This window comes from Lysobacter changpingensis, assembly GCF_017308985.1.
GTDB classification, from domain to species: Bacteria; Pseudomonadota; Gammaproteobacteria; order Xanthomonadales; family Xanthomonadaceae; genus Lysobacter_J; species Lysobacter_J changpingensis.
The window spans coordinates 909,048-1,137,011 of record NZ_JADWPE010000002.1 but is presented as its reverse complement, the minus strand read 5'-3'; the positions used below and the strand labels follow the sequence as shown (position 1 = coordinate 1,137,011).

Genomic DNA, 227,964 nt, shown 5'->3' with positions numbered 1-227,964 from the left:
ATCGGCACGTCCAGGCTGACCATGCCGACCGTGCGCTGGCGATACGGATCGCGCAGCGGCAGGTTCAGCGTGGTCATCCAGCGACCGCCGGCGGATTCGTTGAGGTAGGGCTCCGACCACCAGGCTTCGCCGCCGCGCACGGTGCGCAGGTACCAGTCCTTGCTGAAGACGTCGTAGCCGGTCGCGAGCATGTCGCGATCGGCGACGCCGGCCGACGGCAATCCTGCGTGGTATGCCAGCGGCTGGCCGTCCGGCAGCACGCCCGGTTGCAGCGCGACGAGGCCGCCGATCGCGCGGCGATCGGTGTCGACCAGCGTCTGCAACATGCGGATCACGCCCGCGCGATCCATCGAAGTGTCCATCGCCATCGCGGCGATGCCTTCGGCGGTGAGGTTGAGCGAACGCGCGGCGGCGTCGAACCGGTCGGCGGTGCGGATCGCATCGAAGCGCACGCGCTGCGCGGCGTTGTCGATCAGCTGCTGGCGGCCGATCCAGTACGCCGCGATCAGGATCAGCGCGATCAGACCCAGCGACAGCGCGCCGAACCACAGCACCAGCCGCGTGCGGAGGCTGCGCTGCCACGGCACCGCAGCATGCGCGTGACCGGCGCGACCCTCCCACAGGTCGTTCATGGTGGTCAACGACATGGGTCGCGACATGCAGACTCATCCGGCCTTCCCCGCGGCAGAATCGGCCGCGTCCGCGCCGCGTGTCAAGAACGTGCGCGAGCTTGCCCTGATCGCGTCTTCGCGGCGGATCGCGAGCGTAACGACGCGACCGGGACGACGCCGGACATTCTGTGATGCGAGTCACTTGCCATGGGCATCCGTTGAGTGATTTGGGATCACGCACGGCCGAAATGCCGGAACATCCCTCCACGCCGTACGGCCGGTAGCGAAGGCGCGGGCTTGGTAGCATCGGCGGACGCCGGCATCGCGCCGGCCGCATTCCTTCGCCGCACGCGCGATTCGGAGCGATCACATGGATGGCAGATCGGCATGGAAGTGGATCGCCGCGCTCGCCTGCGCGGCCTTCGTGCCCGTCGGCGGTGGCCTCGCTTACCGCGGCGCGCCGCCCGGCGAGGTGTTCCTGGAGAACTTCGTCGACCTCAATCGCGGCATGGACGACGATGCGACGGCGGTCGCGTACGACCCGCGTTCGAAGGTCCTCGCCATCGGACGCGACAGCGGCCGGCTGGAGATCTGGGACACGCGCAGGATCGATTCGCGCATGTCGCGCGAGGCGCACACCGTCCGCATCGACCACGTTGCGATCGGCAGCGAGGACGGCATCGTGCTGACCACGTCGGCCGGGACGACGGCGATGGGCCTGGATCCGAAGGGCATGCCGAAGGTGTGGGACGCGCGCAGCGGCGAACTGCTCGCCTCGTTGCCGGGCGAATGGCACGGCGGCCCCGTGAGCGCCGCGCCGGTCAAGGGCTATTACCTGATCGCCAGCGCCGACGAGCTTCGCCTGTACGACCACGCGCGTCGCGCGGTGGTGGGCGAGGCGGTGGATTTCGATGGATCGGTGACGGCGCTGGGCTCGGATCGGGCCTCGGGCCTGATCGCCGCCGGCAGCAGCAGCGGCGAACTCAGGCTGCTGCGGCTGGACACCGCCGGCGTCGTCCCGCGCCTGCGCGTCGTACGCAGCACTACGACGCACGGCCTGGAGTCGCGCACCGACGTGCTCGCGACGATGCTGCGCGACGAAGGCCGGCGTCTGGTCACGGTGCACTGGCTGCCGAGCCGCACGCGCAGGGAAACACCGCCCAGCGTCACCGGAAAACAGGCCGAAATCGTCGAATGGAACACGCAGACGTGGCGGCGCGAGCGCACCTTTCCGCTGACCCTGGAAGCGGTGCACCGGGCGTCGTACACGCCCGGCGAGCCGTGGCTCGTGCTGGCCGGGAACCTGTCCAGGCGCGGGAAGATCGAACTCATCGATCTCCAGGGCGGCGAAGCCTGGCGCTACAAGGCGAACACCACCCATCCCGTCGCCGTCCTGCTGCCGCCGATGCGTGCCGGGCTGATCCTGCAGCACGGCGGCGCCACGAGGATCCGTTACCTGGACCCGCACTAGCGATCTTGCCGATCGTCGTCGCCACCCCACGCCGGAGAATGCCCATGCCGTCGATGTGCCGCAGTCTGGTGCTCGTTTCCCTCATCGCCGGCGCCCCGCTGCACGCGGCAACGCCGGCTCCGCAGCAGACGCCCGACACCTACGCGCAGCCCGGCGAACGCGTGACCATCGCGCCCGGCCGCGCGCTCAATCTGCGCTGCAGCGGCAAGGGACCGCGCACGGTGCTGCTGGAAGCGGGCGGCAATGCGGATTCGACGGTGTGGTTCCGCGTGCAGCCGCTGCTGGCGAAACATGCGCGGGTCTGCGCCTACGATCGCGCCGGTTACGGCTTCAGCGACGAAGGCCCGCTGCCGCGCAGCGTGCAGGCCGATGCGGACGACCTGCACGCGCTGGCGACGAAGGCGAAGTTGCGCGGGCCGCTGGTGCTGGTCGGCCACTCGCTCGGCAGCAACATCGTGCGTCGCTACGCGCAGCAGCATCCGGACGACGTCGCCGCGCTGGTGCTGGTCGATCCGCCGGAGCAGGGCGCGCAGCTCCCCGAACAGTGGAAACGCGATGGCGAAGCCGCACGCGTGCAGCGCAACGCCTTCCTCGACGCTTGCGCGAGGGCGGCCGAAGCCGGCACGCTGGATGCGGCCGACGGCCCGCTGAAAGCCTGCCTGCGCGCGCCGCCGCCGTGGCAGAGCGCCGCCGTCGCCACGGCGTCGCGCGCGAACAAGCTCAAGCCGGCGTACTGGCGCACGCTGCGTTCCGAACTCGACGGAAACACGGCGGTGTTCGCCGAACCGGTGCCGTCGAACGAAACCTACGGCTCGATTCCCGTCGTCGTGTTGACCGCGCCGCAGGACTTCCCCGGCGTACCGGACGACGTGCGCAAGGCGATGCAGGCCGCACGCGAGCAGACCCAGTCGCGCCTGGCCGCATCGTCCACGCGCGCCAGGCGCGTCGCCGTGGCGGAGACCTCGCACGACATCGGACTCGACCAGCCGCGGGCGGTGGCGGATGCGGTGCTTGAAGCGCTTTCCGGTTCCCTTGGCGATTGATGCGCCGGCCCAGACGCGGTTGCAGTATCCGGGTTCGATGGCTACGGTCGCTTCCCCCACTTCATCGAACATCACCATGCTCCATCACCTCTCCATCGGCGTTCGCGATCTCGACCTCGCCGGGCGCTTCTACGACGCGGCACTCGGCGCACTGGGTTACCGCCGCGTGTTCGAGGACGACACCGCGATCGGCTACGGCGTCATCGACGACGAGGACCTGCTCTGCCTGAAACTGCGCGATGACGCGCAGCCCCCCGGTGCCGGATTCCACATCGCGTTCAGCGCGTCGTCGAGGGCGGCGGTCGATGCGTTCCATGCCGCCGCGCTGAAGATCGGTGGCCTCGACCACGGCGTGCCCGGCCTGCGTCCGGATTACGGCGATCACTACTACGCCGCCTTCCTGGTCGATCCGGACGGTCACCGCATCGAGGCGGTCATCAACGCGCCGGCGTCCTGACGCCGCGAGCGCGCGCATGTCGAAAGTCACGCGCGCCGCCGCGCATGGCCTTGCAAGAATGTGCGCGCGCCGTGCCGGCGCCGGACGGGAATCGTGCATGAGCATGAAAGGAATGCGGTGGCTGTGGACCTGCGCGCTGGCGCTGCCGTTCGCGACGCAGGCACAGGTCGACCTGGCCTCGCTGGACCGCGCGGCGACCGGCCCGCGTGCGCAGGTGCTGGTGCTGGGGAGCGTGCATCTGGGCGAACTGCCCGAGGGGCTTCGCGAGGAAACGCTGGCGCCGGTGATCGAACGCCTTGCTGCGTTCAAGCCGGACATCATCACCATCGAACAGCTGCCCGGCGAGGAATGTGCGCGTTATGCCGAGCTGTACGGTCCGCGGTTCTGCCCGCGCACCGACGATGCCAGGCAGGCCACCAGTCTGGATGTCGTCGCCGCGGGCGCGCAGATCGAAACGACGCTGAAGAACTGGGCCGCGCAGCCGTCGCCCGCGCAGCGCAGGCATCTGGCGGCGCTGTTCCTCGCGGCCGGCGATCCTGCCTCCGCGTACGTGCAATGGCTGCAACTGCCCGCCGCCGAACGTCGCGCGGGCAACGGCCTGGACGATGCGCTCGTATCCAGGCTCGCGGGTATCGCCGCGAGCAACAGCGAGAGCTACCGGATCGCCGCGCGGCTGGCGGCACGACTCGGTCTGCAACGCCTGTATCCGGTGGACAACCACACCGGCGACAACGTGCAGGTCGACGACGGCCAAGCGTTCGGCAAGGCGCTGCAGGACGCGTGGAACGCGTCCGGGACGTCGATGGCCGAGCGCCAAGCGCAGGAGAAGGCGCTCATCGAACGCGGCGACATGCTCGCGCTGTATCGGTACATCAACACGCCCGAAAGCATGCGCGTGAACGCCGAACACAACATCGTCGGCCCGATGCGGGCAGCCGCGCCGGAGCGCTACCCGCAGATGTGGGTCGCCGGATGGGAGACGCGCAACCTGCGCATGGTCGCCAACATCCGCGAGGCGTTCCGCGAACGACCGGGCGCGCGCGTGCTTTCCATCGTGGGCGTCGCGCACAAGCCGTGGTTCGACGGATGGCTCGGCCAGTTGCAGGGCGTGGACATCGTCGATGCGCAGCAGGTATTGAAGTGATCGCGCACGACGACCGTTCCGCAGGGAACAGCGCGATGACGGCTCGCACCTTCCTGGTTCCCAACGCGGTCCTGCTTGGCGCGATGGGCGTGGCGTTCATCGCGACGGGCGTGCTCATCGTGTTTCCGGGCAACCTGCTCGTGTGGCAGGTCTCGGCGTGGACGCTCGTGGCGGCGCTCCTCGCGCTGCTGGGCCTGGTCGTGGCGTCCGGCTACGCGCTCGCCACGTCCCGTGTCGCGCGGACCTGGCAGCGCATCGCCACCTTCACGACGGGCTTGGCCACGCTGGCGGTCGTTGCGATCGGATCGTTGTAGCGTTCCGGTCGTGCACGGGATCTGCGTTCGACTCACCGGGGTGACTTGCGAAGCGAAGGAGAGCTGCGATGGCGCGATACCTGATTTCGTTCGACGACGGTTGGATGCGGTTGTCCGGGGAAGACCTGCGTATTGCGGGCGAGACATCCCGCGCGGTGGTGCGCGAGGCGAAGGCCGCTGGCGCGTGGATCTTCGGCGCCGGCATCGAGCGCCAGCGGGCGAGCGTCGTCGCACCCGACGGCTCGGTCGCCGACGGTCCATACCCGGAAACCAAGGCCGTGATCGGCGGCTTCTCGATCATCGAAGTGCCCTCGCGCGAGGACGCGTTGATGTGGGCGGCACGGATCGCCGCCGCGTGCCGCTGCGCGCAGGAGGTGCGCGAGATCATGTACGACCCGGAATCCTGATCGATTCAGCCTTCACGCGGCCGTCTCGCGCGCCGCGTCGATGCGTCATCGCGCATCGATGCAGCCAACGCGACCTGAAGCTCCCTGAGCGATCTGAATACGTCGCACGCGCGCTGCAAGGCAGTGGCGCGTGCCTCCAGCGCGCGCCGCGTGAACGCCGCAACGCTCGTCTTATGCGCCGAAGAGTCTTGTCTTCGGTCGAGAACCGTGACGCAAGGACGGGTTTAAGCGTTGTCGCAGGCGGGTGAGCCTTCATCGAAAGCGCCGGTGCTAGGCTCCGCGCCGCGACGGGTCGACTTTCATTGGAGGAAACGTCATGCGTTCCAGGCCTTCGCCTCGCGATAGCGGCACGGCCCCCGACCTGTCGCGCGATCGCATCTGTACCGTCCCTCGCTGACGTAATCCGGATCCGTCGTGTCGATCGGCACGTCGTGCGCACCGCACGACGGCATGGCGACGCCATGCCCGTGCAACGCGTGCCGAACGCGGCGGAGCGGATCGCGAAGCGCCTCATCGATGTAGACCATCGGGCGGACTTCCGCCGCTTCGCCGAGCGCCCTGCCTGTCGGCGAAGGAACGCTTCCATTCCGTTGCCAGGCTCCGCGCGGCAGGGCGCGACCTTCGAGGTAACAGGCATGAAGAACCCATCAGGTACAGGACGCAGTCTCGCGGTCGTCGGGCTGCTCGCCACGATCGTCATGGGCGTGTACGCGGCGCAGGGCCCGCGTTCGCCAGAAGCCGTGCAGCGGACCGCATCGACCGGCTGGCTCCGGACGGCCGCGTCGTCACCGGACGTCAACGCGCCACGCACGACTTCATCGGCGGCCAGCGCGGGCGATGTCGTCTCGCCCGGCCCGCAGGTGCCGCGACCCGCCGGCACGCCGTGCGAGGTCGAACTGTTCCACGACGTGGAGATGATCTCGATCGGCATCGCCTGGTTCGACGGCGAGGGCGTGTTTCCGTACGCGCCGCCCGCCGCATGCCCGGGGCCGTGGGCGAAGGTGGTGCTGAAGATGACGCTGCGTAGCGACAGCACCAACTCCTACCTCGACGGCTTCATGTACGCGAGCCTGTGGCTGGACGGCGTGCCGCTCTACAGCGGCGGCGCGCAGGACAACCTCGGGCCGACGCGCTGGGACATCGAGCGCGACGTGACCGACTACACCGCGCACCTCAAGGCGCCGCGCGACGGCACGCTCCGCATCGACGGCACGCCGCGCTACGGGCCGAACTTCTCTTCGCCGTACTACGTGTCGGCGACGATGCAGTTCTATCCGGCGACCGCGGCGAATCCCGCGCCGCGCGTGCCGGACGAAGTCCACGATCTCACCGGCTGGGGCGAGGGCGGGCCGGAAGTCGTGCTGCCGCGCAATGTCGAGCGCGCGTACCTCGACGTCATGGTGCATCAGAACCACGGCAACGACCTGTTCTGGTTCACCTGCATGCCCGATGCGGCGATGACGCAGTTCCCGGAACTGGCGAACCGCCTCGCCATCGGGCCGAACCGCTTCGGCCTGGAAGGCGAGCCGCCGCCGCAGGGCTGCCGCGGTGGTGCGTTCCGCGAGGTGCAGGTCACCCTCGATGGGCAGGCCGCCGGTGTCGTGCCGGTGTTCCCGCGCGTGTATCCGTACTTCAACGTGTACTGGGACACGACACGCCTGAAGCGGCCTGCGCCGTCGCCGCAGGCGCTCAACCTCATGCCGTATCGCGTGGACCTGACCCCGTTCGCCGGTGTGTTGAGCGACGGCGCGAGCCATCTCATCGGCCTCGAGGTGGCCGGCATGCGCGAGCGTTACGACATGGCCACGATGGGCGCGCTGCTGATCTATCGCGACCCCGACACCGCGCAGGTCACCGGCCAGGTCACGCGCAACACACTCGCGGGCCAGCCGCCGGCGCCGACCGTCACCAGCACGCTCGCGCGCAACGCCGCGGGCGAGGTGAGTGGTGAAGTGCGGACCACGTCGGTGCGCAGTTACGCGATCGAGGGCTATATCGACACCGCGCGCGGACGCGTCCGCAGCACCGTCGAACGGAACGTACGCTTCGAGAACGTGCTGTCGCCTTACTCGTTCGATCCGCCCGGCCTCGACGACGACGCGTATCGCCTCGCGGTGGACCACCAGAACACGGTGAACGGCGTCAGCCGACGTTATCTCGCTGGCCGGCTGATCGCGGAGGACCGCGAAGTCACGCGCTATCCGCTGATGCTCGCCTATGCGTTCCGTTCGGCCGACCTGCAACAGCGCTTCGTGCAGCAGACCGAACGCTGGCGTCCCGCCATCGGCCGCCACATCACCCGGTTGAACCACGAAGCCGGCCTGACGTTCGCGGTGGACGAGGCGCACCAGCCGACGCTGTGGCAGGGCCAGCACAGCCATGGCTTCCGCGACTCGCAGGGAAGCTGCTGGCGTACCGACCTGGCGACGCAGGACGGCGTGGTCACCAGCACGCTCACGGGCGTGAACTGCCCGGGCGGAATCAACCGGCTGTTCTGGGCGTCGCATCCGGACGGCTCACCCGATTCGCTCGGATGGGCGGAACGCTGACGCCGGCTTCAAACGACGCAGCAGGGCGTGCTCCCTGCTGCGTCATCGCATCCCATCAATATCCGCCGAAGCTGCCCGCCGGGCCCGGGAACACCACCGGGCTCTCGGTGCCGTCCTTCGCCACGGCGGCCACGCCGAAGAAGTAATTGTCGATCACCGTGTTCTCCAGCGTGAATTCGGTGACGTCGCCCACCCAGCGGCTGTGCGTCCACCGCGGTTCGGTGGTGAGGCGCCAGTACACCTTGTAGCCGGCGAGGTTCGGCGCCTGGGCGGCGGTCGGGCGCGTCCACTTGAGCGTGGTGTCGGCGCTCACGGCGCCATCGATGCCGACCTTCGCCGGCGGCGGCGGCGCGAGCGCCATGCCGGCCAGGCTCACCGCGTTGAGCGCGGTGAGCTTGGCGGCATAGGCGAAATCCACGCCTTCGATGGTGTCGCCGTAGACGCGTCCGTTCTCGGTGCGCAGGTCCTGGTGCTGGCGGTCGTAGTGCTCGTTCGTCTCCATCACGCGCACGGCGGGATAGCCGAGGTCGTTGAACGGCCGGTGATGTCCGCCACGCCCGAAGCGATCGAGGCGGTACACCATCATCACGTCGAGGTTGGGCACGTAATCGGCCATGACGTCGATGTAGCGCGCGAGGTTGCGCGTGGGTGAATCGACCTCGCCGCCGGTGAAGCGGCGCTGGCGTGCCTCTTCGGCGCTCTCGTTCGCGCGCGTGCCTTCGGCGAACACGCGCGCGGTGGTGTTGTCGACCACGCCGTTGATGCCGGCGCTGTTGCCGATCATGTCGTTGTTGAGCACGGCTTCGATGCGCCAGCCGTCCTTCTTCGCTTCTTCGGCGAGGAACTTGCCGCCGAACAGGCCCTGTTCCTCGCCGGCGAGCGCGGCGTACACGATCGAACCGGGGAACTTGTATTTGCTGAGCACGCGCGCGGCTTCGAGCGTGCCGGCGATGCCGGACGCGTTGTCGTTCGCGCCGGGCGAATCGGCGGTGGCGTTCATCACGTCGCTCACGCGCGAATCGATGTCGCCGCTCATGATCACGTAGCGGTTCGGGTCGGCGGTGCCGCGCTGGATCGCGATCACGCTGACCACTTCGGTCGCCTGCGGAATGCGCGGCTCGCCCTGCACGGTGCCCTTCACGTAACGGATGTCCAGGCAGCCGCCGCACTCGCGCGAGATGCGTTCGAACTCGTCGTGGATCCAGCGCGTCGCCGCACCGATGCCGCGCTTCGGGTCGGTCTGGCTCGACAGCGTGTGCCGCGTGCCGAACGACACGAGCTTGCGTACGTCCTTCTCGATGCGCGCGGCCGAAGGCGCGGTGCCGATGTCGTGGAGTACGGGCGCTTCCGCCGGCGGCGGGGCATCGAGGGCGAAGGCCGGGCCGGCGGCCAGGCAGGCAAGGGCAAGCAGGGTGTGGCGCATGGGAGCCTCGGGACTGGACGGCCCAAGCGTATCGCGCACCCGGTGCGGCGGATGCGAGCGGACTCGACGTTTGCCGTATTTCGCGCGTGTGGACAGAGCCGGCACAGTGGCGCGCCGGGATGGCCCGGGCGTCCGTCACAGCATCGCGCGGTTGCAGTAGGTCGCCCGTTCGAACTCGGCGATGTTCGCCGCGATGCGCGCAAGCGCGGGAAACATCCCGGCCAGCTCGCCGACGATCGCCTTCGACAGCGCGGCGCGTTGCTCGACGCTGCGCCCCTGCATGATCCAGCCGAAGACGTGGATGAAATCCTCCCGCGCGCCGCCCACGGCGTGAATGCGGTAGGGGTTCACGCGGACCTTGATGTCCGCCTCGTCGAACAGTCCGGACGCGGTCGCCGCGCGATGCAGGCGGGCGATGATCGTTGCTTCGTCGTGGATCTGGAGCAGGTCGTGCGAACAGTCGACCACGAAGTGCGGCATGGCGGGCTCGGCCGTGAGGTGGTGAATCGGAAGGAGGGGCTCAATCGAGCCGTTGCCACACCGACACCGGAATGCTCCCGTCCGCGCGCGGCGGCACCTCGTAACGCAGCCGTGCGCCGTCCAGGCGGTACTGGCGCTTCTGGACCGTGCCTTCCCAGTTGGGGAACGACGAACCTTCGATCGAGAACACCAGCACGCCCGCGCGTTCGTCGATCGCCAGCGCGCCGTAGTGGGTGCTGCTGCCCATCACCGCGGACCGGAATTCCTCCGCGCTGCCATCGGCCTTGCTGTCGCGCGCGAAACGCGCGCGTTCGGACTTGAAGATCTGCAACGAGTAACGCCCCATGCCGTCGACGACGAGCCGGCCTTTCGGGTGATCGCCGTAGTCGCGCGTCGTCCGGCCGTCCGGCAGGATCTTGTCCGCGGCAACGAGCGTCCAGGTGCCTTGCAGCGGGAAGGCGTGCTGCGGCACCTGCGCGTCGCGCGCGGCCAGGCCCGCCAGCAGTGCGACGAGTGCGCCCGTCAGTGGATTCATTGCGTTGGCTCCGTGGGATCGATGATCGACCGGCGCCATCCTAGGCCGCTTGCCCGATGCGAAAAACGCATCTACAAAGATATCTGTCATTTCGAAATCGAATCCATGCAGATGAAGTCGATGGACGTGGATGCGGTCCGGGCGTTCCTGCTCGCGGCCGATCTGCAGAGCTTCACCCGCGCCGCCGAGGTGCTGGGCACCACGCAGTCCGCGGTGAGCCTCAAGCTGCGGCGGCTGGAGGAGCAGCTTGGTCGCCGCCTGCTGGAACGTACGCCGCGACACGTCCGCCTGTCGGTGGAGGGGCTGGCCTTCCTGGGCGTGGCGCGCGAGCTGGTGTCGTCCCACGACCGCGCCGCCGCCGCCTTCGATACCGAACAGCGCCGGCTGGCGATCGGCATCAACCAGCAACTGGTCGGCCGCGAGCTCCCGCTGCTGCTGCGGCGCATGCGGGACCACGATCCGAACCTGCTCGTCGAGATGCGCGTCGCCGGCACGAAGGAACTCATGGCAAGCCAGGAGCGGGGCGAACTCGACGCGGTGCTGGTGCTGCGTCCTGACGATCGCGGCAAGCGGGGCAAGGTGGTGTTCGCGGAACCCTTCTCCTGGTTCGCGGCGCCCGGCTGGGAGCCGCGCGTCGGCCAGCCGTTGCCGCTGGCGACGCAGGGCGAGTCGTGCCGCACCCGCGCCGAGGCGGTGCGTGCGCTCGACCGGGCGGGCATCGAATGGCGCGAAGTCTTCGTCGGCAAGGGCGCGGCGATCCTGGGCGCCGCCGCGGTCGCGGGCCTTGCGGTCGCGGTCCTCGCGCGACGCGCTGCGCCGCCGGATACGGTCGACGTCGGCGGCATGCTGTCGCTGCCGGCGATCCGCTCGCAGGAGGTGATGTTGTACAGCAACCTCAGCGACCGCCGAACGCGCGACGCGTTGCGGGTGCTTGCGCTTGCGTTTCAGTAGCGGGCAGCGGTTGCGGATGCAGGGAGGGTTGGGGAGGGTGAAGTGGCGCGCGAAGGCGTCTGTTTCCCCTCACCTCACAGCCTTTGTAGCCCGGGTAAGGCGCAGCCGCACCCGGGGGGCTTCCGGCAGCGTCTCCCCGGGTGCGCTTCGCTTACCCGGGCTACAGCAGCCGGCACGCAAGGCGCCACAAACCGCTGCGGCCTCAAGGATCGAACGCCAGCACCAGAAACGCCACGAACAGCGACAGCCCTTGTAGCCCGGGTAAGGCGCAGCCGCACCCGGGGGGATTCCGGCAGCGTCTCCCCGGGTGCGCTGCGCTTACCCGGGCTACAGGAGCCGGCACGCAAGGCGACACAAACCGCTGCGACCTCAAGGATTGAACGCCAGCACCAAGAACGCCACGAACAGCGACAGCCCTTGTAGCCCGGGTAAGGCGCAGCCGCACCCGGGGCGGGATTCCGGCAGCGTCTCCCCGGGTGCGCTGCGCTTACCCGCCCTACAGGAGCCGGCACGCAAGGCGACACAAACCGCTGCGACCTCAAGGATTGAACGCCAGCACCAGGAACGCCACGAACAGCGACAGATGCACCGCGCCCACCAGCATCGTCGTGCGCGCACTGAGGAAGGTGAGCGTGGTCAGCAGGAGCGTGGCCGCCAGCAGCGCGATGCTTACCGGCGGCAGCCCGAGCAGCACCGGCTGGCCGCGCGCCAGGCCGATGAACAACGTCACCGGTACCGAGATGCCCAGCGTCGACGTCGCCGCACCAAGGCTGACGTTGATCGCCTTGGTCAGCTGGTTCGCGCCGACCGCGATCAGCGTGGACATGCCTTCGGGCGCGAACACGAGCAGCGCGATCACCACGCCGCCGACCGCATTCGGAATGCCGAAATGCGCGAGCCCGCGATCGAGCAGGTCCGCCAGCGGCGTGGCCAGCAGCGAGATCGGCACCATGCACGCCAGCAAACCGGCGGTGTGCATCGCAAGGCGCCGGGGCCGGCCTTCGCGTGGCGGCGTCGCATCTTCGGCAGGCGTGGGCGTGACGGTGGGCGTGAGCGTCGGCGCGTTGCTCGCCTCGGCGAAGTACGCCTGGTGCCGGCCCACCTGCAGCGACAGGAACAGCCCGTACAGCAGCAGCGTCATGATCGAGAAGCACACCGATTGCAGCATCGTCAGCGTGCCGTCCGGCGTGGACGTGGTGAAGCTGGGCAGCACCAGCGCGATGGTCGACAACGGGATGACGACCGACAGGTACGCCGTCGCGCCCTGAAGATTGAACAGCTGCTCGTGGTAACGGTAGCCGCCCATCAGCAGGCCGACGCCGACCACGCCGTTGAGCACGATCATCAACACCGAGAACATCGCGTCGCGCGCGAGCGTGGAGACTTCCTCGTCGACGAACATCGCCGCGCAGATCAGCACCACTTCGATCGCCGACACCGACAGCGTGAGCACCAGCGTGCCGAACGGTTCGCGCAGTTCGCGCGCCAGCGCCTCGGCTTCCTGCACGGCGTCGAAGGCGCTCCACAGCACCACGATCACCAGCCACGCGAACAACGCCGTCTGCAGCGCCGGCGATCGCAGCTCCGGCGCCATCAGCAGCGCGACGACGGTGATCCAGCCCGCGATGGCGCCGGCGCTGATCTTCATCGCACGTCGGTCCGGCGCGGGTCGTGCGTCAACGGGTCACGCGCGTGGTCGTGCCGTCGGAGGCGACCTGCACGCGGTCGCCGACGCGGAAGTCGTTGACGTTGCCCTGCTGGGTCACGGCGATGGTGCGCCCGGATTCGAGTTCGACGGTGATCTCGATGCCCGGCTGCGCCCCGCGCGTCATGCGGTTGCCGATCGCGCCGCCGGCGACGGCGCCGGCCACCGCGCCCGCGGTGTTCGCGCGACGTCCGCCGCCGATGGTGCTGCCGGCGATGCCGCCGAGCGCCGCGCCGGTCGCGGTGCCGACGTTGCGCGAGTCGTTCTGGATGGCCACCGCCAGCACGCGGCGCACCTTGCCCCATTCGACCGAACGCGCGGTACCGACTTCCGAACTGCCGACGGCCTGCGCCGACGCGTCGAAGGCGGGGACGAGAAGGAGCGCGAAGCACAGTGCCGCTGCCCGAAACAGGGTGTCCATGAGCGAACCCTCCAGACGCGTGGAACTCCGGTCAGGAGGGCGTACGCCCGGGGGTGTGACGCGTCGGTGAAATCCGCATGACGACGGGTTCGTCCGTGCGTTCCGCGATGCCGCGAGGGAGCGCTCAAGTCGCGTGGATCGTCACGGTCGCATAACACCTGCGAGCGTACAGCGGACCGGAGCTCACTCCGGGACCACGCGAATGGATACGCTGAGGATGGTCGTGGTGGCTGCCGCGTTCTGCGTGGCCGCGTGTTCCGGAAAGTCGCCGGATGTGCCCGCACCCGACACGCGCGACGCACCGCCCGCACCGGCGACCGCGAGCGCACCTGCGCCTGCACCCGCGCAGACCAGCATCCTGTTCCGCAACGTGCGCGTGTTCAACGGCGTCGATCCGACGCTGGGCGCCGCCACCGACGTGCTCGTGCGCGGCAACCGCATCGCGGAGATCGGCAGCATCGACATGCCCGCGGCGGAGCAGGGCATGACCGTCATCGACGGCGCGGGACGCACGCTGATGCCCGGCCTGATCGACGTGCACTGGCACGCGCTGGCGGTGCGGCCGACGATCGCGGTGGCGATGAATTCCAGCACGGGCTATCTCAACCTGATGGCCGGCGCGGAAGCCTCCGACACGCTGCAGCGCGGCTTCACCACGGTGCGCGACGTGGGCGGCGCGTCGTTCGGCCTCAAGCGCGCGATCGACGAAGGCTGGCAGGCCGGCCCGCGCATCTATCCCTCCGGCGCGATCATCAGCGTCACCGGCGGCCATGGCGATTTCCGCAGCCCCGTCGAATTGCCGCGCGTGCTGGGACGGTCCGAGTCGCGCACCGAGATCATGGGCGACTCGGCCATCGCCGATACGCCGGACGAAGTGCGCCTGCGCGTGCGCGAGCAGCTCATGCTTGGCGCCTCGCAGATCAAGATGACCGCCGGCGGCGGCGTCTCTTCGCCGCACAGCCCGCTGGACGTGGTGACCTTCACGCCGGAAGAGCTGCGCGCGGCGGTGAGCAGCGCGGGCAACTGGGGCACCTACGTCACCGCGCATGCCTACATGCCCGAAGCCATCCGGACGGCGGTGGAGGCGGGCGTGCAGTGCATCGAACACGCCAACCTGATGGACGAGCCCACTGCGCAGCTGCTGGCCAACCGCAACGTCTGGCTGAGCATCCAGCCCCTGCCGGACGAACTGCTCCGCGCGTTCCCGCCCGATTCGGAGGAATACGCGAAAGGCCGCGAAGTGCTCGCAGGCACCGATCGCGCGTACCAGCTGGCGAAGAAGTACAAGCTCAAGACCGCGTTCGGCACGGACGTGCTGTTCTCCGCCGCGCTCGCGCGCCAGCAGGGCAGCCTGCTCGCGAGCCTGACGAAGTGGTACACGCCCGCCGAAGCGCTCACGATGGCCACCAGCACCAACGCGGAGCTGCTCGCGCTGTCGGGCAAGCGCAATCCGTATCCGGGCCGGCTCGGCGTGGTGGAAACCGGTGCGCTGGCCGACCTGCTGCTGGTGGAAGGCGATCCGCTGTCGGACATCGCGCTCATCACGCGGCCGAAGGAGAACTTCCGCGTGATCGTCAAGGACGGCCGGATCTACAAGAACACGATCCGCTGAAGGCGCGTCGTTCGCTCGATCGCGTTGCAGGTCATCGGACTACAGCCAGCCGTGCTCGCGGTAGATGCCGACGATCGAATCGGCGATGCCCGCCGCCGTGCGCTGCGCGGCGCCGCGAAGCGATTCGGGTCCGCGCTCCTGCATGACGTTGGACGTGCCCGACACCGCGGCGCTTGTCGCGATCGAGCCCGCCGCGCCGGCCGCGCCGAGCGGCACCAGCACGCCGGGCAGGCGACCGCCCGCGGTGCTCATCTGCGCCGCCGCCAGTGCGCGCGGCCCGGTCGCGGTGACCTGGAACGCTTCCACCAGCGTGCTCATCTCGCCGCGCCCCGCGCCGAAGCCCACCAGCACGCGCATCGAGCGGCTGCCGGGACGCACGGATACGAACTCGCCGCGCAGGATCACATCGCCGAGTTTCGGCACCGGGCCCGCACCGACCGGATACGCATCGATGCCCGCTTCACGCAGCCGCGCGACGACCTGCTGCGCGACCTCGCGTCCCAGTTGTCGCCCGGTCTCGACATCGGCTGGCGTCTGCGGCGCTTCGTCGGATTCGAAATAGCCGGTGACCATCGCATCGGGCGGCAGGTCGCCGCGCGTCCCGGCGAAGTCGTACACCAGGATGCGCCCCGGCCGCTCCAGCGCATGCGCGTCGTCGGCGCGTTCGAACGAGGGCGAACGCGTGCTCGCGCATGCGGTGACCGCGAGTGCGACGAAGAGGAGGACTGCTCCATGGTGGGCGCGCCGGAGGCGGCTCGCGCACCGGCAGACGGGTGGCCGTGCTTCCATGACTCGCGTCCTCGTGCGGCACGGGGGGTACTAGGCGCTTCGGGGTGTTAGGGGGAAATGAAGCCGGGAGAGGCGGGTGTTCCGCGCTGTTTGTTCCCTCTCCTGCGAATGCCGGGGAGGGTTGGGGTGAAGTGGCGGGCGAAGGCGTTTGGTCCACCTTCCGTAGAAGCCGCACCAAGGCGGAGGCCCAGGCAACGTTCCCCCTCGCCTTGTCCGGGCTACAAAAGCAATCACTCACGTCGCATCCGCCACCGCATCCGCCATCGGACGCCGCTCTCGTCGCGCGAGCCCCAGCAATGGACGCAGCCAATCCACGCGGCGCACGAGTTCGAAACCCGCGAAGCTCAGCGCCAGCGTCGCGATCACCAGCAGCGGCCCTTCGACGATCGGACGCATGCCGAACGGCTGCAGGTTGTGCGCGAACACGACGATGATCGTCTGGTGGAGGATGTAGACCGGGAAGACCGCCTGCGTGAGGTAACGCCGCGCCGCGCTGTCGCCGGGCGACCAGCGTGCGGCGAAGCCGACGATCGCCACGATCGCGGTCCACTGGAACGTGCCCCACGCCGCGCGCTGCACGTGGCGCAGCCCATCCGGCGGAACCGTGTCGCCGCTGTACACACCGAAGTACCACACGATGAAGGCATACGCGGCCAGCGCGAGCGCGGCGGCATGCCAGCGCAGCGCGGCGAAGCGGTCCCACACCGGCTGCGACTTCGCCACCGCATAGCCGAGCAGGAACTGCGGCAGGTACTGCGCGTGGTTGTACCAGTCGTCGACCAGCGCGTGGGTCGATTCGAACCGGCCGACCAGCGCCATCCGCAGCACGATGAGCAGCAGCGCCGGCCACAGCAGCAGGCCGATGCCGTGTCCGAACATGCCCGCGAGCCGTTCGCACGTGCGCGCCAGCACGCCCGGCGCGAACCAGCGCAGCAGGCACAGCACCACCGTGTACGTCCACAGGTACACGACGAACCACAGGTGGTTCCAGGTCGGCACGACGAGGCAGTCGCCGTCGCGACAGAAACCGGGATCGGCCGCGAGATAGCGCGCCCAGAACGCCAGGTAGCCGTCGTGGTAACCGCCCGGCAGCTTCTCGACCACTTCGTAATACGACTGCGGCGGCACGATCACCAGCATGCCGAACACCAGCGGCACCAGCAGCCGCCACGACCGCCCGCGCAGGAACCCCCGCGGTACCTTGCCGATCAGGAAGGCCGTCGCCACGCCCGAGATGAAGAACAGCAGCGACAGCCTCCAGGGCGAGCTGAGCAGCATGAACGGCTCCAGCGCCGTGCTCGCGAACGGGCTTTTGACGTGCCAGTCCCAGCTCACGTAGTACATGCCCACGTGGTAAAGCACCAGCAGCGCGAAGGCGCCGATGCGGACCCAGTCGAGGAAATAGCGGCGGCTCACGGCGGCATGCTCCATGGAAGGCGTGGCCGCCACTGTTCGCGCGTGGCGGGGCCGCTTCCACCGCGAGGTGACGAACCGGCGGGTCGCGGGGACGAATCGCGGGCACGCAGGGACGACCCGGGACGGCCCGGACCGCGCTGTGCCTACAATTCCGCCGCATGAATGCGCCTTCCGCTCCGGTCCCGACCCCCGCCCCGTTCGCCTCGCACGCGTGGCGTCGCACGTTCGAGGTCGGCTTCTGGGTGGTCCTCACCCTGGTCAACGCCGCCGTCAACAGCGTGACCGTGCTGATGGACATCCGCCGCGCCGGCCTGCCGTTCGCCGCGTGGGAGCCGGTCAGCTGGGAATGGTCGAGCGGCGCGCTGCTGCTCGCGCTGGTGCCGGCGGTGGCGTGGTTCACCCGCCGCGCGCCCCTGCACTGGGACACCTGGCGCCGCACGCTGCCGTTGCACGTGCTGGCGAGCATCGCCTTCAGCGCCGTGCACGTGCTGGGCATGATCGCGATCCGCGAGGTCGTGTACGCCGCGCATGGCGTGGAGTACGACTTCGGGCCGTGGGGGCGCCAGTTCGTCTACGAATACCTGAAGGACGTGCGCACCTACGCCGGCACGGTGGTGCTGATCGAAGGCTACCGCTTCATGCGCCGTCGCCTGCAGGGCGAGGCGAGCCTGCTGGGCGAGCCGGACGAAGGTCCGCCGGTGGAGCCGGTCGAACGTCCCGAACGCTTCCTCGTGCGCAAGCTCGGCCGCGAATTCCTCGTCGCCGCCAGCGACGTCGAATGGCTGCAGGCCGCCGGCAACTACGTGAACCTGCGCGTGCGCGGACACGACTATCCGCTGCGCTGCACGATGGCGGCGATCGAGGAACGCCTGGACCCATCGCGTTTCGCGCGGATCCATCGCAGCTACATGGTGAACCTTGCGCAGGTCGCGTCGATCGAACCGCTCGATACCGGCGATGCACGCGTGCACCTGGCCGATGGCACGGTGCTGCCGTGCAGCCGTCGTCATCGCGATGCCCTGCGCGAGCGTGCGGGATTCGCGTGAGATGCGGGCGCGACGAGCGCTGGAAAGGGCCGTTTCGTCGCTGCTTTCGATGATCGGCGGCGGACCGCTCGCGCCGGGCGGCAGGCGTGATCGGCAATGTCGTTTCGCGCAGATACGCGCACGCGCATCGCGCGAACATGCGCTGGAGGCCTGAAAACACGGGGAAAACGCGCCTTAACGTTTGCATCGGGCGGCCTGCTGTGTTTTATTGAAAAACAGTGGGACGGGGGATGGGCTCACATCCGACTCGATGCACGCGCCTGATGCAGGCGCGGGCGCTGTCTTCTTTTTCGCGGACGGGCATGCGTTTACGGTCCTTCGCGCTGGACGTTCGCTGCATGAGCAAAGACGCTTCCGAAGCCGCACTGGCTTCCTACGAGATATTGATCCGGTCCGTGGGGCAGGGCATTCGCGAGGTGCATGGCAACACCACGTGGGATGCCGTGCGCTCGCGCGCGGAAAGCCTGTGGCACCTGTACGCGGTGACCACCGGACTGAGCTGGCCGCAGGTCGCCGATCGCGTGCACGACGCGTGGCTCGCCGCGGGCGAACCGCAGGCCGACGCGTAGCGACGCCATGCGTCGCCGCGCATGCGAACGCCATGCGCACACGAATCGCACACCTTCGTTAACGGGCTTCACCGCAAGCCGACCTGATGCTGCCTAGACTCGCCCGCATTCGACGAATGCACGCGGGGGTCCACGGCGTTGCCTCAAACGCGCGATACGTGGCGACACGTCGCCCTGAAGCTGCTGGCGGTGGCGATCGCGCTGCTCGGCGCGATCTTCGTGGCCGGCGGCGCATGGCTGCTGTCGCTGGGCGGATCGCCGTACTACCTCATCGCCGGCGTGCTGCTGCTGGCCTCGGCGGTGCTGCTGTGGCGCGGGCGCGCGGCGGGTGCATGGTGCTTCTGGCTGGTGCTGGCCGGCACGTTCTTCTGGACGTGGTGGGAAAGCGGCGCGGATTACTGGCGCTGGGTGCCGCGACTCGGATTGATGCTCGCGCTCGGCATTCTCGTCGCGCTCGTGCAGCCGTGGTTGCCGGGCATGCGGCGCCGGTGGTCGTACGGCATCGCGGGCGTGCTGGTGGCGGCGTTCGTGGTCGCGTTCGCACTGGCCTTCGTGCCGCATGGCGTGACGGAGGCGGATCGCGCGCCGCCGGTGGCCACGGCCGCCGCGTCGGCATCGATCACGCCGCAGGCCGACGCCGACTGGGTCGCCTACGGTCGCGGCTACGATGCGTTGCGCTACACGCCGCTGGTGCAGATCGACCGCAGGAACGTCGATCGCCTCGAACGCGCGTGGACGGCGCGCACCGGCGATCGTCCCGATCATCGCTGGGGCGCCGAGACCACGCCGCTGAAGGTCGGCGACACGCTCTACCTGTGCACCGCGCGCAGCCGGTTGATGGCGCTGGATGCGCGCACCGGCGCGGTGCGCTGGCGTTTCGATCCGGGCGTCAAGGACAGCGACATCCCGTACACCGCCGCGTGCCGTGGCGTGACGTATTTCGAAGCGAAGGGCGCGGGCGAATGCCCCACGCGCATCATCGGCCCGACGCTCGACGGCCGGCTGATCGCGCTGGATGCGCGCACCGGCAAGCCGTGCGCGAGCTTCGGCGACAACGGCCAGATCGACATCAAGCGCGGCATGGGCGAAACGCCGCCGGGCTATGTGTCGGTGAATTCCGCGCCGACCATCGTGCGCGGCGTGATCGTCACCGGCCACCAGGTGCTCGACGGACAACGCCGGTGGGCGCCGTCGGGCGTGATCCAGGGCTTCGATGCGATCACCGGCCAGCTGCGCTGGGCGTGGGACATGATGCGTCCCGATCGCACGGGCCTGCCGCCGCCGGGCGAGGAATACTCGCGCGGCACGCCGAACATGTGGACGACGGCGACGGGCGACGAAGCGCTGGGCCTGGTGTACCTGCCGATGGGCAATTCCGCCGCGGATTACTGGAGCGGATTGCGTCGCCCGATCGAAGACCATTACGCGACCTCGCTGGTCGCGCTCGACGTCGCCACCGGCAAGCCGCGCTGGAATTTCCAGACGACGCACGTCGACGTGTGGGATTACGACCTCGGCTCGCAGGGCACGCTGGTCGATTTCCCCACCGCGAACGGACGCGTGCCGGCCGTCGTGCTGCCGAGCAAGCAGGGCGACCTGTACGTGCTCGATCGACGCACCGGCCGGCCGCTGGTGCCGGTGGAGGAAATGAAGGTGCCCGGCGGCGGAGTGGAACCGCAGCGGCGCTCGCCGACGCAGCCGTTCTCGCGCTACCACACGCTGCGCAAGGCCGACCTCACCGAACGCGACATGTGGGGCATGACGCCGATCGACCAGCTGTACTGCCGCATCCGTTTCAAGGAGGCCAGCTACAAGGGCTTCTACACGCCGCCGGAATCCGACCGCCACTGGATCCAGTACCCCGGCTACAACGGCGGCTCGGACTGGGGCGGCATCGCGATCGATCCGCGTCGCGGGATCATCGTCGCCAACTACAACGACATGCCGAACTACAACCGCCTCGTGCCGCGCGCCGAAGCCGACCGGCGCGGCTGGGCGCCGCGCGAGGACGTGCGCGGCGAAATGGGCGGCGCGGAAGGCGCGGGCGATCCGCAGGCGGGCACGCCGTACGCGATCGACGTCAACGCCGGCTGGCGGCTGGATTTCACCAAACTGCTGTGCAAGGAACCGCCGTACGGCGGCATCCGCGCGATCGATCTGGCGAGCGGACAGACCTTGTGGGATCGCCCGTTCGGAAGCGCGCGCGGCAACGGGCCGTTCGGCATCAGCTCGGGATTGCCGCTGGACATCGGCACGCCGAACAACGGCGGCGCGGTGATCACCGCCAGCGGACTGGTGTTCATCGCGGCCGCCACCGACAACCTGATCCGTGCGATCGACATCGACACCGGCGAGGAACTCTGGCACGACGTGCTGCCGGCCGGCGGACAGGCGACGCCGATGGTGTACGCCATCGACGGCCGCGAATACCTGGTGATCGTCGCCGCAGGCCACCACTTCATGGAAACGCCGCCGGGCGATTTCGTCATCGCCTACGCGCTGCCGAATCGCGCAGATTGATGCGGCGATCGATGCGGCGATCGATGAGCGGCAATAGCGCGGCCCCGCCGCCTACGGCGTGAACACGTAACCCGATCCACGCACCGCATCCAGCGGCAACTCGCCGCCGGTGAGCCGGAGCACCTTGCGGCGCAGGCGATGCACCGCACTTCGATGCGGTGCAGGTCGAAGCCGTAGCGGTCCGTCGACAACCGCGCGGCGATCGCCTCGCTCGCGACGATGGTGCGGCGATGTTCTGGCCGGTGCGCCAGCCGCTCGGGTTGCGCGGGACCTCGCGCGGCGACTGCGCGCGTTCGCGACGGCGCACCGCGCTGCGGATCGTCGCCGCACGTGGTAGTGCTGTGTCGCGGCGGGTGGCCGAGCAGCACGATCGCCGCATCGGTGGCGTCGCGCAGCTTGCGCGTCATGGTGAGGCGATGCTTGGAAAGAAGCGTCGTGCGCTCGCGCCCTTGCGGCCCGGGTAAGCGAAGCGCACCCGGATTGGAGAGGCGGCCGCGTCCCCGGGTGCACTTCGCTTGCCCGGGCTACAGAAGCCCGCTGTACTCAGGCCAGGGCTTCGCCCGCCCGCACGCCCCACCACGCCGCTTCCTCGAAGATCGAGTAGCCGGAGAGATCCGAATGCGCCACGCGCACCGGGCCATCCAGTTCGCGCAGCGCCGCCAGTCCCGCGTTGTGCAGGAACCCGGGCGCCGGGATCGCCATCGCATGCCCGCGCACGGTGATCGAGAGACGGCGTGTGCGCTGCCAGAGTTCATCGCCGTACGCCGGTACGAGATCGCACGCGGCCTGGTCGCGAAGTTCCCCGGCGGTCGCGCGCAGCAGCCACGCACGCGCCTGCGACGGCGTCTTGCGATCGAGTGCCTGGTAGGCCGTGAACACCGAACGCGCGGTCGGCGCGACGCGCAGCAACTGGTGCGTGGACACCACGTAGCCCAGGCCGCGTCCGCGATGCACCACGTTGTCCCAGGCGAGCGGCGCGCCCGGCCGCTCGGTGGGCCAGCCCTGCACCAGGAAATTCGACACCAGCCACGCCGCGTGCGGACTCGCATGCACCGCCGCGTCGTAACCGCGATCGCGCAGGCCGGGCCATACGCGCGCAAGCACGTGCAAAGGCATCGCGCAGACGACGCGATCGGCGTGGATCGTGAACGGCACCAGTTCGCCGTGGTCGCGACGGAGACAGGTCACGTCCACGTCGTTCGCGCGATCGTGCACGCGTGCGGCGAAGCCGGCGCGCAGCCAGCGCTGGTGGCCGACGCGGCGCGTGATCGCCGCGCGCATGCGCGCGATCAGCTCCGACAATCCGCCGGGCCAGGTCAGCACCGTGTCGTCGGAGGCGTTCGCTGCGTGGCCGTCGCGGCTGGCGAAATAGTGCAGCCCGGCCCACGCGGAAACGGCGGCGGTGCCCGCGCCGTAGTCGTCGCGGCAGCAGTGGTCCAGGTACCAGCGCAGGCCCGGCGCGGTGTAGCCGTGGCGGTCGAGCCATCGCGCGAACGTCTCGCGATCGAGTGCGCGCCATTCGGCATCCGTCGAGGACAGCGTCGCCGGAATCGCGAACAGCCGCCGCCCATCGCGCCCGCGTCGCACGCGCAGGTCGTCGACGGTCGCGAAGAAGCGCTGCCGCTGGACGCGTTCGTCGGCGTCGATGCCGTGCACGGGCAGCAGGTCGTCTTCCCATCGCCCATCGCGCAGCAGGCGCTCGTGCGGCGCGTGCGACAAAGCCGCTTCGTCGTAGCGCGGTGCGTCGTCGCGCCCGCCCGGTTGCAGCAGTCCCACGTCGGCCAGCAGCGTGCGGACGTGCGCCGATTCCGACGACGGCAGCGGCAGGTAATGCGCACCAAGCGGGCAGGCGAGCACGTCGTCCCCGGCGTGGCCCAGGTCGTCGGAGGCTGCGTTGCCGCCGTACTCCGGGCCCTGCAACAGCACGAAATCGCGTCGGCCGGCGCGGGCCAGCGCCCACGCGCAGGCCATCCCGGCCACGCCGGAGCCGAGGATCGCCACGCCGCTGCGCAGCCCGCCGTGCGATGCCGCGAACGCCCCCGGCGAATCGCGCAGCGCGTGGCCTTCGCGCATTCCCGGGAAATGGATCTCCGGAACCACGCGATCCTCGCCGCGAAGCCGCGCCGTGCCCACCGCCGCCGCCCCCGCGAGGCCCGCGCCCACCAGGAACGTGCGACGCCGCATCAGCGGATCACCCGGCGCCAGTCCTCGTCGAAGTAGCGCACCAGCGACTGCTCGTCGAGCCGGTTCGGCGGCATCGCCAGGCGCGGCATGTCCTTCGGGAATACGAACAGGTCGCGCATCGTGTCGGCGGTCAGGTAGCGCGTGGGCACCGACAGCGCCGGCGGCGCGTAATCGGCGCGGTGCCCGGCCAGCACGAAGCCCCAGTCGCCGAAGGACGGCACGTCGCAGTGGTAGGGCCAGGTGTGCAACCCGGCTTCGCGCAGCGTCGCCTCGATGCTCCAGAACGAACGCGGCGCGTAGTACGGCGAGGTCGACTGCACCACGACGTAGCCGTTGTGGGCCAGGTGCCGCGCGATCAGCCGGAACATCGGCACCGAATACAGCCGGCCGATGCCGAAGCTGGAGGGATCGGGGAAATCGACGACGATGAAGTCGAACGCCTCGCGACTGGTTTCGAGCCAGCGCCCGGCGTCCTCGTTCACCACGTGCACGCGCGGGTCGCGCAGCGAACCCCGGTTCAGCGCGACCAGTTCGGGCGAGCGCGAGAACATGCGCGTCATCGCCGGGTCGAGGTCGACCAGGGTAACGCGTTCGACGTTGCGCGACTTGAGCACCTCGCGCACCGCCAGGCCATCGCCGCCGCCGAGCACCAGCACGCGTCGCGCGCCCGGCAGCGCCTGCAGGCCCGGATGCACCAGCGCCTCGTGGTAGCGGTGTTCGTCGCGAGAGGAGAACTGCAGGTTGCCGTTGATGTACAGGCGCAGGTCGTCCTGCCAGCGCGTGACGACCAGTCGCTGGAACGGCGAGCTTTCGGCATGCACGATCTCGTCGCCGTAGATGCCGCGCTCGGCCCAGGCGGTCATGCGGCCGGCGAAGGCCAGTCCCGCGACGAGCACGCCCATCACCAGTGCGCCGCGGAACAGCTTCAGGCGCGGCGCGGTGAGTTCCTTCCGGAACGCGATCGCGGTCCACAGTGCCACGCCGGTGTTGAACATCCCGAACAGGAACGCCGTGCGCAGCAGCCCCAGGTGCGGCGCCAGCAGCAGCGGGAACACCAGCGAGACGACCAGCGCGCCCAGGTAGTCGAACGCGAGCACGCGGCTCACCAGTTCACGGAACTCCGCGCGGCGCTGGTTGAAGATGCGCATGACCAGCGGGATTTCCATGCCCACCATCAGGCCGATGGCGAACACCATGACGTACAGCGCGGTGCGGAACGGCGTGGCCAGCCACGCGAACACCACGAACAGCACCGCCGCCGACACCCCACCGAGCAGGCCGATCAGCATTTCCAAGTCGACGAAGCGGTCGAGCACGTCGCCATCGTCGACGTAGCGCGAGAGCCACGAACCGACGCCCATCGCGAACAGGTAGCAGCCGATGACCGAGGAGAACTGCAGGATCGAATCGCCCAGCAGGTAGCTCGCCAGGGCGCTGCTGATGAGTTCGTAGCCCAGGCCGCACGAGGCGACGATCAGGACCGACAGGATGAGGGCGCGATCGCGCATGCGTGGCACGGATGGTGGCGGGCGGCGACCCGCGCGACCCCGTGCGCGATCCCGTGCCCGGGGCGCCTACTCTAGCGAGCGTGCACACGCCAGCCAACTGGCTATACTCGCCGCCACTCCTGGGGGAAGGATGCCCGTGTCGAACGTCGCGCTGCCGTACCTGGCCTACCTGTGTTCCGCATTGCTGATGCTCGCCGCGTTCGTCGCGCTGTACACGCGCGTGACGCGCTTCGACGAATGGGTGCTGATCCACGAAGGCAACGTCGCCGCGGCGCTGTCGCTGGGCGGCGCGGTGCTGGGCTTCGCATGCACGCTGGCGTTCGCCATCGCCCTGCATGCGACGTGGCAGGCGTTCCTGGGCTGGTCGCTCGCCGCGATGGCGGTGCAGGTGATCGCCTACGCCGTGCTCGCGCGGCTGCTGCGTGGCATGAACCGCGCGATCCATGAAGGAAACACCGCGATGGGCGGCCTGATGGGCGCCGTGTCGCTCGGCGTGGGCGTGATCAACGCCGCCTGCCTGACCTGACCGCCTTCGCGCGGCATCGCCCGAACCTCCCGACCACGCAGTTCGCCGACAAGGAAATCGAACGATGAGCCTGGGCTCCTTCATCCGCAAACAGTTCGTCGACATTCTGCAGTGGATGGAGGAGGGCGACGGCGTGCTCGCCTGGCGCTTCCCGATGCAGGACCAGGAAATCCAGTACGGCGGCAGCCTCACCGTGCGCGATTCGCAGGTGGCGCTGTTCGTCAACGAGGGCCGCATCGCCGACGTGTTCGGCCCGGGCATGTACAAGCTCACCACGCGCACGCTGCCGGTCCTGACCGCGCTGCAGCACTGGGACAAGGGCTTCGAATCGCCGTTCAAGTCGGACGTGGTGTTCTTCTCCACGCGCCTGCAACTCGGGCGCCGCTGGGGCACCGCGCAGCCGGTGACGATCCGCGACAGCGAGTTCGGCATGGTGCGCGTGCGCGCGAACGGCGTGTACAGCTACAAGGTCGCCGACGTCGAGAAGTTCTACCGCGAGATCGCCGGCACGCGCGCGATCTACACCGTCGACGACCTGGAAGCGCAGCTGCGCAACCTGGTGGTGGCGACGATGGCCGATGCGTTCGGCAACGGCGGCGTCGCGTTCATCGACCTGGCCGCGAACCAGGCCGCGATGTCGCAGCGCATCCAGGAACGCCTGGAGCCGGTGTTCCAGCGCTACGGCGTGGCACTGGAGGCGTTCGCGGTGGAAAGCGTCTCGCTGCCGGAGGAATTGCAGAAGGCGCTCGACACGCGCATCGCGGTCGGGATGTCCGGCGACCTGGACAAGTTCACGCGCTACCAGGCCGCGACCTCCATTCCGCTGGCGGCGAAGAACGAAGGCGGCATCGCCGGCATCGGTGCCGGACTGGCCGCGGGCGCCGCACTCGGGCAGACGATGACGCAGGCGTTGTCGCCGCAGGCCACGGGTGCATCGGCTGCGCCGGCTGCGACGCCGGCTGCGACGGATCCCGTCGCGAAACTGCAGCAGCTCAAGCGCATGCTCGAACTCGAGCTGATCACCGCGCAGGATTACGACGCCGCCAAGGCGCAGATTCTGCGCGACATGGCCGGCTGACGTGCGGCAGTTCCTGTGCCCCCAGTGCGGGGCGTCGGTGCGGTTGGAATCGGCGGGTGCGGTGATGGTGGTCTGCGCCGCCTGCCGCAGCACGCTCACGCGCGACGGCGAGGCCGCGCGCCGCATCGGCCACATGGCCGACCTGGTCGAGGACGGCTCGGTCGTGCAGCTGGGCACGCGCGGGCGCGTGGGCCAGCAGGGGTTCCGGGTGCTCGGCCGCCTGCGCCTGCAATACGACGCGGGTGCATGGAACGAGTGGTACATCGTGTTCGACGACGGCCGGTTCGGCTGGCTGTCCGATGCCGACGCGCAGTACGCCGTCACGCGTCGCCACGAGGGCGCCGACACTTCGCTGCTGCCGTCCTTCGACGACCTGCGCGCCGGAGGCCCGCTGAAGGTGGGCGGCACGCTGTACACCGTGTCCGACATACGCAGGTGCCGCTGCGTCGGCGGCGAGGGCGAGTTGCCGGTGCAGGCGGGCGACGGCTGGGATGCGCGCGTGACCGACGCGCGACGCGGCGCGGAGTTCGTCACGGTCGACTATTCCGATGCGGCGCCCGCGGTCTACACCGGCACCTCCGGCGCGGTGCAGTTCGACGCGGGGACGCTGCGGGCGAAGGAAGACGTCGAGGGGGGCGCGGGCCGTTATCGCGGCCAGATGTTGCCGCTGGATTGCCCGAACTGCGCCGGCACGGTCAGCATCGCCGTCGCCATGGCCACGCAGGTCGTGTGCCCGTCGTGCGGCTCGCTGCTGGATTGCAGCGGCGAGCGTGCGGAGATCATCGAGGCGAACCGCCGCGCGGCGCGCTTCAGGAGCACCGTGCCGCTGGGCGCGCGCGGGACGCTCGGCGGCACGCAGTACGAGGTCATCGGCATCATGCGCTGCGCGGTGCCCGATGACGCCTCCGAGCCGGAGTGGACCGAGTACCTGCTGTTCAATGCCTCGCGCGGCTACCTGTGGCTGGTGGAAACGCAGGAAGGCTGGCAGCGCGTCACCGTCTGCGATGCGTGGCCGGAGGTGTCCAACGACGCCAGCGCCCGCTGGCGCAAGCGCGGCTGGACGCGCAGGTACGCGTACGACGCGCGCGTGGAGCAGGTGTTCGGCGCGTTCAACTGGCGCGTGCGTCGCGGCGACGTCTCGCGCGTCACCGACTTCGCCGGCCACACCGACATGCTCACGCGCGAGGAATCCGGCAACGAGGTCGTGTGGTCGCACGCGGTGCCGATGAGCGGCACGACCGTCGCGCAGGCGTTCGGGCTGTCGATGCCGAAGGCGTCGGCATCCGTCGCGCGTTCGATGGCGGGCGACGACGATGAAGGCCTGGGGACCATCGCCGTGCTTGCGACGATGGTGCTGCTCGTGCTCACCGATTCGGTGGCGTTCCCGGCGGTGCTCCTGGGCATCGCGCTGGTCTGGGCGCCGCTGCTGGTCAGCGGGCGCGCCGGCGGGATCGGGCGCGGGCTGATGGAGGATTGATGAAGAAGGGCCTGTACATCCTCTACGTGATCTTCGTCATCGCGCTCACCATCGCGGTCGGCACCGAGGATTCGGATTCGCGCCACTGGAGCGGCGGTTCGTCCGGGCGCTCGGGCTGGAGTTCCGGCGGCGGCCACAAGTGATGCCGCCGTCGCGGACGTGACGAACGCGACGCCGTTCGCCGGTTGCGCCAACACTCCCCTCACCCCGCCACCACCGCTGCGTCACGCCGCATGGTCGAGGCTCTGCCTTCCACCGGAAGGATGCCCGCGATGCAGGCCACGGCGCAGCGTAACCTCATCGTCATCGGGGGCTCGACCGGCGCGATCAAGCCGCTGCTGGAACTGGCGGCGCGCTTGTCGCCGCGATTTCCGGCCACGCTGCTCGTCGTGCAGCACATCGGCACGCACCCGAGCGTGCTTCCCGACCTGCTGAACCGGCGCGGACCGCTGCCGGCGATGTTCCCGCGTTCCGGGCAGCTGCTCGAACCCGGAGTCATCTTCGTCGCACCGCCCGACCAGCACCTGCTCGTCATCGACGGCGCGGTGCGGCTGAGCCGCGATCCGAAGGAGAACTTCACCCGTCCGGCGATCGATCCGCTGTTCCGCTCCGCGGCCGTCGCGAGAGGCCCGCGCGTGATCGGCGTGATCCTCAGCGGCCTGCTCGACGACGGCACCGCCGGGCTGCAGGCGATCAAGGCCTGCGGCGGGCTGGCGGTGGTGCAGGACCCGGACGACGCCGAGGAGCCGGAAATGCCGGCGAGCGCGCGCGACAACGTCGCCGTCGACGCGCTGCTGCCGGCCGCGGACCTCGCCGAAGCGCTGTCGGTGCTGGTCGCGCAGGACGTGATCGCGGCCCCTGCGGTGCCCGCGGCCTTGCTGCACGAACACACACTCACCACGGGGGAGGCGCACGAACCCATGGAGACGCTCGATCGCATCGGCAAGCGCTCGCGCATCGTCTGTCCCGAGTGCAGCGGCGTGTTGTGGGAACTCAAGGGCGCGCGACCGCCGCGCTTCCGCTGCCACACCGGGCACGCCTACACGCTCAACGCGCTCGAACAGGCGCACTGCGCACGCACCGACCAGGCGCTGTGGAGCGCCCTGCGCGCGCTGCAGGAACGCGAAAACCTGCTGCGGACCATCGCCGAGGGCCACCGCCGCCGCGACGCGCACGACGCCGCCGAGCGCGCGATGGCCGAGGCCGATCACCTCGCCCTGCACGCGCAGCAACTGCAACGCCTCGTCGCCGGCTGATTGCCCGGTCAAAACCCGTGGCCGATACTGACCGCCTCGCCCGAGGTTCGCCGACACCATGACCCAGAAGCCACCAAGCCCCGGGAAGCAGAAGGATCCGGAGCCCGGTTCGGCCGGCGACGAGCGGGCGAACCCGCCTGCATCCACGGCGGCGCTGCCGCTGATCGTGGGCATCGGCGCCTCCGCCGGCGGGCTGGAGGCGTACAAGGCGTTCTTCGAGCACCTGGACGAAGCCGACGACATGGCCTTCGTCCTCGTCTCGCACCTCTCGCCCGACCACGCGAGCATGCTGCCGGAACTGGTCTCGCGCTACACCGCGCTGGTGGTGATGGAAGCCGCCGACGGCATGGAGGTCGAAGCCGGCCACGTCTACATCATCCCGCCCGATTCCACCCTCACCATCAGCGGCGGCGTGCTGCAGCTGAGCAAGCCCGCGCCGCCGCGGCAGTACCGCTTCCCCATCGACACCTTCTTCGCCTCGCTCGCGCAGGACCAGGGCGACAACGCGGTGTGCATCATCCTGTCCGGCGCCGGCAGCGACGGCGCGCGCGGGCTCAGCGCGATCAAGGAACGCGGCGGCCTCACGCTCGCGCAGGCGGCGGTGGACCACGTCGCCATCAGCGGCATGCCCGCCAGCGCCGTGGCGACCGGGCTGGTCGACAACATCGTGCCGGTGGAACAGATGCCGGCGCGATTGAAGGCCTATCGCGAACACCTCGCCATCGCGCGCACCAAGAAGGGCCCCGACGGCATCCGCCAGGACCTGAGCGCGCACCTGCAGGCGATCTGCGCGCTGCTGCGCGCCGAGGTCGGCCACGACTTCAGCCAGTACAAGGAAAAGACCCTGGTGCGCCGGATCCAGCGGCGCATGCAGGTGGTGCAGGTCGACAGCGTCCCGGCCTACATCGAGCACCTCAAGCAGACGCCGCGCGAACTGGACAGCCTGTTCCGCGAACTGCTGATCGGCGTGACCGAGTTCTTCCGCGATCCCGACGCCTTCGAAGCCTTGCAGGCGCTCGCCATTCCCGCGCTGCTCGACGGCAAGAGCGCCGCCGACACCTTGCGCGTGTGGATCCCGGCGTGCGCGACGGGCGAGGAGGCGTATTCGATCGCCATCGCGCTCGCCGAGGCCATCGCGCAGCGCCGCGGCGGGCCGAAGGTGCAGATCTTCGCCACCGACATCGACGACCTCGCGATCAACGCCGCGCGCGCCGGCCGCTTCCGCGCGCCGTTGCCGGGCGTCTCGGCGCAGCGCCTGGAGCGCTGGTTCATCCAGGACGGCGAGCATTACTGCGTGGTCAAGCCGATCCGCGAAATGGTGGTGTTCTCGCCGCACAGCGCGATCAAGGACCCGCCGTTCTCGCGGCTGGACCTGATCTCCTGCCGCAACCTGCTCATTTACATGAACTCGGATCTGCAGGAACACCTGATCCGCACGTTCCATTACGCGTTGCGGCCGGGTGGCGTGCTGATGCTCGGGCCGTCGGAAAGCCTGGGACGCAACACCTCGCTGTTCTCGGTGCTGGACAAGAAACATCGCCTGTACTCGCGACGCGCCGACGGCCGCGCGAGCCTGCCGATGACCGCGCCCAAGCGGCTGGCCGGCATGGAAGCGACCACGCGCGCGCCCGTCGCGCGCACCGGCGGAGTCGAGGACGCGATCGATCGCAACGCGCGGCGCGTGCTCGAGAAACATGCGCCGGCCTACGTCGTCATCGATGCGAACCACGACGTGCTGCGCTTCTCCGGCGACACCGGGCGCTATCTCGGGCCGTCGTCGGGCGCGGCGAGCCTCAACCTGTTCGCGCTGCTGCACAAGGGCCTGCGTGGCCCGGCGCGCACCGCGGTGCAGCAGGCGCTGATCCGCCATGCGACGGTCGTGCAGGAAGGCCAGCTCGGCGGCGTCGGCGGCGAGCGCATCCCCGTGCGCCTGATCGCCGAACCGATCCACGAACTGGACGACGGCAACGCCGAACGCCGCGCGCCGTCGTCGCTGTGCATCCTGGTCTTCAAGGAACTCGCACCGGTCCAGGCCGTCGCCGAATCGCCCGCGTCCAACGGCCGCCGCGTGCGCGGCGAGGCCGCGCGCATCCGCGACCTGGAGCTGGAACTGGCGACCACGCGCGAGCAGCTGCACACCGCGATCGACGAACTGGAAACGGCCAACGAGGAAATGAAGTCGGCCAACGAGGAGTACCAGTCCGTCAACGAGGAACTGCAGTCCTCCAACGAGGAGCTGGAAACCTCCAAGGAGGAGATGCAGTCGATCAACGAGGAGCTGCAGACCGTCAACGTCGAGCTCAACAGCAAGAACGAGACGCTCGCGCGGCTCAACAGCGACCTGCAGAACCTGCTGGAAAGCACGCAGATCGCCACGCTGTTCCTCGACTCGGCACTGCACGTGAGCGGCTTCACGCCCGCCATCAGCGACCTGTTCCATCTGCGCGAGGGCGACCACGGACGTCCGATCACCGAGATCACCGCGCGCATCCCGTATCCGCAGCTCAAGCAGGACGTGAAGCAGGTGCTGCGCACGCTGGCGATGGTCGAGCGCGTGCTGCAGGGCGGTGTGGACGATGCCGTGTACCTGCTGCGCATGCGCCCGTACCGCACCACCGACAACGTCATCGACGGCGTGGTGCTCACCTTCATCGACATCACCGAGCGCCAGCAGCACGAGTACGAACGCGCGCGGCTCGCGGCGATCGTCGAATCCTCGCAGGACGCGATCATCGGCCACAGCCTGGAAGGCACGATCACCAGCTGGAACGCCGGCGCCGAGGGCATGTTCGGCTATCCGCCGGCGCGCGCGATCGGCAAGTCGCTCACCGTGCTGCTGCCGCCGGATTCGAAGAAGGACCTGGACACGCTGCTGGAAGCGTCCTCGCGCCAGACCAAGGCCGAGGAACTGCTGATGACCTGGCTGCGCGAGGACGGCACGCCGGTGCCGGTGTCGCTGCGCTGCTCGCCGGTGCTCGATTCCAGCGGCGCGGTCGTGGGCGGTTCGACCATCGCGCGCGACATCACCGAACGCAAGCGCGCCGCGCGCATGCTCGACGAAAGCGAGCGCCGCCTCGCCGCGATCATCGAGCAGACCACGGTCGGCGTCGCGCAGACCGACCTGGAAGGGCGCCTGGAGATGGTCAATCCGCGCTACGGCGAGATCCTGGGCCGCAGCTCGGAGGAACTCATCGGCCATCGCCTGCTCGAATACGTGCATCCCGACGATGCCGAGGAATTCCAATCGCAGTTCCGCGGACTGGTGGCCGATGGCGAGCCGATCCAGATCGAACACCGCGGCCTGCGCTCCGATGGCGAGGTGGTGTGGATCAACAAGCACGTCTCGCTCATCCACGACGAAGGCGGCCGGCCCTCGCACGCGGTCGCGATGGCGCTGGACGTCACCCAGCGGCGCGTCGCCGCGCAGCAGCGCGAGATGCTGGTGGGCGAGCTGAACCATCGCGTCAAGAACACGCTGGCGACGGTGCACTCCATCGCGTTGCAGACGCTGCGGCACACCGCGGACATGGGCAAGTTCCGCGAGGCGTTCGTCTCGCGCCTGCGTTCGCTCTCCACCGCGCACGACCTGCTGGCGAAGGAAGGCTGGCGCGGTGTGAGCCTGGCGGAGCTGGCGCGCGCCGAACTCGCGCCGTACCAGGTCGCCGACGGCTCGCACGCGCAGTTGGTCGGCGACGACCTGCACCTGGACGCGAAGACCGGCCTCGCGCTGAGCCTGGCGCTGCACGAGCTGGCGACCAACGCCGGCAAGTACGGCGCGTTCACGCGCGAGCACGGCATGGTCCGGCTGGAATGGAACACCTTCGATCGCGACGGCCAGCGCTGGCTGCGCGTGGTCTGGACCGAATCCGGCGGCCCGCCGGTGATGGCGCCGGCCTCGCGCGGTTTCGGTTCGCGCCTGATCACCGAAGGCGTGGGTTACGAACTCGGCGGCGACGTGTCGCTGGAGTTTCCGGAGAGTGGCGTGGTGTGCACGATCACGGTGCCGCTCAAGGATGCGGGAAGCGGATGAGCGGAAAGACGCTGTTGCTGGCCGAGGACGAGATGTACGTCGCGATGACCCTGGACGACCTGCTCACCGAAGCAGGCTACCGGGTCTTCACCGCCGCCCGGCTGGACGACGCGATGGGCGTGGCCGATCGCGAGCGCATCGACTGCGCGATCCTCGACATCAACCTGCACGGCGAGCAGGTGTATCCGCTGTGCGAGCGCCTGGAAGCGCGCGGCGTGCCGTTCTTCTTCGCCTCCGCCTACGGCAGCGAGGGCATCGCCGAGCGCTACCGCGGCGTGCCGATGGTGAACAAGCCGTACACCTGCGACGAAGTGATGCGGGCGATTTCGCAGCGCATGGACGATTTCAGCGGACGGTGATGTAGACCGGGTTGCCGATCAGCCACAGCGTTCCGTCCGGCCCGCGCACGTCGGCGCGCAGCCAGTGCGCGCGGCCGTCGCCCTTCCAGTCGAAGGCCAGCGTGTGCGCGTCGCTCGCGATGGCGGCGTCGGCGAGCAGCGCGGTCGCATCGCGTCCATCCAGCCACAGCGTCACGCGCGCGCCGCGCACGTGGCCGGTGGCGATCCGGAAGCGCGCGGTCTCGCCTTCGCGCACGACGATCGCGCCGCCCATCGACGCGCTGCGCTGGCCGGCGCGCGCCTGCATCGAGAGCGCGCGATCGCGACTGCCCTGCACGTCGACGAACACCTCGCCGGCGCGCAGGCCGTCGAGGATCGCCGGCATCGACAGCGCACGCGCGCGCACGACGGTGGTGGGCTGGCCGATCGCGCCACCACCGTGCCCGGACAGCGATTGCCCCGCATCGTGGTTGTCGCTGCCGCCGATCGCGGTGAGGCGATGTCCGGCATCGAGCTGCGCGTGCCAGAACGGAATGCCCGAATACGGCGTGTCCGCATCCGCGCCGTTCACCACCTCCACCGCCTGCAGCAGCGCGGGATCGGCGGCGGGCGAGGGCGTCCAGCCGCACCCCATGCAGCGTTCGCCGGACGGGCGGATCGGATGGTTGATCGACACCACGCCGCCCAGGCGTTGCGCGTCGCGCAGCACGTCGTTCCAGTCGCGGCCTTCCGCGACGCGGAAATCCAGCGGCGCGACCGTGCCGAACAGGTTGGCGTGGCCGCTGAAGGTGGTGATCTCGCGGCCCGGCACCATCAGCAGGCGGTCGAAGTACGGTTGCAGTTCGCGGATCGCGTTCGCGTGCGAGGTCGTGTTGTGGTCGGTGATCGCGATGAAGTCCAGCCCGCGCGCGACCGCCGCCTGCGCGGTGAGGAACACCGGGCACGGCACCTTCGCGCCGTTCTGGCTGCGACAGCTGCCGTCGCTGTGCGCGTCGTGCAGGTGCAGGTCGCCGCGATACCAGCCGTCTCCATCACGCAGCGGCGGCGCGAACGATTGCGGCTCCCGGTACGGCATGTCGGCGCGGCCGAACCACACGCGCGCGCTGTAATGCGTCACCGATTCCGGGCGGATGTTCGGGATCCCCAGCAGCAGCGACCAGCGGCCCGGCTCGATCTTCCCGGGCAGGTAGGACGGGGTGGCGTCGGTGGACGAAACGGTGAAGCTGCGCTTGTTGCCGCCGCTCCAGCCGCGGAAGCCGTGCGGATCGGCGAAGCCGCCCGGCGCGAGCAGGCCGAGGTCGATCGTCGTCTTCTGCTCGCGTCCGTCGTGGTCGAATTCCACGGTGATGCGTTCGGTGCCGGCGGGCACGTCGAACGGCACGGTGCGATAGCGCTGGTGGTCGCGCCGGTCGAGGGTTCCCTCCAGCACGAGGTCCGGCGCGGTCTCGCTCGCAACGGCCGGCGCGATCGCGGCGAGCAGCAGGGCGAGCAGGATGGCTTCAATTCTCATCGTTCGTCTCCAGGGCCGCGCACTGCGCGTGTCCGGGGCGGCACCGGACGAAGCCGCCTTCGGGGAACTCGACGCGATACCGCGGCCAGCGCGGATCGGCGTGGGGGTAATCGGTCGATACGAACTGCGCGCCGCTTTCGAACGCGGCGTCGCGTCGCCGTGTGTCGCTCGCGCGCGCTTCGCGCGTGTCCGCGTCGGCGCGCGTGCGCACCAGACGGCCGGCGTCCAGCGCCTCGCGGATCGCGTCGCGCTGTTCGACGGGGTCGTTCAGCACGAGGAACGCGCTGTCGTCGCCGGCGACGAACAGCGCCGGCGCCGCCGCCCGCGAGCGGTAGACGGCGCTCTTCGCCGGCGATTCGTCGAGCACGAGGAAAACCTTGCCGCGCATCGCGCCCAACGTCGGCCAGGTGCCTCCACGCAGCTGCGCGGGTTCGAAGCGTTGCGACGCGGGCAACGCGGCGCGCACTTCCGCATCCAGTGCGTCGAACGCGGCGGCATCGAACGGCAGCACGGCGACCGAACCCGGTCCGCCGGCGCCGTCCTTCGCGTTGATCGAGATCATGACCGGCGCGTGCCACGGGTGCGCGCGCGACCACTCGCCGACCTCGCGCAGGCACTGCGTGAAGCCCACGCAGTGGCTGCGGAAATCGATGTCGTGCAGGTGCATGACCTTGAACCCCGGTGCACGCATGCGGGCCAGGTCGTCCGCCCGCCATGGCGGCGTCGCGAACCCCCGGCGATGCGCGCCGGGCGGTGCGACGTACCGGCCGCCGTCGGGGTCGTGGTAGACGTCCAGTTCGAGCGCGCGCAGGCCCGCGTCGAGCTGTTCGCGCAACGGCGGATGCGCGTAGTCGAGCCCGTCCGCACCGTGCGCGTCGACGGCGCGATGCGCGGCGAGTTCATCGGCCGGAATCGCGCGCTTGTAGCTGTTGTGCGTGCCGATGGCCTGCACCGCCTGCATCGGCAGCGCGTCCACCGCCGCGCGCGTGCACGGCGCGATGCCGGAAGGGCGTTCCAGATCGCACGCGGAGGCGGTCCATGGCAGGACCGCCCCCAGCGTCGCGATCGCCAGCGCGAAAGCGTTTCGCATCAGAACCTGTACATCACGGCGAGGCGATACGAACGGCCCAGCACCGGGCGCGCGATGAAGGTGTTCGCGCCGGCATCGGCGTTGGCGAGTTCGCCCGCGCGTGGGTTGCCTTCGGTCAGGCCCAGCGAGTTGTCGATGTTGTCGACGTAGCCGAACAGCGACCACTGCGGCGTCAGGTCGTAACGCGCGCTCGCGCTCCACACGTCGTACGACGGCAGGCGCACGCTGTTGGCGGTGTCGACGAAGCGCTCGCCCTGGTACTCGTACGCGAGTTGCAGGCGCAGGCGCTGGTCGAGCAGGTTCACGCCCGGCACCACGCGCAGGCTCTGCTTCGGCACGCGGATCAGCTGGTTGCCGACGTAGTCGCGGATCACCGGCGATCCGTTGACCGATTCGGTGTAGCGCAGGTCGTCGTACTCCGGTTCCTGCAGGGTCGCGGTGACCTGCATGTCGAACCAGTCGACCGGATACCACGCCGCCTCCAGCTCGATGCCATGGGTCTTTGTCGCCGCATAGCCCTGCTCGACGCGCTGCACGGTGCCGCTGAGATCGAACACCGAGTTGCTGAAGCCGACGTTGTCGTACTTCGTGTAGAACGCGGTGGCGTACAGGTCCAGGTTCTGGTGGGTGAACTTGTAGCCGGCCTCGGCCAGGTCCATGGTCTGCGTGATGGGTTTGTTCGAGTTGGCGTTGACGCAGGCCTCGATCGCGCTCACCGTGCAGTTCGACCAGCGCGTGATGTAGCTGCCCAGGTTCGGCAGGCGGAACGCCGACGTCCAGCGCGCGAACACGCCCTGGTACGGCGAGAACTGGTAGTTCGCGCCGAACGTCCAGCCGGTCTTGCTGAAGCTTTCGTCGTAGGAGACGTACTGGCCCGAGCCGGTGAGCATGTTCGAATCCGGGAACGTGCCCAGGTCGGCGGTGGTGCGCACTTCCATCCAGCCTTCGACGTTCACTTCCTCGTGGCGCACGCCCGCGTCCAGGCGCAACGCGTCGGTCACCTGCCACTCGTCGGAGAGGTAGAACGCGTGCGTGGTCGAGCGTCCGCTCGCGTTCTCCCACTCGTAGCCGTTGCGGAAGATGCCGCCTTCGGTGATCGTGCGGATCGGATTTCCCTGCGCGTCGAGCGCGACCAGGTCGAGCAGGCGTGCGTTGTCGCGCACGTCGAGCAGCACGTTCGACGAATAGCGGTCGAAATCCTGGTCGAACTTCGCGTAGTAATAGCCGAAGGTGACGTCGTGGCTCTGCGTGCCCGACTCGAAGCGGCGCATCACGCGCGTGTCGTTGGTCAGCTCGTTCACCGGCGCGGTGATGCCGCGCAGGCCGCCGACGACCAGCAGGCCGTTGCCGTTCTGGTTGGCGACGTCGAAGGTCTGCGTGGGATCGTTCGCGTACACCAGGCGAAGGTCCGTCGCGCCCGGCACCGAAGCCAGCGCGCGGCGCGCGTCGGCGCTGTCGAGCCACTGCGCCGCACCCTGCAGCTGCAGCGGATACACGCCGTTGCGCGTGGTGTCGGTCGTGCTGTAGCGCAGCGATTCGGCGAGCCGGAAGCCCGCGCCGAGGTCGTAGTTGAACTTGAACGTGTACTGGTCGCGCTCGATGCCGGTGCCGATCGCGTTGTCGAAGTCGTAGTACGAGCCATCGCCCATGCGCAGGCCCAGGCGCTCGGTCTCCGGGCCGGCCATGGTGCCGTGGTTGCCGTCGAAACCGGGCACGGCGCGGATCTCGCCATCGGCGTAGGTGCGCATCGGGATGCCCAGGTACAGCATCACGTTGTCGTCGACACGCTTGAAGTCGAACATCATGTCGCCGCGTTCGAACGCGCGGCTCAGGTTCACGCGGAACTGGCCGCCCTTGTTCGCGTGGAAGCCGGGATCGCGGATGCCGTCGTCCTGGCGGTAGAAGCCGCCGACGCCGAGCTTCCAGTCGCCCGCGCCCAGCGGCGTGCCGTAGAAGAAGTCGAGCCGGCCCAGGCCGTAATCGCCCCAGGTGTACTTCACGATGCCTTCGGCCTCGTCGCCGACCACGCGCGGCACGAAGTTGATCGCGCCCGCCGGCGCGTTGGAGTAGAACACCGACGACGGACCGCCGCGCACGACCTCCACGCGTTCGATGGTTTCGTCCAGGCGGAACACCTGGTCGGCGTTGAGGTAGCCCAGCGCGGGATCGTGCTGCACCGGCATGCCGTCCTCGAGCAGGTTCACCGAACCGAAGCCGTCCACCGGGATGCCGCGCGCGCGGATGTTGCCCGAGGCCTCGCCGCCGGAGGCTTCAACCCAGAAGCCCGGCACGGATTTCATCGCTTCGGTCACCGAGGTCGGCGCCTGCATGCGCAGGCGTTCCTCGTCGATGCGCGTGACCGAATAGCTGGTTTCGGCCTTGCTGCGCTCCTGGATGCCGGAGCGGCCGGTAACGATCACCGCGTCGAGTTCGGTGGCTTCGCGGCTGCCGTCGGGCGTCGCGGCGGTCTGCGCATGCGCGGTCGCAAAGGCCGGCGAAAACAGCGCCGTGGCGACGGCGAGCGTGAGGGCGTGGCGGAACGCGCGGCGGCGCGCGTGTGGCTTGCGGGTCATTGCGGACGTTTCCCTGGTGACCGATGCGGCGCATCGGGATGCATGAAAAGTCCGCGATGTTCGGAACGAATTCTTAAACCGGCATGACGCGCGGGTGACGCATGGCGTGCGTGCGACGCGCGTCGCGCTTGCCGACACGATCGGCAAGGTGTGCGTCAACGGCGAAGGCGCTGTCGCTTTTGTAGCCCAGGTAAGCGAAGCGCACCCGGGGAGCCCCTCGCACGACCCGCGAAGGTGTGCGTCAACGGCGAAGGCGCTGTCGCTTTTGTAGCCCGGGTAAGCGAAGCGCACCCGGGGAGCCCCTCGCACGACCCGCGTGCGCCTCGCTTATCCGTGCTGCAAGGGCAAGCGCGCGACTAGCGCGCAGCGAGCGTCGCCGCGATCCGCCCCAGCATGTACGCGTGGAACGGATTGCTTCCCAGCCGCCCCAGCGCATCCTGCGAGACCAGCAGCGCGTTGCGCTCGCCGCGCACCGCCACGGCGCCCAGGTGCAGGCCCTCGTGGGCCTTCGGATGCAGCCCGTACAGGGGATCGTCGTCGGCGAACGGCAGCGCGACGTGCGACAGCGAATACACCTCGGCCGGGTACGCGATGCCGATGGGATGCGCGGTGATCGCGGCGGCATGGGCCGCGCGCGAACGCGCCAGCACCGCCGGATCGTCCGGCGAGGCCGCGCCCAGCACGGTCAGCGCATAGTCGCGCGGCTGGCGCAGCACGTCGCGCGTCCAGCCAGTCGCGTTCGGCCGCAGCATCGGCGACATCACCCGGCTGCGGTTCACGTCGAACAGCACCAGCTCGCTGCCGTTGTCGGGCAGCGCGTCGAACAGCCGCGTCATCACCGCGCGCGCGGAAACCGTGTCGTCCACGACGGACTGGAACGCGAGGACCGGCGGCATGTGCTGCATGCGATTGCCGCGTGATACGGATTCCAGCGCCTTCTGCAGGTCGGCGGTGACGAGGTAGGACTCGCGCGCCGCGCGCACCGGGAAGGAGTTGTACTTGAACGGGTTGTATTCCGGCAGCAGGTCGAGCCACGCGGATTTCGCGTACCGGCTGAAGAACGCCGGCACGCCGGCGAGCCCGGCGTAGCGTGCGAAGCGGTTGACCTCGATCATCGGCGAGAGCAGCACGATGCGCTCCACGTCGCTGCGATGCCCGCGACCGATCCAGCGCAGCTCGTGCAGCAGCGCGAGCGCGGCGCCGTTGGAGTAACCGACGAGATGGATCGGGCGTTCCTCGCCGGCGCGCTCCTGCGCTTCGCGGATCGTCATGGCGACGACCGCGTTCCATTCCTCGCGGCCCGTGCGCGTGAGCGCGGCGGGCACGGTGCCGTGGCCGGGCAGGCGCGGCACCAGCACGACGAAGCCGCGCGCGCGACACAGCTCGGCGAGGCTGCGCATGCTGTACGGCGAATCGGTGAGGCCGTGCAGCATCACCGCGACGCCGCGCGGCTCGCCGTCGGGTTCGAGCACGAAGGAACGGTTCCAGTCGCGCTCGAAACGCAGCGGCGAGGTCAGGCTCGCGTCGTGATAGCGGTTGAGCGGCGTGCGATCGGCGGCGACGAGCTTCGCCTGCAGCTTGCGATGCACGTCGTCGAAGATAGCGGCTTCGGCTTCCGTGTACGCGCGCCAGTCCATCCTGGCGATGGCCTCGGCGGTGGGTTCCTCCGGCACGATCGTCTGCCACGGCCGCAGCGGCGGGCCCTGCGTGGACAGGTACGCGCGGATGCCGATCAGCGCGACGACCAGCACGACGATACCGAGCAGCAACCTGCGCGCGAGCGATCCGACGCCGCCGAGCGAGCGCCGGATCAGTTGCGTCAGGCCGTGCGCGTGGGCGGGATCGTCGTCGTGATCGTCGCCGATGCCCGGCGGCACGCGGCTTTCGTCTTCGGGCATCGCCATGGCGGCCTCCCGCGTCGCGGATGCGCCGCATGGTGCCTGCCGGGGCGATGCGGGATCAAGTCGCCGGCATCAGGCCGCGCCCGGCGTCGCTGCGAGGCAGTAGACGTGCGCCTGGACGAGGGTGCCGTCGGCCAGGCGCGCGGCGGTGATCACGCGCGCGTAGCCGTCGCCTTCGAATTCGTCCAGGCGCGGCCAGTGCGCGGGCAGTTCGTCGGAGGTGAACACCAGGCCCGCCACGTCGTCGCCGTTCGGATCGAGCACCAGCCCCGGATAACCCAACGCCGCGCCCCAGCCCTGCGCGTGCAGCGTCCCCGTCACCGTGGCCGGCCGCCATTGCCCGGGAATGCCGGCGAGCACGTGCGCGTTGGCGCGGCCGGGGGCGAGGGAGCCGTAGACGAAGAGGTGGACGGTGGGCATGGGAGGAACGATAAACGACTGAAGAGGAACGAGGAACGAGGAACGGGGACCGAGTGCAAGCGCACGCACTCCTCTCGTTTCCCGTTCCTGGCTACTCGTTCCTTCGACAGCGCGTCACTTCAAAGGCGCGTCCGTCTGCCCGTACGTCCCCACGCGCTCACCCTTCGCAATGACGTGGCCCTTCGCGGCGGCGAGCAACTGGTCGCGGTCGGCGCCCGGCGGCAGGTCGAGCATCGTGTCCAGCGCGAGGATCTGGAAGTGGTAGTGATGCGGCGGGTCGCCCACCGGCGGACGCGGGCCGTAGTAACCGACCGAGCCGCGGCTCGTCCTGCCCTGCATCGTTCCGTCCGGTTCGGTGAGGCGCATCTGCTCCTGCAGGCCTTCCGGCAGCGACGTCACGTCGGCCGGGATGTTCCAGGCTACCCAGTGCACGAACGGCGTGATCGGCTTCGCGTCGGGGTCTTCCATGACGATCGCGTACGACTTCGCGCCCGGCACCGCGGTCCACGACAGCGCGGGCGACAGGCCGTCCTTGTACTCGCTGTGTTTCGCGGGGATCGGCCCGTTCGCGGGGAACGACGGCGATTCGACCGCGAGTTCGCCCTTGGCCGCGGTCTCCCTGCGCTGCATCGCGATCGGCACGCCGATGCCCTTCGCCGCCTGCGCCTGCATCGCCCTGGCCGGTGGCGAGATCGGTTTCATCGCGCCCTTTCCGTCGCGACTGGCGAGGCGATAGATCACGCCGTTGACGTCGTCGCCGACCAGCAGCGCGCCGTCCTTCGCGACGGCCATGCCGACCGGACGGCCGAAATGCTGCTGCCCGCCACCGACGAGGAAGCCGGTCAGGATCGGCTCCATCCGCTGCGGCTGGCCCTTGTCGTCGAAGTCCACGCGCACGACTTCATAACCGGACGCGGGATTGCGGTTCCACGAGCCGCGCATCGCGATGAAGGCATCGTTCGCGTAATCGGCCGGCACCGCGCCGCCGCCGGGATGGAACGCCATCTGCATCGGCGCCGAATGCGCGATGTAGCCCATCGCCATCGGCGTGCTGGTCTTCGCCCACTGTTCGCGCGTGAGTCCGCCCGGTGGCGGCGCGCTCTGCGCGTTCAGCTCGCCCTTGCCGTACACGTGCGGCCAGCCGTACTGCTTTCCCATCTCGAGCTTGTTGAGTTCCTCCTGCTGCTGGTCGTCGCCGAGCAGGTCGATGCCGTGGTCGGCGCCCCACATCTCGCCGGTCGTCGGATGCCAGCCGAAACCGATCGTGTTGCGCAGGCCGCTGGCGAAGATCGTGCGCGACTTGCCGTCGGGCGTCATGCGCAGGATCGTCGCGTGTTCGGGATGGGTTTCGTTGCACGCGTTGCAGGTCGAACCGACGCTGACGTACAGCATGCCGTCGGGACCGAAGGCGAGCGTGCGGTTGGGATGCTGGCCGCCGTCGGGCAGGTCGCCGACCAGCATCGACGCCTCGCCGAGCGTGCCGTCGGGATTCACCGGGGCGACGAAGATCTCCTTCACCGTCGCCATGTACATGCGGCCGTCGTGGAGCGCGAGACCGTGCACGCCCGGGCGCGTGGCCACGACGGCGGGTTCGCCGTCGGCCACGCCGTCGCTGTTCGCATCGCGCAGCATCAGCACGTCGCCCTGATCGCGGCGGCTCACGTATACCGTGCCGTCGGGCGCGACGACGAGGATGCGCGCGTTCTTCAGTCCGGTCGCGAACGGCTTCGCTTCCAGGCCGTCGGCGGCCTTCAGGCTCGCGATGCGCTCGGGCGTGGCGTCGATCTTCGCCGGACGCAGGATCTTCGCTTCGTTCTGCCGGGTCTCGGTCTTTTCGTCCTGCGCGGACGCGGGCGCGGCGAGCGTGCCCAGCAGTGCGAGGCAGGCCAGTCGTCTCGTCCTGTTCATCGATCGCTCCATGGAAGGTCGTCGGGAAAATCTAGAAGCGCCCGCGTCGCGGCGCCGTCCACGCAACGGAGCGATCACGTGGTCGTCACTGTTTGCGAAGCCGGGATCCGGAACTCGGACGGAGATTGTTCCCGAAGGGAACGATGTCGCTCGACGTGCCACGTCGTCGAACCGGTCTCAAACGCTGGTCGCATTCGCGAGTCCCGGGTCCCGGCTTCACGATTCCATGCACACCCCTGCGGTTCCATCGAACCCGCCGATGCACGGAAGACATCCATCGACATGACGAGGAGGACACGATGAGCCGCATGCATGTGCTGTTGATCCTGCTGGGCGTCGCGATGACGATGCCGGGCTGCGATCGCCGCGAAAGCGACGGCAACTCGACCACGCCGCCGACGTCGGGCGATGCGTCCGAGCCGGTGCAGTCCGAGCAGCCCGGCGCACCGGCGCCGGAAGCGCAAAGCAACGATTCGACCGCGCCGGGCGCGTCGAATCCGCCGCCGGAGACCACGCCGCCCGAGCAGGACGATCCGTCCCGCTACTGAGCCGCCGCGCGCTTGAGGGTCGCTCGTCGCGCCCCCATCGTGGAGGGGCCGGATGCGATGCGTCCGGCGCGTCCATCGATCCGGAGGAACCACATGAGCACCCGTACCGAAACCGCCCTGCTCGCCGGCGGCTGCTTCTGGGGCATGCAGGAGCTGATCCGCGCGATGCCCGGCGTGCTCTCCACGCGCGTGGGCTACAGCGGCGGCGACGTGCCCAACGCCACCTATCGCAACCACGGCACCCATGCCGAGGCGATCGAGATCGTGTTCGATCCGGACAAGCTCAGTTACCGGCAGATCCTGGAGTTCTTCTTCCAGATCCACGATCCGACCACGAAGAACCGCCAGGGCAACGACATCGGCACCAGTTACCGCTCGGCGATCTTCTACACGGACGACGAACAGAAGCGCGTGGCCGAAGACACCATCGCCGACGTCGATGCATCCGGCCTGTGGCCGGGGAAGGTGGTGACCGAAGTGTCGCCGGCCGGCCCGTTCTGGGAAGCCGAGCCGGAGCACCAGGATTACCTGCAGCACTACCCGACCGGCTACACCTGCCACTTCGTGCGACCGGACTGGAAGCTGCCGCGCCGGGCGTGATCGCGCTTGCTTGAGCCTGCGGCCGATGCCTGCTTTCAGCTTCTGTAGCCCGGGTAAGGCCGAAGGCCGCACGCGGGTTTTGCGTATCCGTTCGCCGATCCCCGTTCCCCGGGTGCGCTTCGCTTGCCCGGGCTACAAAGGCGCGCGCGCACAGGCGGCGGCCATCGTCCAGCTTCTGTAGCCCGGGTAAGGCCGAAGGCCGCACCCGGGTTTTGCGTATCCGTTCGCCGATGCCCGTTCCCCCGGGTGCGCTTCGCTTACCCGGGCTACAAAGGCGCGCGCGCGAAGGCGATGGCCATCATCCAGCTTCTGTAGCCCGGGTAAGGCCGAAGGCCGCACCCGGGTTTTGCGTATCCGCTAGCGGATCGCCGCTCCCCCGGGTGCGCTTCGCTTACCCGGGCTACAAAGGCACGCGGCCAAAGGCGGCGGCCATCGTCCAGCAACGTGGCAGCCTTGGCACATCGCGCGCCGATCCCCCGCTAGACTCGCGACACGACCACGGCTGGGGAGACGGTGTATGGCTGCATCGGTTTTCGGGCGTCGCGCGCGGCTTCGTGCGATCGGGTTGACCGCCTTCGCGCTGTCGGCGATGGCATCGGGAATGGCACTCGCCCAGTCGCACGACCGCGCCTCGATCCAGGCGCAGGTCGCCCAGCGGCACGACACGGCGGTGAAGGCGCTGCAGGAATGGATCGCGCTGCCGTCGATCGCGGCCGAAGACCTCAACGCGAAGCAGGGCGCCGAGCACATGGCGAAGCTCGCGCGCGAGGCCGGCTTCCAGCACGTGGAGGTCGTGGACACCGGCGGCAAGCCCGGCGTGTTCGCCACGCTCGATGCGGGCGCCGCGACCACGGTCGGCGTGTACTTCATGTACGACGTGAAGCAGTTCGATCCGGCCGAATGGTCCTCGCCGCCGCTGGAGGCGCGCATCGTCGACAAGCCGGGCCTGGGCAAGGCGATGGTCGGGCGCGGCGCGACCAACCAGAAGGGCCCGGAAATGGCCTTCCTCACCGCGCTGCACGCGATCCGCGATGCGCGGCAGAACATGCCGGTGAACCTCGTGCTGGTGGCCGAGGGCGAGGAGGAAATCGGTTCGCCCAACATCGGCAAGGTGGTGCTGCGTCCGGACGTGCAGACAGCGCTGAAGAAGAGCATCGGCGTGTTCATGCCGATGGGACTGCAGGACCCCGAAGGCGCGGTGACGGTGAACCTCGGCGCGAAGGGCGTGGTGGAGCTGGAACTCGTCGCCGACGGAAAGACCTGGGGACGCGGGCCGTCGAAGGACGTGCATTCCTCGCTCAAGGCGATGGTCGACAGCCCCGCGTGGCGGCTGGTGAAGGCGCTCGACACGCTGGTGTCGGAGGATGGAAACACCATCACGGTCGAAGGCTTTCCGAAACCCGCGCCGCTGACCGCGGAAGAGCGCGCGCAGATCGCGAAATCCGTCGGCGCGCGCGACGAAGCCATCGCGCGCCGGACGCTCGGTGTGCCGCGCTGGATCGACGACCTGTCGTGGGAGAAGGCGAACGAACGCCTGGTGTCGCAGCCGACGATCAACATCGAAGGCCTCGTCGGCGGCTACACGGGGCCGGGCGGCAAGACCGTCCTGCCGCATCGCGCGGTGGCGAAGATCGACATGCGCCTGGTGCCGCCGATGACGCGCGACGGCGCGGTCGAGGCGTTGAAGGCGCATCTGCGCAAGCGCGGCTACGGCGACATCGCGGTGAACGTGAGCGGCGGCTACGACCCGACTACGACCGATGCGGCGTCGAAGCTGATCCAGGCGCAGGTCGCGGTGCTGCGTCGCAGTGGCGTGGAGCCGTTGCTGTGGCCGCGCCTGGCGGGCTCGTACCCGGGCTTCGTGTTCACCCAGCCGCCGCTGTCGCTGCCGGCGGGGCATTTCGGCCTCGGTCACGGCGGCGGTGCGCACGCGCCCGACGAATTCTTCCTCATCGAATCGACGAATCCGAAGGTGCAGGGCTTCGATGGGGCGGTGATGTCGTACGTCGACTACCTGTACGAGCTGGGCGCTGCGGGGTCGGGCACGGCTGCGAAACAAGCGGGCGAAGCAGCCGGCGGTTGAGCCCCTCTCCCACTAGGCGATGGCCGGACCGGCGTTTGTAGCCCGGGCAAGGCCATCGGCCGCACCCGGGCACCGCGACGTCACGCGATCCCCGGGCGCGCTTCGCGTACCCGGGCTACGACACAGGGTGGGAAGAGCGCAGTGGCGGCCCGCTTTGCCGCAATGGGCGCCCGCGACGCAGATCCCGATCGCGCCCTGGAAACCCCACCAAAGTCACGCGACAGCCCCATGCGGCGCGGCTAGCCTCGACGGTTCCATCCTTGCCGGAACCACCCATGAAGTTCTCGTCCCTGAGCCTCGCCCTCGCGCTCGGCCTGGCCTCCACCGCCTCGATTGCCGCCGACGCGCCGGCCGGCAAGCCCGAGCTCGGCGAATTCGGCGTCGACCTGAGCGCCCGCGACACCTCGGTCAAGCCGGGCGACGACTTCAACCGCTACGTCAGCGGCACCTGGCTGAAGACCTACCAGCTCAAGGACTACGAGACTTCCTTCGGTTCGTTCAACGCGCTGCGCGACCGCTCCGAGGAGCAGGTGCACGGGCTGATCGAAGCGCTGCGCACGAAGGGCGACCTCGCGCCGGGCAGCAATGACCGCAAGGTCCGCGACTTCTACGCCAGCTACATGGACCGCGACGCGCGCGACGCGAAGGGCATCGCGCCGCTGCAACCGGTGCTGAAGCGCATCGACGCGATCAGGTCGAAGAACGACCTCGTCAACGCCTTCGCCAACGCCGACCTCGACGCCAGCGCCTCGCCCGTGCGCCTGGGCGTGGACCTGGATCGCAAGAACCCCGACGCGTACCTGGTGAGCCTCAACGTCGGCGGCCTCGGCCTGCCGGACAAGGATTACTACACCAATCCGGACGCCCGCTTCGTCAAGATCCGCGAGGCCTACGTCGCGCACATCGCGCGCATGCTCGCCTTCACCGGCGCGAAGGACGTGCAGGCGCGCGCGCGGAAGGTGCTTGAACTCGAGACCGCGCTCGCCAGGCCGCAGTGGGAGCGCGCCAAGCGTCGCGATCGCGACAAGACCTACAACGTCTCCACCTTCAGCGAGCTGCAGAAGCAGTTCCCGTCCTACGACTTCGCCGCGCATCTGAAAGCGCAGGAAATGCCGCAGCCCGACCGCGTCAACGTTGTCACGCCCGACGCCGTGCAGCCAGTGCTCGACGTCGTCAACGCGACGCCGTTGCCGGTGTGGCGCGACTACCTCGCCTTCCACGCGGTCGATGGCAACGCCGAACTGCTCAGCCGCGAGATCGACAACGCGTCGTTCGAGTTCAACGGCAAGGTGCTCGCCGGCCAGAAGGCGCAGAAGGACGACTGGAAGCGCGCCGTCGCGATCGTCGGCGCGAAGGACGGCGGCCTCGGCGACGCCGTGGGCGAGCTGTACGTCGCGCGCTATTTCAAGCCCGAATCCAAGGCCGCCATGGATTCGCTGGTGGAAAACCTGCGCGCCGCGCTGCGCCAGAACATCCAGCAGCTGGACTGGATGGGCGAGGCGACCAAGGCCGAGGCCTACCGCAAGCTGTCCACGTTCCGTCCGAAGATCGGTTATCCGACGAAGTGGACCGACTACTCCAGCGTCACCATCGTGCCGGACGACCTGGTCGCCAACGCGATCGAGATGCGCCGCTTCGAGCGTCGCGACGAGAACCGCCGCGTCGGCCAGAAGACCGATCGCGACGAATGGCGCATGACGCCGCAGACGGTGAACGCGTACTACAACTCGACCTTCAACGAGATCGTGTTCCCGGCCGCGATCCTGCAGCCTCCGTTCTTCGACGTGAATGCGGATGCGGCGGTGAACTACGGCGGCATCGGCGCGGTGATCGGCCATGAAATGGGCCACGGCTTCGACGACCAGGGCAGCAAGTCCGATGCCGACGGCATCCAGCGCAACTGGTGGACCGACGCCGACCGCGCGCGCTTCGAGGAGCGCACGAAGGCGCTCGGCGCGCAGTACGACAGCTACTGCCCGCTGGAAGGCCAGTGCGTGAACGGCGCGCTGACGATGGGCGAGAACATCGGCGACCTCGGCGGCATCTCGATGGCCTACACCGCCTACCAGCTGAGCCTGCATGGCAAGCCTGCGCCGGTGATCGGGGGTCTCAACGGCGACCAGCGCTTCTTCCTCGCCTTCGGCCAGATCTGGAAGGGCAAGTACCGCGACGAATCGCTGCTCAACCTGATCAAGACCAACCCGCATTCGCCCGGCATGTACCGCGCGAACGGTCCGGTGCGCAATTTCGATCCGTGGTACCGCGCGTTCGACGTGAAGCCGGGCGATGCGCTGTACCTGCCGCCGGAAAAGCGCGTTCGTATCTGGTAAGCGCGCTGTGCAACCCGGGTTCGCAGAACCCGGGTTCCGCGCAAAAGCTACAAAGGCGATCAGCCGTTCCGCGCCCGCGACTCCGGCGACGATCTCCGCCCCTGCCGCGATGCACGCATCTGCCGCAGCGACGTCTTCAACGGCAGCGCGACGCTGCGATAGAAAAACGACAGCATCCGCCGCGACTGCGGCACGCGACGCGCCAGGCCTTCCTCGATCGTGTACACGCACGGCGGACAGAAGCCGCACGGCTTGCCGTGCACGGGCTTGTGGCAGAACCAGGTCATTTCCATCAGTTCGCCCCAGCCGGCCGCGAGCGCGTCGCGCTCGATGTCGCGCTTGTCCACCTGGAACAGCGGGAAGGTGAAGCGCCCGAACAGCAGGCGCTCGGCCGCGCCCGCGCGCGCAGGGTCCACGCGCACGCTGTGGAATCCGGCGGGGTGGTCGAACTCCATCGTGCAGTCGCGCAGCACCGCCTGCACCTTGTCGTCCACGTGCACGCCCAGCTCCATGCCGTCGAGCGCTTCGCGGCGGCAGAACGCGGGCAGCCACGCGTACTGGCTGCCGATGAAAATGCGTCCGCGGATCTCGCGCAAGGCGCTGGCGATGTCCTCGTCCACTTCGATGTCGGCCACCGCCGCGCGACGCAGCGGATGAAGCAGTTCGCGCGTGTGCGGAAAGCGTTCGTACAGCCGCTCGGCGATGCGCGCCATCGTGGCGATCTCGGTGGCCGTCGACGGGCGCGTGGGGTCTTCCAGGTAGTACGGCGTGACGGGCACGCGATGGCGCAACAGCAATTGCAGCAGGCGGAACGTGGAATCCCATCCGCCGGTCCACAGCAGCTTCACGCTGTCGTGGTCCTGGACGCGCGTGTTCGACATCGGGCGCGGCTCCTCTTCGCTTGACCTTTCCGTGGTGGAGCGGTCCCCATCAGCAGGCGTGGTCGTCGAGTCCGAGCCTCGCACGCACCCGGCGAATGAAGATGAACCCACGCTGTTCGCTTGCCGAACATGAATGCGCGCGCATCCGTGAAGGCGTCTTCGCAAACCTGAGCGAGTGCGCCGAAACGGGCGAAACAGGCCGAAAAAACGAGAACTGCGGGTCAACGGCGAGTGAACCTTGCCATGATTTCCGCGGGGTATGCTCCAGCCGGAATTCGTGTTCGCACGCCAACTCGCGCAATGCATGCGTCGCATGCGATGCGCACCAACCGGACCCGATGCATGTCCCTGGAAAACAGCCTGAGCCCACTCGCCACGCCGTCCTTTCCCGTCGCGATGCCTCACGGTGAATGGGACAGACAGGGCTTCTGGAACTTCGCCGACGCCGCCAAGGAAGCCACCGAGGCGCTCGCCGCGCAGAAGATGAAAGCACTGGAGGACATGCCGGTCGAATCGCTGCGCGAGTTCTGCACGCAGTACCGGTTCTTCACCATCGAGTACATCAGCGATCTCGCGTTGCTGCTCGCGAAACTTCCCTTCGGCGGGCTGCGCAGCCTGCTCAGCCAGATCCTCTCGGAAGAACTCGGCGAAGGCGATGCGTCGCGCGCGCATCCGGAAATCTACGACCGCTTCCTCGCCAGCATCGGCGTGCCGCGCGAGCGTCTTGATCGCGGACTTCCGGAAAACCGCCGCATCCTCGGCGAGCTTACGCAGGAGCTGTGGGAACGCGAGCCCGCGTTCGGCGTGGGCCTGCGCGGCATGGGCGGCGAATGCCTGTGCCAGACGTACCTGTCGGTGATGTTCGAACACCTGCGCGAACATCCGTTCATGCGCGAGAACGCCGATCGCATCGACTGGGAGTTCTGGACGATCCATGCCGGCGAGGAGGACATCGTGCACGGCGAACTCACGCGCGCGGCGATCGACCGCTACATCCAGGACGAACCTTCCGCGCTGCCGGAGCTCGCACAGGGCTACGAGCGCAGCATCACCGCGTGGAACCGCTTCTGGCAGAACATCTTCGACGCGTGCGCCACGCAGCGGGGCGCCGTCTCGTGAGCGAATCCCCGGCCAGGAAGATCACCCAGTTCCACCTCGCGTTTCCCGTGCGCGATCTCGACGAAGCCCGCCGCTTCTACGGCGAGGTGATCGGCTGCCCGAAAGGACGCAGCGACGTGTCGTACCAGGACTTCGATTTCTTCGGCCACCATCTGGTCGCGCACATCGCGCCCGACGGCGCGCCGCTGCAGACCGGCCGTTTCGACGGCGAAGCGGTGCCGGTGCCGCACTTCGGGATGAACCTGGACCGCACGTCGTGGGAGACGCTCGCGCGGCGCGTGAAGGACGCCGGCGTCGACTTCGCCGAGGAACCGCACCTGCGCCTGAAGGGCAAGCCCGGCCAGCACGTGACGATGTTCTTCTTCGATCCGTCGGGCAATGCGCTGGAATTCAAGTCGTTCGACGATCCCGAACAGACCTTCATTCCCTGAAGTCCGTCGCGGAAGCAAACGCCATGCGTGAAGTGTCTCCCCAGGGCGCCGGCGCGACGGCGCCGTCGATCGCGCGCCGCGACGACCGCGCGCATGTGCTGCATTCGTGGTCGGCGATCGACACGCTGAACCCCACCGTCGTCGCCGGCGCATCCGGTTCGCACTTCTGGGACGAGGACGGACGACGCTGGATCGACCTGTCCAGCCAGCTCGTCAACGTCAACGTCGGCCATCAGCATCCGAAACTGGTCGCCGCGATCCAGGCGCAGGCACAGACGCTGTGCACCGTGGCGCCATACCATGCGAACGCGGCGACGAGCGAGGCGGCGCGGTTGATCGCCGAAGTCGCACCGGGCGACCTGAACCGCGTGTTCTTCACCAACGGCGGCGCGGAGGCGGTCGAGAACGCGATGCGCATGGCGCGCCTGCACACCGGCCGCCACAAGGTGCTGACGATGTATCGCAGCTACCACGGCGCGACGGCGGGCGCGATCACCGCCTCGGGCGATCCGCGACGCTGGCCGGCGGAACCGGGCATGCCGGGCATCGCGCGCTTCTGGGGGCCGTATCCGTACCGTTCGGCATTCCACGCCCGCGATGCGCGGGAGGAATGCGATCGCGCGCTGGCGCACCTGGCGGACACGATCGCGGTCGAAGGGCCTCACACCATCGCGGCGATCCTGATGGAGAGTGTGGTCGGAGGCAACGGCATCCTCGTGCCGCCGGATGGCTACCTGCAGGGCGTGCGCGCGCTGTGCGACGCGCACGGCATCGTGATGATCGCCGACGAGGTGATGGCCGGTTTCGGTCGTTGCGGGCAGTGGTTCGCGATCGACCGATGGAACGTGGTGCCCGATCTCATCACGTTCGCGAAGGGCGTGAACTCCGGTTACGTGCCGCTGGGCGGCGTGATCCTTTCCGATGCGATCGCCGCGAGCTTCGCCACGCGCGCGTATCCGGGCGGCCTCACCTACGCGGGCCATCCGCTCGCCTGCGCGGCGGCGGTGGCGTGCATCGGCATCTATCGCGAGGAAAGCCTGGTCGAACGTGCGCGTGCGCTGGGCGAGACGGTCATCGGGCCGGCGCTGGACGCGATGATGGCGCGGCACGAAAGCATCGGCGACGTGCGCGGGCTCGGCGCGTTCTGGGCGATCGAACTGGTGCGCGACCGCACCACGCGCGAGCCGCTGGTGCCGTTCAACGCGAGCGGCGAGGCGAATGCGCCGATGATGCAGTTCGCGGCGGAATGCCGGCGTTTGGGCGTGTGGCCGCTGGTGATGGGCAATCGCCTGCATGTGGTGCCGCCGCTGAATATCGAGGAAGCGACGTTGCGGGAGGGGCTGGCGATCGTGGACGCGGCGTTGGGGGTGGCGGATCGGTTCTATTCGGGGTGAGTCGGGGCGCTTGCATGCGTGCGGGTGAGGTGTCGTCGTGCATCGGGCGGAGCGCGTGGACTCGTCATCGCGGCGAAGGCGGCTCACTTCTCCGTCATTCCAGCGAAAGCGGGAAGCCATCATGATGTCCGCTTCTGCCGCTGGACGCGCCGCGCAAGAGCAGAATGGTTCCGGCTTTCGCTGGAATGACGGTGAGGTGGGTTGACGGTGTGGGAGTGCCCGGAGTGCGGTCTGGATCCCGGCCTTCGCCGGGATGAGGGCAAAGGGCGACTCACGTGAGCGGCTCTTCCAATCTCCAGTCTCACGCCCCATGGCCGACGCGCCCGGCGAGGACCAGGCGAACTTCATGCCGGGCGACGTCCGATCGGGGTACGTGGGCCTGGCGTGGGCCATGCGGTGACGGATGCGGCGTGAGGAGCGGGCGAGGCAGCCGATCTGCTCCCCGCTTCTCACTTCTCGCGCCCCGCTTCGCACGTCCCACCACTCGCGCCACAGCAGGTACTCGACGCGGCGGCGATTGGCAACGAGGATGTCGCCCTTGCCGGGCATGCCGCCCGGCGCAAACGGAGTGCGCATGACCCGTCTTTCCCTCGCGCTGGTGCTGTCGGCGACGCTCGCGGCGGCTTCGCCGGTCGCCGCTTTCGAACAGGCCGAAACCGTCGGCTCGATGATGGACCGCCAGACGATGGAGGAGGTCCGGCGCAACCCGGAGCTGCGCACGCTGCTTGGTCTGTCGGGCGACGGCATCGACCTGTCGGGCCAGCTCACCGACGTCGGCCTGCCGCGCCGCGCCGAGCTGCGCGCGCGCATGCAGGGCAACCTCGATGAGCTCAAGCACTTCGATCCGAAGCGCCTCACCGGCCAGGAGCGCTGGAATTACGGGCTGTTGAGCTGGTTCTACCAGACCCAGATCGACCTGATGAAACCCGACTGGACGCCCGCATGGCTGCCGGCGGGCGCCTCGACGTACGCCGTCGACCAGCTCTTCAGCATCCCGGTGTCGCTGCCGGGGTTCCTCGAAAACCAGCATCCCGTGCGCGACGAGGCCGGCGCGGTGTCGTACGTCTCGCGCCTGCACGCGGTGGAAACGAAGATCGACCAGGTGCGCGCGAACTTCGACATGCAGGCGAAGCAGGGCGTGCTGCCGCCGCAGACCGCGATGGAAGGCGCGGCGTCGCAGATCCGCGCGCTGATCTCGGTCGATCCGGCGAAGAGCCCGCTGGTGACGTCGTTCGAACCCAGGCTCGCCGCGCTGAAGGTGCCCGAGCCGCGCCGCGCCGAGCTGCTCAGGCAGGCCGTGCAGGCCGTTCGCGACGATGCCAACCCGGCCTACGCACGCCTGCTCGCGCGCCTGGACGAGGAGATCGCGAAGAAGCCGGGCGATCGCGGCGTGTGGGCGCTGCCGGACGGCGCCGCGTTCTACGACGCCGCGCTGCGCTGGAACACCAGCACCGACATGGATGCCGACCGGATCCACGCGCTGGGACTGTCGGAAGTCGCCCGCATCGAGGGCGAGATGGACACGCGCCTGCGCGCGCAGGACCGCGACGAGGGCACCGTCGGCGAGCGCATGTCGGCGCTGCTGACCGACTCGCGCTTCCAGTATGAGGACACCGGGGCCGGCCACGCGGAGCTGATCGCCGACATCCGTCGCAACCTCGCGAAGCTCGATCCGCACGTGCCGGAGTACTTCGGCCGCACGCCGCCGCAGCCGCTGGACGTGCGCCCGGTGCCGAAGGAGGCCGAGGCGAACGCGCCCGGCGCGTACTACATCCAGCCTGCGATGGACGGCTCGCGTCCGGGCATCTTCTTCGTCAACTTCGGCAACCTGGAGGCGAACACCCGCTGGAGCCTGCCGACGCTGACCTACCACGAAGGCTCGCCCGGCCATCATTTCCAGATCGCCATCGCGCAGACGCTGACCGACCTGCCGATGCTGCGCCGCAGCCTCAATCCCAGCGCGTTCACCGAAGGCTGGGCGCTGTACGCCGAGCAGCTGGCGGCGGAGATGGGGCTGTACCGCGACGATCCGTGGGGCGACCTGGGCCGCCTGCGCGCGGAGCTGTTCCGCTCCGTGCGGCTGGTCGTGGACACCGGCCTGCACCGCAAGCGCTGGACGCCGGAGCAGGCGATCGACTACATGCGCGCGCACACCGGCATGCCGGAGTCCGAGGTGCGCAGCGAGGTGTACCGCTACCTCGTGCAGCCCGGTCAGGCGTGTTCGTACAAGATCGGCCACCTGAAGTTCGTCGAACTGCGCGAACGCGCGCGCGACCAGCTGGGCGACCGCTTCGACATCCGCGCCTTCCACGACCTCGTGCTCGGCAACGGCGCGGTGCCGCTGGCGGTGCTGGAGGCGTCGGTGGACGACTGGATCCGCACGCAGCGCAAGTAATGCCGACGCGCCCTCTCCCGCATGCGGAGAGGGGCAGGGCGGGACGCGCGCGCGCGAAGCCCGAATTCCCCTAGACTCCCGCCCAGAACACCGGAGTGCGCGATGCGTCGATCCACGGGATGGCTGGGTGCGTTGTTGTCGCTGGCGTTCGCCATCGCGCCGGCGTTCGCGCAGGACAAGGCCGCCACGCCGGTACCGGGCACCGCGCCCGCGCCGAAGGAACCGGCCGCGGTCGCCGTCGCCGACATCGCACTGCGCGCCGACGCCGACGAGCGCTTCGCCGAAGCCATCATCCTGCGCGCGCGCGAGGAGGATCCGAGCGAGCAGCTCGCGCCGCGGCTCGACGCCATCGCGCGCTCCGTCGACGAGAAGGCGAAGATGTTCCGCCCCGGGGAGCTGCGCGAGCTGCCGGTGATGCGGCTGGAAAGCTTCGAGCGCCACTGGAAGTTCGACGCGCGCCTGTTCGCGCGCTGGCAGGACGACATGCGCGCGGCGACCGCGCCCTATGCGCAGAGCGCGTCGCAGCTCGCGCAGCGTCGCGCCGACTGGGAAGCCACGCAGGAGCAGGCGCGCGGCGGCAACCTGCCGGCGGCGCTGGCCAGCCGCGTGGATGCGCTGGTCGCGAAACTCAGGACGGCCGAACAGGCGCTGTCCGCGCCGCTGGCCCGGCAGATCGCGCTCGGCCGCCGCGCGAACCTGGTCGATGCGCGCATCCAGACCGGCCTGCGTTCGGTGGCCGAGGCGATCGAGTACATCGACCGCCGCCTGATCCGCTTCGACTCGCCCCCGCTGTGGCTCGCGCGGCAGCCGACGGGCGATTCCGACGATGCGATCAGCTCGATCCGCAAGGGTCTGGGCATCGAGGCGCGTTTCCTCACCGAATACGGCGCGTCCGACTTCGGCAACCAGCGTGCGCTGCACGTCCTGCAGGTGCTGCTGCTGCCGGTGCTGTTGCTGCTCTCGTGGCGCGCGCGACGGGCTCGACGCGAGGCCGAGCGCGCCGGCGCCGAACCCGAACCGCTGGACGCGACCACGCGCGTGCTGCAGCGGCCGTTCTCCGCGTGGCTGCTGCTGTCGATGATGGGCGTGCTGGCGTTCGAGCCGGATGCGCCGCTGCTCGCGCACCAGTTCGCGATGCTGGTCGCGCTGGTGCCGGTGCTGCGCCTGCTGCCGCCGGAGGGCCGGCGGGTGCTCGGCGTGTGGCCGTACGTCGCCACCGCGCTGTACCTGCTGGGCCGCATCGCGTTCTTCTTCCTCGCCAACGCGCTGGTGTACCGCTGGTACCACCTGGGCCTGGCCACGCTCGCGCTGGTGCTGACGTCGTGGCTGCTGTGGCGCGCGCGCCGGCAGCGCAACGCGTGGCTGCGCGACGGCTTCGGCCGCGCGGTGCACGTGGGCGCCTGGGTGAGCGTGGTGCTGCTGGCGGTGTCGATCGTCGCGAACGTGATCGGTAACGTCTCGCTGGCCGAGATGCTCAACAGCGGCGTGATCGACAGCGGCTACTTCGGCCTGGTGCTGTACGCGGGCATGACGGTGATCGTCGCGCTGCTGCGGTTGCTGCTCGCGCGCGGCGGTCAGGCGCGCCTGCGCGTGGTGCGCGAGCACGCGACGCCGCTGCTCACGCTGATCATGCGCGTGCTGACCTTCGCCGCGATCGTCGGCTGGATCGTGTTCACCATGAACCGGTTCCGCGTGTTCCGGCCGGCGTACGCGGTCGCCGAATCGGTGCTCACGCATTCGTTCCAGGTCGGCGAGTTCTCGCTGAGCCTCGGTCACGTGCTGGTGTTCTTCGTCTCGATCTACGTCGCGTTCTGGGCCGCGAAGGCCACGCGCTACCTGTTGCAGGAGGAAGTGCTCACGCGCATGTCGCTGCCGCGCGGCGTGGGCAACTCGGTGGCCTCGCTCACGTACTACGCGGTGCTGCTGCTCGGCGCGCTGGTCGCATTGACGGCGGCGGGCTTCAAGATGACGCAGCTGGCGTTCGTGTTCGGCGCGCTCGGCGTGGGCATCGGTTTCGGCCTGCAGAACGTGGTGAACAACTTCGTCTCCGGCCTGATCCTGATGTTCGAGCGGCCGATCCAGCCGGGCGACGTGGTGGAGATCACCGGCACGTCCGGCCGCGTGCGCGAGATCGGCATGCGCGCCACGACCATCAAGACCTTCGACGGCGCCGACGTGGTGGTGCCCAACGGCACGCTGCTGTCGGAGAAGCTGACCAACTGGACGCTGCTGGACCGCAACCGCCGGCTCGACGTGGACATCGGCGTGGCGTACGGCTCCGATCCGGCGAAACTGTCGGCGCTGCTGCATCACGCGACGCTGCAGACGCCGGGGATCGTCTCCAATCCGGAACCGGTGGTGCTGTTCCTGGGCTTCGGTGCGAGCGCGCTGAATTTCGGCATCCGCGCGTGGACGTACGACTACGACAACTCCGCGACGATCCGCAGCGACCTGGTCACGCGCGTGTACGGCGCGCTGAACCAGGCGGGGATCGAGTTGCCGTTCCCGCAGCAGGATCTGCACCTGCGTTCGGTGTCGGAGGAGGCGGCGGAGGCGTTGCGCGGGCGGCGTGCTGGGCGTGACGATCAGGCTCCGGACGGCGAGGGTGGGGCGGTGCCGGGCTGAGCTGTTGTTTCTGTTCCCGCCCTTGAAAGCAGGAACGCAGGCAACGGCCGATCACCGCGTCGCACGCCTTCACCCAACCCATCCCAGCTCTTGTAGCCCGGGTAAGCGAAGCGCACCCGGGGAGGCGCCCGATGCCCCGGGTGCGCTTCGCTTACCCGGGCTACAAAGGCTGCTTCTCTTCTGCGTGTGTTCGTTGCCTTCGTGAAGCGAGCATCGCAAGTCCGAGCACGTCCTCACGCCCCGACCCTCACCCCAACCCCTCCAGCTCTGCACTCCCTTCGGTCGCAGGAGGGAGAGGGGCTTCTACGCCGCCGCAGGGAGAGGGGCTCAAGAGCGCGGCGAACTGATCCGCATGCGGACGCAGCGCCATACACCTCCCACATCCCATCGTAACCGCCCTTCCGCTGTACTGCCGCCAGGCCCACGCAGCGCGGATCGATGCGGAATGCCGAAACCCCAAGCGACAGCACGCCGGTAGCGCCGTCCACCGCGCTCCCCGCGCTCGTGCTCGCCGCGCTCGGCGTGGTCTTCGGCGACCTCGCGACCAGCCCGCTGTACGCGATGCAGGAAGCCTTCGGCGTGCACGGCGTGCGGCCGACGCCGGCCAACGTGATCGGCGTCGTCTCGCTCGCGTTCTGGGCGCTGGTCGGCGCGGTTTCGCTCAAGTACGTGCTGCTGGTCATGCGCGCGCACAACAAGGGCGAGGGCGGGATCATGGCGCTGCTCGCGCTCGCGCGTTCGTCGCTGATGCGGCATCCGCGCCGTCGCAACTGGGTCGTGATGGCGGGCCTCGCGGGCGCGGCGCTGTTCTTCGGCGACAGCGTGATCACGCCGGCGGTGTCGGTGCTCTCGGCGGTCGAAGGCGTGGAAGTGGCCGCGCCGGGCCTCGCGCCCTGGGTGCTGCCGACGAGCGTGGCGATCGTGCTCGGCCTGTTCGCGTTGCAGCGCTTCGGCAGCGCACGCGTCGGCGCGGTGTTCGGCCCGGTGATGCTGGCGTGGCTGGTCGCGATCGGTCTGCTCGGCTTCTTCGCGATGCTGCGCCAGCCGCGGGTGCTGGTCGCGGTGAATCCGCTGCACGCGTGGGAGTTCTTCCAGCGCAACGGTTTCGCCGGATTCACCACGCTCGGCGCGACGGTGCTGGTGCTCACCGGCGCGGAGGCGCTGTACGCGGACATGGGTCACTTCGGCGCGCGGCCGATCCGCGTGGCGTGGACCGCGATCGCGCTGCCATGCCTGCTGCTGAGCTACTTCGGCCAGGGCGCGGTGCTGCTGCTCGATCCTTCCGCGTCGATGCGGCCGTTCTACCGGACCGTGCCGCAGTGGGGGCTGTTCCCGATGATCGCGCTCGCGACCGCCGCGACGGTGATCGCCTCGCAGGCGGTGATCTCCGGCGCGTACTCGATGATCCGCGCGTGCATCCAGCTCGGCTACCTGCCGCGCATGCGCGTGATGCACACCTCCTCACGCGTGCGCGGGCAGATCCATCTGCCGCTGGTATCGGGCCTGCTGTTGCTGCTGGTGCTCGCGGCGATGCTGGGGTTCCGCACCTCGGCCGCGCTCGCCGCGGCGTTCGGCATCGCGGTCAGCGGGACGATGCTCGCCACCACCGTGCTGGTGATCGTGGTGATGCGCCGGGTGTGGCGCTGGTCGTGGGGCGTGGTGGTGCCGCTGGGCGCGGCGATGCTCGCGGTGGACCTGGCGTTCTTCGCCGCGAACCTGATGAAGATCGCCAGCGGCGGCTGGTTCCCGATACTGCTGGGCGTCGTCGCGCTGGTGGTGATGACCACCTGGCGTCGTGGTCGCGAGCTGCTGGCGCAGCGCAATCGCAGCGACAGCCTGCCGCTGGGGCCGTGCATGCAGTCGCTGCGCGAGCATCCGCCGACGCGCGTGCCGGGCACGGCGCTGTTCCTGACCAACGATGCCGATTACGCACCGCAGGCGCTGCTGCACAACCTCAAGCACAACCGCGTGCTGCACGAACGCAACGTGCTGCTGACCGTGGTGATCCTGGATGAACCGCATGTGCCGCCGGACGAGCGCGTGCGCATCGACTCGCAGGGGGACGACTTCCATCGCATCTGCGCGCGCTTCGGGTTCGCCGAATCGCCGGACGTCCCCGGCGCGCTGGAAGCCTGCGGCGGCCACGGCCTGCACTTCGACCTGATGCAGACCACGTTCTTCACCAGCCGCGAGGACGTGATTTCCGGCGACCGCACGGGCATGGCCCGCTGGCGCGACCACCTGTTCGCCTACCTCACGCGCAACGCGCTGCCGGCGACATCGTTCTTCCGCATCCCCGACAACCGGTTGATCGAGATCGGGCGGCGCGTGGCGATATGACGCCGATGCGTCCGGTCACACCGTCGCGTCGCGCATTACCACCAGCGACGTCGTCGTCGCATCCGGCGAAGGGTCCTGCAGCGGTGCCGCTTCGCGGCTGTGCAGGTACATGTAGGCGATCACCGCGATGGCGAGGATGATCACCATCGCGATGACGATCTGGCGTCCGTTCATGCGTGCGGCCTCAGCGACGCTTCTGGTCGCCGCGATCGCCCTGGCCGGACTTCACTTCGGTGTCGGAATGACGGCGGCGATCCTGCGACAACGAGCGGCCGACGTCGTCGGATTCCTTGAAGCGTCCCTTCTCGTCGCGACGCACGTAACGCTTGTCGCCGTTCGGGGCGATGAGTTCGCGCTTGCTCGATGCCATCGGCATGCCTCCTTCGCTGGACGATGCCTTCATGCTGGTCCGGCGCCGGTTAAGACAGGGCGAATGAAGGCCGCCTTCATGCGCGTGTGCGCGCGCCTCACGGCATCTTCACCGTCGACTTCGCACGGGATGCGCCTCAGCGCTGCGTGCGCCTGCGATAGACGACGATGATCACGAGGTCCTCATCGCCGCGCTGCATCAGCGCGTGCGTGCTGCCATCGCGCGTGAGGATCGCGTCGCCGGCGCCCACCTCGCGCCGCTTGCCGTCGAGCAGCAGTTCGCCGCGGCCGGAGAGCACATAGTAGATCTCGTCCTTGTCGTTGCGGTGCTCGCCGATCGTCGCGCCCGGATGCAGTGCGCGCTGGCGGAAGACGATGTCGAAGCCTTCGGCCTGTTCGAAGAAGGGGTAGGCGGTCGTGGTGCCTTCGCCTTCGTGCGGGCCGGGTTGCTGCACCGCGATGTCGCGCGCATTCTCGACGTAGGAGTCGCGGCGCGGTTCGGCGGCGTGGGCGGTGGTCACGCACGTGGCAACGATCGATGCGTGGGCGATGAAGCGGATGCGTCGATTCACGTCATCTCTCCCTTCCGGCAACTACGCTCTTGTAGCCCGGGTAAGCGAAGCGCACTCGGGGAAGCGCACCGCGGTACTCAGCGCGCCAGCCACCCACCATCCACCGGCAGGATTGCGCCGTTCACGTAATCGGACGCACTCGACGCCAGGAACACCGCCGCGCCGCCCAGGTCCGCCGGCGTACCCCAGCGCCCCGCGGGGATGCGGCCGAGGATCTCCGCGCTGCGCGCTTCGTCCGCGCGCAGCTGCGCGGTGTTGTCGGTCGCCATGTAGCCCGGCGCGATCGCGTTGACGTTGATGCCCTTGTTCGCCCACTCGTTCGCGAGCAGGCGCGTGATGCCGGCGATGCCGCTCTTGCTGGCGGTGTACGACGGCACGCGGATGCCGCCCTGGAACGACAGCATCGACGCGATGTTGACGATCTTGCCGCCGCCGCTGGCGATCATGTGCCGGCCCGCGGCCTGCGCCATGAAGAACGCGGCCTTGATGTTCACGTTCATCACGTCGTCCCAGTCCTTCTCGGTGAAATCCACCGCGTCGGCACGACGGATCAGACCGGCGTTGTTGACCAGGATGTGCAGTCCGCCCAGGCCGTCGAGCGTTTCGCGCACGACGCGTCCGATCGGCTCCACGCTCGACAGGTTCGCCTCGATCGCGACGAAGCGGCGGCCGAGCGCACGCACCTTTTCCTCCGTCTCCCGCGGCGCCCGGATGCCGGCGGCGGCGATGTCCGCGCCCGCTTCGGCAAGCGCCACCGCAATGCCCTGGCCGAGACCGGTGTTGGCGCCGGTGACCAGCGCGACCTTGCCCTGCAGACTGAACGGATTTGCCACGGACGTCTCCCCTGTTTCGTGTGAGGCCTACTTCAGCTGGCAGATGTCCAGCTGGTTCATGTCGGTGTAGTCGAGGTTCTCGCCGCCCATCGCCCAGATGAAGCAGTAGTTCTTCGTGCCCGAGCCCATGTGGATCGACCACGGCGGCGACACGACGGCTTCGTCGTTCGCGATCACCAGGTGGCGCATGTCGGCCGGGTCGCCCATGAAATGCATGACGCGCTGGTCGTCGAGGTCGAAGTAGAAATAGACCTCCGAACGGCGGTCGTGCAGGTGCGGCGGCATGGTGTTCCACACGCTGCCGGGCTTGAGGATGGTCAGGCCGAGCAGCAGCTGGCACGACTTCACGGTCGCCGGGACGATGTACTGGTAGATCGTGCGTTCGTTCGAGGTCTCCAGCGCGCCGCGTTCCAGCGGCACGGCCTGCGCGATGGAAATGTGCTTCGCCTCGAAGCGCGCGTGCGCCGGCGTGGAGGCGAGATAGAACTTCGCGGGCGTGGTGGCGTCGTTCGACGCGAACGCGACGTCGGCGCTGCCCATCGGCACGTACAGGCCGTCCTTGGGTTCCAGCGTGTGGGAGGTGCCGTCGACGGTGACGGTTCCGGTTCCCGCGCCGACGTTGACGATGCCAAGCTCGCGGCGTTCGAGGAACGGCTTGCCCGCGGCGGAGGCGGGCTCGGTCTGCTGCGGCAGCGACACGGAGGCGGTGGTCGGCGCGGCGCCGCCGATGACGAAGCGCTCGTTGTGCGAGTAGTTCAGGACGACCTGGCCCGGGACGAAGAGACCGTCGATGAGGTAGCGCTCGCGCAGCTGGTCGTTGCTGGCGCCGGCCATCATGTCCGGGTGGGTGGCGTGATAGGTCTTGCGGAACATCGGGCCTCTCCGGTGGTTCGGGCCGGCGCGCGGACGCCGCCCGGCGGGTGATTGAGGGGATGATGGCGGGTTTTGGTAACCGGTGTCAAAAGGCGGGGGAGGGTGCGGAGGAGAGAGTGGGAAGTGGATGGGGTGAGGGAGGCCGCCGGTTCACCATGGCGCCGCACCGCTGAACCAGCTCTTGTAGCCCGGGTAAGCGAAGCGAACCCGGGGAGGCGCCCGGTGCCCCGGGTGCGCTTCGCTTACCCGGGCTACAAAGGCTTCCTCTCCCGCGGGGAGAGGGGTTCGAATCAACCCCTGGGTCGCTGCGTCGAATCCCGTACCACCAGCTGCGGGCTCACCGTGCGCGGCTCGACGGTGGCGGCATCGGCGGCCGAAGGCTCCTCGCCCAGCAGCATCTGCGCCGCCTGGCGGCCGACGTCACGCGTCGGCGAATGGATCGTGGTCAGCGCGGGCCACAGCTGCGCGGCGAGCGGGCTGTCGTCGAAGCCCACCACCGACAGGTCGCCCGGAATCGACAGTCCGCGACGCATCGCCGCCTTGTACACGCCGGCGGCCATCTCGTCGTTGCAGGCGAAGATCGCCGTCGGACGCGGCGATTTGGCGAGCAGGTATTCCGCGCCCGCCACGCCCGAGTCGAACGTGTACCCGCCTTCGAAAATGTAATCCGGCGTCAGCTGGATGCCGCGCGCGTCGAGGCCGGCCAGGAAGCCGCCGCCGCGCTCGATCGTGGAACGGTAGCGGCGCGGACCGGTGATCAGGCCGATCGTGCGATGGCCCAGCGATTCGACGTAGTTCGCCGCTTCAGTGCTGGCCTGGCGGTCCTGCGTGACCAGCATGTGCGCCGCCGCGTCCATCGGCACCGAGGCGATGCGCACGTAACGCACGCCGATCTCGCGCATCGCCGCGGCCAGCTGTTCGTCCTCGGACACGCGCGGAATCAGGATCACGCCGTGCAGCTTCTGCTGCTGCACGAAGCGGCGCACGCCGTCGATGTAGTCCTCCTTCGAGGAATCGCACGGATGCACCACCAGTTCGTAGCCTGAATCGCGCAGCGCATCCAGCGCGCCGTACTGCATGTTCACGATGTACTGCGCGGTCGGGTTGTCGTACACCAGCCCGATCAGGAACGAGCGCCGGAACGCCAGTCCGCGCGCCTGCGGATCGGGCGTGTAGCCCAACTGCTTCATCAGCGCGAGTACTTTCTCGCGCGTTTCCGGATGCACCAGCGGCGAGTTGTTGATGACGCGCGAGACGGTCTTCTTCGAAACCCCGGTGAGCCGCGCGATGTCGTTGATCGTCGCCTTTCCGGTCAGTGCGGCGTCCTCCGGCGCGGGCAGCGGCGAGGCGGTGCGGGAACGTCGGGTGCGCGGCGCGGGTTCGGTCATGTGGGAATTCTAGCCGCCCCTCCGGGCCTTGGCCGCCGCCTGTCGCATCGTGCCGGGATTCGGGATTGGAACAGCAGGCACCGCGATGCCCATCGTCCGGAATTCCGCATGCGCGACGCCCTGATCCGGCCGGTTTTCGCGAATCCCGAATTCGCAGTCCGAATCCGGGCTTTAAAACGCCTCAAGCCTTCAACACCGCCGGCAGCCACAGCGACAGCGCCGGCACGAACGCCACCACCAGCAGCACCGCGAGGCCGGCCAGCCAGAACGGCCAGATCGTCCGCATGCTCTGGCCGATGCTGATCTTGCCGATCGCGGTACCGACGAACAGCACCGACCCCAGCGGCGGGCTGATCAGGCTCAGGCCGCCCTTGAGCACCAGGATCACGCCGAAGTGCACCGGATCGATGCCGATGGCGCGCGCCACCGGCAGGAAGATCGGCGTGCAGATCAGGATCATCGGCGCCAGATCCAGGAACGTGCCCAGCACCAGCAGCACCAGGATCATCATCAGCAGCATCAGGTTGCGGTCCTGCGTCAGGCCGGTGAGGAAATCCACCGATGCCGACGGCACCTGCAGGTACGCCAGCAACCAGCCGAACACCGCCGCCGTGGCGATCACGAACAGGATCGCCCCCGCACTGCGCGCCGCATGCACCACCGTGCCGAGGAACTCACGCCACGGCATCTGCCGGTACAGCACGCTGGTGACCAGCAGCGCGTACACGACCGCGATCGCCGCGCTTTCCACCGCGGTGAAGATGCCCGCGCGGATGCCGACGAAGATCAATGCGACCAGGCCCAGGCCCGGCAGCGCCGACACCAGCCGCAGCGCGACCGCGCGCCATCCGGGGAAGATCTCCACGCCGTAGCCGCGACGCCGCGCGACCGCGTAGCAGGTGACCATCAGCACCAGCGTCATCAGCAGCGCGGGCACGATGCCCGCGGCGAACAGGTCGGCGATCGACAGGCCGCCGCCCGCCGCGGCCGAATACAGGATCAGATTGTGCGAAGGCGGCACCAGCAGCGCGACGAGCGCGGCGGTGATGCACACGTTCACCGCGAAATCGCGGTCGTATCCGCGCTGCACCATCTGCGGGATCATCGTGCCGCCGACGGCCGACACGTCGGCGAGCGCCGAGCCCGACACGCCGCCGAAGAACAGCGACGACAGGATGCTCACCTGGCCCAGTCCGCCGCGCATGCGCCCGACCAGCGACGAGGCCAGCCCGATCAGACGTTCGGAAATCCCGCCGCGCAGCATGATCTCGCCGGCGAAGATGAACAATGGAATCGCGATCAGGCTCGCCGAGCCCGAACCGGCGGACACCTGTTGCACCATCACGATCGACGGCACGTCCAGGTACAGCAGCGTCGCCAGCGATGCGGCGGCCAGCGCGTACGCCACCGGCACGCCCAGCACCAGCAGTACGCCGAACATCACGAACAGCAATGCGATCGCCATGTCAGTGGCCCTCCGGCGCGGGCGCGTCGAAGATCATCCGGGTCAGCCCGAACAGCGCCATCAGCGCGCCGCCGACCGCCAGCGGCAGGTAGTCGATGCTTTCCGGCAGCGGCGCACCGGCGGTGGGAATGTGCACGCCGTCGACGAACAGCACGCCACCCCAGTACGCCAGCATCAAACCGATGACCACGATCACCGCCGACTGCAGCAGGTGCACCGCGTGTTTCGCGCGCGGCCCCAATGCTTCGGCCAGCAACGAGAACGCGAAATGCCGGCGCGTGTGCACGCCGGCGGCGGCGCCCATGCTCATCGCGGTGCTCAGCATCAGCAGCGTGACCGGCTCGGTCCAGCTGGGCGAATCGTTCAACACGTAGCGCGCGATCACCTGCCAGCCCTGCACCAGCACCAGCGCGAGCAGCGCGAGGGCCGCCACCGCGATGGTCCAGTCGGCCAGGCGATCGCAGGTGCGTTGCAGGATCGAGGAAGGAACCGGTAGTGCGGTGGCCACCATGGGAGTCCTCACGCAAGGTCGCGGATTTGCCGGTACAGCGCGTCGATCGCCGGGTCCTGGCGGTAGAACGCCAGGAGCGGCTGCGCGGCGGCGCGGAAGGCGGGGATGTCGCATTCGTTGGACAGCACGCCGGCCTCCTTCACGATGCGCCGCGCGTCGTCTTCCTGCTGCGCCCACATCGTGCGCATCACGCCGACCGATTCGCGCGCGAGCCGAAGCAGCGTGTCGCGGTCGCGCGCTTGCAGCGAATCGAAGGTCCGGCGCGAGAGCAGCAGCACGTCCGGCGCCCACGAATGATCGCTGTGCGACCAGTAGCGCGCGGCTTCGAAATGGCGGCTGGACTGGAAGCTGCGGATGTTGTTCTCCGCGCCGTCGATCATGTGCGTCTCCATGCCGGAGAACACCTCGCCCAGCGGCAACGGCGTGGGGTTCGCGCCGAACAGGCGCAGCATGCGGATGAAGATGTCCGACACCGGCACGCGGATCTTCAGGCCGTCCAGGTCGGCCGGCGTCACGATCGGATGCTTGATGTTGTAGAAGCAGCGCGGTCCGCTGTCGTAGATCGCAAGGCCGACCAGGCCGCGCGCTCCGAACCCGCGCAGCACCTGCGCGCCGACGTCGCCGTCGATCGCGTGGCGCAGGTGTTCGGTGGAATCGAACACGTACGGCAGGCACAGCGCCTGGGTGAGCGGGAAGGCGTTGTTCAGCGCGCCGGTGTAGACGCGGGTGATGTCGATGGCGCCGAAGCGCGCCATGTCGATCGCTTCCGATTCGCGCCCGAGCTGACCCGCGTGGTACTGGCGCAGGCGCACGCGGCCTTCGGTTTCGCGTTCCAGCTGCTCGCCGATCCACTTCACCGCCTGCACGGTCGGGTAATCCTTCACGTGCACGTCGGTGGCGGTGAGCACGCGCGCCGGTTCCGCCGCGCGCAGCGCGTCGGGCAGGGCACCGGCGACGCACGAGGCGCCCAATCCGGCGAGGAAACGGCGCCGTTGCGGATGCGGGTCGTGTCGGCCTTCGCTCATGCGCGCTCCCCGGATGGCGTGGCGGCGACGGTGTCGCAAAGGATCTCGCCCCATTCGCCGAAGCTGATCCGCGCGCGCTGACCGGCGACGATGTCGTGGATACCGGTCGCCGCGCCGGTGGTCACCAGCATGCCGCGCTTGAGCGGATGGCCGCGACGCGCGCAGCGCGAAAGCGCGAACGCCAGTGCGGCGAGCAGCCCGCCGCTGATCGAGGCCGCGCCTCCTTCGCCGACGAGGCGTCCGTCGATGAAGGTCTCGCAGGTGAGTTCTTCCGCCGCACGTCGCTGCCAGCCGGTGATTTCCGCGCCGAGCACCAGCCCCGCGTTGTTGCCGAAATCCGACACCACCACCGGTGGGCCGAGCGCGTTGATCAGCGGCAGCGGGCTGCCGGCGAGTTCGACACCGACGTGCAGCGCGCCGACGAACGCGGCGGCTTCGGCGGCGGTGTAGGCGGTCTTGTCCGGCGGCGCGTCGCGATCGATGCGGAACACGAACTCGGCTTCGACCGCGGCGAAACCGCCGGGGATCACCGCGAACGTGCCGCTCGCGCCCGCATGCGGCGCCTGCACCGCGCCTTCGAAGATCGGACCGACCAGGCGTTCCTCGCCGAGCGTGGTTTCCCAGTCCGCCGGAATCCTGCCGACCTTCCAGCCCACGACCGGGCGGTCCCACAGCGCGATGGCGAGGTCCTGGCAGGCATAGCCTTCGTCCAGGTTCGCCGGCACGGAACCCGGGTATTGGGGGAGCGCCCGCGCCTGGCGGCGCGCGTCCACGAGCCGGCCGGCGATCGTTGCGCGGTCGCTGCCCGCGTCGGGCGGGTGTCTGTCCATGCGGCGGCGGTCCCCTGCTGATCGGCTGTTGGGCCTGTTGTATAGGAAACCGGTGTCATTGACAATCGGGGCATACACTCGGATCACGGCTCGGGGAGGGGACGGATGGGGAAGCACCGCAGCAACGGCATGATTCATGGGACGGCGCGCGCGCTCGCGTGGGGCGTGTTGCTGGTGTCCGCCGCGCTCCCGGGCCTTTCCGCCGCGACGCAGTCGCCCAAACCCATGTCCCCCGGGACAGCGGCGCTCGCCTTCCCGGGCGCGCAGGGCTGGGCCGCGCACACGCCGGGCGGTCGCGGCGGGAAGATCCTGCGCGTGACCACGCTGGCCGCGAGCGGCCCCGGTTCCTTCGCCGAGGCGATCGCAATGCGGGGCCCGCGCATCGTCGTGTTCGAAGTCGGCGGCGTGATCGATCTGGGCATGAAGGAGCTGCGCATCACCGAGCCCTTCCTCACCATCGCCGGACAGACCGCGCCGCAGCCGGGCATCACCTTCATCAAGGGCGGCCTGACCATCGCCACGCACGACGTGGTGATCCGCCACGTCCGCATGCGCCCGGGGGACGGCGGCATGCCGACGTTTTCCGCCGACATCGACGCGATCACCACCGTGCGCGGCGCGCGCGACGTCATCGTCGATCATTGTTCGCTGACGTGGGCGACGGACGAGAACCTGTCGGCGTCGAGCACGCGTTTCCATGGCGAGGACGAGAAGGCGTGGATGGACGCGGCCTCGCGCCGCATCACCTACAGCAACAACATCATCGCCGAGGGCCTGGCGAACGCCACGCACAAGAAGGGCGAGCATTCCAAGGGCACGCTGATCCACGACCACGTCAACGACGTGCTGATCATCGGCAACCTCTACGCGCACAACTACGAGCGCAACCCGCTGTTCAAGGGCGGCGCGCGCGGACAGGTGCTCAACAACCTGATCTACGACCCGGGCCAGCGCGCCGTGCACTACAACCTCATCGCCGAGGAATGGCTGGGGCACCCGTATTCGCGTGGGCGGGTCGTCGCGCGCGGCAACGTGATGCGTGCGGGCCTCTCGACCGAGGACGTCGCGTTCTTCCAGGTGGGCGGCTCGGGCGATGTCGACGTGTTCCTCGAGGACAACCTGGCGGTGGACCGCCTCGGCAACCCGCTGCCGCAGCAGGGCCGTTACACCACGACGCCGATCCGCGTGGATGCGATGGAGCGCGCGCCGGCGCTGCCGTTCGGCGTGACGCTGCTGCCGTCGTCGAAGGTGCAGGACGCGGTGATCGCGAACGCGGGTGCGCGTCCGTGGGATCGCGACGACGTGGACCGGCGCATCCTCGCGGATGCGATCGAAGGACGCGGGCGGATCATCGACAGCCAGGAGCAGGTGGGGGGCTATCCGGTGCAGAAGGAGACGCGGCAGGCGTTCGTTCCCGGTGATTGGGACCTGGAGACGATGGAGCCGTTGAAGGCGCTGCCGCGGCGGGAGCCGTTGAAGTAGGGGAGGCATGGTGCGCGGTTGCGCCCTTTCTCGCCGCCGTCTCCCTTCCGCCCTCCCATCCTCTCTCCGTCATCCCGGCGAAGGCCGGGATCCAGGCGCGCATCTCAGGGGCACTCTCTTAGTGGTGACCCACCTCTTCGTCATTCCAGCGAAAGCTGGAATCCACTCTGCTTTTGCTCCTGCTGGGATGACGACTATCCCGCGAGGACGGCTTTATCGAGAGAACTGTTTTTCTCGGAACGACGACCTACGACGCGGCTGCTCTTGTAGCCCGGGTAAGCGAAGCGCACCCGGGTTGGAGAGTCGACCGCGTCCCCGGGTGCGCTTCGCTTACCCGGGCTACAACGTCTACAACGGCTTTTGCCCTTCACGTCCGTCGTCGGCGGAACGGGCAAGCGACCGCGGGCGCGATGAAGACGAGGAAGAGCAGGGCGACGTGGAGGTGCTTGAACATGAAGTGCCTCAACCGGGCCGCCACGCGTCGAGCACACGCTCGCGCGCGAAGGCGGAGACACGTTCGCGCGGAAGGAGACGACGCGAGCCGGAGCGGTGCGCGCCGGGGCCCGAGCTGTCGTGTTCGAACAGCCGCGCGTCGTCGGATCGAAGCATCACGCGGCGCCCGTCGCGCGCGGTGTAGCCCATTTCGTCCCAGCCGCGCGCGTCGATGTGCGCGTCCATCCAGCACGACACGTAGACCGCTGCGCCGACCGCGTCCGGATCGCCGTACTTGCCGTCAGGAAAGGTGCGTCCGGGCCGCCACGCGCGGCCAAGCGCGACGCTGCCGTCCGGAATCGCCGCATCGCGCGTGAGCCGGCAAGTAACGAACGTGAGGCCGAACGGCTGCGCCGATGGCGTGCACGGCACGGCGACATAGCCCTGGCGCTCCTTTCCCGGGCGGTAGCGCGAATGCAGCTGGCACCGCTCGAACAGCGCATTGCCGCCGCCGAAGATGAAATCGACACTGCCGTCGATGCGGCAATCTTGGAACAAGCTGCGGCCGGCATCGGCGAACAGCGTGTCCTGGTGACCGATGAAATCCACGCGCTCGAACGCGGCGCGATCGTTGCCCGCGTCGAGCATCAACGCCACCGCCTGCGCGCCGTTCGGACCGATGGGCTCGAACTTCGGTGCGGCGAGATTGCCGACGTAGTCGAAGGCGTTCTCGATGGTGAGGTTCGTGGCGCTGAAATCCGGTGCTCGGACGATGACGCTCGCGCAGCCCCAGGTGCCCCAGGGTTCGCCGTCCGGACGCTTCATGCCGGCGGCGGCGTCGAAGGTGAGGACGCTTCCGGTGCGATCCTCGCCGACGAGGTGCACGTTCGGTTTGTCGACCAGCAGTTTTTCGTGCCAGCGACCGCGGGTGATGAGGATGCGGAAGGCTTTCGTCCCGTTCGCCGGCGCTGCGCCGAGGGCTTCGGCGATGGTGGGGTAGGTGGGGGCTTCGGGGCGTGGCGTCTTTGCGACGATGGCGTCGAAGGCTGTTTGCCCGTACGTTTTCGCGAGCGACTTCGCCCCGCTCCACCCCGCGGCCATCGGGCACGGCCCGATGGCGTTCGTCCGGACGCGCGCCAGTGGCGCGCAAGCGTCCTTCCTCACCGCTGCGAGCAGGGGAGGGGGCAGGAACGCGGCGGTGCAGCACGCGAAGGTGGTTTGCAGGAACCTTCGTCGCGAATCCGGAACAGCATCACCGCATCGCGGCAACCGCGCATCGCTCATTCGCGCGGCTCCGCGTTCGCCGAGAACAGCGCCGCCCGCATCACGGCGGCGCCGTTCCATTCCTCAGAACTTGTAACGCGCACCGAGGAAGTACTGCCGGCCCGTGTGGTGGTAGACCGAGGCGCGGTCGCCGATCGAGTCGACCCACTGGTCCTGGAACTCGTCGGTGAGGTTCAGGCCTTCCAGCGTCAGTTCGAAGTGATCGTTGATCCGGTACGACGCCGACATGTCGATCGTCAGCGTTTCCGCGGTGCCTTCCACGTCGTTGTTGTTGCGGCCCGGCACGGTGGTCAGGAAGTCGTCGCGATACGCCGCCGACACGCGCGCGCTGAACTTCTCGCCTTCGTAGTAGAGCGTCGCGTTGTAGGCGTTCTTCGACAGGCCGGTGAGGTCGGTGCGCAGCGACGTCTCGCCGGCCGAGGTCATGTGCTGGATCTTCGAATCGACGTAGGTGTAGTTCAGCTGCACGCCGAAATCGCTCCAGAAGCCGGGCAGGAACACGAACGGCTGCTGGTAGGTGAATTCCAGGCCCTTGAGCGGACCGCCTGGCGTGTTGAGCGGGATGTTGAACTGGAACTCGTCGTTCACCGTCGCGCCGGTGCCTTCCAGCAGGCTCGCCGGCAGGCCCGAGGTGGAATACGGCCGCGTTTCGCGCGAGGTTTGCACGAAGCTGTCGATGTCCTTGTAGAACAGGCCCAGCGCGAGCAGCGATTCCTCGGCGAAATACCATTCCAACGACAGGTCGGCGGTCTTCGCGCGGAAGGGATCGAGCAGCGGGTTGCCGCCGTTCACCACGCGATTGCCGCCGGAGACGTTCACCGTCACGCCGGGCGTGAGGTTGTTCAGGCCCGGGCGCGCCATCACCTTCGCCGCGGCGAAGCGGACCAGGAAATCCGGCGTCACGTCGGCGACGAGGTTCAGCGACGGCAGCGTGTCCTCGTAGCTGCGTTCGACGGTGGTCAGCACGGGCTCGCCGCCCACCGTGGACCAGCCGGTGGAACTCTGCCGCGTCGTTACCTGGCGCAGGCCGATGTTGCCGCTCAGCGGCAGCGAGCCCAGTTGCGCGTTGAAGTCCGCCTGCAGCCAGAAGCCCTGGTCGCGTTCGGTCACCGAACGGTTGTTGCCCAGCACCGAGGCCACCTGGTCGCTGACGGCGAAGATGCCGTCGTCGCTGTAGATGTCGAACGCGCGGTTGAACGCGTCGATGTCGGGAATCAGCCAGCGCCCGTCGCCGACGCCGCCGATGTCCTCCAGCCCGATCGTTCGGGTGAGGTCGGCCAGCGTCGTGCCGTCCGGCAGCGCGGGCACGACGAGCTCGGACGCGCGGCGTTCCTCGCGCGTGTCGAAGGTGTATTCCTTGAACTGGCCGCCGCCCTTGAGCGTGAAGTGGTCCGTGAGCGTCCACGCCATGCCCAGCGACACGTTGTCGATGGTGTTGTCGGCGTACTGCGGTCGCAGGCGGATTTCGGAGGTGCCGTCGATGAAGCCCCACTGCGCCGGGTCGTTCACGTCGAACCCGGTGGTGATGACCGGCAGGCGATCGTCGTTGCGGTAGTCGTAGACGTAGCCGTCGGCGTCGAGGTGGTCCAGCGTGATCGTGGTCTGGATCGGGTTCTCGAACTCCGACTTCGCACGGCCGGCCTCGAAATGCAGCCTGAAGTCGTCGGTCAGCTCGTGGTCGGCGTAGAAGTTGAACTGGGTGAATCTGGTTTCCAGCTCGTCGTAACGCGCTTCCGAACGCACGTCGACGTTGTCGAACACGCCATGGACGAGGTTGCCGCGGCCATCGATCGCGCCGTCGCGCACCACCGTCTGCGGCTTGCCCGCGCCGCCGCGGCTGAAGGACAGGCCGTTGAGGAAGTTCTCGGTGCGCGTGGCGTCGAGATCGGCGTACATCACGTCCAGGCCCAGCGACGTCTTGTCGGTCGGATCGAACTGCAGCGACGCGGTCACGCCCAGGCGTTCCTGCTCGTGCTCCATCACGCCGTAGCGCGGGATGCGCGGATGGAACACGTCCTCGCTGTTCGCGTCGGCGAACGGCGAATCCTCGGAGAAACCGCCGCTGCTGGTGCCGCGATCCCAGCGCACGGTGCTGTGGCCTTCCTCGAGCAGGCGGCGCTTGGTGTAGGCCACCGACATCAGCGCGCCGAAGCGGTTGTCCGCCCAGGTGTTGCTGATGAGCATGGTCGCGCGCGGATCGATGTCGCCGGCAAGGTCGTTGTAACCCAGCTGCGCGCCGGTGACGAAGGTGAAGCCGTCGTAGTCGAACGGACGCGCGGTCTGCAGGTCCACCGTGGCGCCGAGCGCGCCTTCCTCGATGTCGGCCGAGGCGGTCTTGCGCACGGTGATGCTGTTGAACAGCTCGGAGGCGAAGACGTTGAAGTCGAAGCCGCGACCGCGGTTCGCGCCGCCGGAGCTGTCGGTGCCGCCGGTGGTGGTCAGCGCCTCCATGCCGTTGATGCGCACGCGGGTGAACTGGCTGTCCAGGCCGCGCACGGAGATGTTGCGGCCTTCGCCGGCGTCGCGCGAGATCGACACGCCCGGGATGCGCTGCAGCGATTCGGCGAGGTTGAGGTCGGGAAAGTCGGCGATGTCCTCGGCGACGATCGCGTCCACCACGCCGATCTCGCTGCGCTTCTTCTCCAGCGCCTTCTCCAGCGCGCCGCGGAAGCCGGTGACGGTGACGGTGTCCAGCTCGGTGGGTGGTGCATCCGCCGCGGGTGCGGCGGCGGTGGCTGCGGGTGTCGCGGCGGCGTCGGCCGTCGGCGCGGCGTCCTGCGCGAGGGCGGTTGCGGCGCTCAGCTGCAGCGCAAGGCCGATCGAAGCGGCCAGCAAGGTAACCGGTGTCTTTTTTGGCGCACGCTGAAATTGCATAGGTTCTCCCCTCCCATATGGCAACAGCTTCAAAGGTGCTTGTTGACTGGCTTGCGATGCTTGCTAAGGTGGTCCTGTCGGCGAAATGACACCGATGGTCAAAACCCTAGCACCTGGGATGGCCGACCGCATGCTGCGGTGCGCCATGAAGTCCGCGGACCGCCTCGCCGTGCGGTCGCGCGGGGCCGGGGAGCAGGCAGAATCGTGCGGTTTGCAGAACCAACGGGGAACTGGAATGAGCGCAATGAGGAGCCCGGCGTGAGCCGCGTCGTCTGTTTCGGTGAGCTGCTGCTGCGCCTGTCGGCGCCCGGACGCGAACGGGTGCTGCAATCGCCGGCGCTGGACGTGCACGTCGGTGGCGCGGAGGCGAACGTCGCCGTCCTGCTCGCGCAGCTGGGGCACGACGCGGCGGTGGTTTCGACCGTCGCCGAGAACGCGCTGGGCGCGGCGGCGATCGGCGAACTGCGCCGGCATGGCGTGGACACGCGCGCGGTGCGCGCGGCATCCGGACGCATGGGGTTGTACTTCCTCTCGCACGGCGCGATGCAGCGCCCGAGCGAAGTGCTGTACGACCGCGCCGATTCGGCCTTCGTGCGCAACGCCGACTACGACTGGGACGCGCTGCTCGACGGCGCGCGCTGGCTGCACCTGTCCGGCGTGAGCCCCGCGCTCGGTGCCGCGACGGCGCAGGCGACCATCGATGCCGCGCGCGCCGCGCGCCGGCTCGGCGTGAAGGTGTCCTTCGACGGCAACTTCCGCGGCAAGCTCTGGCAGGCGTGGGATGGCGACGCCGCCGGGCTGCTGCGGCGGATCTTCGAGGAAGCCGACATCGTCTTCGCCGATCATCGCGACATCGCCATCGTGCTGGGCGAACGCGTGCCGTCGGAGGGCGAAAAGGCCGTGGCCGAAGCGGCGACGCGCGCGTTCGCCGCGTTCCCGAACCTGCAATGGCTCGCCTGCACGCTGCGCACGCAACACAGCGTCGACCGGCACACGTTGTCGGCGGTGATGGTCGAACGCGACGGCACGCGACGCCGCGCACCGGACTACGCGCTCGAAGGCATCGTCGATCGCATCGGCACCGGCGACGCGTTCGCCGGCGGCGTGCTGCACGGGCTCATCCACGGCATGGCGCCGCCGGAAGTGCTGCATTTCGGCCTCGGCGCGGCGGTGCTCAAGCATTCGATCCCGGGCGATTTCTGCCTGGTGTCGGCGCAGGAAATCTCCGACGTCACTTCGCAGGCGGGTTTCCATGTCCGCCGTTGACGCGCAGGCGGCGCTGCGCGGACACCGCATCGTGCCCGTGTACACGCCGTCCAGCGTGGACGAAGCGCTCGCGGTGGCGCGCGCGCTGCAGGCCGGCGGGCTCGGTGCGATCGAGGTGACGCTGCGCACGCCGGTGGCGATGGACGCCATCGCCGCCATCGCGCGCGAGGTGCCCGGCATGCAGGTCGGTGCCGGCACGGTGCTCGACATCGGACAGATGCAGGGCGCGAAAGGGGCGGGCGCGACCTTCGCGGTGTCGCCCGGCAGCACGCGCGAACTGCTCGACGCGGCGGTCGACCTGCGCCTGGCGTACCTGCCGGGCGTGGCGACCGGAAGCGAGGTCATGGCCGCGCTCGCCGCGGGCCATCGGTTGCTGAAGGTGTTTCCGGCCGAACCGATCGGCGCGCTCGAACTCATCAAGGCCTGGCGCGGCCCGTTCGCGCAGGCGCGCTTCTGTCCGACCGGCGGCATCGACGCCGCGCGTGCCCGCGATTACCTGCGGCTGCCCAACGTTGCATGCCTGGGCGGCTCGTGGCTGACGCCGGCCGATGCGCTGCGCGAAGGCGACTGGGCGCGCATCGAAGGTCTCGCGCGCGAGGCGGTGGCGCTCGCCGGGCAGTGATGCGGCGCGTCGAAAAACCGGCATTTCGCCGCCGTTGCGGCACCTGGATTCGCCCGGATTCGCCAAAGCGGCCATTTCCCGCACTTTTTCGCAAAAAACCACTTGGCGGCGCGATGGTGTTGCCCTACATTCCGCTTGCCTGGCTGCGGTTTACGGGCATCCATCAACCATCGAGTATCACGAGACACATATGGCGAAGACGAAGAAAGTGGCAAAGAAGGCCGCCCCGAAGAAGGCCGCTGCGAAGCCGGCCGCTCCGAAGCCGATCAAGGAAGTCCTGTCCAAGTCGGGCCTGGTCGCGCACCTGTCGGAAACGACCGGCGTCGTCGCCAAGGACGTCCGCAACGTCCTGGCCGCGCTGGAAGGCGCCGTCCACGCGTCGATCAGCAAGAAGGGCGCGGGTGCGTTCACCCTGCCGGGCCTGCTGAAGATCACCGCCGTCAACGTTCCGGCCAAGCCGAAGCGCAAGGGCATCAACCCGTTCACCAAGGAAGAGCAGTGGTTCGCCGCCAAGCCGGCCACGGTGAAGGTCAAGGTCCGTCCGCTGAAGAAGCTGAAGGACGCCGCGGCCTGATGACCGCCGGATGCGGTGGCGCGACGCCACCGCATCCTGTTGCAGCAGTAGCAAGGGCGGAAGTGAGGAGTGGGCAGGAGCGGGTTGCCGCGTCTGGCCGCTTTTCCCTTCCGCCCTTGTGCGTTTTGGGGGCCGCAAGAAGCGGCGCCTGTAGCCGGGCAAGCGAAGCGCCCCCGGATTGAACCATCGCGGACACGCCTCCCCGGGGGCGCCTTCGCCTTACCCGGGTGCAAAGGCTCACGCCCTGCTTCTCTCGCTTCTCACTCCTGGCGTCTCGTCCCTCGCTCGCCGGTGCGCCCACGCATACAGCGCCGGCAACACCAGCAGCGTGAGCAGCGTCGAGGAGACGATGCCGCCGATCACCACCGTCGCCAGCGGACGCTGAACTTCCGAGCCCGCGCCGACGTTCAGCGCCATCGGCACGAAGCCCAGCGATGCGACCAGCGCGGTCATCAGCACCGGACGCAGACGGCCGAGCGCGCCTTCCACGATCGCCTCGCGCAACGGCGTGCCGTGTTCGCGCAACCGTCGGATGAAGCTCACCAGCACCAGCCCGTTGAGCACCGCCACGCCCGACAACGCGATGAAGCCCACGCCGGCGGAGATCGACAACGCGATCCCGCGCAGCGCGAGCGCGATCACGCCGCCGGTCAGCGCCAGCGGCACACCGCTGAACACCAGCGCGGCGTCCTTCGCCGAGCGGAACGCCCAGACCAGCAGTGCGAACACGATCGCCAGCGTCGCCGGCACCACCACCGCGAGCCGCCGGCCGGCCGAGATCAGCTGCTCGAACGTGCCGCCGTAGCCGATCCAGTAGCCCTCCGGCAACGTCACCTCCGACTGGAGCCGCCCGCGCAGGTCGGCGACGAAACCGCCCAGGTCGCGCCCGCGCACGTTCGCGGTGACCACGACCCGACGCTTGCCGTTCTCGCGCTGCACCTGGTTCGGGCCGAGCACGGTGCGGATCGCCGCGACTTCGCGCAACGGCACGCTGCGCGGCGCGCCGGCGCTCCAGTTCGCCTGCAGGCTGGATTCGTCGCGATTGCCGGCGTCGTCCGGCGACAGCGGGATCGGCAGGTCCGCGAGCGCCGCGACATCGCTTCGCCGGTGTTCGGGCAGGCGCACGACCAGGTCGAAGCGGCGATCGCCTTCGAACAGCTGTCCGGCCACTTCGCCGCCGACGGCCGTGGCGACGGTGTCCTGCACGACGGCCGCATTCAGCCCGTACGCGGCGAGCGCCCGGCGATCGGGTTCGATGCTGAGCATCGGCAGTCCGCCCAGCGGTTCGTTGCGCACGTCGCTGGCGCCGGGCACCTCGCGCACCACGCGTTCGATCTGCGCGGCGATCGAGGCGAGGCGCTCGAGGTCGTCGCCGTACACCTTCACCGCCACGTCCGCGCGCACGCCGGAAATCAGCTCGTTCATGCGCATCTGGATCGGCTGGGTGAACTCGTAGTTGTTGCCCGGCAGCGTGCGCGCGAGCGCCTCGATCTCGCGCACCAGCACCGGCTTGGGCTTGCCGGGATCGGGCCAGTCGGCGCGCGGCTTGAAGATCACGAAGGTGTCGGCGAGCGACGGCGGCATCGGGTCGTTCGCCACTTCCGCCGTGCCGATGCGGCTGAACACGCGTTCGATCTCCGGCACCGTCAGCAGCGTCTTCTCCAGCGTCTGCTGCATCGACACCGACTGCGCGAGGCCCGTGCCCGGAATGCGCAGCGCGTGCACCGCGATGTCGCCTTCGTCCAGGCTCGGCACGAACTCGGTGCCCAGGCGCAGCGCGAGCGCACCGCTGGCGAGCAGCAGCGCGAGCGCGCCGCCGATCGCCCATGCACGCTGGCGCAGCGCCCATTCGAGCATCGGCTGGTAGCGGCGGCGCAGCCACGCCATCGCGCGGTTCTCGTGCGCCGACACGCGCCCGGAGAGGAAGATCGCCACCGACGCCGGCACGAACGTGAGCGACAGCAGCATCGCGCCGGTGAGCGCGAGCACGACGGTGATCGCCATCGGGTGGAACATCTTTCCCTCGATCCCGCCCAGCGCGAAGACCGGCACGTAGACCGCGGCGATGATGCACAGGCCGAACAGGCTCGGGCGGATCACCTCCGCGGTCGCCGACACGGTGAGTTCGTGGCGTTCCTCGTCGCTCATCGCGCGGCCCAGCGCGAGCTGCGCCTGCCCGAAGCGGCGCAGGCAGTTCTCCACGATGATCACCGCGCCGTCGACGATCAGGCCGAAATCCAGCGCGCCCAGGCTCATCAGGTTGCCCGACACGCCGCCACGCACCATGCCGGTGATGGTGAACAGCATCGACAGCGGGATCACCAGCGCGGTGATCAGCGCCGCGCGCACGTTGCCCAGCAGCAGGAACAGCACCGCGACGACCAGCAGCGCGCCTTCGATGAGGTTGCGCGCGACGGTGGCGATGGTGCGGTCCACCAGCGCGGTGCGGTCGTAGACGGCGTTGGCGCTGACGCCTTCGGGCAGGCTCGCGTTGGCCTCGCGCAGGCGCGCGGCGGCGGCCTTCGACACCTCGCGGCTGTTCGAGCCGACCAGCATGAACACGGTGCCGAGCACGACCTCGTGGCCGTCCTGTGTCGCCGCGCCCGTGCGCAGTTCCTCGCCTTCGGCCACGGTGGCGACGTCGCGCACGCGGATCGGCACGCCTTCGCGACGGTCGAGCACGATCGCGCCGATCTGCGCGAGGTTCTCCACCTGGCCCGGCACGCGCACCAGGTACTGCTCGCCGTTGCGTTCGATGTAGCCGGCGCCGACGTTGCGGTTGTTGTCCGCCAGCGCGGCGACGATGTCCTGCTGGGTGATCTGCAGCGCCGACAGGCGTGCGGGATCGGGCGTGACGTGGATCTGCCGCGCGAAGCCGCCGATCGTGTTCACTTCGGTCACGCCGCGCGTGTTGCGCAGCTGCGGACGCACGACCCAGTCCTGCAGCGTGCGCAGGTCCGTGGCGCTGTAGGGCGAGCCGTCGGCCTTTCGCGCGCCGGGTTCGGCATCGACGGTGTACAGGAAGATCTCGCCCAGGCCGGTCGCGGTGGGACCGAGCGCGGGCTCCAGTCCGGCCGGCAGTTGCGATTTCACCTGCTGCAAGCGCTCGGCGACCTGCTGGCGCGCGAAGTACAGGTCGGTGCCGTCCTCGAACACCACCGTCACCTGCGACAACCCGTAGCGCGACAGCGAGCGCGTGTAATCCAGCTTCGCCATGCCCGCCAGCGCCGTTTCGATGGGGAAGGTGACGCGCTGCTCGGCTTCCAGCGGCGAATAGCCGGGCGCCTGCGTGTTGATCTGGACCTGGACGTTGGTGATGTCGGGCGTGGCGTCGATGGGCAGGCGCTGGAAACTCCACGCGCCCACCGCGATCAACGCCAGCGTCAGCGCGAGCATCAGCCAGCGGTGGGCGACGGCGAAGCGCAGCACGCGTTCCAGCAGACCGGACGATGGAGCGCGTTCAATGGCCATGCGACGCCCCCGCCTTCTCGATGTCGGCCTTCACCAGGAAGCTCTGCTCGACGACGACCCGTTCGCCGGCGCGAAGCCCGGAAACGATCTCGACGTTGCGCGCATCGCGGCGCCCCGGCGTCACCTTGCGCGGGAGGTAGCGTTCGCCCTCGCGGACGAACACCACGTCGGCGTCGTCCATGCGCTGCAACGCGGCCAGCGGCACCGCGAGCGCGACCGGCGTTTCGTCCACCGTCACGCGCGCCTGCACCGCCGAGCCGGGCCGCCACAGGCCATCGGGATTGGGCAGCGAGGCGCGCGCGATGGTGCTCTGGCTCGCGGTCGCCGTGCCGGGCAGGATGCGGTCGATGGTCGTGCGGATGGCGCGTTTTTCGTCGCCCATGCGCGACACGGTGACGGCGTGGCCGGGCGCGAGGTGCGCGGCGTCTGCGCCGAACACGTGCAAATCCACCCACACCGTGGACAGGTCGGCAATCTCGAACAGCGGCGCGCCTTCGCCAGCGAGTTCGCCCACCGAGGCGTTGCGCGCCAGGACGATTCCGGCGATCGGCGCGTCGACGGAATAGGAGGTGAGGCTGAGATTGCTGTGGATGGTCGCCAGCGCCTGCCCCGCGCGCACGCGGTCGCCGACGTTCGCGCGCAACGCGCGCACGGGGCCGGGATAACGCGCCGTCACGCGCGCCACGCGGCCTTCGACCGGGGTGATCAGGCCTTGGACTTCATGCTCGTCGGCGATCACGCCCGCGACGGCCGGCACGACGCGCAGGCCGGAACGCGCGGCGATCGCGGCGGGAATGACGGTGCCGGCGGGTTGTTGTTCGCCGCGCGTTTCGCGTGTGGCGTGGCGTTCTTCGTCGTGGGCGTGCGTGTTCGCGACGTCCTGGTCGACGCACGCAGCGAGGGTCAGGCAGGCCAGCGCGAGGGCGACCAGGCGCAGCGGCAGGGCGGTTTCGTGGGGATTCATGGCGTGACTCCGCTGGCGACCGCCGGCGTGGTGAACGCCTCGCCGGTCAGTCGCTGGATTTCGATGAGGGCGCGCTGCGCGTCGAGCGCGGCGTCGAGTTGCTGGCGGCGCACGGCGGTGCGCTCGGACTGCAGTTGCGACCACTCCAGGTAACTCGTCGCGCCCGCGCGCCATGCGTGTTCGGCCGCCGCTTCGGCGCGTGCAAGGCGCGGCAGCACGTCGTCGCCCAGGCGCAACACTTCCAGTTGCGCGACGCGATAACGCCCGTGCGCCTCCACCAGCGTCGAATACAGCGACACGTCCTGCGATTCGCGTTCGATCTCCAGCGCGGCCAGGTCGGCTTCGGCGGCGCGGATGCCGGGTTGCGCGCGACGTGTGGCGCCCAGCGGCATCGACGCGCTGGCGATCAGTGCGACGTCGTCGCTCGCATTGAGCCAGCGCGCGCCGACCTGCCAGTCGAGGTCCGCGCTGCGTTGCGCCCGTGCCAGGCGCAGACGCGCTTCACCGACGCGGCGACGGTCGGCGAATGCGAGCAGTTCCGGCGTGCGCCGCAACGCGGCGGCGAGCGCGTCGAAATCGGCGATGACGGGAAGCGCGAGTGGATCGCCCGCCGCGACTTCGAAGCGCGGCTCGCGTTCGCCCCACATCGCGGCGAGGTGCTGCTTCGCCGCGACGGTCGCCTGCTCCGCGCGTCGCACGTCGAGCTCGGCACGTGCGAGCGCGGCCTGCGCCGTCAGCAGCACCGATTCGGGCGATGCGCCGGCGTTCATGCGCTCGCGCGCGGCGGTCACGGCCCGGCGGCGTTGTTCGATGTCGGCACGCGCGATCTCCGCCTGCCGCTGTGCGCCCGCCACGGCGAGATGACGCCGCGCGGTTTCGGCCAGCAGGTCCAGGCGCGTGGCTTCGCGTTGCAGCGCGAGCGCGTCGATGCGGCTTTGTGCCAGCAACACGCGCGCCTCGCGCTTGCCGCCGCGTTCCAGCACGGAGGCGAGGGTGAGGCTCAGTTCGGCGCCATCGAGGCCGGCGTAGTCGCCGGTGCCGATGGCGTTCTCGAGCGAAGCGCCAGCGGTGAACGCGGGCCGTTGCGCGGCTTCGTCGCGCTCGGCTTCGAGCGTGCGGGCACGCGGGACGTCGAGGCGAAGATCCGGGTGGAAACGGGCGACGCGCGCGAATGCGTCGTCCAAGGTGAGGCGATCGCCGGCGCGTGCGGGCAGGGCCGCAACGAGCACGGCGACCAGCGCGGCGAATGCCGCGGGTCGAACGGACATGGAGTCTCTCCGATGGAAGACGGACGGAACGCCGGTGCGGAACCGGCGGCGAGGTCAGGCCGCGATCGGAGGACGGAACGGTGCGGTGCGTGGCGCGGGCGCGAAGGCGATGCGCGCGCGTTCCAGCGGCGACGCGTTGCGCGGCGCATGCGCGGGAACCTGCACGCGCGCGGGCACGGCGGCCTGGTGGCCGCAGCAATGGGTCAGGTGGATGTGGCCGTCGTCGTGCTCGCCGCCGGGCGCGCCTTCGTCGGGAGCGTCGGCTTCATCCGGCGTTTCGTGCGTGCCGCCGCCGTCGGACAGCGCCGCGTGCGCGACCAGATCGTGCAGCTCCTCGCTCGCCGCCAGTGCAGGCTTGATCGCGAGCCCGGCCAGCAGCAGGCCGAGCATCACGAACTGGACGAAGAAGCGGGCGCGCATGCGGAACATCCGGCGAAGGGTACGTGCCGGACGTGGCGATACACAATTTCGTTGCGGCCGGAATGCGTGCGTCCCGTCGCCTTGCCGCATTGCCGTCACATGCGCTGCCTAGCCTGTGCGCGTTTTGCGGGGGAATGCGCGATGCGTTGGGTCGGTCTTGCGGGTGCGGGTGTGTTGTTGTTGATGTTGGCTGGATGCGAGCGGTCGCGCGCGCCGGCCACCACGGAGGCGTCGGCCGGGACCGGGGCTTCGCTACCCGAGCCCGTGCAGGAACGGATGGACGCGCCACCGCTGCGCGAACGCGCCGAAGCCGCGCTGCGCGCGCAACGCCTGCACACGCCGGCGGGCGACAACGCGGTGGAGCATTACCTCGCATTGCGCGAACGCGAGCCCGATGCGGGCGTCGCGGCGGCGCTCGCGGAATTGCAGCCGTACGTGCTGATCTCCACCGAGCAGGCGCTCGCGCAGCAGCAGCTCGACGAAGCGCGCCGCCTGATCGGGCTGCTCGCGCGCATGGACGCGCAGGCGCCGGCGTTGCCGCGTCTGCGCGAATCGTTGCGCGTCGCGCAGGAACGCGCCGATCGCGACGAAGGCGCGCGCATCGCCGAAGCGCCGAAGCCGGTTCCCGCGAAGCCCGCGCCGTCGTCCGCGCTCGCGCGCACGGTGCCGCCGAGTGCGCCGTTGCCGGCGCCGGTGGTGGCGAAAGCCGCACCGCCGCCCGCGCCGAAGGAGACCACGCCGCCCGCACCCGTCGTTCGCAGCGCACCGGAACCGGCCTCGTTGCCGCGCCTGCTTCGCGATGCCGCCCCGCGTTATCCGCTGGCCGCGCGCAATCGCCGCATCGAAGGCCGTGTGCAGGTCGCCTTCACCATCCAGCCCGATGGCAGCGTCACCGACGTGCGCACCGTGTCCGCGCAGCCGGAAGGCCTGTTCGAACAGGCCGCGCTCGCCGCGGCCGCGCGCTGGCAGTTCGAACCCACGCCGCATCGCGTGAGCACCACGCGCACGCTGACGTTCCGCCTGCCGCCGGATTCAAAGGGCTGATTGGCGCGCCGTCGCACAGCGGCGACAATGCGGCCATGAACGCCACCGCCCCGCTGCTGGACACCGTCGAATTCGAAACCGCCCCGTCGCCGTCGTGGACGGTGCTCTGGCTGCATGGCCTGGGCGCCGACGGCCACGATTTCGCGCCGATCGTGCCGGAACTCGTCCGTCCCGACTGGCCCGCGCTGCGCTTCGTGTTCCCGCATGCGCCGGTGCGGCCGGTGACGATCAACAACGGCATGCGCATGCGTGCGTGGTACGACATCGTGCATTTCGATTTCGACGCGCTGCACACCGACGCCGGCAGGAGCCGCGCCGACGAGGCAGGCGTGGCCGAATCGGTGGCGCAGGTCGAGGCGCTGATCGCGCGCGAACACGAGCGCGGGATCGGTCCGGAGCGCATCGTGCTGGTGGGCTTCTCGCAGGGCGGGGCGATCACGCTGTCGGCCGGACTGCGCCGGCGCGTGCCGCTGGCCGGCCTCGCCGGGCTGTCGACCTACCTGCCCGAAGCGCCCGCGCTGGCCGCCGACGCACTGCAGCCGGCGGCGACCTCGCAGCCGCTGTTCATGGCGCACGGGCAGTTCGATCCGGTGGTTCCGGCGGCGATAGGCTTGCGCAGTTCTCAAGCCATGAAGGCGATGGGCTTCGAGCTGGAATGGCACGACTACCCGATGGCCCACCAGGTCTGCGCCGAGGAGATCCGCGACCTGGGCGACTGGCTCTCGCGCCGCTTTGCCGGCTAGGCGCTTCCGACGATTGGTAGCCGGCCCCGGCCGGGGCTATCCTCCCCCCAACGGCTCTGCCGGCCTGGGGGATGGAGGCGCCGATGAGGGTAGTGATCGCCGATGACGAGCCGCTGGCGCGCGAGCGCCTGCGTGGATTGCTGGCCGAGCAGCGCGGCGTCGAGGTCGTCGCCGAGGCGGCCGACGGGCAGCACGCGCTGCACGCCTGCGCCGAACACCGTCCCGACCTGGTGCTGCTGGACATCGCGATGCCGGGCATCGACGGGCTGGAAGCCGCGCGCCACCTGGCGGCGTTCGAGCCGCGCCCGGCGGTGGTGTTCTGCACCGCCTACGACGCGCATGCGCTGTCGGCGTTCGAAGCCGAGGCGATCGACTACCTCGTGAAACCCGTGCGCGCCGAACGCCTCGCCGCCGCGCTGGAACGCGTGCGCACCTTCGCCGCGGGCCGCGAGAAGACCGGCGACAACGGCGCCGCCCCGACCGGCCAGCGCCGTAGCCATCTTTGCGCGCGTCTGCGCGGCAGCCTGCGGCTGATCCCGATCGAGGACGTGCATTACCTGCACGCCGAGGAGAAGTACGTCGTCGTGCACCATGCGCGCGGCGAGGACCTGATCGAGGAGTCGCTGAAGTCGCTGGAGGACGAATTCGGCGAGCGCTTCGTCCGCATCCATCGCAACTGCCTGGTCGCGCGGCACGAGATCGTCGAACTGCGCCGCGCGCCGGACGGCCACGTGCAGGCGGTGCTGCGCCATGGCAAGGCGCCGCTGGAGGTCAGCCGCCGCTGCGTGGCGGGGCTGAAGGAAACCCTCAAGCACCTCTGAAGCTCCGCTTCTGTAGTCCCGCGTACTCAAGCGCACCCGGGTCGGAGCCGCGATCGCGCTCGTTCCCCGGGTGCGCTCCGCTTACCCGGCTACGACGGCTGACACGGCCGTGAGGCCCCCGCGCCTTTCCGCGATAATGTCGCGATGAAGACGCTCCGCATTGCCACCCGCAAAAGTCCGCTCGCCCTGTGGCAGAGCGAGCACGTCGCCGACCGCCTGCGCGAGGCGCATCCCGGATTGACGGTCGAACTGGTGCCGATGAGCACGCGCGGCGACGAGGTGCTGGACCGCTCGCTGGCGGCGATCGGCGGCAAGGGGTTGTTCCTCAAGGAACTGGAACTGGCGATGCTGCGCGGTGACGCCGACTGCGCCGTGCATTCGCTCAAGGACGTGCCGATGGAACTGGAGCCGGGCTTCACGCTGCCGGCGATCCTCACGCGCGCCGACTATGCGGACGCCTTCGTCAGCAACCACTACGCGAACATCGCCGCGCTGCCGCAGGGCGCGCGCGTGGGCACGTCCTCGCTGCGACGCCAGGCGCAGTTGCGCGCGCTGCGTCCGGACCTGCAGCTCGCCGACCTGCGCGGCAACGTCAACACGCGCCTGGCCAAGCTCGACGCGGGTGAGTACGACGCGATCGTGCTGGCCTGCGCGGGGCTGCAACGGCTGGGCTTCGACGATCGCATCCGCGATCGCCTGCAGGCGCCGCACTGGTTGCCGGCGCCGGCGCAGGGCGCGGTGGCGGTCGAATGCCGCGACGACGACTTCGCCACGCGCGAGCTGTTCGCGCGCCTGGACGACGCCGCGACGCGTACCTGCGCCGAAGCCGAGCGCGCGATGAACCGCGCGCTGCACGGCAGCTGCCACGTGCCGGTGGCGGCGTTCGCGCGGCTGGAGAACGGACGCCTGCACCTGTCGGGCCTGGTCGGTTCGGCGAGCGATGGCGTGCTCGTTCGTGCCGAGGGCGAAGGTGAGGGCGATGCGCCGGAAGCGCTTGGACTCGACGTCGCCAGACAGCTGTTGGCGCAGGGCGCGGGCGAGCTGATCGCCGCTTCGCACTAAGACGTACCGCAGGTCCTCGACGCGTCGTCGAACGACGGCGCATCGGCACCGAAGACGCGCGGTCCGCCATCGGACACCGGTGGCCACGGACCACGCTGCATCCACGCCCCCAACACGGTCGGCTCACCGGACGGGGCCTAGGCTGAGTACGGTCCAGACGAGGAGCCGCGCATGCTCCAGACCGCTTCGATCCTGTTCCTCATCACCGCGCTGGGCGGCCTGACGATGGCCGTGATCCGCTTCTCGACCAAACGCAATCCGCCCGCCTGGCTGGCGATGCTGCACGGCCTGCTCGCGGCGTCCGGCCTGACCCTGGTGGTCTATGCGCTGTGGACGCAGCCGGTGCCGCCGATGGTGCTGATCGCGCTGGTGCTGTTCCTGCTGGCGGCGGGCGGTGGCGCGATCCTCAGCCTGGCGTTCAAGTGGCGGCAACGCCTGCTGCCGGCGTGGCTGGTGGTCGTGCATGCGCTGGTCGCCGCGACCGCGCTGGTGCTGCTGCTGTTCGCGGTGTTCGTGTCGGGCTGAGCGCGGGCCGACAGCCTTTCGGCTACGGCCGTCCGCTCAGAAGCGCCGGCGCAACTCGATGCTGCTCTCGGCCGTTTCCTTGCCGCCGCCGGTCTGCGTGTCGTGGCGGATGGCGAAGTCGCTTTCCAGCGTCCAGTTCGGCGCCAGCGTCACGTCCAGGCTCACCGACTGCTTCACGAACGCCTCGCCCCGGCCGCTTTCGAACTGCACGCGCTGCGTCCACGTCGCGCGTTCGCCGATCTGCTGGCCGAGGTTGAGTTCGCCGCGCAGCACCGGGCCCGGCTGGTTGATGCCGTCGTCGTACAGCGGCGCAAGACGGTAGCCGGCGCCCAGGGTCAGGCCGAGCTGGGTCGGTCCATTGCGCACGGCCTGAACGCTGTAGCGCGTGCCGATGCGGAAGTCGTTGGAGTACAGCGCCTTGCTGTCGCGCGGCGTGGCCGGGGCGCTGAGGGCGGCGAAGCTCTGGCTGCCGGGCAGGCGCAGCGGGCGCTGGCGCGCATCGGTCGTCGATTCGGCCGGCATCGGCGCGGACATCGCGATCTGCCATTCCTCGTCGCCGCAGCGCGTGGAAAAGCAGTACAGCCGCATCTGCGCCGGATCGCTCGCGATGGCCATCAGCGTCGGATCGCCGGTGGTGACCGGCATCGGCAATGTCACGAAGGGGCCGCCTAGCAGGGCGAGCCCGAGCACACCGAGCATCGTCGTGAATGGGGCAACTGGGAAGCCGCCATGTTGCCCATGAAAACGGTTACAGGCAAATGGGACGGCTCCGAAAAACCGCTTTCCATTCAGCCACTTCAGTAATAAAGCGTGACCAGGTGCCGGGCCTGGGCAAAAAACAGCCAGCGTTCCACCAGCGTTCCGGCCAGCGCGAGCAGCGCGCCGAGCGTGAACACCGGGCCCGCGAAGTCGGGATTCGCCCACGCGAACCACGCCGCCACCATCGGCACCACCGCGAACAGCAGCAGCGCGACCGCCCGCAGCGGACGCGCGTGCTTGCGCGCGAGCACGTAGCCCATTTCCTTGTTGATGTAGTTCGCCTGCGTGTTCGGGCGTTCGAACAGATCGACCTCGCGGCCGGGCAGGCCGACGGCCTCGCCGCGCGTGGCGCCGAGCGGCTGGCGGTCGATGCGGTACCAGTAGGCGAGCTTCAGCAGCGCCGCGACGATCGTCAGCGCGAAGGTGACCAGCACGATCACGCCCAGCGTTTCATCCGACAGCCCGGCCCAGTTCACCAGCGCCATCAGCACCAGCCAGCCGGTGAGGATGGCGAACACGAAATAGCCCGGCAGCACCAGTGGATGGCGCCACGCGGGGACGGGCTTGAGCGAGGCGTAGATCATCGCGGTGCAGGCGATGGTGACCACCGAGAGCAGCACCATCAGGCCCGCGAGGATCGGCACGGCGATGCTGCCGATGACCGCATACGAACCCGTGCCCACCAGCACCGCGACGAAGCCGAGCAGCGCGATGACCGGCAACGCGGTGAGCACGGCGAAAACACCTTCGCGCGACAGCCACGAGGTGCGCCATTGCGAGAAGGCCCGCCATGCGCGTCCGGGTTTGCCGAGGTGGAACATCGAGCTGACCAGCCCGGCGGTGGTCAGGACCAGCCCGAGCACCAGCATCACCGCCCACAGGGCGGGCAGTGCGCCCTGGGTCGGCGGACGGCCCTGCACGTAGGGCGTCAGGATGAACACGCCGGCCCACATCAGCAGGCCGTAGCCCGCACCCGAAAGCGTGGTGAACAAAAGGACGGAAAACGCAGGATGCATGCGGTGGACTCAGCGGCTGAGCACGCGGTCGAGCCAGCGCAGCATCGGCGGCAGCGCGGCGGTGTCGAGGGTTTCGTCCTGCGGCGCGGGAGCGGCGGACGCTTCGCCCGTGCGGCGCGGACGCGGCGGCAGGTACTTGTTCACGGGCTGGTAGCCCAGTTGCGGCAACAGATCGACGCCGCCGCGCTCGGCGACCAGCCTGGAGACCTTCGACTCCGGATCGCCAAGGTCGCCGAAATGCCGCGCGCGCGTCGGGCACGCCTGCACGCAGGCGGGCTGGCGCTCGGCTTCGTCGAGGTTCTCGTTGTAGATGCGATCGATGCACAGCGTGCATTTCTTCATCACGCCCTCGACCGCGCTGTACTCGCGCGCGCCGTACGGACAGGCCCACGAGCACAGCTTGCAGCCGATGCACTTGTCCTCGTCGACCAGCACGATGCCGTCCTCGGCGCGCTTGTAGCTGGCGCCGGTGGGGCACACGGTCACGCATGCAGGCGTTTCGCAGTGCAGGCACGAACGCGGGAAATGCAGCGTCATCGCCGGCTGCGGCGCCGGGCTGGACGCGCAGCCTTCCGTCGCGGCGACCTCGTAGCTGTGCACGCGGTTGAACCACACGCCCGCCGGGTCCTTGCCATAGGGCTGCTCGTCGGTCAGCGGCGCGGCGAAGCCGCCGGCGTTCCATTCCTTGCAGCTGACCGCGCACGCGTGGCAGCCCACGCAGGTGTCCAGGTCGATGACGAGCCCGAGTTTCTTCTTCGACGGCGGCGGCAGGTCGGTCATGCGGATCTTCAGCGTTTGCGGGTACTGATCAGCCACACGCCGATCGCGAACAGGGCGATGCCGAAGCTCACGCTCGGCAGCATGCCGACCAGCACGGGCACGATCGACCCCGTCGTTTCCGAGGGGCCGATGGGGTCGAACACGCCGAAGCTGATCAGGATGATCACCGCAAAGGCGGCGACGATGCACAGCCAGCCGGCCAGGAGTCGGACGGATTTCATTGCTTGATTCCTTCGCGTCTGGCGCGGAACTGCGCGCCGTAGCGCAGCGGTGCGTCGTTCGCCGCGCCCATCGGCAACGGTGCGAACTGCGGCGAACTCGCCCCGGTCCGCGCCACGCGCGCGATGCGCACACGCAGGTCGAACCACGCGGCCTGGCCGGTGACCGGATCGGCATTGGCGTAGTCGCCGCGCGGCGTGATGTCGGAAATCAGGTGGTTCAGCAGGAAGCCCTCGCGGCCTTCCGGCGCATCCTTGCCCAGTCCCCACGCGCCGCGCCGCTTGCCGATGGCGTTCCACGTCCACACGGTGTCGGGCTGCACGTTCGCGGCGAATTTCGCCTGCACGGTGATCGTGCCGTGGTGCGAGGTCACCTCGATCCAGTCCTCATCCTTGATGCCGTGACGGGCCGCGGTGTCCGGATGCAGGTACAGCCAGTTGCGCGCGGCGATCTGCCGCAGCCACGCATTCTGCGAACCCCACGCGTGGTACATGAACATCGGGCGCTGGGTGACGGCGCTGAGGGGGAAATCCTCACGCGTGGTCTGTTCGCCTTCGAAGGGTTCGTACCAGAGGGGCAGCGGATCGAAATACGTCGCCACGCGCTCGCGGTGTTCGTCCGGCGGTTGCACGGAACCGTGTCCCTGAGCGGCGAGGCGGAATTTCTGCATCGTTTCCGAGTAAACCTGCAGCACGATCGGATCGGCGTGGCCGAGGAAGCCCATCCTCTGCGCCCAATCCAGATAACCGCGATTGGCCATCTTGAAATAGCGCGCGTCCTCGGGGATCTCGCTGCGCCAGAAGCCGCCGTGATCGATGTAGCGCTGCAACTGCTCGGGATTCGGCTGACCCTTCGCCTCGACGTCGCCGTGCGCGCCGCGCCAACCCGCGAGCAGGCCGACGCCGGGCGCGCGTTCATGGCGGACGATGTAGTCGGCGTAGTCGCGATACTTCGGCGAGCCGTCCTCGTTCGTCAGGCCCGGCAGCCCGAGGCGCGCGCCCAGGTCGATCAGCACCGACTGGAAGCCGCGAACGTCGCGGCCCTCGCGCTGCTCCGCGGCGTTCAACACGGGATGACGGATCGCATCGGCCGCGCCATCCGCATCGGAAATCGGCCGGTCGAGCAGGCTGATCGCGTCGAAGCGCTCCAGGTAGGTCGTATCCGGCAGCACGAGGTCGGCGTAGGCGACCATCTCCGACGCGTACGCATCGGCGTAGATGATGCGCGGGATGCGGTACTCGCCGTCGTCGCGCTTGTCGGTGAGCCACGCGATGGTCTGCGCGGTGTTCATCGACGAGTTCCAGCTCATGTTCGCCATGAACATCATGAGCGTGTCGATCGGGTACGGATCGCCCGCCCATGCGTTGCGGATGACGGTGTGCATCATCCCGTGCGCCGACAGCGGATACGCCCACGAGAACGCGTGGTCGATGCGCCGCGGCGCGCCGGCGTCATCGACGACGAGGTCTTCCGGCCCGTGCACGAAACCCAGCGGCGCCGCATCGAGAACGCCGTTCGCCTGGCGCGCCTTGCCCGGGCGATTCGGCGGCGGCAGCGGCTTCGGGAACGGGGGCTGGTAGCGGAACGAACCCGGCGCATCCACCGCGCCGAGCAGCATCTGCAGCAGGTGCAGCGCGCGGCAGGTGTGGAAGCCGTTGCTGTGCGCGCTGATGCCGCGCATCGCATGCATCGACACGGGACGTCCCTGCATCGAGTCGTGCTGGCGGCCCCAAGCATCGGTCCACGCGACGGGCAGGGTGAACGCGCGATCGAACGCGGCGTCAGCCAGTTCGCGCGCGATGCGGCGGATCGTATCGGCCGGAATGCCGCAGCGTTCGCTCACCGCGTCGGGCGAATACTGCGGATCGAGATAACGCTGCGCGACCAGATGAAACGCCGGCACCGCGCGGCGGCCATCGCGCAGCGTGTACTCGCCGACGACGCGCGGCTGGATGCCGGTGTCGTTCGCCCGCGCGAAGCGGTGCGATTCGACTGCGCACAGCGGATGGCCTTCCAGATCGCGCGCGAACAGGCCGTCTTCCGCGCCGCCCGGATCGTCGATCACCAGCCAGTGCGCGTTCGTGTAGCGCACCAGGTAATCGAGGTCGATGCGGTCGGCGTTCAGCAGCTCGTGGATCAGCGCGAAGGCGAACAGGCCGTCGGTGCCGGGGCGGATGCCGATCCATTCGTCGGCGATCGCGCCATAGCCCGAGCGCACCGGATTGATCGCGACGATCTTCGCGCCGCGCGCCTTGAGCTTGCCCAGGCCGAGCTTGATCGGATTGGAGTCGTGGTCTTCGGCCACGCCCCACAGCATCAGGTATTGCGTGTGGTCCCAGTCGGGCTCGCCGAATTCCCAGAAGCTGCCGCCGACGGTGTACAGCCCTGCCGCGGCCATGTTCACCGAGCAGAAACCGCCGTGCGCGGCGTAGTTCACCGTGCCGAACTGCTGCGCCCACCAGCCGGTGAGCGCCTGCGACTGGTCGCGGCCGGTGAAGAAGGCCAGTTCATCGGGATTGCGTTCGCGGATCGGCTTCAGCCACGAGGTCGCGATTTCCAGCGCCTCGTCCCATTCGATCTCGCGGAATTCGCCCGATCCGCGCTCGCCCACGCGCAGCAGCGGCTTGTCGAGCCGCGCGGGCGAGTAGTGCTGCATGATCCCCGCCGACCCCTTGGCGCACAGCACGCCCTGGTTCACCGGATGGTCCGGATTGCCCTGGATGTAGCGGATCTGCCCGTCCTTGAGCCACACCTTGATGCCGCAGCGGCAGGCGCACATGTAGCAGGTGGTGGTCCTCACCTCGTCGCCGACGCTGGGCGAGGTGTCGATGGCGGGCTCGGGCTGGCGCATCCCGACATTGTGCCTGCGCGACGCCAGGGGCGACACAGGCGATGTTCGTAGTCCAGCTGCTGGCGCAGCGCCCCGCTGTCGCCGTCGAGCGCCAGTTCGCCGATGTTCCTGCGGTTCTCGCGGCAGGTTCGTCCGGATCGCGACCGCCGGACATGCGTCCGATCCCGTTCACGACGCTCCGCGAGCGGATCGGCCGTCGAAATCGCCGGTTGTGCAACGTCACGCGTCTGGTCGAGGTGGACGACGGAGGGGGACGGCGGGCACACCTCCTGACGACGCCGGCGCAGTATCGTGGGCGCCCGGTTAAACCGGAGTTAGCCCGCGCGCTGGCGGCCACCGTGGCGCGGTGCGATCCTTTCCTCACCGCTTCCCCCGACCGCGACCATGGAACGCATCGAACGCATCCACGCCCTTCACCGCATCCTCAGCGCCGCGCGCTATCCGGTCACGGTGCAGCGGCTGCAGGAAGACCTGGAATGCTCGCGGGCCACGGTCTACCGCGACCTGGCGTACCTGCGCGATTACCTGATGGCGCCGGTGGTCGGCAACGGCGAGGCCGGATTCCGCTACGACCACAGCGAAGGCGAGCGCTTCGAACTGCCCGGTTTGTGGCTCAGCTCCGAGGAACTGCATTCGCTGCTGGCCGCGCAACAGTTGCTGGTGCGCAGCGGGGGCGGGGTGCTGTCCAATGCGCTGGCGCCGCTGCAGCACCGCATCGAGAAGCTGCTCGACGAACACGCCGGCGGACGTCGCGTGCCGGTCGAACGCGTGCGCGTGATCCCGCATCGCACGCGCCGCCTGGACGAAACCGCGTTCCGCACCGTCGCCACGGCGGTGCTGGATCGCAAGCAGCTGAGCTTCGAATACCGAGCGCGTTCCACCGACGAGCAGACGCGCCGCACCGTGTCGCCGCAGCGCCTGACCCACTATCGCGAGAACTGGTACCTCGACGCCTGGGACCACAATCGCGAGGCGCTGCGCAGCTTCGCGGTGGACCGCATCAGCGCCGCCAAGATCTCCGACCAGCCCGCGCGAGACGTGCCCGACGAGGAACTCGACCAGCACCTGGCTTCGAGCTACGGCATCTTCTCCGGCACGCCGAAGGGCTGGGCGACGATCGTGTTCAGCCCGAAAGCCGCGCGCTGGGTGGCGGACGAGCATTGGCATTCGCAGCAGCAGGGCCGATTCCTGCCGGATGGCCGCTACGAACTGAAGGTGCCCTACAGCGCCGGCCGCGAGCTGCTGATGGACGTGATGCATTACGGCAGCGACGCGGAAATCGTCGAGCCGCCGGTGCTGCGCGAGCAGGCGCGCGCGTTGCTGCAGCTGGCGTTGAGTAATTACGAGCGGTGAGCTTTGAGGCCCTCTCCCACCGGGAGAGGGGTTGGGGTGAGGCGCGCCGTGCGATCACGCTCGTGTTCGCATTGGTACAAAAGCCGCTTCTGCCAATTCCCCATCCGGGCTCCACTGTCGCAGCCCCTGAGATCCCCCGCCCGCACGCTGGCTCCATCCCAACGGAGCCCCAGCCATGCAGACCCGTTCCGACACCCACTCCGGCCTCGATGCCATCCTGCGCCATGCCGTCGCGATCGGCGCCGTCGTCGTCGCGCTGCTGCCGGCCGCGCGCGGTTTCAGCCCGACCTTCGGCTGGATGCCGCTGTGGCTGGTCGCCATGCCGCTGTGCGCGTGGTGGGCGTTGCACCGTTTCCGCCTGCCGGCGCGCGAGGCCGCCGCCGAGGCGGCGCCGCTGCGCGCGCGTCGCCGCAGCGGGGCACAGGCGCGCCGGCGCCGTCCGTCGATGCTGCGCCGGCGCCACTCCCAGGCGGCCTGAGCGGGCCGCCCGCTCCGGCACAGCGCCGCGACGTCCGGCGTCGGCGGCGGCCTTCGCGCGCTGTGCTAGCGTTCCGGATCCAATCACGTACCCGGAGCGCCGATGACGAAGCTGACGACCGCCTGCCAGAGCCTGGTGATTTCCGCAGGCCTCGCGGCCGCGTCCCTGGCCGGCGCCGCACCCAAGGAGTCCCCCGACGTGTCCGCCGATTCCTACGCCTGGCTCGAAGACGTCACCGGCCAGCAGCCGCTCGACTGGGTCAAGGCGCGCAACGCGACGACCGAGACCGAACTGGCCGCCACGCCACAGTTCAAGCAGCTCGAATCCGACATCCGCGCGATCCTCGATTCCGACGCCAAGATCCCGGGCGTGGAGAAGATCGGCGACTACTACTACAACTTCTGGAAGGACAAGCAGCACGAGCGCGGCCTGTGGCGGCGCACGACGCTTGAGGAATACCGGAAGGACAAGCCGCGCTGGGAAACGGTCATCGACCTGGACGCGTTGAACAAGGCCGAAGGCGAGAACTGGGTGTGGCACGGCGTCGATTGCCTGCGCCCGGACTACACGCGCTGCCTGATCGCACTCTCGCGCGGCGGCGCCGACGCCGACGTCACGCGCGAATTCGACCTGTCGACCAAGTCCTGGGTGAAGGATGGCTTCTTCCGCGCCGAAGCCAAGGGCGCGCTGGGCTGGATCGATCGCGACACGGTCTACGTCTACACCGACTTCGGCGCCGGTTCGATGACCAGCTCCGGCTATCCGCGTGTCGTCAAGGAATGGAAGCGCGGCACGCCGCTCGACCAGGCACGCGTGGTGTACGAAGGCAAGCCGACCGACATGTACATCGCGGCACTGCGCGATCACACGCCGGGCTTCGAGCGCGATTTCGTCAGCCGCACGCTGGCGTTCTACAACGATGAGCTCTACCTGCGTGGCGCGGACGGCAAGCTCGCGAAGATCGACGTGCCCAATTCGGTCAGCAAGTCGGTGCATCGCGAATGGCTGCTGCTGGAACTGCGCGAACCGTACGAAGCGGGCGGCAGGACCTGGCCGGCCGGCAGCCTGATCGCCACGAACTTCGACGCCTTCATCGCCGGCAAGCGCGAGTTCACCGCGTTGTTCACGCCGACCGAGCGCACGTCGCTGTCGAGCTACACCTGGACGAAGTCGCACCTCGTGCTCAACGTGCTCGATGACGTCAAGAACCGCCTGAGCGTGCTCACGCCGGCGGCGGGCGAGTGGAAGCGCAGCGAATTCACCGGCGCGCCGACGTTCGGCACGCTGGCCGTTTCGCCGGTCGATCCGGACGAGAGCGACGCGGTGTGGCTCACTGCCACCGATTACCTGACGCCGACGACGCTGTCGCTGGCGCAGATCGGTGCGAACCCGGAAGTGCTGAAGACGATGCCGGTGTTCTTCGATGCGTCGAAAAACGTGATCGAGCAGCACTTCGCCACGTCCAAGGACGGCACGCGCGTGCCGTACTTCCTCGTGCGTCCGAAGGACCTGAAGCTCGACGGCACCGCGCCGACGCTGCTGTACGGCTACGGCGGTTTCGAGATCTCGCTGACGCCGGCGTATTCGGGCAGCGTCGGCAAGGGCTGGCTGGAGAAGGGCGGCGTCTACGCGGTCGCCAACATCCGCGGCGGCGGCGAATACGGTCCGCGCTGGCACCAGGCCGCGCTGAAGGCCAATCGCCACAAGGCCTACGAGGACTTCGCTGCGGTCGCGCAGGACCTGATCGCGCGCAAGGTCACCTCGACCAAGCACCTGGGCATCCAGGGCGGCAGCAACGGCGGCCTGCTCACCGGCAACATGCTCACGCAGTATCCGGAACTGTTCGGCGCCGTCGTCGTGCAGGTGCCGCTGCTCGACATGAAGCGCTACAGCCACCTGCTCGCCGGCGCGTCGTGGATGGCCGAATACGGCGATCCGGACACGGCCGACTGGGACTACATCCGCACGTTCTCGCCGTACCACCTGTTCGACGCGAAGAAGAGCTATCCGCCGGCGCTGTTCATGACCTCCACGCGCGACGACCGCGTGCATCCGGGCCATGCGCGCAAGATGGCGGCGAAGATGCTCGACGCCGGCAAGGACGTGCGCTACTACGAGAACATCGAGGGCGGCCACGGCGGTTCGGCCAACAATGCGCAGGCGGCGCATATGAGCGCGCTGGCGTTTACGTTCCTGTGGAATGAGTTGAGCGGCAAGTAACGAAGTCTCCCTCCCCTGCCCGCAGGGGAGGGGTCGGGAAGGGGGCGAAGCCGCGTAGCGGTGAGCTCGGCGCTGTCGCGCATCGCCTCCTCCCAACCTCCGCCCTGCAAGCAGGGGCGGGGCTGAAAGTCCGATCACAGTTGTCCAACGCACAACCGGACCCCATCCATGAATCCGACCCACCTCCTGCTTTCGGCCCTTCTCATGAGCACGACCGCCCCGACCCTCGCCGCCATCGCCACGCCGCCCGACGCCACGAAGAAGCCGCACGTCGTGAAGGCGCCGTTCGGCGCGCAGCGCAACGACGAGTACTACTGGCTGCGCGACGACGCGCGCCAGAACCCGGAAATGCTGGCGTACCTCAACGCCGAGAACGCCTACGCCGACACGGTGATGGCGCCGCTGAAGCCGCTGGAAAACAAGCTGTACGAGGAGATCGTCGGCCGCATCAAGCAGGACGACAGCTCCGTGCCGTACCGCGAGCGCGGCCACTGGTACTACAGCCGCTTCGAGACCGGCCAGGACTATCCGATCTATGCGCGCCGCGCCGGCACGATGGAGGGCGCCGAGCAGATCCTGCTCGACGTCAACCAGATGGCCGCAGGCAAGGACTACTTCAACGTCGGCGACTGGGAAGTCAGCCAGGACAACCGGATCCTTGCGTGGGCCGAGGACGCGGTCGGCCGTCGCCAGTACGTCATCCGCTTCAGGAACCTGGAGACCGGCGAGGTCTACAGCGACCAGATTACCGGCGTCTCGCCGAACCTCGTCTGGGCCGACGACAACAAGACCCTGTTCTACGTCGAGAACGATCCGGAAACCCTGCTCACCGTGCGCGTGAAGAAGCACGTGCTCGGCACGCCCGTGTCGAAGGACGTGCTGGTGTACGAGGAGAAGGACGACAGCTTCTACATGGGCATCGACCGCTCCCGCGACGACAAGTTCATCTGCATCGGCGTGGAAAGCACGGTGTCGAGCGAGATGCGCTGCGCGCCGGCGGCCAATCCGGAGAAGTTCACCGTGCTCGCGCCGCGCGAACGCGACGTCGAATACCAGGCCGACCACCTCGGCGACCGCTGGGTGATCCGCACCAACGAAGGCGGCGCGGCGAACTTCAAGCTGATGACCGCGCCGTCCGATGCGACCTCGCGCAAGCAGTGGAAGGAGTGGGTGCCGCACCGCGACGACGTGTTCATCGAAGGCTTCGAGCTGTTCGACGGCTTCACCACGATCGCCGAGCGCTCCGACGCACTGGAGCGCCTGCGCGTGCTGAAGAACGACGGCTCCGAGGAATACGTGAAGGCCGACGAGCCGGCGTATTCGATGGGCCTGTCGGTCAATTCCGAACACGACACACCGTGGCTGCGCTACAGCTACACCTCGCTGACCACGCCGGGCACGACGTACGAGGTCAACGTGCTCACCGGCGAGCGCAAGCTGCTCAAGCGCGAGCCCGTCATCGGCTACGACCCGGAGAAGTACGTCACCGAACGCGTGTGGGCGACCGCCCGCGACGGCGTGAAGGTGCCGGTGTCGCTGGTCTACCGGAAGGGCTTCGAGAAGAACGGCAAGGCCGCGATGCTGCAGTACGCGTATGGCAGCTACGGCAGCTCGACCGATCCGCGCTTCAACGGCCCGGTGGTGAGCCTGCTCGATCGCGGCATGGTGTATGCGATCGCGCACATCCGCGGCGGCCAGGAGATGGGCCGCAAGTGGTACGACGACGGCAAGCTGTTCCACAAGAAGAACACCTTCACCGACTTCATCGACGTGACCGACGACCTGGTGAAGCAGGGCTACGCGGCGGCCGATCGCGTCGCCGCGTACGGCGGCAGCGCAGGCGGCCTGCTGATGGGCGCGATCTCCAACATGGCGCCCGACCGGTACCGCGTGATCCTGTCGCAGGTCCCGTTCGTGGACGTGGTGACGACGATGCTCGATCCGACCATCCCGCTCACCACCAACGAATACGACGAGTGGGGCAATCCGGAAAAGAAGGAGTACTACGACTACATGCTGTCGTACTCGCCGTACGACAACCTGAGCAGGCAGGCGTATCCGGCGATGTTCGTCGGCACCGGCCTGTGGGACTCGCAGGTGCAGTACTGGGAACCGGCCAAGTACGTCGCGCGCCTGCGCGACCTGGACCAGGGCAAGGCGCCGATCGTGTTCCGCACGAACATGGACGCCGGCCACGGCGGCAAGTCGGGCCGCTTCCGCCGCTACCGCGAGTTGTCGGAGATGTATGCGTTCATGCTCGACCAGCTGGGGCTGGCGGATCTCCCGGCTGCAACGGCCGCGAAGTAAGTCGAACGCCGCACGGCCTCAAGCCCCCTCTCCCCCGGGAGAGGGGTTGGGGTGAGGGTCGGAGCACGAACGTGCCCGCACTCGCGATGCCCGGCTTTCCTATGATCCACCCGTGACGACGTCCCCCAACCCGCCCGAGCCCCCCAAGGTCCGCTTCCGCTGGGCCTGGTGGCTGCTCGCGTACACGAGCCTCGCGCTCGGCGTGATCGGCATCGTCGTGCCCGGGCTTCCCACGGTCCCGTTCGTGCTGCTGTCGGCCTTCGCCGCCGCGCGCGGTTCCCGGAAGCTGCACGACCGCCTGCTCGCGCATCCCCGGTTCGGCCCGATGATCCGCGACTGGCAGGCGCACGGTGCGGTCTCGCGCCGCGCCAAGCGCCTTGCGGTTTCGATGATGGCCGCCTGCGCGGTGATCATGTTCCTCACCGCGCCGCGCTGGTGGATGGCCGCGAGTGGCACCGCGATCATGACGATCGTCGCGATCTGGCTCTGGCGCCGGCCTGAACCGCCGACGCCGCCGGGTGCCTGACGACCCATCCCGCGCCGTGCGGGCTACACTTCGGGCATGAATCCCGTCCGACTTTCCGCCACCGCGCTCCTCGTCGCCCTGCCGCTGCTGCTGTCGGCGTGCGGCAACAAGGGACCCCTGATCCTGCCCCCGAAGACGGTGCCCGACGTCGCCATGCCGACCGGCGCGCCGCCGGCCGAACAGATCGGCGATCCCAGCGATTCGCTCGACCAGGCTCCGCAGGTCGACGACACCAACGCGGAGTCGGACCTGGACGACGGCGACACCGATCCGCCGGAAAACACCGACACCGACACGCCGTAACGGGCCGCGACCATGACGCTCCGCTTCACCAAGATGCACGGCGCGGGCAACGACTTCGTCGTCCTCGACCTGCGCGGCGACACGCCGGCGCCGGACGCCGCGTTGTGCTGCGCGCTGGCCGACCGTCACACGGGCGTGGGCTGCGACCAGATCCTCACCGTCGAAGGCGCAGGCGATGGCGCCGCGGCGAGCTACCGCATCTGGAACGCCGACGGCTCGTCCTCGCAGCAGTGCGGCAACGGCGCCCGCTGCATCGCCGCGTGGGTCGTGCGCGACGCGCAGGCGCGTGGCGAGACGCTCGGCGACGAATTCGTGCTCGACAGCCCGGTCGGCGCGCACGCGGTCACGCGCCTGGACGGCGGGCGTTTCCGCATCGAAATGGGCCTGCCGCGTTTCGCGCCGGCGAGCATCCCGCTGCACGGGTTCGAAGGCGCGCAGGACGAGTACGTGCTGTACCACTTCGACTCGGTTTTCACCTTCGGCGCGGTGTCGATGGGCAATCCGCACGCGGTGATCGAAGTGGACGACATCCGGCACGCGCCGGTCGAGACCGTCGCCCCGATGCTGCAGGCGCATCCGGCGTTTCCCGAATCGGTGAACGTCGGCTTCGCGAAGGTCGAATCGCGCGACCGCATCCTGCTGCGCGTGTACGAGCGCGGCGTGGGCGAAACGCTGGCCTGCGGCAGCGGCGCCTGCGCGGCGGCGGCGGTGCTGATGCGTCGCGGGCGCGTCGACCGTGAAGTGACCGTCGCGCTGCCCGGCGGCGAACTGCGCATCGCCTGGCCGGCCGACGACGCGCCGCTGACGATGTCCGGCCCGACCGCGTTCGTGTTCGAAGGGGAGTGGAACCATGAATGAAACCCAGGAAAAGCTCGGGGCCCACGAGGTCGCCGCGTTCCTGCGCCGCCATCCGCGCTTTCTGCAGCAGTTTCCGGATCTCGCGCTGAGCATGGTGGTGCCGCGCGAGGAAGGCTCCGCCGCCTCGCTCGCGAGCTATCAGCTGGAAGTGCTGCGCGACAAGAACCGCGAACTGTCGCGCCGTCTGCAGGAGCTGTTCGCCAACGCGCAGGAGAACGAGCGCCTGTCGGTGCGCACGCACCAGCTCACGCTCGCGCTGATGCGGCAGAAGACCGCCGCCGACACCCTGCGCGCGATGGCCGCCAGCCTCGCCGAGGATTTCAACGGCGATCTGGTGCGGCTGGTGGTGTTCCATCCGGTCGAGGGCATGGACGAGACCGAATGGCTGCAGGTGATCGCGCAGGACGACGCGCGGCTGCAGCCATTCCGTGACTGCCTCGCCGACGGCGAGCCGCTGTGCGGGCGCCTGCAGCCGGAAAAGCACGCATTGCTGTACGGCATGCGCGCCGAGGACGTGCAGTCCACCGCATTGCTGCCGCTGCCGGGCGTCGGCCTCATCGCCGTCGGCAGCCGCGACGCGAACCGGTTCTTCCCCGGCATGGGCACGCTGTTCCTGCGCATGATGGGCGAATCGCTCTCCACGGCGCTGAAGCGTTTCGAGGGCTGATGTCCGCTTCGCGCATCGCGTTTCATCCTCTCCCGCATGCGGGAGAGGATGCGGGCGGGGATGCGGGCGGGGATGCGGGCGGGGATGCGGGCAGGAACGCGGCGCGATGAACGCGAAGGACACGCACGAAACACCGCCGGTCGCCGACATCGAGGACTACCTCGCGCACCTGCAGGTCGAGCGCCGCATGTCCGCGCACACGCTCGATGCGTACCGCCGCGACCTGCTCGCGCTCGCGCAATGGGCGCGGCACGAAGGCGGCGATGTTGCTTCGTTGCAGGGCGAACAACTGCGCGGTTTCGTCGCCGCCGAACACCGTCGCGGCCTGTCGCCCAAGAGCCTGCAACGCCGGCTTTCGGCCTGCCGCAGTTTCTATGCCTGGCTGCTGAAGCAGGGGCGCATCGCCGCCAGTCCCGCGGCGTCGATCCGTTCGCCCAAGGCGCCGCGCAAATTGCCGCAGGTGCTCGATCCCGACGAAGCCAAGGCGCTGGTCGAAGTGCCCACCGACGCGCCTCTCGGCTTGCGCGATCGCGCGCTGCTTGAGCTGTTCTATTCCTCCGGCCTGCGATTGTCGGAACTGTGCGCGCTGCGCTGGCGCGACCTCGACCTGGGCGATGCGCTGGTGAACGTGCTCGGCAAGGGCAACAAGCAGCGCAGCGTACCGCTCGGATCGCATGCGCGTGCGGCATTGGCGGAGTGGCGAAAGTCCACCGGTGCGGCGAACGACGCGCACGTCTTCCCCGGACGCGGAGGCGGCGCGATCACGCCGCGCGCGGTGCAGTTGCGCATGCGCCATCTCGCGCAGCAGCAGGGATTGTTCAAGCGCGTGCATCCGCACCTGCTGCGGCATTCCTTCGCCAGCCACATCCTGGAATCCTCCGGCGACCTGCGTGGCGTGCAGGAACTGCTCGGCCATGCCGACATCGCGACCACGCAGATCTACACCCATCTGGATTACCAGCATCTGGCGAAGGTGTACGACGCCGCACACCCGCGGGCGAAGCGGAAGACCGACGAAGGCTGAACGCTTCCGGTACGGCGCCCCCGGCAGGCCCTGCTCGCGAACTTCCCGCGCTTGTTCTGATTCTTCGCAATCCAATCCGGGCTGGCCCATTGTTTGCACGAGCAAATATCTGGTGGAGCCGCGCTCATGGCGAAGGACTTCCCCCTCAATCCCAAGCACCCCGAGCGCATCTGCCGGGGCTGCGACCGCCATTGCCCGACGCAGGCGCCGGCCTGCGGAAATGGCTCCGGCCGCGACATGCATCCGGGCCGAAACGCAGGGGGAGAAGTGGTACGAGGAGTGGGCCATCGAGCCGTGCCCCGACCATCCACGCATGGCGCAGGGGTAGGCCAATCGATAGCGCGCGACCGTCCGCGCGTGATGCGGCGGCACGATCGGCGCGGCCTGCCTGCTTGAACCGGCGCGTCCATGCCCCCACCGATGGGAAATCCCCCGGAGGTCGCATGGACCCACGACAGAACCCCAACGTTTTCCACGCCACGACCATCGTGTCCGTGCGCCGCGAAGGCCGCGTCGCCGTCGCCGGCGACGGCCAGGTCACCCTCGGCAACACGGTGATGAAGGCCAACGCACGCAAGGTGCGACGCCTCGGCCGCGACGGCCAGGTGCTCGCCGGTTTCGCAGGCGCCGCCGCCGATGCCTTCACGCTGTTCGAACTGTTCGAAGCCAAGCTCGAGAAACACGGCCAGCTCACCCGCGCCGCGGTCGAGCTCGCCAAGGATTGGCGCACCGAACGCCGCCTGGGCAAACTCGAAGCGCTGCTCGCGGTCGCCGACCGGGAAACCTCGCTGATCATCAGCGGCACCGGCGACGTCATCGAGCCGGAGGACGGCATCATCGCGATCGGCTCCGGCGGCATGTACGCGCTGTCGGCCGCACGCGCGCTCATCACGCATACCCGACTGGACGCGCGCACCATCGCCACCGAGGCGATCAACATCGCCGGCGACGTGTGCATCTACACCAACCGCAACGTGGTGGTGGAAGAGCTCTGACGCCGGGATCCGGGATCGGGGATTCGATATTCGAGCCCCGTTCCGACACGCGCTTTCGCGAATCCCGAATCTCCACTCCCGAATCCCCCATTCGACATGCCCATCAAGCCCGATAATTCCAACGCCACCATGACGCCGCGCGAGATCGTGCAGGAGCTGGACCGACACATCGTCGGCCAGCATTCGGCCAAGCGCGCCGTCGCCATCGCCCTGCGCAACCGCTGGCGCCGCATGCAGCTGCCGGCCGAGCTGCGCAACGAGGTGATGCCGAAGAACATCCTGATGATCGGCCCCACCGGCGTGGGCAAGACCGAGATCGCGCGCCGCCTGGCGACGCTCGCCAACGCGCCGTTCGTGAAGGTGGAAGCCACGCGCTTCACCGAGGTCGGCTACGTCGGCAAGGACGTCGAGCAGATCGTGCGCGACCTCGCCGACACCGCGGTCAAGCTGTATCGCGAACAGGCCAAGCAGCGCGTGCGCACGCAGGCCGAGGAACGCGCGGAAGAGCGCATTCTCGATGCGTTGCTGCCGCGTCGCCAGGGCGCGCCGACCGTGTTCGGTTTCAGCGCGACCGAGGAAGCGAAGGACGAGCCGTCCTCGCAGGAAAACGAGACGCGCGCGAAGCTGCGCAAGCAGCTGCGTACCGGTTCGCTCGACGATCGCGAGATCGAGATCGAAACGGCCGTGAACGTCGGGGTCGACATCATGGCGCCGCCCGGCATGGAGGAAATGGGCCAGCAGCTGCGGCAGATGTTCTCGCAGGTCGCCGGCGCGAAGACGCACAAGAAGACGCTGCCGATCCGCACCGCGCGCACGCAGCTGACCGAAGAGGAAGCCGGCAAGCTCGTCAACGAGGAGGAAGTGCGCGAGGCGGCGATCGAGGCCTGCGAGCAGCACGGCATCGTCTTCATCGACGAGATCGACAAGGTCGCCAAGCGCAGCGAAGCCGGCATGACCGGCGGCGACGTCAGCCGCGAAGGCGTGCAGCGCGACCTGCTGCCGCTGGTCGAAGGCTCGACCGTGAGCACGAAGTACGGACCGGTGAAGACCGACCACATCCTCTTCATCGCGTCCGGCGCGTTCCACCTGGCCAAGCCGAGCGACCTGATTCCCGAGCTGCAGGGCCGCTTCCCGATCCGCGTGGAGCTGTCGGCGCTGAGCAAGGACGATTTCGTGCGCATCCTCACCGAGCCCAGGGCCGCGCTGACGACGCAGTACGTCGAACTGCTGCGCACCGAAGGCGTCAGCCTGGAGTTCACGCCGGATGCGGTGGATCGCCTCGCGGAAATCGCCGCGCAGGTGAACGAGCGGCAGGAAAACATCGGCGCGCGCCGCCTGCACACCGTGCTCGAACGCCTGCTCGACGTGCTGAGCTACGAGGCGCCGGACCGCGATGGGCAGTCGGTGAAGATCGATCGCGCCTACGTCGATTCGCACCTGGGCGAGCTGGTGCAGGATCCGGATCTGAGCCGGTACATCCTGTAAGCGCTTGCTGTTTCCTTGCTCCTCCCCTGCAAGCAGGGGAGGAGCAATGCTCAACGCGGCTCCACCACCACGTCCGTCTTCACCGAACTGGCGATGAAGCAGTTCCGGTGCGCCGATTCGTGCAGCTTCTCCAGCGCCGCCGCATCCGGCGCATCGCCGCCGAACGTGATCTTCGGCCGCAGCGTCACGTGCGTAACGGCCATGCGGCCTTCCGCGTTCTTGTCGAGCGTGCCGATCGCATCGTCCTCGTAGGCGTCGATCGTCCAGCCCTTCTTCGCCGCGATCGCCAGCAGCGTCAGCATGTGGCAGGACGACAGCGCGGCGACCAGCATCTCCTCCGGATCCACGCCCTGCGCGCTGCCGAAATACGCCGGCGCGGCGGAACCCGTGACGCGCTGGCCGCGTTCGAACCGCACCTCGTGGTCGCGCGGGTAATGTTCGTAGTCGAACGGCTGGTCGTTGCGGGTCCAGCGGATCGAGGCGAGGTGTTCGGACATGGCGGCGGCTTCCGTGTGGGCGGGCCGCCACCATGCCACAGCCGCGTCAGCGGGCGACAGGCGCGGGGGATGCGCCGGCGGCCTTGCGGCGGCGGGCCGTGTCCTCGACGAGCTGGTCGTGCGCGGCCTGCTGCAGGCGCTCGATGCTCACCGTGTCGGGCGATGCACCCAGCCGTGCGGTCAGGTCGGCGACCACGCGCTTGTTCGCGTAGGTGTGCGGCGACTGGATGTCGTCGCTCTGCGCGGTGAGCATGTAACCCAGCCGCTGCGCGCTGACCTCGCGGGCCTGCGCCAGTTCGACCAGCTTGGCGCGGTACTCCAGTTCCCACGACGCCAGGCCGGGAAACGCGTTCTGGTCGGCGAAATGCTGCGTTTCGTGTCCCAGGAACACCACGCGGAAGGCTTCGCTGTCGAGGCCTTCGGTGTATCGGGGCACGACGGCGTACAGCGCATCGGCCGTGGCCCAGCCGCCAGCGGCACCGCGTTCGCAACGGCCATAGCCCATCCAGCCACGGCTCACCCAGTCCTCGAGCAGCTCCACCTTCACCGTGTACTGGCCTTCGGGCAGATCGACCTTCCACGGACGGGTTTCCTGCTTGCGCCACAGCATCAGCTCGCGCAGCGGCAACGTGCGGCCCGCCTGCGCCCGATAGCCATGCGCGAGCAGCTGCCCCTGCAGGATCGGTTCCAGCGCGTCCATGTCCTTCGCGCCGGCCGCGTCGGAGCCGAGGCGCTGGCGCAGCGTGGACAGCAGCTTCGCTTCCAGTGCGGCGCGCTGTGTAGGTGCCTTCAACGCGTGCCACCAGTAGTCCTGGTAGTCGCGCAGGATCTGCCGGACGAAGTCGTCGGCGACGCCATCGATGGCGAACACCGGCGCGTCTCCATGACGCGCCAGCATGCACGCGCGATACACCGCGTCGTCGCCTTCGAAGCCATTTGCCGGCGATGCACGCAGCGCACGCACCGCGCGCTGGCTGTCGCCCTGGAGGATGAAGCTGGTGGATTCGTCGATGGCGGCCTTCGCCGCCGGCGTGGAACCGGCCGTGTCGGCGGCGCGCGCGGCCGGCAGCAGGGCGGCGAGCATGAGGAACAGTGGAGCGATGTGCCGGGAATTCATGGGGATCCGTTCGCTGGACGACCGACGGCCGCCTTCGCGCTCATTGCAGCGCGGCGGGCGCGGTGGCGTCTTGAACGGATTTGATCTGCCGGCGCAGCCGCGAGGGCGGGGCGCCGGTCGCGGCGCGCAGCGTGCGCGTGAGGTGCGCCTGGTCGGCGAACCCCGTCGTCGCCGCGATGTCGGCCAGCGGCGTTCCGTCGGCGAGCAGCCGCAACGCGCGGCGGCAGCGCAATTCCCGACGCAGCAACTGCGGCGGCATGCCGTGCGACCTGACGAACGTGCGCGAGGCATGCGCGAGCGAAACGCCGGCCTGCCGCGCGAGCGACGCGATGTCGTCGTCGCCGCCTTCGAGTTCGCGAAGGAACGCGTGCTGCCAGGACTGCAGCGTGGGCGCCGGCGCCGCGCGGCACGATGCGATCAGCTCGCCCAGCCGATGCGGCGCGCGCGTGAACACCGCGAAGGCGTCCTTCGCATCGTGCACGCGCAACACGCGCAGGGACTCGCCGACGAGATCGCCGTCCAGATCCAGGTTCGCCACCTTCGCCCCTAGCCGGCCGAAGCGGTTTCCGTGCGCATGCCAGCGCGGATGCAGCACCAGCGTGCCCGGCACGCAGTCGACCGGGCCGTCGGCGCTCGCCTCGACGTGGCTGCCGTCGATCACCAGCGCCGCGTACGCGCCATCGTGCCGGTGCGTGCGCAGCACGTCGCGGGCGTCATGGCGGGTTTCGAAGCCGGTGTGGGCGTGCATGGGCGGATCCTGGGCAATGCGGTGGCCGCCGGCCAGTGACGGAGGTTGGGTCCTCGTTGGGATGCGCAGGCCCGGCCCGGGGTTGAAAAGGCGATGTCCGCGTGGTCCGGACGTGGTTCGAAGTGGCCGGCTTTGTATCCCAATGCATCCGATGCCGGATCGCTGCGGCCCGCTTACGAAACCCCGGTTTCCATGACACGTGCCGGACGAATGGAAAGCACGTAATGGCCACGACGCCGACGGATCGCCCGCCGGCGACATTCGAAAGGACGAGGCCATGACGAACGAATCTCCTTCACACGCCAACGCCGCGCTGGTGTTCGGCGGGTCCCGCGGCATCGGTGCCGCCATCGCGCGACGCCTGGCTCGCGACGGTCATCCCGTGGCCCTGACCTACGCGTCGCGCGCCGACAAGGCGGCCGAGGTGGTCGCCGCGATCGAAGCCGAGGGCGGAACGGCGCTCGCGTTGCAGGCCGACAGCGCCGATGCGGGCGCGCTCGCTTCGGCCGTGGCGAGCGCGACCGCCCGGCTTGGCCCGCCGGGGATCGCGGTCGTCAACGCGGGGCTCTACCAGGGCAGCCCGCTCGACGCCTTCCCGCTCGACATGCTGGACCGGTTGCTCGCGGTCAACGTGCGCGGCGTGTTCCTGTCGATCCAGGCGGCAGCGGCCCGGATGGTCGACGGCGGCCGGATCATCACCATCGGCAGCAACACGGCCGTGCGCAGTGGCGTGGTCGGCAGCAGCGTCTACGCGATGACCAAGGCCGCCGTCGCGACGCTGGTGCGCGAACTCGCGCTCGACCTGGCTCCACGCCGGATCACCATCAACAACATCCAGCCCGGCCCCATCGAAACCGACATCACGGCCGGCTTCCTCGAGCAACTGGTCGAGCGCAATCCGTTGCGACGCGTCGGCACGCCCGGGGAAGTCGCGGCGCTCGCTGCGCATCTAGCGAGCGCGGAAGCCGGCTACATGACGGGCGCGAGCCTGACGATGGACGGCGGGTTCTCGATCTGAGGCAAGCGGCAGGACGTCCGCCTCATTCCTCGATCGCCTCGACCCCCGCCAGCCCGAGCTTCTCCAGATGCGCACGCATCTCCCGCAGCCGCTCCGGCGAATGCCCTTCCCATTCCATGACCTCGCCGACCACGCGGAACGGATGCGCGGAGCGGTACGACTTCGTGGGGTTGCCGGGAAAGCGTTTGTCGGTGAGGTTCGGATCGTCCTCGATCGGGCCGGTGGGCTCGACGAGGTAGATGCGGCCACGGCCTTCGCCGATGGCGAGTTCGGCGCCCCAGATGGCGGCGTCCAGCGTCGCGGTCAGGTACACGAACTTCGCCGCGTTGCGCTTGCCGAAGTTGGAAACGCGGCCGGGTTCGATCATGTCGCCGACCGCGAGGTCGGCCTTCGTGCCGTGGTAGTACGTCGGTGCATGCGTCATGGCGCGGATTCCGGTGGCCTGCCGTTTCGACAGGCCGGCGATGCTGCACCATGCGCCGCGGCTTGCCGCAAGCCCCGGGGCGCTATATAAATTGGTTGTGGGAGGCGCGCGGCGCCTCCTTTTTTTGTGCCTGGATGCGGCGCGGCGCGATCAATCCTCGCCGATGTCCTCGTTCCACACGTCGGGATGGGCGGCGATGTAGTCGCCGAGCATGCGGATGCACGTCGCGTCTTCCAGGTCGATCACCTTGACGCCGTTCTCGCGCAGCCAGTCGATGCCGCCGCGGAAATTCACCGATTCGCCCACCACCACCGTGCCGATGTTGAACTGCCGCACCAGCCCGCTGCAGTACCAGCACGGCGCGAGCGTGGTGACCATGAGGGTGTCGCGATAACGGCGCTGGCGTCCGGCCTTGCGGAAGGCGTCGGTTTCGCCGTGCACGGACGGATCGTTCTCCTGGATGCGGCGGTTGTGGCCGCAGCCGAGCAGCCGGCCGTCGTCGTGATAGAGCGCCGCGCCGATCGGAATGCCGCCTTCGGCCAGTCCCTTGCGGGCTTCCTCCACGGCGGTGGCGAGCAGGGCGCGGTAGTCGGGCGTTTCGATCATGCGGAGGCTCCAGCGGCACGTCGCAGCATGTCGATGTGCGGGATGCCGTCGTCGAGGTAGGTGTCGGAATTGCGCACGAATCCGTGCCGCGCGTAGTAATGCTCCAGGTGCGCCTGCGCGCCGATCTGCACGTCGCTGCCGGGCCAGCGATGTTCGATCTGTTCCAGCGCGACGCGCACCAGCGGATCGCCGAGTCCACGCCCGCGATACGCCGGCGCGGTGAGCACACGGCCGAAACTCACCTGCGGATAGCCGAGGCCGGCCGGCAGGATGCGCAGGTACGCGGCGATGCCGTCGTCCTCGGCGCGGCCGATGACGTGCAGCGTGCCGGGATGCGCGTCCTTGCCGTCGGGGTCGAGGTAGACGCATTGCTGCTCCACGACGAACACCTCCGAACGCAGCTTCAGCAGCGCGTAGAGCGTGGCGGCGTCGAGTCCGGCGAAGGTGCTGGTTTGCCAGCGGATGTTCGGTGCGGCTTCGGTCATGCCGGAATGATGCCTCTTTTCGACTGTCGTCAACCTCAGCGCCGCGCGCCCGAGGTGTCGATGCTCACTTCCACGGACATGCCCGGATGCAGCCGCGGGGCGAGCGGCTGGCCGGCGTCGATCGCGATCTTCACCGGAATGCGCTGCGCGATCTTCACGAAGTTGCCGGTGGCGTTGTCGGGCGGGAGCACGGCGAATTCGGAGCCGGTGGCGGGGGAGATCTCCTCCACGCGCCCGTGCAGGCGCGCGCCGCCGAGCGCGTCGACGGTGAAGCTCGCCGGCTGGCCGATGCGCACGAACTCCATCTGCGTTTCCTTCATGTTCGCCACCACCCACATGCGCTCGGGCACCAGCCCCATCAGCTGCGTTCCGACGTTGACGTACGCGCCGACGCGCACCGCGACCTGGCCGAGCTGGCCGTCGCGGGGCGCGAGGATGCGGGTGTTTTCCAGGTCGATCTCGGCCAACCGGATCGCCGCCTGCGCACTGGCGACCGCGGCTTCCAGCACGCCGATGTTGACGGTGACGCTGCGCGCGTTCTGGCGGGCGATTTCCAGCCCGGCCTGCGCTTCCGACACGCCGGCCTGCGCCTGCGTGCTCGCCGCCTGCGCCTGGTCGCGATCGGCCTGCGACAGCAGTCGCTGGCGCGCGAGCGGTTCGATGCGTTGCAGGTCGGCGGCGGCCTTGCGCTGCAGCGCCTGTGCGTTGCGCACGGCGGCTTCGCTCTGCTCGATGCCGGCCGCCGCGCTGCGCTGCTGCTGCGCGGCGTTCGCAAGCGCGGCCTGTTCGCTCTGCAGGCGCGCCTGGGCCTGTTCGAGGCGCTGGCGGTAGATGCGGTCGTCGATCTGCACCAGCAGTTGTCCGCGCTTCACGTGCTCGAAATCCTGCACCGCCACCTTCGTGACGTAGCCGGCCAGTTGCGGCGCGATGATCGTCACCTGCCCGCGCACCATCGCGTTCTCGGTGGTCTGGATCGCGCTGCGGAACGGTGGCAGGTGCCACGCGTAGAGCACGACCAGCACGCCCGCCAGCGCGACGCCGGCGAAGGCGGCCATCTGCCAGCGTCGTCGGCGCCTGCGGGCGGCGTCGGTGCGGGAAGGTTCGGTCGGCGCGGGTGAATTCATGGAGCGGCGGTCGTGGCGGGAAGGGCGGAGGAGGCGGCGCGCGCGGCGGCGCGATCGCGTCGCAGCAGGCGCAGGCGATGGACGAGCATCCACGCCATGGTGAGCAGCGCGATGATCGCGATGAGCATGAACACATCGTTGTAGGCCAGCACGTTCGCCTCGCGTGAAGCGGCAGTGCCGAGCGCACGCACGCCCTGCTGGCTGCGCAGCGCGGGATCGGCGATGGCCTGCGCGTACGCGGCGCCGCCGGCCTGCACGCGCGCGGCGACGAGCGGGTCCTGCAGGGTGAGGTGTTCGACGAGCTGGCTGGAGTGGTACTTCTCGCGCACCGTCTGGAACGTGCCCAGCGCGGCCGTGCCGACCAGCCCGCCCAGGTTCTGCGCCATGCCGAACAGCACCACGAAGGTGATCAGGTTGCGCGGCTGCGCGATGACCTGGCCCATGCCCAGGATCATCGCCGGGCCGAGGAAATACGTGCTGCCGAAGCCGATCAGGAACTGGCTGAGCCACATGTCCTGCGGGCGCGTGAGGCTGGTGGAATGCGCATCGAGCAGCGCGCCGGTCGCGATGCATGCCAGGGCGATCGACGAGGGAATGATCATGCGCCCCGGCACGATGGTGAGCGCGCTGGCGAGGATGCCCAGCGCGCATCCCAGCGCGGTCATCGCGAACATGCCATGCATCTGGTCGTTGGTCAGCCCCAGCGCCTGCATGAAGCCCACCGCGCCGGTGCTCTGTTCCGACAAGGCGAAACGGATCAGCAGCACCGACACGCCCAGGCGCACCATCGTGCCGCTGGCGAGCCAGCGCGTGTTGATCAGCGGATTGGCGCGGAAGTGTTCCACCGCGATCGCCCCGGTGAGCAGCACGATCGCCCCGGACAGCGCCCAGCCGATCCATTCGGCGTCGAACCACCATTCCACGCGTCCCAGCGACAGCACCGCGCACAGCAGCGCCATGCCCGGCGCGAACAGCGCGAAGGTGAGGAAGTCTGCCTTCTCGAACACCTTCATGCGGTCGCTCGGCGGCAGCCGCAGCATCAGCACGCCGCCGAGGGCGATCAGCGCCATGCCGAGCTCGAACAGGTACAGGCCGCGCCATTCGCCGAACTCCAGCAGTTCGGCCGAGAAGATGCGCGCCAGCGGCGTGGCCAGCTGCGCCACGCCGATGCCGACCACCAGCCCGCGCAGGCGATGCTCGGCGCTGAAGGCCTGCATCATGTAATACAGCCCCAGCGTGCTCAGGGCCGCGCCCGCGATGCCGTGCGCGGCGCGGACCGCGATGGCCGATTCCAGCCCGTGGACGAACAGGTGCGCGAACGCCACCAGTGCGTACAGCGCCAGGAACACCTCGGTGAAGGCGCGCAGCCCGAACTGCTGGCGGAACTTCACCAGGATCAGGTTCACCGACACGTTGGTCATCACGTAGGCCGCGGGCAGCCACTGCACCTCGGCCGACGTCGCCCCCAGCGCGCCCTGCAGGTTGAGCAGGTTGGCCGTGACCAGCGCGTTGCCCAGGCCGCCGGTGATCGCCACGAGGAACCCCACCAGGGCGAAGGCGGCCCGGCGGGGCGGCGAGTGCAGCGGGGTGGAGGGCGAGCCCGGGACCTTCGGGCGCTCGTGCTCGGCCCACTCGCGCGGCGCGTAACGGCTCATCGGCGCGGACGTCCTCCTGGCAGCGGCATGGGCGAGGAGGCGGGCCCGCCCGGCGACGGTGAATTCTCGCACGGGGTGCGATAATCGCCGCATGAACGATTCCCAGCACAAGCCAGGCGCCACATCCGGCACGACCCACTTCGGTTTCCGCGACGTGCCCACGGGCGAGAAGCAGAAGCTCGTCGGGCAGGTCTTCTCGTCGGTCGCGCGCAACTACGACCTGATGAACGACCTGATGTCGCTGGGCATCCACCGCGTGTGGAAGCGCTATTTCGTCGGCACCTGCCAGGTCAAGCGCGGCGACCGCGTGCTCGACCTCGCCGGCGGCACCGGCGACATCGCGCTGTTGCTGCGCGATCGCGTGGGCCAGTCGGGCAGCATCGTGCTGGGCGACATCAACGGCGCGATGCTGCGCGTGGGCCGCGACCGCATGACCGACATGGGCAAGGTCGCCGGCTTCGAATACGTGCAGATGAACGCCGAGAAGCTGCCGTTCCCGGACGGCAGCTTCGACCTGGTGACGATCGCCTTCGGCCTGCGCAACGTCACCGACAAGGACGCCGCGCTGCGCGAGATGCATCGCGTGCTGAAAGTCGGCGGCCAGGCGCGCGTGCTGGAGTTCTCGGAAGTGAAGGCGGACTGGTTCAAGCCGATCTACGACTTCCATTCGTTCCAGGTGCTGCCGCGCCTGGGCAAGCTGTTCGCCAACGACGCCGACAGCTACCAATACCTGGCCGAGAGCATCCGCAAGCATCCGCCGCAGGACGAGCTGAAGTCGATGATGCAGGCGACGGGGTTCGGACGTTGCGACTATCGCAATCTGTCGGCGGGGATCGTGGCGATCCACACCGGCTACAAAGTTTGAAGCAGCGCAGCCAACGGGCGTTGAGGTAAACGTCATCCCGGCGAAAGCCGGGGTCCAGGCCCATGCTGTTACCGCGCGCTTTGGCGCGCCTGCGGGTAGCGCACCAGCAACGCGCGCACCACCCCGTTCGTCCACCCGAACCCATCCTGCAGCGGATATTCCCCGCCGGCGCCGTGCGCCTGGCCCGTGGCGTCGTACTTCTCGACGAGCTTGTGCTTCTGCTCGAACACGCGCCGCACCTCGCCCAGGAATCCGTTCGCGATGTCCGTGGCCAGCGCATCCTCGCCGTAACGACGCAGGCCTTCGACCGCGACCCACTGCAACGGCGCCCACGCGTTCGGCGCGTCCCATTGCTGGCCCGTGCGCAACGTCGTCGTGAGCAGCCCGCCGGGTTGCAGCAATTGCGTGCGAACCGTCGCTGCCGTGAACTTCGCGCGCTGCGGCGACGCGATGCCGACGAACAGCGGCGTCAGCGATGCGGCCGTCACCTGCGCGCTGACCTGGCGACGCTTCCAGTCGTAATCGGCGTAGAAGCCGTCGGCGTTCCACAGGTGCTTTGCGACGGCGGCGGCACGCTGCTTCGCACGTTCGTCGAACTCGCGCGCGCACTCGGGCTGCGCGTCCTTGCGGCATGCCAGCGCGATCGTCGTTTCCAGGTGGTGCATCAGGCTGTTGAGATCGACCGGCACGAAGGCGGTGGTGCGGATCGTGCCCAGCGTCCGGCCATCGCCGAGCCAGCGGCTCGAATAGTCCCAGCCGCTTTCCGCACCGGCGCGCAGCTCGCGGAACACTTCGGGCGCAGGACGATCCGGGACGCCCGCCGCGGTGCGAACGTCGTGCTGCCATGCTTCCGGGCGCGGCGTGTCGCGATCGTCCCAATAGCGGTTGAGCACGCTGCCATCGGCCAGCCGGACCACGCGACGCGACGCCTCGCCGGGCGCGAGCGACTGCGCATCGCGCATCCACCACGCGTGTTCGCGGCGCAGTTGCGGCAGGTAACGGCGATACACCGCGTCGCCGTCCGCGCGCGCTTCCAGTTCGACCATGTGCGAGAAGTACGGCGGTTGCGAACGGCTCAGGTAGTACGTGCGCGCGCCGTTGGGAATGTGGCCGTATCCGTCGATCATCGCCGCGAAGTTCGCCAGCATGTCGCGCGCGGAATCGCGCCGGCCGCTTTCGATCAGGCCGAGCATCGTGAAGTACGAATCCCAGTAGTACATCTCGCGGAAACGCCCGCCCGGCACGACGTACGGATGCGACAGCCAGAGCCGGCTGTCGTAAGGCAGCGGCGCGGGATCGGTACGCGTGAGCTGCGGCCACAGTCCGTCGATGTGCGCCGCGAGCGTGCGCCCGACCGCGACCTTCGACGTCATCGCCTGTGGCGGCAGTTCGAAATTCGCCTGCACGAAGGCGCGCAGGTCGAAGTCCGGCGCGTCGCGCGTGGCGAGGAATCCGGCATGGATCGCGGCCGGATCGCGCAAAGGCCGTGCGTCTGCGAAGGTCTTCTGGTCGTCGAACAGGCCCGCCTGCTGCACCGCGGCGAACAAGGCCGGATAGGTGCCATCGGGCGTTTCGACCGGCGCAAGCGCGGAAGTTTCCGGCGCGGCGGTTGCGGCGCGCTGCTGGACCGGCGCGCCCGTGCAGGCGGCGAGGGCGCCCAGCAGCAGGACGGCGAAGGACGGACGAATGGCGTGGTCGAAGGCGCGACGGCTCAAGGCAGGCTCCCGGCGAGGGTCCGGGCAGGGTAGGCGGGCGCGCATCGCCGTCGCGTGAGGCGACGCGCCCGGCCGCGCTACACTCGCCCGCTCACCCGCCATTTCCGGTCCTCCCATGCGTTATTCGATGCTGACCCTGTGCCTTGCCGCCGCCCTCGCCGCCGGTTGCTCGCGCGATGCCGCGCCGCCCGCCGACACCGCCGCGAAGGACACCGCCGCCGCCACGACCGCCGACCAGAAGAACGTCGCCGAAGTGGACGAGTACTCCTTCGCGCAGCCCGACAAGGTCCGCATCGACGACCTCGCGCTGGAACTGAAGGTCGACTTCGACAACAAACAGCTCGGCGGCAGCGCGACGTACACGCTGCAGTGGCTCGACCAGAACGCCACGCAGCTGGTGCTGGACACGCGCGATCTCACCATCGAGAAGGTCGTTGGCGAACGCAGCGACGGCAAGTGGGAAGACCTGAAGTTCGCGCTCGCCGACAAGGACAAGGTGCTCGGCAGCAAGCTCACCATCGAGACGCCGCAGCGCAATCCGCGCATCCGCGTCACCTACCACACCTCGCCCGATGCGTCGGGCCTGCAGTGGCTCACGCCGGAGATGACGCAGGGCAAGAAGACGCCCTTCATGTTCAGCCAGTCGCAGCAGATCCACGCGCGTTCGTGGGTGCCGCTGCAGGACACGCCGCGCGTGCGATTCACCTACACCGCGCACGTGACCGCGCCGCAGGACGCGATGGTGCTGATGAGCGCCGACAACGATCCCAAGGCCGCGCGCGACGGCGACTACACGTTCAAGATGCCGCAGAAGATCCCGTCGTACCTGCTGGCGATCGCCGCGGGCGACCTGGTCTTCCAGCCGATCAGCGAACGCGCCGGCGTGTGGGCCGAGCCGGGCATGGTGGAAAAGGCGGCCGACGAGTTCGCCGACACCGACAAGATGATGCAGACCGCCGAGCGCCTGTACGGGCCGTATCGCTGGGGCCGTTACGATATCCTCGTGCTGCCGCCGTCGTTCCCGTACGGCGGCATGGAAAACCCGCGCCTGACCTTCGCCACGCCGACGGTGATCGTGGGCGACAAGTCGCTGGTCTCGCTCGTCGCGCATGAGCTGGCGCACAGCTGGTCCGGCAACCTGGTGACGTTCTCCACGCCGAAGGACAGCTGGCTCAACGAAGGCTTCACCAGCTACGTCGAGAACCGCATCGTCGAGGACCTGTACGGCAAGGAAGCGGCCGACATGGAGAAGGTCATCTCGCGCAACGAACTGGCCGCCGAATACAAGGAGCTCGATCCCAAGCTGCAGGTGCTGGCGCTGCGTCCGGGCACGCTGGCCGATCCGGACGGGCAGAGCAGCTCGACGGTGTACACCAAGGGCGCGTGGTTCCTGCAGTTCCTGGAGGAGCGTTTCGGCCGCGAGGCATTCGATCCGTTCCTGAAGGAATACTTCAACCACTTCGCGTTCCAGTCGATCCCGACGACGAAGTTCATCGAGTACGCCAAGGCGAACCTGCTCGACAAGTACCCGGGCAAGGTGACCGAGGCCGAACTCGACCAGTGGATCTACGAACCGGGCGTGCCGGACACCGCGCCGAAGACGGTGTCGCCGCGCTTCGATGCGGTGGACGCCGCGCGCAAGGCGTGGCTCGACAGCGGCACGCTTCCCGTGAAGGACGCGACGTCGAAGTGGAGCACGCAGGAATGGGTGCACTTCATCGACGGCATGCCGGAAACGCTCAAGCCCGGGCAGCTGGCCGCGCTCGACGCCGCGTTCCACTTCACCGGTACGCCCAACGGCGAGATCGCGCAGCGCTGGTACCCGCTGGCCGTGCGTAGCGGCTACACGCAGGCGAATGCGGCTGCGGCGGAATTCATCGCGCGCGTGGGCCGTCGCAAGCTGATCATGCCGACGTACGCGGAACTGGTGAAGACGCCGGAAGGTTTGAAGCTCGCGGAAGAAACCTTCGCCAAGGCGCGTGCGGGGTATCACCCGATCACGACGCAGTCGGTGGAGGAGACGATCGCTGGGGCGAAACAGCCGGCGAAGTCGTAAAAGCGCTGCGCTTCTGCTCCTCCCCCTGTGTGCAGGGGGAGGTTGGGAGGGGGTAAGCGGCGCCCAAGCGCCGGGTTCCCGAGCGTGACCGCGCCGTGTACGCCACCCCTCCCCAACCCTCCCCTGCAAGCAGGGGAGGGAGTCCGCCGGGAAGGGGAGGGAACACGTGCGTTCTCGATCGCTGCGGTTCATTGCAATCATCGCCACCGCGCTGCTGCTCCTCGCAGCAGCCTCCCTCTGGCACAACCCCTACGCGCTCATCAGCGGCGACTTCACCCGCCAGCGCCTCGCCGCGGGTCTGTCGAAAGCCAGCGTGCAGATTGGCGAGGACCACTGGGTCTACGCCCACGACGACACCGCATCGGCCAACGTGCCCACCATCGTCATGCTGCACGGCTTCACCGGCAGCAAGGAAAACTGGTTTCCGGTCGCGCGCCTTCTGCGCGAACGTTACCGCGTGATCGTTCCCGACCTCCCCGGCTGGGGCGAATCGAACCGCATCGAAAACGCCGACTACGGCTTCCTCGCGCAGAGCGAACGCGTTGCGCGCTTCCTCGATGCCGTATCTCCGGAAGAACCTGTCGTACTGCTCGGCCATTCGATGGGCGGCGGCGTCGCGGCGCTCACGGCCGCGCGGCATCCCGAGCGCGTTGCACGCGTGGGGCTCGTCGACGCCGCCGGCGTCCGGTTCCACGACAACCGGTTCGGCCTGGACGTGCTCGCCGGGAAGAACCCGTTCGCCGTGTACGACGAAGCGTCGCTGCAGCGCTATCTCGACACGGTGTTCTTCGACGACGACGCCAGACCGCTGATTCCGTGGCCCGCCGACCGCATCTACATCGCGCGCCGCAAGCGCGATGCCGCGTTCGAACAGCGCGTGCTCGACCGCATCGGCCGCGGCGACGAACGTTTCCTGCCCGGCGACGAGGCCGCGCGCATCGACCAGCCCGCGCTGCTGCTATGGTGCCGCCAGGATGCGGTGATCGACGCGAGCGCGCTGGAGCTCTACGCGCAGCGCATGCCGCAGGCGCGACGCGTGCTGCTGGACGGCTGCGGACACATGTCGATCATGGAAAAACCCGAGGCGGTCGCGCGCGCCGTGATCGAGCTGATCGAACGAGGAAAACACCGATGAAACACGCTGCACCGAAGTGGTCCGCCATCGTGCTCGCAGGGGCACTGGCCGCATGCCAGCCGGCCACCGATCCGAAGGCCGAGGCGGCCGCGCAGGAACAGGCCGCGGATGAAATGGCGAAGGCGTTCGAAGCCGAATACGGCAAGCAGAACTGGGAACTCGCGCGTGCACACGGCGACGTACTGGCGGCCAAGTATCCGGCGAGCGCCGCGTTCGCCCGCATCGAAACGCGTTACAACGAGGTCAAGGACAAGGCCGCGCAGGCACGCGAACAGCGCCGGACCGCCGCCTTGTGGACCTACCAGGCCCAGCCGCTCGACGAGGGCGAACAGGTGTCGGCATCGATCTACGCGAAGGACCACGTCGACACCGACGGCAGCGGCCCGCGCCCGGTGCAGCTGATCTTCCGCGATCGACCGGACTGGGGCCGCAGCAGCTACCTCGTGCTGGAGAAGGGCGATTTCGACTGCTACGGCGGCTGCAAGGTGAAGCTGAAGGTCGACGACGCCGAGCCGAAGCGCGTGGATGCGAGCCGCCCGAAGACCGACGAAGCCATCGCGATGTTCATCGAGGACGAGAAGATGCTGTGGAAGACGGTGAAGTCCGCGAAGGTCATCGCGATCGAATTCCCGGTGAAGGCCGGCGGCACGCGCACCGCGGTGTTCGAGGTGGGCGGGCTGGATTCGTCGAAGATGCCGTCGAAATGGAACTGATGCGCGGACATCCCTGAACGTCCGGCGCCTGCACGCAGCCTTACGCATTGCCTTCGTAAGCTCCGCACCGATGCCGGCGTTCGCCGTGCATCGGGCGGCACGCACACGGAAGGCGCGCCGGTTCGCCAGCCACGCGGTCGCGAACGGAACGCCGGCGGCGTGGCCCATCGGGTGGAGGACGCCATGCTCTCCCCACGTCTGCACAACCTGCTCGACCAGGGCCAGGCGCCCTACACGACGCTCACGCACCCGCGCACGGTGACGGCGCACGAAACCGCATCGGCGGTGCGCGTGGAGCCCAACCACTTCGCCAAGACGGTGATGATCAAGGCCGACGGCCGGCTCGCGATGGTGGTGATGCCGTCGACGTATCGCGCCGATCTGTATCGGCTGTCATTGGCGCTCGGCGGCGTGCCGGTGGAACTGGCGGAAGAGACCGAATTCCGCGACGCCTTCCCCGACTGCGAACCGGGCGCGATGCCGCCGTTCGGCCATCTGTACGGCATGCCGGTCTACATCGACTCGCGCCTGGCGCACCAGGAGGAAATCGCGTTCAACGCCGGCAATCACACCGAAGTGGTGCGCATGCCGTATGCGGAGTTCGAGCGGCTCGCGGCGCCGGAGATGCTCTGGTTGGCGCACATGATGTAGAGCCGTGATTGGTGATTCGGGATTCGTGATTCGAAGAGCGAAAACACGGCGCTCCCCGAATCACGAATCACCATTCACGAATCACGGCTTCACAGCGCGTAACCGAACTGCTGCTTGAACTGCTCGTTGAACTCGTCGAAATCGAAGCGCTGGTTCTGCGTGCCGGGATGTTCGACCTTCAGCGCGCCCATCAGGTTGCCCATGCGGCCGATGGTCAGCCAGTCGTAGCCCTTCTCGATGCCGAAGATCAGGCCGGCGCGGAACGCATCGCCGCAACCGGTCGGATCGGTCACGCGACGCTCGTGCGCGGGCGGGACGTCGATGGTCTTTTCCGGCGTGTGGATCTGCGAACCGTGCGGACCGCGCGTGGTGATGTACGCCTTCACGCGCTTGACGATGTCGTTCTCGCTCCAGCCGGTGCGTTCCTGCAGCAGGTTGGACTCGTAGTCGTTGACGGTGACGTAGTCGGCCAGCTCGATGAAGTTGCGCAGTTCCTCGCCGTTGAACAGCGGCATGGCCTGGCCCGGATCGAAGATGAAGGGGATGCCCGTGTCGGCGAATTCCTGCGCGTTCTGCAGCATGCCTTCGCGGCCGTCGGGGCTGACGATGCCGAACGTCACGCCCGCAACGTCGCGCACGTGGTTCTCGTACGAACGCATCATCGCGCCCGGATGGAACGCGGTGATCTGGTTGTTGTCGTGGTCGGTGGTGATGAAGGCCTGCGGCGTGAAGAGCTCTTCGATCTCCTTCACCTGCGACAGGTTGATGCCGCACTGTTCGAAATGCTCGCGGTACGGCGCGAAATCCTGGCCGACGGTGGCCATCGGGATCGGGTCGCCGCCCAGCAGCTTGAGGTTGTAGGCGATGTTGCCGGCGCAGCCGCCGAACTCGCGGCGCATCCGCGGCACCAGGAAGGACACATTCAGGATGTGCACCTTGTCGGGCAGGATGTGGTTCTTGAACTGGTCGGGGAACACCATGATGGTGTCGTAGGCCAGCGAGCCGCAGATCAGTGCAGACATCGAAATTCCCAGGGTCGAGGGCCGTCCGCGGCGCGGTTCCGGCGTGGTGCGTGAGGTCACGGAGCGACGGCCAGGTGCCGCGCGGGCGCTAGGGTAGCGGCTGGGGGCGCCGGCGGCCAGCCGCCGGGGAGCTGAACCGTTCCGGCGGCTCGGGATAGGACGCTTCCGAAACGTGACCTTCGATGGCACGAAGTGCCCGGAATTGCAGGTTTTTTCCTTGTGCCGCAAGGGGGCGGTTGCTAGGCTAGCGAACCCCTCACGCGCCTCTCACGCCCACCTTTCCGACGGCCGATCCTCGATGTTCAAGAAGTTCCGCGGCATGTTTTCCAACGACCTGTCCATCGACCTGGGCACGGCGAACACCCTCATCTACGTCCGCGGCCAGGGGATCGTCCTGAACGAGCCGTCGGTCGTGGCCGTCCGCCAGGACCGCCTGATCGGCGGCAACCGCACGGTGGCGGCGGTCGGCAGCGAGGCCAAGATGATGCTCGGGCGCACCCCGGGCCACATCACGACCATCCGGCCGATGAAGGACGGCGTCATCGCCGACTTCACCTACACCGAGGAAATGCTCAAGCACTTCATCCGCAAGGTGCACAAGAGCCGTTTCCTGCGCCCGAGCCCGCGCGTGCTGGTCTGCGTGCCGTGCGGCTCGACCCAGGTGGAGCGCCGCGCGATCAAGGAATCGGCCGAGGAGGCCGGCGCCCGCGAGGTCTACCTGATCGAGGAACCCATGGCCGCCGCCATCGGCGCCGGCATGCCGGTGACCGAAGCCCGCGGCTCGATGGTGGTGGACATCGGCGGCGGCACCACGGAAGTGGCGGTCATCGCGCTCAACGGCATCGTCTATTCGGCGTCGGTCCGCATCGGCGGCGACCGCTTCGACGAGTCGATCATCAGCTACGTCCGCCGCACCTACGGCACGCTGATCGGCGAAGCCACGGCCGAGCGCATCAAGCTCGAGATCGGCTGCGCCTACCCGCAGCAGAAGGCGGCGACGGTCGAAGTCTCCGGCCGCAACCTCGCCGAGGGCGTGCCGAAGATGATCACCATCAACTCCAACGAGGTGCTGGAAGCCCTGCGCGAGCCGCTGGCCGGCATCGTCTCGGCGATCAAGCTGGCGCTGGAGCAGACCCCGCCGGAACTGTGCGCCGACGTCGCCGAGCGCGGCATCGTCCTGACCGGCGGCGGCGCGCTGCTGCGCGACCTGGACCGCCTGATCAGCGAGGAAACCGGCCTGCACGTGCAGGTCGCCGACGACCCGCTGACCTGCGTCGCCCGCGGCGGCGGCCGCGCGCTGGAGCTGGTCGACATGCACGGCAACGAGTTCTTCGCGCCGGAATGATCGAAACCGGGCGCCGGAACGGGGTATTCGCAAGCCCCGAGCCGACACGTCCCGGCATGAACCTGCATCGCGGCCGGCCGAGGGGGATTCCCGCCCGGCCGCGAATGTCGAAGTCCCACACCTGATCCGCCTCTTCCGGCCCCGATGCCCACTTACGCCGGCCCTCCCACCTCCGCACGCTCCGGTGACGTGGCCGGCACGCTCAAGCTGCTGGCGTACCTCGCGCTGGCGGTGGTGCTGATCGTGCTCGACCATCGTGGCGGCTGGCTCGCGCAGGCGCGCCGGCAGGTGACGCTGATGGTGCAGCCGCTGTGGATGGTCGCCGGCTGGCCGGGGCAGGTGGTCGATCGCGTCCGCGAGGATGCCGGCACGCTCGCGCAGCTCACCGCCGAGAACCGACGCCTTCGCAACGAGGCGATGCTCAACCAGGCGCGGATGGCGCGCCTCGCCACGCTCGCGGCGGACAATGCCCGCCTGCGCGGCCTGCTCGACGCCGCCCAGACCGGCAACCTCGACGTGGTGCTGGCGCCGGTGCTCGACATCGACCTGGACCCGGCGCGGCAGCGCCTCGTCCTCAACGCCGGCACGCGCGAGCGCGTGCAGGTCGGGCAGAACGTGATCGACGCCAACGGCCTGCTCGGGCAGGTCATCGCCGTGACGCCGATGTACGCCAACGTGCTGCTGCTGACCGATCCCTCGCACGCCGTGCCGGTGGCGGTCGCACGCAACGGGGTGCGGCTGGTCGTGTACGGCGAGGGCCGCAGCGACAAGCTGCGCCTGACGAGCGTGCCGCTGTCCAGCGACGTGAAGGTCGGCGACGTGCTGGTCACCTCCGGCCTGGGCGGCCGGTTCGCGCCGGGTTTCCCGGTCGGCAAGATCGCCTCGCTCAAGCCCGACGACAGCCGCGCCTTCCTCGTCGGCGAAGTCACGCCGGCGGCGCAGCTCGATCGTGGTCGCGAAGTGCTGGTGCTGCTGTCGATGCCCAATCCGTTGCCGGGCGCGACCGCGTTCACGCCGGCCGATCCGGCGGGGACCGGCCCGATGCCCGCTGCGGGCACGCAGGGTGCGACGCCCGGCGCCACAACGGCTGCGCCGCAGGGCGCCGTTCCGGCGGGAACGACGCAGCCGGCCAACACGGGCGCTTCCGCCCCTCCGAACACGGCGAACCCCGCGCCCGCGAACGATCCCGCGACGCGTCCGGCCGCCCCGCAGGCGCCCGCCACGCGCACGCCTGCGCCCACGCCGCCGGCGAATGCCCCGGCGACGCCCACCCCGCCTCCGGAGCCCCGCCGATGACCCGCGCCCGTCCGCAATGGGTGTTGCCGGTCAGCCTGCTGGTCGCGCTCCTGCTCATGCTGATGCCGCTGCCGCCGGCGGTGCAGCCGCTGCGTCCGTACTGGCTGGCGCTGGTGCTGGCGTACTGGGTGATCGAGAACCCCGACCACGTCGGCCTCGGCGTCGCCTTCATCATCGGCCTGCTTGGCGACCTGGTCACCGGCAGCCTGTTCGGCGAACAGGCGCTGCGGCTGGTGGTGATGGCCTACATCCTGCAGCGCTTCCGCGCGCGGCTGCGCTTCTTCCCGATGTCGCAGCAGGCGCTGGCGATCGGCGGCCTGCTGCTGAACGACTGCATCGTCACCGCCGCGATCCACATCGCCGTCGGCAGCCAGCCGCTGCATCCGCTGCGGTGGCTTTCGCCGGTGACCGGCATGGTGCTGTGGCCGCTGGCCTACGTCGCGCTGGACTCGCTGCGCCACGGCCGGTGGAGGGCGCGCTGAGATGGGCCCGCGCCGCCGAGTCCTGAAGAACAGCGCAGCCGAAGCCAACCAGTTCCGACTGCGCTCCGCGATCGCCTTCCTGTGCGTGCTGGTGGCGATCCTGGGCCTGGGGTTCTGGTACTTCCGCCTGCAGGTCTGGCAGCACGACGACTACGCCACGCGCTCGGAAGCCAACCGTGTCAAGCTGCGTCCGGTGGTGCCCGGGCGCGGGCTGATCCTGGATCGCAAGGGCCGCGTGCTGGCCGACAACGTGCCGGCCTACCGCATCGAGGTGACGCCCTTCGAAGCCGGCAAGTCCGGCGACTGGCTGCCGTCGCTGGCGAAGATCATCGCGCTGACGCCCGAGGACATCGCCCGCTTCGAGGACGAACGCCGCGCCACCCGCGGCTACAAGCCGATCACCCTGAAGCTGCGCGTCACCGAGGAGGAGGCCGCGCGGTTCGCGGTCGATCGCTGGCGCTATCCGGGCGTGGACCTCGTCCCGTACCTCAATCGCCGCTACCCCTATGGCGAACTGCTGTCGCATGTCATCGGCTACGTGGGCCGCATCGACGCCGACGACCTGAAGGAACTCGGCGAGGGCGGAGCGGCGCTGACCCACATCGGCAAGACCGGGCTGGAGCGCTATTACGAGGAGGCGCTGCGCGGAAAGGTCGGTTACGAGCAGATCGAAACCAACGTCGACGGCCGCCCGATGCGCCAGGTCGGCCACGTGCCGGCCACGCCGGGCGCCGACCTGCGCCTGAGCATCGACCTCGACCTGCAGCAGGCGATGGTGACCGCGTTCGGCGACATGGACGGTTCGGCCATCGCGATGGACCCGCGCACCGGCGAGATCCTCGGCATGGTCAGCCTGCCGGGCTACGACACGAACCTGTTCGTCAACGGCATCTCGAACGTCGATTACCGCGCGCTGATGGACAACCCGTCGCGCCCGCTGTTCAACCGCAACGTGCTCGGCGGCGGCCCGCCGGGGTCGACGGTGAAGCCGCTGATCGCGCTGGCCGGCCTCGACAGCGGCCTGCGCCGGCCCGAGGACGCGGTGTTCTCCACCGGTACGTTCTACATCCCCGGCCAGCGCCGCGGCTGGCGCGACGCGCACGGCGGCGCGGGCTGGACCGACCTGCGCAAGTCGATCGCCGCGTCGGTGAACTACTACTACTACAAGCTCGCCTACGACATGGGCATCGAGCGCTTCGACGAATACATGCGCAGGTATGGATTCGGCGAACGCACCGGCATCGACCTGGCCGGCGAGAACAAGGGCGTGGTGCCGTCGCCCGAATGGAAGCGCACGCGCAGCAAGGAGCCGTGGTACGCGGGCGAGACGGTCAACGCCGGCATCGGCCAGGGCTACTGGATCGCCACCACGCTGCAGCTGGTGCGCGGGACGGCGGCGATCGCGAACGGCGGGCGCCTCGTGCGCCCGCACCTCGTCGCGGAACGCCGCAACGGTTACGACACGCCGTGGGTGCCGCTGCCGCAGCCGACGCCGCCGCTCATCACTGACAAGCCCGACAACCTGCGCGCGGTGCAGGAAGGGATGATGGCGACGATGGGGCCGGGCGGCACCGGCCGCGCCATGGCCGTCGGCGCGCCGTACCTGATGGCGGGCAAGACCGGCACCGCGCAGAAGATCAGTCGCAAGGGCAGCCAGAGTTTCGATCCGCACTCGCTGCCGTACCACCTGCGTCACCAGGCGCTGTTCGTCGGCTATGCGCCGGCCGACAACCCGACGATCGTGGTGGCCATTTCGGTCGAACACGGCGGCTTCGGCGGCAGCACCGCGGCGCCGATCGCGCGCAAGATCTTCGACGCATGGTTGCTGGGCAAGATGCCCGAACCGGTGCCGACCGATCCGAAGTACACGCGTCCGGCGCAACCGCATGCGGCGCCGGTCGTGGCCGCCGCCGCGACGCAGGGCGCGCCGGTGGCGCCGATCCTGCCGACGCCGCGCGCCGTCGTCGCAACTCCGCCTGCCGCGAGCGGAACGACGCAAGCGCAGCCGCAACCGTCGCAGCCGCAGACGCAGACCCCGCCCCAGGAGCCCACCCGATGAGGCAGATCCTGCGCTGGCTGTTCGACCTGCTGGTGCGCTTCGCGCGCACGCTCGACCTGCCGCTGCTGGGCGCGCTGCTCGCGCTGATGGGAATCGGCCTGGCCGTGCTCTACAGCGCCGCCGATCATTCCGTCGGTCTGGTAGTGCGCCAGGGCGCATTCTTCGTCGCCGGGCTGGGCGTGATGTGGGCGCTGTCGCGCGTGCCGCCGAACCAACTGCGCAACTGGACCCCGATCGTGTTCGGCGCCTCGCTGCTGCCGCTGCTGCTGGTGTTGCTGATCGGCACCGGCAAGCACGGCCGCCACTGGATCAACCTCGGCGTGGTCTACGTGCAGCCGGCGGAACTGCTCAAGCTGAGCCTGCCGATGATGGTCGCCTGGTACCTCGACCGCCAGGCGCTGCCGCCGCGTTTCCGCACCGTGCTGATGGCGGGCCTGCTGATCGCCGCGCCGACCGGGCTGATCCTGCTGCAACCGGACTTCGGCACCGCGATGCTGGTGGCGATGAGCGGCGCCTTCGCCCTGTATCTGGCCGGCCTGCCGTGGTGGTGGTTCGGCATGGCGTTCGGCGCGGTCGCGGCGGTCGCGCCCGTCGCGTGGTTCTGGCTGCTGCGGCCGTACCAGAAGGACCGCATCCTCACCTTCCTCAACCCCGAATCCGACCCGCTCGGCACCGGTTGGAACATCATCCAGTCGAAGATCGCCATCGGCGCCGGCGGCCTCACCGGCAAGGGCTGGGGGCAGGGCTCGCAGTCGCACCTGAACTACCTGCCTGAACACACCACCGACTTCATCTTCGCCGTGCTGAGCGAGGAATTCGGCTGGATGGGCGTGGCCACCGTTCTGGCGCTGTACCTGTTCGTGATCGGCCGCTGCCTGTGGATCGCCTCCGAGGCGCGCGACGGCTATTCGCGCCTGATCGCCGGCGCGCTCGGCCTGGCGTTCTGCGTGTACGTGATCGTCAACGGCGGAATGATCTCCGGCCTGCTGCCGGTGGTCGGCGTGCCGATGCCGTTGCTGAGCTACGGCGGTACCTCGGCCGTGTCGCTGCTGGCCGGGTTGGGCGTGGTGATGGCGGTGCGGGCGCATCGGCCGATCTACGCGCGCTGATGCGCTTCGCTGATCCTTTTTCCTGCACGAGCGCGGCGACGCGATACGCACCTGGAGCGCGTATCGAAGCGGGCTCGAGCGAACCTGACTGATGCCCCCCGCGCGCGTGAACACGCGGTTTTTGCCTCGCGGAACGCGTGCTACCCTCCCGGCGATGACCCGACGCCACTTCACCCGTAGCGCCGCGATCAGCGCGCTTGTTGCCGCGTTGGCCGGTTGCGCCACCCAGGCCCAGGCGCCCGCGCCGCAGACCCCCGCCGCCTCCGCTCCCGCCGCCGCCGCGAAGCCGCGCCCCGTGCCGGGCACGCCGGCCTTGCCGGAGCCCGTCGTGCAGCAGCCGATCGACATCGCGCGCGCCGCGTTCGTGCGCGAGACCGCCGCGCAGTACGGCATCGATCCGGCGTACATCGAATCGGTGCTCGCCCAGGCCGAGATCCGCGACAGCATCATCGCCGCGATGTCGAAGCCGGCCGAGGCCAAGCCATGGCGCGATTACCGGCCAATCTTCATCACCCGGTCGCGCATCGACGGCGGTCGCGCGTTCCTCGCCGAGCATCGCGACGAACTCATGCGCGCTGAAGCCAAATTCGGCGTTCCGGCCGAAGTGATCGTCTCGATCATCGGCGTGGAAACCAATTACGGCCGCAACACCGGTTCGTACCCGGTGCTCGATGCGCTCTACACGCTCGCTTTCGCCTATCCGCGCAGCGGCGATCCGGCCAGGCTCGATCGCGAGAACCGCCGCGAGGCCTTCTTCCGTGGCGAGCTGGCGCAGCTGTTCGCGCTGGGCAAGGAAACCGGGCTGGACATCACCACGCTCAAGGGCAGCTACGCCGGTGCGATGGGCTGGGGCCAGTTCATGCCGTCCAGCTACCGCGAGTTCGCCGTGGACGGCGACGGCGACGGCAAGCGCGATCTGTTCAACAACCTCGACGACGTGTTCGCCTCCATCGCCAACTATTTCGTGAAGAAGGGCGGCTGGGAGCGCGGCGGTCCGGTCACGGTGCGTGCCAACGCCGCCGCGAACGCGCAGCCGATCGAGCCGGAAAGCCTGGACCCGCTATACACGATGGACGAGCTGGCGCAGCGCGGTTTCCGTCCGCTCACGCCGGTGACGCCGGCCGCGCAGCACGCCACGGTGGTGATGCTCGACGGCAGCAGCGGGCCGGAGTACTGGTTCGGCTTCCGCAACTTCTACGCGATCACCCGCTACAACATCTCCAAGCATTACGCGATGGCGGTGTACCTGCTGGGCGAGGCGATCGCCGGTCGAAGCGACGCGGACGTCGCCGCCGTTCCGAACGGGCAGCCGTCGGCATGATGCGCCCGGCCGCCCTGCGCACCGTGGTCGCCCGGACGCTCCTGGCGGTCGCGGTGCTCACCCTCGCGGCGTGCGCGAGTTCGCCGAAGAAGTCCGGCTCCGAGTCGGTCGCGATGCCCGATCGCGGCGGCGTGCACCACGCGCCGTTGCCCGGCGGCAAGAAGAAATCCCCGTACGCGCCGGCGAAGGAAGATCCCAGCACGCGCGGCCACTACACCGCCGGCGGCCTGTACAAGCCGGGCGTGAAGGACAGCACGCCGGATTACATCCCCGATGTGGACGCCATCCCCGAGCCGGACGTCACCAACGAACCGCGTTCGCCGGTGGGGAACCGGCCCAAGTACGTCGTGCTCGGCAAGACCTACAAGGTGCTGGACACGCCGAAGGGCTATGTCGAGCGCGGAACGGCGTCGTACTACGGGCAGAAATTCCACGGCCGCCGCACGTCGAACCTGGAGGTGTACGACATGTACGCCTTCACCGCCGCGCACAAGACGCTGCCACTGCCGAGCTTCGCGCGCGTGACCAACCTCGACAACGGCAAGTCTGTGGTGGTGCGCGTCAACGATCGCGGGCCGTTCCATGACGGACGCCTGATCGACCTCAGCTACGCGGCGGCGGTGAAGCTCGGCATCACCCAGCGCGGCACCGGCAAGGTGGAAGTGCGCGCGCTGATGCCGGGGGACGAGGAACGCGTCTACGCGTCCGCGCCTTCGCCGGCGCCCGCGGCGAAGACGCCCGAGCCCGCTTCGCCCGCCCCGGCGCCGGCGCCGGTGAAACCGCCAAGCGCGATGGACCGGCTGGTCGCGGCGATCCCGGTCTCGGCCGCGAACGCCGCGGAGCTCCCGCCCGGCGTGCGCATCGCCACCGGCAAACCGACCCCCATCGCGAGCCAGGCCGGCAAGTTCGCCCAGGCCGTCGCGGCGGCGAAGGCCGCGCCGCCGCCGGCGATTCCCGCACCGGCAATCGACCTCGGCGGGGACAACGTCGTCTTCCAGGTCGCCAGCTTCACCGCCCGTGCCAACGCCGATCGCGCCCTGGGCCGCCTGCGCGCGGCCGGCATCGATACGGCCCAGATCAGCGACGCCAGCGCCAACGGCCAGACCGTGTGGCGGTTGCGCGTCGGTCCGCTGCAGGCCGCGCAGGCCACGGAACTTGCGCAGCGCATCGCGGGTCTGGGATTCGGGCAGCCGCAGCGCGTCCGCGACTAGAATTCTTCTCACTCATCGTCAACCGCCGGTCCGCGCCGGCGCCGGAGCCGTCCAGAAAATGAAAGTCCCCGCTCTCGCCAGAGCCGCCGTACTGGCCGCCGCCACGACCCTCGTGGCCGGCCTCGCCCTCGCCCAGACCACGCCGACCCCGACGCCGCGCACGCAGCTGCCGGCCGCCAGCGAGTCGCTCCCGGTCCCGCCGCCGCCGAAGATCGTCGGCACCGCGTGGGTGCTGATGGACGCCGCCAGCGGCAACGTCCTGGCCGGCGAGAACTACGACCAGCGCCTGGAGCCGGCGAGCATCACCAAGGTGATGACCAGCTACGTCATCGCCGCCGAGATGGCGGCCGGCAAGGTCAAGCCCGACGACCAGGTGATGATGACCGAGAACGCCTGGCGCGTCGGCGGCGCCGGCACCGACGGCAGCTACTCCGGCTTCGAGGTCAACAAGACCGCGCCGCTGCTGGAGATGGAAAAGGGCATGGTCGTGCAGTCGGGCAACGACGCCGCCATCGCGCTGGCCGAACACGTCGCCGGCAGCACCGATGCCTTCGCCGCGCTGATGAACCAGTACGCCCAGCGCATCGGCCTGAAGAACACCCATTGGGTGAACCCGACCGGCCTGTCCGCGCCGGAGCATTACTCCACCGCGCACGACCTGGCGCTGCTCGGCCGCGCGCTGGTGCACGACTACCCGGTCGCGTACTCGTACAACAAGATCAAGGAATACACGGTCGGCCCGATCACCCAGCCGAACCGCAACCTGCTGTTGTGGCGCGACTCCACCGTCGACGGCATCAAGACCGGTCACCATTCCGGCGCCGGCTACTGCCTGATGGCCTCGGCCAAGCGCGGCGACCAGCGCCTGATCTCGGTCGTGATGGGTTCCACCAGCGAGAACCAGCGCGCGGTCGATTCGCAGGCGCTGCTCAACTGGGGCTTCCGCTTCTTCGAGACGCACAAGCTCTACGACGTCGGCAAGGCCGTGGCGAAGCAGAAGGTGTGGAAGGGCGCGGCCGACGAAGTGCAGCTCGGCGTTGCCGAACCGCTGCTGGTGACGGTGCAGCGCGGCAAGTACGACCAGCTCAAGCCGATGATGGACGTGCCCAAGCAACTCGTCGCGCCGATCGCCAAAGGCCAGAAGATCGGCACGGTGAAGGTGATGCTGGACGGCAAGGTCGTTTCGCAGCGCCCGCTGGTCGCGTTGAACGCGGTGGAGGAGGGCGGCTTCTTCAAGCGCCTGTGGGACGAGTTCTGGATGTGGTGGGAGTCGGACTGAGGTCCGCGTTCCGCATCGATCCCGAGGAAGGCCGGCGCAAGCCGGCCTTCCTGCTTCCGGCGTCAGTACAGCAGCGCGGCCATCATCGGCCAGGGCAGGCAGGCGTAGCTGCACATGCACGCCAACGCGCGTTTCTCGCGGCCCTGCCGGAGCATGCGCATCGCGACCAGGTACGTCGCCAGCCCGAGTGCGCACAGCAGCAGGACGAAGGGCGCGGCGATCGACAGCGCATCGCCGGTGCCGGTGTCGCCGTAGCCGGCGATCATCAGCGCGAGGATCAGCATCAGCGCGGCCATCGACGCGGTGTAGACGACCAGCAACAGCACCAGGGAGCGATGCGATAACGGCTTGGGCATGGTGGCGGTGGATGGCGTGGAACCGGGCGCGAAGTCTGTTCGCCGCGCGTTCGCGGTCGAATAGGACGAATCCGAAAGCGGGGCGGCTCTAAAGCTTCTCCGGGAGAGGGGTTGGGGTGGGGCCGCGGCATGCGGCCACGCTCACGCCTGCGAGGACGCGATTGGCCTGAGCGGGTGGGAGCCGGTCCCCGCCTTGGGTTTGCCCCGGCCCGGACCCATAATTCCGCCATGGAAATCAAATCCGACAACCCCGAGCACGGCTTCCAGTTCCCGGGCACGTTCGAGCTGAGCGCCATGGGCGCTGCCGAGAAGGATCTGGAAACGGCGCTGCCGACGCTGCTGCTCGACGCGGGCATCGAAGTGGTCCAGGAAACCGTCAACTGGAAGCTCTCCAGCAACGGCCGCTTCGTCTCGGTTCGGATCACCTTCCGCGCGCGTAGCCGCGAGGAATACGACAAGGCGCACCAGGTGCTGCGCGACCACCCGGAAGTGAAGTGGACGCTCTGAGCGAGCCCGTCATCGCGCAGGAACCGCTTCGCGCAGCGCCACCGGCGCAGCTGCGCGACCTCGGCCGCCGCGCCTATGAACCGGTCTGGCACGCGATGCAGGCCTTCACCGACGCGCGTACCGCCGACACGCCCGACGAGCTGTGGCTGGTCGAGCACGACCCGGTGTTCACCCTCGGCCAGGCCGGCCAGGCCGAACACGTGCTGTTCCCCGGCGACATCCCGGTGATCCACGTCGATCGCGGCGGCCAGGTGACCTATCACGGGCCCGGCCAGATCGTGCTGTACCCGCTGCTCGACCTGAAGCGCCTGAAGATCGGCGTCAAGGAATACGTGCACCGCATCGAGCAGGCGATGATCGACACCCTGGGCGACTGGAACCTCCACGCCGAGCGCCGCGAGGGCGCGCCCGGCGTGTACGTGAATGGGGCGAAGATCGGCGCGCTCGGCATCCGCGTGCGTCGCGGCTGCACCTTCCACGGGCTGGCGTTCAACATCGCCATGGACCTGGAGCCGTTCCGGCGCATCAACCCCTGCGGCTACCAGGGGCTGCAGGTGACCTCGATGCTAGACTTGGGCGGCCCGTCCGGGCTGGAGCCGGTCAAGCCGGTGCTGATCGGGCACGTCGCCCGTCAGTTCGGCCTGACCGTCGAAACGGCCCCGCCGCCGACGTTCTGACCTTCCCCGGCGCCGTCTTTTCGCCGATCCAGAGATTCCCCCACGCCATGTCCGAGACCGCCCCCAAGACCATCCCGCTTTCGGTCGTGAGCGGCGACGCCGCGCCGTCGTTGCAGCCGGGCGTGAAGCAGATCGCCGGCGACAAGATCGCCCGATCGCCGGTGCAGTTCGCCGACGCGCCGGTGCTGCGCAAGCCGTCGTGGATCCGCGTGCGCATTCCGTCGGGCAACTCGGTGCAGCAGCTCAAGTCGAAGCTGCGCGAGAACCGCCTGGTCACGGTGTGCGAGGAAGCCAGCTGCCCGAACATCCACGAGTGCTTCAGCCACGGCACCGCGACCTTCATGATCCTCGGCGAGGTGTGCACCCGCCGCTGCAGCTTCTGCGACGTCGCCCACGGCCGGCCGAAGCCGCCGGATCCGTCCGAGCCCCTGAGCCTGGCGACCACCGTCGCCGACATGGGCCTGAAGTACGTGGTCGTCACCAGCGTCGACCGCGACGACCTGCGCGACGGCGGCGCCCAGCATTTCGTCGACTGCATCGCAGCGATCCGCGAGCACAGCCCGCGCACGCGCATCGAGGTCCTCACGCCGGACTTCCGCGGCAAGGGCCGCATGGAGCGCGCGCTGGAGATCCTCGCCACCAATCCGCCCGACGTGTTCAACCACAACGTCGAGACCGTGCCGGACCTGTACCGCAACGTCCGCCCCGGCGCCGACTACCAGTGGTCGCTGACGCTGCTGAAGAAGTTCAAGGCGCAGCATCCGGACGTCGCCACCAAGAGCGGCATCATGCTCGGCCTGGGCGAGACGATGGAGCAGGTGCAGGCCACGCTGCGCGACCTGCGCGACCACGACGTGGACATGATCACCATCGGCCAGTACCTCCAGCCCAGCGCGCACCACCATCCGGTGCTGCGTTACTGGACGCCGGAGGAGTTCAAGGCGCTGGAGGACTACGGCTACGCGCTGGGCTTCACCCACGTCGCCTCCGGCCCGCTGGTCCGCTCGTCCTACCACGCCGACCGTTCGGCGATCGAAGCCGGCGTCGTCGCGGCCGGCTGAGCCCGTCTACCGCTCACATCTCATTGATCGGCAAAGGCCGACGCTAACCCCTGCCTGACCGCCGACCGTCGCCCAGCTGAACGCGCGGACGTGAATGGGCGAAGTGCGGCTGACGGCACGGTAATTCCCACCCCCGGTGGGTGACAGCCGCTGCAACTTTCGGCACTGTGGGGTTGTCGAACCGCCGTCCATTCTGCGTTCGTCTCCTCAGGACTCCCCATTCGGCCGCGCCGCGGTCGCGAAGCCTCCTCGATGAAACTCAAGACCACTTCCGCCTCCGTCCTCGTCGCCCTCGCGCTGGCCTCCCCCGTGGCACTGCTCGCGCAGTCCGACAGCGCGGACCAGAAGACCTCGCAGGTCGAACGGCCACAGCACGAAAAGCCGAACCTGATCAAGTCGATGGAGCCCTCGCCGCTGCCGCGCGCGGCGACCGCCGACCAGACCACGGCGGCCAAGCTCGTCTACGGCCTGCTCTCCGACAGCCGCTACGCGTACCGCCCGGTCGCGCTGGACGACACACTCTCGGCCGACATCTACAAGCGCTACCTGGAAGCGCTCGATGGCGGCAAACAGTTCTTCACCGCGCAGGACATCGCCAAGTTCGACGCGCACAAACTCAAGTTCGACGACGCGATCAAGAGCGGCGACCTCGCGCCGGCCTACGCGATCTTCGCCACCTACAAGCAGCGCGTGGACCAGCGCGTGGGCTACGCGCGCACGCTGCTCAAGCAGGACATCTTCGATTTCACCGGCACCGATCGCTACGAGTACGACCGCGAGGACGCGCCGTGGGCGACCGACGAGGCCGCGCTGGACACGCTGTGGAAGGCGTCGGTGCGCAACGACTGGCTGCGCCTGAAGCTCGCCGGCAAGAAGCCGGACGACATCCGCAAGACGCTCGACAAGCGCTACACCAACATGGGCAAGTCGATCGCCGAGCTGAAGGGCGAGGACGTGTTCCAGACCTTCCTCAACAGCTACGCCAACTCGGTCGATCCGCATACCGACTACTTCACGCCGAAGACCGCCGACAACTTCAACGTGTCGATGTCGCTCTCGCTGGAAGGCATCGGCGCGGTGCTGCAGAAGCAGGACGACGTGGTCGCGATCCGCGAGATCGTGCCCGGCGGCCCCGCCGGCAAGTCCGGCAAGCTCAAGCCCGGCGACCGCGTGGTCGGCGTGGGGCAGGGCGAAAGCGGCGCGATGGAGGACGTGATCGGCTGGCGCATCGACGACGTCGTCGCCAAGATCCGCGGCGCCAAGGGCACCAAGGTGCGCCTGGACGTGATCCCGGCCGAAGCGGGCCTGGACAGCCAGCCGCAGCGGCTGGTGCTGGTGCGCGACAAGGTGCGCCTGGAAGACCAGGCCGCCAAGTCGAAGGTCATCACCATTCCCGGCAAGGAAGGCGCGCCCGAGCAGCGCATCGGCGTGATCGAACTGCCCGGCTTCTACCAGGACTTCGAAGGCCGCCGGAAGAACAGCAACGATTACGCCTCGGCCACCCGCGACGTCGCCAAGCTGCTGGAAGAGCTGCGCGGCCAGAACGTCGATGGCGTCGTGCTCGACCTGCGCAACAACGGTGGCGGCTCGCTCAACGAAGCGATCGAACTCACCGGCCTGTTCATCGACCGTGGCCCGGTCGTGCAGGTGCGCGAGTCCGGCGGCCGCGTCAGCGTGGAAGGCGACAGCGACACCGGCATCGCGTGGGAAGGCCCGCTGGCGGTGCTGATCAACCGTGGTTCGGCCTCGGCGTCGGAGATCTTCGCTGGCGCGATCCAGGATTACGGTCGCGGCCTGGTCATCGGCGAAACGAGCTTCGGCAAGGGCACGGTGCAGAACCTGGTCGACCTCGACCGCTGGCCGGCCAACGAGGAAGCGCGTTTCGGCCAGGTGAAGCTGACCATCGCGCAGTTCTTCCGCGTCAGCGGCGGTTCGACGCAAAACAAGGGCGTGGTGCCGGACGTGGCCTTCCCGGTCTCGGTCGACGCGAGCGAGTACGGCGAAAGCACCTACGACAACGCGCTGCCGTGGACCCGCATCTCGGCCGTGCCGCACACCACCTACGGCAACTTCTCGCCGCTGCTGCCGCAGCTGGAATCGCTGCACACCGCGCGCATCGCCGGCGACAAGGAATTCCAGTGGTGGAGCGAGGACGTCGCGCAGTTCCGCGAGGAGCGCGCGAAGAAGTGGGTCAGCCTCAACGAAGCCGATCGCCGCGCCGAACGCGACCGCGAGGAAGCCAAGCGCAAGTCGCGCCAGGAACAGCGCAAGGCGCTGGGCCTGGACCTCGATCCGCTGGCCGACGACTACAACGACGACGGCCTCGCCGCGAACGAGCGCGACATCGCCAAGGACGCCGAACGCGAGAAGCTGGCCGACAAGCGTCCCGACCCGCTGCTTCGCGAATCGGCCGCGATCCTCGCCGACGCGGTGCGCCTGCTGAACAACGATCGCCAGCTCTCGGCGCAGGTCCTGCCGACGGCGACGACGCTGGGACACTGGGCGGACTGACATCACGCCGGGGGAAATCCCCACGCGAGGCAAAACAAGAATCGGATAGCGGGCGCCCTCGGGCGCCCGTTACTGTTTGGGCCATGAACACCGCCCGCCAGATGCGCGACAAGCTCGATCACGCCCGCCGCCTCCTCGACGACGGCGAGCCGACGCTGCACGAACTCGCCGCCGACGTCGGTCTCAGCGCCTCGCACCTGCAGCGCCGCTTCACCGAGCGCTTCGGTCTGAGCCCGGCGGAGTACCTGTCGCAACGCAAGCTCGGCACGCTGAAGGGCGCGCTGCGCGAGGGCAGCGACGTGAGCGCGGCGCTGTACGACGCCGGCTACGGCTCGCCGTCGCGCGTCTACGAAGGCGGCGCGGCGAAGCTCGGCATGACGCCCGCGCGTTATCGCGCCGGCGGCGAGGGCGAGCAGATCCGCTGGAGCATCGCCGACACCGCGCTCGGCCAGGCGCTGGTCGCGACGACCGAACGGGGCATCTGCATGATCGAACTGGGCGACGACGCGGCGATGCTGGAAGCGCGGTTGCACGAGGAATTCCCGAAGGCGCAGTTGGAACGTGTGGACGCCGGACGCGACGAGTTCCTCGCTCCGCGCCTGCGCGCGGTGGCCGACGCGCTCGCCGGGCGGCAAGCACAGGTGCCGGTGGATCTCATCGGCACCGCGTTCCAGAAGAAAGTGTGGGACGCGCTGATGAAGATCCCGCGCGGACAGACGCGCAGCTACGCGCAGATAGCGCAGCAGATCGGGCACCCGCGCGCCTCGCGCGCGGTGGCCAATGCGTGCGGGCAGAACCATCTGGCGATCGTCGTGCCGTGCCATCGCGTCGTGCGCGGCGATGGTTCGCTGGGCGGTTATCGGTGGGGGCTGCCGATGAAGCAGCGCGTGTTGGAGCGTGAGCGCGTCGCGTGAAGGCAGCTCCCCTGTGGCCGGATAAGCATGGCGAACTGACGCACCCTCCCCTGCGAATGCAGGGGTGAGGAGGGGACGTTTGCGCGCCACTGGCGCGCGTCGCGACGAACGCCATCGGGCTATGCCCGATGGCCGCGAGTTGGGGAGGGGTGAAGTGGAGCACCGCGGCGCTGACGAGTGCAGACGCAACCTTCAACGCAGCGACGTAAGTGCCAGCCGCATCACTACATCGCACGTCCCGCCCCTCACCCAATCCCTATCAGCTCCGCACTTCCTTCGGTCACCGAAGGGAGAGGGGCCAAATGCGCCCTCATCTGCGAATGCAGGAGAGGGTTGGGAGCGCTGACGAGTGCAGACGCAAACTTCAACGCAGCAACGTAAGTACCAGCCGCATCACGTCCCACACCTCACCCAACCCCTCTCAGCTCCGCACTCCCTTCGGTGACCGAAGGGAGAGGGGCCAAATGCTCCCTCCTCTGCGAATGCAGGAGAGAGTTGGGGAGGGGTGAAGTGAAGCACCGCAGCGCTGACGAGTGCAGACGCAACCTTCAACGCAGCGACGTAAGTATCAGCCGCATCATTACATCGCACGTCCCACACCTCACCCAACCCCGCTCAGCTCCGCACTCCCTTCGGTCACCGAAGGAAGAGGGGCCAAATGCTCCCTCCCCTTCGAATGCAGGGGATGGTTGGGAGGGGTGAAGTGCAAGCGACAGCGCCCGGTCCGCACGTCACGCCTCCCCGGGGGCGCTTCGCTTACCCGGGCTACAGAAGCGCAAGGCCACCGTTCGTCGGCGACGCGCGCTGTACCGCCGCTCGGCAATGGCACCAGCACCCATTCCGGAGGACGCTGGCCCACGTCGCCATCAGGAGATGCCCCATGTACCGCCATCTGTGCGTCCCAACCGATGGATCGGAGCTGTCGGACCGAGCGGTCGAACAGGCGTTGGCGCTCGCCCATTCGCTGCGCGCCAGAGTGACGGCGTTGCGCGTCACCACGCCTTACCACGTGTTCGCGATCACCCCGGAGCAGCTGATGGTCGGCGTGGTCGATTACAACCGCGTCGTGCACGACGCCGCACGCCGGCAACTGGACGACGTGAGCGCCAAGGCGCAGGCGCTGGGCATCCACTGCGACACGCTGGTGATCGAGGACGAATCGCCGTACCGGGCCATCATCGCCATCGCCCGGGAGCGTGGCTGCGATCTCATCGCGATGGCCTCGCACGGACGGCGCGGCATCGACGCGCTGGTGCTGGGCAGCGAGACGGTCAAGGTGCTGACCCATTCCACGATGCCGGTGCTGGTGTTCCGCGGAACCGCGTGAGCCGTCCGCACCGGTCGCGGTGCGCAGCCGTTACTTGCGACGCCGCGTCGGCACGCGCGTGGGCACCTGCAGGCCCGACTTCACCACGTCGAACACCATCCGCGTTTCGTAACGCTTGATGTTGCCTTCGTCCATGAAGAGGCGATCGGCGACCTCGCGGCAATGCGCGACGCCGGTGGTGCACAGGATCACCAGGTAATCCCACTCGCCGGCCAGTGTGTAGCACTGCTGCACTTCCGGCGCGGCGCGCATGCGGGCGTGGAAGGCGGCGTGCAGCTTGGCCGACTCGCGCTCCATCGCCACCAGCACCGTCGCCAGCGTGGTCGTGCCGAGCAGCGTCGAATCGAGCACCGCCACCTCGCGCATCAACCCCTGCTTGCGATAGCGCGTAATGCGCCGCTGCACGGCGCTGGCCGACAGGCCGACCGCCTCGCCCAGCGCGGTCAACGTCGCCGCGCTGTCGCGCTGGAGCAGCTCGAGCAGGCGGTGGTCGAACTCATCCAGTGCGACGGGCGTTTGCGGCATGCAAAATTCTTGCGTGCAGGCGCACGATTTATCAAGCACGTCGCGGCCTTCGCGCGTTACGCTTCGCCTATCCGAACGACTTCCGGCACCGCGCGTGCGGCGCTTCTGTCCCAACGGGCAGGAACGCTCCCACCGCACGGTGCCTCGATGTCGTCCGGCGTTCGCGGCCGGCGCAACGCTGTGTTTCCCGCCGTCGCGTTCATCCAGAGCAGTGCCGCACCTCCACCCCACGCATGGAATCCGCATGAGCACCGCTTCACCCACCGGCCGGGCCGCCCCCGGCGCGCTGGCCGTTGCCTTCGCCCTGGCCTCGGTCTACATCCTCTGGGGCTCCACGTACCTGGCGATCCGCTTCGCGCTGGAGAGCTACCCGCCGTTCCTGCTCGGCGCCGGCCGCATGTTCCTCGCCGGGCTGATCATGTACGTCGTGCTGCGCGCACGCGGCGTCGCCTCGCCGACCGGCCGGCAATGGCGCACGCTCTGGGTGCTTTCGATCTGGATGGTGCTGCTGTCCAACGGCCTGGTGAACCTGGCCGAGACCGAGGTCGGCTCCGGCCTGGCCGCGATCGCCGTCGCCTCGATGCCGCTGTTCGCCGGCGTGTTCGCGATGCTGCGTGGGCGCCATCCGTCGAAGGTCGAATGGGTCGGCCTGATCATCGGCTTCCTCGGCGTGCTCTGGCTCAACGCGGGCGGCGAGCTGTCGTCCTCCACGCTCGGCCTCATCTGCCTGGTGATCGCCCCGATCGCCTGGGCCTGGGGCTCGATCTGGAGCCGCGACCAGGACCTGCCGCAGCCCTTCATGTCGGCCGCCGGGCAGATGCTCACCGGCAGCGTGTGGATGCTGATCGCCGCGGTCATCCACGGCGAGCGCATCACACAGATGCCGTCGATGTCGGCCACCGCCGCGATGTTCTACCTCGTCGTCGCCGGCTCGATCTTCGGCTTCACCGCCTACATCTGGCTGCTGCACCACGTGCGCCCGGCGCTGGCGACCAGCTATGCGTACGTGAACCCGCCGATCGCGGTGCTGTTCGGCGCCTTGATTGGCGGCGAACGCTTCACCGCGCACGACCTCGGCGCGATGGCGGTGATCCTGCTCGGCGTGGTGATCATCACGCTGTCGAAGGCGCGCGCTGCGAAGCCCGCCGCGCCGGCGCCCGCCGTATCCACGACGTCGTCCTCGGAGCCGGCCGCATGAGTCCCCACCACGACACCCGCAACGGCCTGTGGATCGCCGCGGCGTCCTTCGTCCTGTGGGGCCTGATGCCGCTGTACTGGCACCTGCTGAAGAACGTGCCGTCGCTGCAGATCGTGCTGCACCGGATCGTGTGGAGCGCGCTGCTCGTCGCCGGCTGGCTGGCGTGGAAGCAGGGACGCGGCTGGCTGAAGGCGACGCTCGCGCGACCGCGCGCGGCGTGGATGCTGCTGCTGAGCGGCGTGCTCATCGCCTTCAACTGGGGCCTGTACATCTGGGCGGTGAACGCCGGCCACGTGGTCGAAAGCAGCCTGGGCTACTTCATCAATCCGCTGATCAGCGTCGTGCTGGGCGTGGTGTTCCTGCACGAGCGGCTCACGCGGATGCAGTGGCTCTCCGTCGCGCTGGCGACGGCGGGCGTGGCGTGGCTCACCTGGCAGTACGGGCAGCCGCCGTGGATCGCGCTCGGATTGGCGCTCTCGTTCGGCCTGTACGGCCTGATCCGCAAGCTCGTCGCGGTGGATGCGGTGAGCGGCCTCGGCGTGGAAGGCGTGTACCTGTTCCTGCCCGCGCTGGCGCTGCTGCTGTGGAGCGAGACGCATGGCGCCGGCGGCTTCGGCGGTGGTTACGGGATCGCGGCCGACGCGCTGCTGATCTTCGCCGGCGTGCTGACCGCGCTGCCGCTGATCGGTTTCGCCTACGCCGTACGGCGCGCGCCGCTGTCGGTGGTCGGGTTGATGCAGTACATCGCACCGACGATCCAGTTCCTGCTGGGCGTGCTGTTCTTCGGCGAAGCCTTCGATCGCGACCGTGCCACCGGCTTCGTCTTCATCTGGATCGCGCTGGCGATCTTCGCCGGCGAAGGCCTGTGGCGGGCGCGTCGCCAGGCGGCGATCGCGGCGACGGCATGAGGGCATGGCCATGGACAGGACCACGCTGAACGCACTCGCGTTGTTCCCGCTGCAACTGGAGGCGCACTACAAGGCGATTCCGGTGTCGCACCGCCATTGGGCGCCGCCCAGCTGGGACGGCATTCCGAGCGAGCGCTTCACCGCGATCGAACAACTGTGCCACGTGCGCGACATCGAGATCGAGGGCTACCAGGAGCGCATCCGCCGCACGCTGGAGGAATCGCATCCGCGGCTGCCGTCGATCGAAAGCGAGCCGCTGGCGATCGAACGCGACTACGCGCGCGCCGATGCCGAAGCGGTGCTGCACGCCTTCCGCGACGCGCGTGCGCGCACGGTGGAAACGATCGCGCGGCTGGACGAGGCGCAACTCGCGCGCACGGCGGAGTTCGAAGGCTACGGCCCGCTCACCCTGCGCAGCCTGGTGCACTACCTGTGCAGCCATGACCAGCAGCACCTGGCGGGGTTGCAGTGGCTGCTGGGCAAGATCGAAGCGGAGCGGGTGCTGAAGGCGGGCGTGTAAGCGCGTGCCGCTCCCTGCCGTGTTCGTCAGCGCCAAACCGCCGTCCTGAGGCCGCCCTTCCCGCGAAGGCGGGAATCCATCGCTCCGGCTTGTCACGCTGTCCGGAGCATCGCCGACTCTGGACCCCCGCCGCGCGACTGCGCGGAGACGACAGCAAAGAAAGAGGCCGCGATCCCTCGCGGCCTCTTCGTCGTGCTGCTTCCGGACAGCCCGCGGCTTACGCCGCCCGCAGCGCATCCGTCACCGGCAACCGCGCGGCGCGCAGGGCCGGGAACAGACCGCCGACGAAACCGATCGCCAGCGCCCACTTCAGTCCCGTCCACATCACGGCCGGCGTGACCTTGAACTCGAACGTCAGCTGCCCCACGCCGCCGGCGATCGTCGACGCCGTGTAGCCGTTGAAGATGAGCCACGCGAGCAGGCCGCCGATCAGGCCGCCGACCAGCGCCAGCAGCATCGTCTCCAGCATCACCGCCACCACCACCGGCACCGAGCGGAAGCCGATGGCGCGCAGCGTGGCGATCTCGCGCGCACGCGTCGCGACGGTGGCGAACATGGTGTTGAGCGCGCCGAACACCGCGCCGATCGCCATGATCGCGCCGACCACGATGCCGATCACGCGGATGATCTTCACCATCTGCTCGGACTGCTTGCTGAAGTACTCCAGCGTGGTGGTGGCGTCGGTGTCCAGGCGCGGATCGGCCGCGAGCGCCGCCTTGAACGTCTTGAACGCCCCGGCGTTCTCCAGCCGCGCCGTGACCGACGTGCGCGTGCTGCCGCGCCGGTACGTGGTCGCCACGACCTCGGCGTCGGCCCAGACCTCGGACTCCATCGCGTCGCCCGAACGGAACGCGCCGACGACCGTCCACAGATCGCTGCCGATGCGCACCTGCTTGCCGACCTCCAGCCCGCGGAACTGCCGCTGCGCACCGACGCCAACGACTATCTCGCGCATGCCGGTGTTGAAGCGGCGGCCTTCGACCAGTTTGACGTTCGGACGCACCGCCCAGGCCTGCTCGCCGACGCCGCGCAGCTGCACGCTGCCGTCCTCGTCCGGGCCGCCGTCGCGCAACGGCAGGTTGGCCGCGACGACCAGCTCGGCCGACGCGACCGGACGCCCCTGCGCATCGCGCGCGATGCCCGGCGCCTGGGCGATCACGTTGATGTTGTCGAGGCTGAGCGTGGACATCACTTCCGCCGCCGACGCGCCGCGCAGCACGATCGCGGTGTCCTCGCTGCCGCTGCGGCGCAGCGTTTCGCGATAGCCCTCCGCCATCGCCAGCATCGCCACCAGCACCGCCACCACGCCGGCGATGCCGATCACGATCACCGACGACGAACCCAGGCGCTGTCGCAGCGTCGACACGCCCACCTGCGTCACCGAACCGGCCTGCCGGCCGCGGCGGGTGAGCAGCACCCACAGCGCGAACAGCACCGCGAGCACCAGCAGCGCATACCACGGCAGCGCCAGCCAGCCGACCAGGCCCAGCACCACGACCAGCAGCAGGCCGAGGCCGCCAAAGAACGATTTCACCTTCTTCATGGGGATCTCCTTAGCGGCCCGACAGCGCGTCGACGATGTTCAGGCGCATCGCACGCAGCGCCGGCAATGCGCCGACCAGCAATCCGATGCCGACCATCAGCGCCACGCCCAGCGCCCAGCTGTTCAGACCGACCGGCGGCATGTTGATCATTCCGCCGCTGCCGAGATTGACGATCGGCCCGAGCACCGCGGCCAGCGCGAGCCCCAGCGCGCCGCCGATCAGCACCAGCAGCACCGATTCGGTCAGCACCAGTCCGAGCACGCTGCGGTTGCTGAAGCCGATGGTCTTGAGGATCGCCAGTTCCGGGATGCGCTCGCGCACCGCCTGCGCCATGGTGTTGCCGGTCAGCAGGAGCAGCGTGAAGAACACCGCGCCCATGATCGAGGTCACGATCATGCCGATGTTCGCCGTCTGCTTCATCCACGACGCGAACGCCGCCTGCTCGGTCATCGTCTTGGTTTCGTTCGACGAATTGGCCGACAGCGCGTCGATGCGCTTGGCGACACGATCGGCCTGGTTCGCATCGGCGACCTTCACCACGTACCAGCCCACCTCGCCGCGGTTGTACGGCGTGGACTCGTCGAAGTACTTCCACTGCATCAGCACCAGGCTGTCGTACCAGCCGCCGCTCTTCTTGTCCTTGGCGCGCAGCGTGCCGACGATGTCGAAGCTCCAGTTCTTGGTGCCGTCGCTGTTGGGGAAGATCGTCGACTGCAGCGGGATCTTCTGGCCGACCTTCCAGCCGAAGCGCTTCATCAGCGTCTCGCCGACCAGGATGCCCGTGCGCGTGTTGTCGAACGCCTCGCGCTGCGCCGGATCGACCTCGATCTCCGGATACAGGTCCAGGTAATTCGGCGCCACCGCGAAACTGAAGATCTGGTTGCGCGGGTCCTGGTACGCGCCGCCGAACCAGTTGGCGTAGGTGACGGTGGACACGCCGTCGACCTGCTTGATGCGCTCGTTCAGCGCGAGCGGCAGGGTCTGGATGAACGACAGGCGCGAGCCCGTCTGCAGGCGCTGCGCGCCGGCGGCGCTCTTGCCGGCTTCGGCGAAGCTCTCGCGCACGCCGTTGAGCAGGCCGAACAGCAGGAACGCGGCGAGGATCGACAGCAGCGTCAGCACGGTGCGCGTCTTGCGCCGGAACAGCTCGGCCCAGATCAGGTGCAGGTATTTCATGGCGTTGCCTCCTGGCTCATGCCGCGTGCGCGGCCTGCTCGACCAGCGTGCCCTTGTCCAGATGCAGCGTGTGCGAGGCGTACTCGGCGGCCTTCGGGTCGTGCGTGACCATCACGATGGTCTTGCCGTGGTCGCGGTTGAGCGCCTGCAGCAGCGTGAGGATCTCCTCGGCCGACTGGCGGTCGAGATCGCCGGTGGGCTCGTCGCAGATCAGCAGCATCGGATCGGAGACGATCGCGCGCGCGATCGCCACGCGCTGCTGCTGGCCGCCGGAGAGTTCGTTCGGACGATGCCTGCCGCGCTCGGCCAGGCCGACCAGCTGCAGCGCGATCTCGGCGTTGCGCTTGCGCTGCGCCGCGCCCAGGTTGGTGAGCAGCAGCGGCAGTTCGACGTTCTTCTGCGCGCTGAGCATCGGCATCAGGTTGTAGAACTGGAACACGAAACCGACGTGGTCGCTGCGCCACTGCGACAGCTGGCCGGCGGTGAGCCGGTCGATGCGCTGCCCGCCGACCTCGATCTCGCCCGACGTCGGCGTGTCGAGGCCGCCGATCAGGTTGAGCAGCGTGCTCTTGCCCGAACCGGACGGGCCCATCAGGGCCACGAAATCGCCCTTCTCGATGTCCAGGTCGATGCCGTGCAGCACGTCCACCTTTTCCGGACCGCGCTGATAGGTCTTGTGCAGATTGCGGAGCGAAACCAGGGAAGCCATCGCGTTTGCCTCGTCAACGGTCGGGCGACGTCCCCGACATGAACGGAAAACGACGCGGGGGACGTCGCCCCGCTGATGCGTGCCATGGCCGTTCGACGAACGGGCGGGGCACATTTCGACATGCCTTTAGCGACAACGTTGTTGCGGGCCGCGCTCCCCCGCGCGTGCGGGGACTACTGCGCGGTGGCGCCGGCGACGCGCACCCGCGCACCGTCGTCCAGTTCCGCCGGGGGATCCAGTACCACTTCGTCGCCCGCGGACAGGCCGGATAGGACCTCACGGTCGTCGCCCAGGCTGCGACCGGTCTTCACCGTGCGCAGTTCGACGCGGTCGGCGTCCTCGCCGGCGATGGCGAAGGCGACGTCGGCACCGTCGCGCTGCGTGAGCGCCGAAGCCGGCACGCGCACGCCGCGCGCGACCGGCGCGGCATCCTTCGGCGGCTCGGTCTGCAGGAAGCGCACGCTGACGCCCATGTCCGGCACGATGCGCGCGTCCTTCTGCTTCAGCGCCACGCGCACCTTCACCGTGGCCTTGCCGCGGTCGGCGGCGGGGATGATCGCGATCACCTCGCCCGGAATCTTCCAGTCCGGATAGGCGTTGAGCATGGCTTCGATCGGCATCTTCGGCTGCACGCGGCCGATGAACGCTTCGCCGACCTCGACTTCGACTTCCAGCGAATCCATGTCGACGATGGTGCCGATGCCGGTACGCGTGAAGCCGCCGGTGGCGAGCGGCGAGACGATCTCGCCTGGCTGCGCGGCCTTGGCCGTGATCACGCCGGCGAACGGCGCGCGCACGATGGTGTTGTCCACGCCGATGTCGGCGATGCGCAGGCGGTCGCTGGCGACCTTGGCGTTGCGTTCGGAGGTGATCAGCTCCGCGCGCAGCGAATCGCGCGCGGCGACGGCCTCGTCGTACTGCGCCTTCGAGACCAGCTGCTGCTGTACCAGCGTGGAGAGACGGCGCGCGTTGGCTTCGGCCTCCGACAGCTGCGCGCGCACGCTTTCGACCTGGCTGCGCGCGGCGCTGTGCTGCGCGCTGGCGAGCGTGCGTTCGGCGTCGGCGTCGAGCGGATCGAGCGTGGCCATGACCTGGCCTTCCTCGACCTTCATGCCTTCCTCGATGAACACCTCGCGCACCTTGCCGGTGATCTTCGCCGACACGGTCGCCATGCGGCGTGCGACGACGTAGCCGGTGGCGTCGAGCACCGAGCCGCTGCTGCTGCCGTTGCCGATGGCGGCGACCGTCGCGGTGCGCACTTCCACGCCGCGCGTACGGCCGAACACCGCCCAGGCGACGAGCGCGAGCACGAGCAATGCCGCGACCGCGGCCAGCGCGATCCACAGCCCGCGATGCGAGGTGGGCGGCGGCGGTGCCGAGCGGTCGATCCGCAGTTCCTTCAGCAAATCGGCAGAGTTGTTCATCGACGATCCGGACGATGGGAAGGGGGGCAAGTGTGGGCAGCGGGCGGAGCCGCGCCAAGGGGCCGGAAGTAACTTTCTACGGCCGCGACGGTGCCAAGGGTATTCGATGCGGGAGGGCGGGTCACCTTGGAGGGATTCGCGTGGCGCCGGAATGTCGGCAACGCTGGCGCGCATCCCGACGAACGCCATCGGGCCACCCGGGGCCTGTCACGCCAACCCGGGTGCGCTTCGCCTACCCGGGTTACGTAGGAGGAATCAGGCAGCCCTCAAGCAGCCGCGTACTGCTTCAACAACGCATACGCACCGCGCAGGCCCTGCGCCTCGCCGCCCGCGGGACGTCCCGGCCGGTCGTTGTCGTTCCAGCTGTACACATCCAGGTGCGCCCACTTCTGCGCCGGCGGCACGAAGCGGTCCAGGTACACCGCGGCGGTGATCGAGCCGGCCATCTTCGACGGCCCGCCATTGGCGATGTCCGCGACGTTGCTGACGAGATAGCGCACATAGGGCCGCCACAGCGGCATCCGCCACAGCGGATCGCGCAGCTGCATGCCCGCGTCGAGCCATTGCTGCGCCACCCCGTCGTCGTTGCTGTACAGCGCCGGCAGGTCCGGACCCAGCGCGATGCGCGCCGCGCCGGTGAGCGTGGCGAAGTCCAGCAGCAGCGCCGGCTGCATCTCCGACGCATACGTCAGCGCATCGCACAGGATCACGCGGCCTTCGGCATCGGTGTTGTCGATCTCGACCGTGACGCCCTTTCGCGTGTCGACGACTTCGCCCGGGCGGAACGCGTTCGGCCCGACCGCGTTCTCCACCGCCGGCACCAGCAGCGTGATGCGCAGCGGCAGATTGCGCGCCATCACCAGTTCGGCCAGCGCGATCGCGTGCGCCGCGCCGCCCATGTCCTTCTTCATGTTGCGCATGCCGTCGGCGGGCTTCAGGTCCAGACCGCCCGTGTCGAAGCACACGCCCTTGCCGACGATGACCACGTGCGGATGCGATTCGTCGCCCCACTGCAGCGAGATCAGGCGCGGCGCACGATGGCTCGCGCGTCCGACCGCGTGGATCGCCGGGAAATTGCGCGTGATCAGGTCGTCGCCGCTCACCACCTCGATGCGCGCGCCGAAGCGTTCGGCGATCTCGCACGCCACCTGTTCCAGCTGGTCCGGCCCCATGTGCTCGGTCGGCGTGTTGACCAGGTCGCGCACGCGCACGCAGGCGGCGAGTTGCGCGAACGCATCCGCATCCGCCTGCGCGATCGCCAGTTCCGCCGGCGCGCGCAGCGGTGCGCGGTACCGATTGAAGCGGTACGCGCCCAGGCCCCAGCCCAGCTGCAATGCGAAGCGCGCGTCCGCCGACAGGTCGCCCGCCACCGCGAACGCGCGCGGCGGCAGCGCATGCGGCGCATGGCCGTAGGCGAACGGATCGAGCATGTCGCCCACGCCGATCACCGCACCGGCGATGCCGCCGTCGCTGCCGGGCAGCGTGATCGCGGAGAACGGCGAGCCGTCGAAGCCCTGCGCATCGAGCCACGCGCCGATGGGGGCGGGCTGCGACGAACGCCACGAGGCGAGGGTGTCGCGCGTGACGACGTGCAGCGGCAACGCGTGGGCGGTGGTGGGGTCGGCGAATCCGGACGGCAGGCTCATGCGGCGGCGATTTCCAGGGGTTGCGCCGCGTCCAGCCAGTCGGCCAGTTCGGCGAGGGTGGTGAATTCGAGATCGGGGCGCACGTCGTCGTGCGGCCATTGCGCGCCGATGCGGTTGATCCAGCAACTGCGCAGCCCCGCGCGATGCGCGCCGACGACGTCCATCTCGATGTCGTCGCCCACGTGCAGCACTTCGTGCGGCGCGAACGGAAAGCGCGCGCAGGCGGCGTGGAAGATGCCCGCGTGGGGCTTGGGCGTGCCGTGTTCGCGCGCGCCGAGCTGGAAGACGAAATGCGCGTGGATGCCGACGCGCGCGAGATCCGCGTTGCCGTTGCTGATCGCCGCCAGCGGCACGCGCGCGGCCAGGCGCGCCAGCGCGTCGAGCGTGTCCTCGTAGAACTCCACGCGGTTGCGCTCGTCGTAGAAGGCTTCGAACGCGGCTTCCGCGTGCAGCGGATCGTCGCCGGCGTCCTCCATCGCGCGCACCAGGCTCAGCAGGCGCAGCCGGCTGAAGTCGTGGGCGAGGTCGGGACGCTCGGCATACATGCGTTCGCGCAACTCGCGCATGGCTTCGATCGGATAGCGCTGCGCGGTGCGCGGGCAGTGCGTGGTGAGCCAGTCGTGCAGCACGCGCTCGACCCGCGCACCGATCGGCGCGAAGGGCCACAGCGTGTCGTCGAGGTCGAGGGTGATCGCGCGGACGGGGAAAGCCATCCGGCGATTTTAGCCTCACCGGGCGCGACGACCGTCCGTCGCCTGCGCGAGCCCGCGAGATGGGCTTTGCGGACGCGGTCGCGGTTCGCGGGTGCGCGGCGGGTGTATCCGGGCATGGCACGCGCGGAGCCTGCTCCACCAGCGCGCGTGCGGATCGCATCCCGGGCGCCCCGGACGGCTCGCGCGCCCCGTCGCGGCGCTGCCGCACTCAAGGAGGATTCCATGCGCAACATCCCGCTCATCCGCTTCGTGCGTTCCCTCGCCATCGTCGCGCTGCTGCTGGCGATGGCCGGCCCCGCCAGCGCCGGCCGCTGGCCGTACATCCAGACCTTCTTCGACGACGCCGGCAACGCGGTCGGCTGGCAGATCGGCCATTGCGACAACAGCTACAGCTTCTTCGGGGTGCGCACGGAGGTTTATACGATCGAGCCGTTGGCGTGCCCGGGGGGCTAGCTGCTGCTTCTGCTGCTGTTTTTGCGCCCTCTCCTGCGAATGCAGGGGAGGGTGAAGTCGGACACGTCAGCGCTGACGAAGGCCTTCGTGGCCTTTGTAGCCCGGATAAGGCCGCAGGCCGCACCCGGGGGCAGCGTCACCGGAGACGCAACACCCGGGTGCGCTTCGCTTACCCGGGCTACAAGAGCCGTACCGCACGCACGCTCCGCGACGAAGGCCTTCGTGGCCCTTGCAGCCCGGGTAAGGCCGCAGGCCGCACCCGGGGCAGCGTCACCGGAGACGCAACACCCGGGTGCGCTTCGCTTACCCGGGCTACAGGAGCTACAGGAGCCGCACCGCACGCACGCCCCGCAGCGCGACGGGCTCAATCAAACGCTCACTCCAACAACTTCGCCCACCCCGTCAGCCCCTCGATGCGCGCCAGCACCAGCTTCACGCACACCAGCAGCGGCACGGCGAGCAGCAGTCCGATGATCCCCCACAGCCATCCGAACACCATCAGCGCCAGGATCAGCACCAGCGGCGACAGCCGCATGCTGTGGCCCAGGATGATCGGCGTGACGATCTGCCCCTCCAGCGTGTGCAACGCCAGGTAGATGCCCGCCGGCAGCAGCGACGGCCACAGGTCGTCGAAGGCGACGAAGCCCATCAGCAGCATGATGATGATGCCGATCAGCGGACCCACGTACGGCGCGAAATTGAGGATCGCCGCCATCGTGCCCCACAGCAGCGCCTCCTGCATCGGCACGCCCAGCCAGTACAGCGATCCCGCCAGCGCGAGCCCGAGGCAGGTGTTGATCACGGTGATGGTCAGCACGTAGCGCGAGATCGCCCGCTCGATGGACGTGAGGATGTCCACCGTGAGCTTCTTCTGCTGCCGCGTGGAAAGCAGCGCGATCGCGTTGCGCTGCAGTTGCTGCCCGTACACCATGAAGAAGAACGTCAGCAGCACCACCGCCAGCACGGAGGCCGCGCGTCGCGGCGTGGCGGTCAGCACCTTGTACGGTTCGTTGGCTTCGGTGCGGATCACCTGCACCGGACGGCTGCTCTCGCCACCGGCCGCGCGCGCGATGTTCTGCGCGGCCTTGTTCGCATCCAGCATCGGCTTGTAGAGATCGCGCAGCTTCGGCGCGACCTGCTTCATCTCGCGCGGCACCTGGCGGATCCATTCGCCGGCCGGTTCGATCAGCTGGTTGGCCAGTGCCCCGGCGACGAACAGCCCGCCCAGCAGCACCACCAGCGCGCTGAGGAAACGCGGCACGTACAGGCGCTGCAGTCCGCGGATGATCGGGTTGCCGATCAGCGCGAAGAACATCGCCAGCAGGATCGGCAGCACCAGTTCCTGTGCCGCCCACAAGGTGAAGAGCACCGCGAGCGTCGCCAGCACCACCGCGGCGGTGGACGAACGCGGCCTCGGCGCGGCTGGCGGACTGGGAGGAAGCTCGCCGTCCTCGTCGAGCGCGACCGCGTTGTCGGCGGCGGCCGCCGGGGGCTGCGCGCTCATGGCGCCACCTGGTCGACGGTGGCGGTGCGCGCGGCGCGTGCGCGCGCTTCGGCCTGGGCGAGGGCGAAGGTCTCGTCGTCGAGATCGTCCGCCACCGCATCCGGATGCACGCTCGCCACCGCGGCGGCCACGCCCGGATCGACCGCGACGCCAGCCGCGATCTTCTCCTCGGCGACTTCTTCCTTCGCCTCGGTCGCCTGGTCGGCGGCGACCTTCGCGCTGCCGCCGGCCACGAGCGAGGAAACCAGCGAGACGATGTGCATCAGCCCGCCGCTCTTGCCGAGCGCGCGGATCGGCTCGGCGCGGCCGATCACGAACCCGCTCGCGAGCCCCGCGACGATGATCCGGCCCGGCGTCCACGCCGCCAGCCACGACGCCTTGAGTTGCCGCACATCGTCGACCACCTCGCGCTCGCGCGCCTCCACGACGTCCTCGCACTGGTGCACCTTGGCGATCAGCTGCTTGAACGTCGGCTTTTTCGGCTTGAGGACCATGGCGTCGCGGTCGGGGAGGAATGCGTCAGGGAGGAGTGATGTCGATGCCGTCGTTGCGCTGCTTCAGCGCTTCGCCGTTCTCGCGCAGGTCCTTGGCTTTGTCGCGCGCGGATTCGGGCGAATCGGCGGTGGGCATCAGGTCGGCGAGTTCGCCGATGCCCAGCCGTGCCAGTTGTCGGCGCGTGGCCTGCAACCGCGTGTGTTCGAAATAGTGCATCGCGCGCAGGCCGGCATAGGCGGTGACGATCAGGCTCAGGCCGGCGGCGATCAGCATCGACATCAGCCACGAGAGGCCGAAGTTGCGCAGCAGCGCCACCAGCGTGGCCATCAAGAACAGCCACGCCGACGCGCCGAACACCACCGCCACGCCGGCGAAGGCGAGCGCGCGCCCCATCGCGCTGCGCGCCAGCGACAGATCGGCCGCGACCAGCGAACGCAGGGCGCGCGCCGAACCGGCGGCGGCGCCCAGGCTGGCCCTGGCGGTCTTGCCGATGTCGCGCAGCGACTCGGCCAGGTCCGGCGGCGGCCCGGCGGCCGACGGCTCGTCCGCCGGATCGTGCTCGCGGCGCTCGTCCCCTTCGCTCACGTGCTGTCTTACTTGTCGCCGCTGCGGGCGAGCTTGGCCAGGATCCATCCTGCTGCGAAGGCGACGCCGAACGAAGCCAGCGGACGCTCGCGGATGAGCTCGGCGGCGCTGTCGACCAGGTCGCGACCCTTGTCCATCAGGGCGTCCATCTGCTCGCGCGCCGCGCCGCCGGCGTTCTCCGCCGCGGCGAGGCCGGCGAGCGCGCCGTCGGCCAGATCCGCCTTGACGTTCGCCTTGCCCACGCGCAGTTCCTCGCCCGCGGCGACGGCCGCGTCGCGCAGCGCGCTGCCGGCGTCGCTGGCGGCCTGCTTCACGTGGCCGCCGGCCTGCGAAAGATTGCTGCGAACGCCTTCGGTGTAATTAGACGCGGCGCCGGTGCCCGCATTCATGCCGGCGTTGGTGCCCGCATTCGTGCCCAGGCTCGCGCCCGGGCCGGTGTTGATGGCGGTGCCGCCGGGATTGGTCGGATCAACGGGGGTATTCATCGAGCGGCTCCCTATCTGGAAGGACGTGGTGCGAAGGACGTGCGATGCGCGGCGCGCGGCCTCACTGCATCAGCAGGTCGGCCCGGCGATTGCCGCGGAGAATGCGCAGCACCAACTGTGCCGGACGCTGCGTGAAGCTCGCGCGGAAACCGGGCAGGTCCTCGAAGTTGCCCGCATTGGAGGCGATCACCACGTCGTCCTTGCGCAGGCCGTTGGCCTCGGCGCGACTGCCGCGCGCGACCGACTCCACCATCACGCCCGACAGCCCGGCCTGGCGCAGGCGTTCGGGCAGTTCGGCGAAGGTCGCGCCGTCCAGGCGCGCATCCAGGTCGGTGCCCAGGTACGACTTGGGCTGTTCGCGCAGCACCGTGGCGAGCGTGAGCGGCTTGCCGTCGCGGCGCACGTCCAGGGTGATGCGGCTGCCCACCGGCTGCAGGCCTTCGAAGTTGCGCAGCTCGTCGCGACCGTCGATGCGCTGGCCGTTCGCGGCGAGCACCACGTCGCCGATCTTCACCCCTGCCGCCGCCGCCGCGCTGCCGGCGAACACCTGCGTGACCACCGCGCCGCGCGCCTCGGGAAGGCCCAGCGCCTTCGCCAGCCGCTCGTCCACGTCTTGCGATTCCAGCCCCAGCGTGCCGCGGATCACCACACCGTTGTTGGCGATCAGCTGACCCATGATGTTGCGCGCCAGGCTGGTGGGAATCGCGAAACCCAGGCCGATGTTGCCGGCCATCGAGCCGCGCGGATTGAAGCTGGCCGTGTTGATGCCCACCAGCTCGCCGTTGAGGTTCACCAGCGCGCCGCCGGAATTGCCCGGATTGATCGACGCGTCGGTCTGGATGAAGTTCTGGAAGCCCAGCCCGCGCAGGCCGCTGCGCCCGACGGCCGAGACGATGCCCGACGTCACCGTCTGCCCGATGCCGAACGGATTGCCCACCGCCACCACGAAATCGCCCACGCGCAGCGCGCTGGAATCGGCCAGCGGCAGCGCGATCAGGTTCTGCGCGGGAATGCGCATCAGCGCCACGTCGGTGTCGGGATCGGAGCCGACGAAATCCGCCGTCAGCGTGCGGCCGTCGGCGAGCGTCACCGACACCTCGTCGGCGCCTTCGATCACGTGGTGGTTGGTGAGCACGAAGCCCTGCTTCGCATCGACGATGACGCCCGAGCCCAGCGATTCGTTGATGCGCTCCTGGGTCAGCTCGGGGAACATGCGGCGGAACATCGGATCGTTGCCGAACGGGCTCACCCGCACGCGCTGCTTGGTGTGCACGCTGACCACCGCCGGCGTCACCTTCGCCAGCATCGGCGCGAGCGAGGGCAGCGGCTGGCCGCCGACGATCGCCGGCAGCGCCGCCACGGTCGGCGTCGAGGCCACGGCCGAAGCGGGCGCGGCCTGCGCCGGCGCTTCCAGGCCGTCGCGGATCGCGGTGGCGGCGAAGCCGCCGAAGGCGGCGGCGAGGGACAGGGTCAGCAGGGTCGGCAGCGGGCGCATCGCGTCGTCGTTCGGTTCGTGGATGAAGGGGCGTGCGGGAAGTCGGCACCGGCCGGCGGCATCGCCGCACCGTGCCGCTGCTCCCCGCCGCGGCGTCGGGCCAGTGTCCCTGAACGGCATTAAATACGCGATGAAGTTTTTCCGCCGCGATGCCCATTTCCGCGCCATCCGAAGGCGCCGCGCGCACGTTCGCGCCAGCTTCGGCAAGCGCCCGTGCGGCAGTGCTTGACCGTCATCACAGCCGTGTGACTGCCATCAAAAAACCGTTGACACATCCCGGAGGCGGGGGTAGCTTGAGCCCTCGCCATTCGCCACTACATCTAGTGGTAACAACGGCGACGGAAACCCAAACTTTGGGTTTTCGGCTTGCTTTTTGCTGACTGACGGTGCCTTCGGGGGAAGGTCCGGAACGGAGCAGGATGAGCGCAGGAACCTTCGAAAAACCATGCCGTCGCGACCGCTGAAAACGCGGTCGCGGGCATAGCCGTCGGCGGGCGCCGAGTACGCGTCGCCGACGGTGCGGTAGCCAACATAAGAATCCACCGGCGGTGACCGGGGCCCGAGCCCGGCAACGCCATTGAAAGGAGACAGGACAGGCATGAGCACAGTGCGCCTCGAGGCGGTCAAGACAGCCGCGGCCGAGCGGGAAATCCCCATGCAGCCCGCCTCCCAGGACATCTGGGACAAGAAGTACCGGCTGAAGACCAAGAACGGCACCGCGGTGGACGCCGACATCGACGCCACCTACCAGCGCGTCGCCAGGGCGCTGGCCGAAGCCGAGCCGACGCCCGAGAAGCAGCAGTACTGGAATGAGCGCTTCGTCTGGGCGCTGCGCCGCGGGGCCATTCCCGCCGGCCGCATCACGTCCAATGCCGGCGCGCTCGAACACAAGCCCGCCACCTCGACGATCAACTGCACCGTGTCGGGCACCATCGAGGACTCGATGGACGGCATCCTGGAGAAGGTGCACGAGGCCGGCCTCACGCTGAAGGCCGGTTGCGGCATCGGCTACGAGTTCTCGACGCTGCGTCCGCGCGGCGCGTTCGTCGCCGGCGCCGGCGCGTACACGTCGGGCCCGATGTCCTTCATGGATATCTACGACAAGATGTGCTTCACCGTGTCCTCCGCCGGCGGTCGCCGCGGCGCGCAGATGGGCACGTTCGACGTCAGCCACCCGGACGTGAAGGACTTCATCCGCGCCAAGCGCGAGGACGGCCGCCTCCGCCAGTTCAACCTGTCGCTGCTGATCACCGACGGCTTCATGCAGGCCGTGGAGAACGACGCCGACTGGCCGCTCGTGTTCCCGGTGAACATCAAGGAGCGCGGCGACCTCGACATCGAGGACGCCACCCAGGTCGTGTGGCGCGACTGGCCGACGCACCGCAACTACATCGTGCGCGACGACGGCCTGGTGGCCTGCAAGATCTACGGCCACATCCGCGCGCGCCATCTGTGGGACATGATCATGGTCTCGACGTACGACTACGCCGAGCCGGGCTTCATCCTCATCGACCGCGTCAACGAGATGAACAACAACTGGTGGTGCGAGAACATCCGCGCCACCAACCCGTGCGGCGAGCAGCCGCTGCCGGCGTACGGCGCGTGCCTGCTGGGCTCGGTCAACCTGACCAAGTTCGTGCGCGATCCGTTCACCGACAAGGCCTCCTTCGACTGGGAGGAATACAAGGAAGTCGTGCGCGTGTTCACCCGCATGCTCGACAACGTCGTCGAAGTGAACGGCCTGCCGCTGCCGCAGCAGCGCGACGAGATCATGCGCAAGCGCCGCCACGGCATGGGCTTCCTCGGCCTGGGCTCGACCGTGACCATGCTGCGCATGAAGTACGGTTCGAAGGAATCGTGCGAGTTCACCGAGCGCATCGCCCAGGAAATGGCCGTGGCCGGCTGGGAAATGGGCCTGGCGCTGGCGAAGGAAAAGGGCGCCGCGCCGATCATGGACGAGGTGTTCACCGTCACCGCCGAGATGCTGCGCAAGCGTCCCGAAATGGCGAAGGACGGCTGGAAGGTCGGCCAGGAAATCCCGGGTCGCGTCCTGCACGCGCGCTACAGCCGCTACATGCAGCGCATCGCCTCCGTCGCGCCGGAACTGGTGGACGAACTCGCCGACACCGGCGCGCGCTTCACCCACCACAGCTCCATCGCGCCGACCGGCACCATCTCGCTGTCGCTGGCCAACAACGCGTCCAACGGCATCGAGCCGTCGTTCGCGCACCACTACAGCCGCAACGTGATCCGCGAAGGCAAGAAGTCGAAGGAAAAGGTCGACGTCTATTCGTACGAACTGCTCGCCTACCGCGAGCTGGTGAACGCGAAGGCGATGCCGTTCTCCGAAGAAGCCGACGCGCAGCTGCCCGACTACTTCATCGCCGCCGACGACATCACGCCGAAGGAACACGTCGACGTGCAGGCCGCCGCGCAGAAGTGGGTGGACAGCTCGATCTCCAAGACCGCCAACGTGCCCACGGACTACCCGTACGAGCAGTTCAAGGACATCTACCGCTACGCGCACCAGCAGGGCCTCAAGGGCTGCACCACCTTCCGCTTCAACCCGGCCGCCTTCCAGGGCGTGCTGGTGAAGGAAGCCGACCTCGAGAACACCACCTACCGCTTCGAACTGGAAGACGGCAGCGTGCTGGAAGTGAAGGGCAACGAGCAGATCGAATACGACGGCGAAATGCACACCGCCGCCAACCTGTTCGACGCGCTCAAGGAAGGCTATTACGGCAAGTTCTAAGGCCCGACCGTCGTCCCCGCGAACGCGGGGACCCGGCGGCGCCGCAGCTTCGCGCCCCGCCCGAACCGCATTCATGTTCCACCCCGCCGCAGGTATAGAGTCGCTTCGCACGATCGCGTTTTGTTAGGCCCCGATACCGCAACGCCAATCGAATGAGACGCCCGCAGGAGGGCACACATGAGCAATGGCAACGGAGTCACGGCGACCCTGACGCAGGCCGCCGAGAACGTGAAGGAAACCGTCACCGGCTTCAGCAACGCCGTCATGCAGCGCGCCGAAGAGGCCGTGCAGGAGGCGCGCGAGAAGGCCGGCAAGGCGCGCAAGGCGGCGAAGAAGGCGGTGGGCTCGGCGAAGAAGAAGCTCGCTGCCGCCTCGGCCAATGCGAAGAAGGAAGCCGCGTCCCTGCGCGAGGCGACCGCCGCGCGCAAGAAGGCGGCGAAGAAGGTGACCTCCGCCCGTCGCGCCGGCAAGACCGCCGTCGCCAAGGCGAAGGGCACCGCCAAGCGCGACGTCACCGCCGCCAGGCGCAAGGCCGCGAAGAAGACCGCGAAGGCCCGCAAGGCGGTGGCCGCCACGCGCAAGAGCGCGACGGCGAAGAAGGCCACCAAAAAGACGGCGACCAAACGCACCGCCACCCGCAAGGCGGCGGTGCGCAAGGCCGTGAAGAAATCCGCCGCAACGACGGCGAAAAAAGCGCCGGCCCGCAAGGCCGCCGCGAAGAAGGCAGTCAAGCGGCCCGCCAAGAAGGCTGCGAAGAAAGCTGCCAGGTAAGTCAGCAAGCCCCGATTGGTCGCCGCACCCACGCGGTGCGGCGACCGCATTACCTCATAACTAGATCAGTTACACCGCACCAGGAGCGGGTCACATGGCCGTCAAGATCGACAAGAAAATCAAGGGTTACAGCGTCGTCACTCCGGAAGACAAGGCGAAAGAGGCCGCAAAGCCCGTCGTCGCGCCGGTCGCCGAGCTGCCCACGGCCGATGTCATCCAGATGCACGAGCGCATCGAGCGCCCGGAAATCCTGGTGGGCTCCACCTACAAGATCAAATCGCCGCTGTTCGAGCACGCGCTGTACGTGACCATCAACGACATCGTGCTCAACGCCGGTACCGAACACGAGCTGCGCCGTCCCTTCGAGATCTTCATCAACTCGAAGAACATGGATCACTTCCAGTGGATCGTCGCGCTCACCCGCATCATGTCCGCCGTGTTCCGCAAGGGCGGCGACGTCACCTTCCTGGTCGACGAAATGAAGGCCGTGTTCGACCCGCGCGGCGGCTACTGGAAGCCCGGCGGCGTCTACATGCCGTCGCTGGTGGCCGAGCTCGGCGCGATCGTGGAAGACCACCTCAAGTCGATCGGCCTGATCCATGACCCGGAAATGAGCGACGCGCAGCGCGCGCTGATCGCCGAGAAGCGCGCGGCCTACGCGCAGCTGTCAAAAAAAAACGGTGAAGTGAGCGGGAACCCGGCCGGCGATCTGTTCCCGGAGCCGTGTGTGGCCGATGCGCCGCGTAGTGAAGACGTTGAAGTCACTGGCGAAGGTGCCGCATTCCCGCCGTCTGCCACGATGTGCCACAAGTGCAGCACGAAGGCGGTTGTGATCATGGATGGCTGCGCTACTTGCTTGAATTGTGGTTACAGCAAGTGCGGGTGAGTTGATCTAAGAAAAGGAGTGGTGAGTACGATCGCAGGTCGGAGTGAAATTCGACCTCTATTCGCGGATTAGGTCGAACAGGGAATGGCATGAAGCTGACTCCAGGACGCCGCGCGCTCGATAAGGTTTACAAGAGGCGAGATCGATACGAGATCCCAGACTGGCAGCGAGGTGAAGTTTGGGATCAATCGAAGAAACAGGATCTGATCGACAGTATCCTGCGAGGCTGGAGGCTGCCTAAGTTCTATCTCGCCAAGGTCTCCGAAGATGAGTTCGAAGTGGTAGATGGCCAGCAAAGGCTCGCCACCATATATGAGTTCTTCGCTAATGAGCTGCCTCTGTCTTCCAAGTCCGCAGCTCAGTTCGGCGGGATCTACTACAAAGACTTGGCCACTAAGTTCTCTGATGCATTCGACGATTTTGAGATTGACTTCGATCTGATCGAAGACGCTTCGGAAGAGGATCTAAAGACCTTCTTCCAAAGACTGCAGCAAGGGTTGCCACTTCGCAGTAGTGAGCGCCTTAACGCGGTTCACTCAAAGCTGCGGGACTTCTGCAAGACGAAAGCCAAGCATCCGTTTCTCGCCGAGCGAATTGCAGTCGCCGATACGCGTCTCGCGCATTTTGACATTCTTAGTAAGGTTGCCGCTATCGAGGTGGAAGGAATAGATGCCGGACTTCGATTCGATGACGTAAAGAAAACCTTCAAGAGTCAAGCTTCATTCTCGGCAAGCTCTGCCGTGGCAAAGCGCATAGACACCGCCCTGAGCCTGCTTGCGGCAGCGTTTCCAAAGCGCGAGCCAGTATTGAAGAATCGCACCATCGTTCAATCTGTGATTACGTTTGCTTGCAAGCTAGTTGAGACAAGAAGATCCACTGGCCTCGGGCCGGCGCTCGCAGTTTTCGTTCGGACATTCCTCAAAGAGTTGGCAATGCAGGTGGAGCTTGGGCAGGCTGCGACTGACTACGATTTCATCAGATTTCAGAAGTCCGTGAATGCGAACGTGAAAGCCGGAACACGTACTCGCCACGAGATCCTCATGCGGAAGGCGTTTCTTTATGAGCCTAAGATCGCTGATGCGTTCGGCGCTTCGGTGGTAGCAGCGAGCGGCGTAGAGGGGCGTGTGGCCGAACTCGGTGAAGCGGTGGCGGATCACATTGGGCAGCTTAACGCCGCGTATTCGTCGAAGCATGGTCATGACCTCTTTAAGGCGACGAACAAGACAGCGCAGGCATTGCTAAATCTGCGCAAGCCTGTCAAGAGTCTCTCCTCGTATAAGGCATTCATTGACGACCTGTACTTTGTGTTCAAGGAAGGCGTAGGCCAGAGGCTTGAGCACGTTCCGGCTTCATTTCAGGACGTTAACGTCTTGCGTACGGGCCTGCAGCACGACGTCGATCACGGAAGTACGAGTAAGGTCTCGGCTAAGCAGAGAAAGATTGGGGTCACCTTCCAAAAGTACTCTGGCGTTACTTCTCCCGAGCTTCTGGACCCCGTGCGATTTGTCTTGGTACAAGCGAACATCTTGTCCGCATTGGAACTCGATCTTCAGACGATGGCTGCGTGACCACGCTTTGACAAACGTGTCATTAGCCAGCGTAGCCGGGCAACCGAAGCGCATCCGGGAGCTTTTCGCGTGGCACGACATCAAGCGTTCCCTAGGTGCGGCCCTTGGCCTTACCCGGGCTACAAGAGCAGGGCGCGTTGATGCGGTTGGGCCGGTGTAGCCCGGGTAAGCGAAGCGCACCCGGGGCTTTCGGCATTCCCTGACAACGTGACGCGGCATTCCCGGGTACGGCTTTCGATTTGCGCCGACTACGGTGATCGCCCTGTAAATCACGCGAGCGTCGGGAATGGTGCGGTATCGGCGTAATCGATTTTCCGGCGGTACGTATTTCTTCACGGTGACCTTGCGCGACCGACGCAGCGATCTGCTCGTCCGGCATGTGGACCTTCTTCGGATGTCTTGGCGAAGCGCACGTGCGCGCATTCCGCATGATGTGCTCGCGGCCGTGGTGATGCCCGACCATCTGCATGCCGTCCTCCGGATGCACGACGGCGCCGACGACTATTCGCGCCTCTGGCAGGACATCAAGAAGGGATTCTCGCGGCGCCTGGGGTGTGTGGGTCCGTCGCCGTGGCAATCCCGTTTCTGGGAACACACGATCCGCAACGAGGCGGACCTGCGCGCGCACGTCGATTACGTGCATTTCAATCCGGTCAAACACGGATACGCGGCGAGCGTCGCGGAGTGGCCGTTCTCGTCGTTTCACCAATACGTGCGCGACGGGGTGTTGCCGATGGATTGGGGTGCGGAGTCCGCAACGGTCGCCATCCCGATTGCAGGCGAGGCGTAGCGCCTTTGTAGCCCGGGTAAGCGAAGGGCACCCGGGGGCTTTTGGGTGACGAGGCATCGGGCGTTCCCCGGGTGCGGCCTTTGGCCTTACCCGGGCTACAAGAGCAGGGCGCGTTGATGCGGTTGGGCCGTTGTAGCCCGGGTAAGTGAAGCGCACCCGGGGCTTTTGCGTGACGCGACATCAGGCGCTCCCCGGGTGCGGCCTTCGGCCTTACCCGGGCTACAAGAGCGATGACGCGCGAATGTGAGACGTAGCTACCGTTCGCGATTTCTTCGCATTGAGGCGATTCGCGTAGCGGCGAACACTGGCTCCACGGGGCCTAAGAAACCCGCAAACAGCGGCACCCACCTCCGTCAAGCCGGTGGGTTTTTTGTGCCTGGATGAGTCCAGGCGCAGAATCGACGCAGTCGTTCCGCGTCGGGAGGGCGGCAGCAATACAACACCCGCAAGGGAAAAACTGCCCGCCGACTGTTTGCGGTTTCTTAGCCTCCCGACACCCTTGCGCCCCCCGCCGCAAGGCTCCCCTTCGTCAAAGGAGCGACTCATGCGAAAGCACCGCCGTTCGGCGCCGTCCCGATCCCTGTGTTACGTCATCAGCGAACCCGCGCGCGACGCCGTCACGCGCACTCGTGATCAGTTGTTGCTGCTCTCCTGCCTGAGCGCCGCGCGCATCCGCCACGACGCCGAGGAGCTGGAGCTGTCCCCCGACGCGCTGGTCACCATCTTCCAGCGGCTGTGCAACGATCTGGATGGCGCGTTGCGCGACATCAAGATCCGTTGGCGTGGGGCGGAGCCGACGTAGCGCGTGCGGATCGGGAACGCACCCGGGGCTTTGCGCGTGATGCGCAAGAGGCGTTTCCCCGGGTGCGGCCTTCGGCCTTACCCGGGCTACAAGTGCGTGGTCACTGCGGCGTGAACCACGCCCCCTGTTCCGCGCCCGCGTTCTGGCGGATCGGGCGCCACACGCCGGAGGCGGCGTTCACCAGGTGGAGGCTGTGGTTGTAATAGTCCTGCTTGCGCAGCACCAGCACGCGGTTGCACGGCGACCAGTCCAGCGGGACGAGTTCGACGCCCGGCGTGGCCGCGCCCACCTGCCTCGGCGCGGTGCCGTCGGCATTGGCGATGAACAGGCGGCTGTAGCGGTTGTCGCCGTCGCGCTGCGTGTAGGCGAGGCGGCTGCCGGTGGGCGACAGGATCGGGGCCGAGCCGGCGGTGATGCGCGTCAGCGCGTTGGTCGCAAGGTCCACTTTGTAGATCGTGGGCGTGCTCACGCCGCCGGACCAGTCGATCGCGTCGTAGTACACGGTGTTGTTAGGGCCCACGACGAACGAGAGCGGCGCGTGCTGCTCATGCGGATCGACGACGCTGCGCACTTCGAACAGCCGGCTCGTGGCGACCTCCACCGCATACAGCCGGTGCGCCCAGTAATCGTTGGGGCTCGGATTCGACAGCCGCGTCACGAAGGTGCCCACCAGCGCGACGATGTACTTGCCGTCGCGCGTCCACGCGAGTTTCCGCAACTCCGACAGGCAGGTGAAGAACTCGTCGCACAACGTGCGCGCCGGATAGTTCACGCAGGCGATGCGCTGCAGCCCGGTGCCATCGGGGTTGATGGTGTGGATGCATTCGGAATTCGTCGCGCCCTCCGGCACGGAACCGAACGCGATCTTGTTGGTCGCCGCGCCGCTCCATACCGGCAACACGCCCTTGATGAGCGCGCGCTCGCGCTGGCCCAGACGGTCGGTGACGATGACGGTCGGGTCCTGGTGTTCGTAGTTGCCGTCCACGCGGAACCAGCGAAAGCTGCGTTCGAACACCACCGACGAACCGCCCGGCGACCACGATGCCGAATGATCCACGTACTCGCCCGGCGGGAACGTCAGCTCATCGGTGAACGTACCGGCGCTGTTGGTGCGGTGCAGGCGCGGCCCGATGTCGCCGTCGTAATAGAGGATGTTGCCCGAGTCGTGCGCCATCGCCAGCGGCGCGCCGGCCACCAGCAGCAGGCACGCGAGCGCGCGAAGCGCGATGCGGCGGGCGGAAGGGAGGGGAAGGGTGAACGCGGACATGGCGTGCTTCCTTGGACGACAGTGGAGGGGAGTTCTATGCGCCGCGCGATGACGCCTTCGTCAAATCGCATGCAATGCGCGGCAGTTGCCGACGAGCGGATCGTGCGGAGGCGTCGGGCTGCCGACAGCCGGATTCAGCAGGGTGTCCGGCGTGCGAAGCCGGCGCCTGTTTCGTGTCGGTGTCGGTGCGCGGTGCGCGGTGTGTCGAGCGCGGAGCCCGGTTGATCGAGCAGAACGCGTCGCGCGCCGAGCCCGGAGCCGCGGCGTCCGGGCAGATTGCTCGAAGCGCCGAGCCCGGCGCCCGGACATCGGAGCGCAACGCTCCGCGCACGGAGCCCGCAGCCCGGAAGCCCGAGCGGATCGCTCCGCGTGCGGGGCGCGAAGCCCCGACGTTCGAGCATTCTGCTCGCCGCGCCGAGCCCTGAGCTCGGACGACCGGGCAAAAAGCCCGGCGCGCGGCCTTCGCGGCCCGGGCAACGCCGCAACCGCCGATCAACGGCCGTTCCGCCGCGCAACGGGAATGGCACGCTGGCCGCGTCCAACCGCGAAAGGGACGCTGCGATGCGCAACGCCTTGCATTCCATCGCGCGCGCCGCGCTGCTCTGCATCGCGCTCGCGCCGGGCGCGCAGGCCGCGGACATGCCGCGCGCGGAAGAACGCGAACTTCGCGCCGACGACGCGACGCTTTACGTCCGCGCGATCGGCCACGGCGAGCCCATCGTCGTGCTGCACGGCGGGCCCGATTTCGACCAGGCGTACCTCGCGCCCGATCTCGATCCGCTCGCCGACGCGTACCGGCTGATTTACTACGACCAGCGCGGCCGGGGACGCTCGACGGCCGGCGTGGACCCGCAGCGCGTGAGCCTCGCCACCGACCTGGGCGACATCGACCGCATCCGCCGCGAGTTCGATCTCGACGCCCCGGTGCTGCTCGGCCATTCGTGGGGCGCGGTGCTGGCGCTGGAGTATGCGTTGCGCCATCCGCAGCGCGTGTCGCGACTGATCCTGGTGAACCCCGCGCCCGTATCGCATGCGGACCTGGCGAGCGTGCGCGCGCACTACCTCGCGCGCCTGGGTCCGCGCATGGACGAGCAGACGGCCATCGTCGAAAGCGCGGCGTACCGCGCGGGCGATCCGGACGCGGTCGCGGCGCGCTATCGCATCCATTTCGAACCGGCGGTGGCGAAGCCCGACGACCTCGCGCGGATGACGCGCCGCATGCAGGACGGCTTCGAGCGACAGGGCCGCGAGGGCATCCTCACCGCGCGCGCGGTGGAAGACCGCCTGATGGCCGACACCTGGGAACGGCCCGACTACGACCTGCTGCCCGCACTGGAGCGGCTGCGGACGCCGGCGCTCGTCATCGCCGGCCGCCACGACTTCATGGCCGATGCGGCCGTGCACATCGCCGATGCGATGCCGCACGCGCGGCTCGTCATGATCGGCGACTGCGGCCACTTCGCGTTCCTGGAATGCGCCGCAGCGGCGCGCGCGGCCCTCGACCGGTTCATGGCCCGCCCGCGACCTTGAACGCACCCCATCCACCCGCTAGTGTTCGCGCACGCCCTGGGGAGGGAGTCCGATGCCATCGATCGCGCAGAAGTCCACGTTCGTGACGGTCGTGGCGTGGGTGTTCATCGTGTTGTCCGGGTTCGGCACGCTCATCTCGCTGCTGCAGAACCTGATGATCCAGACCGTGTTCACCAGCCCCGAAGTGGTGCAGGCCGCACAGGGGCCGGCGCCGCCGGGCGCGCCGCCGTTCGCGGTGTTCATGCTGCGGCACATGGTGGCGGTGTTCGTGTTCTTCCTGCTGGTGCAGGTGCTGACGCTGGCCTCGTCGATTGGTTTGCTGATGCGCCGCAACTGGGCGCGCCGCCTCTTCATCGGCGTGATGGCGTTCGGCATCGTGTGGAACCTGGGCGGCCTCGTGCTGCAGTTCGCGATGTTCTCGTCCATGCGCGAGCAGTTCGCCGCCATTCCCGACGCGCCCGACATGCGCGCGTTCTTCATCGGCATCGCGATCGTGTGCGTCGTGTTCGCGCTGGGATTCAGCGCGCTGTTCGGGTGGATCGCGAAGCGGCTGATGTCGCCCCAGGTGGTGGCGGAGTTCGCGCGCTGATCCAGGCGCGATGCAACGCCTTCGCATCGAACGAGTGCACGCACGCATCCCGATCCTGCAATCGCCAGAGAGATTCCCATGAGCTACGACCTGATGGTCTTCGAACCCACCGCCGCGCCGCGCGAGCGCGCGGCCTTCATGGCCTGGTACCAGGCGCAGGTCGAGTGGAGCGAGGATCACACCTATGACGACCCGGCGGTGAGTTCGCCCGCGCTGCAGCGCTGGTTCGACGAGATGATCGAACACTTCCCGCCGCTCAACGGGCCGAAGTCCGATCCGGATCTCGACACTCCCCAGGTCACGGATCATTGCGTCGGGCGTGTCGTCATCTATTCCGCATTCGGGTGGTCGCAGGCCGCCGCCGCGCACGCGAGGATGCGCGAGCTTGCCATCAAGCACGCGGTGGGGTTCTACGACGTCAGCGGGGACGACGGGGAAGGGGAGATCCTGTTTCCCGGCGAGCCGCCGTTGCCGGTGGTGAGGAAGCCGTGGTGGAAGCTCTGGTGATCGGGATGGGAGATCGTCCGGCCACGACGCCCGCACCATCCGTGGAACTCCGGGCACGGCAGGCCTGACCCGTACGCATGAGCGATCCGTTCATCCTCCTCCTCACCATCGCCTTCCTGGCGGCATCGTTCTTCGCATCCCTGCGCGCCAAACGTGCGTTCGAAGCCGCGGTGAAGCGAAGCTTCGAACAAATGACCTTCGAGACGCCCACGGGCCGTGTGACGGGGGCATCGCTGCGTATCGTCAAGGTCGTCACCTGGCGCACCGGTAACGATTCGTCGGCGCCTTCGGATCTGTTCTGGTATTGCGTGGGCGATGGGCCGTCGTACTTCGTTGCGATGGGCCACGTGCGCAGCCGGTTCGCGACGATGCCCGTGGATTGGGTGATAAGGCCGCTCACGGAGGAACGGATGCGCGGCGCGCTGGTCGGCGACGGGAAGGCGTGCGCGCTCGCATTCGGTAGCGCGGTGGAGGGGTGATGGCGGAAAGGTCGCGCGGGGTTCCTCGCGAAGTGACCCCACGGCGTTCGGCCTTGCCCGGGCTACAGGGGCGCTCGTTGTTGCTTCTGTAGCCCGGGTAAGCGAAGCGCACCCGGGGCTTTTGCGTGACGAGGCATCGGGCGTTCCCCGGGTGCGGCCTTTGGCCTTACCCGGGCTACAAGAGCGGGACGTTCTGATGCGATCGGGCCTTTGTAGCCCGGGTAAGCGAAGCGCACCCGGGGGCTCTTGCGTGACGAGGCATCAGGCGTTCCTCGGGTGCGGCCTTTGGCCTTACCCGGGCTACAAGAGCACGGCGTTTCGATGCGATCGGGCCTTTGTAGCCCGGGCAAGCGAAGCGCACCCGGGTTCCCGCGTCGCGTCAGCATGTGTTCCCGGGTGCGGCCTTCGGCCTTACCCGGCTACAAAGGCGGGGCGGGGTTATTCCGCCGTGATCAGGTCTACCCAGGTGATCCAGTCGTCGGTGCGCGTGTGGAAGGGCTCGACCAGCGTGCGCGCGCTGTCCACCGGCAGGCCGTTCTCGAAGCCCGCATCGGCCAGGCGCTGCTCGAGCTCGGCGGCGATGCGCTGGAACGCCTCCTTCAGCGCGGCGCGGTTCGGATGCGTGACGATCATCGCGCGCAGCAGGCATTCCATCGCCAGGATCTGCGCCGAATGCAGCACGACGGCGCTCTCGAGTGCAGTGATCTGTTTCTTCACGAAGACTCCTCGGTCGGCAGCCCGAACGTAGCCTTCCGCGCGTGAATGGTTCGCGAGAGGAATGTGTTGCGCGGCGGAGCGGAAGCAACCGTTGTGCACGCTGTGACCGGTGTCGCAGCGTGCGTCGCGCGCGCTGCGGCGATCGGTGTGCGACGTTCGATGAACGCGCTGGATCGCGCGGATGAACGCATCGCGAAGAGGCGCTATGAGCCCTCTCCCACCGGGAGAGGGGGTGGGGCGAGCGGCAACGAAGCCGAGGCGGTGAACGACCGATGCGGCACGGCGCTGCGCTGTTGCTGTCGTCGACCGCGAATGGAACCGGCGGAAGCAGGTGGCTTCCAGCGTCCGCCGGCGTGACGTGAACGCGGGGCGCGCCTCAGTCCTCCCAGGCCGCCGCCGAATCGAACAACGTAGGCCGCAGCGGATATTCATCCGCGAACCGCAGCTCGATCCGCGCCGAATCCCCCGCGACGTCGAACGCAGCCGCAGCGGCCCGCGCATCGCGCTGCGAAGCCGGCACCACCAGCGGCTTGCCCTTCTCGACGATGTACGTTGCCAGCTCCGCGCTGCGTCCGGTGCCGACGTTGACGACCTCATGGTTCACGCCATGCGGAATGAAGAGCGTGTCGCCCTGCTTCAGCGTCACCGGGGCGCGGCCTTCCAGGCGGTACTCGAGCGCGCCCTGCGTGACGTAGACGATCTCCTCGCCGTGATGATGGTGGTTGGCGGCGACGATGCCGGGCTCGAACGCGACCAGCACCTGCACCGCTTCGCGGCCGGGCACGGACAGCTCGCTGCGTTGCAGGTCGGTGCGGGTGATGCCGGCGGCCTGCGCGTGCACGACGACGGGGAGGGCGAGGGCGCCGATCGTGGCGAGCAGCGCGACGGCGAGGACGGGGGACGGCTTCATGGCGGGCTCCTTCGGTTGGGGTGGTGCCATTCGAAGGCGGGGGCGTATCGGCGATGTGTCGGCGATCCGGGCGATTTGTATCGGCGTGTACGAAGGCGCCGGCAGCAACAAATCGGCCCACGCGCAAGAAGAACATTGCGCATATCGCCGCCGCCGCCCGCCCGATAACCTCACCGCCCCGCTCACGGGCGCCGCGATCGCGACGACATGGGCGCTACATCCGGGCAGGTCGTCATGCGTCGTTCCGCAATCCTCGTGGTGTCCGTGTCGCTGGGCCTGTGCGCGTGCACGCCGGCGACGGTGAAGGTGTGGCCCTCGTCGGGCGTGCCGGTTTCGTCGTACGACGGCGGCATCGTCGTGCAGGCGGGCGATTCGCTGTACGGCATCGCCTCGCGCAACGGCGTGAGCGTGATCGACCTGGCGCAGGCGAACGGCATCGCCGAGCCGTTCCTGATCCATCCCGGCGACCGCCTCCGCCTCCCCGCGACATCCGCATCGAAACCGCCGGTTGCGCGCGCGCCGGCGGCGTCCACCGTCCGCACCGAAGCGCTGCCCGACACGTCCTCGCCGGTGAAGGCGAAACCGCCCGCGACCAAGCCCGCGGCGAAGAGCGCCGCTTCGAACGCCGCTGCTCCCAAGACGCCGACCAAGGCGAGCACATCGAAAGCGGCGACGTCCAGCAGCGTTGCCTCGAAAACGCTCGACGCCGACGTGACGCGCTGGCAGTGGCCGGCGAACGGCACGCTGTTGAACGCGCCCGCGCGCGGCGATGCAGCCCCGCGCGCGCTCGACATCGCCGGTGCGGCCGGCAGTCCGGTGCGCGCGGTCGCTGCGGGGAAGGTGCTGTATTCGGGCGAAGGCTCGCCCGGTTACGAACAACTGATCGTGATCGAGCACCCCGGCGGCTGGGTGTCGAGCTACGCGCACAACCGCAAGCGGCTGGTCGGCGAAGGGCAGAACGTCGTCGCGGGCACGCAGGTGGCCGAGATGGGGCGCGTCGGCGCGGGCCGCGACATGCTGCATTTCGAACTGCGCCGCGGCGGGCAGCTCGTCGATCCGCGCACCGTGCTTCCCCCGCGCTGATCCGGCGCCTACACCGCAAGGAACGAACCGATGGGCCTGACGCCTCCGAGTTTCCCGATCTTCTTCATCGCCACGCTGGCCGGCGGCGCCGGGCTGGCGATCCGCCTGGGCTACCTGCCGATGCTGGCGCCGTTCGCGTTCGTGCTGGTCGCACTGGCGTTCGTGCTGCTGTGGATCGCGTGCGTGTTCCGCAACCTGTAGGGCGCTGGTAGCGCTATCGGGACGCGCGGGCGGCTTTTGTCGCCCGGCAGCCTGAGGTGCGCCCAGCCTGACTCCTGGGGCAGGGCGATCCTGAATCCGCGCCCGACCCGCCGGGTGCCTCCGTCTCGCTGCGCCGCGACACGGCCAAGTCCTTGTCGCGTAACGCTTTGCGCACTGCAGCAAGGCTTTTTTCTCATCGCTGGTAGAGTGCTACGCACCTACGGGATCCCTTGCTTCCACCCATGTCACTGCTGGTCGGTGTTTCCAGTGCGGATCGTTCCTGCCGCAAAATTGTTAGCGCTAACTTTTCTGGAGCCGGACGCGCATGAGCGCTCAGACACGCCTCTTCGTCGGACTGGACGTGGGAACCCAGAGCGTCAAGCTCGTCGCCTACGACGCGGACTCGCGTCGCATCGTCGCCACGCACGGGCAGCCGCTGGAGCTCATCGCCGGTAACGACGGCAGCCGCGAGCAGCACGCGCAGTGGTGGATCGACGCGATTCGCGCCTGTTTCGGCAAACTCGACCCGGCGCAGCGCGCCGCCGTCGTGGCGATCGGCGTGTCGGGCCAGCAGCACGGGTTCGTGCCGCTGGACGCGCAGGGCAACGTGCTCGCGCCGGCCAAGCTGTGGTGCGACACCAGCACCAGCGGCGAGTGCGACGAGATCATGTCCGCGGCCGGCGGCGAAGCGTCGTGCGTGACGCTGGCCGGCAATCCGATCCTCGCCGGCTATACCGCGTCGAAGCTGCCGTGGACGCGCAAGCATCGCCCCGAGGTGTACGCGAAGCTCGCCACGATCCTGCTGCCGCACGACTACGTGAACTTCTGGCTCACCGGCCAGCGCTGGATGGAATACGGCGATGCGTCGGGCACGGGCTGGCTCGACGTGCGCACGCGCACGTGGTCGCGCGGGATGCTCGCCGCGACCGATGCCGACACCAATCTGGCCGATTTCCTCCCGCCGCTGGTCGAGGCCGATGCGAGCTTCGGCATCGCGCCGGGCATCGCGGACGAACTTGGCCTGTCGCACGACGTGATCGTCGCGGCCGGCGGCGGCGACAACATGATGGCCGCCATCGGCACCGGCAACGTCGCGGCGGGCGTGCTGACGATGAGCCTGGGCACCTCGGGCACGCTGTTCGCGTGCGCGGACTTCCCGGTCGTCGACGAGAACGCCGGCTGGGCCGCGTTCTGCTCGTCCACCGGCGGCTGGCTGCCGCTGATCTGCACGATGAACTGCACCGTCGCCACCGAGAACGTGGCGAAGCTGTTCGGCTTCTCCAGCCGCGACGGCGAATCGGTGCTGGAAGGCACGAAGCCCGGCGCCGACGGCCTGGTGATGCTGCCGTTCTTCAACGGCGAGCGCACGCCGAACCTGCCGGATGCGCGCGCGAGCCTGCACGGTATCGACATGGCGAACCTCACGCGCGGCAACGTGTACCGCGCCGCGATGGAAGGCGCGACCTACGCGCTGCGCAACGGCTTCGATGCGCTGCGCGCGGCCGGCATGACGTTCGATTCGATCCGCCTCACCGGCGGCGGCAGCCACAGCGCGACGTGGCGGCAGATGGTCGCCGACGTGTTCGACCTGCCCGTGCAGGTGCCCGAACAGGCCGAAGGCGCGGCGTTCGGCGGCGCGTTGCAGGCGCTGTGGGCGTTCGAACGCGCGAGCGGCAAGGACACCCCGATCGCCGGCATCGCGCGCGACCACGTGCGCGTGGACGAAGCCGCCGCCACGCGCCCGGATGCGAACGCGGTCGCCGCCTACGCCGCGCATTACAGGACCTTCCTCACGCATCTCGACGCGACGCAGACGCTGTACGCGCCGCACCCGACCACCCGCGCCGACGCCAGGCAGGCCGCCTGACGCAACGCCGCGCCTCCATCCACCGACCAAAGCGATTCCCACGAACATGAGCAAGCACTTCATCGGCGCCAAGGAATACTTCCCCGGCATTGGCCGCATCCCGTTCGAGGGACGCGATTCGAACAACCCGCTGGCCTTCAAGGTCTACGACGCCAACAAGAAGATCGGCGGCAAGACGATGGAGGAGCACCTGAAGTTCGCCGTGTGCTACTGGCACACCTTCACCAACGCCGGCCACGATCCGTTCGGCCCGGGCACGCGCAGGTTCCCGTGGGAAGGCGCCACCGCGATGCAGACGGCCGAGAACAAGGTCGACGCCGCGTTCGAATTCATCACCAAGCTCGGCGTGCCGTACTACTGCTTCCACGACGTCGACCTGGCGCCGGATGCGGAAGACATCGGCGAGTACGAAAAGAACCTCAAGCACATGGTCGCGCAGGCCAAGCAGCGCCAGAACGACACGGGCGTGAAGCTGCTGTGGGGCACGGCGAACCTGTTCTCGCATCCGCGCTACATGAACGGCGCGTCGACCAACCCGGACTTCAACGTCGTCGCGCGCGCCGCGGTGCAGGTGAAGGCCGCGCTGGACGCGACCGTCGAACTGGGCGGCGAGCACTACGTGTTCTGGGGCGGTCGCGAAGGCTACGCGAGCCTGGTGAACACCAACATGAAGCGCGAGGTCGAGCACTTCGCCCGCTTCCTGACGATGGCGCGCGACTACGGCCGCAGCATCGGCTTCAAGGGCTACTTCCTCATCGAGCCCAAGCCGATGGAGCCGATGAAGCACCAGTACGACTTCGACAGCGCCACCGTCGCCGGCTTCCTGCGCCAGTACGGCCTGCACAAGGACTTCAAGCTCAACATCGAGGCCAATCACGCCACGCTGTCGGGCCACACGTTCGAACACGACCTGCAGGTCGCGTCCGACCACGACCTGCTGGGCTCGATCGACGCCAACCGCGGCAACGCGCAGAACGGCTGGGACACCGACCAGTTCCCGACCGACCTGTACGACACCGTCGGCGCGATGATGGTCGTGCTGCGCCAGGGCGGCCTGGTCGGCGGCCTGAACTTCGACGCGAAGGCGCGTCGCGAGTCGACCGACATGGAAGACCTGTTCATCGCCCACATCGGCGGTATGGACGCGTTCGCGCGCGGCCTGGAAGTGGCGCACGCGCTGCTCAACGACTCGCCGTGGGAGCAGTGGCGCACCGAGCGCTACGCCAGCTTCGACAACGGCGCGGGCGCGGACTTCGAACGCGGCAAGCTCGGCCTGGCCGACCTGCGCGAGCTGGCGGTGAAGAACGGCGAGCCCAGGCAGATCAGCGGCAAGCAGGAGCGTTACGAGAACCTGCTCAACCAGTACCTGCTGCGCTGAGGACGGATTGCGGATTGGCGGGACCCCGGCATCTGTCATTCGTGCCGGGTAAGGGTTAAAAGAGCTGTCATTCCCGCGAAGGCGGGAATCCATGCGTCCGATGCGTCACGCCGTGAAGGCGTGACGCGGTTGAAAGATGGATCCCCGCCTTCGCGGGGATGACGGCTCGAGGCGGTACAGCTCAAGGCGGTGCAGCGCGTGGGGGAAGCTCGCGCTCGTGCCGGTCGAACGTGGACGTGACGGCTCCACCTTCCCGAATCCAAATCCGACTCCTTCAAACGAGACACGCGAAATGAACAGCGCCACGCTCGAAGGTTCCTCATCCGCAAGCGCAGAAAACACCCGCTTCATCATTCTCGTCAGTTGCGTGGCCACCATCGGTGGCTTCCTGTTCGGCTTCGACAGTGGCGTGATCAACGGCACCGTCGATGGATTGCAGCAGGCGTTCCAGTCGACCAAGGCCGGGCTGGGCTTCGAGGTCGCATCCATGCTGCTGGGCTGCGCGATCGGCGCGTTCTTCGCCGGACGCCTTGCCGACCGCTGGGGCCGGCGCTCGGTGCTGATCATCTCGGCCGTGCTGTTCCTGATTTCCGCGCTGGGTTCCGGCGCCGCCACGAGTTCGGCGATGTTCGTCGCCGCGCGCGTGATCGGCGGCTTCGCGGTCGGCGCGGCCAGCGTGATGTCGCCGGCGTACATCGCCGAAGTCGCGTCGGCACGCTATCGCGGACGGCTGGCGACGGTGCAGCAGATCGCCATCATCGGCGGCCTGTTCTGCGCGTTCCTCAGCAACTTCCTGCTGGCCAAGCTGGCCGGCGCGTCCACGCAGCCGCTGTGGCTGGGCCATGAAGCGTGGCGCTGGATGTTCTGGATGATGGCCTTCCCGTCGGCGCTGTTCCTGGTGCTGCTTCTGGCGATTCCGGAAAGCCCGCGCTACCTCGTCGTGAAGAAGCGGAAGGCCGACGCGCTCGCCGTGCTCACGCGCCTGTACGGCGCCAGCGAAGCGCAGGTCAAGCTGACCGAGATCGATGCCTCGCTGTCGAGCGACCATCATCGCCCGCAGCTGTCGGACCTGATCAACAAGGCGACCGGCAGGATCCGTCCGATCGTGTGGATCGGCATCGGCCTTGCGACGTTCCAGCAGCTGGTCGGCATCAACGTCGTGTTCTATTACGGCGCGGTGCTGTGGCAGGCGGTCGGCTTCTCCGAAAGCGACGCGCTGCTGATCAACGTGCTGTCCGGCGCGTTGAGCATCGGCGCCTGCCTGGTCACGGTGCTGCTGATCGACCGCATCGGGCGCAAGCCGCTGCTGTGGATCGGCTCGGTCGGCATGGCGGTGTCGCTCGCCGCGATGACCTTCGCCTTCGCCACCGCGTCGCTGGATGCGAACGGCCGGCTCATGCTGTCCGATTCGATGGGCACGCTGGCGCTGATCGCCGCGAACGTGTACGTGATCTTCTTCAACGCCTCGTGGGGCCCGGTGATGTGGGTCATGCTGGGCGAGATGTTCCCGAACCAGATCCGCGGCTCTGGCCTGGCCGTCGCCGGCGCCGCGCAGTGGACGAGCAACTTCGCCATCACCGTGACCTTCCCGATCCTGCTGGCCGGCATCGGCCTGGCGGCTGCGTACGGCATCTACACCGTGGCGGCGATCGTGTCGGTGTTCTTTGTCCTGAAGTACGTCTACGAGACCAAGGGCAAGGAACTGGAGCAGATGGAAGGCTGAGGCATGGCGCGTCCGGGCGGCTTCAATCGGAGCAGTTCCAGCAGGACGACCCGGGCGCGGCCTTTCAGCTCAGGCGCCGCGCGTGCCCTTCGACGGCGGCGCCACCGAGTCGCGCGTCACCAGCTGGTGCGCGACGACGTGGTCGACCACCACGCGCGTGCTGCGGTCCTTGCGACGGATCCCGCGCAGCAGGATGTCGATGGCCGAATCGGCCATCGACGCGATGGGCTGGTGGATCGTGGTGAGTTCCGGCCAGACCGTGGTCGCGGCGGACGTATCGTCGAACCCGACCACCGACAGGTCGCGCGGCACATCGAGCCCGCGACGGTGCGCGACCGAGACCACGGCGGCGGCCATGTCGTCGTTGCTGGCGAAGATCGCGGTGGGCGGCTTGCGGTGCGAGAGCATCTTCTCGGCCGCGTCCAGGCCCGAGCGGTAGGTGAAGTAACCCTGCTGCACGAGCGCGCCGTCGATCTCGAGCCCGGCCTGCGCGAACGCCGCCTGGAAGCCCTCGTAGCGCCGCGCGCTGGCGGTCTGGTTCGGATGGCCCTTGATGTAGCCGATGCGCGTGTGGCCGAGCGAGATGAGGTGCGCGGTGATCTCCTGGCTGGCGCGGAAGTCGTCGATGCGCACGCAGGAGATTTCCTGGCTGAAGCGGCCCGACGCGATCGCGACGACCGGCACGCCGGCCGACAGGAACTCCGACACCACCGCCTTGGATTCGCACAGCGGCGGCGGCAGGATCACGCCGGCGACGGACTTGCTCATCTCGCGCGCGGCGGCGCGTTGCGCGTCGGCGTTGTAGGTGTCCCAGCTTTCGATCATCAGCTGCGCCGCGGTGCGCGCCGCGCCGCGCAGCGCGCCGACCAGCAGCTCGCGCAGGTAGGCCGAGCTGGGGTTGGTGTAGATCATCGCCACGCGCGTGTGCTGCGCGGCGGCGAGCGAACTGGCGGCGAGGTTGGGCGTATAGCCCAGTTCCTTAACCGCGCGCATCACGCGTTCGCGCGTGCTGTCGCGGACCTTGCCCTGGCCGTTGACCACGCGCGAGACGGTCATCGGCGAAACCGCGGCCAGCACGGCCACTTCGTCGATGGTCACGGCGGCGCCCTTGCGGCGCAGCGATTTCCTCGGCTTCTCCAACGTTCGTTCCTTCTGTCGGCCAGCGGTCGCGGATGCCGCACTTCGCGGCGCCTGCCGCGTCGGGGGCCGCCTTGTCATTCGTTCAACCAGGACTGCGCATGAGAGCTTTGCACATGGTACGGGCATCCCGCACGCCCGGCGACAGCGTACCCGCCGCCCGGCAACGATCCGGCTTCTTCGCCCTCATGCTGCTCCTGCTCGCAGCCCTGCTGCTCCCGCGCCCGGCGGCGGCGGAGGACGGCTACGACCTGTGGCTGCGCTATCGCCCGATCCCGGATGCCGACGCGGAAGCGTATCGGCCCCGCCTCGCGCAGCTCGTCGCCCCGGCCGCCACGCCGACGCAGCGGGCCACGCGCGATGAGCTCGTCCGTGGTCTCGGCGGCCTGCTCGGCGCGCAGCCGCCGATGTCCGACGCCGCGAAGGTCGAAGGTGCGCTGATCGTCGGCACGCCCGCGTCGTCCAAGCAGATCGCCGGCCTGAAGCTCGCGACGAAGGACCTCGGCCGCGAGGGCTATCGCATCCGCACGGTCGAGTTCGACGGCCGCGACGCGATCGCCATCGCCGCCAACACCGACGCCGGCGCGATGCACGGCGCGTTCCACCTGCTGCGCCTGCTGCAGACGGGCCAGCCCATCGACGCGCTCGACATCCGCGAAGTCCCGCGCACGCAGCTGCGCATGCTGAACCACTGGGACAACCTCGACCGCCACGTCGAGCGCGGCTATGCCGGCGAATCGATCTGGGACTGGCACAAGCTCCCCGATTACCTCGGCCCGCGCTACGCCGACTACGCGCGCGCCAACGCCTCCATCGGCATCAACGCGACCGTGCTCAACAACGTCAACGCGAGCGCGCAGCAGCTCACGCCGATGTACATCGAGAAGGCCGCGGCGCTGGCGAACGTGTTCCGCCCGTACGGCATCCGCGTGTTCCTGAGTGCGCGCTTCAGCGCGCCGGTGGAGATCGGCGGTCTGAAGACGGCCGATCCGCTCGACCCGCAGGTGCGCGCGTGGTGGAAGGCGAAGGCCGACGAGATCTACAAGGCCATTCCCGATTTCGGCGGCTTCCTGGTGAAGGCCAATTCCGAAGGCCAGCCCGGCCCGCAGGATTACGGCCGCACGCATGCCGACGGCGCGAACATGATGGCCGACGCGGTGAAGCCGCATGGCGGCATCGTGATCTGGCGTGCGTTCGTCTATTCGCATGAAACGCCGGACGATCGCGCCAAGCAGGCGTACAACGAGTTCGTGCCGCTGGACGGCAAGTTCCGCGACAACGTCATGGTGCAGGTGAAGAACGGCGCCATCGACTTCCAGCCGCGCGAGCCGTTCCATCCGCTGTTCGGTGCGATGCCGAAGACGCCGCTGATGATGGAATTCCAGATCACCAAGGAGTACCTCGGCTTCGCGACGCACCTTGCGTACCTGGGCCCGCTGTTCGAGGAAACGCTGCGTGCGGATACCCACGCGCGCGGCAAGGGTTCGACGGTGGCGAAGGTCGTCGATGGCGAACTGCACGGTTACCGGCTCACCGGCATGGCCGGCGTGGCGAACATCGGCAGCGACCGCAACTGGAGCGGCTCGCATTTCGACCAGGCCAACTGGTACGTCTTCGGCCGGCTCGCGTGGAATCCGGAACTCTCCTCGCGCGACATCGCGGAAGAGTGGACGCGCATGACGTTCTCCAACGACGGCGACATCGTGCAGCCCGTGGTCGCGATGATGATGGGCTCGCGCGAAGCGGTCGTGGATTACATGACGCCGCTCGGCCTGCATCACCTGATGGGCCGCGGCCATCACTACGGCCCGGGCCCGTGGGTCGAAGGCGGCCCGCGCGCGGACTGGACCAGCGTGTATTACCACCGCGCCACGAAGGACGGCATCGGCTTCGATCGCACGACGCGCGGCAGCGACGCGGTGTCGCAGTACGCGAAGCCGGTCGCCGCGCAGTTCGACGATGCGGGCAGGACGCCCGAGGAATTCCTGCTGTGGTTCCACCACCTGCCGTGGGACTACACGACCCGGTCCGGCCGCACGCTGTGGGATGAACTCGTCGTGCATTACTCGCGTGGCGTCGACAAGGTGCGCGACATGCGCCGCACCTGGAACGCTCTGGAAGGCAGGATCGATCCGGAACGCCACGCGCAGATCGCGACCTTCCTGGCGATCCAGGAAAAGGAAGCGCAGTGGTGGCGCGACGCCAGCATCGCGTACTTCCAGACGTTCTCGCAGCGTCCGCTGCCGGACGGCTACGCGCCGCCCGCGCATCCGCTGGACTACTACGAATCGCTCGAATTTCCGTTCGCCCCGGGGAATGGCTGAACCATGTCGATCCGCACCATGCATCGCATTCGAAACCTGGCGCGCGCGCTGTGCGGCGTTGCCGCACTGTCTGCGGCGTTCGTCGCGAACGCGGCCGAAGCCACGCTGCTCCACACGATGTTCCAGGACCACGCCGTGCTGCAGCGCGAGCAGCCGATCCGCGTGTTCGGGCGCGCGAACGCCGGCGAGCAGGTGAAGCTCAGCTTCGCCGGCAAGCGCGCCACCGCGCGCGCCGACGCCGACGGCCACTGGAGCGCGACGCTTCCATCGATGAAGGCCGGTGGCCCGTACACACTCAGCGCGACGTCCGGCGAGACGACGCAGAACGTGAGCGACGTGATGGTCGGCGACGTCTGGCTGTGTTCCGGCCAGTCGAACATGGAACTGCAGGTGTGGCGATCGCTCGACGCGCGCGCCGAAATCGCGGGTGCGGACAACGATCGCATCCGCCTGCTCACCGTGCCGCAGCACGGCGCGGTCACGCCGCAGGCGACGTTCGCCACGCCGGTGAAGTGGACGACGACGACGCCCGAGACCGTCCGCGATTTCTCCGCCGCCTGTTACTACTTCGCGCGCGAGCTGCAGAAGACCGTCGACGTGCCGATGGGCCTGATCAACGCCGCGTGGGGCGGATCGCGCATCCAGGCGTGGACCAGCGGCGAAGCGCTGCGCGCGACGAAACTCTACGACGCCGAGCTCGACGTACTGGCGCAGTACGCGACCGATGAAGTCGGGGCGATCGAACGCTGGGGCGACGTGTGGACGCGCTGGTGGAACGCACGCAGCGACGCCAAGCCGGGCGACGAGCCGTGGAGCCGCACGTACTCGCCAGGCAGGGACTGGCGCGCCGCGCCGCGCGAACTCGGCGCGTGGGAGCGCTGGGGCATCCCGGAACTCGCCGCGTTCGACGGCATGGTGTGGTATCGCACCACGGTGAAGCTCACCGCCGGGCAGGCCGCGCAGGACGCGACGCTCGCGCTCGCGCCGGCGGACGAGGTCGACATGACGTGGGTGAACGGCGTGGCCGTCGGCAGTACCTACGGTGCCGGCAGCGGCCGCGAATACGCGTTGCCGAAGGGCCTGCTGAAGGAAGGCGAGAACGTCGTCGTGGTCAACGTGCTCGACACGTATCGCGATGGCGGCCTCTCCGGTCCCGCGTCGGCGAACGCGTTGCGTTTCAAGGACGGTTCCAGCGCGCCGTTGTCGAATCCGTGGAAGTTCCGCCAGGTGGCCGGCAGCGACACGCCACCGCGCGCGCCGTGGCAAACCGCCGCCGGACTCTCGACCCTGTACAACGGCATGATCGCGCCGCTGGGCCGCTACAACGTGCGCGGCATGCTCTGGTACCAGGGCGAGTCGAACACGTTCGAAGGCGCGCGTTATCGCGACCTGTTGCGCACGCTGCGCGAGGACTGGCGTTCGCGCTTTGGCGCGAAAACGCCGCTCCTGATCGTGCAGCTGGCCAACTACGGCATGCCGAAGGCGCAGCCGTCCGAAAGCGGCTGGGCGGAGCTGCGCGAATCGCAGCGCCAGGTCGCCAACGATGATGCAAACAGCGGACTCGCCGTCGCCATCGACATCGGCGACCACTACGACATCCATCCGTCGAACAAGCAGGAACTCGGCCGTCGCCTCGCACGCGCCGCGCGCCATGTCGTGTACGGCGAGAGGCTGCCGCCATCCGGACCGGTGCCGGTGTCCGCACGACGCGTCGATGACGCGGTCGTCGTGACGTTCCGCGACAACACCGGCGATCTGGTCGGCGTCGGCGCGAACGGCCCCATCGGCTTCGAACTGTGCGGCGCGCGGACGGACAGCTGCCGCTACGCCGACGCGAAGGCGTGGAGCAACACCGTCACCCTGCGTGCGCCGAACGCGCACGAAGCCGCGCGCGTGCGCTACTGCTGGGCGGACGGCCCGGTATGCACGCTGTTCGACGGCGCGAACCTTCCGGCCGGCCCCTTCGAACTTCCCCTTCCTTCGCCTTCTTCCGACGACCACGCACGATGAACACCGCCACCACCGAAACCCGTCACGGCTCCACGCGCGACCGCGAGATCGTCGATGCGAAAGTCATCGTCACCTGTCCGGGCCGCAACTTCGTCACGCTGAAGATCACCACGCGTTCGGGCATCACCGGCCTGGGCGATGCGACGCTCAACGGCCGCGAGCTCGCCGTTGCGTCGTACCTTCAGGATCATGTCGTGCCCAACCTGATCGGCCGCGACGCCGGCCGCATCGAGGACATGTGGCAGTTCCTGCATCGCGGCGCGTACTGGCGTCGCGGTCCGGTGACGATGACCGCCATCGCCGCGGTCGACGTCGCGCTGTGGGACATCCTCGGCAAGATGGCCGGCCTGCCGCTGTACCAGCTGCTGGGCGGTCGCTCGCGCGAAGGCGCGCTGGTGTACGGGCACGCGAACGGTCGCGACATCGAGGAAACGACCGACGAGGTCGCCAAGTACATCGAGAAGGGGTTCCTCGCGGTGCGCGCGCAATGCGGCGTGCCTGGCGTGAAGAAGGCCTACGGCATCTCCGTCGGCGGCAAGCCGTACGAACCGGCCGAAAGCGAGCTGCCGGCCGAAACGGTCTGGAACACGCCGAAATACCTCAACATCGTGCCGAAGCTGTTCGAACGCCTGCGCGCCGATCATGGCCCCGACGTCGAACTGCTGCACGACGTGCACCATCGCCTCACGCCCATCGAAGCGGCGCGACTGGCCCGCGACCTCGAACCGTTCCGCCTGTTCTGGCTGGAAGACGCCACGCCCGCGGAAAACCAGAAGGGTTTCGAACTGATCCGCAAGCATTCGGTCACCGCGCTGGCGGTGGGCGAGGTGTTCAACTCGATCTGGGACTGCAAGCACCTCATCGAGAACCAGCTGATCGACTACATCCGCACCACCATCGTGCACGGCGGCGGCATCACGCACGTGCGCCGAATCGCCGATTTCGCCGCGCTGCATGCGGTACGAACGGGCTTCCACGGTGCGACGGATCTGTCGCCGGTGTGCATGGGCGCGGCGCTGCACTTCGACACGTGGGTGCCGAACTTCGGCATCCAGGAATGGATGTTCCATTCGGATGAAACCAACGAGGTCTTCCCGCATGACTACGTCTTCCGCAACGGACGCCTGCACGTCGGCGACACCCCCGGCCACGGCGTCGACATCGACGAGAAGCTCGCCGCCAAATTCCCTTATGCGCCCAAGCAGCTGCCGATCGCGCGGCTGGAAGATGGCGCGATGTGGGATTGGTGATTCGATGAATGCGGTCGTGTCCCTAACCAAGCCATCATCCCCGCGAAAGCGGGGACCCGGCGACTTGGCAGCGACGTCTCGTCACCAGGCCGAAAGGCGCTGGGTTCCCGCTTTCGCGGGAATGACGAAGTGGGTGTCGGCACTGGTTCTTTCGGTAGCGTCGATGCCAGTGCTCGCCGCCGAGCCCGTCCTCTTCGACTGGTTCGAATACAAGGGCCACGACGCGCCGTTCGATGCGCCGGTGAAGCCCGGGCAGTACCGCAATCCGATCCTCGCCGGCTTCTATCCCGACCCGAGCATCGTGCGCGCGAACGACCGCTACTACCTGGTCAATTCGACGTTCACGTACTTCCCCGGCATCCCGGTGTTCGAAAGCCGCGACCTCGTGCACTGGACGCAGGTCGGCAACGTGATCGACCGCCCGACGCAGCTGGACTTCGACGGACTGAACATGTCGCGCGGCGTGTTCGCACCCACCATCGAGTACCACGACGGTACGTTCTACGTACTCAATACGTCCGTGGACGCAGGCGGAAACTTCATCGCCACCGCAAAGAATCCGGCCGGCCCGTGGTCCGATCCGATCTGGCTGAAGACCATCGACGGCATCGACCCGTCGCTGTTCTTCGATGGCGACAAGGTCTACCTCATTAACAACGACGCGCCGGAAGGCAAGCCGCTGTACGAAGGCCATCGCGCGATCTGGATGCAACAGCTCGACGCGAAGACGCTGCAGCCGTTCGGCCCGCGCAAGGTGCTGATCAACGGCGGCATGGACCTGTCGCAGAAGCCGATCTGGATCGAAGGCCCGCACATCTACAAGCGCGACGGCTGGTACTACCTCGTCTGCGCCGAAGGCGGCACCAGCCTGCAGCACTCGCAGGTGGTGGCGCGGAGCCGCGACATCTGGGGCCCGTACACGCCGTACGAGCACAATCCGATCCTGACGCAGCGCGATCTTCCCGAAGACCGTGTCGATGCGATCGGCAACGCGGGCCACGCCGACCTCGTGGAAGCCACCGACGGCACGTGGTGGGCGGTGTTCCTCGCCAGTCGCATGTACGACCGCGTGCACTACAACACCGGGCGCGAGACCTTCCTGCTGCCGGTGGAATGGAAGGACGGCTGGCCGACGATCCTCGCCCACGGCAAGCGCATTCCGCAGGTCGCCGATGGCCCGTCGTTCATGCAGCGGGGCGCGACGCAGGCGCCGCTGAGCGGCAACTTCACCTGGCGCGACGACTTCGACAAACCGGCGCTCGACACGACGTGGCTGTTCGCGCGCGTGCCGAAGACGCAGTGGGCCGACCTGCGCACGCACGCGGGCAAGCTGGCGATCGCGCCGGGCGAAGGGCTCGACACGCTGCGCAATCCGACCTTCCTCGCGCGGCGGCAGCAGCACCTTTCGTTCGAAGCGAGCACGGCGATGACGGTGCCGGCCGAGGCCGGTACCGAAGCGGGCATCGCCGCGTTCCAGAACGAGAACTACTGGTACTCGATTGGCGCGCAACGCGTCGGAAACGGTGTGACGCTGACGCTGCGCAAGCGGCAGAAGGACGCGACCGAAACACTTGCGACCGCGACGCTGCCGGCGGGCACGAAGGCGCTGAAGTTGAAGATCGAAGGCGATGCGGGCGACTACGCGTTCGGCTACGACGCGGGCCACGGCTGGAAGTGGTTGAAGCAGGACGTGGACGGCACGGTGCTCAGCACCGATGTCGCGGGTGGCTTCATCGGAGTGACGGTGGGGCCGTATGCACGACAGGTCGAAAGTCACTAGGAGAGGGCGATGAAGCGGTCCGAACTTGCGGCTATGCAGGCAGTCCCGTCATTCCGGCGCAGGCGGGATTCGATGGATGCATCCACGTCGAAGGCAACGTCCCTGGATCCTCGCCTTCGCGGGGATGACGACGCGAAGGGCCGATCTCACTGGAGCGCTGCAACGCTGGCCGGTGCCCTGGCGTGCTGCATGGTCTGCAACGCCTTCGCTGCCGATCCGCGGTCGCAAGACACCACCGACCGCCCCTGGCTCGACACCAGCCGCAGCTTCGAACAGCGCGCCGCCGACCTCGTCTCGCGCATGACGCTGGACGAAAAGGCGGCGCAGATGCAGAACGCCGCACCGGCGATCGACCGTCTCGGCGTGCCCGCGTACGACTGGTGGAACGAAGCGCTGCACGGCGTCGCGCGCGCGGGCGGGGCGACGGTGTTCCCGCAGGCCATCGGCATGGCGGCGACGTTCGACGTGCCGCTGATGGCGCAGATCAGCGAGGCCATCAGCGACGAAGCGCGCGCCAAGCACCACGAGTTCGCGCGCCAGGGCCAGCGCGGGCGTTACCAGGGCCTCACGTTCTGGTCGCCGAACATCAACATCTTCCGCGACCCGCGCTGGGGCCGCGGGCAGGAGACCTACGGCGAGGATCCGTACCTCACCGCGCGCATGGGCGTGACGTTCGTGAAGGGCCTGCAGGGCGACGACCCGAAGTACCGCAAGCTCGACGCGACGGCCAAGCATTTCGCCGTGCACAGCGGTCCGGAAGCCGACCGCCATACCTTCGATGCGAAGCCCACGGAACGCGACCTTCGCGAGACCTACCTGCCCGCATTCGAAGCGCTGGTGAAGGAAGGCGACGTGGATGCCGTAATGGGCGCGTACAACCGCGTCTACGGCGAATCGGCGAGCGCCAGCAAGTTCCTGCTGCAGGACATCCTGCGCGGCGAGTGGGGCTTCAAGGGTTACGTCGTGTCGGATTGCTGGGCGATCGTCGACATCTGGAAGAATCACAAGATCGTGGCGACGCCGGAAGAAGCCGCGGCGCTCGCGGTGAAGAACGGCACGCAGCTCGACTGCGGCGACACGTACCTGCCGTCGCTGCCGGTGGCGGTCCGCAAGGGCCTGATTCCCGAGGCCGAGGTCGATGCCGCGCTCACGAAGCTCTACACCGCGCGCATGCGGCTGGGCATGTTCGATCCGCCTTCGCAGGTGCGCTGGGCGGGCATTCCGTACTCGGTGAACCAGTCGCCCGAGCACGACGCGCTCTCGCGCAAGGTCGCGCAGGAATCGATCGTGCTGCTGAAGAACGACGGCGTGCTGCCGTTGTCGCGCGACGTGAAACGCATCGCTGTCGTCGGCCCCACCGCGGACGACACGATGGCATTGCTCGGCAACTACTACGGCACGCCGAAGGCGCCGGTGACCATCCTGCAGGGCATCCGCGAAGCCGCGCCGAACGCGACGATCGTGCATGCGCGCGGCGTCGATCTGGTGGAAGGCCGCGACGATCCCGCGGCCAATCCGCTGATCGAACCGCAGTACCTGCGCCCCGAAGCCGGTTCGACCGAACGCGGCCTGCGCGGCGAGTACTTCCGCAATCGCGAGCTCGAGGGCAAGCCGACCCTGGTGCGCGTGGATCCGCAGATCGGCTTCCGCTGGGATCGCGGCTCGCCGACCGACAACCTGATGGCACGTGGCGAAGCGCAGGGCGGCCAGGACGTTCCGGCTGACGATTTCAGCATCCGCTGGAGCGGCCAGCTGCTGCCGCCGGTGAGTGGCACCTACCAGATCGAAGCCGCCGGCAACGACGGCGTCCGGTTGTACCTCGACGACAAGCTGGTGATCGACCACTGGCAGAACAGTGATCGCCTGCATGCCGAGCATGCGGACGTCGAACTGGAAGCGGGTCGTGCATACAACATCCGCCTCGGGTACTACGAGCGCGAACGCGATGCCGGCGTACGCCTCGCGTGGCGCATGCCGGGCGCGAAGCCGCCGTTCGAGGAAGCGGTGCAGGCCGCGCGCGATTCGGACGTCGTCGTCTTTGTCGGCGGACTCACCGGTGACGTCGAAGGCGAGGAGATGACGGTCAACTATCCCGGCTTCGCCGGCGGCGACCGCACCGATATCCGCCTGCCCGAAACGCAGCGCAAGCTGCTCGAAGCGCTGCACGCCACGGGCAAGCCGGTGGTGATGGTGTTGACCGCGGGCTCGGCGATCGCGGTGGACTGGGCGAAGCAGAACCTGCCCGCGATCGTGATGGCGTGGTATCCGGGCCAGCGCGGCGGCAACGCCGTGGCTGATGTGCTGTTCGGCGATGCGAATCCCGCCGGCCGCCTGCCCGTCACCTTCTACAAGGCCGACGAGAAGCTGCCCGCATTCGACGACTATGCGATGCGCAACCGCACGTACCGCTACTTCGAAGGCGAGCCGCTGTATCCGTTCGGCCATGGACTGTCGTACACCACGTTCGCGTACTCGGGCCTGAAGCTCGACCGCGCGAGCGCGTCGCCATCGCAACCGGTGACCGCGACCGTGCAGGTGAAGAACACCGGCAAGCGCGCGGGCGACGAGGTGGTCCAGCTGTACCTGCATCTGCTCGATCCGAAGCGCGAGCGCGCGCGCAAGGACCTGCGCGGCTTCCAGCGCGTGCACCTGCAGCCGGGCGAATCGCGCGAGGTGAGTTTCACGATCACGCCTGCGAACGATCTGCGGACGTGGGATGAAGCGCGCGATGCGTATGCGGTGGATCCGGGCGCGTATGAAGTGCAGATCGGCGCGTCGAGTGCGGATGTGCGCGTAAGGAAAACCTTGACCGTCACCAGATAACACAAACTCCCTGAGCTGTCGTTCCCGGGAAGGCGGGAACCCAACTGCCAGCCGCGTCACTCTCTTCGGAAGACGCGTCGCGACGACCAGCTGGATCCCCGCCTTCGCGGGGATGACGGTTCCCATCGCATCACGGCGACACGTCACGACGATCCATCACGCCGACCCAACGCGAACACAGCAGTACGACATGACCGACCGCCGACTCGACGCCACCACGCTCGCCACGCTTCCCCCCGACATCCAGCGCCCGGACTACGACCGCGCCGCCACGAGGATCGGCATCGTCCACCTCGGCGTCGGCGCGTTTCATCGCGCGCACCAGGCGGTGTACGTCGACGATGTGCTCGCGCACGATCCTGCCTGGGCCATCTGCGGCGTGTCGCTCAACAGCGTCGAGGTGCGCGACGCGCTCGCGCCGCAGGACGGGCTGTACACGCTCGCGCTGCTCGGCGAACGGCCGCGCCTGCGCGTCATCGGCGCGCTGCGTGAAGTGCTCGCCGCGCGCGAGGAGGGCGGGCGCGTGCTCGCACGACTCGCCGACCCCGACGTCCGCCTGGTCACGCTGACGATCACCGAGAAGGGCTATTGCCTCGCCGCGGACGAACTCGACTTCGCGCATCCGGACATCGTGCGCGACCTGGAGAACCCCAGAACGCCCGTCAGCGCCATCGGCCACCTCGTCGAAGGCCTGCGTCGTCGAAAGGCGCAGCGGCTGCCGCCGTTCACCGTGCTCAGCTGCGACAACCTGCCCGACAACGGCGGCAAGCTGCGTCGCGCGGTGGTGGCGTTCGCCGATCGCATCGACCACGACCTCGCGTGCTGGATCGCCGAGAACGCCACGTTCCCGCGTTCAATGGTCGACAGCATCACGCCCGCCACCGACGACGCGCTGCGCGATCGCGTGGCGGGCGAACTGGGCTGCATCGACGCGTGGCCCGTGCAGCGCGAGGCGTACACGCAGTGGGTGGTCGAGGACGCGTTCTGCAACGGGCGCCCGCCGCTGGAACGCGCCGGCGTCACGATGAGCGACGACATCGCCGGCTACGACCGCGCGAAGCTGCGCCTGCTCAACGCGCCGCATTCGGCGCTGGCGTACCTGGGCTCGCTGATGGAGATCGAAACGGTCGCGCAGGCGATGGCGACGCCGGTGCTCGCGGGTTTCGTCGAACGGCTGATGCGCGAGGCGATCGCGCCGAACGTCGCCGCGCCGCGCGGGTTCGATGCGGCGCATTACATCGATGCGATCCTCGAACGCTTCCGCAATCCGGCGATCCAGCACCGGCTTTCGCAGATTGCGTGGGACGGCTCGCAGAAGATTCCGGTGCGACTGCTGGGCACGATCGCCGATGCGCTGGCGGCAGGGCGTTCGATCGATCCGCTCTGCGTGCCGGTGGCAGGCTGGCTGCGTTACGTGCGGCGGCAGGCGAAGGCGGGCGTGGCGATCGTGGATCCGATGGCCGATGCGCTTGCTGCGGTTGGGCGGCAGTGCGATGGCTCGGCGGCGGACGTGGATGCGTTCCTGCGGCTCGATGCGGTGTTCGCGCCGCTGTCTGCCGATGCGCGGTTCGTCGGGGCGCTGCGTGTGGCGTATGTCGCGTTGGGAGATGCGTCGTCGGAGGCGGTTGCGCGGGCTTTGTCGGAGATGTGAGCGGGGGGGCGGGCGTTACGGGCTTGCACTTCACCCTTCCCAACCCTCCCCTGCACGTGCAGGGGAGGGAGTCGGTGAGGTAGCGGGTTAAGGATCAGGCGCCGGTCAGCAGCGTCAGGTTGTAGTTCTGCAGGATCGGAAGCAGCGGCTGGTAGAAGCTGCGCGTGCGGTTGTTCGGCTGCTTGCCCTTGCAGCTGCCGCTGCCGCCCGACAGCACGCCCTGCGCCTGGCCCGGGCCGGTGATGAACGAGCCGCCCGAGTCGCCGCCTTCCGAGCACGCGGTGGTGCGCGTGAGGTTGAGGATCGTCTCGCCCGTGCTGTAGTTGACCGTCTGGTTCTTCGCTTCGATCGTGCCGCAGCGCCAGCCGGTGGTGCGGCCCGAACGGCAGATCGCCGCGCCCACGGCGGCTTCGGTGCTGCCGCGCACGACCACGTCGCCGCTGCCGTAGCCGGACACTTCCGGCGTCAGCGTGTGGCCGGCATCCACCTTCACCCACGCGAAGTCGTTGCCGGTCTGGCCCGGCGCGGGGAAGCTGGAGGCGACGAACGAGCCGATCTTCGGGCCCAGCGTCCACTGCGAGGGTTCGAAGTACGTCGCTTCGCCCGCATCGCCGCAGTGGCCGGCGGTGACGAAGCCGCCCTGCGTGACCGGGAAGCCGATCGAGCACGCGTACAGATAGCCGTCGCCCGGATTGCGCAGGTAACCCAGGCCGCCTTCCAGCGCGACGCGCAGGCTCGGCTGCTCCTCGGCGGTTTCCAGGCGGACGGTACGGCTGTCGATGCCGCTGGCGGCGATGAAGTCGATGCCGGCCTGCTCATGGCCCTTGCCGACGCTCACCACGACGCTGTTGCCAGGCAGGTCGACGTACCAGCCGTACACGCCCGCGGGCGCCTTGCCGCGGGAGAGCGCGGCATCGAGCTGCGCCTTGGACGTGTCGAGCACGGCCAGGCTGTGGCGGGCATTGCGGATCTCCACGTCGGCCGGGCCCTTCTGCGCGCGCAGCGACGTGGTCGCCACGACCACCTTGAACTGCCCGTTCGCCGCGCGTTCGATCCAGCTGCCCGCGTAGTTGCGACCCTGCGCGGCGGCGAGCGGCTTGCCCTGTACTTCGGCGAGCCGTTCGATCTTCAGGTACTGCGCCAGCTGGGCCGAATCGAGCCCGAGATCGCGCTGCATCGCCGCGCGCACCGCGGACGGCAGCTGATCGGACGGTCCCGCCGCGGACGCCGTCATGGCGGCGAGCAGCGGAAGCGGCGAAAGGACATAGAGGCCGCGTTTGGCCCATGAAGCGAACTTGCGCATCGGCATCACCCCGAATGAATGAAGGTCGGAAAACCGGGCCCCCGAACGTTGCGGTGCATCGCACCGGAACGGACGAGCGGCGACCGGTCGGCCGATCCTGCGCGCGCAATTGCAGGAAAAATGTGAAGGCGTCCGACAACACGCGGACGCCGCGACAGGCCCGCGCAAGGGCTGTGATCGGGGTCGGTTTTCCGCAACGCCAACCGACCGCTCGTCGGAATGAACAGGCGCCGCGAACGCTACCGGTCGAACCCGATACCCATCGCATTCACGCGAATGCGCGCGAGAAACGTGTGCGAGGTGAGGTACAGCGTGCGGCCATCGTTCCCGAAGGTCGCGTTCGAGACGCGCGCGCCGGTGGCGATCATGCCGAGTCGCTTTCCGTTCGCGTCCATCACCAGCAGCCCGCCGGGCGCGCTCGCGAACAGGTGTCCGTCGCGCGACACGGTCAGCCCGTCCGGCGCGCCGGACGCGCCCGCGGCGATCAGGTCGGAGGCATCGCCGAGCACGCGGCGCCCATCCACCTCGCCGCGCGCGTCGAGTTCGTACGCCATCCACACCGGGTGTTCGGGATCGGAGTTGGCGACGTACAGCGTGCGTTCGTCCGGCGACAGCGCGATGCCGTTGGGAAACTTCAGTCCGCCTTCGATGAGGTGCACCGAGCCGTCGGGGTCGAGGCGATACACGCCATTGACTGGCTGCTCCTTCAGGGGCGAGGCATCGATGCCCTTCAAACCGTACGGCGGATCGGTGAAGAACACCGTGCCGTCGCTGCGTCGCGCGATGTCGTTCGGACTGTTGAAGCGCTTGCCGCCGTAGGTTGCCGCGAGCGTCGTCCGGCGCTTGTTCCGCGGATCGAAGCGCGCGATCAGTCGCGAGCCCGAATCGGCGAGCAGCACGGTGCCGCCCGGCTCGACCTCCAGGCCGTTCGCGCCGGCCTCGCGCAGGCCGGCCGTGTCGGGCCCGGCATAACCGGACGGCTTGAGGAACGGCGATGCCCCCTCGCGTGGCGACCAGCGATGCATCGCGTTCGCCGGCACGTCGTTGAACAGCAGGTAGCCGCCCTCCGCGATCCACGCCGGACCTTCGGCCCAGGTGAAGCCATCGGCGATCTTCTCGATGCGCGCCTCCTCCGGCACCAGCGCATGGAACGCCGGATCGAACCCGGTGACGCGACCGATGGTTTCGCCAGCGGAATCCGCAGGGCCGCGAGGCACGCGCAGCACCGCGTCGAGCGCCGGCTTGGGCTGTCGCGCGCGATCGAACAGCAACGGGTAGTTGATGCGACCCGGCACCGGGTAATCGTTCTTCCACGACATGCCATCGTGCACGCCCCACAGGCTCACGCGATCGATCACGTCGCGCTTGCGATGGAACAGCGCGAACAGCTCGGCGTAGCGGTCCGCGAGGCGCTGCTGCACGTCGGCGGGAAGACCGTCGCGATACGGATCGAGATAGCGCTTGAACTCCGGCAGCTGGAACTGCTTGTGCGCCATCACGCTGCCGATCACCTGGCCTTCGCGCGTGAGCGGCAGCACGTCGACGTCGAGCTCGGTGATCATCACCTTCAGGCCGAGCGCGGCATACGCGTCGATCGCGGCCTCGATGTCGGCGAGGCTCGGATAGTTCAGGCCCCAATGACCCTGCATGCCGATGCCGTCGATGCGGATGCCCTGCGCCTGCAGCATCTTCACCATGCGCACGATGCCGTCGCGCTTCTCCGGCCGCCAGGTGTTGAAATCGTTGTAGTACAGCTCCGCGTCCGGCGCGTACCGATGCGCGAAGCGGAATGCGTGCTTCACGAGTTCGTCGCCATCGCCGACGCCGCGCACCCACACGGTGTCGCGGTAGGTGCCGTCCTCGTCGATGACCTCGTTCACCACGTCCCAGGCGTGCACGCGACCCTTGTAGCGTCCGGCCACCTTCTCGATGTACGCGCGCATGCGCTCGATCTGCGCCTCGCGCGTGTTCGGCTGGCCGTCGGCGTCGACGAAGAACCAGTCGGGTGTCTGGTTGTGCCACACCAGCGTATGGCCGATCACGAACATGCCGTGCCTGCGGCCGAAATCGACGAACGCGTCCGCCGCGGCGAAGTCGTAGACGCCGGGCTTCGGGTTGACCACTTCCGCCTTCATCACGTTCTCGGCGGTGATCGCGTCGAAGTGCTTCGCCGTAAGCGCCTGCGACGCGGCATCGCGACCGGCCACGATGTCGTCGTTCACGGCCACGCCGAGTCGGAAGTCGTCGGCGTACGCGGCCTTCAACGTCGTGGCGGGCGTCGCGCCCATCGCGGGCGCCAGCGCGAACGCGCCGGAGAGCACTGCCGCGAGCAGCAGCCGGGAAGGGGGGCGTGATGTCGTCATGGAGTCTCCTGGTCGCGGCTTTCGAGGGTGATGCGCGCGCCCTGCAATCCGTCCGCATCGGCGCGCAACGTGATGACGCCTCCCATGTCCGGCACGCCGCGCACGATCGCCAGCGCGAGGCCGCTGAAGGCGCGGCGTTCGTGCGACGGGAACGCGTCCATGTCGGTCGGATCGCCGTTGTCGGTGGCGACGATCTCGCCGGGGCCTTCGATGCTGAAGCGGATGCGGTCGCTCGCGGTCGGCATCGGGGTGCCGTCGCGATCGAGCACGCGCACGGTGACGAAGACGAGATCGCGGCCGTCGTTGGCGAGGACGCGTCGATCGGGCGACGCATCGAGCTTCGCCGATGCGCCCGCGGTGCGCGCCGATGCGCTCGCCCACGGCTTTCCATTCCGGTACGCCTGCACACGGATTTCGCCAGGTTCGTACACGACGTCGTCCCACCGCATGCGGTACTCGCACGGCGCCTTCTTCCTGCGTCCTTGCGACACGCCGTTGACGAACAGCTCGGCCTCGTCGCCCGACGTGAACACATGCACCGGTGTCGCCTGGCCCTCGCGCCCGGGCCAGGTCCAGTGTGGCAGCAGGTGCGCCATCGGCAGGTCGGGGCGCCAGCGCGACTGGTAGAGGAAATAGCGATCCTTCGGAAAACCGGCGAGGTCCACGATGCCCGAATACGAACTGCGCGAGTCGTAGTACGGCGTCGGTTCGCCGAGGTAATCGAAGCCGGTCCACACGAACTCGCCGGCGACGAACGGATGCCGGTCCAGGCTCGCGAACACCTTGTCGGCGCTGGATCCGAAATCCACCGCGTGCAGCTCGTACGCGCTCACCTGGCGGACCGACGAATCGCCGCCGTTGCCATCGTGCACCGGCGCACTGGTTTTCGTCGTCACCGGGAACAGGTACACGCCACGGCTGCTGAGCGCCGATGCGGTCTCGGTGCTGACGATCGCCTTGTCGGGAAACGCCGCGTGGAACGCGTCGTACTGCGGCGGCGTGCGGATGCGGTCGGTGCCTTCGAACTCCGGCTCCTGGCGGATGCCTTCGCCCTGGTAGTTCAGGCCGATCACGTCGAGCTCGCGCGGCAGTGGCATGTCGGGCTTGGCCCAGTTCATCGCGTTGATCGTCGGGCGGGTGGGGTCTTCCTCGCGCGCGATCGCCTGCAGCCTGCGCGCGATCGCCGCGCCTTCGTCGCCGGTGTACTGCTCGCCGACCTCGTTGCCGACGCCCCACAGGACGATCGACGGATGATTGCGGTCGCGTCGCAGCATCGCGCGCAGGTCGGGCTCATGCCAGTCGGGGAAGACCAGGTGGAAGTCGAGCGGCGTCTTCTTCCGTTCCCACGAATCGAATACTTCGTCGACCACGAGAAAGCCCATGCGGTCGGCGAGTTCGAGCAGCTCCGGCGCCGGCGGATTGTGCGCCATGCGCACGGCATTCGCGCCCATGTCGCGCAGGATTTCCAGCTGGCGCCGAGCCGCGCGCACGTTGAACGCCGCGCCAAGCGCGCCGAGGTCGTGGTGGTTGTTCACGCCACGGATGACGATGCGTTCGCCGTTGACGAACAGGCCGTCGTCCGCATCGAAACGGATGCTGCGGATGCCGAACGGCGTCTCCACGCGATCGATCGCGCGGCCATCGCGCGCGATCGTGGTGACGGCGAGATAACGGCTCGGTTGCTGCGTCGGCGGCGGGCCCCAGAGGCGCGGGTTCGCCAGCGTCGTGGACGCGGTCAGTGCCGCGGTCGCGTTCGCATCGATGCGCGCGACGGCGCGGCCACGGCGGCTGCCGTTCGCGTCGAGTTCGAACAGCTCCGTCGTCGCGGATACGTCGGCCGCGCCCGCCGAATCGTTGTCGATCGACACCTCGAGCGTGACGGTGGCGGCATGCTTCGACACTTTCGGCGTCGTCACGCGCGTGCCCCAATGCGCGACGTGCACGGGGCCGGTCTTCACCAGCCACACGTTCCGATAGAGTCCCGCGCCCGGGTACCAGCGCGCCGACTCGGGCGGATTGTCGAGCCGGATCGCGAGCTGGTTCCTTCCGCCCGGAACCACGTAGGGCGTGAGGTCCACGCGCCAGCCGTTGTAGCCGTACGGCCAGCCGCCGACGAGCCTGCCGTTGAGCCACACCGTCGCGTACGACATCGCGCCGTCGACGTCGAGGAAGATCGAGCGGCCGGCATCACCGGCCGGGATGTCGAGCGTGCGGCGGTACCACGCCGGCCCCCACGTCCGAAGACGACCCATGCCACCGTAGGGGCCGTCTTTCAGGAACGGCCCGGCGATGGCCCAGTCGTGCGGCAGCGCGACCAGCTTCCACGCGCGATCGTCGAAATCGCGCTGCACGAACGGTACGTCGCTGCCGGGATCGCCCGGCGGGCGCACGTGGCGACGCGCCGGATCGCGGATCAGCGGATTCGCGGTCGGCAGGATCCACGGCTTCAGCACCCGCTGGCCGTTCGCGTGGACTTTCGCCGCTTCCTCTGGACGCGCGTCGGCATCCTTGCCGTCGGCGCTCTGAGCGACTTCAGGACGCACGTCGTAGTCGAGCCCCGTGACGCCGGCGGGATCGCCCTTGTGGAAGCGCCAGCCGGTGTCGAGGAGGTGGCGTTCACGCGGCGCGGCGAAGGCGAGGCACGACGCCGCCGCCAGCCACAGCGCCAATGCGAGCGAGCACGCGTGCCGTACGCGCTTCCGATGCGGTCGCAAGTCCCTTTCCTCCGTTCCTCGTTACAGGCGGTACGCCTGCTTCGGCAGCCGGTATGCGAGATCCCGCGCGACTTCGACGGCCTCGTCCTCGTCCATGCGATGTTCGGCGACGAGCTTCGCCAGGAACGCGCAATCGATGCGGCGCGCGACGTCGTGCCGCGCCGGGATCGACAGGAACGCGCGCGTGTCGTCGTTGAAGCCGATGGTGTTGTAGAAGCCGCCGCTCGCCAGCGTCTGTTCGCGGAAGCGCCACATGCCTTCCGGCGCGTCGTGGAACCACCATGCCGGCCCGAGGAACAGCGTCGGATAGTGCCCGGCCAGCGGCGCGAGCTCGCGGCTGTAGGTGCTTTCGTCCAGCGTGAACACGATGACGGTCAGGCGCGGATCGTTGCCGAAGCGGTCGAGCAGCGGCTTCAGCGCGTGCACGTACTCGGTGCGCAACGGAATGTCGGCGCCCTTGTCGCGGCCGTAGCGCGCGAACAGCCCCGCGTTGTGGTTGCGGAAGCAGCCCGGATGGATCTGCATGACGAGCCCGTCGTCCAGGCTCATCTTCGCCATCTCGGTGAGGACCTGCGCGCGGAACAGCTCCGCCTGCGCCGGCGTCGCCGTGCCGCGGATCATCACGTCGAACAGCTTGCGCGCCTCGTCGTCCGGGAGATCGGCGGTCGCGGCGGTCGGGTGCCCGTGATCGGTCGAGGTCGCGCCCATGCGCTTGAAGAAGTCGCGGCGCTGGCGATGCGCGCGCAGGTAGCCGTCCCACGTGTACACGTTCTCGCCGGTGATGTCGCCGAAGCGCTGCAACGCGGACGGAAACTGCTCGTGTTCGGGATCGACCACGGGATCGGGGCGATATGCGGTGATGACGCGGCCCTTCCAGCCGCTGTCGAGAATGGCCTGATGGTGTTCGAGCGTTTCCAGCGGCGATTCGGTGGTGGCGATCACCTCGATGTTGAAGCGCTCGAACAGCGCACGCGGCGTGAATTGCGGCGTCTGCAACGCTTCGGTGATGCGATCGTAGCAGGCGTCGGCCGTGGCTTCGTCGAGCCGCTGGCGCAGGCCGAACACCTCGTAGAACACGTGGTTGAGCCACATCGACGACGGCGTGCCACGGAACAGGTGGAAGTTGCGCGCGAACACGCGCCACGCGGCGCGCGGATCGACGTTCGCACGCGAACCGTCCGCACGTGGAATGCCGAGCTCGTCCAGCGACACGCCCTGGCTGTAGAGCATGCGGAACACGTAATGATCCGGGACCAGCAGCAGTTCGGTCGCGTTGGCGAACGGTGCATTCGTCGCGAACCACGCGGGGTCGGTGTGGCCGTGCGGGCTCACGATCGGAAGCATCGCGACTTCGCGATGGAGGCGTCGCGCGATGCCGCGCGTGGCGGCATCGCCCGGGAAGAGGCGGTCTTGGTGAAGGTGGAGGGGATGGGTCATCGTCGGGGTGCTCGTGGCGCGTTGTGCGGATCGTCATTCCCGCCGCAGCGGGAATCCATTGGTTTGGTGCGAAGGAATCGTGCGGACATCGTCGTTCACAAGCGCGGACTCTCCGGCGCGCCCAGGTAGCCCGATCGTGCACCATCGCGCGCGATTTCCACGCGTTGCAGCACCACGCCCGGGTCGACGCGCCAGATCCGCAGCGTATGCGCGCCCGCCTTCGCACGGTGTCGCGAGGTTCCGACGTACACGCTGTCGCTCACCGCGCGGGTCCAGGCGCCGAAATCGGCGTGACCCGGCGTCGGGTCGGACTTCACGGTGACGATCGTCGGAGCATCGCGATCGATCGACACGGCGTAGCGCGGGCCGCCGCGATGCTGGACATCCAGGGTCGGCGACATCACCAGGCGCACGTCGAAGTCGCCGTCGCGGGTCAGGTGCACGGGATACTCGAGCCACGCGCCTTGCGCGTCCGTCGTGCCGGCGGGTGCGGTCACCGGGAAGGAGGTTACGCCGGACAAGGTGCGGCCCAGGTTGGGGATCGTGCGCCATTCGACGCCGCCATTCGCGACCGCGCGCCCGTAGTGCGCCGCTTCGATCGCGATGCGGCCCTCGCTTTCGACGAAGCCGGTGATCGCCTTCGCGTCGGCGGGGTTCTCGACAGGAACGTCGATCGACACGCGCGTGCCTTCATCGCCGCGCAGTGAGATGCGTGCGGTATGCGTGCCGGGAGGAACCGCGTTCCAGTCGATATCGACGCGAAGCGCGCGATCGTCGGTGACGTCACCGCTCGCCGGGGTGACGCGGAGCCACGGCTCCGAAGCCTGCGCCTCGAATCGGAATGGCGTCGTGCCGCGATTGAACAGCGTGATCTCGCGTGCCTTCGCGGCGAATGGATCGAGCGGCGGAAGCGCGGCGGTCTTCTTCGCGCCGGGCCACGCCGCCGTGTCCCCTTCGATCGCCACGCCCATGGACGCGGCCGTCTTCGGCGCAACGCTCGACAGCGCCGGCATGATGTTGCGCTCGGGCTGCTGCCAGCCGGTGTAGCCGATGCGTGGCTGCGACATCATGTGGACCCACTTGCCGCCGGCGATGTCCTGCTCGTACACGCGCGCCAGTTCCGCGTCGCGTTCGAACAGGCGACGCGCCAGCTCCGCCTGCGTATTCGCCGACGCGCGTCCCTGCTTCGCGTACAACCGGTTGCGGCCCACGGCGACGTACATCGCGGTGAGGTTCGCGCTGGCGGCAACCGGATACTCGACCAGCTGGTAATAGGCATCGCGGTAGGGCGGCCCGAGTTTCGCGCCGATCGCCCGCGTGCGCTCGACCAGCGCGTTCCAGTCGGCGACGACGCGCGTGGCTTCGTGGTCGTGCACGAGGCTGAAGGTGTCGGGCGAGAGCAGCTCCGGCTTGCGGCGCGCGTTGTACTGCGTGTAGCGCGTGAGGAGTTCGCCGATGTCCTGCGCGTGCTGCGCGCCGAACTGCTCGGCGGCCCAGCGGGACGGATAGCGTTCCAGATCGTCGAGCCCGAACGCCTCCGGCTTCCACGCATGGTCGAGGAAGAACGAGATCGGGAACTCCATCGGCTTCAGGTCGCCGACGTTGACGATCCACAACCGCCGCGCGCCGTACGCGTAGGCGAGATGCATCTGCTCCCACGTGCGCTCGATCTGCGTCGTGTTGAGCCATCTGTAGTTGCGCGGCCCGCCGACGTAATCGAAGTGGTAGTACACGCCGTAACCGCCACCGCGCGTTTCGCCGGGCTTCGGAAGGCGGCGGATGTTGCCCCAGTTGTCGTCGGCGAACAGCAGCGTGACATCGTCCGGCACCTTCATGCCGGCGTCGAAGTAATCCTGCACTTCCTTGTAGAGCGCCCACACCTGCGGCGTGTCTTCCGGTGGTTTCCCGGTGATGTCGCGCAGGATGTCGCGCTGGTCGGAAACGATGGTTTGCAGCAGTTCGATCGCCGTGCCCTGCGTCATCGGCTCGTCGCCATCGCCGCGCATGCCGAGCGACACCACGCTTTCGTTCGTGCCCATGCGCGCGATGCCCTCGCGCCAGAACGCGCGCAGCGTGTCGGCATTCTTCGTGTAGTCCCACGGCCCCTTGCCATGGCGCTCCCATTCGACGTGCGCGCGCATCATCGGTTCGTGATGGCTGGTGCCGATCACGATGCCGTACTCGTCGGCGAGTCGCGGACTGCGCGGATCGTCGTCGGCGAAGGCGCGGCCCCACATCGCCGGCCACAGGTAGTTGCCCTTCAGGCGCAGCACGAGTTCGAACACGCGTTCGTAGAACCGGTGGTTCGGCCCGCCGTAGGTGGTCTTCATCCAGCCGCCGAGCGCGGGGTCCTCGTCGTTGAGGAAGATGCCGCGATAACGCACCTGCGGTGCGTCGACGAAGCGGCCCGGCGCGATGTAACGCGTTTCGCGCGGTTGCACGGGGACGTCGGCCCACCAGTTCCACGGCGACACGCCCAGGCGGCGCGAGAGTTCGTAGAGACCGAAGATCGTGCCGCGCTTGTCGGCGCCGGCGACGACCAGTGCGCGATCGATACCGGGCTCGGGGCGCTCGACGACCTGCAGCAGGTAACCTTCCCACGTGCCTGCGACGCCGGTCGTGTCGAGCTTCCTCGCAGCGACGATGCGATCGATGCGCGGACTGCGCCCGAGCGTGCCGGCGATGATCGCGGTCTTCGCCGGCTTCGCGTCGCCGCGCGTGCCGGCGATCTTCGCGAGATCCCCTTCGAGATCACGCGCGGCGCGCAGCACGCCCGCGAAATCCGCTTCGTCGACGATCACGCGCGCGACGCGCCCGTGATCGACGAGCGCGAGCGCGCCGGTGACCGCGTTGTCGCAGATGGCGGCGGGTTGGGCGCAGTCTTCCGATGCGATCGCCGGCGATGCGATGCCCAGCAGCAGGACGACCGCAGCGCAGCCGCGTACCAGCCGTGCCCGATCGCGGCGTGCCTTTCGCGCAGGAACCCTCATTGCGCCGGCTTCGCCGCCGTCCCGCGCACGTATTCGCGCAGCCACTGCAACGCCGGACGCTCGCTGCCGTCCTTGCGCACCAGGTACGCCTTCTCCTTCTGCCGCCACAGGCCCGGACGGAAGCCCCACAGCGTCACGCCCTTCACCGCCGGATGTTCCCAGAACACCGGGAAAATCCGCTTGTAATCGGCCAGCTGCTGCTCGTCGGTCGGACCGTCGATGTCGAGTTCGGTGACGTAGATCGGCAGGCCGCTTTCCGCCAGCAGGTCGAGGTTCGCCTTGTGCACCGACATCGGCACGTCCGGCGTCGTCGCGAATGCATGGCCCTGCACGCCGATGCCGTCGACCAGGTTGTCGCGGCGCAGCAGGTCGATGATCTCGCGATAGCGCTTCGTCGCGTCTGGCTTGTTGGTGATGTTGTAGTCGTTGATCAGCAGCTTCGCGTTCGGGAAGTGCCTGCGCGCGAGGCGATAGGATTCGACGATCCAGTCCCAGCCGCTCGCGCCGCTGCCGCCGAGTGCTTCGATGTAGCTGCCGCCGCCCTTGTCGTCCTTGTTCGGCGGATCGTTGAGCGGCTCGTTGACGACTTCGACGTAGTCCAGGTCCGGATAGCGCTGCGCCACCGCCGCGAACCATTCCTCGATCTCCTCGCGCTGCTCGGCGACGGGGAGCTTCTCGATCCATTCCGGCTGCTGGTTGCCCCACACCATCACGTGCATCTGGAAGGGCAGGTGGTGGTCCTTCGCGACACGATAGGCCTCGTCGAGCCCGCGCCAGTCCATGCGGTCGCGGCGCTTTTCCACTTCGCCCCACTTGCCGGCGTTCTCCGGCGTGAGCTTGTTCCAGTAGATCGCGAAATCCTTCGCCTGCGGCTTGCTGTACGCGCTGCCAAGGAACTTCGCGCTGCCGGCGGCGAGCGCGGTGGCGTCGGTCCGCTGCGCGAAGGCCGGCAGCGCGAGCGCGGCGCCGATCAGCGCGAAGAGCATGGTTTGACGGTGTTTCATGCGTTTCCCCCTACGGAAAGTGGAATGCGGAACGTCAGCCGGCGGACACCTTCCCGAGCGCGGCGGGCTGCAGTTTCGGCACCAGCAGGTGCACGACCGCGAGCGCGAGCAGGTATGCGCAGCCGGCGATCAGGAAGATGCGCGCGTAGCTGCCGGTGGATTCCAGCTGCGCGCCGGTGAAGACCGACATCAGCATGCCGCCGACCGCGCCGGCGAAACCGCCGATGCCGACCACGGAAGCCACCGCGTGGCGCGGGAACATGTCCGACGGCAGCGTGAACACGTTCGCCGACCAGCCCTGGTGGCCCGCCATCGCCAGGCCGATCAATGCGACCGCGACCCACAGGTTGTCGACCTGCGTGACCAGCACGATCGGCGCCACGCACAGCGCGCAGGTGAGCATCGCGCCCTTGCGCGCGCGGTTCACGTCCCAGCCCAGTCGCATGAAACGTCCCGCGAGCCACCCGCCGGCGATGCTGCCGACGTCGGCCATCAGGTACACGACGATCATCGGCAAGCCAATCGTGCTCAGCGACAGCTTGTATTCCGAGGCGAGGAACTTGCCGAGCCAGAACAGGAACAGCCACCACACCGGATCGGTGATGAACTTCGCCGTGACGAACGCCCACGCCTGGCGATGGCGCAGCAACTGCAGCCACGGCACTTTCACCATGGGTTCGGGCGGATCGCTGCGGATGTGCTGCAGCTCCGCCGCGCCGAGCTTGGGCTGGTTCTCCGGCGTGCGATAGGTGAGCAGCCAGCCGGCGAGCCAGGTCGCGCTCAGCACGCCGGTGAACAGGAACGCCGCCTGCCAGCCCCACGTCGCGGCGATGACCGGCACCAGCAGCGGCGCGAGCACCGCGCCGACGTTGGAGCCCGCGTTGAACACGCCCACGGCGAGCGCGCGCTCGCGGCGCGGGAACCATTCGGCGACGGTCTTGATCGCCGCGGGGAAATTGCCGGCTTCGCCCAGGCCGAGCGCGAAACGCGCGGCGGCGAATCCGACGACGCTGCCGGCGAGTGCGTGCGCCATCGCCGCCACGCTCCACACGCTGATCGCGATGGCGTAGCCGATGCGCGTGCCGAAGCGGTCGATGATCGCGCCGGTGCACAGCAGGCCGATCGCGTATGCCGCCTGGAACGAGGTGACGATGTAGCCGTACTCGATTTCGTTCCAGCCGATTTCGGTCTGCAGGAACGGCGCGAGCACGCCGAGCACCTGGCGGTCGACGTAGTTGATGGTGGTCGCCGCCAGCAGCATCGCGCAGACGCGCCAGCGGTAGTTTCCGACCCGGGTGGTCGCGGGTGCCTGCGGCGCGGCCGTGTCGTTCATGCGGCAGGAATCCGTGCGCGATCGCTCGCGGCGGGGACGTGCGGGGCGGGGACGTGGGGCATGGGCGCGGGGTCCTCCTGCACGCTGCGCAGGTGTGTGTGGAAGGTGAAAAGTGGTAGCGCTATCACGGCGAGCGTACCGCGCGGGCAACCGGCCGGGGTCGACACCCCCATATCCAACCTTCTTTCCGGGCGTAACGTCATGCTGCGCTGCGACAAACTCGCCTTGCGGGCCTGCGGGATTTCATGTCGCACCGCAGCGTGCGGGGAAAAAATGGTAGCGCTACCATCCGGCGCACTTGTGCGGCCTGCCTTCGTGGCGGGGATCACCGGGTCACAAGGGTTCCAGACACAAAAACGAGTGCGGCGAACCCGAAGGGATGGCCGCGTACCAGAAACGGGAGGGGAGTACGGTGCAGAAGCAGATCGCAAGAAACGCGCTGTCGCGCGCGTTGGGCCTGGCGCTGTTGGGTTTGGCCAGCTCGACGGCATTCGCGCAGGCGCAGACGGCCACGCCCGCCGCCGACGAGGCGCAGGCGCAGCCGCAGTCCACGCAGTCGCAGTCCACGCAGGAGCAGGTGACCGAACTCGATCGCGTCGTCGCGACCGGCTTCCGCCAGAGCCTTGAGTACTCCACGCTCGCCAAGCGCGAATCGACCGGCTTCGTCGATGCCATCTACGCCGAGGACATCGGCAAGTTCCCCGACGTGAACATCGCCGAGTCGCTGGCCCGCATCCCGGGCATCCAGCTGAACCGCGACGTCAACGGCGAAGGCCTCAACATCGCCATCCGCGGCCTGCCCAGCAGCTTCACCAAGACGACCATCAACGGTCAGTCGGTCGCGACGGCCTCCATCGGCCTGGACGCGCAGAACGCGAATCGCGAAGTCGACCTGAACCTGTTTCCGACCGAATTCTTCACGCAGCTGAAGGTGTACAAGTCGCCGACGGCGGCGCAGCCCGAGGGCGGCGCGTCGGGCGTGGTCGACATGCGCAACGTGCGGCCGTTCGACAACCCCGAATCGCAGGTCACCTACTCGCTGCAGGGCGACTACAACGACCTCAGCGAGAAGACCAGCCCGCGCGGCACCGTGATCGGCAGCTGGTTGAACGAGGACAAGACCTTCGGCGTGCTGGTGGGCCTGACCTCGCAGCGCGGCCACATCGGCGTGGAAGGCTACGAGACGATCGGCTGGACGAATCCGAACCTGACCAATGCGCAGTGCTTCGACGGCGGTGCGGGCGACACGTTCCCCGAGATGGGCGCGCCCTGCAACACCACCGGCGGCAATGGCTGGCGCATTCCCGACTCCATCCCGTCCCGCCCGGGCGAGACGATCGACGCGCAATGGCTGCGCGACCACAACCCGGGCCTGACCAACGCGCAGATCGGCGAAGCGCTGATCCCGCGCCTCGGCCGCCCGGTGCACATGTCCGGCGATCGCGACCGCGATGCGTTCCTGGCTTCGGTGCAGTGGCGTCCGAACGAGGACCTCGAGGTGTACGCCGACGTCCTGTACACCGACGCGCACCGCACCAACGACCGCATCGACATCAACCTGATCGGCCGCAACGGCGCGATGGTTCCCACGAACATGCAGCTGGACGCGAACAACGTCGTCACCAGCGCCACGTTCGAGAACGCGCAGTACTTCCTCGAAGCCCGCCCGTACACCGAGGACGTGAAGTACTGGCAGTTCACGCCGGGTTTCACGTTCTACTTCGATGAGGACGTCAAGCTCGACGTGCAGGCCAGCGTGAGCCGCAGCTGGATGTTCCGCGACTCGCCGACGATCCTGTTCAACTCGCCGGTCACCACCGTGCAGTACGAGAACAACGGCGACCTCCCGACCACGCAGAGCGGCCTGGACCTCAACGATCCGAACATCGGCTGGACCTGGACCGGCGGTCGCGTGTGGGCGCAGAACGAGAAGCGCGTGACCACCACCGGCGGCCTGAACACGAGCCTCCAGCTGGGCGACGACCGCAACAACGTGACCTTCGGCATCGCCTACGACGAGAACTCCCGCTCGATCGTCGGCTTCGGCGACACCGGTACCAACTGGCAGCCGTACGCGTTCTCGCAGGTGCCCGACGCGGCGCTGCCGAACTACCTCAGGCCGGGTCCCGCCGGCTTCGTGACGGTCGATTTCGACCGCTTCATGGCCGACACGAACTACGCCTTCTACCGCGACTCGGCGGCCGAGGCGAACAACGCCAACACCAGCGCGCCGACCGGCGGTTTCGATGAGGCCAACACCGCGGCCTTCATCATGATCAACGGCGAGTCCGAGGTCTGGCATCGAAACCTGCGCTTCAACATGGGCGTGCGTTACGCGAAGACCGACCAGGACATCAGCGGCCCGGTCACCATCGGCGGCGTGCGCGAGTGGCAGACGCTGACCAGCGACTACAACGAATGGCTGCCGTCGTTCAGCGCGGCGTGGGACGTCGCCGAAGACGTGGTGCTGCGCACCTCGGCCTCGCGCACGATGACGCGTCCGAACCCCAGCTCGATGCTGCCGGCGACGACCTTCAGCGACATCTCGGCGCAGGTGGCGACGCAGGGAAACCCGGACCTGACCCCGTACACCTCGACCAACTTCGACATCGGCGGCGAGTGGTACACCGGCGGCGAAGGCTTCGTCGGCCTGACGCTGTTCAACAAGCGCATCAAGGGCTACACCTACCAGGGCGTGGTCACCCGTCCGTTCACCGACCTGGGCATTCCGTTCGAAGACTTGGTCGACGCGCAGCAGCAGGCGATCAACTCGCGCGGCGGCCCGGACGTCGCGACGGTGAACGTGCAGCAGCAGGTCAACGCCGACGCGGAACTCGAGATCAATGGCTGGGAAGCGATCTGGGTGCAGCCGCTGAGCTTCGTGCTCGACGGCCTGGGCTTCATGGGCAACTTCTCGAAGATCGACCTGTCGACCATCGGCAAGGACGCGGCGGCGCTGTCGAGCAACGTCTACGGCCTGTCGCCGACGATGTGGAACGCGACCATCTACTGGGAGAACGACGTCGCCCAGGCGCGCCTGTCGTACAACTGGCAGGAAGGTTCCGCGGCCAGCGGTGCGAACCAGCAGGGCATCCCGTTCGCGCAGCTGTTCGGCGAGGACCGCGGCCAGCTCGACCTGTCCAGCAGCTACACGCTGGTCAACGTGAAGTCCAAGCCGCAGATCTTCTTCAACGTCACCAACATCCTGGACGAGGAGCGCCGTTCCTACTTCGCCTTCGAGAACGCGGTCAACGACATGTACGATTTCGGCACCACGTACACGATCGGCGTTCGCGGCACGTTCTGACGCGGTAATCCCTCCCCCGCGCGAGCGGGGGAGGGTGGACCAACCCGGCCCGTCCAGTGCAGCGCACCGGGCGGGCCGTGGTGTATATGAAGCGCAGCGGTACGGCGCCCACCAAAGGTGATCATGAACAGCACTTCCGAAACGTTGTCGGTCACCGAGAAGATCGGCTACAGCCTCGGCGACCTCGCCGCGAACCTGATCTTCCAGACGCTGGTGACGTTCCTGGCGTTCTTCTACACCGACGTGTACCGCATTCCCGCGGCCACGGCGGCCACCATCATCTTCATCGGCGGCATCCTCGGCGCGTTCGTCTTCACGCCGGTCGTGGGCATCGCCGCCGACCGCACCAATACGCGCTGGGGCAAGTTCCGGCCGTGGATCCTGTGGACGGCGATTCCGTTCGGCGTGTTCTCGCTGCTGGCCTTCAGCACGCCCGACCTCGCGCCCGGTGCGAAGGTCGCCTACGCGATGGGCACCTACACGCTGCTGGTGATGATCTACGCGGCCAACAACCTGCCGTACTCGGCGCTCAGCGGCGTGCTCACCGGCAACATGGCGCAGCGCAACAGCCTGTCGGCGTACCGCTTCGTCGCGGTGATGATCGCGCAGTTCATCATCCAGGCGTTGCTGCTGCCGCTGGTGCTGATCCTCGGCGACGGCGACAAGGTGCGCGGCTTCCACAACACGATGATGCTGTTCGCGATCGTCGGCACGGTGTTCTTCCTGATCACCTTCTTCACGACGACCGAGCGCATCGTCCCCGCGCCGGAGCAGAAATCCAGCGTGAAGCAGGACCTGTCCGACCTCGCGCGCAACCGCCCATGGGTGGTGATGCTGATGCTCACCATCCTGGTGTTCATGACGCTCGCGCTGAAGGGCGGCATGTACGTGTACTACTTCAAGTACTACCTGAGCGAGCCGCACCTGGCCGGCTTCCTCGACGAGGTCGGCTTCAACGGCTTCATCGCGGGACTCAACTCGGTGCTCACCGGCATGGGCCTGACCGAGTTCCAGTGGCCGAAGGACGCGCCGACGTCCGCGCTGAGCCTGTTCAACGCCGGCGGCATCATCTTCATGATCTGCGGCATCGGCTTCTCGAAGAAGCTCGCCGACCGCTTCGGCAAGCGCGACGTGTTCGGCGGCGCGCTATTGGTGTCGACGCTGTTCATGCTGGCGTTCCTGCTGTTCCCGCCGCAGGCGACGTGGATCGTGTTCGTCTCGCAGATCCTGCACGGCTTCTTCTACGGCATCACCATCCCGCTGCTGTGGGCGATGATCGCCGACGTCGCGGACTACTCCGAATGGAAGAACCATCGCCGCGCCACCGCGATCATCTTCTCGGCGATGCTGTGCGGACTGAAGATCGGCCTGAGCTTCGGCGGCGCGCTGGTCGCCGGCATCCTCGCGTTCTACGGCTACGACGCCGATGCGGCGGCGCAGTCGGCGCAGACCGTCGACGGCATCCGCCTGGCGGTGAGCCTGTACGCGTCGCTGCCGTTCCTGGTGTGCGTGGTGCTGCTGTTCCTGTACGAGATCAACAAGCCGATGGAATCGCGCATCGAGCAGGAGCTCAACGCGCGACGACTGAACGCCGCCTCGGCCTGATCGACACCGGAGATTCCCCCATGACCGACCTTTCGCAGAACCAGGACCTGGGCGCCATCGCCGCCAGGGCGATCTCGCAGCCGCTGGTCACGCACATCTACACCGCCGATCCGTCGGCGCACGTGTTCGAGGGCAAGCTGTACATCTATCCCTCGCACGACATCGACGCGGGCATTCCGTTCGACGACGAGGGCTCGCACTTCGGCATGGAGGACTACCACGTCCTGCGCATGGATTCGCCCGACGGCGAAGCCATCGACTGCGGCGTCGCGCTGCACGTGCGCGACGTGAAGTGGGCGCAGCGGCAGATGTGGGCGCCGGATGCGGCGACGAAGGACGGCAAGTACTACCTGTACTTCCCGGCCAAGCGCAGCGACGGCGTGTTCCAGATCGGCGTGGCGGTCGGCGATCGTCCCGAAGGCCCGTTCGTGCCGCAGCCCGAAGCCATCCAGGGCAGTTACTCGATCGATCCGGCGGTGTTCACCGACGAGGACGGCGAGAGTTACATGTACTTCGGCGGCCTGTGGGGCGGGCAGCTGCAGAAGTACCGCGACAACGTGCGCAGTGACGCGCACGCCGAACCCGCCGACGACGAGCCCGCGCTCGGCCCGAAGGTCGCGCGCCTGCGCGGCGACATGCTGGAGTTCGCCGAGGCGCCGCGCGAGGTGGTGATCCTCGACGGGAACGGCCAGCCGCTGAAGGCCGGCGATCACGACCGCCGTTTCTTCGAGGCGTCGTGGGTGCACAGGTTCGGCGGGAAGTATTACTTCTCGTATTCCACCGGCAACACGCATTACCTGTGCTACGCGACCGGTGACAGCCCGTACGGGCCGTTCACGTACCAGGGCCGCATCCTCACGCCGGTGGTGGGCTGGACCACGCACCATTCCATCGTCGAGTTCGATGGGCAGTGGTTCCTCTTCTATCACGACTCGATCCTGTCGGGCGGCGTCACGCACCTGCGTTCGATCAAGGTCGCGCCGCTGCATCACGACGCCGACGGCCGCATCCGCACCATCGATCCCTATGGCGCGTGACGCCGCGACCGCGCGGCTCGAACCGGGCCCGCTGCTGACGCTGACGAACGGCGCGATGTCGGTCGAGGTCGCGCCGCAGGCGGGCGGACGCATCGCGCAGGTCCGCGTGGAGGGTATCGAACAGCTGGCCGGTTTCAGCGACGACAACGCGTCGATGCTGGCGTGGGGTTCGTACCCGATGGTGCCGTGGGCTGGACGCGTGCGGCGCGGCGCGTTCGATTTCGAAGGCGCGTCGTTCCGGCTTCCGGTCAACCTGGGCGCGCACGCGATCCACGGCGTCGGTTTCGCCCTGCCGTGGCGCGTGGATTCGCAGTCGGCGCACCGCGTCGAACTCTCGCTCGCGATGCCGACGGACGAGCGTTGGCCGTTCGGCGGGATCGCACGGCAACGCATCGAGGTCGAAGAGCGCGGCATGCGCATGACGCTGTCTGCGACCGCGGGCGCGCGCGCGATGCCGGCGGAACTGGGCTGGCATCCGTGGTTCCTCAAACCTGAACGCGTCGAGTTCGCGCCCAGCGCCTGGTATCCGCGCGACGGGGCCGGCATGGCGACGCGCCCGCTCGCGCCGCCGCCTCCGGGGCCCTGGGACGATTGTTTCCTGAACGATGCGCCGGTCGTCCTGCATCGAGGCGGCCAGCGCGTCACGCTGACGTCGGACTGCGCGCACTGGGTCGTCTACGACATGCCCGAGCGCACGACCTGCGTCGAACCGCAGAGCGGGCCGCCGGACGCGTTCAATCTGGAGCCGCGCAGGCTGGCCCCGGGCGAGACGCTGGAGCGGTGGTTTCGCCTGGTCTGGTGAGTGCTTCCGTCAGGCCCACCCGACTCCCTCCCCTGCGTGCAGGGGAGGGAAGACGTGCACAGCGCCGCAGCCTGAACGAAGGCGATTGAAAGCGAAGCAAGGGCACCAGCCGCATCATCGCATCGCACGTCCCGCCCCTCACCCCAACTCCTTCTCCCGGAGGGAGAGCGGCTCGAGAACAGGAATGCGACACCCATCAACCTGTCGGCATTCCGCGCCTCAACCTGTCGGCATTCCGCGCCTCAACCTTCCCGACGCAGCGCCGTTATCCCCTTCGAAGTTTGGGGCGGCTCATGTTCATCATCATCGGTTTCATCGTCGTAATCGGCAGCGTTCTGGGTGGTTTCGTTCTGTCGCACGGCAAGCTGGGCGCCCTGTGGCAACCCTACGAGCTGCTGATCATCGGCGGCGCGGCCGTGGGCGCGTTCCTCGTGGCCAATCCGCTGAAGGTCGTGAAGGCCTGCGTGGGCGGCATTCCGCGCCTGCTCAAGGGCTCGCACTACAAGAAGGCCGACTACGTCGACATCCTCGCCATGCTCTACGACGTGCTCATGAAGGCGCGCCGCGAGGGCATGATGGCGATCGAGCGCGACGTGGACGAACCGGCGTCCAGCGAGCTGTTCCAGAAATACCCGAAGCTGCTCGCCGACACGCGCCTGATGGAATTCACCACCGACTGCCTGCGCCTGATGGTCAGCGGCAATTTCGAGGCGCACGAACTCGAGCAGGTGCTCGACATCGAACTCGAAACCCACAGCAAGGAGGCCGCCGAGCCCGCGCACGCGCTGCAGGTGCTGGCCGACTCGCTGCCGGGCTTCGGCATCGTCGCGGCGGTGCTGGGCATCGTGATCACGATGGCGTCCATCGGCGGCGAAGCCGCGGAAATCGGCCATCACGTGGCCGCCGCGCTGGTCGGCACCTTCCTCGGCATCCTGCTGGGCTACGGCTTCGTCGGCCCGCTCGCGGCGGCGATGCACCACCACGCGCAGGAAGAAGCCAAGGCGTTCGAGATCATCAAGATGGCGCTGGTGTCGAGCCTGCGCGGCTACGCGCCGAGTGTGGCGGTGGAGTTCGCGCGCAAGCTGCTGTTCTCCGACATGCGGCCGGCGTTCGCCGACCTCGACGCGCACCTGCGCGGAAAGCGCTGACATGGCCGCCAATCGCGAACGGCCGGTGATCATCCTGCGGCCGGTCAAGCGCGTGGCCGCGGGGCACCACGGCGGCGCGTGGAAGGTCGCGTACGCGGACTTCGTGACCGCGATGATGGCGTTCTTCCTGGTGATGTGGATCGTCGGCATCACCGACAAGCAGCAGCGCGCCGCGATTTCGGAATACTTCAAGAATCCCAGCGCCGTCGTCGGCCAGTCGCTCAAGCCCGCGCCCGGCGCGAACGGTCCGGGCGGCGCGGCCGACCGGCTGATTCCGACCACCAGCGCGGTCGCCGTCGCCGGCGGCCACGGGGCGGAATTCGGTGCGCGCGAGCCGATGAAGATCTCGCCGAAACAGGCGAAGGACCTCGCGCGCGAGGAAGAACGCCGGCGCCTGGAAGAACTGAAGCGCACGCTGGAAGCGGCGGTCGAACGCAGCCAGGCGCTGGCGCCGTTCAAGGACCAGCTGCTGATCGACCTCACGCCGGAAGGCCTGCGCATCCAGATCGTCGATCGCCTCAACCGCCCGATGTTCGACACCGCGAGCGCGCGGCTGAAGGACTACGCGCACACCCTCCTGGGCGAGATGGGCGGGCTGCTCAACGACGGCCACCATCGCATCGCGCTCGGCGGCCACACCGACGAGGTGCCGTACCACTCGGGCGGCGCCTACGGAAACTGGGAACTGTCGGCCGAGCGCGCGAACGCCGCGCGTCGCGCGCTGGTGCAGGGCGGGCTGGACGAGGGCCGCATCTCGCGCGTGGTCGGCCTGGCGGCGTCGGTGCCGTTCGATCGCAACGATCCGTTCGCGCCGGTGAACCGCCGCATCAGCATCGTGGTGCTGAACCCGGAAGCGGGCAACGTGCCGCCCGCGGACAGCCTGCCGGGCACCGCGCCGGGCCATGGCGCGCCGGCGCCGGGTGCGATGCCGGAGGTCGGGCCGACGCGCGTCGCGAAGACGGCCGGCGAAGCGGAACGCGGGAACGGCTAGCGCGGACGTCGCGGGCGGAACCGCGGCGTCGAGGCCGGCTCACGGGCACGTGACGGCCGGGGACTATGATCGGCCGGCGCGCGCCGCGCGGACGTCCGACTTCCTCCACGGAGAACTCCCATGAGCGAGCATGTCTACAAGCACCTCGAGCTGACCGGCTCGTCGAAGACCAGCACCGACGACGCCATCCGCCGCGCGATCGAACGCGCTTCGCAGACGGTGCGCAACATCAAGTGGTTCTGCGTGCAGGACGTGCGCGGGCACGTCGAGGACGGCCAGGTGGCGCACTGGCAGGTGACGATCAAGGTGGGGTTTACGTTGGAGGAGTGAGGGAGTGGTGGTTGAGGGGCTGTCGTCTTCCACCTTCAACTTCTCGTCCCGGCGAAGGCCGGGATCCGGGCGGATGGCCTTTCCGTCATCGGCAATGTCATCCAGCGAAAGCTGGAATGCATCCTGGTTTTCGCGGGATCGGAAAGAGCAAACGCGCGGCGCTGTGATGCGCCGGCGGTTCGACGTGCCTACTTCGTTGCCCCTTACCCCAACCCCTCTCCCGGAGGGAGAGGGGCTCAAACAACTCAATGCGCGCCGGCCACCGCCGGCTGCTGCGCCGCATAGCGATTCTGCGAAACCGCCGGCGCGCTTTCGCGCGGCGCCTGCGAATCGGACAAATCCGCGACCTTGTATCCCGCCGTCTGCATCGTATGCAGCAGCGGATTGTCGAACGGCCGGTCGATGGTCTTGCGCAGGTTGTACAGGTGGCTGCGCAGCGTGTCCGAGTCGGGCGATTCGCCCTTCCAGATCTCGCGCTCGATCTCCTGCCGCGACACCACGCGCGGCGATTCGCGCATCAGGATGCTCAGCAGCTGGAAACCCGTCGGCGACAGATGCAGTTCCAGGCCGGCGCGGTGCACCGTCATCGCTTCCGGATCGAGCACCAGGTCGGCCACGCGCAGCACGCCGCCGCCCATCGCCTTGCGGCCGCGACGGATCAGCACGGCGACGCGCGCTTCCAGCTCCTGGATCGCGAATGGCTTGGTCAGGTAATCGTCCGCACCGGCTTCAAGGCCCGTGACCTTGTCGTCGAGCGTGTCGCGCGCGGTGAGCATCAGGATCGGCGTGGAGCGGCGCTGCTCGGCGCGGATGCGCCGGCACACGTCCAGCCCATCCAGGCGCGGCAGCGAGCGGTCCAGGATGATCGCGTCGTAGGTGTTCTCCGCGGTGAGTCGCAGCGCGTCGGCGCCGTCGCGGGCGAAGTCGACCTCGTAGCCGCGCGCTTCGAGGAACTCGCCGACCATCTCCGCGATCGCCATGTGGTCCTCGACGATGAGGATCAGTCCGCCGGCCGCTTTCATGGTGTCTCCTTCACTAACGTGGGAATTCGATCAGTGAAGGCTGCGAATCCCGTCGTGAAAGCAACGTGAGCGCAAACCCCTGCATACACGCAACCGCGACGCGACGCACGGTTCACCGCGTGCTGATCGACGCGCCGATACAGTGGCGTTCATGCATCGGAGCCGGCTCGGGCAGATCGTCATCGACTGCAACGGCGACCTGGAGCGCGCCGCGGCGTTCTGGTCGGCGGCGCTCGGCCATCGCGCCACGCCGCTTCCCGATCCGCAGGACGCGCATTACCGCCAGCTCGATACGGCGCCGGAACAGCCGAACATCCTGCTGCAACGCGTGGATCATGCCAGCCGCGTTCATCTGGACGTCGAGACCACCGACGTCGAAGCCGAAGTGCGGCGGCTGGAGGCGCTCGGCGCGCGGCGCGTCGCGCAGGTGCGCACGTGGTGGGTGATGGAGGCGCCGACCGGCCACCGCTTCTGCGTGCTGCGCCCACAACGCCCGGGCCTCGCCGAACACGGCCACGCGTGGGGCGATTGAGCGCGTCGATGGGCGCGGCGCGCGAGCTGGTCGAACCACGCCCCGAAGGGCTGTATTGCGCGGCCGGCGATTTCCACATCGATCCGTGGCTGCCGGTACCGCGCGCGGTGATCACCCACGGCCACGGCGACCACGCGCGCGAAGGCATGGGCGAATACCACTGCACGCCGGGCACGGTGCCGATCCTGCGCTGGCGCCTGGGCGAGCCGCGCATCGTCGGGCACGCGCACGGCGAGACGTTCGACATGGGCGGTGCGCGCGTGTCGCTGCATCCGGCCGGACACGTGCTGGGCTCGGCACAGGTGCGCATCGAAGCCGGCGGCGAGGTCTGGGTGGCGTCGGGCGATTACAAGCGCCAGCCGGATCCCACCTGCGCGCCGTTCGAGGTCGTGCCCTGCGACGTGTTCATCACCGAGGCCACGTTCGCGCTGCCGGTGTATCGCTGGCCCGGCACGCGCGAGGTCGTGGCCGAAATCGCCCAATGGCGTCGCACGTGCCAGGCGCGCGGCGATGCGGCGATCCTGTTCTGCTACGCGCTCGGCAAGGCGCAGCGCATCCTCGCGGAACTGGCCGCGTTCGACGAGCCACCGCCGCTGTTGCACGGCGCGATCGCCGCGGGCGTGGAGGTATATCGCGCGGCGGGCGTGGCGATGGCGGCGACGGAACTGGTATCCGATCAGCCCGCGCGCGGCGATCACGCGGGGCGTCTCGTGCTCGCGCCGCCGTCGGCCGCGGGCAGTCCGTGGCTGCGGCGGTTCCGTCGCGCGCAGCAGGGGTTCGCGTCGGGCTGGATGCGCATTCGCGGCAATCGCCGGCGGCGCAATTTCGATCGCGGTTTCGTGATGTCCGATCACGCCGACTGGCCCGACCTGCTGCGCACCATCGAACAGACCGGCGCGCGGCGCGTGCTCGCCACCCACGGCAGCACCGACGCGCTTGTGCGCACGCTGCGCGAACGCGGCGTCGACGCGCACGCGCTGCGCACCGGATTCGGCGAGGATGCATGAAGCGCTTCGCCGCCCTGTATCGCGAGCTGGACCAGAGCACCGCGACCGGCGACAAGCGCGCGGCGCTGATCGCGTACTTCCGCGACGCGCCGCCGCTCGACGCGGCGTGGGCGTTGTGGCTGCTCGCGGGCGGCAAGCTCTCGCGCATCGCCAACACGCGCGAGTTGCACGAGTGGATCGTCGAGGAAAGCGGCCTGCCCGCCTGGCTGGTGGAGGAAAGCCACGGCCACGTCGGCGATCTCGCCGAGACATTGGCGCTGCTGCTCGACGATCCGGTCGCGCCGCCGCCGGAGCGTTCGCTCGCGCAGTGGATCGAAGGACGCCTGCTTCCGGTCGCGAACCAGGCGCCGGAGCTGCGCCGCGCCGCCGTCGTCGAAGGCTGGCGCACGCTGCCGACCGACCAGCGCCTGCTGTTCAACAAGCTGCTCACCGGCGCGCTGCGCGTCGGCGTCTCGCAGCGCCTCGTGCAGCAGGCGCTGGCGGAACTGTCGGGGCTCGACATCGCGCTGATCGCGCAACGCATGCTCGGCGCATGGACGCCGACGCCGCGGTTCCTCGGCGACCTGCTCTCGCCCGGCGTGCTCGAAACCGATCGCCGCCAGCCGTATCCGTTCTTCCTCGCCTCGCCGCTGGAAAGCGCGCCGGACGCGCTCGGACCCATCGACGACTGGCTGCTGGAATGGAAGTGGGACGGCATCCGCCTTCAGCTGATCCGCCGTTCCGGCGAGATCGCCTTGTGGTCGCGCGGCGAGGAGCGGCTGGATGGTCGCTTTCCCGAAGTCGAAGCCGCCGCGACGCGACTGGCGGAGGACGCGGTGATCGACGGCGAACTGCTCGGCTGGCGCGAAGGCGACCGGCCGCTGCCGTTCACCGCGTTGCAGACGCGCATCCAGCGCCGCAAGCCCGGCGCGAGAACGCTGGGCGACACGCCCGCGCGCGTGCTCGCCTACGACCTGCTCGAACTGCGCGGCGAGGACCTGCGCGAACGTCCGCTGCACGAGCGTCGCGCGTTGCTGGAGCAACTGCTTGCGAACTTCGAAAGCCGCGTGATCGTCGTGTCGCCGCGCGTGATCGCGCGCGACTGGAACGAAGCGGCGGCCCTTCGTGAAAGCGCGCGCGAACGCGGCGTCGAAGGGCTGATGCTCAAGCGGCTGGAGTCGCCGTATCGCACCGGGCGGCGGCGGGGCGACTGGTGGAAGTGGAAGGTCGATCCGCTCACCGTGGATGCGGTGCTGCTGTACGCGCAGCCGGGGTCGGGCCGGCGCAGCACGCTGTTCACCGACTACACGTTCGGCCTGTGGGACGGCGACGCGCTGGTGCCGGTGGCGAAGGCGTATTCGGGCCTGAGCGACGAGGAGATCCTGACGCTGGACCGCTGGATCCGCGCGAACACGATCGAACGCTTCGGCCCGGTGCGTGCGGTGACGCCGCAGCATGTGTTCGAGCTGGGCTTCGAAGCGGTGAATCGCAGCACGCGGCACAAGTCGGGGATTGCCGTGCGGTTCCCGCGCATCCTGCGCTGGCGGCACGACAAGCCGGCGCCGGAAGCGGATCGGCTGGAGACGCTGCGCGCGCTCGGCGATGGCGGGACGTGAGGGTGCCTCGCGCCTCACTCGCGAGCCTTGAATGGCATTCAAGAAAGCCTTCCAGAAACGTCGCTTTTTCGCGCGCCGTCGGCGACGCACGATGGACGCACGTCAAGACAGGGAGTCCCGCCATGAACCTCTTCACCGGTCTGCTGTTCCATCACGGCCACATCCACGACGTGGATCTGGCGATGTCGCTCGCAGGCGTCGACACCGCGCCGACGCCGGAGGAAGCGCGCAGGCGTGCACGCGAGGCGCGCCTGGAACGCCGCCGCCGTCGCGCCACCTTCCACAGCCACGCGGTGTCGTCGGTGTGCGGCACGACGGCGTTGTCGCCGTTCCGCTGAGCTTCGCCCCCCGAGGCGGGCGCCTTCGGTCGCACCGGGCCGCGCACGACCGCTCACGCGGAAACGACACGGCCACGGTGACCCTGCAGGTCCAGGCGATGAGGACCTGCCATGCCGCGATCCCGAATGCCGTTCGTGTCCGCGCTCGTGCTGCTGGTCGCGCTCGCCGCGCCCGTGCGCGCGCAGGAGCAGGTCAACGTCCCGGTCGAGGCGCTCGACCTGCAGCGCTACAGCGGCCTCTGGCACGAGATCGCGCATCTGCCGATGTTCTTCCAGCGCCAGTGCGTGGGCGACATCACCGCGACCTACACGCCCAACGCCGATGGCACCGTCGGCGTGCGCAACGCGTGCCGCACGAAGGACGGCACGACCGACGTTTCCGACGGCATCGCGCGCCCGGTCGAAGGCAGGCCCGGCGCGCTGGAAGTGCGCTTCGCGCCCGACTGGCTCGCGTGGCTGCCGATGACCTGGGCGGATTACTGGGTGATCGACCTGGATCCGCAGTATCAGTGGGCCGTCGTCGGCGGGCCGGATCGCGAGCACCTGTGGATCCTCTCCCGCCAGCCCGAGATGAACCGCGCGCTGTTCCAGCGTCTGAAGGCGAACGCGGCGATGAAGGGCTACAACCTGCGCGAGCTCAAGGTGATGGCGCCGCTTCGCTGAACGGGCGGATCGCGACGCCCCCGGCGACGCGAACGGCCTAGAATGCGCGCCCCGGTCCCGAGTGATTCCATGTCCCGCAATTCCAAGGCCAAACGCGACGCCCGCAAGAAGAAGGAGCCGGGCCGGCCGATCCGCCGCCTCGGCGCGGCGTTGCAGCCGCATGCGCAGCTGCTCGATGCCGACGACGCGGCGATCGGCGGCGTGGGCTGGCGCGATGGCGAATGGCTGCTGGTGCTCGGCGGCCAGGTCGCCGCGCGCAGCGACAGCGCCGCGATGGCGCTGGCGATGCTGCGCCACGTCGTCGCCGTGCAGGAGCGCGCCGGGCGCGAACTGCGCCTGGAGGCTTCGCCGCCGCTGCTCAACGCCGCGGCACGCGAGGCGGCGGCGGTGGGGCTGACGCTGGAGGAGCACCTCGCGGCGCTGGAGCAGGAGCGGATGGAGCGCGATCCGGTGGTGCCTTCGGCGGCACCGTCGTTGCCGCATTGAGTGCGGCGGATGGCCTGAAGCTCTTCTCCTTCCCCTGCTTGCAGGGGGAGGTTGGGAGGGGTGTGACGCGGGATGGCGCCGAGCTGGTGCGCGGTCCCAGCTTTTCGATTCTGTTTCTTCCGTTGCGGCGCTGAAGCTCGCCGCTGTCGCGGCTTCGCACCCTCCCCAACCGCGCGGCCGCCGGGCATGGCCCGATGGCGTTCGTCGGCATGCGCGCAAGCGTCCCTCCCCGCCCCTTCAAGCAGGGGCAGCAACAGCGCGCAGGCCCGGCTCGTCGGCCCTTTCACACGCGCTTAGCACACATCCCCAAGGATGAACTGCGCCCGCGCATGCGCCATCCTGTCGCCACCGCGGCGCATCGGCCGCCTGTCATCGGAGTCGGCATGGAACTGGGCATGATCGGATTGGGCCGCATGGGCGCGAACATGGCACAGCGGCTCGTGCGCAACGGGCATCGCGTGGTGGGCTTCGATCCCGGCGCGCAGGCGCGCGATCGCGCCGCGCAGGGCGGCATCGAGCCGGTGGACTCGCTCGCGTCCCTGCTCGACCGCCTCCCCGCGCCGCGCGTGGTGTGGATGATGGTGCCGGCCGGCGATCCGGTGGACCGCACCATCGCCGACCTGCTGCCGCAGCTGTCGCGCGGCGACACCCTCGTCGATGGCGGAAATTCGTTCTACAAGGACACGATGCGCCGCGCGCGCATGCTCGCCGAACACGGCATCGCCTACGTCGATTGCGGCACCAGCGGTGGCGTGTGGGGATTGAGCGAAGGCTACAGCCTGATGATCGGCGGAGAGGACGGGCCAGTGGAGCGGCTGCGGCCGGTGTTCGAAGCGCTTGCGCCGGCGACGGATCGCGGCTGGGGCCACGTCGGCCCGAGCGGCGCCGGCCACTTCACCAAGATGGTCCACAACGGCATCGAATACGGAATGATGCAGGCCTACGCCGAAGGCTTCGCGATCCTGCACAAGCGTGCGGACTTCGCGCTGGACCTCGCGCAGATCGCGCAGATCTGGCGCCACGGCAGCGTGGTGCGTTCGTGGCTGCTCGATCTCAGCGCGAACGCGCTGGAGGAGAATCCGACGCTGGCCGGCATCGCGCCCTACGTTTCCGATTCCGGCGAAGGCCGCTGGACGGTGGCCGAAGCCATCGAGCTGGACGTTTCCGCGCCGGTGATCACGCTCTCGCTGCTGGAGCGGCTGCGTTCGCGCGAGGACGATTCGTTCGCCGACAAGCTCCTCGCGGCGATGCGCGCGCAGTTCGGCGGGCATGCGATCAAGCGGAAATGAACGCCGCCGGTCGGCGGAATGCGTGATGCAGCGCGACATCGGTCTAGTCTTGTCGCCGCGTTACGGCTACCGCCAGGGAGATCGACATGACGACCGCCACGATGACCTCGCGTCCGATCAGCTACTGGCTGATCGCCATCTTCGCGCTGCTTTGGAACCTGCTCGGCGTCGGAGCGTTCCTCATGCAGCTGCTCGCCACGCCGGAGCAGCTCGCGATGATGCCGCCGGAACAGCGCCAGCTGCACGACGCGACGCCGGCATGGTTGCAGGTGCCGTACGCGCTGGCCGTGTTCGGCGGCGTGCTCGGCGCGATCGGGCTGCTGGCGAAGAAGCGCTGGGCGACCGGCTTCTTCCTGCTCTCGCTGGTCGCACTGGTGGTGCAGGTGCTGGGCACCTTCATCGCGACGCCGGCATGGACCGTGCTCGGGCCGGCGGCGCTGACGATGCCGGTCGTGCTGCTGGCGATCGCGCTGTTCCTGCTGTGGTATTCGCGCCGTGCGGCGGCGCGCGGCTGGCTGGGCTGATCCGGCAACGCGGTCGGACGGGCGACGCGTGATAACGCCGGGTGCGGGCCTGCCTATACTCGCCGCGTTCCCATCGAGCCGCTCCCGACCGATGCATCGATTCGCGCTTGCCCTGCTGATCGCCGCGCTCGCCGGCTGCGCAACGACGCCACCGCCCGAGCGGAACCCGCTCGCGGCGTGGCGTCCTTCGCCCAACCACGATCCGCGCGGCGCGGTGATGATCGTGCTGCACCAGACGGAGATGGAGAGCGCGGAAGCGGCGCTGCTCACGCTGCAGACGCGCAATTCCGGCGGCCGCGTGAGCGCGCATTACCTCATCGGCGACGACGGCGCGCTGTACCAGCTCGTCGCCGAAGGCAAGCGCGCATGGCATGCGGGCGCCTCGCGCTGGGGTGGTGTGAGCGACCTGAATTCGACGTCGATCGGCATCGAGCTGGACAACGACGGCGTGGAGCCTTTCAGCCAGGCGCAGGTCGCCGCGCTGATCCGCCTGCTCGACGACATCACCTCGCGGCTCGACATTCCCCGGCACCTGGTGATCGGGCACGGCGACATCGCGCCGACGCGCAAGCGCGATCCCGGCGTGCTGTTCCCGTGGAAGCAGCTGGCCGATGCCGGCCATGGCTTGTGGCCGCGTGCGCAGCTCGTGCCCGCACCGGCCGGCTTCGATGCGTGGGCGGCGCTGCGCCTGGTCGGCTACGACCTGCGCGATCCCGACGCGGCGCTGCGCGCGTTCCATCGCCATTACCGCGGCAACGAGGAAGCCCAGTGGTTGCCGGGCGATGCGGAGATCCTGTTCGACCTGCAACGGCAGTTGATGGCGATGCCGGAGCCAGCATCGACGCCTGCGCCGTGACAAGCCCCGGGTGCGCTTCGCTTACCCGGGCCACAAAAGCCACGCCGCTGTTGTAGCCCGGGTAAGGCCGGAGGCCGCACCCGGGACGCATCACCGTCTGCGAAACCGATACACCACCGCGCCGATCAGCAACGCGATCGCCGCCGCGATCAGGTTCTCCACCTGCGCGCTCGCCAGCAGTGCGAGGCTCAACGCGATCGCCGCGACCGGAATCAGCGCGCCGCCGGGCAGGCGCAGCGCATCGGCGCGATCACCGTGCCGATGGCGCAGCACCAGCACCGATCCGGCGGTGCCCAGGTACGTGCACAGCCGCGACACCACCGACAGCAGCGCCAGCTGCACGAACGAACCCGACAGCGCGAGCATGAGCGACACCACGCCGATCAGCACGATCGCCACGGTCGGCGTGCGGAAACGCGGATGGATCGCGCCGAGCCAGCGCGGCCCGTAGCCGTCCTGCGACAGCGCGAGCAGGTAGCGCGGCGCCATCAGCACGGTGTTGCTGCTGGTGCCCAGGATCGACACGCTCGCGCCAACCGTCATCAGCAGCGCGAGCCATTCGCCGGAGAAACGCGAGGCCGCCTGCGCGAGCGGCGTCGTCGAATGCGCGAGGCCGGGCAGGGTGCCGAGCGCGACCCATTGCACGCTCACGTACACGAGCGTGACGGTGGCGATCATCGTCAGCAACGCGAACGGCACGTCGCGACGCGGATTGCGGTATTCGCCGGCCGCGGCGGGCAGGTTCTCGAAGCCGGCGTAGGCGAACAGCAGCAACAGCGCCGCCTCGGCGAGCGGGCGCGCGGTCAGCGGCGCATCCATCGGCGCGGCGAGCGCGGCGTCGACGTGGAACGCGCCGATCGCGACGAACAACGCCAGCGGCACCAGTTTGCCGATCGCCAGCAGCACGCCCGCGTTCGCCGCCGCGCGCACGCCGGCCACGTTGATCGCCACCAGCAAGCCGAGGGAACCGGTGACGATCGACACGCGCGCCCAGCCCGCGTCGGCCGCGGGCCAGAAATGCGTGACCGCTTCGGCGAGCCCGTTCGCCAGCGCCGCCGCCGTCGCCACGCGCGTGAGCAGCAGCATCCAGCCGACTTCGAAACCGATGAACGGACCGAACGCCTCGCGTGCGTACAGATAACCGCCTCCCGGCGCATCGAAGTAACTCGCCGCTTGCGCGTAGCACAGCACCAGCAGGCTCACCGCGAAACCGGCGAGCAGCACGGCCCACAGGCTCGCCGGCCCGAGCAGCGCCGCGGCGGCGGCCGGCAGCAGGTAGATGCCGCTGCCGATCACGTCGTTGATCGACAGTCCCACGATCTGCCATCGGCTGACCGCGCGCAGCGTGCCGGGTGAAGCGTCGGGCTGGTCCAAGGGCGTGGTCCATGGTCGGCCAGCGCCGAGAGTAATACGGGGAATGAGCGGAGAGGAACGAGGAACCCGTGGAGAGGAACGAGAAACCAGTCGATGCGGCAAACGAAAAACGAGCGGGTTTCCCCACTCGTTTCCCGTTCCTCACTCCTGGTCGCCGGGCGTATCAGAAGTCGTAACGCACCTGGATCTGCGCCAGGTCCAGATCGGTGTCCTCGACCTCGAAGCGGCTGTACTCGCCGCGCAGCGCGACGTTGTCGGTGAAGCGGTACTGCACGCCCAGGCCGTAGGTCGGGTCGGTGCCGTTGTCGTCGGTGTTACCGACGATGGACGGAATCGAACGGTCCAGGTCCCAGCGCTGGAAACCGGCCTTCGCGTAGGCGGAGAAGCGGTCGGTGATCGGTACCGTGCCGACGGCGGTCAGGTAGACCGAGCTGGCTTCCAGCGGCGTGCCGGTGCCGCGCGGCTCGAGCTTGCCGAAGTCGGCATAGCCGGCTTCCAGGCCGAAATAGCGGTTGAACTGGTAGCCGCCGAAGACCGAGTACGCGGTGTCCTCGTCGTCGTAGGCGCCTTCGTCGACATACGACTGGCCCACGCCCGCACCGGCGTAGAACCCCTTGTCCGCGGCCTGCGCGCCGAAGGCGGCGGCGCTGGCGACCACGGCGACCAGGGCGGTGGAGAGCAGCTTGTTCTTGTAGGTGTTGTGCTTCTTCATTGCGAATCGACTCCTGCATGCGCGCCGCGAAGTGGGGGAGGGAGCGGCGCTTTTCGTGCGACGGGTCCTGGCGGAATGCCTGGGCGGCCATCGCTGCACGAAGGAGATGGGCGTTGCATCCGGGGAACAAAGGCCGGACTTCGGGGAAACACTGTCCCGCGACTGGAACTTTCGACGCGATCTTTGCCGGATATGGCGGCAAGGTCATGCGCGCGGTCGTCCGGGGCCGCGATGCTCGCGATGCCGCGTCCATGCGACGCCGAACGCGGACGCGATCACATTCCCAGCCACGGGCAAGCAGAAAAGCCGCAGGGGCGGGTTAAGCGCACGTGCACGCGCGGCCCGCGATCACGCGCAGGTTCATGCGTGGCGGCGCACAGTGCGCTCGCGATGATTCGCCGTCCTGTTCCCGGCGGCATCGCGAGCCCCGGAAGAGGGCGGAACCTCGGGTGTGTGGCGCGAAAGGCGGCTTCGGCCGCCTTTCGCTTGCGTGCATGGACAATACGCCCCGGGGGCAGCGCCACGACTGCACGATCGGACATGCGACAATGGCGCACGATGAACAGTCCCGCTCCCCTGGATCTCGCGCATCTTCGTCGCAGCTGTTCGCAGTGCTCGCTGCAGCAGCTCTGCCTGCCGGCGGGCATCAGCGGGCCTGAACTCGATCGCCTGGACGACATCGTCCGCCGTCGCCGCACCATCAATCGCGGCGAACGGCTGTTCCGCATCGGCGATACCCTTTCCTCGGTCTACGTCGCCCGTGACGGCGCGTTCAAGACCGTCACGCTGAGCGAGGACGGCGACGAACAGGTGCTCGGTTTCCATCTGCCCGGCGAACTGATCGGGCTGGACGCGCTGGGCGGCGGCTCGCATCGCTGCGAGGCGGTCGCGCTGGGCGATGCGAACGTGTGCGAAGTCCCGTTCGACCAGCTCACCGACGTCGCCGCGCAGTTGCCGGGCCTGCAGCAGCAGCTGCTGCGCGTCATCGGGCACAGCCTCAATCGCGACCACGACCACATGGGCATGCTGGTGCGCAGGCAGGCGAACGAGCGCATCGCGCTGTTCCTGCACGGACTGGGCGAGCGCTTCCGTCAGATCGGCCAGTCGCCGACGCAGTTCAAGCTGCCGATGAGCCGCGAGGACGTCGCGCGTTACCTCGGCCTCGCGCTGGAAACGGTGAGCCGCGGCTTCACGCGCCTGCAGGAGGATGGCGTGATCGACGTGCACGGCCGCCGCGTGGAGGTCCTCGACATGGACGAACTCAAGCGCCTGGCGCACGGCATCGAGGAAGAAACCCCGCGCGCGCGCCGCACGCGCAACGCGTCGTAGGCGGCGGGGTTTCCGACCTCACGCCGTCGGCGCGACGCAGCCCAGCGCGGACAGTACCGCGTGCAGTTGCGGGACCTGCATCAGCCACGGTGCCGACAGCGTCAGCAATCCCGCCACCATCACCAGCGCCGCGCCGGCATTGCGCCAGCGCGTCTGCAGCCAGCGCCCAAGGCGCGCGCCGCTCCAGGTCAGCGGCAGCATCACCGGCAGCGTGCCGAGGCCGAAGGCGAGCATCGTCAGCGCGCCGTTGATCGCGCTCGCCTGCAGCCACGCCGCGGCGAGCAGCGTGGTGCTCAGCCCGCACGGCAGCCAGCCCCAGAGCACCGCCAGGCCGATGCGCCTGGCGCGCGAATCCGCCGGCAGCAGCCGCTGCTGCAGCGGACGCAGCCACGCCCACATGCGCGCGCCGGGACCGCCGAGCGCCGACAGCCGTCCGGTTCGATCGAACAGGCGCAGCGCGACGACGACGAGCACCAGCCCGACCAGCATGCGCAGCGCGGTCGCGAGCCCGTCCATGCGCGCGACGCCGACGATGCCGTGGCCGAGGCCGCCGGCGATCGCGCCCGCGATGACGTAGCCACCCACACGCGCGAGATTCGCTTCCAGCGCCGGTGCGATCGAGCGCTTGCCCGTGACGGAAAACCCCGTCGCGATGCCGCCGCACATCGCCGCGCAGTGCGCGCCGCCGAGCAGTCCGCTGAGCGATGCGGCGCCGAGCGTGAGCCAGTCAACCGCCATCGCGCACCTCATCGCGCGCGTCGCCGGGCTGCACGGGCTGCGGGTCGTCGCGCAGGATGTCGATGGCCGGGGTGTCCAGGTCGTCGAACTGGCCACGACGCACCGCCCACACGAAGGAAGCGATCGCGATGCCCAGCAGTACCAGGCTGATCGGGACGAGCAGCAGCAGGATGTTCATGCGGTCCTCCGCGAAGTGCGTTCGCGCCGGCCCAGCCGCAGCGCGTTGAGGGTGACCAGCAGCGAGGAACCGGCCATGCCGAGCGCGGCGATCCACGGCGTGACATGGCCGGTCGCGGCGAGCGGGATCGCCAGCACGTTGTAGCCCAGCGCCCAGGCGAGGTTCTGCCGCACGATGCGCTGCGTGCGCCGTGCCAGCACGATCGCCTGCGGCACGCGCAGCAGCGACGGACTGGTCACGACGAAGTCCGCCGCGCGTTGCGCGAGCGCGGCGCCCTCGGCCATCGCCAGCGACACGTCGGCGCCGGCGAGCACGGGCGCGTCGTTCAGACCGTCGCCGACCATTGCGACGATCTCGCCGCGCGCCTGCGCCTGGCGCACGCGTTCGAGCTTCTGCTCGGGCGACTGCCGCGCATGGAACGCGTCGATGCCGACCTGCCGCGCGAAGCCCGCCACGGGATCGCCCGCGTCGCCGCTGCACAGTTCGACCGCGACGCCCGCTTTTCGCAGCGCGGCCACGGCTTCGCGCGCGCCTTCCCGCATCGTTTCGCGCACGGTGATGCGCGCGAACCCGCGAGCGCCGTCGCCGAGCCACAGCGCGCCGTCGTCCGCGCGCGCGGCGGCGAAATCGGCGCGGCCAAGCCGCCACCGCGTGCCGTCCACGTCGCCTTCGATGCCGCAACCGGCCACCGCGTGCACGCCGTGCGCGACGCGATCGGAGTCGACGTGCGCGAACGCCTGCGCGAGCGGATGCGCACTGCCGCGTTCGAGCGCCGCGACGATCGACAATGCCGTCGCTGCGTCGATGCGCCCGAACGTCGCGACGCGATCCAGTTCCGGCCGGCCGTTGCTGAGCGTGCCGGTCTTGTCGAGCACGACGCGATCGACCCGGGCGAGCGTCGACAGCGCGTCCTCACGCACGCCCAGCACGCCGATCCGCGCGAGCGCGCCGTGCGCGGTGGTCAGCGCGGTCGGGATCGCCAGCGACAGTGCGCACGGGCAGCTCACCACCAGCAGGGCGAGCGTGATTTCCAGTGCGCGCGCGGGATCGTGCACGTGCCACCACGCGAACGTGCCCGCCGCGCACACCAGCAGCGCGACGACGAAGCCGCCGGCCACGCGTTCGGCCGCGCGCGCCAGCTGCGGGCGCGTGGACTGCGCCTGTTCGACCAGGCGGGTGAGCTGCGACAGTCGCGTGTCGCTGCCGGTGCGCACCACCCGCAGGCGCGCCGACCGCTCGCGGCAGATGCTGCCCGCCAGCGCGGGTTCGCCGGCGTCGCGGCGCACCGGGGTGGATTCGCCGGTGATCAGCGCTTCGTCGAACGATGCGGCGCCGTCGAGCAGCACGCCGTCGGCGGGTACCGCTTCGCCGGCGGCGACGCGCAGGACGTCGCCGACGGCGATGTCGCCCAGCGGAATCTGTTCGGCGCCGCCGTCGGCCTTCTCGCGCACGGCGAGCGCGGGGCGCGCACGCGCGAGCGCGTCGACCTGCGCGCTGGCGATGCCGCGCGCGCGCTGTTCGAACGTGCGCGCCACCAGCAACAGCAGCACGAACATCACCGCCGCGTCGTACCAGACGTGGGTGCCGCCGCGCAGGGTTTCCACGAGGCTTGCGATGTAGGCGAGCAGCGTGGAGCCGGCGATCAGCGTGTCCATGCCGAGGCGGCGGCCGCGCAGTTCGTGCCACATGCCTTCCAGGAACGGCCATCCCGAATAGAACACCACCGGCGTGGACACCAGGAAGGTGATCCAGCGGAAGAAATCGCGCGTGGCGACCGGCATCTGCTGCGTGGTGTCCAGGTACAGCGCCTCGGCGAACATCATCGCCTGGATCGCGCCAAGGCCCGCCACGCCCAGGCGCATCAGCCAGCGGCGGCGCTCGCGACGCTGCGCCTGTTCGCGTGCTTCGCCGGTCGCAAGCCACGGGCGATAGCCGAGCGCGGACAGGCGCTGCATCAGCGTGGACAGCGCGACGCGCTGCGGATCCCACGACACCACGATGCGGCCGGTGACGGCATTCGCGCCGGCGTCGAGCACGCCCGGCTGGCGGCGCAGGGCGCGATCGATCAGCCACGCGCACGCGGCGCAGCGCATCGCGTCGGTGAGCACGGTGATCTCGCGTCCGCCGGGCACGATGCGGCTGTGTTCGGCGAGCACGACGTCGCGATCCCAGGCGCCGAAGTCGGCGGCGTCGGCCTGAACGCGGCCGGCGGGCGAGGTGCGCAGCGCGTAGTAATCGCCGAGCGCGGCTTCGCGGATCCACGAGGATGCCGCCGCGCAGCCGTTGCAGCAGAACGCGCGGTCGCCGTCGCGGATCGCATCGGGCGCGAGCGCCTCGCCGCAGTGGTGGCAGAGGCCGAGCCCGGCGGCGTGCGTTTCACGCAGTGGCAGCGCCGCGTCCATCGTCATTCGTCGCGCAGCGCCGGACCAAGATGCGCCGCGCCCTGTCCGGCGATCAGCCGGCCGCGCAGACGCCATCGTGTGTCGGCAGGCGCGAGTTGCAGCAGCCAGTCGTGATCGAGCGGCAGCGCGAGGTCGGCGTGCCAGCCCAGTTCGCTCGGGCGAAGTTCGACGCTGCGGTCCAGGGTCGCGTCGCTCGGATGCGAGAGCACCAGCGTCAGCGGCACGTCGCGCGGCACCTCGCCGCTGGAGAACGCGCCGCCGACCGGCAGCAGTTCGAGGCCCTTCGCATCGACATGCATCACGGCGGAGAGCTTCATCGACTGCGCGCGTTCGTCCGGCCCGAGTTCGGTCGTCTGGATCTGCGCGGTGCGCTGCACGGTGTCGATCACCGCGTCGCCGCCGCCGCTGCGCACCGAGATCACCACCAGGCCGACGCCGGCCACGATCGACAGCACCGGCAGGCCGATCACCAGCCACATCACGGGATTGCGGGTTTTTGCGGCCATGCCCATCACATCGGTCCGAAGAAGGTCGATTCGACCGACGCGCTTGCGGCGCCGTCGACGCGTTCGACATGGAAGGTCACCGCCTGCTTGCCGCGCACGTGCGACGGCGCGGCCAGCACCAGCGGCAGGTTCAGCACCTGCTCGGCGCCGGCGTCGATGGTCTGCACGCCGTCGCGAAGCTCGATGCCCGCCGGCGCTTCGACGCGGATGCGGAAGGAGCGCGGCGCCACGTCCTTGTTGACGAGCTTGAGCGTGTAGGTGTTCTCGATGCGCTGCGCGGCGGTCTCGCGGTACAGCGCGTTGCGGTCGCGCAGCACCTCGGCGATCAGTGGGCTGCGATGGCCGATGCCCCACGCCCACGCCACGCACAACGCCAGCAGCAGCGTGCCGTAGAGCAGCACGCGCGGGCGCGCCACGCGCGTGGGCCTGCCGTCGATGGCGTTCTGCGTGGAATAGCGGATCAGGCCGTTCGGGTAGCCCATCTTCTGCATCACCGAATCGCAGGCGTCGATGCATGCGCCGCAGGCGATGCACTCGTATTGCAGGCCGTTGCGGATGTCGATGCCGGTGGGGCAGACCTGCACGCAGATCGTGCAGTCGATGCAGTCGCCGAGTTCTTCCGGCGCGAACTTCGGCAGCGGTTCGGCGGTCAGGCCCACGTCGGTGACCGCGGTGGTGCCGGCGGCGCCGAGCGCGACCGCGTTGCCCTGGCGCGCGGCGCGGAACACGTAGTCGTACGCGGTGGCCGGATCGAGCAGGCCGCGCGCGCGTTCGAGCACGCTGGCCAGGCCGCGCTTGCGCGGGCCGCGCGGTTCGCCGCGCATCGGGTCGTAGGCGATGATCAGCGTGTTGCGGTCGAACATCGCGCTCTGGAAGCGCGCATACGGGCACATGTACTTGCAGACCTGTTCGCGCAGGAAGCCCGCGTTGCCCCAGGTCGCCAGGGCGTAGAACAGCACCCAGAAGGTTTCCCAGCCGCCCCAGCCCGGTGGATTGCCGAGGAACGGCACGCGCGCGGCCAGCTCCGTGATCGGCGTGAAGAAGCCCACGAACGTGAAGCCGGTCCACAGCGCGAACAGCAGCCACAGCACGTGCTTGCCGCCCTTGCGCAGCAGTTTCTCGCCGCTCCACGGCGCCGCGTCGAGCTTCATGCGCGCGTTGCGGTCGCCTTCGGTCCAGCGCTCCATCCACAGGAACACTTCCGTCCACACCGTCTGCGGGCACGCATAGCCGCACCACAGGCGCCCGGCGATGGCGGTGAAGAAGAACAGCGACAGGCCGGCGATGATCATCAGCACCGCGAGCAGGAAGAAATCCTGCGGCCAGAAGTTCAGCCCGAACACGTAGAACTTGCGCGCCGGCAGATCGAACAGCACCGCCTGTCGCCCGTCCCAGCGCAGCCACGGGAACACGTAGAACATGCCCAGCAGCACCACGACCGCGACGTTGCGCCACGTCTGGAACGTGCCGCTGACGCTGCGCGGATAAATCTTCCGCTCGCTGACGTACAGGGCGTTGCCGCCGTCGTCGAGCAGGTCGATCTCGATCTTCTTGTTCATTGCGGTTCTTCGTCGACTCGTCGGTGTCACTCGGGCCGCAGCGGCCCGTTGAAGCGGCTGGCCGGGCGCAGCAGCACCCAGGTGAAGGCGCTGGAGCCGGCGGTGGCCAGCCAGAACATGAAAAAGCCCAGGCTGTACCCGAGCGTGCGTGTCATCGGCAGGTGCGGGAAGGTCATGTCGCGCAGCGCGATCGGATCGACGAAGGCGAAGAACACCATCGTCGCCACGCAGGCGGCGAAGAAGCTCGGCCAGAGGATCGCCCCGAGCCGCTGCGAGAGCGGTCGGGGCGGGTGGTCGAAGCGCGGTGTGGGCTGGCTCATGACGGCTTGCTCACCTCGTGAAGGTTCAGCGCGTGGCGGTGGCCGGGGGCTTGTCGGGGTGCGAGAGCGACCAGACGTAGGCCGCGGCCAGGCGCGAACGGGTTTCGCCCAGCGTGGTGCGCCATGCGGGCATCACGCCGTGGCGGCCGTGCTCGATCGTCTGGCGCAGGCTTTCGCTGGTATTGCCGTAGAGCCAGTAGTCGTCGGTCAGGTCGGGCGCGCCCATCGCGATGTTGCCCTTGCCGTCCACGCCGTGGCACGCGATGCACACGCCGTTGTAGAGGCTCTTGCCCTGCGCGGCCATGTAGTTGTTCTGCATGCTGTCCGGGTCGGAGAGCGTGCGGACGTAAGCGACCACGTAATCCACCGCGTTGTCGCCGCCCATACCGGTAAGCACCTTGCCCCATTCGGGCATCACGCCTTCGCGGCCTTCCATCACCGAATGCAGCACGTCATCCGGCGTGCCGCCCCAATGCCACACCTGATCGGTGAGGTTGGGATAGCCGATCGCCCCCTGCGCGGTGGAGCCGTGGCAGGTCGCGCAGGTGTTGTTGAAGATCGAGCGACCTAGCGCGACGGCCTTCGGGTCGCGCGCGATGGTGTCGATCGACTTGCCCGCGTACGGCGCGAAGGCCGCTTCGAGCTTCGCGTCGTCGCGCGCCTTGTCCGACGCCTGCTCCTTCGCCGAGGTCCACCTGCTCATGCCTGCGTACGCGCCCAGGCCCGGGAACCAGATCAGGTAGCCCACCGCGAAGACGATGGTGATGTAGAACAGGTTCACCCACCACTTCGGCATGGGCTTGTTGTATTCGGTGAGGTTGCCGTCCCACACGTGGCTGGTGTCGGTGGGGGCGGGATCGCCCGGCCGGCGCTTGCCGGTCCACCAGATCAGCCAGAGGCAACCAAACAGATTGATCACGACGATCGCGATCACATAGATCGACCAGCCGGTGGTCATTGCCGTGTCTCCCGGTCTTCATCGAGCGGCATGCGTGCAGCCGCGTCGAATTCCTTCTTGCGCTTCGGGCTCCAGGCCCACACCCAGCCGGCGACGAACAGCACCAGCAGGACGGTCGTGACGATTCCGGACACCATGTCAGCCTCCCCTCGGAGCGTGGCGGCCCAGGCCCTGCAGGTAGGCGACGACCGCATCGAGTTCGGTCTTGCCGTCCACCGCGGCCGGCGCGCCGGCGACGTCTTCGGCGCTGTACGGATCGCCGATGGTCCTGAGCGCCTTCATGCGCTGCTGCACCTGTTCGCCGTCGACCTTCGCCCCGGCGAGCCAGGGGAAGCCGGGCATGTTCGATTCGGGCACGACGTCGCGCGGGTTCATCAGGTGCACGCGGTGCCAGTCGTCGGAATACCGGCCGCCCACGCGCGCCAGATCCGGCCCGGTGCGCTTGGAACCCCACTGGAACGGGCGGTCGTAGACCGACTCGCCGGCGAGCGAGTAGTGGCCGTACCGCTCGGTTTCGAAGCGCAGCGTGCGCACCATCTGCGAATGGCAGTTGTAGCAGCCCTCGCGGACGTAGACGTCGCGTCCGGCGAGTTCGAGCGCGGGGTAGGGCTTGACGCCCGGGAGCGGCGTGATCGCCTCGGCCTGGTACATCAGCGGAACGATTTCCGCCAACCCGCCGAAGGAGACCGCGACGGCGATCAGCACCGCCATCAGGCCGACGTTGGTTTCGACTTTCTCGTGTGAATGGCTCATGTCGTCGACCTCAGGCGTGCGCGCTCGCGGCGTCGGGCGGCAGCACCGGCGTGGGTGCCAGTTCGCGCGCCTGCTGCCAGGTGCGGATGACGTTCCAGGCCATGACGACCATGCCGCTCAGCACGATCAGGCCGCCGAGCAGCCGGCCCAGGTAGTAGGGATAGGTGGCGTTGAGCGCTTCGACGAAGCTGTAGGTCAGCGTGCCGTCGTCGTTGGTCGCGCGCCACATCAGGCCCTGCATCACGCCTGCGATCCACATCGAGACGATGTAGAACACCACGCCGACGGTGTGCAGCCAGAAGTGCAGGTCGATCGCCTTCACCGAATGCATCTGCGTCTGGCCGAGCAGGCGCGGCAGCATCGCGTAGACCGCACCGATGGAGATCATCGCCACCCAGCCCAGCGCGCCGGCATGCACGTGGCCGACGGTC

194 protein-coding genes and 4 pseudogenes (2 of these 198 running past the window's edge) are annotated in these 227,964 nt (G+C 68.7%); 112 read left to right on the top strand and 86 right to left on the bottom strand.

The annotated features are described in order from the left end of the window. A protein-coding gene (locus I4U41_RS06870; RefSeq protein WP_206860335.1) for a SpoIIE family protein phosphatase crosses the window boundary here: on the bottom strand, window positions 1–647 show its beginning. Its footprint begins 1,339 nt before the window's first position; 647 of the gene's 1,986 nt are visible here — the first part of the coding sequence; it begins with the start codon at window positions 645–647; the stop codon falls past the left edge of the window. A gap of 334 nt (window positions 648–981) precedes the next feature. Between I4U41_RS06870 and I4U41_RS06865 the strand changes: the two genes are divergently transcribed. From I4U41_RS06865 to I4U41_RS06835, 7 genes are all read left to right on the top strand, one after another. Further along, window positions 982–2,082: a WD40 repeat domain-containing protein gene (locus tag I4U41_RS06865; protein WP_206860334.1), complete on the top strand. Its 1,101-nt coding sequence runs from the start codon at window positions 982–984 to the stop codon at window positions 2,080–2,082. 44 nt (window positions 2,083–2,126) lie between these two features. Further along, on the top strand, window positions 2,127–3,125 hold the full coding sequence (locus I4U41_RS06860) for an alpha/beta fold hydrolase (protein ID WP_242525011.1): 999 nt from the start codon (window positions 2,127–2,129) through the stop codon (window positions 3,123–3,125). Window positions 3,126–3,201: 76 nt separating this feature from the next. Next, window positions 3,202–3,582: a VOC family protein gene (locus I4U41_RS06855; RefSeq protein WP_206860333.1), complete on the top strand. Its 381-nt coding sequence runs from the start codon at window positions 3,202–3,204 to the stop codon at window positions 3,580–3,582. A gap of 97 nt (window positions 3,583–3,679) precedes the next feature. After that, a complete protein-coding gene (locus I4U41_RS06850) occupies window positions 3,680–4,726 on the top strand; it encodes a DUF5694 domain-containing protein (RefSeq protein ID WP_206860332.1) in 1,047 nt (348 codons plus the stop codon). 35 nt (window positions 4,727–4,761) lie between these two features. Next, window positions 4,762–5,040, top strand: coding sequence for a hypothetical protein (locus I4U41_RS06845; protein ID WP_206860331.1), 279 nt, complete (start codon window positions 4,762–4,764; stop codon window positions 5,038–5,040). A 68-nt stretch (window positions 5,041–5,108) separates the two neighbouring features. After that, a complete protein-coding gene (locus I4U41_RS06840) occupies window positions 5,109–5,447 on the top strand; it encodes a YciI family protein (RefSeq protein WP_206860330.1) in 339 nt (112 codons plus the stop codon). 635 nt (window positions 5,448–6,082) lie between these two features. Further along, window positions 6,083–7,996, top strand: coding sequence for a peptide-N4-asparagine amidase (locus tag I4U41_RS06835; RefSeq protein WP_206860329.1), 1,914 nt, complete (start codon window positions 6,083–6,085; stop codon window positions 7,994–7,996). A 55-nt stretch (window positions 7,997–8,051) separates the two neighbouring features. On the opposite strand, the gene I4U41_RS06830 is transcribed toward I4U41_RS06835, so the two are convergent. The 3 genes from I4U41_RS06830 to I4U41_RS06820 form a co-directional block, all read right to left on the bottom strand. Next, a complete protein-coding gene (locus I4U41_RS06830) occupies window positions 8,052–9,419 on the bottom strand; it encodes a M28 family metallopeptidase (protein WP_206860328.1) in 1,368 nt (455 codons plus the stop codon). 135 nt (window positions 9,420–9,554) lie between these two features. Next, window positions 9,555–9,899 (bottom strand): 5-carboxymethyl-2-hydroxymuconate Delta-isomerase, encoded by a 345-nt coding sequence (locus I4U41_RS06825; RefSeq protein ID WP_206860327.1) that lies wholly within the window; start codon window positions 9,897–9,899, stop codon window positions 9,555–9,557. Window positions 9,900–9,939: 40 nt separating this feature from the next. Continuing rightward, window positions 9,940–10,434 (bottom strand): lipocalin-like domain-containing protein, encoded by a 495-nt coding sequence (locus I4U41_RS06820; protein ID WP_206860326.1) that lies wholly within the window; start codon window positions 10,432–10,434, stop codon window positions 9,940–9,942. Window positions 10,435–10,455: 21 nt separating this feature from the next. Here I4U41_RS06820 and I4U41_RS06815 point away from each other — a divergent pair, with 21 nt between their 5' ends. After that, on the top strand, window positions 10,456–11,385 hold the full coding sequence (locus I4U41_RS06815) for a LysR family transcriptional regulator (RefSeq protein WP_242525010.1): 930 nt from the start codon (window positions 10,456–10,458) through the stop codon (window positions 11,383–11,385). Between the two features lie 538 nt (window positions 11,386–11,923). On the opposite strand, the gene I4U41_RS06810 is transcribed toward I4U41_RS06815, so the two are convergent. Next, window positions 11,924–13,033 carry a calcium:cation antiporter gene (locus I4U41_RS06810; protein WP_206860325.1) on the bottom strand — a complete coding sequence of 370 codons (1,110 nt, stop codon included), beginning with the start codon at window positions 13,031–13,033 and terminating at the stop codon, window positions 11,924–11,926. 28 nt (window positions 13,034–13,061) lie between these two features. Then, window positions 13,062–13,511: an outer membrane lipoprotein gene (locus I4U41_RS06805; RefSeq protein ID WP_206860324.1), complete on the bottom strand. Its 450-nt coding sequence runs from the start codon at window positions 13,509–13,511 to the stop codon at window positions 13,062–13,064. Window positions 13,512–13,713: 202 nt separating this feature from the next. Here I4U41_RS06805 and I4U41_RS06800 point away from each other — a divergent pair, with 202 nt between their 5' ends. Beyond that, a complete protein-coding gene (locus I4U41_RS06800; RefSeq protein ID WP_206860323.1) occupies window positions 13,714–15,123 on the top strand; it encodes a metal-dependent hydrolase family protein in 1,410 nt (469 codons plus the stop codon). A 39-nt stretch (window positions 15,124–15,162) separates the two neighbouring features. Here I4U41_RS06800 and I4U41_RS06795 read toward each other — a convergent pair whose 3' ends face one another. Together I4U41_RS06795 and I4U41_RS06790 are read right to left on the bottom strand one after the other, a co-directional pair. Continuing rightward, window positions 15,163–15,912: a DUF4410 domain-containing protein gene (locus tag I4U41_RS06795; protein ID WP_206860322.1), complete on the bottom strand. Its 750-nt coding sequence runs from the start codon at window positions 15,910–15,912 to the stop codon at window positions 15,163–15,165. A 234-nt stretch (window positions 15,913–16,146) separates the two neighbouring features. Further along, window positions 16,147–17,328 (bottom strand): acyltransferase family protein, encoded by a 1,182-nt coding sequence (locus tag I4U41_RS06790; protein WP_320415143.1) that lies wholly within the window; start codon window positions 17,326–17,328, stop codon window positions 16,147–16,149. A gap of 158 nt (window positions 17,329–17,486) precedes the next feature. Between I4U41_RS06790 and I4U41_RS06785 the strand changes: the two genes are divergently transcribed. The 3 genes from I4U41_RS06785 to I4U41_RS06775 all read left to right on the top strand — a co-directional run bounded on the left by I4U41_RS06785 (window position 17,487) and on the right by I4U41_RS06775 (window position 21,463). Next, the gene (locus I4U41_RS06785) at window positions 17,487–18,374 is read left to right on the top strand and encodes a LytTR family DNA-binding domain-containing protein (protein ID WP_206860320.1); all 888 of its coding nucleotides are present in this window, start codon (window positions 17,487–17,489) and stop codon (window positions 18,372–18,374) included. Window positions 18,375–18,712: 338 nt separating this feature from the next. Beyond that, a complete protein-coding gene (locus I4U41_RS06780) occupies window positions 18,713–18,943 on the top strand; it encodes a hypothetical protein (protein ID WP_206860319.1) in 231 nt (76 codons plus the stop codon). Between the two features lie 138 nt (window positions 18,944–19,081). Beyond that, window positions 19,082–21,463, top strand: a complete 2,382-nt coding sequence (locus I4U41_RS06775) for a membrane-bound PQQ-dependent dehydrogenase, glucose/quinate/shikimate family (protein WP_206860318.1) — start codon at window positions 19,082–19,084, stop codon at window positions 21,461–21,463. Between the two features lie 543 nt (window positions 21,464–22,006). Here the strand turns inward: I4U41_RS06775 and I4U41_RS06770 are convergent. Together I4U41_RS06770 and I4U41_RS06765 are read right to left on the bottom strand one after the other, a co-directional pair. Further along, the gene (locus I4U41_RS06770) at window positions 22,007–23,647 is read right to left on the bottom strand and encodes an NAD(P)-binding protein (RefSeq protein ID WP_206860317.1); all 1,641 of its coding nucleotides are present in this window, start codon (window positions 23,645–23,647) and stop codon (window positions 22,007–22,009) included. Further along, window positions 23,647–25,155, bottom strand: coding sequence for a polyamine aminopropyltransferase (locus tag I4U41_RS06765; protein ID WP_206860316.1), 1,509 nt, complete (start codon window positions 25,153–25,155; stop codon window positions 23,647–23,649). Before I4U41_RS06765 ends, I4U41_RS06770 begins: the two co-directional genes overlap by 1 nt. 136 nt (window positions 25,156–25,291) lie before the next feature. Between I4U41_RS06765 and I4U41_RS06760 the strand changes: the two genes are divergently transcribed. The 7 genes from I4U41_RS06760 (at window position 25,292) to I4U41_RS06730 (ending at window position 33,881) form a co-directional block, all read left to right on the top strand. Next, window positions 25,292–25,681 carry a DUF350 domain-containing protein gene (locus I4U41_RS06760; RefSeq protein WP_206860315.1) on the top strand — a complete coding sequence of 130 codons (390 nt, stop codon included), beginning with the start codon at window positions 25,292–25,294 and terminating at the stop codon, window positions 25,679–25,681. 64 nt (window positions 25,682–25,745) lie between these two features. Next, window positions 25,746–26,759 carry an SPFH domain-containing protein gene (locus I4U41_RS06755; protein ID WP_206860314.1) on the top strand — a complete coding sequence of 338 codons (1,014 nt, stop codon included), beginning with the start codon at window positions 25,746–25,748 and terminating at the stop codon, window positions 26,757–26,759. A 37-nt stretch (window positions 26,760–26,796) separates the two neighbouring features. Next, window positions 26,797–28,236, top strand: coding sequence for a DUF4178 domain-containing protein (locus tag I4U41_RS06750; RefSeq protein WP_206860313.1), 1,440 nt, complete (start codon window positions 26,797–26,799; stop codon window positions 28,234–28,236). Further along, on the top strand, window positions 28,236–28,379 hold the full coding sequence (locus I4U41_RS06745) for a hypothetical protein (RefSeq protein WP_206860312.1): 144 nt from the start codon (window positions 28,236–28,238) through the stop codon (window positions 28,377–28,379). The genes I4U41_RS06750 and I4U41_RS06745 overlap by 1 nt, the downstream gene beginning before the upstream one ends. A 129-nt stretch (window positions 28,380–28,508) precedes the next feature. Then, window positions 28,509–29,492 carry a chemotaxis protein CheB gene (locus I4U41_RS06740; protein WP_206860311.1) on the top strand — a complete coding sequence of 328 codons (984 nt, stop codon included), beginning with the start codon at window positions 28,509–28,511 and terminating at the stop codon, window positions 29,490–29,492. Between the two features lie 58 nt (window positions 29,493–29,550). Next, on the top strand, window positions 29,551–33,522 hold the full coding sequence (locus I4U41_RS06735) for a PAS domain S-box protein (protein WP_206860310.1): 3,972 nt from the start codon (window positions 29,551–29,553) through the stop codon (window positions 33,520–33,522). Further along, window positions 33,519–33,881, top strand: a complete 363-nt coding sequence (locus I4U41_RS06730) for a response regulator (RefSeq protein WP_206860309.1) — start codon at window positions 33,519–33,521, stop codon at window positions 33,879–33,881. Before I4U41_RS06735 ends, I4U41_RS06730 begins: the two co-directional genes overlap by 4 nt. Here I4U41_RS06730 and I4U41_RS06725 read toward each other — a convergent pair. From I4U41_RS06725 to I4U41_RS06700, 6 genes are all read right to left on the bottom strand, one after another. Continuing rightward, window positions 33,868–35,370, bottom strand: coding sequence for a CehA/McbA family metallohydrolase (locus I4U41_RS06725; protein ID WP_206860308.1), 1,503 nt, complete (start codon window positions 35,368–35,370; stop codon window positions 33,868–33,870). The genes I4U41_RS06730 and I4U41_RS06725 overlap by 14 nt on opposite strands. Beyond that, entirely contained in the window at window positions 35,360–36,460 is a 1,101-nt protein-coding gene (locus tag I4U41_RS06720) for a Ca2+-dependent phosphoinositide-specific phospholipase C (protein WP_206860307.1), read from the bottom strand. The genes I4U41_RS06725 and I4U41_RS06720 overlap by 11 nt, the downstream gene beginning before the upstream one ends. Beyond that, window positions 36,460–39,033, bottom strand: a complete 2,574-nt coding sequence (locus I4U41_RS06715) for a TonB-dependent receptor (RefSeq protein ID WP_206860306.1) — start codon at window positions 39,031–39,033, stop codon at window positions 36,460–36,462. The genes I4U41_RS06720 and I4U41_RS06715 overlap by 1 nt, the downstream gene beginning before the upstream one ends. A gap of 356 nt (window positions 39,034–39,389) precedes the next feature. Beyond that, window positions 39,390–40,937 (bottom strand): alpha/beta hydrolase, encoded by a 1,548-nt coding sequence (locus tag I4U41_RS06710; protein ID WP_206860305.1) that lies wholly within the window; start codon window positions 40,935–40,937, stop codon window positions 39,390–39,392. A 69-nt stretch (window positions 40,938–41,006) separates the two neighbouring features. Beyond that, on the bottom strand, window positions 41,007–41,354 hold the full coding sequence (locus tag I4U41_RS06705) for a gamma-glutamylcyclotransferase family protein (RefSeq protein WP_206860304.1): 348 nt from the start codon (window positions 41,352–41,354) through the stop codon (window positions 41,007–41,009). Window positions 41,355–41,468: 114 nt separating this feature from the next. Continuing rightward, the gene (locus I4U41_RS06700) at window positions 41,469–43,262 is read right to left on the bottom strand and encodes a YbhB/YbcL family Raf kinase inhibitor-like protein (RefSeq protein WP_206860303.1); all 1,794 of its coding nucleotides are present in this window, start codon (window positions 43,260–43,262) and stop codon (window positions 41,469–41,471) included. 299 nt (window positions 43,263–43,561) lie between these two features. Between I4U41_RS06700 and I4U41_RS06695 the strand changes: the two genes are divergently transcribed. The 4 genes from I4U41_RS06695 to I4U41_RS06680 all read left to right on the top strand — a co-directional run bounded on the left by I4U41_RS06695 (window position 43,562) and on the right by I4U41_RS06680 (window position 48,823). Beyond that, window positions 43,562–43,810, top strand: coding sequence for a hypothetical protein (locus I4U41_RS06695; protein ID WP_206860302.1), 249 nt, complete (start codon window positions 43,562–43,564; stop codon window positions 43,808–43,810). A gap of 93 nt (window positions 43,811–43,903) precedes the next feature. Then, complete coding sequence (gene msrA, locus I4U41_RS06690; protein ID WP_206860301.1) at window positions 43,904–44,410, top strand: peptide-methionine (S)-S-oxide reductase MsrA; 507 nt, start codon at window positions 43,904–43,906, stop codon at window positions 44,408–44,410. A gap of 601 nt (window positions 44,411–45,011) precedes the next feature. Next, complete coding sequence (locus tag I4U41_RS06685; RefSeq protein WP_242525009.1) at window positions 45,012–46,493, top strand: M20/M25/M40 family metallo-hydrolase; 1,482 nt, start codon at window positions 45,012–45,014, stop codon at window positions 46,491–46,493. 275 nt (window positions 46,494–46,768) lie between these two features. Then, a complete protein-coding gene (locus tag I4U41_RS06680; RefSeq protein WP_206860300.1) occupies window positions 46,769–48,823 on the top strand; it encodes a M13 family metallopeptidase in 2,055 nt (684 codons plus the stop codon). Window positions 48,824–48,882: 59 nt separating this feature from the next. Here the strand turns inward: I4U41_RS06680 and I4U41_RS06675 are convergent, their stop codons facing one another. Next, window positions 48,883–49,704 (bottom strand): adenine nucleotide alpha hydrolase family protein, encoded by an 822-nt coding sequence (locus I4U41_RS06675; protein ID WP_206860299.1) that lies wholly within the window; start codon window positions 49,702–49,704, stop codon window positions 48,883–48,885. Window positions 49,705–50,046: 342 nt separating this feature from the next. Here I4U41_RS06675 and I4U41_RS06670 point away from each other — a divergent pair, with 342 nt between their 5' ends. The 6 genes from I4U41_RS06670 to I4U41_RS06645 all read left to right on the top strand — a co-directional run bounded on the left by I4U41_RS06670 (window position 50,047) and on the right by I4U41_RS06645 (window position 60,008). Further along, window positions 50,047–50,823, top strand: coding sequence for an iron-containing redox enzyme family protein (locus I4U41_RS06670; protein WP_206860298.1), 777 nt, complete (start codon window positions 50,047–50,049; stop codon window positions 50,821–50,823). Next, window positions 50,820–51,254 carry a VOC family protein gene (locus tag I4U41_RS06665; protein ID WP_320415142.1) on the top strand — a complete coding sequence of 145 codons (435 nt, stop codon included), beginning with the start codon at window positions 50,820–50,822 and terminating at the stop codon, window positions 51,252–51,254. Before I4U41_RS06670 ends, I4U41_RS06665 begins: the two co-directional genes overlap by 4 nt. 23 nt (window positions 51,255–51,277) lie before the next feature. Next, on the top strand, window positions 51,278–52,648 hold the full coding sequence (locus I4U41_RS06660) for an aspartate aminotransferase family protein (protein WP_206860297.1): 1,371 nt from the start codon (window positions 51,278–51,280) through the stop codon (window positions 52,646–52,648). Window positions 52,649–53,222: 574 nt separating this feature from the next. After that, entirely contained in the window at window positions 53,223–55,043 is a 1,821-nt protein-coding gene (locus I4U41_RS06655) for a DUF885 domain-containing protein (RefSeq protein WP_206860296.1), read from the top strand. Window positions 55,044–55,145: 102 nt separating this feature from the next. Further along, window positions 55,146–57,668 carry a mechanosensitive ion channel domain-containing protein gene (locus I4U41_RS06650; protein WP_206860295.1) on the top strand — a complete coding sequence of 841 codons (2,523 nt, stop codon included), beginning with the start codon at window positions 55,146–55,148 and terminating at the stop codon, window positions 57,666–57,668. Between the two features lie 438 nt (window positions 57,669–58,106). Beyond that, window positions 58,107–60,008, top strand: coding sequence for a potassium transporter Kup (locus tag I4U41_RS06645; RefSeq protein WP_206860294.1), 1,902 nt, complete (start codon window positions 58,107–58,109; stop codon window positions 60,006–60,008). 15 nt (window positions 60,009–60,023) lie between these two features. Here the strand turns inward: I4U41_RS06645 and I4U41_RS06640 are convergent, their stop codons facing one another. From I4U41_RS06640 to I4U41_RS06595, 10 genes are all read right to left on the bottom strand, one after another. After that, complete coding sequence (locus I4U41_RS06640) at window positions 60,024–60,182, bottom strand: hypothetical protein (protein WP_206860293.1); 159 nt, start codon at window positions 60,180–60,182, stop codon at window positions 60,024–60,026. A 10-nt stretch (window positions 60,183–60,192) separates the two neighbouring features. Next, the gene (locus tag I4U41_RS06635; protein ID WP_206860292.1) at window positions 60,193–60,378 is read right to left on the bottom strand and encodes a hypothetical protein; all 186 of its coding nucleotides are present in this window, start codon (window positions 60,376–60,378) and stop codon (window positions 60,193–60,195) included. A gap of 136 nt (window positions 60,379–60,514) precedes the next feature. Then, window positions 60,515–60,949 carry a cupin domain-containing protein gene (locus I4U41_RS06630; RefSeq protein WP_320415141.1) on the bottom strand — a complete coding sequence of 145 codons (435 nt, stop codon included), beginning with the start codon at window positions 60,947–60,949 and terminating at the stop codon, window positions 60,515–60,517. A 77-nt stretch (window positions 60,950–61,026) separates the two neighbouring features. Continuing rightward, window positions 61,027–61,782 carry a 2-dehydro-3-deoxy-D-gluconate 5-dehydrogenase KduD gene (gene kduD, locus I4U41_RS06625; RefSeq protein ID WP_206860290.1) on the bottom strand — a complete coding sequence of 252 codons (756 nt, stop codon included), beginning with the start codon at window positions 61,780–61,782 and terminating at the stop codon, window positions 61,027–61,029. A gap of 27 nt (window positions 61,783–61,809) precedes the next feature. Beyond that, complete coding sequence (kduI, locus tag I4U41_RS06620; RefSeq protein WP_206860289.1) at window positions 61,810–62,655, bottom strand: 5-dehydro-4-deoxy-D-glucuronate isomerase; 846 nt, start codon at window positions 62,653–62,655, stop codon at window positions 61,810–61,812. A gap of 290 nt (window positions 62,656–62,945) precedes the next feature. After that, entirely contained in the window at window positions 62,946–64,043 is a 1,098-nt protein-coding gene (locus tag I4U41_RS06615) for a LacI family DNA-binding transcriptional regulator (protein ID WP_206860288.1), read from the bottom strand. Between the two features lie 181 nt (window positions 64,044–64,224). Continuing rightward, entirely contained in the window at window positions 64,225–65,508 is a 1,284-nt protein-coding gene (locus tag I4U41_RS06610; RefSeq protein WP_206860287.1) for a TRAP transporter large permease, read from the bottom strand. A 1-nt stretch (window position 65,509) separates the two neighbouring features. Then, window positions 65,510–66,019 (bottom strand): TRAP transporter small permease, encoded by a 510-nt coding sequence (locus tag I4U41_RS06605; protein WP_206860286.1) that lies wholly within the window; start codon window positions 66,017–66,019, stop codon window positions 65,510–65,512. An 8-nt stretch (window positions 66,020–66,027) separates the two neighbouring features. After that, window positions 66,028–67,044, bottom strand: a complete 1,017-nt coding sequence (locus I4U41_RS06600; RefSeq protein ID WP_206860285.1) for a TRAP transporter substrate-binding protein — start codon at window positions 67,042–67,044, stop codon at window positions 66,028–66,030. Further along, entirely contained in the window at window positions 67,041–67,874 is an 834-nt protein-coding gene (locus tag I4U41_RS06595) for a 2-keto-4-pentenoate hydratase (RefSeq protein WP_206860284.1), read from the bottom strand. The genes I4U41_RS06600 and I4U41_RS06595 overlap by 4 nt, the downstream gene beginning before the upstream one ends. A gap of 129 nt (window positions 67,875–68,003) precedes the next feature. Here I4U41_RS06595 and I4U41_RS06590 point away from each other — a divergent pair, with 129 nt between their 5' ends. Further along, entirely contained in the window at window positions 68,004–69,356 is a 1,353-nt protein-coding gene (locus I4U41_RS06590) for a pectate lyase family protein (protein WP_206860283.1), read from the top strand. 462 nt (window positions 69,357–69,818) lie between these two features. Here the strand turns inward: I4U41_RS06590 and I4U41_RS06585 are convergent, their stop codons facing one another. Beyond that, window positions 69,819–70,889, bottom strand: a complete 1,071-nt coding sequence (locus tag I4U41_RS06585; protein ID WP_206860282.1) for a pectinesterase family protein — start codon at window positions 70,887–70,889, stop codon at window positions 69,819–69,821. A 246-nt stretch (window positions 70,890–71,135) separates the two neighbouring features. After that, window positions 71,136–73,946 carry a TonB-dependent receptor gene (locus I4U41_RS06580; RefSeq protein WP_206860281.1) on the bottom strand — a complete coding sequence of 937 codons (2,811 nt, stop codon included), beginning with the start codon at window positions 73,944–73,946 and terminating at the stop codon, window positions 71,136–71,138. A 258-nt stretch (window positions 73,947–74,204) separates the two neighbouring features. Here I4U41_RS06580 and I4U41_RS06575 point away from each other — a divergent pair, with 258 nt between their 5' ends. The 3 genes from I4U41_RS06575 (at window position 74,205) to I4U41_RS06565 (ending at window position 76,408) form a co-directional block, all read left to right on the top strand. Then, window positions 74,205–75,212 (top strand): PfkB family carbohydrate kinase, encoded by a 1,008-nt coding sequence (locus I4U41_RS06575; protein WP_206860280.1) that lies wholly within the window; start codon window positions 74,205–74,207, stop codon window positions 75,210–75,212. Next, the gene (eda, locus tag I4U41_RS06570) at window positions 75,199–75,834 is read left to right on the top strand and encodes a bifunctional 4-hydroxy-2-oxoglutarate aldolase/2-dehydro-3-deoxy-phosphogluconate aldolase (protein ID WP_206860279.1); all 636 of its coding nucleotides are present in this window, start codon (window positions 75,199–75,201) and stop codon (window positions 75,832–75,834) included. The genes I4U41_RS06575 and eda overlap by 14 nt, the downstream gene beginning before the upstream one ends. 190 nt (window positions 75,835–76,024) lie before the next feature. After that, a complete protein-coding gene (locus tag I4U41_RS06565; RefSeq protein WP_206860434.1) occupies window positions 76,025–76,408 on the top strand; it encodes an HU family DNA-binding protein in 384 nt (127 codons plus the stop codon). 237 nt (window positions 76,409–76,645) lie between these two features. On the opposite strand, the gene I4U41_RS06560 is transcribed toward I4U41_RS06565, so the two are convergent. Genes I4U41_RS06560 through I4U41_RS06545 form a run of 4 tightly spaced genes read right to left on the bottom strand, consistent with a single transcriptional unit; the run spans window position 76,646 to window position 82,531 of the window. Beyond that, the gene (locus tag I4U41_RS06560; protein WP_206860433.1) at window positions 76,646–79,849 is read right to left on the bottom strand and encodes an efflux RND transporter permease subunit; all 3,204 of its coding nucleotides are present in this window, start codon (window positions 79,847–79,849) and stop codon (window positions 76,646–76,648) included. A gap of 19 nt (window positions 79,850–79,868) precedes the next feature. After that, window positions 79,869–80,843 (bottom strand): efflux RND transporter periplasmic adaptor subunit, encoded by a 975-nt coding sequence (locus I4U41_RS06555; protein WP_206860278.1) that lies wholly within the window; start codon window positions 80,841–80,843, stop codon window positions 79,869–79,871. Then, window positions 80,840–82,111, bottom strand: a complete 1,272-nt coding sequence (locus I4U41_RS06550) for a TolC family protein (RefSeq protein WP_206860277.1) — start codon at window positions 82,109–82,111, stop codon at window positions 80,840–80,842. The genes I4U41_RS06555 and I4U41_RS06550 overlap by 4 nt, the downstream gene beginning before the upstream one ends. 54 nt (window positions 82,112–82,165) lie before the next feature. Further along, complete coding sequence (locus tag I4U41_RS06545) at window positions 82,166–82,531, bottom strand: DUF2946 family protein (protein ID WP_206860276.1); 366 nt, start codon at window positions 82,529–82,531, stop codon at window positions 82,166–82,168. 276 nt (window positions 82,532–82,807) lie between these two features. Here I4U41_RS06545 and I4U41_RS06540 point away from each other — a divergent pair, with 276 nt between their 5' ends. The 5 genes from I4U41_RS06540 to I4U41_RS06520 all read left to right on the top strand — a co-directional run bounded on the left by I4U41_RS06540 (window position 82,808) and on the right by I4U41_RS06520 (window position 86,726). Then, window positions 82,808–83,575 carry an energy transducer TonB gene (locus I4U41_RS06540; RefSeq protein WP_206860275.1) on the top strand — a complete coding sequence of 256 codons (768 nt, stop codon included), beginning with the start codon at window positions 82,808–82,810 and terminating at the stop codon, window positions 83,573–83,575. Window positions 83,576–83,610: 35 nt separating this feature from the next. Beyond that, window positions 83,611–84,318 carry an alpha/beta hydrolase gene (locus I4U41_RS06535; protein WP_206860274.1) on the top strand — a complete coding sequence of 236 codons (708 nt, stop codon included), beginning with the start codon at window positions 83,611–83,613 and terminating at the stop codon, window positions 84,316–84,318. 83 nt (window positions 84,319–84,401) lie between these two features. Then, on the top strand, window positions 84,402–85,139 hold the full coding sequence (locus I4U41_RS06530) for a LytR/AlgR family response regulator transcription factor (RefSeq protein WP_206860273.1): 738 nt from the start codon (window positions 84,402–84,404) through the stop codon (window positions 85,137–85,139). A 144-nt stretch (window positions 85,140–85,283) separates the two neighbouring features. Further along, a complete protein-coding gene (hemC, locus tag I4U41_RS06525; protein WP_206860272.1) occupies window positions 85,284–86,201 on the top strand; it encodes a hydroxymethylbilane synthase in 918 nt (305 codons plus the stop codon). A gap of 171 nt (window positions 86,202–86,372) precedes the next feature. Beyond that, window positions 86,373–86,726 (top strand): hypothetical protein, encoded by a 354-nt coding sequence (locus I4U41_RS06520; RefSeq protein ID WP_206860271.1) that lies wholly within the window; start codon window positions 86,373–86,375, stop codon window positions 86,724–86,726. Between the two features lie 36 nt (window positions 86,727–86,762). On the opposite strand, the gene I4U41_RS06515 is transcribed toward I4U41_RS06520, so the two are convergent. The 5 genes from I4U41_RS06515 to I4U41_RS06495 form a co-directional block, all read right to left on the bottom strand. Next, window positions 86,763–87,383, bottom strand: coding sequence for a DUF481 domain-containing protein (locus tag I4U41_RS06515; RefSeq protein WP_206860270.1), 621 nt, complete (start codon window positions 87,381–87,383; stop codon window positions 86,763–86,765). A 140-nt stretch (window positions 87,384–87,523) separates the two neighbouring features. Further along, window positions 87,524–88,501 carry a dimethyl sulfoxide reductase anchor subunit family protein gene (locus I4U41_RS06510; RefSeq protein WP_206860269.1) on the bottom strand — a complete coding sequence of 326 codons (978 nt, stop codon included), beginning with the start codon at window positions 88,499–88,501 and terminating at the stop codon, window positions 87,524–87,526. A 9-nt stretch (window positions 88,502–88,510) separates the two neighbouring features. After that, window positions 88,511–89,281 carry a 4Fe-4S dicluster domain-containing protein gene (locus I4U41_RS06505; RefSeq protein WP_206860268.1) on the bottom strand — a complete coding sequence of 257 codons (771 nt, stop codon included), beginning with the start codon at window positions 89,279–89,281 and terminating at the stop codon, window positions 88,511–88,513. An 8-nt stretch (window positions 89,282–89,289) separates the two neighbouring features. Beyond that, complete coding sequence (locus tag I4U41_RS06500; protein WP_206860267.1) at window positions 89,290–89,502, bottom strand: hypothetical protein; 213 nt, start codon at window positions 89,500–89,502, stop codon at window positions 89,290–89,292. Beyond that, the gene (locus tag I4U41_RS06495) at window positions 89,499–92,351 is read right to left on the bottom strand and encodes a molybdopterin oxidoreductase family protein (RefSeq protein ID WP_206860266.1); all 2,853 of its coding nucleotides are present in this window, start codon (window positions 92,349–92,351) and stop codon (window positions 89,499–89,501) included. The genes I4U41_RS06500 and I4U41_RS06495 overlap by 4 nt, the downstream gene beginning before the upstream one ends. Before the next feature lie 384 nt (window positions 92,352–92,735). Between I4U41_RS06495 and I4U41_RS06490 the strand changes: the two genes are divergently transcribed. The 12 genes from I4U41_RS06490 to hslU all read left to right on the top strand — a co-directional run bounded on the left by I4U41_RS06490 (window position 92,736) and on the right by hslU (window position 104,567). Then, a complete protein-coding gene (locus tag I4U41_RS06490; RefSeq protein WP_206860265.1) occupies window positions 92,736–93,704 on the top strand; it encodes a helix-turn-helix transcriptional regulator in 969 nt (322 codons plus the stop codon). Between the two features lie 175 nt (window positions 93,705–93,879). Beyond that, entirely contained in the window at window positions 93,880–94,182 is a 303-nt protein-coding gene (locus tag I4U41_RS06485) for a hypothetical protein (RefSeq protein ID WP_206860264.1), read from the top strand. A 102-nt stretch (window positions 94,183–94,284) separates the two neighbouring features. Next, on the top strand, window positions 94,285–96,402 hold the full coding sequence (locus I4U41_RS06480; RefSeq protein ID WP_206860263.1) for a prolyl oligopeptidase family serine peptidase: 2,118 nt from the start codon (window positions 94,285–94,287) through the stop codon (window positions 96,400–96,402). Window positions 96,403–96,570: 168 nt separating this feature from the next. Continuing rightward, window positions 96,571–98,709 carry a S9 family peptidase gene (locus tag I4U41_RS06475; RefSeq protein WP_242525008.1) on the top strand — a complete coding sequence of 713 codons (2,139 nt, stop codon included), beginning with the start codon at window positions 96,571–96,573 and terminating at the stop codon, window positions 98,707–98,709. A 112-nt stretch (window positions 98,710–98,821) separates the two neighbouring features. Next, the gene (locus I4U41_RS06470; protein WP_206860261.1) at window positions 98,822–99,235 is read left to right on the top strand and encodes a DUF454 family protein; all 414 of its coding nucleotides are present in this window, start codon (window positions 98,822–98,824) and stop codon (window positions 99,233–99,235) included. Window positions 99,236–99,271: 36 nt separating this feature from the next. After that, on the top strand, window positions 99,272–99,538 hold the full coding sequence (lptM, locus tag I4U41_RS18555) for an LPS translocon maturation chaperone LptM (RefSeq protein WP_206860260.1): 267 nt from the start codon (window positions 99,272–99,274) through the stop codon (window positions 99,536–99,538). Between the two features lie 12 nt (window positions 99,539–99,550). Then, a complete protein-coding gene (gene dapF / locus I4U41_RS06460) occupies window positions 99,551–100,396 on the top strand; it encodes a diaminopimelate epimerase (protein ID WP_206860259.1) in 846 nt (281 codons plus the stop codon). Continuing rightward, on the top strand, window positions 100,389–101,063 hold the full coding sequence (locus tag I4U41_RS06455; protein WP_206860258.1) for a DUF484 family protein: 675 nt from the start codon (window positions 100,389–100,391) through the stop codon (window positions 101,061–101,063). The genes dapF and I4U41_RS06455 overlap by 8 nt, the downstream gene beginning before the upstream one ends. Before the next feature lie 106 nt (window positions 101,064–101,169). After that, window positions 101,170–102,087, top strand: a complete 918-nt coding sequence (gene xerC / locus I4U41_RS06450) for a tyrosine recombinase XerC (protein ID WP_206860257.1) — start codon at window positions 101,170–101,172, stop codon at window positions 102,085–102,087. A 126-nt stretch (window positions 102,088–102,213) separates the two neighbouring features. Beyond that, window positions 102,214–102,483: a DUF3079 domain-containing protein gene (locus tag I4U41_RS06445; protein WP_242525007.1), complete on the top strand. Its 270-nt coding sequence runs from the start codon at window positions 102,214–102,216 to the stop codon at window positions 102,481–102,483. Window positions 102,484–102,530: 47 nt separating this feature from the next. Continuing rightward, entirely contained in the window at window positions 102,531–103,082 is a 552-nt protein-coding gene (gene hslV, locus I4U41_RS06440; RefSeq protein ID WP_206860256.1) for an ATP-dependent protease subunit HslV, read from the top strand. A 96-nt stretch (window positions 103,083–103,178) separates the two neighbouring features. Next, the gene (hslU, locus tag I4U41_RS06435; protein ID WP_305061761.1) at window positions 103,179–104,567 is read left to right on the top strand and encodes an ATP-dependent protease ATPase subunit HslU; all 1,389 of its coding nucleotides are present in this window, start codon (window positions 103,179–103,181) and stop codon (window positions 104,565–104,567) included. Between the two features lie 50 nt (window positions 104,568–104,617). On the opposite strand, the gene I4U41_RS06430 is transcribed toward hslU, so the two are convergent. From I4U41_RS06430 to I4U41_RS06420, 3 genes are read right to left on the bottom strand one after another with little or no spacing between them, the layout of a single operon-like run. After that, entirely contained in the window at window positions 104,618–105,064 is a 447-nt protein-coding gene (locus I4U41_RS06430; RefSeq protein WP_206860255.1) for an OsmC family protein, read from the bottom strand. Window positions 105,065–105,110: 46 nt separating this feature from the next. Beyond that, window positions 105,111–106,181: a hypothetical protein gene (locus I4U41_RS06425; RefSeq protein ID WP_206860254.1), complete on the bottom strand. Its 1,071-nt coding sequence runs from the start codon at window positions 106,179–106,181 to the stop codon at window positions 105,111–105,113. Window positions 106,182–106,221: 40 nt separating this feature from the next. Next, window positions 106,222–106,929: an AraC family transcriptional regulator gene (locus I4U41_RS06420; RefSeq protein ID WP_206860253.1), complete on the bottom strand. Its 708-nt coding sequence runs from the start codon at window positions 106,927–106,929 to the stop codon at window positions 106,222–106,224. A gap of 199 nt (window positions 106,930–107,128) precedes the next feature. Here I4U41_RS06420 and I4U41_RS06415 point away from each other — a divergent pair, with 199 nt between their 5' ends. Further along, window positions 107,129–107,947: an SDR family oxidoreductase gene (locus I4U41_RS06415; RefSeq protein WP_206860252.1), complete on the top strand. Its 819-nt coding sequence runs from the start codon at window positions 107,129–107,131 to the stop codon at window positions 107,945–107,947. 22 nt (window positions 107,948–107,969) lie between these two features. Here I4U41_RS06415 and arr read toward each other — a convergent pair whose 3' ends face one another. The 5 genes and pseudogenes from arr to I4U41_RS06390 form a co-directional block, all read right to left on the bottom strand. Next, on the bottom strand, window positions 107,970–108,371 hold the full coding sequence (arr, locus tag I4U41_RS06410) for an NAD(+)--rifampin ADP-ribosyltransferase (RefSeq protein WP_206860251.1): 402 nt from the start codon (window positions 108,369–108,371) through the stop codon (window positions 107,970–107,972). 150 nt (window positions 108,372–108,521) lie between these two features. Then, entirely contained in the window at window positions 108,522–108,977 is a 456-nt protein-coding gene (locus I4U41_RS06405) for a nucleoside deaminase (RefSeq protein ID WP_206860250.1), read from the bottom strand. Continuing rightward, on the bottom strand, window positions 108,974–109,462 hold the full coding sequence (locus tag I4U41_RS06400; RefSeq protein ID WP_206860249.1) for a GNAT family N-acetyltransferase: 489 nt from the start codon (window positions 109,460–109,462) through the stop codon (window positions 108,974–108,976). Before I4U41_RS06400 ends, I4U41_RS06405 begins: the two co-directional genes overlap by 4 nt. Before the next feature lie 35 nt (window positions 109,463–109,497). Next, the gene (locus I4U41_RS06395) at window positions 109,498–110,586 is read right to left on the bottom strand and encodes an HlyD family secretion protein (RefSeq protein ID WP_206860248.1); all 1,089 of its coding nucleotides are present in this window, start codon (window positions 110,584–110,586) and stop codon (window positions 109,498–109,500) included. 7 nt (window positions 110,587–110,593) lie between these two features. Continuing rightward, window positions 110,594–112,241: pseudogene (locus tag I4U41_RS06390) on the bottom strand (MFS transporter); the annotation flags it as partial. Between the two features lie 91 nt (window positions 112,242–112,332). On the opposite strand from I4U41_RS06390, the gene ubiE reads away from it, so the two are divergent. Beyond that, the gene (ubiE, locus tag I4U41_RS06385; protein ID WP_206860246.1) at window positions 112,333–113,106 is read left to right on the top strand and encodes a bifunctional demethylmenaquinone methyltransferase/2-methoxy-6-polyprenyl-1,4-benzoquinol methylase UbiE; all 774 of its coding nucleotides are present in this window, start codon (window positions 112,333–112,335) and stop codon (window positions 113,104–113,106) included. Window positions 113,107–113,174: 68 nt separating this feature from the next. On the opposite strand, the gene treA is transcribed toward ubiE, so the two are convergent. Next, complete coding sequence (treA, locus tag I4U41_RS06380; RefSeq protein WP_206860245.1) at window positions 113,175–114,866, bottom strand: alpha,alpha-trehalase TreA; 1,692 nt, start codon at window positions 114,864–114,866, stop codon at window positions 113,175–113,177. 70 nt (window positions 114,867–114,936) lie between these two features. On the opposite strand from treA, the gene I4U41_RS06375 reads away from it, so the two are divergent. From I4U41_RS06375 to I4U41_RS06360, 4 genes are all read left to right on the top strand, one after another. After that, window positions 114,937–116,877: a M1 family metallopeptidase gene (locus tag I4U41_RS06375; protein ID WP_206860244.1), complete on the top strand. Its 1,941-nt coding sequence runs from the start codon at window positions 114,937–114,939 to the stop codon at window positions 116,875–116,877. Window positions 116,878–117,043: 166 nt separating this feature from the next. Next, complete coding sequence (locus I4U41_RS06370; protein ID WP_206860243.1) at window positions 117,044–118,012, top strand: alpha/beta fold hydrolase; 969 nt, start codon at window positions 117,044–117,046, stop codon at window positions 118,010–118,012. After that, window positions 118,009–118,725, top strand: a complete 717-nt coding sequence (locus I4U41_RS06365) for a hypothetical protein (protein WP_206860242.1) — start codon at window positions 118,009–118,011, stop codon at window positions 118,723–118,725. The genes I4U41_RS06370 and I4U41_RS06365 overlap by 4 nt, the downstream gene beginning before the upstream one ends. Window positions 118,726–118,908: 183 nt before the next feature. Next, a complete protein-coding gene (locus I4U41_RS06360) occupies window positions 118,909–119,376 on the top strand; it encodes an aminoacyl-tRNA deacylase (RefSeq protein WP_206860241.1) in 468 nt (155 codons plus the stop codon). Window positions 119,377–119,465: 89 nt separating this feature from the next. On the opposite strand, the gene I4U41_RS06355 is transcribed toward I4U41_RS06360, so the two are convergent. Then, window positions 119,466–120,398 (bottom strand): carbohydrate kinase family protein, encoded by a 933-nt coding sequence (locus I4U41_RS06355; protein ID WP_206860240.1) that lies wholly within the window; start codon window positions 120,396–120,398, stop codon window positions 119,466–119,468. A 298-nt stretch (window positions 120,399–120,696) separates the two neighbouring features. On the opposite strand from I4U41_RS06355, the gene I4U41_RS06350 reads away from it, so the two are divergent. The 8 genes from I4U41_RS06350 to I4U41_RS06315 all read left to right on the top strand — a co-directional run bounded on the left by I4U41_RS06350 (window position 120,697) and on the right by I4U41_RS06315 (window position 130,500). Beyond that, window positions 120,697–121,743, top strand: a complete 1,047-nt coding sequence (locus I4U41_RS06350) for a rod shape-determining protein (protein WP_115841168.1) — start codon at window positions 120,697–120,699, stop codon at window positions 121,741–121,743. Window positions 121,744–121,932: 189 nt separating this feature from the next. Continuing rightward, window positions 121,933–123,039, top strand: coding sequence for a rod shape-determining protein MreC (mreC, locus tag I4U41_RS06345; RefSeq protein ID WP_425492497.1), 1,107 nt, complete (start codon window positions 121,933–121,935; stop codon window positions 123,037–123,039). After that, a complete protein-coding gene (gene mreD / locus I4U41_RS06340; protein ID WP_206860238.1) occupies window positions 123,036–123,521 on the top strand; it encodes a rod shape-determining protein MreD in 486 nt (161 codons plus the stop codon). Before mreC ends, mreD begins: the two co-directional genes overlap by 4 nt. A gap of 1 nt (window position 123,522) precedes the next feature. Then, window positions 123,523–125,580: a penicillin-binding protein 2 gene (gene mrdA, locus I4U41_RS06335; RefSeq protein ID WP_206860237.1), complete on the top strand. Its 2,058-nt coding sequence runs from the start codon at window positions 123,523–123,525 to the stop codon at window positions 125,578–125,580. Further along, on the top strand, window positions 125,577–126,689 hold the full coding sequence (rodA, locus tag I4U41_RS06330) for a rod shape-determining protein RodA (protein ID WP_206860236.1): 1,113 nt from the start codon (window positions 125,577–125,579) through the stop codon (window positions 126,687–126,689). The genes mrdA and rodA overlap by 4 nt, the downstream gene beginning before the upstream one ends. A 154-nt stretch (window positions 126,690–126,843) precedes the next feature. Further along, complete coding sequence (gene mltB, locus I4U41_RS06325) at window positions 126,844–128,010, top strand: lytic murein transglycosylase B (protein ID WP_206860235.1); 1,167 nt, start codon at window positions 126,844–126,846, stop codon at window positions 128,008–128,010. Further along, window positions 128,010–129,221: a septal ring lytic transglycosylase RlpA family protein gene (locus I4U41_RS06320; protein WP_425492510.1), complete on the top strand. Its 1,212-nt coding sequence runs from the start codon at window positions 128,010–128,012 to the stop codon at window positions 129,219–129,221. Before mltB ends, I4U41_RS06320 begins: the two co-directional genes overlap by 1 nt. 58 nt (window positions 129,222–129,279) lie before the next feature. Further along, window positions 129,280–130,500, top strand: coding sequence for a D-alanyl-D-alanine carboxypeptidase family protein (locus I4U41_RS06315; protein ID WP_206860234.1), 1,221 nt, complete (start codon window positions 129,280–129,282; stop codon window positions 130,498–130,500). Between the two features lie 62 nt (window positions 130,501–130,562). On the opposite strand, the gene I4U41_RS06310 is transcribed toward I4U41_RS06315, so the two are convergent. Then, window positions 130,563–130,856, bottom strand: coding sequence for a hypothetical protein (locus I4U41_RS06310; protein WP_206860233.1), 294 nt, complete (start codon window positions 130,854–130,856; stop codon window positions 130,563–130,565). 228 nt (window positions 130,857–131,084) lie between these two features. Between I4U41_RS06310 and I4U41_RS06305 the strand changes: the two genes are divergently transcribed. The 6 genes from I4U41_RS06305 (at window position 131,085) to I4U41_RS06280 (ending at window position 137,853) form a co-directional block, all read left to right on the top strand. Continuing rightward, window positions 131,085–131,363, top strand: a complete 279-nt coding sequence (locus I4U41_RS06305; protein WP_206860232.1) for a DUF493 family protein — start codon at window positions 131,085–131,087, stop codon at window positions 131,361–131,363. Continuing rightward, on the top strand, window positions 131,360–132,040 hold the full coding sequence (gene lipB / locus I4U41_RS06300; protein WP_242525076.1) for a lipoyl(octanoyl) transferase LipB: 681 nt from the start codon (window positions 131,360–131,362) through the stop codon (window positions 132,038–132,040). Before I4U41_RS06305 ends, lipB begins: the two co-directional genes overlap by 4 nt. 47 nt (window positions 132,041–132,087) lie before the next feature. Then, the gene (gene lipA / locus I4U41_RS06295; protein WP_206860230.1) at window positions 132,088–133,101 is read left to right on the top strand and encodes a lipoyl synthase; all 1,014 of its coding nucleotides are present in this window, start codon (window positions 132,088–132,090) and stop codon (window positions 133,099–133,101) included. 252 nt (window positions 133,102–133,353) lie between these two features. After that, window positions 133,354–135,612, top strand: a complete 2,259-nt coding sequence (locus tag I4U41_RS06290; RefSeq protein WP_206860229.1) for a carboxy terminal-processing peptidase — start codon at window positions 133,354–133,356, stop codon at window positions 135,610–135,612. An 83-nt stretch (window positions 135,613–135,695) separates the two neighbouring features. Next, window positions 135,696–136,526 carry a methylated-DNA--[protein]-cysteine S-methyltransferase gene (locus tag I4U41_RS06285; protein WP_206860228.1) on the top strand — a complete coding sequence of 277 codons (831 nt, stop codon included), beginning with the start codon at window positions 135,696–135,698 and terminating at the stop codon, window positions 136,524–136,526. 880 nt (window positions 136,527–137,406) lie between these two features. Continuing rightward, complete coding sequence (locus tag I4U41_RS06280; RefSeq protein ID WP_206860227.1) at window positions 137,407–137,853, top strand: universal stress protein; 447 nt, start codon at window positions 137,407–137,409, stop codon at window positions 137,851–137,853. A gap of 30 nt (window positions 137,854–137,883) precedes the next feature. Here the strand turns inward: I4U41_RS06280 and I4U41_RS06275 are convergent, their stop codons facing one another. Next, on the bottom strand, window positions 137,884–138,378 hold the full coding sequence (locus I4U41_RS06275; RefSeq protein WP_206860226.1) for an Lrp/AsnC family transcriptional regulator: 495 nt from the start codon (window positions 138,376–138,378) through the stop codon (window positions 137,884–137,886). Window positions 138,379–138,622: 244 nt separating this feature from the next. Between I4U41_RS06275 and yedA the strand changes: the two are divergent. The 3 genes and pseudogenes from yedA to I4U41_RS06260 all read left to right on the top strand — a co-directional run. Continuing rightward, window positions 138,623–139,510 (top strand): annotated as a pseudogene (yedA, locus tag I4U41_RS06270) (drug/metabolite exporter YedA); the annotation flags it as partial. A 62-nt stretch (window positions 139,511–139,572) separates the two neighbouring features. Then, the gene (rarD, locus tag I4U41_RS06265; RefSeq protein ID WP_206860224.1) at window positions 139,573–140,484 is read left to right on the top strand and encodes an EamA family transporter RarD; all 912 of its coding nucleotides are present in this window, start codon (window positions 139,573–139,575) and stop codon (window positions 140,482–140,484) included. Between the two features lie 4 nt (window positions 140,485–140,488). Further along, window positions 140,489–141,004, top strand: coding sequence for a DinB family protein (locus I4U41_RS06260; RefSeq protein WP_242525005.1), 516 nt, complete (start codon window positions 140,489–140,491; stop codon window positions 141,002–141,004). A gap of 217 nt (window positions 141,005–141,221) precedes the next feature. Here I4U41_RS06260 and I4U41_RS06255 read toward each other — a convergent pair whose 3' ends face one another. From I4U41_RS06255 to I4U41_RS06230, 6 genes are all read right to left on the bottom strand, one after another. Next, window positions 141,222–142,547 (bottom strand): ABC transporter permease, encoded by a 1,326-nt coding sequence (locus I4U41_RS06255; RefSeq protein WP_206860223.1) that lies wholly within the window; start codon window positions 142,545–142,547, stop codon window positions 141,222–141,224. 10 nt (window positions 142,548–142,557) lie between these two features. Beyond that, window positions 142,558–143,724, bottom strand: coding sequence for an ABC transporter permease (locus I4U41_RS06250; RefSeq protein ID WP_206860222.1), 1,167 nt, complete (start codon window positions 143,722–143,724; stop codon window positions 142,558–142,560). 16 nt (window positions 143,725–143,740) lie between these two features. Further along, a complete protein-coding gene (locus I4U41_RS06245; protein WP_206860221.1) occupies window positions 143,741–144,433 on the bottom strand; it encodes an ABC transporter ATP-binding protein in 693 nt (230 codons plus the stop codon). Between the two features lie 173 nt (window positions 144,434–144,606). After that, window positions 144,607–145,857 (bottom strand): efflux RND transporter periplasmic adaptor subunit, encoded by a 1,251-nt coding sequence (locus I4U41_RS06240; RefSeq protein WP_206860220.1) that lies wholly within the window; start codon window positions 145,855–145,857, stop codon window positions 144,607–144,609. Between the two features lie 266 nt (window positions 145,858–146,123). Continuing rightward, window positions 146,124–147,503, bottom strand: coding sequence for a leucyl aminopeptidase family protein (locus tag I4U41_RS06235; RefSeq protein ID WP_206860219.1), 1,380 nt, complete (start codon window positions 147,501–147,503; stop codon window positions 146,124–146,126). Beyond that, on the bottom strand, window positions 147,500–148,216 hold the full coding sequence (locus tag I4U41_RS06230) for an HAD family hydrolase (protein ID WP_206860218.1): 717 nt from the start codon (window positions 148,214–148,216) through the stop codon (window positions 147,500–147,502). The genes I4U41_RS06235 and I4U41_RS06230 overlap by 4 nt, the downstream gene beginning before the upstream one ends. Window positions 148,217–148,438: 222 nt before the next feature. On the opposite strand from I4U41_RS06230, the gene I4U41_RS06225 reads away from it, so the two are divergent. Beyond that, window positions 148,439–148,669 carry a DUF6289 family protein gene (locus I4U41_RS06225; RefSeq protein WP_206860217.1) on the top strand — a complete coding sequence of 77 codons (231 nt, stop codon included), beginning with the start codon at window positions 148,439–148,441 and terminating at the stop codon, window positions 148,667–148,669. A 376-nt stretch (window positions 148,670–149,045) separates the two neighbouring features. Here the strand turns inward: I4U41_RS06225 and I4U41_RS06220 are convergent, their stop codons facing one another. The 5 genes from I4U41_RS06220 to I4U41_RS06200 all read right to left on the bottom strand — a co-directional run bounded on the left by I4U41_RS06220 (window position 149,046) and on the right by I4U41_RS06200 (window position 153,233). Then, entirely contained in the window at window positions 149,046–150,173 is a 1,128-nt protein-coding gene (locus I4U41_RS06220; protein WP_206860216.1) for an AI-2E family transporter, read from the bottom strand. Next, window positions 150,170–150,667 carry a hypothetical protein gene (locus I4U41_RS06215; protein WP_206860215.1) on the bottom strand — a complete coding sequence of 166 codons (498 nt, stop codon included), beginning with the start codon at window positions 150,665–150,667 and terminating at the stop codon, window positions 150,170–150,172. The genes I4U41_RS06220 and I4U41_RS06215 overlap by 4 nt, the downstream gene beginning before the upstream one ends. 25 nt (window positions 150,668–150,692) lie before the next feature. After that, window positions 150,693–151,253: a phage holin family protein gene (locus I4U41_RS06210; RefSeq protein ID WP_242525004.1), complete on the bottom strand. Its 561-nt coding sequence runs from the start codon at window positions 151,251–151,253 to the stop codon at window positions 150,693–150,695. A gap of 8 nt (window positions 151,254–151,261) precedes the next feature. After that, complete coding sequence (locus tag I4U41_RS06205; protein WP_206860429.1) at window positions 151,262–151,642, bottom strand: hypothetical protein; 381 nt, start codon at window positions 151,640–151,642, stop codon at window positions 151,262–151,264. 157 nt (window positions 151,643–151,799) lie between these two features. Then, on the bottom strand, window positions 151,800–153,233 hold the full coding sequence (locus tag I4U41_RS06200) for a trypsin-like peptidase domain-containing protein (protein ID WP_206860214.1): 1,434 nt from the start codon (window positions 153,231–153,233) through the stop codon (window positions 151,800–151,802). 598 nt (window positions 153,234–153,831) lie between these two features. Here I4U41_RS06200 and I4U41_RS06195 point away from each other — a divergent pair. The 6 genes from I4U41_RS06195 to I4U41_RS06170 all read left to right on the top strand — a co-directional run bounded on the left by I4U41_RS06195 (window position 153,832) and on the right by I4U41_RS06170 (window position 160,802). Continuing rightward, window positions 153,832–155,985 carry an adenosylcobalamin-dependent ribonucleoside-diphosphate reductase gene (locus tag I4U41_RS06195; protein ID WP_206860213.1) on the top strand — a complete coding sequence of 718 codons (2,154 nt, stop codon included), beginning with the start codon at window positions 153,832–153,834 and terminating at the stop codon, window positions 155,983–155,985. A gap of 177 nt (window positions 155,986–156,162) precedes the next feature. Next, the gene (locus I4U41_RS06190; RefSeq protein ID WP_206860212.1) at window positions 156,163–156,756 is read left to right on the top strand and encodes a hypothetical protein; all 594 of its coding nucleotides are present in this window, start codon (window positions 156,163–156,165) and stop codon (window positions 156,754–156,756) included. Window positions 156,757–156,850: 94 nt separating this feature from the next. Continuing rightward, window positions 156,851–157,642: a TSCPD domain-containing protein gene (locus I4U41_RS06185; protein ID WP_206860211.1), complete on the top strand. Its 792-nt coding sequence runs from the start codon at window positions 156,851–156,853 to the stop codon at window positions 157,640–157,642. An 89-nt stretch (window positions 157,643–157,731) separates the two neighbouring features. After that, window positions 157,732–159,210 (top strand): DUF262 domain-containing protein, encoded by a 1,479-nt coding sequence (locus I4U41_RS06180; protein WP_206860210.1) that lies wholly within the window; start codon window positions 157,732–157,734, stop codon window positions 159,208–159,210. 286 nt (window positions 159,211–159,496) lie between these two features. Further along, a complete protein-coding gene (locus I4U41_RS06175; protein ID WP_206860209.1) occupies window positions 159,497–160,000 on the top strand; it encodes an REP-associated tyrosine transposase in 504 nt (167 codons plus the stop codon). 544 nt (window positions 160,001–160,544) lie between these two features. Next, window positions 160,545–160,802 carry an XAC0095 family protein gene (locus I4U41_RS06170; RefSeq protein WP_206860208.1) on the top strand — a complete coding sequence of 86 codons (258 nt, stop codon included), beginning with the start codon at window positions 160,545–160,547 and terminating at the stop codon, window positions 160,800–160,802. A 100-nt stretch (window positions 160,803–160,902) separates the two neighbouring features. Here I4U41_RS06170 and I4U41_RS06165 read toward each other — a convergent pair whose 3' ends face one another. Next, window positions 160,903–162,069, bottom strand: coding sequence for a TolB-like translocation protein (locus I4U41_RS06165; RefSeq protein WP_206860207.1), 1,167 nt, complete (start codon window positions 162,067–162,069; stop codon window positions 160,903–160,905). 561 nt (window positions 162,070–162,630) lie between these two features. Here I4U41_RS06165 and I4U41_RS06160 point away from each other — a divergent pair. From I4U41_RS06160 to I4U41_RS06145, 4 genes are all read left to right on the top strand, one after another. Next, window positions 162,631–163,599 (top strand): alpha/beta fold hydrolase, encoded by a 969-nt coding sequence (locus I4U41_RS06160; protein ID WP_206860206.1) that lies wholly within the window; start codon window positions 162,631–162,633, stop codon window positions 163,597–163,599. 52 nt (window positions 163,600–163,651) lie between these two features. Continuing rightward, a complete protein-coding gene (locus I4U41_RS06155) occupies window positions 163,652–164,188 on the top strand; it encodes a hypothetical protein (RefSeq protein ID WP_206860205.1) in 537 nt (178 codons plus the stop codon). 78 nt (window positions 164,189–164,266) lie between these two features. Beyond that, window positions 164,267–164,695, top strand: coding sequence for a hypothetical protein (locus I4U41_RS06150; protein ID WP_206860204.1), 429 nt, complete (start codon window positions 164,267–164,269; stop codon window positions 164,693–164,695). Window positions 164,696–164,772: 77 nt separating this feature from the next. After that, the gene (locus I4U41_RS06145) at window positions 164,773–165,174 is read left to right on the top strand and encodes a hypothetical protein (protein ID WP_206860203.1); all 402 of its coding nucleotides are present in this window, start codon (window positions 164,773–164,775) and stop codon (window positions 165,172–165,174) included. A gap of 438 nt (window positions 165,175–165,612) precedes the next feature. Here the strand turns inward: I4U41_RS06145 and I4U41_RS06140 are convergent, their stop codons facing one another. Next, window positions 165,613–165,891: a hypothetical protein gene (locus I4U41_RS06140; RefSeq protein WP_206860202.1), complete on the bottom strand. Its 279-nt coding sequence runs from the start codon at window positions 165,889–165,891 to the stop codon at window positions 165,613–165,615. A 376-nt stretch (window positions 165,892–166,267) separates the two neighbouring features. Further along, window positions 166,268–166,801 carry a cupin domain-containing protein gene (locus tag I4U41_RS06135; protein ID WP_206860201.1) on the bottom strand — a complete coding sequence of 178 codons (534 nt, stop codon included), beginning with the start codon at window positions 166,799–166,801 and terminating at the stop codon, window positions 166,268–166,270. A 234-nt stretch (window positions 166,802–167,035) separates the two neighbouring features. Between I4U41_RS06135 and I4U41_RS06130 the strand changes: the two genes are divergently transcribed. From I4U41_RS06130 to I4U41_RS06110, 5 genes are all read left to right on the top strand, one after another. After that, window positions 167,036–167,884 carry a peptidoglycan DD-metalloendopeptidase family protein gene (locus I4U41_RS06130; RefSeq protein ID WP_242525003.1) on the top strand — a complete coding sequence of 283 codons (849 nt, stop codon included), beginning with the start codon at window positions 167,036–167,038 and terminating at the stop codon, window positions 167,882–167,884. 30 nt (window positions 167,885–167,914) lie between these two features. Then, window positions 167,915–168,085, top strand: a complete 171-nt coding sequence (locus I4U41_RS06125; RefSeq protein ID WP_206860199.1) for a hypothetical protein — start codon at window positions 167,915–167,917, stop codon at window positions 168,083–168,085. A gap of 325 nt (window positions 168,086–168,410) precedes the next feature. Next, the gene (xylB, locus tag I4U41_RS06120) at window positions 168,411–169,952 is read left to right on the top strand and encodes a xylulokinase (RefSeq protein ID WP_206860198.1); all 1,542 of its coding nucleotides are present in this window, start codon (window positions 168,411–168,413) and stop codon (window positions 169,950–169,952) included. 46 nt (window positions 169,953–169,998) lie between these two features. Further along, the gene (gene xylA, locus I4U41_RS06115) at window positions 169,999–171,330 is read left to right on the top strand and encodes a xylose isomerase (protein WP_206860197.1); all 1,332 of its coding nucleotides are present in this window, start codon (window positions 169,999–170,001) and stop codon (window positions 171,328–171,330) included. A gap of 292 nt (window positions 171,331–171,622) precedes the next feature. Continuing rightward, entirely contained in the window at window positions 171,623–173,053 is a 1,431-nt protein-coding gene (locus I4U41_RS06110) for a sugar porter family MFS transporter (protein WP_206860196.1), read from the top strand. A gap of 69 nt (window positions 173,054–173,122) precedes the next feature. Here the strand turns inward: I4U41_RS06110 and I4U41_RS06105 are convergent, their stop codons facing one another. Next, window positions 173,123–174,193, bottom strand: coding sequence for a LacI family DNA-binding transcriptional regulator (locus tag I4U41_RS06105; RefSeq protein ID WP_242525002.1), 1,071 nt, complete (start codon window positions 174,191–174,193; stop codon window positions 173,123–173,125). 185 nt (window positions 174,194–174,378) lie between these two features. Here I4U41_RS06105 and I4U41_RS06100 point away from each other — a divergent pair, with 185 nt between their 5' ends. From I4U41_RS06100 to I4U41_RS06075, 6 genes are all read left to right on the top strand, one after another. Continuing rightward, entirely contained in the window at window positions 174,379–176,514 is a 2,136-nt protein-coding gene (locus I4U41_RS06100; RefSeq protein WP_206860194.1) for an alpha-glucuronidase family glycosyl hydrolase, read from the top strand. An 18-nt stretch (window positions 176,515–176,532) separates the two neighbouring features. Further along, complete coding sequence (locus I4U41_RS06095) at window positions 176,533–178,524, top strand: sialate O-acetylesterase (protein ID WP_242525001.1); 1,992 nt, start codon at window positions 176,533–176,535, stop codon at window positions 178,522–178,524. After that, the gene (gene manD / locus I4U41_RS06090; RefSeq protein ID WP_206860192.1) at window positions 178,521–179,774 is read left to right on the top strand and encodes a D-mannonate dehydratase ManD; all 1,254 of its coding nucleotides are present in this window, start codon (window positions 178,521–178,523) and stop codon (window positions 179,772–179,774) included. The genes I4U41_RS06095 and manD overlap by 4 nt, the downstream gene beginning before the upstream one ends. Before the next feature lie 121 nt (window positions 179,775–179,895). Continuing rightward, window positions 179,896–181,554: a glycoside hydrolase family 43 protein gene (locus tag I4U41_RS06085; protein ID WP_206860191.1), complete on the top strand. Its 1,659-nt coding sequence runs from the start codon at window positions 179,896–179,898 to the stop codon at window positions 181,552–181,554. Between the two features lie 189 nt (window positions 181,555–181,743). Next, window positions 181,744–184,377, top strand: a complete 2,634-nt coding sequence (locus tag I4U41_RS06080; protein WP_206860190.1) for a glycoside hydrolase family 3 C-terminal domain-containing protein — start codon at window positions 181,744–181,746, stop codon at window positions 184,375–184,377. Between the two features lie 190 nt (window positions 184,378–184,567). Further along, the gene (locus I4U41_RS06075) at window positions 184,568–186,028 is read left to right on the top strand and encodes a mannitol dehydrogenase family protein (protein ID WP_206860189.1); all 1,461 of its coding nucleotides are present in this window, start codon (window positions 184,568–184,570) and stop codon (window positions 186,026–186,028) included. Between the two features lie 94 nt (window positions 186,029–186,122). Here I4U41_RS06075 and I4U41_RS06070 read toward each other — a convergent pair whose 3' ends face one another. The 8 genes and pseudogenes from I4U41_RS06070 to I4U41_RS06040 form a co-directional block, all read right to left on the bottom strand. After that, entirely contained in the window at window positions 186,123–187,331 is a 1,209-nt protein-coding gene (locus tag I4U41_RS06070; RefSeq protein ID WP_206860188.1) for a S1 family peptidase, read from the bottom strand. Between the two features lie 239 nt (window positions 187,332–187,570). Further along, window positions 187,571–188,515 (bottom strand): annotated as a pseudogene (locus I4U41_RS18310) (SMP-30/gluconolactonase/LRE family protein); the annotation flags it as partial. 27 nt (window positions 188,516–188,542) lie between these two features. After that, window positions 188,543–189,619: pseudogene (locus I4U41_RS06065) on the bottom strand (endo-1,4-beta-xylanase); the annotation flags it as partial. Between the two features lie 71 nt (window positions 189,620–189,690). Then, a complete protein-coding gene (gene galB, locus I4U41_RS06060) occupies window positions 189,691–192,408 on the bottom strand; it encodes a beta-galactosidase GalB (RefSeq protein WP_206860187.1) in 2,718 nt (905 codons plus the stop codon). 21 nt (window positions 192,409–192,429) lie between these two features. Continuing rightward, window positions 192,430–193,845: a glucuronate isomerase gene (gene uxaC / locus I4U41_RS06055; RefSeq protein ID WP_206860186.1), complete on the bottom strand. Its 1,416-nt coding sequence runs from the start codon at window positions 193,843–193,845 to the stop codon at window positions 192,430–192,432. 95 nt (window positions 193,846–193,940) lie between these two features. After that, window positions 193,941–196,835, bottom strand: coding sequence for a glycosyl hydrolase 115 family protein (locus tag I4U41_RS06050; protein ID WP_206860185.1), 2,895 nt, complete (start codon window positions 196,833–196,835; stop codon window positions 193,941–193,943). Beyond that, complete coding sequence (locus tag I4U41_RS06045) at window positions 196,832–197,821, bottom strand: endo-1,4-beta-xylanase (protein WP_425492509.1); 990 nt, start codon at window positions 197,819–197,821, stop codon at window positions 196,832–196,834. Before I4U41_RS06045 ends, I4U41_RS06050 begins: the two co-directional genes overlap by 4 nt. Before the next feature lie 52 nt (window positions 197,822–197,873). Further along, window positions 197,874–199,172: an MFS transporter gene (locus tag I4U41_RS06040; protein ID WP_206860183.1), complete on the bottom strand. Its 1,299-nt coding sequence runs from the start codon at window positions 199,170–199,172 to the stop codon at window positions 197,874–197,876. A gap of 412 nt (window positions 199,173–199,584) precedes the next feature. Between I4U41_RS06040 and I4U41_RS06035 the strand changes: the two genes are divergently transcribed. From I4U41_RS06035 to I4U41_RS06005, 7 genes are all read left to right on the top strand, one after another. Continuing rightward, window positions 199,585–202,479, top strand: a complete 2,895-nt coding sequence (locus tag I4U41_RS06035; protein ID WP_206860182.1) for a TonB-dependent receptor — start codon at window positions 199,585–199,587, stop codon at window positions 202,477–202,479. A 123-nt stretch (window positions 202,480–202,602) separates the two neighbouring features. Then, window positions 202,603–204,084: an MFS transporter gene (locus I4U41_RS06030; RefSeq protein ID WP_206860181.1), complete on the top strand. Its 1,482-nt coding sequence runs from the start codon at window positions 202,603–202,605 to the stop codon at window positions 204,082–204,084. Window positions 204,085–204,104: 20 nt separating this feature from the next. After that, window positions 204,105–205,121, top strand: coding sequence for a glycoside hydrolase family 43 protein (locus I4U41_RS06025; protein ID WP_206860180.1), 1,017 nt, complete (start codon window positions 204,105–204,107; stop codon window positions 205,119–205,121). Beyond that, the gene (locus tag I4U41_RS06020; RefSeq protein WP_206860179.1) at window positions 205,111–205,923 is read left to right on the top strand and encodes an aldose 1-epimerase; all 813 of its coding nucleotides are present in this window, start codon (window positions 205,111–205,113) and stop codon (window positions 205,921–205,923) included. Before I4U41_RS06025 ends, I4U41_RS06020 begins: the two co-directional genes overlap by 11 nt. Before the next feature lie 293 nt (window positions 205,924–206,216). Continuing rightward, window positions 206,217–207,071: a flagellar motor stator protein MotA gene (gene motA, locus I4U41_RS06015; RefSeq protein ID WP_206860178.1), complete on the top strand. Its 855-nt coding sequence runs from the start codon at window positions 206,217–206,219 to the stop codon at window positions 207,069–207,071. Window position 207,072: 1 nt separating this feature from the next. Further along, window positions 207,073–208,062, top strand: coding sequence for a flagellar motor protein MotB (gene motB / locus I4U41_RS06010; RefSeq protein WP_206860177.1), 990 nt, complete (start codon window positions 207,073–207,075; stop codon window positions 208,060–208,062). A gap of 120 nt (window positions 208,063–208,182) precedes the next feature. Continuing rightward, window positions 208,183–208,392 (top strand): dodecin, encoded by a 210-nt coding sequence (locus I4U41_RS06005; RefSeq protein ID WP_206860176.1) that lies wholly within the window; start codon window positions 208,183–208,185, stop codon window positions 208,390–208,392. Between the two features lie 245 nt (window positions 208,393–208,637). Here I4U41_RS06005 and I4U41_RS06000 read toward each other — a convergent pair whose 3' ends face one another. Continuing rightward, on the bottom strand, window positions 208,638–209,414 hold the full coding sequence (locus tag I4U41_RS06000; RefSeq protein WP_206860175.1) for a response regulator transcription factor: 777 nt from the start codon (window positions 209,412–209,414) through the stop codon (window positions 208,638–208,640). A gap of 151 nt (window positions 209,415–209,565) precedes the next feature. On the opposite strand from I4U41_RS06000, the gene I4U41_RS05995 reads away from it, so the two are divergent. The 9 genes from I4U41_RS05995 (at window position 209,566) to I4U41_RS05955 (ending at window position 216,704) form a co-directional block, all read left to right on the top strand. Beyond that, the gene (locus I4U41_RS05995) at window positions 209,566–209,946 is read left to right on the top strand and encodes a VOC family protein (RefSeq protein WP_206860174.1); all 381 of its coding nucleotides are present in this window, start codon (window positions 209,566–209,568) and stop codon (window positions 209,944–209,946) included. A gap of 8 nt (window positions 209,947–209,954) precedes the next feature. After that, entirely contained in the window at window positions 209,955–210,953 is a 999-nt protein-coding gene (locus tag I4U41_RS05990; RefSeq protein WP_206860428.1) for a ligase-associated DNA damage response exonuclease, read from the top strand. Beyond that, window positions 210,950–212,548: an ATP-dependent DNA ligase gene (locus I4U41_RS05985; protein WP_206860173.1), complete on the top strand. Its 1,599-nt coding sequence runs from the start codon at window positions 210,950–210,952 to the stop codon at window positions 212,546–212,548. The genes I4U41_RS05990 and I4U41_RS05985 overlap by 4 nt, the downstream gene beginning before the upstream one ends. Before the next feature lie 122 nt (window positions 212,549–212,670). Continuing rightward, window positions 212,671–212,886: a hypothetical protein gene (locus I4U41_RS05980; protein ID WP_206860442.1), complete on the top strand. Its 216-nt coding sequence runs from the start codon at window positions 212,671–212,673 to the stop codon at window positions 212,884–212,886. Window positions 212,887–212,997: 111 nt separating this feature from the next. Then, on the top strand, window positions 212,998–213,549 hold the full coding sequence (locus tag I4U41_RS05975; protein WP_242524999.1) for a lipocalin family protein: 552 nt from the start codon (window positions 212,998–213,000) through the stop codon (window positions 213,547–213,549). A 69-nt stretch (window positions 213,550–213,618) separates the two neighbouring features. Further along, window positions 213,619–214,035, top strand: coding sequence for a hypothetical protein (locus I4U41_RS05970; RefSeq protein WP_206860172.1), 417 nt, complete (start codon window positions 213,619–213,621; stop codon window positions 214,033–214,035). Window positions 214,036–214,418: 383 nt separating this feature from the next. Beyond that, window positions 214,419–215,324, top strand: coding sequence for a phosphogluconate dehydrogenase (NAD(+)-dependent, decarboxylating) (gene gnd, locus I4U41_RS05965; RefSeq protein WP_206860171.1), 906 nt, complete (start codon window positions 214,419–214,421; stop codon window positions 215,322–215,324). Between the two features lie 86 nt (window positions 215,325–215,410). Further along, the gene (locus I4U41_RS05960; protein WP_206860170.1) at window positions 215,411–215,848 is read left to right on the top strand and encodes a hypothetical protein; all 438 of its coding nucleotides are present in this window, start codon (window positions 215,411–215,413) and stop codon (window positions 215,846–215,848) included. Window positions 215,849–215,939: 91 nt separating this feature from the next. Continuing rightward, window positions 215,940–216,704 (top strand): N-acetylmuramoyl-L-alanine amidase, encoded by a 765-nt coding sequence (locus tag I4U41_RS05955; RefSeq protein WP_206860169.1) that lies wholly within the window; start codon window positions 215,940–215,942, stop codon window positions 216,702–216,704. Between the two features lie 90 nt (window positions 216,705–216,794). Here I4U41_RS05955 and I4U41_RS05950 read toward each other — a convergent pair whose 3' ends face one another. Both I4U41_RS05950 and I4U41_RS05945 read right to left on the bottom strand, forming a co-directional pair. After that, window positions 216,795–218,078 carry an APC family permease gene (locus I4U41_RS05950; RefSeq protein ID WP_206860168.1) on the bottom strand — a complete coding sequence of 428 codons (1,284 nt, stop codon included), beginning with the start codon at window positions 218,076–218,078 and terminating at the stop codon, window positions 216,795–216,797. Between the two features lie 163 nt (window positions 218,079–218,241). Continuing rightward, window positions 218,242–218,790, bottom strand: coding sequence for an outer membrane beta-barrel protein (locus I4U41_RS05945; RefSeq protein WP_206860167.1), 549 nt, complete (start codon window positions 218,788–218,790; stop codon window positions 218,242–218,244). 540 nt (window positions 218,791–219,330) lie between these two features. Here I4U41_RS05945 and fnr point away from each other — a divergent pair. Continuing rightward, window positions 219,331–220,119, top strand: coding sequence for a fumarate/nitrate reduction transcriptional regulator Fnr (gene fnr, locus I4U41_RS05940; RefSeq protein ID WP_206860166.1), 789 nt, complete (start codon window positions 219,331–219,333; stop codon window positions 220,117–220,119). A gap of 18 nt (window positions 220,120–220,137) precedes the next feature. On the opposite strand, the gene I4U41_RS05935 is transcribed toward fnr, so the two are convergent. The 10 genes in view from I4U41_RS05935 to ccoN are tightly spaced (at most 26 nt apart) and all read right to left on the bottom strand, a layout consistent with a single transcriptional unit that may run on beyond the window. Beyond that, window positions 220,138–220,857 carry a sulfite exporter TauE/SafE family protein gene (locus tag I4U41_RS05935; protein ID WP_206860165.1) on the bottom strand — a complete coding sequence of 240 codons (720 nt, stop codon included), beginning with the start codon at window positions 220,855–220,857 and terminating at the stop codon, window positions 220,138–220,140. Next, window positions 220,847–221,035 carry a cbb3-type cytochrome oxidase assembly protein CcoS gene (gene ccoS, locus I4U41_RS05930; protein ID WP_206860164.1) on the bottom strand — a complete coding sequence of 63 codons (189 nt, stop codon included), beginning with the start codon at window positions 221,033–221,035 and terminating at the stop codon, window positions 220,847–220,849. Before ccoS ends, I4U41_RS05935 begins: the two co-directional genes overlap by 11 nt. After that, a complete protein-coding gene (locus I4U41_RS05925; protein WP_242524998.1) occupies window positions 221,032–223,443 on the bottom strand; it encodes a heavy metal translocating P-type ATPase in 2,412 nt (803 codons plus the stop codon). Before I4U41_RS05925 ends, ccoS begins: the two co-directional genes overlap by 4 nt. Further along, window positions 223,440–223,943 carry a FixH family protein gene (locus I4U41_RS05920; RefSeq protein ID WP_242524997.1) on the bottom strand — a complete coding sequence of 168 codons (504 nt, stop codon included), beginning with the start codon at window positions 223,941–223,943 and terminating at the stop codon, window positions 223,440–223,442. Before I4U41_RS05920 ends, I4U41_RS05925 begins: the two co-directional genes overlap by 4 nt. Before the next feature lie 5 nt (window positions 223,944–223,948). Beyond that, window positions 223,949–225,502 carry a 4Fe-4S dicluster domain-containing protein gene (locus I4U41_RS05915; RefSeq protein ID WP_206860162.1) on the bottom strand — a complete coding sequence of 518 codons (1,554 nt, stop codon included), beginning with the start codon at window positions 225,500–225,502 and terminating at the stop codon, window positions 223,949–223,951. A 26-nt stretch (window positions 225,503–225,528) separates the two neighbouring features. Continuing rightward, window positions 225,529–225,822 (bottom strand): hypothetical protein, encoded by a 294-nt coding sequence (locus I4U41_RS05910; RefSeq protein ID WP_206860161.1) that lies wholly within the window; start codon window positions 225,820–225,822, stop codon window positions 225,529–225,531. 25 nt (window positions 225,823–225,847) lie between these two features. Next, window positions 225,848–226,780: a cytochrome-c oxidase, cbb3-type subunit III gene (gene ccoP / locus I4U41_RS05905; RefSeq protein ID WP_206860160.1), complete on the bottom strand. Its 933-nt coding sequence runs from the start codon at window positions 226,778–226,780 to the stop codon at window positions 225,848–225,850. Next, the gene (locus I4U41_RS05900; RefSeq protein WP_206860159.1) at window positions 226,777–226,917 is read right to left on the bottom strand and encodes a cbb3-type cytochrome oxidase subunit 3; all 141 of its coding nucleotides are present in this window, start codon (window positions 226,915–226,917) and stop codon (window positions 226,777–226,779) included. Before I4U41_RS05900 ends, ccoP begins: the two co-directional genes overlap by 4 nt. A 1-nt stretch (window position 226,918) precedes the next feature. Then, window positions 226,919–227,533 (bottom strand): cytochrome-c oxidase, cbb3-type subunit II, encoded by a 615-nt coding sequence (ccoO, locus tag I4U41_RS05895; RefSeq protein WP_206860158.1) that lies wholly within the window; start codon window positions 227,531–227,533, stop codon window positions 226,919–226,921. Between the two features lie 10 nt (window positions 227,534–227,543). Further along, window positions 227,544–227,964, bottom strand: partial view of a cytochrome-c oxidase, cbb3-type subunit I gene (gene ccoN / locus I4U41_RS05890; protein WP_206860157.1) — the 3' portion only. It continues 1,019 nt past the right edge of the window; 421 of the gene's 1,440 nt are visible here — the last part of the coding sequence; its start codon lies beyond the right edge, outside the window; it ends in the stop codon at window positions 227,544–227,546.

What these genes read in the sequence shown, in the direction of transcription:
- I4U41_RS06640 (WP_206860293.1), bottom strand. Translation starts at nt 60,182, where the DNA reads ATGAACGGACGCCAGATCGTCATCGCGATGGTGATCATCCTCGCCATC.
- I4U41_RS06405 (WP_206860250.1), bottom strand. Translation starts at nt 108,977, where the DNA reads ATGATCGAAACGCCCGACTACCGCGCCCTGCTCGCCACCGCCGTGGAG.
- mltB (WP_206860235.1), top strand. Translation starts at nt 126,844, where the DNA reads ATGACCCGACGCCACTTCACCCGTAGCGCCGCGATCAGCGCGCTTGTT.
- I4U41_RS06740 (WP_206860311.1), top strand. Translation starts at nt 28,509, where the DNA reads ATGCAGGCCACGGCGCAGCGTAACCTCATCGTCATCGGGGGCTCGACC.
- I4U41_RS06095 (WP_242525001.1), top strand. Translation starts at nt 176,533, where the DNA reads ATGCATCGCATTCGAAACCTGGCGCGCGCGCTGTGCGGCGTTGCCGCA.
- I4U41_RS06000 (WP_206860175.1), bottom strand. Translation starts at nt 209,414, where the DNA reads ATGAAAGCGGCCGGCGGACTGATCCTCATCGTCGAGGACCACATGGCG.
- I4U41_RS06240 (WP_206860220.1), bottom strand. Translation starts at nt 145,857, where the DNA reads ATGAACAACTCTGCCGATTTGCTGAAGGAACTGCGGATCGACCGCTCG.
- I4U41_RS06835 (WP_206860329.1), top strand. Translation starts at nt 6,083, where the DNA reads ATGAAGAACCCATCAGGTACAGGACGCAGTCTCGCGGTCGTCGGGCTG.
- I4U41_RS06200 (WP_206860214.1), bottom strand. Translation starts at nt 153,233, where the DNA reads ATGCGCCCGCTGCCGACCCTGCTGACCCTGTCCCTCGCCGCCGCCTTC.
- I4U41_RS05975 (WP_242524999.1), top strand. Translation starts at nt 212,998, where the DNA reads ATGCCGCGATCCCGAATGCCGTTCGTGTCCGCGCTCGTGCTGCTGGTC.
- I4U41_RS06825 (WP_206860327.1), bottom strand. Translation starts at nt 9,899, where the DNA reads ATGCCGCACTTCGTGGTCGACTGTTCGCACGACCTGCTCCAGATCCAC.
- I4U41_RS06165 (WP_206860207.1), bottom strand. Translation starts at nt 162,069, where the DNA reads ATGTCCGCGTTCACCCTTCCCCTCCCTTCCGCCCGCCGCATCGCGCTT.
- I4U41_RS05925 (WP_242524998.1), bottom strand. Translation starts at nt 223,443, where the DNA reads ATGACGATGGACGCGGCGCTGCCACTGCGTGAAACGCACGCCGCCGGG.
- I4U41_RS06480 (WP_206860263.1), top strand. Translation starts at nt 94,285, where the DNA reads ATGACGAAGCTGACGACCGCCTGCCAGAGCCTGGTGATTTCCGCAGGC.
- I4U41_RS06230 (WP_206860218.1), bottom strand. Translation starts at nt 148,216, where the DNA reads ATGGCTTTCCCCGTCCGCGCGATCACCCTCGACCTCGACGACACGCTG.
- I4U41_RS06045 (WP_425492509.1), bottom strand. Translation starts at nt 197,821, where the DNA reads ATGCTCTTCGCGCTGATCGGCGCCGCGCTCGCGCTGCCGGCCTTCGCG.
- I4U41_RS06205 (WP_206860429.1), bottom strand. Translation starts at nt 151,642, where the DNA reads ATGAATGCGGGCACCGGCGCCGCGTCTAATTACACCGAAGGCGTTCGC.
- I4U41_RS06700 (WP_206860303.1), bottom strand. Translation starts at nt 43,262, where the DNA reads ATGAACAGGACGAGACGACTGGCCTGCCTCGCACTGCTGGGCACGCTC.
- I4U41_RS06170 (WP_206860208.1), top strand. Translation starts at nt 160,545, where the DNA reads ATGCGAAAGCACCGCCGTTCGGCGCCGTCCCGATCCCTGTGTTACGTC.
- I4U41_RS06400 (WP_206860249.1), bottom strand. Translation starts at nt 109,462, where the DNA reads ATGACCGAAGCCGCACCGAACATCCGCTGGCAAACCAGCACCTTCGCC.
- I4U41_RS06505 (WP_206860268.1), bottom strand. Translation starts at nt 89,281, where the DNA reads ATGACCGACCTGCCGCCGCCGTCGAAGAAGAAACTCGGGCTCGTCATC.
- I4U41_RS06755 (WP_206860314.1), top strand. Translation starts at nt 25,746, where the DNA reads ATGAGCCTGGGCTCCTTCATCCGCAAACAGTTCGTCGACATTCTGCAG.
- I4U41_RS06730 (WP_206860309.1), top strand. Translation starts at nt 33,519, where the DNA reads ATGAGCGGAAAGACGCTGTTGCTGGCCGAGGACGAGATGTACGTCGCG.
- I4U41_RS06705 (WP_206860304.1), bottom strand. Translation starts at nt 41,354, where the DNA reads ATGCCCACCGTCCACCTCTTCGTCTACGGCTCCCTCGCCCCCGGCCGC.
- I4U41_RS06040 (WP_206860183.1), bottom strand. Translation starts at nt 199,172, where the DNA reads ATGAACGACACGGCCGCGCCGCAGGCACCCGCGACCACCCGGGTCGGA.
- lptM (WP_206860260.1), top strand. Translation starts at nt 99,272, where the DNA reads ATGAATCCCGTCCGACTTTCCGCCACCGCGCTCCTCGTCGCCCTGCCG.
- rarD (WP_206860224.1), top strand. Translation starts at nt 139,573, where the DNA reads ATGAGTCCCCACCACGACACCCGCAACGGCCTGTGGATCGCCGCGGCG.
- I4U41_RS05960 (WP_206860170.1), top strand. Translation starts at nt 215,411, where the DNA reads ATGACGACCGCCACGATGACCTCGCGTCCGATCAGCTACTGGCTGATC.
- I4U41_RS06830 (WP_206860328.1), bottom strand. Translation starts at nt 9,419, where the DNA reads ATGCGCCACACCCTGCTTGCCCTTGCCTGCCTGGCCGCCGGCCCGGCC.
- hslV (WP_206860256.1), top strand. Translation starts at nt 102,531, where the DNA reads ATGGACCCACGACAGAACCCCAACGTTTTCCACGCCACGACCATCGTG.
- I4U41_RS06520 (WP_206860271.1), top strand. Translation starts at nt 86,373, where the DNA reads ATGCTCCAGACCGCTTCGATCCTGTTCCTCATCACCGCGCTGGGCGGC.
- I4U41_RS06255 (WP_206860223.1), bottom strand. Translation starts at nt 142,547, where the DNA reads ATGAAGAAGGTGAAATCGTTCTTTGGCGGCCTCGGCCTGCTGCTGGTC.
- I4U41_RS06840 (WP_206860330.1), top strand. Translation starts at nt 5,109, where the DNA reads ATGGCGCGATACCTGATTTCGTTCGACGACGGTTGGATGCGGTTGTCC.
- I4U41_RS06310 (WP_206860233.1), bottom strand. Translation starts at nt 130,856, where the DNA reads ATGCCCAAGCCGTTATCGCATCGCTCCCTGGTGCTGTTGCTGGTCGTC.
- I4U41_RS06800 (WP_206860323.1), top strand. Translation starts at nt 13,714, where the DNA reads ATGGATACGCTGAGGATGGTCGTGGTGGCTGCCGCGTTCTGCGTGGCC.
- I4U41_RS06595 (WP_206860284.1), bottom strand. Translation starts at nt 67,874, where the DNA reads ATGGACAGACACCCGCCCGACGCGGGCAGCGACCGCGCAACGATCGCC.
- motB (WP_206860177.1), top strand. Translation starts at nt 207,073, where the DNA reads ATGGCCGCCAATCGCGAACGGCCGGTGATCATCCTGCGGCCGGTCAAG.
- I4U41_RS06680 (WP_206860300.1), top strand. Translation starts at nt 46,769, where the DNA reads ATGAAGTTCTCGTCCCTGAGCCTCGCCCTCGCGCTCGGCCTGGCCTCC.
- I4U41_RS06785 (WP_206860320.1), top strand. Translation starts at nt 17,487, where the DNA reads ATGAATGCGCCTTCCGCTCCGGTCCCGACCCCCGCCCCGTTCGCCTCG.
- I4U41_RS06615 (WP_206860288.1), bottom strand. Translation starts at nt 64,043, where the DNA reads ATGACCGAACCCGCGCCGCGCACCCGACGTTCCCGCACCGCCTCGCCG.
- manD (WP_206860192.1), top strand. Translation starts at nt 178,521, where the DNA reads ATGAACACCGCCACCACCGAAACCCGTCACGGCTCCACGCGCGACCGC.
- I4U41_RS06050 (WP_206860185.1), bottom strand. Translation starts at nt 196,835, where the DNA reads ATGAGGGTTCCTGCGCGAAAGGCACGCCGCGATCGGGCACGGCTGGTA.
- I4U41_RS06175 (WP_206860209.1), top strand. Translation starts at nt 159,497, where the DNA reads ATGGTGCGGTATCGGCGTAATCGATTTTCCGGCGGTACGTATTTCTTC.
- I4U41_RS06020 (WP_206860179.1), top strand. Translation starts at nt 205,111, where the DNA reads ATGGCGCGTGACGCCGCGACCGCGCGGCTCGAACCGGGCCCGCTGCTG.
- I4U41_RS06245 (WP_206860221.1), bottom strand. Translation starts at nt 144,433, where the DNA reads ATGGCTTCCCTGGTTTCGCTCCGCAATCTGCACAAGACCTATCAGCGC.
- I4U41_RS06590 (WP_206860283.1), top strand. Translation starts at nt 68,004, where the DNA reads ATGATTCATGGGACGGCGCGCGCGCTCGCGTGGGGCGTGTTGCTGGTG.
- I4U41_RS06805 (WP_206860324.1), bottom strand. Translation starts at nt 13,511, where the DNA reads ATGGACACCCTGTTTCGGGCAGCGGCACTGTGCTTCGCGCTCCTTCTC.
- I4U41_RS06645 (WP_206860294.1), top strand. Translation starts at nt 58,107, where the DNA reads ATGCGGAATGCCGAAACCCCAAGCGACAGCACGCCGGTAGCGCCGTCC.
- I4U41_RS06530 (WP_206860273.1), top strand. Translation starts at nt 84,402, where the DNA reads ATGAGGGTAGTGATCGCCGATGACGAGCCGCTGGCGCGCGAGCGCCTG.
- I4U41_RS06860 (WP_242525011.1), top strand. Translation starts at nt 2,127, where the DNA reads ATGCCGTCGATGTGCCGCAGTCTGGTGCTCGTTTCCCTCATCGCCGGC.
- hemC (WP_206860272.1), top strand. Translation starts at nt 85,284, where the DNA reads ATGAAGACGCTCCGCATTGCCACCCGCAAAAGTCCGCTCGCCCTGTGG.
- I4U41_RS06290 (WP_206860229.1), top strand. Translation starts at nt 133,354, where the DNA reads ATGAAACTCAAGACCACTTCCGCCTCCGTCCTCGTCGCCCTCGCGCTG.
- I4U41_RS06275 (WP_206860226.1), bottom strand. Translation starts at nt 138,378, where the DNA reads ATGCCGCAAACGCCCGTCGCACTGGATGAGTTCGACCACCGCCTGCTC.
- I4U41_RS06810 (WP_206860325.1), bottom strand. Translation starts at nt 13,033, where the DNA reads ATGAAGATCAGCGCCGGCGCCATCGCGGGCTGGATCACCGTCGTCGCG.
- ubiE (WP_206860246.1), top strand. Translation starts at nt 112,333, where the DNA reads ATGAACGATTCCCAGCACAAGCCAGGCGCCACATCCGGCACGACCCAC.
- I4U41_RS06550 (WP_206860277.1), bottom strand. Translation starts at nt 82,111, where the DNA reads ATGTCCGTTCGACCCGCGGCATTCGCCGCGCTGGTCGCCGTGCTCGTT.
- mrdA (WP_206860237.1), top strand. Translation starts at nt 123,523, where the DNA reads ATGGGCCCGCGCCGCCGAGTCCTGAAGAACAGCGCAGCCGAAGCCAAC.
- I4U41_RS06865 (WP_206860334.1), top strand. Translation starts at nt 982, where the DNA reads ATGGATGGCAGATCGGCATGGAAGTGGATCGCCGCGCTCGCCTGCGCG.
- I4U41_RS05920 (WP_242524997.1), bottom strand. Translation starts at nt 223,943, where the DNA reads ATGGCCGCAAAAACCCGCAATCCCGTGATGTGGCTGGTGATCGGCCTG.
- mreD (WP_206860238.1), top strand. Translation starts at nt 123,036, where the DNA reads ATGACCCGCGCCCGTCCGCAATGGGTGTTGCCGGTCAGCCTGCTGGTC.
- I4U41_RS05945 (WP_206860167.1), bottom strand. Translation starts at nt 218,790, where the DNA reads ATGAAGAAGCACAACACCTACAAGAACAAGCTGCTCTCCACCGCCCTG.
- lipA (WP_206860230.1), top strand. Translation starts at nt 132,088, where the DNA reads ATGTCCGAGACCGCCCCCAAGACCATCCCGCTTTCGGTCGTGAGCGGC.
- I4U41_RS06455 (WP_206860258.1), top strand. Translation starts at nt 100,389, where the DNA reads ATGAATGAAACCCAGGAAAAGCTCGGGGCCCACGAGGTCGCCGCGTTC.
- I4U41_RS06675 (WP_206860299.1), bottom strand. Translation starts at nt 49,704, where the DNA reads ATGTCGAACACGCGCGTCCAGGACCACGACAGCGTGAAGCTGCTGTGG.
- I4U41_RS06495 (WP_206860266.1), bottom strand. Translation starts at nt 92,351, where the DNA reads ATGCGCCAGCCCGAGCCCGCCATCGACACCTCGCCCAGCGTCGGCGAC.
- I4U41_RS06500 (WP_206860267.1), bottom strand. Translation starts at nt 89,502, where the DNA reads ATGAAATCCGTCCGACTCCTGGCCGGCTGGCTGTGCATCGTCGCCGCC.
- I4U41_RS05900 (WP_206860159.1), bottom strand. Translation starts at nt 226,917, where the DNA reads ATGGTGTCCGGAATCGTCACGACCGTCCTGCTGGTGCTGTTCGTCGCC.
- I4U41_RS06535 (WP_206860274.1), top strand. Translation starts at nt 83,611, where the DNA reads ATGAACGCCACCGCCCCGCTGCTGGACACCGTCGAATTCGAAACCGCC.
- I4U41_RS06720 (WP_206860307.1), bottom strand. Translation starts at nt 36,460, where the DNA reads ATGCGAAACGCTTTCGCGCTGGCGATCGCGACGCTGGGGGCGGTCCTG.
- I4U41_RS05985 (WP_206860173.1), top strand. Translation starts at nt 210,950, where the DNA reads ATGAAGCGCTTCGCCGCCCTGTATCGCGAGCTGGACCAGAGCACCGCG.
- xylA (WP_206860197.1), top strand. Translation starts at nt 169,999, where the DNA reads ATGAGCAAGCACTTCATCGGCGCCAAGGAATACTTCCCCGGCATTGGC.
- I4U41_RS06075 (WP_206860189.1), top strand. Translation starts at nt 184,568, where the DNA reads ATGACCGACCGCCGACTCGACGCCACCACGCTCGCCACGCTTCCCCCC.
- I4U41_RS06710 (WP_206860305.1), bottom strand. Translation starts at nt 40,937, where the DNA reads ATGGCGATGCCCGAAGACGAAAGCCGCGTGCCGCCGGGCATCGGCGAC.
- I4U41_RS06235 (WP_206860219.1), bottom strand. Translation starts at nt 147,503, where the DNA reads ATGAGCCTGCCGTCCGGATTCGCCGACCCCACCACCGCCCACGCGTTG.
- I4U41_RS06080 (WP_206860190.1), top strand. Translation starts at nt 181,744, where the DNA reads ATGGTCTGCAACGCCTTCGCTGCCGATCCGCGGTCGCAAGACACCACC.
- I4U41_RS06070 (WP_206860188.1), bottom strand. Translation starts at nt 187,331, where the DNA reads ATGCGCAAGTTCGCTTCATGGGCCAAACGCGGCCTCTATGTCCTTTCG.
- I4U41_RS06850 (WP_206860332.1), top strand. Translation starts at nt 3,680, where the DNA reads ATGAGCATGAAAGGAATGCGGTGGCTGTGGACCTGCGCGCTGGCGCTG.
- I4U41_RS06130 (WP_242525003.1), top strand. Translation starts at nt 167,036, where the DNA reads ATGCGTCGTTCCGCAATCCTCGTGGTGTCCGTGTCGCTGGGCCTGTGC.
- I4U41_RS06100 (WP_206860194.1), top strand. Translation starts at nt 174,379, where the DNA reads ATGCTGCTCCTGCTCGCAGCCCTGCTGCTCCCGCGCCCGGCGGCGGCG.
- I4U41_RS06315 (WP_206860234.1), top strand. Translation starts at nt 129,280, where the DNA reads ATGAAAGTCCCCGCTCTCGCCAGAGCCGCCGTACTGGCCGCCGCCACG.
- I4U41_RS06365 (WP_206860242.1), top strand. Translation starts at nt 118,009, where the DNA reads ATGAAACACGCTGCACCGAAGTGGTCCGCCATCGTGCTCGCAGGGGCA.
- I4U41_RS06635 (WP_206860292.1), bottom strand. Translation starts at nt 60,378, where the DNA reads ATGGCATCGAGCAAGCGCGAACTCATCGCCCCGAACGGCGACAAGCGT.
- I4U41_RS06155 (WP_206860205.1), top strand. Translation starts at nt 163,652, where the DNA reads ATGCCATCGATCGCGCAGAAGTCCACGTTCGTGACGGTCGTGGCGTGG.
- I4U41_RS06180 (WP_206860210.1), top strand. Translation starts at nt 157,732, where the DNA reads ATGAAGCTGACTCCAGGACGCCGCGCGCTCGATAAGGTTTACAAGAGG.
- I4U41_RS06195 (WP_206860213.1), top strand. Translation starts at nt 153,832, where the DNA reads ATGAGCACAGTGCGCCTCGAGGCGGTCAAGACAGCCGCGGCCGAGCGG.
- I4U41_RS06355 (WP_206860240.1), bottom strand. Translation starts at nt 120,398, where the DNA reads ATGTCTGCACTGATCTGCGGCTCGCTGGCCTACGACACCATCATGGTG.
- I4U41_RS06580 (WP_206860281.1), bottom strand. Translation starts at nt 73,946, where the DNA reads ATGCAATTTCAGCGTGCGCCAAAAAAGACACCGGTTACCTTGCTGGCC.
- I4U41_RS06545 (WP_206860276.1), bottom strand. Translation starts at nt 82,531, where the DNA reads ATGCGCGCCCGCTTCTTCGTCCAGTTCGTGATGCTCGGCCTGCTGCTG.
- I4U41_RS06430 (WP_206860255.1), bottom strand. Translation starts at nt 105,064, where the DNA reads ATGTCCGAACACCTCGCCTCGATCCGCTGGACCCGCAACGACCAGCCG.
- I4U41_RS06585 (WP_206860282.1), bottom strand. Translation starts at nt 70,889, where the DNA reads ATGGCCGCGGGGTGGAGCGGGGCGAAGTCGCTCGCGAAAACGTACGGG.
- msrA (WP_206860301.1), top strand. Translation starts at nt 43,904, where the DNA reads ATGAGCACCCGTACCGAAACCGCCCTGCTCGCCGGCGGCTGCTTCTGG.
- I4U41_RS06375 (WP_206860244.1), top strand. Translation starts at nt 114,937, where the DNA reads ATGCGTTATTCGATGCTGACCCTGTGCCTTGCCGCCGCCCTCGCCGCC.
- I4U41_RS06225 (WP_206860217.1), top strand. Translation starts at nt 148,439, where the DNA reads ATGCGCAACATCCCGCTCATCCGCTTCGTGCGTTCCCTCGCCATCGTC.
- I4U41_RS05990 (WP_206860428.1), top strand. Translation starts at nt 209,955, where the DNA reads ATGGGCGCGGCGCGCGAGCTGGTCGAACCACGCCCCGAAGGGCTGTAT.
- I4U41_RS06150 (WP_206860204.1), top strand. Translation starts at nt 164,267, where the DNA reads ATGAGCTACGACCTGATGGTCTTCGAACCCACCGCCGCGCCGCGCGAG.
- I4U41_RS06320 (WP_425492510.1), top strand. Translation starts at nt 128,010, where the DNA reads ATGCGCCCGGCCGCCCTGCGCACCGTGGTCGCCCGGACGCTCCTGGCG.
- I4U41_RS06655 (WP_206860296.1), top strand. Translation starts at nt 53,223, where the DNA reads ATGACCCGTCTTTCCCTCGCGCTGGTGCTGTCGGCGACGCTCGCGGCG.
- I4U41_RS06605 (WP_206860286.1), bottom strand. Translation starts at nt 66,019, where the DNA reads ATGGTGGCCACCGCACTACCGGTTCCTTCCTCGATCCTGCAACGCACC.
- I4U41_RS06285 (WP_206860228.1), top strand. Translation starts at nt 135,696, where the DNA reads ATGAACACCGCCCGCCAGATGCGCGACAAGCTCGATCACGCCCGCCGC.
- I4U41_RS05970 (WP_206860172.1), top strand. Translation starts at nt 213,619, where the DNA reads ATGTCCCGCAATTCCAAGGCCAAACGCGACGCCCGCAAGAAGAAGGAG.
- arr (WP_206860251.1), bottom strand. Translation starts at nt 108,371, where the DNA reads ATGACGCATGCACCGACGTACTACCACGGCACGAAGGCCGACCTCGCG.
- I4U41_RS06160 (WP_206860206.1), top strand. Translation starts at nt 162,631, where the DNA reads ATGCGCAACGCCTTGCATTCCATCGCGCGCGCCGCGCTGCTCTGCATC.
- I4U41_RS06185 (WP_206860211.1), top strand. Translation starts at nt 156,851, where the DNA reads ATGGCCGTCAAGATCGACAAGAAAATCAAGGGTTACAGCGTCGTCACT.
- I4U41_RS06725 (WP_206860308.1), bottom strand. Translation starts at nt 35,370, where the DNA reads ATGAGAATTGAAGCCATCCTGCTCGCCCTGCTGCTCGCCGCGATCGCG.
- I4U41_RS06600 (WP_206860285.1), bottom strand. Translation starts at nt 67,044, where the DNA reads ATGAGCGAAGGCCGACACGACCCGCATCCGCAACGGCGCCGTTTCCTC.
- I4U41_RS06685 (WP_242525009.1), top strand. Translation starts at nt 45,012, where the DNA reads ATGGCACTCGCCCAGTCGCACGACCGCGCCTCGATCCAGGCGCAGGTC.
- I4U41_RS05910 (WP_206860161.1), bottom strand. Translation starts at nt 225,822, where the DNA reads ATGAGCCAGCCCACACCGCGCTTCGACCACCCGCCCCGACCGCTCTCG.
- I4U41_RS06610 (WP_206860287.1), bottom strand. Translation starts at nt 65,508, where the DNA reads ATGGCGATCGCATTGCTGTTCGTGATGTTCGGCGTACTGCTGGTGCTG.
- I4U41_RS06485 (WP_206860264.1), top strand. Translation starts at nt 93,880, where the DNA reads ATGCAGACCCGTTCCGACACCCACTCCGGCCTCGATGCCATCCTGCGC.
- I4U41_RS05995 (WP_206860174.1), top strand. Translation starts at nt 209,566, where the DNA reads ATGCATCGGAGCCGGCTCGGGCAGATCGTCATCGACTGCAACGGCGAC.
- I4U41_RS06305 (WP_206860232.1), top strand. Translation starts at nt 131,085, where the DNA reads ATGGAAATCAAATCCGACAACCCCGAGCACGGCTTCCAGTTCCCGGGC.
- I4U41_RS06190 (WP_206860212.1), top strand. Translation starts at nt 156,163, where the DNA reads ATGAGCAATGGCAACGGAGTCACGGCGACCCTGACGCAGGCCGCCGAG.
- I4U41_RS06280 (WP_206860227.1), top strand. Translation starts at nt 137,407, where the DNA reads ATGTACCGCCATCTGTGCGTCCCAACCGATGGATCGGAGCTGTCGGAC.
- I4U41_RS06510 (WP_206860269.1), bottom strand. Translation starts at nt 88,501, where the DNA reads ATGCATCCTGCGTTTTCCGTCCTTTTGTTCACCACGCTTTCGGGTGCG.
- I4U41_RS06145 (WP_206860203.1), top strand. Translation starts at nt 164,773, where the DNA reads ATGAGCGATCCGTTCATCCTCCTCCTCACCATCGCCTTCCTGGCGGCA.
- I4U41_RS05980 (WP_206860442.1), top strand. Translation starts at nt 212,671, where the DNA reads ATGAACCTCTTCACCGGTCTGCTGTTCCATCACGGCCACATCCACGAC.
- I4U41_RS06220 (WP_206860216.1), bottom strand. Translation starts at nt 150,173, where the DNA reads ATGAGCGCGCAGCCCCCGGCGGCCGCCGCCGACAACGCGGTCGCGCTC.
- I4U41_RS06670 (WP_206860298.1), top strand. Translation starts at nt 50,047, where the DNA reads ATGTCCCTGGAAAACAGCCTGAGCCCACTCGCCACGCCGTCCTTTCCC.
- treA (WP_206860245.1), bottom strand. Translation starts at nt 114,866, where the DNA reads ATGCGCGCCCGCCTACCCTGCCCGGACCCTCGCCGGGAGCCTGCCTTG.
- I4U41_RS06005 (WP_206860176.1), top strand. Translation starts at nt 208,183, where the DNA reads ATGAGCGAGCATGTCTACAAGCACCTCGAGCTGACCGGCTCGTCGAAG.
- I4U41_RS06540 (WP_206860275.1), top strand. Translation starts at nt 82,808, where the DNA reads ATGGACGCGCCACCGCTGCGCGAACGCGCCGAAGCCGCGCTGCGCGCG.
- eda (WP_206860279.1), top strand. Translation starts at nt 75,199, where the DNA reads ATGTCCGCCGTTGACGCGCAGGCGGCGCTGCGCGGACACCGCATCGTG.
- fnr (WP_206860166.1), top strand. Translation starts at nt 219,331, where the DNA reads ATGCGACAATGGCGCACGATGAACAGTCCCGCTCCCCTGGATCTCGCG.
- I4U41_RS06715 (WP_206860306.1), bottom strand. Translation starts at nt 39,033, where the DNA reads ATGACCCGCAAGCCACACGCGCGCCGCCGCGCGTTCCGCCACGCCCTC.
- I4U41_RS05915 (WP_206860162.1), bottom strand. Translation starts at nt 225,502, where the DNA reads ATGAACAAGAAGATCGAGATCGACCTGCTCGACGACGGCGGCAACGCC.
- I4U41_RS06490 (WP_206860265.1), top strand. Translation starts at nt 92,736, where the DNA reads ATGGAACGCATCGAACGCATCCACGCCCTTCACCGCATCCTCAGCGCC.
- ccoP (WP_206860160.1), bottom strand. Translation starts at nt 226,780, where the DNA reads ATGACCACCGGCTGGTCGATCTATGTGATCGCGATCGTCGTGATCAAT.
- I4U41_RS06110 (WP_206860196.1), top strand. Translation starts at nt 171,623, where the DNA reads ATGAACAGCGCCACGCTCGAAGGTTCCTCATCCGCAAGCGCAGAAAAC.
- I4U41_RS06650 (WP_206860295.1), top strand. Translation starts at nt 55,146, where the DNA reads ATGCGTCGATCCACGGGATGGCTGGGTGCGTTGTTGTCGCTGGCGTTC.
- I4U41_RS05935 (WP_206860165.1), bottom strand. Translation starts at nt 220,857, where the DNA reads ATGGCGGTTGACTGGCTCACGCTCGGCGCCGCATCGCTCAGCGGACTG.
- I4U41_RS06765 (WP_206860316.1), bottom strand. Translation starts at nt 25,155, where the DNA reads ATGCGCGATCGCGCCCTCATCCTGTCGGTCCTGATCGTCGCCTCGTGC.
- uxaC (WP_206860186.1), bottom strand. Translation starts at nt 193,845, where the DNA reads ATGACCCATCCCCTCCACCTTCACCAAGACCGCCTCTTCCCGGGCGAT.
- gnd (WP_206860171.1), top strand. Translation starts at nt 214,419, where the DNA reads ATGGAACTGGGCATGATCGGATTGGGCCGCATGGGCGCGAACATGGCA.
- I4U41_RS06260 (WP_242525005.1), top strand. Translation starts at nt 140,489, where the DNA reads ATGGCCATGGACAGGACCACGCTGAACGCACTCGCGTTGTTCCCGCTG.
- I4U41_RS06125 (WP_206860199.1), top strand. Translation starts at nt 167,915, where the DNA reads ATGGGCCTGACGCCTCCGAGTTTCCCGATCTTCTTCATCGCCACGCTG.
- I4U41_RS05955 (WP_206860169.1), top strand. Translation starts at nt 215,940, where the DNA reads ATGCATCGATTCGCGCTTGCCCTGCTGATCGCCGCGCTCGCCGGCTGC.
- I4U41_RS06770 (WP_206860317.1), bottom strand. Translation starts at nt 23,647, where the DNA reads ATGCGGCGTCGCACGTTCCTGGTGGGCGCGGGCCTCGCGGGGGCGGCG.
- I4U41_RS06795 (WP_206860322.1), bottom strand. Translation starts at nt 15,912, where the DNA reads ATGGAAGCACGGCCACCCGTCTGCCGGTGCGCGAGCCGCCTCCGGCGC.
- I4U41_RS06660 (WP_206860297.1), top strand. Translation starts at nt 51,278, where the DNA reads ATGCGTGAAGTGTCTCCCCAGGGCGCCGGCGCGACGGCGCCGTCGATC.
- I4U41_RS06135 (WP_206860201.1), bottom strand. Translation starts at nt 166,801, where the DNA reads ATGAAGCCGTCCCCCGTCCTCGCCGTCGCGCTGCTCGCCACGATCGGC.
- I4U41_RS06780 (WP_206860319.1), top strand. Translation starts at nt 18,713, where the DNA reads ATGAGCAAAGACGCTTCCGAAGCCGCACTGGCTTCCTACGAGATATTG.
- I4U41_RS06420 (WP_206860253.1), bottom strand. Translation starts at nt 106,929, where the DNA reads ATGCACGCCCACACCGGCTTCGAAACCCGCCATGACGCCCGCGACGTG.
- I4U41_RS06395 (WP_206860248.1), bottom strand. Translation starts at nt 110,586, where the DNA reads ATGAATTCACCCGCGCCGACCGAACCTTCCCGCACCGACGCCGCCCGC.
- I4U41_RS06350 (WP_115841168.1), top strand. Translation starts at nt 120,697, where the DNA reads ATGTTCAAGAAGTTCCGCGGCATGTTTTCCAACGACCTGTCCATCGAC.
- hslU (WP_305061761.1), top strand. Translation starts at nt 103,179, where the DNA reads ATGCCCATCAAGCCCGATAATTCCAACGCCACCATGACGCCGCGCGAG.
- I4U41_RS06815 (WP_242525010.1), top strand. Translation starts at nt 10,456, where the DNA reads ATGATCGACCGGCGCCATCCTAGGCCGCTTGCCCGATGCGAAAAACGC.
- I4U41_RS06250 (WP_206860222.1), bottom strand. Translation starts at nt 143,724, where the DNA reads ATGAAATACCTGCACCTGATCTGGGCCGAGCTGTTCCGGCGCAAGACG.
- I4U41_RS06745 (WP_206860312.1), top strand. Translation starts at nt 28,236, where the DNA reads ATGAAGAAGGGCCTGTACATCCTCTACGTGATCTTCGTCATCGCGCTC.
- dapF (WP_206860259.1), top strand. Translation starts at nt 99,551, where the DNA reads ATGACGCTCCGCTTCACCAAGATGCACGGCGCGGGCAACGACTTCGTC.
- I4U41_RS06845 (WP_206860331.1), top strand. Translation starts at nt 4,762, where the DNA reads ATGACGGCTCGCACCTTCCTGGTTCCCAACGCGGTCCTGCTTGGCGCG.
- I4U41_RS06735 (WP_206860310.1), top strand. Translation starts at nt 29,551, where the DNA reads ATGACCCAGAAGCCACCAAGCCCCGGGAAGCAGAAGGATCCGGAGCCC.
- ccoO (WP_206860158.1), bottom strand. Translation starts at nt 227,533, where the DNA reads ATGAGCCATTCACACGAGAAAGTCGAAACCAACGTCGGCCTGATGGCG.
- I4U41_RS06445 (WP_242525007.1), top strand. Translation starts at nt 102,214, where the DNA reads ATGGCGAAGGACTTCCCCCTCAATCCCAAGCACCCCGAGCGCATCTGC.
- I4U41_RS06215 (WP_206860215.1), bottom strand. Translation starts at nt 150,667, where the DNA reads ATGGTCCTCAAGCCGAAAAAGCCGACGTTCAAGCAGCTGATCGCCAAG.
- I4U41_RS06030 (WP_206860181.1), top strand. Translation starts at nt 202,603, where the DNA reads ATGAACAGCACTTCCGAAACGTTGTCGGTCACCGAGAAGATCGGCTAC.
- I4U41_RS06555 (WP_206860278.1), bottom strand. Translation starts at nt 80,843, where the DNA reads ATGAATCCCCACGAAACCGCCCTGCCGCTGCGCCTGGTCGCCCTCGCG.
- I4U41_RS06820 (WP_206860326.1), bottom strand. Translation starts at nt 10,434, where the DNA reads ATGAATCCACTGACGGGCGCACTCGTCGCACTGCTGGCGGGCCTGGCC.
- I4U41_RS06025 (WP_206860180.1), top strand. Translation starts at nt 204,105, where the DNA reads ATGACCGACCTTTCGCAGAACCAGGACCTGGGCGCCATCGCCGCCAGG.
- I4U41_RS06565 (WP_206860434.1), top strand. Translation starts at nt 76,025, where the DNA reads ATGGCGAAGACGAAGAAAGTGGCAAAGAAGGCCGCCCCGAAGAAGGCC.
- motA (WP_206860178.1), top strand. Translation starts at nt 206,217, where the DNA reads ATGTTCATCATCATCGGTTTCATCGTCGTAATCGGCAGCGTTCTGGGT.
- ccoS (WP_206860164.1), bottom strand. Translation starts at nt 221,035, where the DNA reads ATGAACATCCTGCTGCTGCTCGTCCCGATCAGCCTGGTACTGCTGGGC.
- I4U41_RS06475 (WP_242525008.1), top strand. Translation starts at nt 96,571, where the DNA reads ATGAATCCGACCCACCTCCTGCTTTCGGCCCTTCTCATGAGCACGACC.
- kduI (WP_206860289.1), bottom strand. Translation starts at nt 62,655, where the DNA reads ATGTTCCGCAAGACCTATCACGCCACCCACCCGGACATGATGGCCGGC.
- I4U41_RS06360 (WP_206860241.1), top strand. Translation starts at nt 118,909, where the DNA reads ATGCTCTCCCCACGTCTGCACAACCTGCTCGACCAGGGCCAGGCGCCC.
- rodA (WP_206860236.1), top strand. Translation starts at nt 125,577, where the DNA reads ATGAGGCAGATCCTGCGCTGGCTGTTCGACCTGCTGGTGCGCTTCGCG.
- I4U41_RS06855 (WP_206860333.1), top strand. Translation starts at nt 3,202, where the DNA reads ATGCTCCATCACCTCTCCATCGGCGTTCGCGATCTCGACCTCGCCGGG.
- I4U41_RS06695 (WP_206860302.1), top strand. Translation starts at nt 43,562, where the DNA reads ATGAGCCGCATGCATGTGCTGTTGATCCTGCTGGGCGTCGCGATGACG.
- xylB (WP_206860198.1), top strand. Translation starts at nt 168,411, where the DNA reads ATGAGCGCTCAGACACGCCTCTTCGTCGGACTGGACGTGGGAACCCAG.
- I4U41_RS06425 (WP_206860254.1), bottom strand. Translation starts at nt 106,181, where the DNA reads ATGAATTCCCGGCACATCGCTCCACTGTTCCTCATGCTCGCCGCCCTG.
- I4U41_RS06085 (WP_206860191.1), top strand. Translation starts at nt 179,896, where the DNA reads ATGACGAAGTGGGTGTCGGCACTGGTTCTTTCGGTAGCGTCGATGCCA.
- xerC (WP_206860257.1), top strand. Translation starts at nt 101,170, where the DNA reads ATGAACGCGAAGGACACGCACGAAACACCGCCGGTCGCCGACATCGAG.